This is a genomic window from Flavobacterium movens (assembly GCF_039581425.1).
Classification (GTDB): Bacteria; Bacteroidota; Bacteroidia; order Flavobacteriales; family Flavobacteriaceae; genus Flavobacterium; species Flavobacterium luteolum.
In genome coordinates this window covers 288,358-519,043 of sequence record NZ_JBCPXY010000001.1, presented here as the reverse complement: position 1 = coordinate 519,043, position 230,686 = coordinate 288,358, and the positions used below count along the sequence as shown (strand labels likewise).

Below are 230,686 nucleotides of genomic sequence, written 5' to 3'. Positions count from 1 at the left end.
GATGTTGGAACCAATGACGTTTCTAAAGAAATTCCAGAAGTATTACAAGAAGCCGTGTTGCAGTTAAATGAATATTTTGAAGGCAAAAGAACCGATTTCAATTTAAAACTGAATCCGCAAGGAACCGAATTTCAGCAGAAAGTCTGGAAATCACTTCTTGAAATTCCATACGGAAAAACGGTAAGCTATATGGATCAGACCAAAAAGCTGGGAGATATAAAAGCAATTCGCGCCGTTGCATCAGCAAATGGTAAAAATCCACTGTGGATTGTGGTTCCTTGTCATCGCGTTATCGGCACAAACGGATCTTTAACTGGTTATGCCGGGGGATTGTACCGAAAAAAATGGCTTTTAGAACATGAAAGTCCATCTCCACAACAAAGTTTATTTTAGTTCTATTGTATAAAAAAGAAGGATAATTCATTCATTTTTAATTTGCGATAGATTAAAAATTTAAATTTGTGTACATTTATATCAAATAAAAAAATTAAGTCAATTCGTGAATTCGTGGAAAGTAAAATATGATTGAAAAAATTAACCTTAACAACATCCTCTTTCTCGATATAGAAACCGTTCCAGAAGAAGAAAACTTCAATTCGCTTGACGCGGAAATGCAGTCACTTTGGGATTTGAAAACGCAATACCAGCGAAAAGATGAATTTTCTCCAGAAGAATTTTATGACCGTGCTGGAATCTGGGCCGAATTCGGAAAGATAATCTGTATTTCTGTTGGGTATTTTACCATCAAAGGAGATGTTCGCAATTTTAGAGTGACTTCGTTTTTTGGTGAAGAAAAGAAAATCCTAAAAGACTTTTCTAATCTGATTAACAATCATTTCAATCAGCCTCAGCATTTGCTGTGTGGACATAATTCCAAAGAATTTGACATTCCGTTTATTGCCCGAAGAATGATTATCAACCAAATTCCAATTCCAGATAAACTGAATTTATTTGGTAAAAAGCCTTGGGAAGTTCCGCATTTAGATACTTTAGAATTATGGAAGTTTGGCGATTATAAGCATTATACTTCTTTAAAATTATTGACTAAAATCTTAGGAGTTCCTTCTCCAAAAGGAGACATCGACGGAAGTCAGGTTGCTCACGTCTATTATGTCGAAAAAGATATTGACCGAATTATTACCTATTGCGAAAAAGACACCATTGCTGTAGCTCAGATTTTCTTGCGCCTTCGCCGAGAAGATTTGCTAATTGATGATGAAATAATTCATGTATAACTTCTTTAGATTCTAAGATTCTGAATTACTAAGATTCTAAGATCCTTTTGCATGAACTTATATAACTTATATGGTTTAAAATGATTCATTCCGAAATTTCACATCATCGTATGGCTTCTCAGAAGCTTTATCAAGAAAATCAATGTTTTCCTCAAGAAATTGTGCAGCATTTTGGCGCTATGCAGGCGCAGGATTATGCTATGGCAAAATGGGCAATTGGTTCACGTTGCAATTCCTCGGAAAAAGAAATTGAAGAAGCCGTTAATTCAGGAAAAATAATCAGAACTCATATTCTGCGTCCAACTTGGCATTTTGTTTCTGCTGATGATATTTATTGGATGCTGGAGCTTTCGGCTCCACAGGTACAAAGATTTACTATTTCTGCCGCTAAAAAATTTGATTATGATTTGAAAAAATTGGATCAGATCAATAATAAAATCCAGAAGCTGTTATCGGGCAATAACCATTTGACTCGAGACGAAATTATGTTGGAACTTGATATTAAAAGAACTTCTAAAGAAGATTTTTTAAGCGCTGCCATTATGATGTATGCCGAACTGGATGGTTTGGTATGTAACGGAAGAATGAAAGGCAAACAAATTACGTATGCTTTACTTGAAGAGCGCGTAAAAAAGCCTAAAACCAAATTGAGCAAAGAAGAAAGTTTGGCCAAACTCGCTCTCCGTTATTTTGAGAGTCATGGTCCAGCAACATTGCTCGATTTTTCGTGGTGGTCAGGTTTTGCGCCGACTTTTTGCAAAAACGCAATTAATGCAATAGAGTTGCAATTGAATTCTATCACTATTGATAATCAGATTTTTTGGTTTAAAAAAGATGATGCATTAGAAAATAACTTTCGCGAAAGCGTACATTTTTTGCCCGCATTTGATGAGATTTTAATTTCATATAAAACGCGCGAAGCTTCATTTACTGGAGATCATCAATCTAAAACTTTCACCAATAATGGCATTTTTAAACCTATCATTTTAGAAAATGGAAAAGTAATTGGAATCTGGAAACGAACCATTAAAAAAGATCACGTAAAAATTGAAACGGAATTCTTTAATGAAACTGAAAGTTCGAAAAAAGAGATTTTGTTTGAAGGAATTAAAGCTTTTGAAACTTATTTGGAAACCAAAGTTGTGATTGAATAATCAATTTTAAAAATAAATAAATTAGATTTCTCACCGCTGGGACTTTTTCAATTATAACCTGTTTGATTTCTCTAGATATTTCGCTGTTCTCGAGCTTTTTCATTTGCATATAATTTTATTTAATAAAGTTTAATAGCTCTGGAAGAGCGAAATATCTATAGTAAATGAAATTTCCCTATTTAAAAAAGCCCCAGCGGGGCGGTATATCAACTCAAATTCCAACCTCAATACATAAAATATTTATGCATTTTATTGCTAAATAATTACATTTACAAAAAAATGTAATTATGGTATTGAGCAGATTTTGGTTAGTTATTTTTATTTCTTCGATTCTTTTTATTGTAGTCAGTTTATTTACTGCCAATACTTATACCATTGACTCTGTTTTAAATGGAAAAAAAGACGATCCTGTTTTAGTTTCTGAAAAATACATCGAAGAGCTTCCTGCTTTCTTAAAAGACAGCATAAAAAAAGCGCCAGATCAGACGATGATTATCAATCGTGATACGCTAAATGCTGACACGACTTATGTTTACAAAAACAAAACCGTAAAAATTTATAGCGGTCTTCAAAAATCTGATGGTTTATTGCCAACTTGTAAAAGCACTTTAGTCGATTTAATTTTGCCGCTTATTGCCTATCTAGCTTTTTTCTGCGGATTAATGGAACTTCTAATCGTTTCTGGAGCTTCTGGAAATCTGGCAAAAGCTTTAAGTCCGGTGTTTGTAAAGGTATTTCCAAGTATTCCTAAAAACCATCCTTCGATATCGTACATGACCTTAAACTTCGCTGCCAATTTCTTGGGATTAGATTCTGCTGCAACACCATTCGGATTGAAAGCCATGGAAAGTTTACAGGAAATAAACCCTGAAAAAGATAAAGCCAGCGATGCACAAATCATGTTTATGTGTCTTCACGCTTCTGGATTAACTTTAATTGCAACTTCAATTATCGGGTATCGCGCTGCAGCAAATGCAAGTAATCCTGCCGACGTAATGCTGCCTTGTATTATCACTTCATTTATCGGAACCATTGCGGCTTTTTTAATTGTCGGAGTCAAACAGAAAATTAATTTCAAAAGTGCTTCTCTTTTAATTGGTTTAATGGGATTAATTGCAGCAATTGTTGGATTGCTGATGTATGTAAATCATTTAGATTTAATTGGAAAAAACTACTTCACTTCTAACCTTTCTGGATTAATCTTACTTGCAATTATAGTATTTACACTGATTTTTTCTTTCAGACATGAGAAAAAATTCAGAGAAGCAGATACTACAGTTTTTGACACTTTTGTCGTAGGCGCCAATAACGGAGTGAAAACGGGAGTAACTATTTTCCCTTACGTTTTAGGAATGTTAGTTGCAATCTCATTATTTAGAAACAGCGGTTTATTTGAAATCATCAGTGATGCAATCGGATTTGTTTTCTCAAATCTAGGCGTAAGTAAAGAAATTACAAATGCACTTCCTGTTGCTATGTTACGCCCATTTAGTTCTGCTGGTTCTAGAGGTTTCTTAATTGATTCTATGAATACATTTGGAGCCGATTCTTTAACCGCTAGATTGAGCAGTATTTTCCAATGCAGTGCCGAAAGCACATTTTATGTTATTGCCGTTTATTTTGGTTCTGTAAACATTAAAAATACTCGTTACGCGCTAGGCACAATGCTTTTGGTCGATTTGGTCTGCGTTATTACAGCTATTTTTGTGGCAACTTGGTTTTTCTAAAAGAAGCTAAAAACAATCAAATTAATAACTTCTTATTTTTCATAAATCTCTTTAAAACAACAAATAAAGCTTGTTGTTTTAAAGTTTTTATATAAGTTACCTGTATGAATTAGGCGCATTATCCTACATTATTTTTTCATTTTTTATAAAAAACCTCTTATAATTTTATACTTTAGCCTTCTAACATAAATAAAACAATTAAATATTCCCCCAAATATGTTTAAATGGTTTTTAAGTAAAAAAAAGGACTCTAAGAGTCCCGAAAAAATCGAATGCGCCAAAGAGCCAAAACCTACAGAAATACCTGTCGCGCAAAATAAATTCGATACGAACAAAATAGACTGGCTCATTAATGACTCGCTTCTTGCCTTTATGCCTCGCGAATTATTTATGCACTATTCTGATTCCACCACAACAAAAGATCCTCAGGATCCTTCTTGGCAAAATCAAGGATTATACTTTTGGAGAGAAAAAGAAGCTTTTGAAAACAAATCTCTTCCAGAGTTTTTTGAAACTATGGAACAGAAATTGTTTATTATCAATGAAGTGCCAGATTATATTTCGCTAGTTTCAGGAAAAGCGATGCCGTGGTTTGGAATGCCTGGAGGTGGCGAAAAATTCTTTTTCAGATATGATGAGACCACTCCTGTCACTTTAGAAGAAGCCTACAAACTTAATATAATAAATTATGTTGAAATAGTGGAATTGAATCACGACAATCTTAGCGTTTTAAATGATCGCGATAATTATTGCTTTTTGATTGATCCATATGAAGTAAAATACGAAGACCAGCTTTTTTATCTTAACGGAGAAAAAATCTCATTAGCAGAACTTTATCAAAAAAAGAAACTTTTAGTTCTATCTGTTGAATAAAATCATATTTGAATTATAATTATGAAAATCCACACTCTTTTTTTCCTGCTTGTTTTAATAGGATGCCAAAAAACAAAACCAACAGATGCCACATCTGTTGCAGAAATCATTGAGCCTCAAGAAACTTTAGAGGTGACAAACGATGAAAAAATCATCAAAACCGACACTGTGTCTATTTACACTAACGGAACAGAATCTTCTACAGATTATGTCTTAGCGCATTTAGTAGATCAGCAGGCAGATAAGGACAGTATTGTTACAGTAAAATATAGATTGGATTTTTATCAGAATAAAAATAAAACTGCATCTTCAAAAATCGCTATCAAAGGTTTTCAGAAAGGATCAGAATGGATGGCTTCGTACGGATTGACATCTGAAAGTTCGAAAAATTCTCCATTTATACAAATCTCACTCGGATATCCTGCATGCGGTTATTCTCATGACCACTATCTGTATTACCTAAAAAACAAGGCATTACAATTAGTGCACAAATGGAGCACAATGACTGATAGCGGCTGGGGAAGTTGGGTAGAAATTGAAAACCCTTCTACCAATTCTGACCCAAAATCTTTTTATTGCAAAACTGTTGCGTTTGTGCCTGCAGACGAAGATGAGAACGTAGACATGGGAGTCCTTACACACTCAGACTCAATATCTTTTGAATTAAAAGACAGCAAATGGAAAAAAGTTTTACTTTCTGTTAAAGACAAACCTTACTTTGAAAAGAAGATGAGGTTTGATCAATTCAATAGCGTCGAATAAAATCATAAAACTGTCAAATGAGTCCTTATTCAAATTCTTTCTTAGGTAAATAATTTCTAAATTTGTAGAAAAACAAAACTAATGATTGATTTTATATACCAAGATCCTTATCCGATCTTAAAGGACGATACGCAGTACCGCAAAATCACTTCTGATTTTGTGAAAGTTGAAAAATTTGGAGAACGCGAAGTTTTAACCGTTGACCCAAAAGGTTTGGAATTATTGGCTGAAGAAGCTCTGACTGATGTTTCGTTTATGTTGAGAACTTCTCATTTGCAAAAATTGAGAAAAATTCTAGACGATCCAGAAGCAACAGACAATGACAGATTTGTAGCTTACAATTTGCTTCAAAACGCATCTGTAGCTGCCGAAGGTCAGTTACCAAGCTGTCAAGATACTGGAACTGCAATTGTAATGGCAAAAAAAGGTGAAAGCATTTTTACTGGTGTTGATGATGCAGAATGGTTAAGCCGCGGTATTTTTAATACTTATCAAAAAAGAAATTTACGTTATTCTCAGATTGTTCCAATTTCGATGTTTGAAGAAAAGAATTCTGGTTCAAATCTTCCAGCACAGATTGATATTTATGCTAAAAAGGGAACATCTTACGACTTTTTGTTTATGGCAAAAGGCGGAGGATCTGCTAACAAAACTTATTTATACCAACAGACAAAATCTTTATTGAATGAAAAATCGATGGACGAATTCATTCGCACAAAAATCAAAGATTTAGGAACTTCTGCTTGTCCTCCGTACCACTTAGCATTGGTTATTGGCGGAACTTCTGCCGAAGCTAACTTAAGTGCTGTTAAAAAAGCTTCTGCTGGATATTACGACAATCTCCCAACTTCAGGAAACATGGCTGGTCAAGCTTTCCGTGATCTTGAATGGGAAGAAAGAGTTCAGAAAATCTGCCAAGAAAGTGCAATCGGTGCTCAATTTGGAGGAAAATATTTCACTCATGACGTACGTGTAATCCGTTTGCCTCGCCACGCGGCTTCTTGCCCAGTTGGATTAGGCGTTTCTTGTTCTGCCGACAGAAACATTAAAGGAAAAATCACTAAAGACGGAATCTTTGTTGAGCAATTGGAAACAAATCCAAAACAGTTTTTACCAGAAACAGCTCCACACTTAGAAGCTCCTGTAGAAATTGATTTAGATCAGCCAATGGCAGATATTTTGGCTAAATTGTCTCAATATCCTGTTAAAACTCGTTTAAAACTAAACGGAACCGTAATTGTTGCTAGAGATATCGCTCACGCAAAAATCAAAGAATTGTTAGACGCTGGAAAACCAATGCCTGACTATTTCAAAAATCACCCAGTGTATTATGCTGGCCCAGCAAAAACTCCAGACGGAATGGCTTCTGGAAGTTTCGGACCAACAACCGCAGGACGTATGGACGTTTATGTGGATGAATTCCAGAAAAATGGCGGAAGTATGATTATGCTTGCAAAAGGAAACCGTACTAAACAAGTTACTGATGCTTGCAACAAATACGGCGGATTCTATTTAGGTTCAATCGGAGGCCCTGCTGCTATTCTAGCTCAAGACAACATCTTAAAAGTTGAAGTTGTTGACTTTGAAGAACTAGGAATGGAAGCCGTTCGTAAAATTACAGTTAAAGATTTCCCTGCATTCATTATTACTGATGATAAAGGAAATGATTTCTTTGCTAATTTATAAAAGTGTTTTGCCACAAAGTCACTAAGACACAAAGTTTTTTATAATAAAAGCCACCTATTGGTGGCTTTCTTTTTCCCTTCTTTTAAAAAAATCTTCGCGTCTTAGTGCCTTTGTGGCAAAATAACTACGCACTTAAATCCTGTTTTTCAAAAGCTATAAAATGCGATATTTCGCCTTTCAAGTTATAAACTGGCGAAGCATCTATTTTACATTTATAAGTCTGTCCGTTTTTTCTATAATTTTCGAGTGTTTTTGCAAACGGAATCTGCTTTTTTACTGCTTCTCTAATATCTTTTAAGTCTTTTTGCGAGGTTGCTGGTCCTTGAAACATTTTTGGAGTTTTCCCTAAGACTTCTTCTTCTTTGTAACCTGTCATTCTTTTTATTCCGCTTGACGCGAAAACTATTCTTAGATCCAAATCTGTTACTAGAACTACTTCATTTTTGATTCTTTCCTGAATATTCAGCTTCTTTTCATCCCAGATAAATTCATCTGAAATTTTACTCATTCTTTTCAAATCAGCGCTTAGCCCTTTTAACTCATTTAGATACTCGTAATGAAAATCCCAAGATAGGATTGGGACTGAATTTCGCTGCAGTGAATCATCAGAATTTTTATTTTTCATATCAAAATTAATTCAGGATGTTGATGGATCTTTTTTCTCAAAGATACAAGAAAAATCTTGTTATTAAAAGACCTAAATCTTAATATAGCATTAAAAAGCATTATCAAAATGTAAATTTTAACTGGACTACAACTGCTTTCTTCACTTCTGTATTCAAGTTACTCAATGAAATTCCAAGCAATCTTACCGAATCTTTCATTTTTTCCTGATACAATAATTCTTCGACATTTTCCATAATCAAACTTTTATCAGAAATAAAATAAGGCAGGGTTTTACTTCTTGTCTGTTGCGAAAAATCGCTGTATTTAATCTTGAGTGTAATTGTTTTTCCCGAAACATTATGTCTCTTCAAGCGTTTTTCTAACGAACCTGCAATTCGTTCTAATTGTTCCATCATAAAAATTTCGGAAGACAAGTTCACATCAAAAGTATGTTCTGCTGCTACAGATTTAGCAATTCGAGAAGATTTCACTTCACTATTGTGAATACCTCTCACAACATGGTAATAAAATGCTCCTGATTTTCCGAAATGTTTCTCTAAAAACTCTAAAGATTTGCTTTTCAAATCGGTTCCTGTAAAAATTCCAAGCTGATACATTTTTTCTGTAGTAACTTTACCGACTCCATAAAATTTACGAATGGGCAGATCTTCCAAAAAAGCTTCAACTTCGTCAGGGTTAACCGTTTTTTGCCCGTTTGGTTTATTATAATCACTCGCAATTTTGGCAACAAATTTATTGACTGAAATACCTGCAGATGCTGTCAGTCCCACTTCACTAAGAATCCTTGCTCTAATTTCCTGTGCGAGAAGACTTGCACTTGGATTTCCTCTTTTATTTTTAGTGACATCCAAATAAGCTTCGTCAAGTGAAAGAGGCTCAACCAAATCGGTATATTCATGGAAAATTTTGTGGATTTTTGATGAAATCTCTTTGTAGCGATCAAATCTTGGTCGAACAAAGATAATTTCTGGACAGTATTTTTTGGCTAAAGCGCCGCTAAGAGCACTTCTTACACCAAATTTTCTAGCTTCATAACTTGCTGCCGAAACCACACCGCGATTCTCTGAACCGCCAACTGCAACGGGTTTTCCTCTTAATTCTGGATTGTCCATCTGCTCTACCGACGCATAAAATGCATCCATATCAATATGAATTATTTTACGATATGTTGGTGTTTCAGACATGTTACAAATTTAAAAAGGAAAGCAATAAAAAAGCGCTTCAAATAGTTATAAATAATACCAATCTTTAAAGAATATAAATTCGTTGAGTCCAAACCAATTATTCTTTCTATTTTTGTTCTTCTACTCGAAAAATTAAATAATGCGAACATTTGTTATAGGTGACATTCATGGCGGATTACTTGCACTTGAACAAGTAATCGAGAGAGCTAAAGTTACCACAGAGGATACTCTAATTTTTTTGGGCGATTATGTTGACGGCTGGAGTCAGTCTGTTGAAGTAATTGACTATTTGATCGATTTAAAAAGCAGACAAAACTGCATCTGCATACGAGGAAACCACGACCAACTGGCTTTGGACTGGCTGGAGAACAGACATGATGATTTTGACGAAGAAATGTGGTACAAACATGGCGGAAAAGCTACTGTTGAAGGCTACTCTAAAATTTCTGACGAGAAAAAGAAAACCCATATTCAATTTCTAGAAAATCTTCAGGATTATTATCTTGATGATCAAAATCGATTATTTGTTCATGCTGGATTCACGAATTTAAATGGTGTAAAATGGGAATATTTTTCAAAGCTATTTTATTGGGACAGAACTCTTTGGGAAACAGCCTTATCATTAGACCCAAAATTAAACGAAGACGACATACACTATCCTAAAAGATTTACCGTTTATAAGGAAGTTTATATTGGTCATACCCCGGTTACCCGAATCGGCGAAACGGTTCCTGTAAATAGAGCTTGTGTTTGGAATGTAGATACAGGCGCAGCATTTAGAGGTCCGCTCACGATTTTAGATGTCAACACCAAGGAATACTGGCAAAGTGAACCGTTGAACGAACTCTATTTTAACGAAAAAGGTAGGAATTAATTTCTTTAAAAGTTACATTTGCTGCCCAAATAATTAATATTAAATTTTTATGAAAAAGGTTATTACACTTTTGTTTTTAGTGACATTCGGATTTGTTAATGCTCAAGAAGCTTTCAAAGGAAAGGGAGATATTAAAGTAAACGTAGGAGCTAATTTACAAGATGGTGGTTCTGGAATTCAAGGTTCTGTTGATTTTGGTTTAGGAGAAAATTTCTCTTTTGGTTTTGTTGCCAACTATATCCTAGGATTTGATAATTTTAATGGTTTCTACCACGGTAGTTCAAGTGCTTATTATGATGCTGAACCAGATTTCTCAGATCGCTTTGATGCAAAAGCAAGAATCAATGCTAACTTATCTAGTGTAATTGGCGTAAAAGAATTAGACGTTTACCCTGGATTAAGTCTAGGTTTACATAATTTTGGTGGCCATGTTGGAGGTCGTTATTTCTTCACTGACGGATTTGGTGTTTTCACAGAAATCGGATTCCCAATTGCTAAATATGGTTCAAACAATGATCCTTTTTATCATTTGAATAATCAAGCTACTTTTAGTTTAGGAGCTTCGTTCAACTTATAATATTTTTTTTGCCACAAAGGCACAAAGACTCAAAGTTTATTAAATAAAAAACCGTCCAAAAGGGCGGTTTTTATTTTTACTTAAAAAATCTTTGAGTCTTTGTGCCTTTGTAGCAATTCCCTCTAAATCGACATCTCAGGAATTTCACCTTCAATAATCAAATCGGCTTCAGTTGAAGCGATGATGTGCTCTACTGAGACACCTGGCGCTCGTTCTAAGAGCTTAAAACCTTTTTCAGTCACTTCGAGTACCGCAAGCTCAGTTACAACCTTTTTAACACATCCTACGCCCGTTAATGGCAAAGTGCATCTTTTTAAGATTTTGGACTCTCCTGCTTTGTTTACGTGCATCATGGCAACGATGATGTTTTCGGCGGAAGCCACCAAATCCATTGCGCCTCCCATTCCTTTTACCATTTTACCCGGAATCTTCCAATTTGCGATGTCTCCGTTTTCAGAAACTTCCATTGCTCCAAGAATCGTCAAATCTACTTTCTGGCTTCTGATCATTCCAAAACTGAAAGCCGAATCAAAAAAACTTGCGCCCGGAAGCGTTGTGATGGTTTGTTTTCCTGCATTGATAATATCTGCATCTTCTTCTCCTTCAAACGGAAAAGGTCCCATTCCGAGAACTCCATTTTCACTTTGAAATTCTACTGCAATATCTTCTCGAACATAATTCGCTACTAACGTCGGAATTCCAATTCCTAAATTAACGAAGTATCGGTCTTTTACTTCTTTAGCAATTCGTTTTGCTATATCTTCTTTACTAAGTGCCATAATTTTTTAATGTATCTTTTTAATGTGCCAATTAGTCAATTTGATCATTAGAAAATGCTTAACACAATCTAAATTAATTATCTAATTGACAAATTATCTCAATTATCTAATTTTTATTCGCGAAATAATTCCAAGTCACTTTAGCTATATCTGCAATTATTTTTTCAGTATTTTCTTTAGTTTCAGTAATCTCTTTTAAATAAATAGAAAGAATAAAATGTTTTCCGTTTGGAAGTTTAACAATTCCAATGTCGTTCATTGCAACTCTCAAGTTATTATCATTTGTTCCCGAAATTCCCGTTCTGTGTGCCAGTTCAGTTCCCTCAGGAAGTCCAGCCTTCATCCAAGTAAGACCTCGTGAAGTTTCAACCATTATTTGATACAGATACTTTGTCGTTTCTTCTTTTAAAACTTCACCCTTAAAAAACTTCTCAAGCAATTCTGTTGTTGCTATCGGAGTTGTGGTATTGATATAAAGATTTTTCCACGTCTTCATTTGGTCTTCGTTCATTTTAATAACGAAATCCTTGATACCTTGCTCATTTATAAACTTTTGAATGTACTTTGTACCTCCAACTAAATTGATCAAAATGTCACATCCGTTATTATCACTATGCGAAACCGTGTAGCGAAGTATTTTATCTAAAGTCAAATTCACATTTCCCTCTGGATAATCTACTTTCATCGGACTCCATGTATCTTCCTTTAAATCTTTCTTCTTTATAAAGATTTCCTGAGCAAGATTAAGTTTTCCTTCATCAACTTTATGCAAAACCGCCAAAGCAATATGAAATTTAAACACACTCATCATCGGCATTTTTAAATGTCCGTTAATGCTTAAAGTGTCCTTATCTTCAATACTTTTAATAGAAATTCCAACTGTCGCATTCTTATTTCCAACAATTTGATTTAGTTCTTTTCGAAGATCAGACGTTGTCTGAGAAAAAGCTTGAAAAGTTAAAAACGAAATTAGCAGTATAGAAAGTTTTGCCATATTTTTTAATGTGTCAATTAGTCAATTTGATAATTCCATACAAAGCCTGAATTAATTATCTAATTGCCTCATTTTCTAATTATCTAATTTCTAGCTCTTACAGTTCGTTGTTCAATTCTCTTTTCAAATTTTTCTCCCTCAAAGATACGCTGTACCATGATTCCCGGAATATGAATCTGATTTGGATCTAAAGTCCCAACTGGAACCAATTCTTCCACTTCTGCAATTGTAATTTTCCCAGCTCCAGCCATACAAGCATTGAAATTTCTGGCAGTTCCTTTGAAAATCAGATTTCCTGCTTCATCACCTTTCCATGCTTTCACAATGGCAAAATCGGCTTTGAAAGCTTCTTCCATAATATGCATTTTTCCGTTGAATTCGCGTGCTTCTTTTCCTTCTGCCACTTCCGTTCCGTAACCTGCTGGAGTATAGAATGCAGGTATTCCTGCCTGAGCTGCACGACAGCGTTCTGCAAGAGTTCCTTGCGGAGTTAATTCAACTTCTAATTCTCCCGAAAGCATCTGACGTTCGAATTCTGCATTTTCTCCCACATAAGAAGAAATCATTTTTTTGATTTGCTTTTTCTGCAGCAATAATCCCAAACCAAAATCATCAACTCCCGCATTATTTGAAATGCAGGTTAAATCTGAAATTGTTGTGTTTACCAACGCTGCAATTGTATTTTCAGGAATACCACATAATCCGAAACCACCAAACATGATGGTCATGCCGTTTTTAATTCCTTCAATAGCTTCCTGAACACTATTTACTTTTTTTGTTATCATAACAAACTATCTTTATTGCTGAATATTTTTGATAAAAATAAGATTTTTAGATTAAATTATAACGATTTCGTAAAAATAAAACCAAAATAAAATCCCTTTACTCATCTTCTAAAAAGAGTCGTAAAGGGATTGAGATATAATCAGATAAGCTTTATTGCAACATTGTTACAATTCAAACTCATCAGTATTTTGTTCAGTCTGTGTGGTATCTTTTACAACAGCAGGTCTTTGATAGCAATCTACTTTAATAGAAAGATTTGCCGGACGTTCAAATTCAGCTTTTGAAATCTGAAGATCTTTATCCGCATAACACTTTTTCATATAATAACCCCAAACTGGTAAAGCTGCTGTTGCTCCTTGTCCGTAAGTCAAACTTTTGAAACGTGCTGAACGATCTTCGCATCCAACCCAAACTCCAGTAACTAAGTTCGGAACCATTCCCATAAACCAACCGTCAGACTGGTTTTGCGTTGTACCGGTTTTACCAGCAATTGGATTTGTAAACATGTATGGATATCCTGTCCAACGGTTATCTCCGCTTCCACCGCCTTGCGTACGTAAACGTACACCAGAACCACTTTCTGTTACCCCTTGAAGTAATTTGATTACTGCAAAAGCGATATCTTTATTTAAAACGTCGTGAGACTCTGGAATTGGTTCATAAATAACCTCACCACTTTTATTCTCAATTCTACTTAAAAACTGTGGTTTTACATAAACTCCCTGGTTTGCAAATGTGCTATACGCTGCAACCATATCTTCAACAGTGATATCTACAGCTCCTAAAGCAATAGATGGCTGTACAGGAATTTCTGTTTTAACTCCTAATTTTTTAGTCAATTCAACAACAGCTTCTGGACTTGTTCTATCAATTAATTTAGCCGAAACCGTATTAATAGAAGCGGCTAAAGCTTGCTTTAAAGTCACCATTCCGCGGTATTTGTAATCAGAATTTCTTGGCTCCCAATCTTCTGTTACGTGGTGACGCCCTTTATGAATCATAAACGGTCCGTCAAGAATAGAATCACAAGGCGACATATTCAGTTCTTCGATTGCTGTTGCATAAACAAAAGGCTTGAAAGTAGAACCAACCTGTCTTGCTCCTTGCCCAACGTGATCGTATTGGAAATATTTGTAGTTAATTCCTCCAACCCAAGCTTTAATTGCACCCGTTTGAGGTTCCATCGACATTAAACCAGATTGTAAAAAGTGCTTGTAGTAACGAATAGAATCTAATGGCGTCATTACTGTATCTCTTTCTCCTTTCCAAGTAAAGACACGCATTTTTGTTTTTACTTTGAATGAAGCAATAATATCATCTTCGCTTTTGTCCATTTCTTTCATTTGTGCCCAACGAACAGAATTCTTCATCGCCTGCATCATGATTCTATCTGTCTCAGCTTGTGTAATATTTACGAAAGGAGCATTTTTATTGTTTTTTTGATCAATAAAAAACTGCTGTTGAAGATTTTGCATATGTGCTGCAACAGCTTCTTCTGCATAAGTTTGCATTCTAGAATCTATCGTAGTATATATTTTAAGTCCGTCTTTATAAATATCGTAATCCGATCCGTCTGGTTTTTTATTTTCTGCAACCCATTTCTTCATGTAATCACGAAGATATTCTCTAAAATAAGTCGCTATACCTTCACGGTGGCTTTCCAGTTTAAATTTCAAAGTAATTGGCAAAGCTTGAAGCCTTTCTTTTTCGGCTTCTGAAATCATTTTTGCTTTTGCCATTTGAGATAAAACCACGTTACGACGGTTTTTTACCCCTTCTGGATTTCTAACAGGATTGTATAAACCTGAGTTTTTGAACATTCCAACCAAGATAGCCGATTCGTCAACTGTCAAGTCTTTTGGCTCTTTAGAAAAATAAGTCTGTGCCGCAGAGCTTACTCCTACAGAATAATTTCCGAAGTCGTAAACATTGCAATACATCGCCAAAATTTCATTCTTGGTATATTGCCTTTCCAGACGAATAGCGATAATCCATTCTTTTATTTTTTGTACAATCCTGAAAGGAAGAAATTTAGATCCTTCTCCATGAAACAACTGTTTTGCAAGCTGTTGTGTCAATGTACTTGCGCCTCCGTTTGTTCCTAAACTAAAAACGGCTCTTAACGTTCCTCGTCCATCAATTCCTGAATGTTCGTAGAAACGTGCATCTTCAGTAGCAACAAGCGCTTCTACCAGATTTTTAGGTAAATCTGAATATTTAAGTTGAGATCTGTTGGTTTTAAAATACTTACCCAACACCACTCCGTCAGAAGAAATAATCTCTGTAGCAAGGTTTGAATCTGGATTTTCTAAATCTTCAAACGAAGGCATAGAGCCAAATAAACCCCATGAGGCAAATAAGAAGAAAGCTAAAACTCCTAATAAAGAGTAAGCAAATACCCTCCAGAATTTCTTCTTGTAATAATTAATATCCTTAGTTTTATTTGATGGATTGTTTTTTTTAGCAGCCATAACTATTTTTCTAATCTTTTTGTTCTATTCTAAAACCAACGTCTGTAATTCCTTGTAAAGCTTCAACTCCAGGAATTTTACCTGATTGTCTAACAGCTTGTTTGATATGAACTTTATATTTTCCTGTAAATTTTACATCTTCTTTGTAAAAGAGTTTGCTTTCTTTTATATCAGAAAATCCATTTCCTAATAAAGTCCCGTCTGGCGCTGCCATTTGATATTCTAACGTATCTACTTTTGTAAAACCGCTTGGGGTTTCTAAAGCCACAATCAAAAATAAATTATTAAACGGATAATTATTGTTATCTCGTATGTTTACAAAGGCATTGTATTTTTTTGTAGAATCTAAAACCGGCAAATCAAAGCTTATAATACTGTCTTTATGCCAAGCACTTCCAACAGATTTATACTCATCAAATACTCTTTTTTTATCACAAGAAAAAAGAAGTATTGCTGCCAAGAGAAGAATTCCGCTATTTTTTATTCTCATTTTTAGTATTCGTTATTGGTTTCCTAGGTTCAGCAGGTTTATTTTCATTTGAATTTTGCTTATTCGGATTGTTTTTATTCGAATTATGCTTTTTCTTATGATTTGGCTTGTTTGGATTATTTGGTTTAGTCCCAACATTGCCATTATTTGCGTTTCCAGCGTTGTTTGGATTATTATTTCCTACTTGTTTAGCATTGTTATTCGTATTTTTCTCCTGCTGTGGTTTTACCGGAGTTGCAACACCAGCCGTTTCCGTACTTTGCTTGCGTTTGCGATTTGGTTTTTTCTTTCTTTTTGGCTGGTCAAAACGAGTCAAACTCTCTTGTCCCATTGCATTATTGAAATCTTTTTCTGGTTCTGCAACTACCTCAACAGCAAAATCTTCTAGAGATGAGACTTTGTTTTTCTGTTTATTTTCAGCAATAATTTCTTTTACCTGATCAATTTTTAAAACATGCCAGTTTGCGAAATTATTGGTGTAAGCAAACCACATTAAACCTTTAAAAATATCTTGTTTTTGGCAAACAGCGTCTCCTTTTTCTGTTACTAGTTTTGTATCGTAATCAGGAAAATCTTTTAACGCGTCCATGTAAGTGTCTAACTCATAGTTTAAACAGCATTTTAATTTACCGCATTGCCCCGCCAATTTCTGCGGATTCAATGACAATTGCTGATAACGAGCTGCCGATGTATTTACACTTCTAAAATCTGTTAACCAAGTAGAACAGCAAAGTTCACGTCCGCAAGAACCAACTCCACCTAAACGAGCCGCTTCCTGACGGAAACCAACTTGTTTCATCTCTACTCTAGTACTGAATTCTTTAGCAAAATCCTTAATCAGCATTCTAAAATCGACACGATCATTTGCTGTATAGTAAAAAGTCGCTTTAGAACCGTCTCCTTGAAATTCGATATCCGAAATTTTCATTTCCAATTTATGCTGAATTGCCAATTCGCGAGCACGAACTTTCATTGGTTCTTCACGATCACGCGCTACAGACCAGATATCAATATCTTTTTGAGATGCTTTTCTATAAATTTTTGGAACATCATTACTTTCGTAATTCACTCCTTTTTTCTTCATTTGAATCTTTACCAACTCTCCTGTAAGAGTCACAATTCCAATATCATGTCCTGGAGAAGCAACAGTTGCTACAATGTCGCCAATACTTAAAGTTAATCTCTCCGAATTTCTAAAAAATTCCTTGCGTCCGTTTTTAAAACGAACCTCAACACAATCAAAAATCGCCTCTCCATTAGACGGACTCATATTCGAAAGCCAGTCAAAAACAGTCAATTTATTGCAGCTATCGGTGCCGCAAGTCCCATTATTTTTACAACCTTTTGGTGCGCCACCGTCTGAGGTTGAACAACTTGTACATGCCATAATTATATATGTAGTGCTGCCAGAATGCAGCTTAAGTTCATAAACGTTTGATCGGTAAAGATAGTATTTTTTTTATTTTGCTTTTTATGCATAAAAACTAAAGGCCTGTTAAATTAAAAAACCAGTTTTTTTGTACGCAAATCTTTACCAAATTACACAACTCTTCATCTTCTTTTTAAAATATTTTCCGAAAAAACTTTATTCTGTAAGTTTTATGGCCTAAAATGGTAATTTAACTTTTTATCCTGAAATATATTTAGCATTTTTATGTTTTATCTTACAACAGTGTTTGAAAAAGCCCAATTTTAGGCACTTTCAAATCTTAATCTTTCATTTTAAAATTCATCAAAATGCAAACACAAAACCAGATTGAAAATTTCCTTTTTCAGGGAAAATTTGACGAGGCCAGAGAATGCCTAAATAACGGAGAAAAATTTAACGAACAATATCTAAAAAACAATTTTTCGCAGATTGCTGGTAAAATCATTGATGCCAAAGAAATTGATTTTATAGAAAAATTAATAAAAGCCAGATTTATTGAAACCGATATTTACGAATTGGATGGTTTTGATCAATCTATTTTCAAACCTTTAAGTTTATATTTAAAAGATGATGAAGAGTCAATTGCTTTTTTTAAGGAATTGATGTCGAAAATGGATAATATTAACGATGAAATAAGCGATAAAACCCTTCTTGGTTATTTTCTAGAAAAAGGTGTTTCGCCAAAAATAGTTCAAGTTTTAGTTGATGATTTTGGGGCTAACACTCAGTATAAGAACAATGCAGACGAAAATTTCATTCATGCTATTTTGAATGTTTACGGACTAGGTCCTGAAAAAGTGAAAGAGTACATAGCCATTTTGACAAATAACGGAGTTGACATTAACGAAAAAAATATCGTGGGAACTACTCCACTTTTGTGTGCCGTAAAAAGAAACAGAAAAGAACTAATCCCTTTTTTACTAGAAAACGGAGCAGATCCAAACGAAACTGACAACCTCAACAATACTGCTTTTTATTATGCTGTTGCTGAACAGTTTTCATTTGACATGTATGATGCCTTAACTTCAATTTCTTCTCCTAATTTTAATATTGTCAATAAAGACGGCCGAACTCTATTTACTAGTTTTATCAGTTCTGCTTCGGGTTCTGCAAGTGATATTTCGTTCATAGAAAGATTATTGTCTGATGGTGCCGATGTAAATTTCTGCGCACAATATTACGGACAGCCTAAATCGGGAATTGATTTTATTGTCGAAAAGAAATCGGATATCTTAAAATCTGTTTTAGAAAATGTTTCTTTAGATGTAAATGAACAAGACAATCAAGGGAACACCATTTTGCATAAAGTATGCGCTTATAATGTCAATTATGACGCAGAAATGGCAAAAGAAACGTATAGAAAAGTAAAACTGCTATTAGATCAAGGTGCCGATACTTCTATTACAAACGACAAAGACGAAACTGCTTTAATGCTTGCCTCTGGAGATAACCTCAAAATTAAAACCGTCGAACTTTTAATGAAACAATAAAACGATCATTTACTTAAAATTACTCAAAGATGTCAATGTCATTTATAGTTGCCTGTGAAAATGGGAACCGAAAAATAGCCGAATTGCTACTTCAAAACAAAGAAGTAGATCCAAAATATACTGATGAAAAAGGAAGAACTGCGATTCATTATGCCGCACACCGCGGTTATCTTGATATTGTAAAAATTCTACATGAGGAAGGTGCCGATATTAACTACGAAGATCATCAGGGAGAAACGCCTTTGTACTTTGCCTGTCTTCAAAAACAGAAACAAACTGCACTTTATCTTTTAGAAAATGGAGCAGAAATCACAAAGAATGATAAATACGGAAATAGTCTTCTACATTTAGTCGTTCAAACGGCTCAAATTGAAATCGCAACAAAGTTGCTTCAAGCCGGAATCGATGTTAATCTAATGAATAACAACGGAGAAACCCCTTTAATATTGGCCTCAGCAAAATTAAACAGAGAAATTATCCAACTGCTTTTAGACAATGGAGCCGATATTAACGTAACTGATAAACAGGGAAATACGCCACTTATTTATGCTTGTTATACCAAATCGATTCCGATGGTGACTTTGCTATTGGACAATGGCGCTGAGATAAACCACACTAATCATTCTGGCGAAAATGCGCTTTTAATTGCCTGTTACGAAACCAACAGAATGTTAGCTAAATTATTGATTGAAAGAGGTTCAGATGTATTTACTTCAAGTAACAATGGATATTCTCCGATTTGGTACGCTTGCGCGAATAATCAAAAGGAGATTGTGGCCTTGTTTTTAGAAAACGGAGTTGATGTGAACTACAGCAAGCCCGTCGCCAGCGATACTTCATCTATGAATGATTATTTGGATTGGATTGTAAGCGCAACAAACATCTCAAACGAATCTACTTTTACCCTTAACGATTCTTATACTTATGGCGGCGAAAGCCTGTTGCATGTAGCTACCAAAAAAGGAAATTTAAGCATGGTGAAACTGCTTATTGAAGCTGGAGCAAACATTAACATTCAAGACGAATCTGGGAATACGCCTTTGCATTACAGTGCCGCTAATGGTAAGAAGGATGTTGTAAAATATTTATTAGACAACAAAGCCGATGCTTCAATCGTAAACGTAAAAGAACAAAAAGCGATTGATTACTCGAATGTAAAAGGCTTTAATGAAATTACAGAACTAATTCTGAAATACGCTCCGTCTGGAACTGTTGTAACCTCCATAAATGTTCCGCAAGAAGCACCAAAAACTGAAGCTTCAAATTCGATGGAACCAAAGAAAAAGGCATTATTAGATTTAAAAGAACTTCTAGATGCTGGAATTTTGACTTCGGAAGAATTTGACGCTGAGAAAAGTAAAATATTAAAAGGATAAACAATAAATAAATTTAAAAAATGAAAAAAATCTTAAATGCCACAACACTATTTTTAGTATTAATTGCCGCAAGCTTAGTTTCGACATCTTGCACCAACCTCTCTCCAGAAAAAACCTTTGAAATTGCAGCTTTAAATTCGAATTTGTTATCTCGTTTTGGAAGCAAGGAAATTAATGAAAAGCTTCAATCTGAGCCTCAGGTTTATGATGAAACACAAAAGAAAATGATTCCGTCTACTTATCAAGATTCTTTTAAATACGATATAACTAATTTAGAAGCTAGATTAAAAACGATTCAGGACATACCAGAAGATGAAGACAATAAAGAACTTCTTCAGGCCTCAAAAGACTTGTTTTCTTATGCAATTGCGAAACAAAAGGAAGGTTATGTACCAATCGGAAAGTTGAAAGACGAAAAAGCTCCTTCAGAACAAATTGAAAAAGCAATTGCTGATTTTGATGCTTCAAATCAAAGCGAAATAGATGCAAAATTTACTAAATTGATGAATGTGGCACAAACTTATGTTGACAAGCATAATATCAATGCTAAAATTGGAATCTAAATTTCTCCTGCTGGCGCAAATTTTATACTAGCGCCAGCATTAGATTTTAACAAGAAAATTGTAAAACAAGCTCAAAAAATATGATAAAAAAATACTCTCTAATTATTGGAACATTTGCATTGCTAGCAATTACCACTAGCTGTAAAGATGATAAAAGCAGTAATAAAAAATCAAATAATGCCGAAATCACAGATTTACAAGAAATCCCAGAAGTAGAAGAAACTACTGTTGTGACCAAAAAGAATCCAACCGACTTTATTCCTAAAAACTTTGTGGCTTTTGACACTATTTACGGCGATTTAAATAAAGACGGATTAGACGATTGTGTACTAATTATTAAAGGCACTGATAAAAGCAAAGTAATTACAGATGAATATCGTGGCGAATTAGATAGAAACCGAAGAGGTATTATTGTTCTCCTTAACAAAAAAGGCAGTTACGAATTGTTTACAAAAAATGAAAGCTGTTTTTCTTCCGAAAATGAAGATGGTGGCGCTTATTATGCCCCTGAGTTAGAAGTAGAAATAACGAAAGAAAAACTATTTATAAGTTACGCGTATGGAAGATACGGTTACTGGCAATATATGTTTAGGCTTCAAGATAATGATTTAGCTCTTATTGGTTATGATTCTAGCAGTAATAATGGTCCTGTAGTAAATGTCGAAACCAGTATAAACTTCCTTACCAGAAAAAAGCTTACCAATGTAAACACAAATGATGATGCAGACAGCGGTGAAGAAGTGTTCGAAAAAACCGAAACAAAAATTGCAAGAACTAAACTTCTGAAATTATCAGGAATTAAAGATTTTGATGAACTTCGTTTTTTTGATGAATAGTTTCATAAACCTTATCCCGAATTAAGCATGAAAATAAAGCTTCTTCTTTTTCTAATTGCACAGGTGTACATCTCAAATGCCCAGAAAGCTTATATGAGTAATGATTTTTTAAAAGGTTATACTTTATATTTTCTGAAACAAACTAAGAATTCAGAAATAAAAGAATATTATAAACTTACAGAGAATCAAACCAAGAAAACGGTACTCGAATATGGCGCTAAAGAATTTTCGAATTCAGAATTGCTAAAAACGGCTAAAATCACTTCTTTCAAAAGCATTCCTGAATCTAATATTCGAGTTTTAGGAGATGTCAACTTTGATGGACGTACCGACATTATCATTTTTAACAATGAGAAAAATGACGATGAAGGTTGTTACACACCTCAGCCCACAGCATATATCTTTATTAATTTGGCAAATTCTTTTGTGCTAAGCAATAGTATTAGCGACTTATATTACAATTCCTTTTGTGTAAGAGGTGGCGCATTTGAAATTGACGCTAAAAACAGACGTCTTATAACCTCGAGTAGCGGTGGCGCAGCGCTTCATGTTTGTTCCTATTATAGCGTTTCTGGTTTGGAAGCTGAAGAAGAATGCACTTTTGAGGAAGATGGCTATTCTTTTCCTTTTTTAAAAATAACAGGCAAAAAACGAAAAGGTAATGATTTCATACCTTTTTCGACTTTATCTGTCTATGAACCAAACCTAGACAAAGTAGTTTCTTTTGATACTAAAAATGGTAAAGGCCACATAATTCTATTTAAATATAATGCTATTTTGTACTATGCATTTCGACAAAATGATGAGTATAAGTTTGTTTCGTTTGCTCACCCATCAAGTCCTGAAAAAGCAGACAAAGCAGGATTTAAATTTCGAAAACAAAACACAGTTTATGAATTGGAATTTAATAGTGGCAGCATAAAATATATAATTTATGAAAGCGCTACAGACATTGGAATCAAAATTTATGTAAACGGAAAACTATCTGATTGGCAAGGAACTTCTAAAAAAGGAAGTTTATCTTTATTATCAAATAGTAGTTTCAAAAATATGGTCAAAGAATAAATTTATTGTAAAAAGAAAGACCCGATAGCGCGGATTTGCAATCCGTGCACGTAAAGTATATCAACAAAGTGAAAGAGAGAGAAAAAATAAAAACTGTGAGAATAAATAAGATTTGCTAATTGGAACGGGCACGGATTGCAAATCCGCGCTATCGGGTTTCGTGCATTAGCGACGACTACACAAAATAGGGTCATTTTTTTATTTCAAAAGAATTAAAATTTGTTAAGTTTACTCGTACCAAAATTTTGAGATTTAAACTAACCCAAAACAAACCGCTGCAAATGAACACCGAAGTTTTACCAAACCAACCAAAAGAGGAGATAAACTATTTTTACCGTTTTAACTTTTCAAAGTTTAAAGCGATCGTTTTCCCTCTTGCCATTATTGCCTTCCTTCTTATTATAAAACAATTTATCATCAATAATTTTTCCGTTTCTAGTGTTGGAGGATCTGGATTATCAGGTATGCTAATCCCTTTTCGAGGGCCCCAAAACTTACCTTTGTGGGCAAATATTTTGAACACAATAATTAATGCCCTAACTATAATAATAGCTCTTTGCTGGGAAGCAGTTAATGAAAAAAAATTCGATAAACTAAAATATCTCCTTTTGCTATGTCTGCCAGCAATACTATCAGACATAATCTTTACTTTTTCAGATCTTCGCGAATCTTATGCTAATAGTCCCTTTTTTATACTTTATTTTGCTTTAGGTTATTTGCAACCATATGCTTTGTATGGTCTCTTAAGAAAAAAAATACTTTATAGTAAAGAAATCAACTTTTTAGGCTATCTAATCGGAATGTTTACTTCTATAAGCATCGAGGCTTTATATCAAAAAACAGTTTCTGTATTAACTTTTAGCGATTTTTACGGCTCTGCTTCGCCTTATGAAGTAGTGTTTTTTAGATTATTTACGATATTGACTTTTTTCTATTTTATATTTCTATTAGATGCTGGATTTTCTTTTAGGAATTTTATAAAAATGCCTACAGCTACTTTTCTTAGCTATAAAAAATTCACGATACATTTTTCTCTATTGTTTACTTCGTTCCTTGCTGTTCATTTGGTTTTTACAGAACAGTTTTCAGTCAATTGGTTCCATTCTTCAGGTCCAAATATTTCAGGAATTTACAACAATATCTATACTGTTATTCGTGTCATTTTTCAAATTACATTTGTCTATTTATTATTCTCCCAACTATTGCTTTCGCAATTAGCTGCTTTACGCAGAAGACCTTTTTGGATTTACCTGTTGAGTTTTATACCGGTAATTAACTTAATTCCTTTTCTATTCTTTTTCCGCAAAAACACTCCTTTAACGAATGAAGAATATTTGGAAATCGAAGAAGATGAAAATCAAAGGAAATCATACTTTCAAGTATTTCTTTTGTTATTACTGAGTGCCTATGCCATTTACAAATTTATAAGGCTTGAATTAAACCGTCAGGACTTAATTTATTTAAGTGGGTTAGTTATCTTGTTGTATATTTTTATAATATACTTTAGAAAAGGTGTCTGGATAGGTTTTGCACTATTAGCTATGGGATTCTTATTCTTTTTATTTCAAGATCGCCCTAACGGTTTCTATTATTTCTGCATTCTCGCTTATGCCGCAATTGGAATATATAATCTTCATATTGCTATATTTTGGGAAGCTCCAGAATGGACTGAAATTGATGAGAATATCGAAACAGTAAAAATTGAAGAAGCATAAACAACAGCACATTAATACAATTGTCACAACGTATTTAACCAAAAAGAGTCGCAAATGTGCGGCTCTTTTTGATGTAATTAAAATACCCCTAAGTTTCTTTAACCGTAATAATCTTTACTGGACAAGCCTTTGCTGCCAATTCACAGCTTTCCACAATCGCATGATTAGGAGATTTTAAAGTAAAAAATCCTTTTGCATTCTGCGAATGAATGAGAACCGATTTTCCGTCTTTTTTTGACATTTGAAAATGAATAGGATCCATCTCGACACAGTAATTACAGCCAATGCACTTATCTCTTTGTAATGTTACAATAACCATTATGCCTCAACAATTTTATATAATTTATCCGACATTCTGATTCTGAATGGCAATTTGAAACTGCAATCATCTCCTTTTGTTGCTTTTTCGCCAGCAGCATCATTCACAAACATTTCGTCGATAATCATTTCCTGTGCTCCTGTACTTGGCCCCGTGACTAAAATTTTGTCACCAACTTTAATATCGTAAGCTTCAATCTTAAATTGTCCTACTTCTGCTTTCGGGAAATAATGTATTCCTTTTCCAACATAAACCTTTTTCTGAGTCGCTGCAGACCCTGGAATATCACTCCATTCTCCTAATTCTTGTCCTAAATAATACCCAGACCAGAAACCGCGATTATAAACTGTTTCCAAAGCTTTCATCCATTCTGCAGTTTTTTCTTTTGAAAAAGTGCCTTCATAGTAAGAATCAATCGCTTCACGATAGGTTTTGGTTACCGTTGCCACATATTCTGGCGCACGTCCGCGCCCTTCGATTTTCAAAACCTTAATTCCAGAATCGATAACCTGATCCAAGAAATCCAATGTACATAAATCTTTTGGTGACATCATGTATTCGTTATCCAATTCGATTTCAAAACCTGTTTCCTGATCGATAACGGTATATTTTTTTCGGCAGTTTTGTTTGCATGCGCCACGATTTGCAGATGAATTATGCGAATGCAGGCTCAAATAACATTTTCCTGAAACCGCCATACACAAAGCTCCATGACCAAAAATTTCGATTTCGACTAAGTTTCCATTTGGTCCTTTTATCTGCTCTTTCTCAATTTGGTCTGTGATGTTTTTTACTTGACGCAAACTCAATTCACGGCTTAAAACCATTGTGTCGGCAAATAGACTGTAAAATTTAATGGTTTCAATATTCGTTACATTCAATTGAGTTGAAATATGAACTTCCATTCCAATCGATCTTGCCATAGCTATTACAGCTTGGTCAGAAGCTATTACCGCTGTAATATTGGCTTCTTTAGCTTTTGTCAATAATGTTTTTACAACCGATAAATCGTGATCGTAAATAATGGTATTTAATGTCAAATAGCTTCTAACTTTTTTGGCTTCGCATCGATTGGCAATTTCTTTTAAATCGTCAATAGTAAAATTCACCGTTGAACGTGCTCGCATGTTGAGCTGTTCAACTCCAAAATATACTGAATCACAGCCATTATCTAAAGCAGCCTGAAGCGACTCAAAATCTCCTGCAGGAGCCATGAGTTCAATTGTATTGTTAATTGTCATTTTCGATTTATTATTCAAATGACAAAAATAATGTGGGCATAGATTAGATTTCTATGATATATATCATAGTCTATATTTTAAAAATTATTCGCAGTATATTATTAAAAAAGCCCACGATTGAAACCGTGGGCTTTGTTTTTCTTTACGTATGTTTTCTCAAATATAGCACGTGGTTTTAACCACGGGAAACGTATCGTTGAGAACATTCTTTGCGTTCCGGCGGTTGAAACCGCAGGCTATGTTTTATTCTTTATGTTTTTCAAATATAACCCGTGGTTTAAACCATGGCGAACGTATAGATTAGAAAATTTCTACAGCTTGTAAATCGTTGCGGATTTGCTTTGCGTTCCCGCGGTTGAAACCGCAGGCTATGTTTTATTCGTTATGTTTTTCAATATAGCCCGTGGTTTAAACCATGGGAAACGTATTGTTATCCATTTCAAACCATAAAAACGCTCCGTTGAGCTAAAATCATTTGCCTTCTAACCCATGTAATTTTACAAAATCATCAAATTCATCTTGTCCATTTTTCTTAAGATGATGTTGTTTTTGATTTTTAATATAATTGTAAACGGCATTTAACTGAGATTCGCTGACAGAGAATGCACCAAACCCAGTTTGCCATGCAAATTTTTCAAGGATAAATTCTCCTCTATTCATAAAATGAGAAGAACTTCCTTTTACTTGCTTTACAATATCTGTGATAGTTTTTTGTGGATTTTGTAAAAATAAAACATGTACATGGTCTGGCATTCCGTTAATGATTCTAACTGGGCATCCAAGTTCTGTTAACTCTAGCCAAATATAATCGTAGAGCGTTTTCTCAATTGAAAAATCAATCAAATCCTTACGATTTTTGGTAGCCCAAATTACATGGATCCATAATTTGGTAAACGATTGTGACATAAATAAATTAGCATAAAAATTTTGCTAATTTACAATTTTATACAATTTATCTGACAAACGAATACGAAATGGAACCTCAAAAGTAACCTTATCACCAACTTTTGCAGATTGAGCTTCTGCGCCATTAACAATGATTTTGTCTAAAACCAATTCCTGATCACCTGTTGTCGGCCCAGAAATAAGGATTCTATCACCTCTGTTTAATTCGTGATTTTCTACTGTAAATTGTCCAACTTGCGCTTTTACATAATAATGTTCAGCTTTCCCAAGAAGTACTTTTTTTACTTTTATTTTCTGACGGATATCTGCTGGCTTTTGAGCTGTTGCCAAAGCAGTTTCTGGTAATTCCCCTGAATGTTTGAATTTCAAGTTTTCAGATTTTCCTTTTCTGAATACTTTATTTCCAACCTGTTTTCCAGTTCTTAAACGAACTTGGTCAACTAAAGGCATGTGGATGATTTCTAAACATTCTGTAGAACAGCAGTTTTCCATTGTTGCTTTACAATCATCACACTGAATAAACAATAAATGACAGCCGTCATTTTCGCAATTCGTGTGGTTATCGCAAGGTTTTCCGCATTGGTGGCATTGCGAGATAATATCATCCGTAATTCTTTCGCCCAGACGATTATCAAATACAAAGTTTTTACCAATGAATTTGCTTTCTAAACCTTCTTCTTTCAATTGTTTAGCGTAATTAATAATTCCGCCTTCCAACTGATAAACGTTTTTGAAACCTTGGTGTTTGAAGTAAGCACTCGCTTTTTCGCAACGAATACCTCCAGTACAATACATTACCAGATTTTTATCGTCTTTGTGATCTTTAAGCTGATCGTTGATAATTGGCAAACTTTCTCTAAATGTCTCAACATCTGGAGTAATCGCATTTTTAAAATGTCCAACTTCACTTTCGTAATGATTTCTAAAATCAACTACAATTGTATTTGGATCGTCAAGGATTTCGTTGAATTCTTTGGCTTTCAAGTGAACGCCTATATTGGTTACATCAAAAGTGTCGTCGTTTAATCCATCGGCAACGATTTTGTGACGAACTTTGATTGTTAGTTTTAAAAACGAATGGTCATCATGCTCTACAGCTTCATTCAAACGAATGCCTTTCATGAAGTCATAAACTTCAAGAGTTGTTCTAAAAGCCTCCAAATTTTCTTCAGGAATACTCATCTGAGCATTTATTCCTTCATTGGCAACATAAATTCGGCCTAATGCATCTAGGGCATTCCAGGCTACGAACAAATCATTACGAAATTTTTGTGGATCTTGAATTTTGGCATACGCATAGAAAGACAACGTTAGTCGTTGTTTACCTGCATCATCGATCATGATGGCTCTTTCTTCTGCGCTCAAAGTGTTATACAGTTGCATGCTATAAACAGTTTTAAGTTAAGAATATATGTTTTTTTAGATTTTTCTCTAAATCTGCGGCAAATTTAGGGTTTATTTTGAGATTAAAAATGATCTTCCCTTAATTATCTGATTTTTTTAACATCAAAAAAGGATTGTATTACTAGAGAATTTCACTTTTTACTTATTATTATCTTGTAAAGTATGCTGCACCAAATCATCTACAGAAATAAAACGGCTAATATGCCCAAAGAGAATTTCAAGATTCTCTGCACGCAGACTATCTCTAACATCTGAGCGGGCTTCGGCTATTTTTAGAGTAATGTTCTTTGCCTGCAAATCAATAAATAAATTCTTTAAGAAACGTGCACCAGCAATATCGATGCGAGGTGAAGAGTTGAGATCTAATATTACTGTTTTTAAAGAATCTTGTTCGCTGTAGATTTTTTCCAAAATCCGTTCTTTAATGTATTCTGCATTGAAATAGAATATGGAAGATTCTACTCTTACAATCAATATGTTTTCCATTTTTTCGTTATCTGGATGTCTTTTCAGATCTGTATAAATTCTTGTTCCTGGAATTCTTCCTAGAAAAGCCACATGAGGTTTTGATGCAGCTTTTAATAAAAGTAACAAGGTTACGAGTGTTGCAAGCAAAACTCCTGCAAGAATTCCCCAGATTAATACTCCTGCAAGCGCAATCATCACAACAGCAAATTCTTGTTTGTTTATTTTATAAAGATGTCTCATTTCTTTCCAATCAAAAAGCCCTCTTATTGCTACTAGAACAATGGCAGCCAAAATTACGGTTGGCAGATTTTGAAGATATCCTGTTAAAAACAAGAGACAGCAAGCAATTGTACCCGAAGCAAACAAAAGAGATAATGGCGTTTTCGCACCCGCAGCATCGTTTACCGCTGATTGCGACAAACCGCCCGCAACAGGATAACCGTGTCCGAATGAAACAGCCGCATTAGCAACTCCAAGTGCCAAAAGCTCCTGACGCGGATCGATAACATATCCGTTTTTTTGTGCTAAGGTTCGCCCAGCAGAAACGCTTTCGATATAAGACAATAAAAAACAAGCCATCGCAAGTGGCAAAACTCCCTCTACATCTCGAATCCGCAGAGAAGGCAGATGAAATTCAGGAAGACCAGTCGGAATAATCCCAACTGTATTGAATTCGGCATATTGTAATGATGTAGCCGAAATAAGAATAATAGATAAAATGACAATTACTATTGCAACTGGAAACTGCGGTGCTATTTTTTCTCCTATAATTAATATCAGAATAGCAATTATTCCAAAAATAAAAACAGCTGTATTCATGTCTGGAATTTGATGGAAAAGAATAACAATTCGTTCCAAGAAATTATCCCCGCCACCTTTAACTCCAAATAATTTCGGCAATTGGGTTAAACCGATAGTGATCGCAGCGCCTGCTTTGAATCCAACCAAAACGGTTTCACTAATAAAATTAATAATTCCACTTAACCTCAGCAAATAAGCAACAATGGCCATTCCTGCAAACACTAAGGCTGTAAGTGAAGCGATTTCAGACCAGCGTTCGATATCACCGTTTGCCATACCTGATATGGTTGTGCCTACTAATAAAGAAATTGCAGATGTTGGACCTATTGCAAGCTGTCTGCTGGATCCTAACAAAGCATAAAAGATGCCGCCAATGAGATATCCGTAAATTCCATATTGAGGAGGTAAACCAGCAAGAGTTGCATAGGCAAGAGAAACAGGAATTCCGTAAGCGGCAAGAGTTACTCCTGCAATGAAATCTCTTTTGAAATTCTGCTTTTCATAATTTTTAATCCAATCTAGTGAGGGTAAAAGCTTAGAAATCATATTAAAAAAGATTAAAATAGTACTAATTCACAATTATAAATAAATGTTTATAGCTGCAAAAGGTTACTCTTTCTCTTCTAACAATGCTTTCTTAACCTCATTGAGTTCTGCAATTTTCTCTGGACTCACTTTAGGATATTCCAGATCCATTTCGTCTAAAGCATGAATAATTGCAGAAGCAATCGCAATTCGAGCATAAGACTTATCATCTGCAGGAATTACATACCAAGGCGATTTTTTGGTCGATGTGTTTTTAATTAATTCCTCATACGCATGCATATAATCATCCCAATAGCCTCGCTCTTTGGCATCGGCTGCACTGAATTTCCAGTTTTTATCAGGATTATCAACTCTTTCAATAAATCTTCTCTTTTGTTCTTCTTTAGAAACATTTAGAAAAAACTTAATGACCACTGTTCCGTTTCTACTCAGATATTTTTCAAAGTTTCGAATGTCTTCAAAACGATTATCCCAAATGTCTTTGGTAATCAATTTCTCAGGAAGTTTTTGCCCTCTCAATATTTGTTCATGAACACGAACCACCAAGACTTCTTCATAGTACGAACGATTAAAAATTCCTATTCTTCCTCTTTCTGGAAGGTGTTTTTGACAACGCCATAAATAATCATGATCTAATTCTTCTGAGCTTGGTCCTTTAAAAGAAGAAACCTGACAACCCTGCGGATTTATTCCTGACATTACATGCTTTATAGCACCATCTTTTCCAGCTGCATCCATAGCTTGAAAAATAATAAGAACAGACCACTTATCTTGCGCATACAAAATATCCTGCATGGCAGCTAGAGCCTTAACTCCCATTTTTAATGTTTTCCGAACTGAGATATCGTCATTTTCTATAGCATAAGAAGTTGGTTTACCTTTTAATGTGAAGTTCTTATCGTCTCCAACACAATATTGCTCAGAAAATTTTTTTGCCCGATGCAATAATTCCTTTTTAGTTAATTTTTTTAAATCATTATCATCTCTTTCTTCTTTTTTGTGTTTTTTCTTGTTATTTTTTGACATGATTATAAAAGTTTTTGAATTATTATTACTAGTCTTTTGAATAATTTATTCTTACAAAAATGCAGTTTGTCGGCAGTAAATGGCATTTCATCCTAATTTGTATTATCAACTGAAATACAGATAGATAAAATTTTAACTAAAATTAACAAAATTCACACAATATTTAATCACCTAACCAAAAAAACGCTAACTTAGCTATTGCACTTTATTGGTTTTTAGTTAGTTGTATTTAATGAATTTTACCTAAAAGAATTTAACAATGAACAAAATCTATTCCTCCGCAGTCTTACTATGTCTTTTAATGATTTCTTGCAAAAAAGAAACACCTCCAGCACCCAAACCACTAGAAATTTCAGTTACAACGGTTTTACAGCAAGATGTAAAATTAGAATCTGAATACACGGGGCAGACTTTTGGTCAATCTGATATACAAATTAACCCGCGAGTTGATGGTATAATTGAAAGTATGAACTTCAAAGAAGGAAGTTTTGTCAAGAAAGGACAGGTGCTTTATACAATTGACCCTTTACCATATAGAGCGAAACTGAACGAAGCACAGGGAGTTGCCGCAGAATCGCAGGCACGATTATCTAAAACCAAATCAGATTTGGATATGATTACTCCGTTGGCAAAAATGAATGCGGTGAGCCAAAGAGAATTGGTTTCGGCAAAAGCAGCGTACAATGCTTCATTAGCACAGATTAAAGCATCTGACGCTTCGGTTCAAAATGCTAAAATCGAATTGGGTTACTGTCAAATTTTAGCACCAATTTCAGGATTAATTGGTTTGTCTAAAGTGAGAGTAGGCGATTATGTGCAGCCTGGGCCTTTGTCAGTTCTAAATACAATTTCTGATCTTGGCGATGTGAGAGTTCGATTTACAATAAGCGAACAGGAATTTTTGCGTCTTTTTAGAGAATTTAACAAACCAAATTCTCCTTTAAAAGGCTCTGGAGCAAGTGTTACCATAAAACTATCTGACGGTTCGATTTATCCGCATACAGGAAAAGTAAGTTTTGCCGACAGACAAATTGATCCTTCTACAGGAGCTATTACTTTTGAAGCCGCTTTTCCCAATCCAGATAAATTATTACGTCCTGGCCAATATGTAAAACTTGCTTTGCTTACTGATATTCGCAAAGAAGCAATCGTAATTCCGCAGCGCGCAGTCATTGAAGTCCAAGGAATCTATCAAGTTTATGTCGTAGGCAATGACAACAAAGTGCAAATGCAGATTGTAAAACCAGGCCCTACCGTTAAAAACGGTTATATTATTGAAGATGGATTAAAACCTGGCGACAAGATAGCCATGGGAGGTACTTCTTTATTGAAGAATGGAAGTGTCATTACCCCGAAAATCGTTCAATGGCAATTGGGCGATCCAGAAACTGTAGCTGCAAAGTAATCTAAATCACATACTATTATGGGAGAATTTTTCGTCCGAAGACCAATTGTTGCCATTGTTATTAGTATTATTATTGTGATACTTGGATTACTGGCATTACAAAAAACACCTATTTCGCAATATCCGGATATTAATCCGCCAGTTGTAAAAATTACCACTTCTTTTACAGGAGCTAATGCGCTGAATGTTGAACAAGCAGTTGCAACTCCAATTGAGCAAAAGGTAAACGGTGTTGAAAACATGTTGTACATGAAATCGATCAATACTTCGGATGGTGCTTGTACTATCGAGGTAACTTTCGACGTAGGAACCAATCTGGACAACGCTAATATGCTTACGCAAAACAGACAAAACCAGTCTGCTCCCTTTATGCCATCAAGTGTAAAACAACAGGGTGTTGTGGTAAAAAAATCGCTTTCTTTTCCGATGATGTTGTTTACCATTACGTCTACTAATCCGAAATACGATGCTAAATTTTTAAATAATTATGCAAGTATCAATGTTGTTGACCAGCTGGCTCGTATTAAAGGAGTTGGAGAGGTCGCACTTTTTGGAGGTAGTGATTACTCAATGCGTATTTGGCTAAAAGCTGACATGATGAGTAAACTCGGCGTAACAGTTGAAGACGTAAAAAATGCGCTAAACGCACAAAACATGATCAGTCCAGGAGGAAAATTTGGAGCTGAACCAGCGCCTCCTAATACTGAATTCACATATGGTGTAACACTTCAAGACCGCTTGGTCACCGAAAAAGAATTTGGAAACATCGTAGTTCGAAGTAAAGAAGATGGAGCACAAGTTTTACTTGCCGATATTGCCCGAATCGAATTAGGAACCGAAAATTATAGCTCAACAGCTAGAAGAAACAGTTCTCCAAGTGCTGTTATTGCTATGTACCAAATGCCAGGAAGTAATGCTCTCGAGGTGGCAGAAATTGCAAAAGCCACCATGAAACAATTGTCTGAAAGATTTCCGCAAGACATCGAATACCAAGAATCTTTAGATACAACACTTGCTATTACTGCAGGGGTTGATGATATTGTTCACACTCTTTTTGAGGCTATTGTATTGGTTATTATAGTAGTGTTTATATTCCTTCAAAACTGGCGTGCTACTTTAATTCCGTTAATTACAGTTCCCGTTTCGCTTATTGGTACCATTGCCGTTTTCCCAATGTTAGGATTTTCGATCAATACCCTTTCGCTTTTAGGATTAGTACTCGCAATTGGTATCGTGGTCGATGATGCGATTGTGGTTGTAGAAGCCGTAATACATCATATCGAGCATGGAAAAACTCCTAAAGAGGCTACAGTTCAAGCAATGAAAGAGGTTTCGGGGCCAGTAATAGCGATTGCATTAATTCTATGCGCCGTTTTTATTCCAGTAGCTATGACACCCGGAATTACGGGACGTTTTTACCAGCAATTTGCCATAACCATTGCCGTCTCGGTGGCCTTTTCTGCGTTTAGTGCCTTGTCTTTAAGTCCCGCGCTTTGTGCCATGCTATTAAAACCCACAAAACCTATTGATCAGCAAAAAGGATGGCTTGCTAAATTCTTTACTTGGTTTAATAGGGTTTTCGAAAATGTTACTGGAAAATATATTGGTGGAGCAACATTTTTTGCCAAAAAAGCCATGCGTATTGTTGTTTTACTAGCTGTCATTCTTGTTTCGATAGTGTTTTTAGGCAAAAAGATTCCAGTAGGATTCATTCCAGAAGAAGATCAGGGATATGTTTTAGTAAATATTGCTTTGCCTCCTGCATCATCATTACAGCGTACCGATGAAATATCGAAAAAAGTAGATAGTTTCCTTAAAGAAGAAAAATCTATTTTATCCTATACCACGATAAACGGATTTAGTATGCTTACCAACTCTTATCAGCCAAATAACGCTTTTATTTTTATTTCCCTAAAACCTTGGGAAGACAGAGCAGAAACGGCCAAACAGTTTGTAGACCGATTCAATAAAAAACTAGCGACTCAAATTACGACTGCTACTTGTTTTTCATTTGGTCCGCCTGCAATTCAAGGTCTAGGTGCTTCAGCAGGATTTAGTTTGATGCTGCAAGACCGAGGAGGAAATACGCCTCAATATTTAGCAGAACAAACACAAAAATTTATTGCCGCCGCGCAGCAACGTCCTGAGATTAAACGAATTTACACCACTTTTAATGCTGGTACACCGCAAATTAAACTGGATATCGACAATGATAAAGCCATGAAATTAGGAATACCAGTCTCTAAAGTTACCGAAGCCCTCGGTGCCTTTTTGGGAGGAAGTTACGTGAATGATTTTAACCGATTTGGACGTCAATATAAAGTTTATGTACAGGGAGAAGCTGTTAATCGTGTAAAACCAGAAGACCTAAACCTGATTTATGTAAAAAATAATAAAGGAGATATGCTTCCAGTTTCGACATTGGTTACGGCGACTAAAGTATCTGGTCCCGATTTTACGAATCGTTTAAACTTATTTAGATCTGCAGAAATTGGAGGAAGTCCGAATGATGGTTATAGTAGCTCGCAGGCTCTGACCGCATTAGAAGAAGTCGCCAAAGAGACCTTACCTGCAGACATGAGTTTCGATTACATCAACTTATCGTATCAGGAAAAGCATTCGCCAGGTGGGTCTTCTGTATTTATTATGGCCTTGGTTTTTGTATTCTTAATCCTAGCCGCACAATACGAAAGCTGGAAGCTGCCATTTAGTGTACTTCTTGGAGCGCCTTTCGCCGTATTTGGAGCCTTTTTAGGACTTCTTTTGGCAAGATTTGGAAGTGATGCTTATGTCAACAACGTTTTTGCACAAATCGGACTCGTTTTACTAATCGGATTAGTGGCAAAAAATGCCATTCTTATTGTTGAGTTTGCCAAAGAAGAATACGAAAGAGGGAAACCGCTTTACGAATCGGCAATGTATGCAGCAAGACTTCGTTTTCGCCCGATTCTGATGACTGCTTTTGCTTTTATTCTTGGAGTTGTGCCGTTATTAACCGCTACAGGTGCTGGTTCTCAAGCTCGTATTGTAATGGGAATGGCCGTATTTAGCGGAATGTTAATTGCTACAGTTCTCGGTGTATTAATTGTACCAGGTCTATTTGTTATGATTGAAAGAATTGGACATAAAAAAGAGGAAACAATCGTAGAAGGAGAAAAAAATGTAGAATCAAATACTACAGACCATGAGTAAGAAATATAAAATAATCGTTATTGTATTGGTTGTTTCCTTACTTCCAGCAGGATGTATGGTCGGACCAAAATATAAAAAACCTGAACAGTTAAAATCAGATTCTTATAAAAACGAAAGAAATTTAGACAGTCTCGCTTCGGTAACCAACTTAAAATGGTTTGATTTGTTTAATGATGATGTTTTAAAAGGTCTTATTCAAAAAGGCCTTGAGAATAATTATGATTTAAAAATTGCGGTTTCAAGAATTGAACAGTTTCGTGCTGAATTAGGTTATTCCAAAGCCGATTTATTTCCGGCTTTTCAATATGGAGCTACCATAAACAGCAATAAGAAATACATTACTCCGTCGACCGCTGGTGCAAGTATGTCTTGGGAACTAGATTTCTGGGGGAAATTTCGCCATGAAAATAATGCTGTCAAAGATGAACTTCTCGCTACAGAAGAAGCTCGTAAAGTAATATTGTCTGATATCGTTGCCAATATTGCAATAGCGTACTTTCAGATGCGAAATTTTGATGATCAGCTGGAAATAACCAAGCATACTCTTGAAACAAGAGAGAAGTACTATCAAATCATAAGCGAAAGATTTGAAAAAGGGTACATCTCAGAAGTTGACAAAGTACAGATTGAACAGCAGGTTGCCATTGCTGAAGCAGCAATTCCCAACATTGAAAGACAAATAACCTATCAAGAAAATGCGATTGCGTTGCTTACAGGTCAGCTACCAACCGAAATTCCGAGAGGAAAAAGCAATACCGAGTTACAGATAGTCAGCAAAATTCCATTATCAATTCCGTCTGCCTTATTAGAAAACAGACCCGATGTAAAAGCGGCCGAATTAAGATATGCGGCAGCAAACGAAAGAATTGGCGTAGCCCAGGCAATGCGTTTTCCGTCTATCAATCTAGCTGCAATTGCCGGATTTGCCAGTGCCGATTTGAGTAATCTTTTTCTCGGAAGCTCCTATATGCAAAATGCATCAGGCGGAATTGCAGGACCAATATTTGCATTCGGAAAAAACAAAAGAAGAGTTGAAATAAACAGACAACAAGCAGAACAGTTCAAATTTCTTTATCAACAAACCTATATTGGTGCTGTTTCTGAAGTAGAACAATCTATACAAAACGTTAGAACTTATCAAGAAGAATGGAAAGCCCGCAACAGACAAGTGCAAGCGGCTTTGATAAACTTTAAGCTATCTCACGAAAGATATGACAGCGGTTACGTTTCTTACTTGGAAGTTTTAGATGTAGAAACCAACCTTTTCAATGCACAGTTAAGTCTAGCTCAATTATCTGAAAGACAATTAAGTTCAATGGTTGAATTGTACAAAGCACTTGGTGGAGGATGGAACCTCTAAGAAAAGGTTCTGAGTTGCTAAGATTCTAAGGTACTAAGGTTTCAAAAATTGTATAAACAACAAAAGCACTATTTTCATAGTGCTTTTGTTGTTATTCTTTGTGCCTATATTACTTTGTGTCTAAAACCTTAGAACCTCAGCAACTCAGAACCTTAGTCCCTTAAATTAGCAGAACTCGTTAAACGCATCCTGTAAATTCTCAGCAATTAATTCAGCTGGACGTCCTTCAATGTGGTGACGCTCTAACATGTGAACCAATTCTCCGTTTTTAAACAAAGCCATAGATGGCGAAGATGGAGGAAATGGGAACATGTGTTGTCTTGCAGCATCAACAGCTTCTTTGTCCACACCTGCAAAAACAGTAATTAAATGATCTGGTTTTTTAGCATTATCCAAACTCATTTTTGCTCCCGGACGTGCATTTCTTGCAGCGCACCCGCAAACAGAGTTTACAACTACTAAAGTGGTACCTTCAGCTTTGATCGCATTCTCAACAGCTTCAGCACTATGTAAATCTTGAAAACCTGCAGCTGTTAATTCAGCTTCCATTGGTTTTACCATGTCTAGTGGATACATATTTTTTGTCTTTTAAATTGTACTTTTTGAACTGCAAAGTTACAAAGTTTACTCGCAACTAGTTACTTTGAAGTATAAAGTTTTGTTATAGTTCAATCGATTTACTTGAAAGTTGAAAAAGCATAAAGTTGAAAGCCTAAATTCTGTCTGTTTTTATTTAAAAACAACTTTAAATAAAGCCTTTATAAATGGCACTTTCGGGCATTTTAGGATCACTTGAAGATCTTCAAAAAGATTCGTTTCTTCATCTAAAAACTTAAAAATCAGTTCGGGATTTCCTTTTCTAAACAATGATGAAAAAATAGAACTTCCCAATTCGTTATGTCGATAAAGAATATCTAAAAGCAATAAATCGTAAAACCAAAACTTAGACTTTCTTTGAAAGTTCTTCATTTTAAAATCGTTGCTTTGAATAAACTCCACCAAATCGGAAGATTTTTTATCTGAGTTTTTAAAAGTATAACCTGTACTTGCTTTTGTCCAGCCGCCTGCAGTGCCAATATTCAAAACTCTTTTAGTATTTCTTTCCCAAAATGGATAACACGTCATTGGAATGCTTCCCTCCTCTTTTTCAATAATTTGATATTGGCTTACACCTTGCGTCTTCAAATAGATTTGAATCTCGTTTTCATATTCCTCTTTTGTCAGCAGTTTTTCCGAAAACAGCGTATATTCTACCAAAGCCTCCGTTTTTGAAGTCGGCAGCACATACATAAATCTTGTATTTTCTTTTTGTTCAACCGAAAAATCCATGAAAGTTACTTCTTCGGGATTGAAAACTTCTTCTTTCGTTTTTACAAACCAACCCACAAAATGCTGTTGCAAAACGGGATATTTATTCTGCCCTTCGGCGAAAGCCTTAGTATAAATACTATTGAATAAATAATTGCAGGTAAATCTATTTTCTTCTGTTCCTACAAAAACATGAGTTTCCAATTCGTTGATGTCGGTCACTTTTTCGTTTAAAAACGTAATATTCGATTGTTTTGAAATAGTTTCAAAAACGAAATTATAAAAATCTAATCCGTTGATTTTTTGGTATGAATAGGGTTTTAAATCTAGATCGCGTCTGAAATTCTCATTAGAAAAAAGAGCCGAATCCCATTTTTTTGAAATAACTGAATCCCAGATGCTTTCTTCTTTTTCCCAGAAACACCAAGTTCTGTCATTGGATTTCTTCAAATCCTGATCTAACAGTAAAATGGTTTTATCAGCGAATTTTCCAGACAGAATCATTTTATAAACTGTCATCAAAGATGCTAGTCCTGTGCCTGTAAAAATGTAATCGAAATGTGGGATTTGCGAAGAATTCATTCTCAAAAATAAGAAATTTTATTCTTTCCTTTTTTCTAAAAAAAACATAAAAGGACCGCAATTTATTATTTCGTTTTGCCGTTTGTTTACAATATGATTTAATTCTATCTTTAGTAGTACAAAAAATAAAATTTCTGCCTTATGCATAAATTGATCCTTTTCATTAAAACTTATGAACCTGATTTTAAAACCGTTTATAAGCTTTTAGATTCTATAGATGAGTTTAACAAAGACAGCATTCCGGTAGTTATTTCTGTAAACGATGAGCATTTTGGTTTCTTAAAAAAGGACTGTCATGAGAAATATAAAGTCTATCGCGATTCTGAAATCTGCAAAACAACAATTACCGAAGGATGGAGATATCAGCAAATCATAAAATGCAATGTTTACAAGCTTAATATCTGCGAAAATTATGTTGCTATAGATTCTGATGCTGTTTTTATAAAGGACTTTTATATTTCAGATTTTATGTATGACGAAAATACGCCATACACTATCATGCAGGAATCTAAAGATTTACTTGAAATAACAGAAAGAATTGGTATGGATTCTGAAAATCTGTTTTTTAAAAGAGCTTTGAGAGATACTCGTCCGTTTTTTGGAAATAAAGGTAAAGAATGGGATTATGGTCCATCTCCCTATATCTGGAATTGCAAGGTTTGGGAACATTTTAATGAAGTGTTCTTAAAAGAAATAAATCTCACTTTTGATCAATTTTTTACCGAAATAGACAAAAAAAGCTATTCCCCAAGTGATTGTGTCATCTATGGAGAATATCTGCTAAAGACCAGATTAATAGACATACTTCCTATTGGTAGCCTTTTTAAAGTTTATCATTACAAAAAGCAATATGCAATCGAAAAAAACCAGTTGAAACTTGAGCAATTGCGCAAAATTTATCTTGGACTTATTCACCAAAGCAATTGGCGAAGAAAGAAAAAAAAGTGGTATCGTTTTTTTTAATGAAAATGCTATCCTACAAAAGAATTTCAGATGATAAAGGCAAGTAAAGTTTATTTGGTATTTCTAAACGGAAAATCTAATGCCGGCGGTGCAGAACGGATGGTTCATTATTTGGACGAATATCTCAAAAGCCGAAAGATTTTGACTGAAATAATAAATGAGGATCGTTTAAAAAACACTTTTATCGGAAAGCTATACTGGAAATTATTCAATAAAAGACATTTCGAAAAACGAAGAGCAAAATATATTGCAAGATTTGCAACTGCTTTTCTTTGGCTTAATTATCGATCAAATAAATTAGTCATTAGCAATGGCGAACCCACAGCTTATTATCCAACCGATTACGTAATTTCTCATGGTTGTTATCATAAAATGGAACTGGACTACGGAAGAAAAGATCCTAGATTAAGTAGAGTGGCCAAATTGCAAATGATAGCCTGCAAAAATGCCAAGAAAATAATCGCTGTTGAAGACAATGTCAAAAAAGATCTAATACAATACTATGGAATTAATGAAAATAAAGTAAGTGTAGTGCCAAATTGTATTGATAAGACTAATTTTTATCCCATAAAAAAAACTTCAACCAATTTTAAAACAGTTGTATATATTGGCCGACTCGAATACGGAAAAGGCATTTCAGAATTGCAGGAACTAGCAAGACTTGTTGAACAGCAAAACGATTGGAGGCTTCTTATTGCCGCAAACAATCCTTCAAATACTGAACTTTTTAAAAATCTAAAAAATACCGAAATCTTAGTTGGATTAACAATAGACAATATCAACGAACTGGCTTATTCACTAGCAGATATTGTTTTCTATCCTTCGTATTCAGAAAGTTTTGGAATGGTAACTATCGAAGCGCTTGCTTGCGGAAGACCAATTGCAGGAAACGCCGTAGGCATTCTTCCAAAATTAGTCAAAAACAAACAACCTGGCGCTTATTTGCTTCCTAAAGAAATCGATGAGAATATTTTTCAGTTTTTTGATCATTGCATTGAAGATTCAAAAAAATTAAGCCCAGAGGAGATTCATGAAATGACAATGAAAAAGTTTAGCGTTGAATCTTATTTTGAACAAATGGATAAGCAGTTTACTAATTAAACCAACTGATTATCAATACAAATATTTTTGATTTTAAAAATTGCTTATGAGAATTTTATATTTCTATCCTGAAAATCCGCTGCACAAGGCAAAAGGAAATAACGCAAGAGCCTTGTCATTATTAGAATATTTTAAATCAAGAAATATTACTGTTGATTTTGTTGGTGTTGAAACAGACCTATTTACTACAAATGAAATCAACAAACTCAAAGAAGAAAAACTAATTTCTAACGGTTATTTTCTTCCTGTTTTTATCAGAAAAAAAAATAAGCTGAAGTATTTCTTTCAGTACTCCCTTCCGAATAAAATCAAAGGAAAAATTGGTTTGTTTGATAATATCCGTTCCGGTCATATTCCTGCTTTTAATGAAGCCTTAAAAGAGAATGAATATGATGTTATTTTGATCTCTTATTTGTATTGGTCAAAACTAATCAAGAATAATCCGTATCTGAAAAAGGCAAAATTAATAATTGATACGCACGATTTCCTTACTTCGCAATTTCAGAAAAAAAAGAAGTTCCAATTAGGTAAGTTTTTTGAAACAGAAATAAAACTCTTAAATTCTTATGATAAAATTTTAGTGATTTCTCCAGAAGAAAAATACCTTTTCTCTCAATTTATTGATAAAGAAATCGCATTGATAACCCATAGCTTGCCGAAAAAAAGCAATTTAAAAACAGATAGTAAGTACGACATTATCTATGTTGCCAGCGAAAACGAACATAACACCAAAGCGGCCAAATGGTTCTTTGATCATGTTTATCCTTTACTTTCAAAATCACTAAAAATTGCTGTAATTGGAAAAATCACTAAATTCATAGATGATTACCCAAATGTGGAGAAAATTAGTTTTATCGAAAATCTTGATGATGCTTACGCTCAGTCTAAAATCGCAATATGTCCAATGCTGAGCGGAACGGGAATCAAAATCAAGGTAATCGAAGCTTTGTCTCTTGGACTTCCGGTAGTGTGCAATGAAAGAGGCGTTGACGGATTAATAAATAAGTCTAATAATGGCTGTTTGGTTTCAAATGATCCGAATGAATTTGCTAATCAGATCAATACATTACTAACCGATGCCGTTTTTTATACTAAAATCAGTTCTGAAGCCAATGCCTATTTTAGTGCTCATCATAGTATTGATGCAACTTACAGCTTATTAGACAATGTATTTGAATTACAGCGATTCTAATTTTAAAAACAATGCTTCTAAAGCATGATTTGAGAATGGTTCAAGACTTTCTCCAGAGTTTTGCTGCAATTCCAGCCAAAGCGATTTGTTTCCATATAGATTAAGTATCGCCGAAGCAAATTCCTCTTTAGCATCGTAAATCAAAGCATTTCTTTCTTGAACCAGCTTCATGCCTTCCGCACCAATTGATGTCGTAACAACTGGCAGATAATACTCAAAAGCCTGCCCTATTTTTCCTTTTACCCCAGCACCATATCGCAAAGGAGCAACCATCATTTTATTTGTATTAAATAGTGGTTTTATATCACATACATGACCTTTAAAAATAAATCTAGAATCTTGAATGTTTTTAAGCTTCTCATTAAGATTGCCTATAATATTTACTTTTATAGTTTTATTTGTCTTCCAAACCAGCGGCATTATTTCGTGATATAAATAATTGACAGCGTCAACATTGGGTTCATGCTGCGAGCCTATAAAAAGCAAGTCTTCACGATCTTCAAAAGGCAAAAGTTGATCTTTACTGACTTTTAAATAATGGATATTAGAAAGTATCATCAATTTGCGTTCATCGATATACTTTGCCATAATTTCATTTTCGACATTAGAAATAGTCAGTACCAAATCTACTTTTCTGGCAAGTCTTGTTTCGATCCAAAAAAACTTCAAATAGTTTTTTGTTAATGAAATTCGGCTGGGATTAATCTTAATTGCTCTTTTGTACCTTAGAAAATGAATATCTACCATATCATAAAGTGACGTAGCTAGCGGAAAAATTTTGGATACTTTTTTTACATTACGTCCCAAAGCTTTTGCTCCGTAATACCACACAAAATCAACTTTAGGGAGTGATGCTATAAAATCAAAATAGTTCGAATACTGATTGTTTTCTACAAAAACGACAGCGCCTAACTTACTGAAATAAGTAACATAACCATTATCTCGAAAGGTATCTTTTGAACAAATAATACAATTGTAATCTTTGCTTTTAAAAAACAATATAATCTCTTTCAGTCTGTTAGAACCCGAATCATGTTCAGGAGCTGGCATATGAATATTGAAAAAAACAATAGTTTTATTTGATGGGTTGTAAGTATTATAATTTGGAATTGATTGATCGTGCTGGTTCCTAATTTCTTCTTTTCGTTTATAATAGCGCTTAATATTTTTAAATATCCCCATATTATCCTCTTATATAAGCTTAATTTTCTCTCTATTTTTAATAATGAAATGATCTGAATCTCAGTAAATTCAACATCTTACTTCATTCTTAAAACTCTTTCCATAATTTTTATATTGTATGAGAACATTATAAAAAGCTGTTAATTAACAAAGCAAAAAACATATTAAACTGATTATCAATATCTTTTTTAACTTGCAAAGCTTTACAACAATTTACAAATAAATTTTAAAAAATACCGCGCAAACAGCGTTATTTATTTCATTGTCAAAGAACTAATCCAAAACTACTATTTCAATTTCTCCAACAGAATTTTAAACTCTTTTGAGCTTAAATAAATATTATATTGGAAAATGATTTCGCTTTTCTCATTCAAAACACATAAAGTCGGATAGGCAATCTGATTATTGATTGTTCCAAGCTCTAATGCCAATTCATGTACTCCAACATTATTTCCTGAAGGCTTGTACTTAAAAATATGGTTATTGAATGTAATATCTCGCTTTTCCTCGGCATTGAAATCAATAAAATAGAAACCGGAGTTTAATTTTTCGATTATTTCCTGATCTTTAAAAGTTACGGATTTCATTCTCTGGCAAAATTGACACCAATCGGTATGAATGAAAACAATGGTTTTTCGTTTTTGAATTTGCTGTAAGCTGCCTATTTCTTCAAAAGTGCTGCTTTTTAATTGGCAGAACCCTGTTGAAGTTATTCCGAAGAGAATTAAGAGAAACAGCTTTTTCATTTTTTTTGTCTTGTTTGCCACAAATTACACGAATTTACGCAAATTAAAATTCGTGATAATTCGTGTAATTTGTGGCAAAATTTAGTTTAAATCTTTTACCTAAAGGTATATCTCAATCCTAAAAATCCACGAATAGTTTGGTTCTGTCCATATACATACGTCGTATCAAATGTCAAACCGTAGGGATTATCAGGCGTAACCAGAACTTTTCCTGCCGAATCGTATTGCACATTTTTGTCGAAAGGATCATTGGTTCTCGAAATCAAAAACGGATTATTCTGTTTCGGAGTAAAATTCAACAGATTCTTAATTCCTCCATAAACTTCAAAATCCTTCCATCCCGAATAGGTAAACTGAATATTTTGAATACTATACCAAGGCGAATTTGGACTTCTTGGATCGGTTTCGCTCAACAAAGGCAATTTCATCGGACTGTAAACATTCCCAGTATAATCCATCGACAAGTTCCAAGGCTGAATTTTATACGAAATGCTCCAAGTTCCGGTGAAATTCTCCGTCAAATAAGGTCTTTCAGAAATCCCGTTTTCAACGTTTTTATTGTCTAAAACCGTGGCTCCGATAATAAACTTTAATCCCGATGGAAAATTAAGATCAATATTCGTACTGATTCCTTGACTTAAGGCGTAACCATCAATATTGTCGTAAATGATTTTGTTGGGATCTGTTTCATAATCAGAAATAATCTTATTGCTAAATCTCGTGTAAAAAGCAGTCGTTTCAATTCCCATAAACGTTCCATTGCCAAAATTGATTTTCTGAATATAATTCAAATTCACATTTATAGACTGTTCGGGTTTCAAATCATTTTTAATAATGACGTCTCTAGAACCCGTTAAAGCCGCATGATCTTCGGTAAATAAATTCACAACACGAAATCCAGTTCCTGCATTTAATCTAAAAATGGTGTTTTCGTTTGCCTTAAATCTGTAAGCAAATCTTGGTGTAAAAATAGATCCGTGAATCGAATTGTAATCGTAACGCATTCCCAGCAAAACCTGACTTTTTGGAGAAAAGGCAATTTCGTCTTGAACAAAAATTCCTGGAAGCCAAGTATTTTCAGCTTCTTTTGTTGCAGTTGTGTTATCGTCGTAGTACATGTATCGGCTTGCAATTCCTGCTAATAAATCGTTTCGACCAATTTTTTTATCCCAAGTCAGCTGTAAAAATCCAATTTTCTGATTGGCAATATAAGATGTTGTTCCATAACGGCTGTCCTGAAAATGCACATTTCCAGAGAACGAAAGCATCAGTTTTTCTTCAAACGGCAATTGATAACTTCCAATTAATTCAGCTCTTTTGGTGTAAATGCTTTCACCGTAAATTTCATCTCCGCCACGGTATTTTTTCTCCCAACGAATATCTCCGCCCCAGCGATCTTCATACATTCCGCGCACAGCAATGGTAAAAAGGCGATTTTGATTTCGCTGAAAACTCCATTTATTAAAAATCGAAATACGTTCAGAAAGCGTTACATCGGTAAAATTATCTTTGTCTTTATCGATTACTTGATCATAGTTGAAGTAATTAACACCAATAAGCGAAATCGCCTTTTTTCCCGCATTAAATTTCATTCCCAAATCTAGATTACTTTCAAAATAAGAAGTCGTAAAATAATCGGCAGAAAAAACGGGTGCGTTAATTGGATTTTTAGTAATGATATTAATTAATCCTCCAACCGCTTCACTTCCATAAAGAGATGAGGCTGGACCTTTTACAATTTCGATTCGTTCCACCAAAGAGTTCGGAATTCCAGACAAGCCATAAACCGTAGAAAGACTGCTCACAATTGGCATTCCGTCGATCATCACCAAAGTATACGGACCTTCCAATCCGTTGATATGAATGTCGCCTGTGTTACAAACGCCACAATTGAGTTGCGGACGAACGCCGTTTATGTTCTGAAGCGCATCGTAAATACTTGGTGTTGGATTTTTCTTGAAGAATGTTGGTGAATACACCTCAACAGGAACGGCACTTTCTAATCGTTTTACAGGTTTTAACGTTCCTGAAACCACCACTTCGTTCAATTGATTTTGATCTTCTTCCAATTCAAAATCAAGATTCAGATTTTCATTTTCTACAATTGTAATTCTATGGGTTATGGGTTTAAATCCTGTTGAGGTTACGTTTATTTTATAAGTTCCGTTTGGGATATTTTCTAATTTATAAAATCCCAAAGAATCAGCTTGTGTTCTAAAGTTTGTATTTAATAAACGAATGGTAATTTCCTGATCAATAGGAAGTATACTTTCTACTTTTCCAGTAATATTTTGAGAGAAAACACTTTTTGTTGCAATTATTAATATTGTCAAAAATAAATATTTCATTATTATAAAATTAAATTTAGACAAAACTAAAAATTAAATTTGACAAACAATTATTCTTGGTTTAAAAAATTTAAACTGATTTAATTCAAGACGTTGGATTTTTGATTTTTATGATGTATAGGACGTTGAATTGCGTCCAGCTTTAGCTGGATGAAAATATAATCGTAGACAAAAGGGCTTTAGCCAAACATATAGATTTGGCTAAAGCTCTTTTTAATTAAAATCTAAACACCTAGCTGAAGCTAGGAGCTATTCAAAAAAATTTAACTTTAAAAATCTTCGTCAATAAGTTCCTTATTTATTACAGCTCCTGCGAACGAACCTGTAGAAACCGCAATGGCCACAGATCGCATTTGCGTTGTACAATCTCCGCTAGCAAAAACTCCAGCAATAGTTGTTTTCTGCATCACATCCACTTTCAACAATCCTTGTTCAGTAATAGCACATCCCAAAGTCTCAGGAATTGGACAATGCTGCTCAAAAGGCGGTCTTGCATAAATAGCTTTAACCTCCACTTTTTCTCCATTCTTAAAAATGATGTTTTTAATATAACCTTCCTTATGCTCAAAAGACTCTATTTCTTCTTCAAAAATCTGAACTCCATGCTTTTTGAGTATTTCAGTTTGTTCTAGACTCAATTCCGATTTTCCATTGGTGCATAATCTCAGGTCTGTTGTCCAATTCGAAATCAGTTTAGCATATTCAAATCCCATTTCTCCATTGGCAATAATTGCTGTTTTTTCGTTTTTAACTTCATAACCATGACAATACGGGCAATGCAAAACCGAAATTCCCCAACAAGCTGCAAAACCCTCAATTTCAGGAATCAGGTCCTTAACTCCAGTTGCAAACAATACTTTTCTCGAAGTAAAAACAGCTCCCGATTCGGTTGTAATTTCAAAACCGCTTTCCGTCTTAACTGCTTTTACAGCAAGTCCGTTAAAAAATTGAACCGTTTTATAAATGTCTACTTGCAATTTGGCTTTCGCAGAAATAACTGCTGGCTTCTCACCATCTTGTGTAATAAAATTATGAGAATGCGGTGTTTGTCTGTTGCAAGGCAAACCGCTATCGATAACCAAAACCTGACGCAAGGAACGTCCTAAACTCATTGCGGCAGATAATCCGCTATAACTGCCACCAACGATAATCACTTCAAAATGCTTCTGTTCCATATTTCTATTTTTAATGATTTTGTTTTTTATGTAATTTATAATTGATTAAATGCCCGATGATCATTCCGATTCCTCCAAAATAGATCAGATCAAGATGAATTTCTAAAAAAAGTTCTGCCAAAATACTAATCCAAATCAGCGCCATTGAAACAACCAAAATGGACGATACCAAAAGAGCTGATTTTTTTATAATTTTGAGAATTGCAAATAAACCTATCGAAGCAAATAGTAAATCTATAATTGGGTTGTGACTCAAGCCTAAAGGGAGAATCGTTAAAAGAGGAAAAATCAAGCAATGCACCAGACAAATGGTTGCGCTAGAAATTCCTAAAATATCGTAAAAGGATGTGCTTATTTTCTTCATTATGTGTACTTTTGCTTAATGCAATTTTGTTGCAAATATATACAATTTTATCAACTGCAACATTGTTGCGTTTAAATTTTAATTTCGTAAAAAATGAAGACTACACGTAATACCGCAGCAAAGACGGCTGTTTTAGAAGTGTTTGAGAAATCTAAAACCGCTCTTTCACATACCGAAATTCAGAAACAATTAAATGATTTGTGCGATCGCGTTACCATTTACAGAATTTTGGACCGTTTGATCAATGAAGATGTAATTCATAAAATTTCAAATTTGGATGGAACGGTGAAGTATGCCAAATGCAATCATTCGCATCAGCGTGTACACATTCACAACCATGCCCACTTTAGCTGCGAGAATTGCCACGAAATTACTTGTCTTGAGACTGTAAAACCGAGCTACATTATGCCGCACAATTATAAAGTTAACGAAATCAATTTTACGTTATCAGGATTGTGTCCGAATTGTTTAAATTCTAACATTTAACTTTTAGACTCGTCTAAAAATATTGTTTCGCGAATATAATTTTTCTCTATATTTGTGAAAACAATACTTTTACAATGACCAAATCTTTAGAAGAAGTTCACGAATCGGTTGCTACACAAAATAAAAAAAAGGGTTTTAGAAAAATTTTAGCTTTCTTAGGTCCCGCTTATCTAGTAAGTGTCGGCTACATGGATCCAGGAAACTGGGCGACTGATATTGCCGGCGGAAGCCAATTCGGATACACTTTAGTCTGGGTTTTATTAATGAGTAACTTAATGGCTTTGCTATTGCAGAGTTTGAGCGCGCGCCTCGGAATTGTAACGCAGCGTGACCTTGCGCAAGCCTCTCGAGAAACCTATTCCAAATACATCAACTACATTTTATATTTTCTTGCCGAAATTGCAATTGCTGCCTGCGATCTTGCAGAAGTTCTCGGAATGGCAATCGGAATTAATCTTCTTTTCGGAATTCCGTTACTCGAAGCTGTCCTAATTACCGTTTTAGACACCTTTTTATTGCTTTTCCTGATCAATAAAGGAATTCGCAAGATGGAAGCCTTTATTATTGCTTTAGTTGCCATAATTGGCTTTTCTTTTATTTTTGAAATGATTTTTGCAGAACCAGAAATGGGCAAAGTTTTAGCAGGACTTATTCCTTCGATTCCAAATTCAGCCGCTTTATATATTGCTATCGGAATTATTGGAGCAACTGTTATGCCTCACAACTTGTATTTGCATTCGTCCTTAGTACAAACACGAAAATTCGATAGAACGCCTGCCGGAATCAAACAAGCTTTAAAATACAATTTAATCGATTCGACCATTGCCTTAAACCTAGCTTTCTTCGTAAATGCTGCTATTCTGATTCTTGCCGCCGCGACTTTCCATAAAAACGGAATGTATGAAGTGGCCGAAATTCAAGATGCGCATCAATTTCTTGAACCATTGTTAGGAACCAAATGGGCACCAATCTTATTTGCCGTTGCCTTAATCGCCGCAGGGCAAAGTTCGACTGTAACTGGCACACTTGCCGGACAAATTGTAATGGAAGGTTATCTGCATTTCAGAATTCAGCCTTGGGTCCGAAGAATCATAACGCGTTTAATTGCTATTATTCCTGCCGTAATCGTAATTTTAATTTATGGCGAAAGCGTAACAGGAAAACTTTTAATTCTAAGTCAGGTTATTTTAAGTTTACAGCTCGGATTTGCCATTATTCCCCTTATACACTTTGTAAGCGACAAGTCAAAAATGAATGGTTTTCATATTTCCAGAACCACTCAGATCGTTTCCTGGATTATTGCCACGATCATTGTTTCTCTGAATGCGAAATTGGTTTATGACGAAATCACTTCGTGGTTAGCAAGTTCAAATCATCCAATGGTGCTTTGGTTTACGGTAGTTCCACTAGCTTTTGGATTCGCTGCTTTATTGCTGTATATCGTCTTCAAACCATTTATCGCCAAATTCAAATCAAAAACAATAAATCATTCACCACACCATCTTAAATTGAAGTTTTCGCCAAGAAAAAGTCAGAGCATTCAAAACATCGCTATTTCTGTAGATTTCTCACATGCTGACGAAGCTGCTTTAAACAAAGCCTTCGAATTGGGTGGCATTGACACAGAATATACCCTCATTCACATTGTAGAAACGGTTGGTGCTTTAATGTATGGCGTTAATATTCACGATCATGAAACTACAATCGACGAAAAGTTATTATTAAAATATAAAGAAATGCTTTCCGAAAAAGGGTTCAAAATTAAAACCGAACTTGGATTTGGAAAACCAAACAGCATAATTCCGAAAATTATAAACGAAGGAAGTTTCGATATTCTAGTCATGGGAACCCACGGCCACACTGGATTGAAAGATATTCTTTTCGGCACAACAGTAGATAAATTGAGACATAAAATTTCGATACCTTTGTTGATTGTTAAATAAAAGGTGCTGAGGTACTGAGTCGCTAAAGTTCTAAGGTTTCTCTCGAAAACTTTAAAACAAAACCTTAGGACATCAGCCCCTTAGAATCTTAGAAGCTTAAAAAAAATGACCTTTTCAGAAGAAAACTACTTAAAATCGATCTATCACCTGACAGCCGCTTCGGAAACTGAAGTCAGCACCAATGCTATTGCAGAAATTATGGAAACAAAAGCTTCCTCTGTAACCGATATGCTAAAAAAACTGGCGGAGAAAGATTTGGTTAATTATAAAAAATACCAAGGGGTTTCTTTAACCGAAAACGGAAAACTGGCCGCAAAAATGATTGTGAGAAAACACCGTCTTTGGGAGGTTTTTTTGGTTGAAAAACTAAACTTTAGCTGGGATGAGGTTCACGATATTGCAGAACAGTTAGAACATATCAAATCAGAGCAACTAATTAATCGTTTGGATGATTTTCTTGGAAATCCTACTGAAGATCCGCACGGTGATCCAATTCCAGATGCAAATGGGCGAATCATTAAAATCGAGAAACACCTTTTATCTGAGCTTGAAGAGAATCAAGCGGGAGTTTGTGTTGGCGTAAAAGATACTTCTTCAGAGTTTTTGAAATATCTGGACAAACAAGGAATCGCTTTGGGTTCAAAAATTGAATTGCTTTCTAAAGAATCTTTCGATCTATCAGTAAGAATTAAAGTGAATGATAGAGAATTATCGATTTCTAATAAAATTGCTTCTAATTTGTTTGTGAAGTTAGTTTAAGAGTAATTACACAGAGATTCACAAAGAAGTTTCACAGAGATGCGCTAAGAGTTTTAATAAGATTCTTTTGTTAGGCTTAGCGAATTCGAAGTTTCGCAAAGAGGATTCACCAAACTTGGGCTTCGACTTCGGTCAGCCTGACAAATTAGTTATTATTAAACAATCCCCTTTTCAATCATTTCCAGCATAACTGGCGAAGCATTTTTAAAAGTTGGCGCTTGCTCAATAATACTTCCTGCGTTCTTTTTATTTACTTTAAACGTAACATCATCGTCAGTTGTAAACAAAAGCGCAGTTAAAAAAGGATTTTTGATGTGTGTGCCTAAAATCAATAAGGCTTCATCTAAAGTGTGAATGCTTTCTATTTCTTTTGTTTTATATCTAAAAGTAAGCGAAATTGAGAATGTATTATCTTCATTGAGAACCAATCGGAAATAAACATTTTTAAGCTCTGTATCGCCCATAGTTTTGGCCAAAGTCAGTTTTGCGAAAGTTCCTTTTTGGATGCTTTCTTTAACTCGTTCACAAAAAAGGGCAAATATTGGTTCGTACATTTTTTTTAAAGGTGCTAAGGTTCTGAGATGCTAAAGTTTTACAATCTTTGTCTATAGTTTTACCACAAAGTTGCACAAAGACTTCGCAAAGTTACACAAAGATTTATATATTTTTTTTCTTTGTGAATCTCTGTGAAGTCTTTGTGCAACTTTGTGAAATAACTTATTTTCCTGTAAATTCAGCTTTACGTTTTTCTAAAAATGCTGTAGTTCCTTCTTTAAAATCTTGTGTTCCGAAGCATTTTCCGAATGATTTTATTTCGACATCAAAACCGTTTTTACCATCTGCAAAATTGGCGTTGATTGCTTTTATAGCTTTTCCAATAGCGAAAGGTGCATTTTTGATGATTTTCTGCGCGATCACATTTGTAAATGACAGTAATTCTTCCTGAGGCACAACATGGTTTACTAAACCATAATCTTTTCCTTGTTCGGCAGTAATCATCGCTGCTGTCATGATCATTTCCATTGCACGCCCTTTTCCAATTAATTGTGGTAAACGCTGCGTCCCTCCATAACCAGGAATTAACCCTAAAGTAACTTCCGGAAGTCCCATTTTTGCATTATCCGAAGCAATTCTGAAATGACAAGCCATTGCCAATTCTAATCCACCTCCTAATGCAAATCCGTTTATTGCAGCAATAACTGGCTTTTTTAATCCTTCGATCATATCAAATAACGATTCCTGACCTTCAGCTGCCAATTGTGCGCCTTCAACAATAGTATAATTAGCAAATTCTGAAATATCAGCTCCGGCAACAAATGCTTTTTCGCCACTTCCTGTTAAGATAATAACGCGGATATCTTCATTTTTACCCAGTAATTTAATCGCTTTACTCAGATCGCTAATAGTTTCTTTGTTTAAAGCATTTAATTTTGCTGGTCTGTTTATGGTAACGGTTGCGATATTCCCTTCAATAGAAATTAAAAGATTTTCGTAGTTCATGATGCTTTATTTTATGAGTTGGTGATAGGGAGAGAAACTGTAAATGTGGTTCCTTTTCCGTAAGTTGACTCAAAGGTAATTGTTCCTTTGTAATTTTCGATAATGTTTTTGATAATTCCTAGTCCAAGTCCCATACCGCTGGTTTTGGTAGTAAATTTTGGCTCGAAAATTCTTCCGATATCTTGCTTCTGAATACCGATTCCGTTGTCTTTTACCGCAATTTCAACATTATTGTCTCGCCTTTTTACTGATACAACAATTGATTTCTGAAACTGACTTTCAGGAATGGCCTGAGTGGCATTTTTAACTAAATTGGTAATCACACGAATCAATTGCGTACGATCCATTTTAGAAATGATTTCCTCTTCTTCTTTCTCGAAAGAAATATAATCTTCGTTGAAAATATCTAAAGCCAATTCGACAACCTCAACAACATTTAAAGTTTCATTTTGCTGTGCAGGCATCGAAGCAAAGTTCGAAAATGCCGAAGCAACAGCCGTCATGGTATCTATTTGCTGAATTAAAGTTTCAGAATAATCATTCATTTTTTGTTTCACATCTGGAGCAGAAGGATCAAATTTTCTCTGGAAACTCTGAACCGTCAAACGCATTGGCGTAAGCGGATTTTTAATTTCGTGCGCAACTTGTTTTGCCATTTCGCGCCAAGCTTCTTCACGTTCGCTTTGCGCTAGTTTAATTGCACTCGTTTCGAGTTTATCCACCATTCCGTTGTACGCTTTGATCAGAAAGTTGACTTCTTTACTATTAGCTTCTAACACAATTTTTTCGTTTTTCTGATCCAAGTTGGTTTCTTCCAAACGATCTGAAATGGTTTTCAGCGATTTTGTGATATAAGTCGAAAGGAAATATGCCAAAGCAAAAGCGACAATCAGCATAAAAGAATACACCTGACTTAGACGAATTAAGAAAGTATTCAACTCGTTATCATAATAACCATCATCTTCTAAATATGGAAGATTTAAGATTCCGAGTGGTTTGAATTTTTCGTCTTTAATTAAACTGTACGAAGATCGGTTTTTGACTCCGTCGATGGTTTTAATATCAACAAAACGTTTTTCGATAGAAGAACGAACCAGTTTAAGAATATATTCTGGAATTGGAGGTGCAATTTTATCAACTGCAAAAGACTCTTTGGATGATTTTAAAAGTTTTCCATCCAAACTGTAAATATTGATTTCGATTTTATGAATCTGTGCCAACTCATGAATTTTATCTTTAAAAATTAAATCTAAATTCTGAGTTTTTAATGGATAAGTTGTAGTTGCCAGAACATAATTGATGTGTTCTTTTACCGCATTTTCTTTTCGTTCTAAACGTTCCTGATGATATTCTTTGGCTTCAGTTTTAAACTGAATAATCGAAATCGAAGCCAATAAAAAAGATGCCACAACAATCAATACAATCATCGACAGGAAAATCCTGGTACGAAGCGAAAGCATTGACATTTTGAAGTTTAGCATTTTGTTTTTGTTTTGTTCGTTTCAGGTTTCAAGTTCCAGGTTATGTTGCGTTTGGCAACTTGAAACTTGAAACCTGAAACTAAAAAAACTATTTTCTCTCTCTAATTCTTTTATAAAAACGGAATCCCAGCATAATTAAAACCGAGAATAAAATAATTCCGATTACGCCGAAAATCCAGTTGATGGCACTTTTTAACACTACTAAAAAGACAACAGCAAATAATATAATAGTTGCGCCTTCATTCCACAAACGCATAAAATTATTGGAATATTTTACTTCATCTCTTTGTAATTGCTTAAAAATCTGATGACATTTTCCGTGATATAAATATAATAGGAAAACGAAACATAATTTTACGTGCATCCACGGCATTTTGATCCAAACGCTTCCCGCATCTGTAAAAAACAGCATCCAAAAAGCAAAGATGCTTGCCAAAACCGCCGATGGCCATGTAATGATATACCACAAACGGTAGGCCATTATTTTGTATTGTGCCTGTAGAATTTCTTTTTCTGGCGAAGGTTTTTCATTGGCTTCAATCTGATACACAAATAAACGCACAATATAAAATAGACCCGCAAACCAAGTAATCACGAATATAAGATGCAGCGATTTTAGATAGTTATAGTATTCCATCATTTTTTAAAAGTCGATTTTTTAAAAAGATCAATGATCTCTTTGCCATAATTTTCATCTTCATACACTATTGAAGCGACAAAGATTTTGTCTCCAAATCCTTTCGAAAAAATTACTGCTGTAGCAACTGTTTTTCCGTCTTCAGTAACTTCGATTTTAGATTTTCTAAACTCCAAACCCGAAATTTTTTCACTGCTTACCGAGTAATCTCCCATTTTACCTTTTGGATAAACTTTTCCAATGTCTTTTAAAAGGAGAAAATCTTTTAATCTCATCTTTAGATCAACTCCACGAGCATCTCCTCCGGTAGGATAGTTTTCGTAGTTTGCAGAAAAGTAATTGGCTTCATCTCTTTTAAAAGCTACAATGGAGTTTTCTTTTTTAACCAAAGCTGTATCTCCCTTTACTTCTCCTTTTTCTTTTTGGATTACTTTTTCATAATCATCAGGAATTGCAATTTCCCAATTGAAGGTTTTATCAAAAAAACGATTATTTTCAAAAGTGTTTTTCTTTTTGCATCCAATTATTGTTACTAAAGCAAAAAGCAAGATCGAAAAATATTTTAATCTATTCATTTATAAAAATTAAAATTATTTAGCCCAATCGTTAATCCAACTAGCAACTGTTTCGCACCATTCATCATCATCGTTCAAGCAAGGAATTGCTAAAAACTCTTCTCCTCCATTTGCTTCAAAATCTTCTTTGGCACGCATTGCGATTTCCTCTAAAGTCTCTAAACAATCGGTAACGAAAGCTGGAGTTACAACCGCAATTTTCTTAATTCCTCTAGCTGGCATATTGTCAATTTCAACATCTGTATATGGTTCAAGCCATTTATCGCCCGCCAATCTTGACTGGAAAGTCACACAATATTTCTCTTTTGGAATTCCCAATTGTTCAACTACCAAACGAGTTGTTTCATAACAATGTGTTCTATAGCAGAATTCTGCTTCTGGAGTTCCTACTTCACAACACATTTCGTTGGTTACGAATTTTTTATGCGATTTTGTTTTATCTGTTTTGCGAACGTGACGCTCTGGAATTCCGTGATACGAAAACACCAATTGATCATAATCGAAATCTCGTAAATGTTTTTTGATTGAATCTGCAACATTTTTGATGTAGTCTGGTTTATTGAAAAACGCTGGAACATCTGAGAATTTCATGTGAGGGAATTTCTTCTTACGAATTTCTTCGGCTAAAACCAAAATGGTCAAAGTAGAAGCCATTGCATATTGAGGATATAAAGGGAAAAGCAATACCTCAGTAACACCTTGATCGCTCAATTCCTGTAAACCTTTTTCGATTGTCATTGATCCGTAACGCATTGCAAGCGAAACTGGAATATTTGATAAAGGCTGTACTTTTTTGTGCATTCTTTCAGAAAGAACAATTAGTGGCGAACCTTCTTTCCACCAGATTTTCGCGTACGCGTGAGCCGATTCTTCTGGTCTTTTTCTTAAAATAATACCGCGAACTAATAATGCTCTCAATAAATACGGAACGTCGATCACGTATTTATCCATTAAAAATTCATCTAAATAGGGTTTTACATCTTTTGGTGTTGGACTGTCTGGTGATCCTAAGTTTATTAAAAGTGCGCCTTTCATTATGTGTTTTTTGCTTTAGGCTTTAAGCACTAGGCTTTAAGCTTTTTATTTGTTTTTAAAAATTTCGGCAAAAGTAAACGCTGTACTTTATTCGAAATATGATAATTATTACTTTTTAATTATGTTCTTATTTATAAAACTAATGCTTTTCTAACATTTTAGTTTTTATAGGTATTAAATAATTCTTTTAATGATTCATAATCTTCTTCTGTTCCAAAATCTTCTGTATTAATATTGTTTTTAGAACTTATAAAATAAGAATGACCGCACCAAAGACAAATTTTAGCGATGCCTGAAACTTTATCGTTTTTTCTAAAAACTAAAAAATCTCTATACTCAGGTGCACAAGCTTTCATTGTTCCAAAAACTTTTAAAGAAATTTTTTCTACGAAAATATCATTCTTTAAATAATCTACATCTTTCTGAGATAAATCAAACTTCGAGAATCCTCTTGAATTAATAATTTCATAAAAAACTTCATTATTTAACTTCTCTGGAAATTCAGAATAAAGAATATCGTTTATAATAGAATCTTTAATCCCATTTCTATTATTCTCCTCTATTTCTTTTTCTTTGCTTTTATTCAATGAATAATATTCAACACTATCAAAATCAAAGAACATTTTATCTTCTTTTGATTTACAAGAAAGTATTACGAAAAGCAATAAAACAACTGAGTACTTTCTAATCATTAAACATTCGCATTAATCGACATCAAATATTTTTTTGGTGTTGTTCCGAATTTCTTCTTGAAAGCTGCTATAAAATGGCTTCCCGTGCTATAGCCAATCTTCAGTCCTACTTCGTTTACATTATATGAACCGCTGTCTAAAAGTTTTCTGGCGAAATCCATTTTATAATCGAAAAGGAAACCGTAAACTGTATCGCCGTAAATCTGTTTGAAACCCATTTTGAGTTTTTTCAAATTCAAACCAATTTCATCTGCCAATTCTTGCAATCCTGGCGGTTCGGCCATATTAGCGATTACAATTTCTTTGGCTTTTCTGATTTTCAAAACATTGTCTTCATCAATCAAAAACGGACATTGTTCTGCATTTGGATCTTCTGTTCTGTTGAAATATAAACTCAACAATTCATATCCTTTCCCTTTGTAATAAAGGTTTTTTATCGAAGGGTGAAGATTATAATGAAACAACTGACTTAGTACAATAGCCATTGACGGACTGATATTTCCTTCGTTATAATACTTTTTATCCTTATTGTCAGGACTTAAAAAAGTAATATAATCAGCTTCGGCAGAAAATAACGCATGAAATTTCTTGATGGAGACAATTACTGAAATCGCCCACGAGTTTGGAGCCAACTCTAGATTTAGCGGCAATTCTTTCTGTGGATTGTATAAAAGCAACGATTTTTCTTCTTTCAATTCTAAAGCGTAATTGCCTTGATTGAATAAAAATTTTGCGTTTCCTTTTATCCCGAAGTGAAACTGTATCAGGCCAGTACCTATTATTTCGTGCTGTGCATAGAAAGGTTCAGAACCATCATTTTGAAAACGGATCAGCGTAAAGTCGTCTTCAATTTTTATAACTTCTTGAGAACTCATAGCGATATTTTTTTGAAACGAAAATCAAAACAAACTCAAAATGTTATTTAGAACGACTCTAAACTAATCACTTCAAACGAGTTGATTTTGCTACAAAAGTAGTCCTTTTTACTCAAAAACACCTATTTAGGTTCAAAAAAACATACAGCGACATAAAAAGTACTTTTAGCGTTATTTTTATCGATGGTATAGTAATAATTTTGTTGCACTTTTATGAAAGTGAATTTATGGAAAACAATAACGTACCGAAACACCTTTATTTTTACTCAGTTGGTCTGAGTTATAAAAAAGCTGATGCTGAGGTTAGAGGTCAATTTAGTTTGGACGCCGTTGCGAAAACTCGCCTGCTAGAACAAGCTAAAAACGATGGAATAGAAAGTTTACTAGTTACTTCAACTTGCAACAGAACTGAAATCTACGGTTTTGCTGAACATCCATTTCAATTAATAAAACTTATTTGCGACAATAGTAACGGATCTGTAGATGCTTTTCAAAAAGTGGGTTTCGTTTACAAAAATCAAGAAGCAATTAATCATATGTTTCGCGTAGGAACTGGCTTAGACAGTCAGATCTTAGGCGATTTTGAAATTATATCTCAAATAAAAACCAGTTTTACGCATTCAAAGTCAATGGGATTAGCCAATGCTTTTATGGAAAGATTGGTAAATGCGGTAATTCAGGCGAGCAAAAGAATCAAAACGGAAACAGAAATCAGTTCTGGTGCTACTTCGGTTTCTTTTGCATCTGTACAATATATTTTGAAGAATGTTGAAGATATCAGCAACAAAAACATTTTACTTTTTGGGACTGGTAAAATCGGAAGAAATACGTGCGAAAATTTAGTAAAACATACTAAAAACGAGCATATCACTTTGATCAACAGAACTAAAGATAAAGCAGAGAAATTAGCAGGAAAATTAAATTTGATTGTTAAAGATTATTCTGAATTGCATTTAGAACTTCAAAAAGCCGATGTTGTCGTTGTTGCAACTGGCGCACAAAACCCAACGGTTGACAAAGCGATTTTAAATCTTAAAAAACCTTTATTGATTCTGGATTTATCGATTCCGAAAAACGTTCATGAAAATGTTGAGGAATTAGAAGGTGTAACTTTAATCCACATGGATTATTTGTCTCAATTGACAGATGAAACTCTAGAAAACAGAAAATTACACATTCCGGCCGCTGAAGCGATCATCGAAGAAATCAAAGAAGAATTTGTTACTTGGATGAAAGGAAGAAAATTTGCTCCGACAATTAATGCTTTAAAAGAGAAATTAAACGCTATTAAAGCTTCGGAACTAGATTTTCAAAGTAAAAAAATCGCCGATTTTAACGAAGAACAAGCTGAAATCATCAGTAACAGAATCATCCAGAAAATCACTACTCATTTTGCCAATCATTTAAAAGACGACGATACCATGGTTGACGAAAGCATCGAATGGATCGAAAAAGTCTTCAAAATAAAAGCATCTTAAAATTTAGTTTTACCATTAAGAGATTAAGAAAATTAAGTCCAAGCTTTGTCAAGAGAATTAAGTCAAACAATTTTTGACACAAAGCTTAATTAACTTAATGTCTTAATGTCTTAATGGTGAAAAAACAATAATACATTCTATGACAAAAAAAGAGGTAACGCAATTGGCTTATGAAATTACTGGTTTTGCTATAAAAGTGCACAAAGCTTTGGGACCTGGACTTTTAGAAAGCATATATGAGAAGTGCCTCAAATATGAATTAGAGCGAAACGGATATGATGTAAAACAACAATTATCTGTTAAAATTGATTATTATAATCTTGAATTTGAATCTGATTTAAGAATAGATTTACTTGTAAATGATTGTGTAGTTGTTGAATTAAAAGCAATAGAAAACCTATTACCAATTCATGAAGCGCAATTATTAACTTATATGAAATTATTACAAAGACCTCAAGGACTATTGATAAATTTCAACACAACAAACATTACAAAATCAATGAAACCTCTTGTGAATGATCATTTTGCAAGATTAATAGATTAAATTTAAACCATTAAGAAATTAAGAAAGTTAAACTTAATTTTCTTGACAAAGATTGGACTTAATTCTCTTAATGCCCTTAATGGTAAAAAACAAAACATGGCTGAAAAAACAATCAGAATTGGAACGCGCGATAGCGAATTAGCACTTTGGCAAGCACATACTGTTGAGAAAAAACTAAACGATTTAGGTTATAAAACCTCGATTGTTGCGGTTAAATCTCAAGGTGATATTATTCTGGACAAACCTCTTTATGAGTTAGGAATTACCGGAATTTTTACCAAAACGCTGGACATTGCTATGATCAATGGCGATATTGATATTGCGGTGCATTCTATGAAAGATGTTCCAACGGCTTTACCGAAAGGAATTGTTCAGGCAGCTGTTTTGCCAAGAGCTAATGTTTTGGATATTTTAGTTCATAAAGGAAATCCTGATTTTACAAATCCAAGTACCATCGCAACGGGAAGTTTGCGTCGCCAGGCACAATGGTTTAATAAATACCCAAATCATACAGTAGTTGATTTACGCGGAAACGTAAATACACGTATGCAAAAACTACAAGATAATAATTGGGACGGAGCTGTTTTTGCGGCTGCAGGTTTAGAGCGAATCAACTTAAAACCTGAAAACTTCATCAATTTAGATTGGATGATTCCAGCGCCGGCACAAGGAGCAATGCTTGTTGTGGCAATGGAAAATGACAATTATACTTTGGATGCGCTTTCTCAATTGAATGATATTGAAACTGAAATCTGCACTTATATCGAACGTCAATTTTTAAGAACACTTGAAGGCGGATGTACAGCGCCAATCGGAGCTTTGGTAACGTATAACGAAGACGAAGACACATTGCATTTTCAAGGTGTTTTGCTTTCTATTGACGGGAAACAAAAATTGGAAATCAACAAAACGGTTGATATTTCAGAATGGAAAAAACTAGGTTTTCATTCGGCACAGGAGATTTTGAATAATGGAGGAACAGAATTAATGCAGAAAATCAAAGAATCTCTGAAGAAATAATGGCAAAATCAGTTCAAATATTATCTACTAAAATATTATCTCCACTTCATAAACAAGAGCTAATGAAATATGGTGTTGAGTTAATTGAAGCCGATTTCATTAAAACCGAAAACAAACCTTTCGAATTAAAAGACCTCAACGAAAGTCTGATTTTTACAAGTCAAAATGCTGTTCATAGCGTTTTATCAGACCCAAAATCAGAGGAACTAAAAAAGAAAAACGTATACTGCGTTGGTCTTAAAACCAAAACTTTATTGACAGATAACGGATTTAATGTTGTAGCATATACAGGTTATGCATCTGATTTAGCCGAAATTATCACTTTGATTTATGGCAATGAGAGTTACACTTTTTTCAGCGGAAACTTGAGAAGAGATACTTTGCCAGATGCCCTGAAAGAAAACGGAATTAAATTCAATGAAATTCAGGTTTACGAAACTACATTGCAACCGCAGAAAATAAAAGCAAATCCGGAAGCGATTTTGTTTTTTAGTCCGTCTGGAGTTAAAAGTTATCTAAAAGACAACCCTATAAATAAACAAATCTGTTTCTGTATTGGTGATACTACTGCAGAAGCTTTATCAAAAATTACAAAGAATATCATCGTCGCAGATCAGCCTACAATCGAGGACGTAATCGAAGATGTAATTCACGAATATAAATAATTAAAGCAATAAGCTTTAGGCAGTAAGCCGTAAGCAAAAAAATCATAGTTAAACAAGCTTAAAGCCTAAAGCTTAAAGCCTAAAGCAAAGAAAAAAATGTTAAAAAACGACCTATTTTTAAGAGCATTAAAGGGAGAAACTGTTCAACGTCCGCCAGTATGGATGATGCGTCAAGCAGGAAGATATTTACCTGAATTTAGAGAACTTCGTGATAAATATGATTTTTTTACGCGTTGCGAAACTCCTGAATTAGCTGCAGAAATTACAGTTCAGCCAATTCGTCGAATTGCTCCAGATGCTGCGATTTTATTTTCGGATATTTTGGTAGTGCCGCGTGCAATGGGAATTCACGTAGAATTAAAAGACAATTTGGGTCCGATTATTCCAAATCCGATTCGTTCTTTGGCAGATGTTCACAAAGTTTACGTTCCAGATGTAAATGAAACTTTAGGCTACGTTTTTGATGCTGTAAAATTGACTAAGGAAATGCTGAACGACGAAGTGCCATTAATTGGTTTCGCGGGTTCGCCTTGGACAATTTTCTGTTATGCTGTTGAAGGAAAGGGTTCTAAAAGTTTTGATACAGCAAAAGGATTCTGTTTTTCAAACCCAGCTGCAGCGCATACTTTATTACAAAAAATTACAGATACAACTATTTTATACTTAAAAGAAAAAGTAAAATCTGGAGTAAATGCTGTTCAGATTTTTGATTCTTGGGGAGGTATGCTTTCTCCTGTTGACTATCAGGAATTTTCTTGGAAATACATCAACCAGATTGTTGACGCTTTAGCAGATATTACTCCGGTTATTGTTTTCGGAAAAGGATGCTGGTTTGCTCTTGGCGAAATGGGTAAAAGTAAGGCTTCTGCATTAGGAGTTGACTGGACTTGTTCGGCTAGAAATGCTCGTTACTTATCTGGTGGAAACATTACTCTACAAGGAAATTTTGATCCGTCAAGATTACTTTCTCCGATTCCGACTATCAAGAAAATGGTTCACGAAATGATCGACGAATTCGGAAAAGATAAATATATCGTAAATTTAGGTCACGGAATTTTACCAAATATCCCTGTAGACCATGCAAAAGCGTTTATTGACGCGGTTAAGGAATACGGGAATTAATAAGTTGATGTTTATGGTTGATAGTTGTTGGATATAAATACTATCAACCATAAACCAACAACCAACAACTTAAAAAATGCTCAACAAAGGCTTAAGAGACGAAGAAAAAATTAGAATTGATAACGTCCTCAAAACGTTGCGAACTCTTGTTTTTGTACCTTATCCTTTGAGTCACTTGCAAATAACTGATATTGAAAATCAGCTAAAAGAATTTGCGTTAAACATTGAAACTTTAGTCGATTATTCAAATGAGGATTTAATTACATTATTAATGCGTCTTCATTTTGATTGGGATCAATTAGAACAATTTGCTGATGTTTTAATTGAATTTTCTAAAGCTGAAAATTATAATTTCGAAAATAAGGCTTTGGTTATTTACCAATATGTTCAAGCTGAAAGCAAAGTTTTTTCTTTTGGAATTAATACTAAAATCTCCTCTTTAAAAAACAAATAAAATGAGTTTTACAGATTGGAAAACAGACCGAATTGAAAATATTCTTCTCGAAGAATTCTACAAACTAATCGATAAGAATAAAAATCATATAGGAAAAACATTTCCTGTAACACTAGCTAATTCTGACTCACCAGAAAAAGCAGAAAATTTTATCTCAGTTAATAAAAACAAGGAAAGAAATAGCGAAGGATATTATTTCTTTGCCCGAAACATCAAAACAAATAATCTAATTGGTTATTTATGTGTAAAAACTATCGATTATCGTATTTCTAAATGTGAGTTAGGTTATTTTATCGATGAGGATTTTCAAGGAAAAGGAATTACATCCAAAATGGTTTCAGACGTGCTTGAATTTTGTTTTGATGAATTAAAAATGAATAAAGTTTTCATTTGTACATCAGAAGTAAATTTAGCAAGTCAGCGAATCGCTCTAAAACATAATTTTAAACAAGAAGGAATTTTAAGAGATGAGTTTAGAAATGGTGATGGCACTTTACAGAACACCGTCTATTTCGGACTTCTTAAATCAGAATATATAAAATCATGAAAGACAAATTTTACGCATACATACAAAATTTACAAGACCAAATCTGCGCTGGATTAGAAGCCGTTGACGGAACAACAAAATTCCGTGAAGACTTATGGAAACGTCCAGAAGGCGGTGGCGGAAGAACACGCGTTATTGAAAACGGAGCTGTTTTCGAAAAAGGCGGCGTAAACATTTCGGCTGTTCACGGAAAACTTCCCGAAACGATGCAGAAAATGTTTGGTGTTGGCGAAGCCGATTTCTTTGCTTGCGGATTAAGTTTAGTACTGCATCCAAAAAACCCTATGGTTCCTACCGTACACGCTAATTGGCGATACTTCGAAATGTATGACGAATCTGGAAAAGTAATCGAACAATGGTTTGGCGGCGGACAAGATTTAACGCCTTATTATTTGTTTGAAGAAGATGCAGTTCACTTTCATCAAACTTGCAAAACGGCTTGCGACAAACACAATCCAGAGTTTTACCCGCTTTATAAAAAGAAATGTGACGAATATTTCTGGAACGCACACCGAAATGAAGCGCGCGGACTTGGCGGTTTGTTCTTTGATTATTGCAAAGCAAATGAAAAAATGTCAATGGAAAACTGGTACGATTTTGTAACCGAAGTGGGAAATAGTTTCCTTGAAGCTTATGTGCCAATTGTAGAAAAAAGAAAAAATCTTTCTTATACTCCAGAGCAAAGAACTTGGCAAGAAATCCGCCGTGGCCGTTATGTTGAATTTAATTTGGTTCATGATAAAGGCACATTGTTCGGTTTAAAAACCAATGGAAGAATCGAAAGTATTTTAATGAGTTTGCCTCCGCATGTTCAATGGGTTTACGATCATCATCCAGAAGCAGGTAGTGAAGAAGAGAAATTGATCTATGTATTGGCAAATCCGCGTGAGTGGATTTCTTAGCTTAAAAATTTATTTAACACATAGAAACATAGATTTAAAGACCTATCTTAGAGGTAATTTTAGAAAATTATATTTTTTCACATAGATATAAATGTGTATTATTTAAATTAAACGTCTTTTAAAATTATCTAAAACTATGTTTCTATGCGTTTGAAACTGATTTACGCCACATTCTTTATCAGCATTTTTGGGTGTTTCGCCCAAAACGATTCTTTGCAAAATCCGTATTTTAAATCATATAATGATAAAATTACTGCTAGTATTTATTATCTAGATACTTCCAATAGTTTTCAGATTGCTTCAGGTCAGGATTCCAAAACATATGTAAATCTAATTCCGAATCGAAGAGAACAAATAGGTTTTACATTAAACTATAAAATCGTTGATATTACAATTGGTTTTGCTCCCAAATTTCTAAGTCAGAATAAGGGCGATTCTCATTCCAAGAACTTTAATTTCAATACCCGTTTTTACTTAAAAAAATGGATGCAATCGTTCACTTTTATCAATCAAAAAGGATTTTATATTAGTGATGACAACATTACAGCTCAACTGCCCAATATGCGCACTACGAAAATTGGCGGGTCAACAGCTTATGTTTTTAATGATAAATTCTCTTTTAAAACATTGGTAAGCCAAAACGAATGGCAGACCAAAAGTTCCGGAAGTTTTATTCCGACTTTCTCTTTTTATTACACCAATTTAGCTTTAAATACTCCCGATTCGTCACCTGGCGATATTTATGTTTTAACGCTTGCGCCCTCCTATTTTTACAATTTCGTAATTAGTGATCGGGTCTTAATAGGTGCTGGACTAGCTTTGGGTGCCGGAATTAATATTATTGACGGAGACACCTCAGCTTTGTATCAAGCAGATTTCAATTTGAAATTGGCTTATAACAAAGACCGTTTTTTTGGTTTTGCCAGTCTTAACACAATTGGTTTTGCACAAGATGATAAAGTCGATCCGCGATTGAATGATAATATTTCTACTCTTAAACTGTCTGTTGGGTATCGATTTGATCCTCCTAAAAAAGTAAAAGAAGTCTACGATAAGGTGAATGAAAAAATAGGTCTTTGATAAATCTTAATCTCAAATAAACAGCCAAAAGGATAAAAATGCTTAAATTACAGAGATTTATGAAAAACTAAAATTCATTATTATGGGAAATAAAAACACAGAACAATTAAATCTCATGCATTCTGGAAAAGGATTTATTGCAGCATTAGATCAAAGCGGTGGAAGTACTCCTAAAGCACTTTTACAATATGGAGTGGCAGAAAACCAATATACAAACGATGAAGAAATGTACACTCTTGTACATGAAATGAGAACTAGAATTATTAAAAGTCCAGCATTTGACAGTCAATATATTCTCGGTGCAATTTTGTTTGAAAACACAATGGATCGTAAAATCGACGGACAGTGGACAGCAGATTATTTATGGGAGAAAAAACATATTATTCCTTTTTTAAAAGTAGATAAAGGTCTGGCAGAAACTGCAAATGGCGTACAACTAATGAAACCCATTTCTGGCTTAAACGAATTGCTAGATCGGGCTGTAGAACGCAATATCTTTGGAACTAAAATGCGTTCTGTAATAAAAGAAGCCAATCCAGAAGGAATACAAGATATTGTTGCCCAGCAATTTGAAGTGGGAAAACAAATTTTCAGTAAAGGTTTAATTCCAATTATAGAACCTGAAGTTGATATTTACAGTCCTGATAAAGAAAAATCGGAAGAAATTCTGAAACAAGAAATCCAAAAACAGCTTAATGCATTGGATAAAGAGGTAAAAGTAATGCTGAAACTTTCAATTCCGACCGTAAACGATTTTTACAAAGATCTTATTTCAGATCCGCATGTGGTTCGTGTCGTGGCACTTTCTGGTGGCTATTCTCGCGAAGAAGCAAATCAAAAACTCTCTCAAAACCATGGATTGATTGCCAGTTTTTCTAGAGCATTGTCTGAAGGACTAACCGCAGATCAGTCTGATGAAGATTTTAATGCTGAATTACGAGAAACCATTAAAGGTATTTATCAAGCTTCAATCACTTAGCAAATTGAAATAATCAAACGTTCCTATGGAACGTAAATAAATGGTGCCGTCAATTTTTATACCGACGAAACATTCATACGGAATGAATTATTAAATAAAAAATCCCTGAAACAATATTGCTTCAGGGGTTTTTCCTTTTTCGATTATTTAGAAGTCATTTCTTCGGCTAAATCTAATGTCTGCAAAATAATGTTTTTATCAGATTTGAAAGAGTTCAGTTTAAAAACGAATTTCAATTTATTGTCAATTAGTTTTTTAGGAGATTCAATCGAGATATCTGAAAACTGAGATGAAATTTTAGTCATTCGATCCAACTCTGAATCTTTTGCTTTCTTACCAAATGTTCTCACGGTTTTTGAAAGATCTAATTTTCCAGAAATATAGTTTTTACTCAAATCTTTCTTTGTGTCTTTTGCAAAAGATCCTTTTCCAGAACTAAAATAATCTTTTGTGTTGGCTACAATTACTACATCTTTGTCTTTTGCAATAAAAACATCACCATAATCTTGTGTACCTGCAATAATATATGAATTTCCGTTTGGGACCAATACTTTTTTGCGAACACCCAATTGCAATAATTTATCTCCAAATGTTGGATGCGTAGAAGTAAAAATCACAGAAAACAACGGAATTTCTTTTTTCACTTTTTCTTCTGTTATTTTTTCTTCATAATTCTCATCATACTCGTACTTTTTAGTCATAACCTCAACTTCTTTCGTATCGTATAAAAAAGCACTTAAATCGCCATCAAAAAGCTTTGCTGTGGCCTCTTCATCAACAATTGTAGAAATCAGATCTGTAATTAGCGTAATATCTTCTTTAGCAAATTTTGGATTTTGAAATATTTCCGACATCAATGACGGAAAGTTTTCAAGTGCCGCTTTTGTATTAGCGTGATATGAAATATATCCTAAAGGTTTTTCCGCAGGAAAATAATTAAAGATATTTCTGTTGATTTTTCTATCGCTGATTTTGCTTACAATAGCAGCAATCTCTGGAGCATATTCAACTACTTCTTCAATTCGAGAATTATCATTATCAAAATAAAAATCCAGATTGATGCCTTTTACAAAATTCCCAAAGTTCTTCTGCATCGGCAAGTATTTATCATAACCTCCAAATAGTGCTAAAGGATAATTGTATAATGAATAAAAACTAGACATCAATCCGCTGTAATTTACCCAAGTCGAAATATCTGCCGAAGCATTTATTTTTGAAAAACTTGGTGCAGTAAAACCATTCTCAAATAAACCTTTTATAATTTGGCTTTGCTGCTCGGCAAGTTTTTTATCAAACTCTGCCTGCTCTACCGTATATTCTTCATACGGATTTCCATCATACAAATAATCTTGTTCCACAATTTCTGAAGATCCTGCTGGTGCTTCAACGGCTATTGGTTCGTCTCGCATTACAGACGGTTCTGCAATTTTTGGCGGATTTGGCGCTTCTTCTACTCCGTATACTTTCGGTGTATCTAGAATTACCGTTTCTTCATACGGCTCTGAAATTCCTATTGAATCATTTAAAACAGGAGGTCCGTCTGGAGAAGCGTAAAATTTATTAGGAAGTCTTTTTGTCAATTCAAATATGACCAAATAATTATCATTCCATACAAATGATCTTTTTAAACCGCTTGGTGTAAAAACAGCATATTTTCCCAATTCTTCAATTGCACTATTATTTCCGTTTGCACCTTGTTTTTCAATCAGATATTGTCTAACCGCTTCTTTGTTTTTTATCGGAATGGTAACTTGATAAAACGGAACGCTATCCAAGAAATTCCCATGAATCGTAATCTTTTGGTCTAATTGAATGATCGAAGTATATTGGCGAAGATCAAAATCAGTTTTTTTGCTAATATATTTAGTCAATATCGGATGATTCAACACTTCGTTTATACTGACTTTTTTAGAAAGCTGATTTCCGTTAAACTGAACAAAATAATCGCATTTGTCTGGACCCGTTTGTCCAAAAGTAAAATAGGCGGCAAATAGAAAAACTAGAGTGTAAAAGTACTTCATAAAATCATGGCGTTAATTGGATTGTATTATTCATTAAAGTCGATTTTTTAAATACGCTGTACATACTTTGTTTTAAAAAAACCGTTTTTTTATTTTTTGAAATTTGACTGTTTGTATTATCAACAGACAAAATATCTTTATCGAAAGTATAAATAGAAATAATGCTGGCTTCTTCCAGATCTTTCTTTTTCTTTGGGTCATTTACTACTTTTTCGGGAATTGGATAAGACGCAATTCTTTCAAAAGTTTTGCCACTTCCGCTAAAGTGAATCTGATCGCTCTGATTGTTTATCGTATTCACAACCGCGTTTAATGCTTTTAAATTGGCATAATTGAGTTTGATAATGAAAACGTAATTTTGAAAATCTGTTTTTGTAATAACATTTGAAATTCCATCAATCTTCAACGCTTTTTCTTTAAAATCATTGAGTTTAGCGGTGATTTCCTGTTCGTTCGGAATTTTCACACCATCAACTTCTTCTAGCCAAATAGCCGATTTGGTCTTAAACCAAGATTTTGAAAAGTCAATCATTAGCGTGTATTCACCACTTTGATCGTCGTGATGTTTGATTCTTTCAGTAATCTCAAAACAGCTCGTTAAGAGCAGACAACAAAATAAAGCGAGAATTTTCTTCATTTTACAAATTTAGATGGAATATTCTGAAAAACCATGCTTTGGTTCAAACAATAAAAAATCTAAATTTTTAGATAATATTAACGGATTCTGAGGTAAGCTAAACGCCTTATTCTGTTCCTTTTTCTTTAACTTTGCGCCACTCATTAAAAGTGAGATAAACTTCAAAAAAAATAAAAACAACTGCAGTTTTAGAATAAGGATTTATCAATCTGTTTTCATAATTCAGGTTAAAATCTGAAATCTAAAATCTAAAATCTAAATTTATATGTTCCCATTACAAAGAGGCAGAAGATTAAGAGTAAATGAATCAATTCGTTCTTTAGTACGCGAAACCAGTTTAAGTCCATCGGATTTTATGTTTCCAATGTTTATTGCTGAAGGAGAAAATGTAAAAGTCGAAATTCCGTCAATGCCGGGAATTTTCAGAAGATCAATAGATTTAACAGTTGAAGAAGTAAAAGAACTTTATGATTTAGGGATTCGCGCCGTAAATATTTATGTAAAAGTTAGCGAAAACCTAAAAGACAATACTGGAAAAGAAGCTTGGAATGCTAACGGATTAATGCAACAAGCAATTCGTGCCATAAAAGCGGCATGTCCAGAAATGATCGTTATGCCTGATGTGGCTTTGGATCCGTATTCAATTTATGGTCATGACGGAATCATAACAAATGGCGATGTAGAAAACGACAGTACAGTTAATGCTTTAGTAAAAATGGCCGTTTCGCACGCAGAAGCTGGTGCCGATTTTGTTGCACCAAGTGATATGATGGACGGACGTGTTTTACGCCTTCGCGAAGGTTTGGATGCGGCAGGATTTCAGAATGTTGGAATCATGAGTTATTCTGCTAAATATGCTTCAGCTTTTTATGGTCCGTTTAGAGATGCTTTAGATTCTGCTCCTAGAGAAGCTGATGTTGTGGTTCCAAAAGACAAGAAAACATACCAAATGGATTATGCCAATCGTATCGAAGCGATCAAAGAAGCTTTGTCAGATGTAGAAGAAGGTGCAGACATGGTTATGGTAAAACCAGGAATTGCTTATTTGGATATTGTTCGCGAAATAAAAAACACAGTACATGTTCCTGTAACTGTTTATCAGGTTTCTGGAGAATATGCTATGATTAAAGCGGCATCTGAAAGAGGTTGGCTCGATCACGATAAAATTATGATGGAACAATTAATGTGCATCAAACGTTCGGGTGCCAATCTTATTTCGACATACTTCGCAAAAGAAGCGGCAATTTTATTAAACAAATAAAATGATTGTCGATAAACAAAATGCTTCTCATTATTTATGGGGAGATAATTGCGACAGCTGGATTTTGGCAGATACTGAAGGTTTATCTGTTAAACAAGAAAGCATGCCAAGTGGAACCAAAGAAAAATTGCATTTTCATAATCATGCACAGCAATTCTTTTTTATTCTAAAAGGCACTGCAACTTTTTATCATGGAGAAAAAACTGAAATTGTAAATTCAAATCAAGGTTTATTGATTGAGGCAAAAACGCAACATTATATTGCCAATGAAAGCCAAGAACAATTGGATTTTTTAGTGATATCACAGCCATCAACAAATAACGACCGAATTACAATTGAATAAAATCTAAAAACATGAAAAAGATATTATTCCTTTCTGCAGTTTTAGCATTTGCTTCTTGCAAAAAAGAAACTTCTGAATCAACAAACACAGCAACCGAATCTGTTTCTGAAGGAGAATCGGCGAAAGCCAAAAGTCCAGAAGAGTTAGGAAAACAGCTTTTTGAAGGAACTGGAAATTGTTTTGCATGCCATCAGCCAGATCAAAAAGTAGTTGGGCCAAGCATTAAAGAAATTGCCAAAATCTATAAAGACAAAAATGGCAATATCGTTACTTTCCTGAAAGGAAATGCAGAACCAATTGTTGATCCAAGTCAGTTTGAGGTTATGAAAACCAATTTTGCTATAACACAGGCCATGTCTGATGAAGAATTAAAAGCAATTGAAGCTTACATCTACAGTAATTTAAAATAATCACACGATGTTCCGTAGGAACATTTCATCGGTAGAAAATGATGTTATTTAGCATTTACGTTCCATAGGAACGTTTGATATGCTGCATTGTTAAAATTTACGTCAAAATCAAACGTTCCTACGGAACGTAAAAAACGGGGCGTCAATATTTTTTTTCTACCGATGAAATGTTCCTACGGAACATCGTTTGATTATCTAAAAATAGTAAAGCAAAAAAAAAGGAGGTTCCGAATATCGGAACCTCCTTTTTTTATCATTAAAATATATTACCAGATTTTAACTCGTTTTTCTGGTTCAACGTACATTTTATCACCTTTCTTAATATCGAAAGCTTTGTAGAAAGCATCAACATTCTGAATTGGCACGTAAGCTCTGTACATTCCCGGTGAGTGCGGATCTGTTTTTACTTGATTTTTGATTGCTTCATCTCTAGATTTTGTTCTCCAAACGGTAGCCCAAGAAATAAAGAAACGCTGTTCTGGAGTAAATCCGTCGATTAAACCTGGATTTCCATGTTGTTTCAAATACAACTGCAGACCATCAAATGCTGCGTTAATTCCGCCCAAATCTCCAATATTTTCGCCTAATGTAAAATGACCATCAACATGAATACCTGGCAATGGCTCAAGAGCACTATATTGATTTGCTAAATCATTTCCTAAAGCTGTAAACTGTTTTAAATCATCTTCTGTCCACCAATCCACTAAATTTCCTTCAGCATTGTAACGTGCTCCAGAATCATCAAAACCATGAGAAATCTCGTGCCCGATTACTGCACCAATTCCACCATAATTAACAGCTTCATCAGCTTGATAATTGTAGAAAGGCGGCTGTAAGATTGCTGCTGGGAATACAATTTCGTTATAAGATGGATTGTAATAAGCATTTACAGTTTGCGGAGACATATGCCATTCTGTTTTATCAACTGGTTTAGACAATTTATCTACGCTTTTCTTAAATCTCCATTGCGCTAAGCTTTTAGTGTTTTCAAAATAGCTTCCTCCTTCTGCAATGCTTTTAATTTCTAAAGCTGAGTAATCTTTCCATTTATCAGGATATCCAACTTTAATCGTTATTTTGTTCAGCTTTTCGATTGCTTTAGCTTTAGTGTCTTTAGACATCCAGCTTAAATTGTTAATACGATTTTGATAAGCCGTAATAACATTATGAATCATATCTATCGCTTTGTTTTTTGCCTCAGCTGGGAAAACTTTTTCTACATAAAGTTTTCCAAGAGCTTCACCAACATTTCCGTTAACCACATTAAGTGCTCTTTCTTCAGCAGGAAGCTGTTTTATTGCACCTCTTAAAGTTTTACTGTAGAAATCAAAATTAGCATTATCAATTTCTGTTGTCAGTTTGCCTGCAGTACTGTTAATCAAATCCCATTTCAGGTACTCTTTCCACTGTGCTACTTTATTTTCTTTGAAAACAGCTTGCAAAGCTGTCATATATTTAGGCTCAGAAACAATTACAGTATCTAATTTAGTAATTCCTAAACCTGCAAAATATTCATTCCATTTAATAGCTGGAGTTAATTTTTGAAGATCGGCAATTGTCATTGGGTTGTATTGCAAACGGCTGTCTCTTCTTTCAACTCTATTCAATCTTGGCTGTGACAATTCTGTTTCAAGAGCTAAAATTTCAGCAGCGCTTTGTTTTGCTTTTGCTGGAGATTCTCCAATAAACTGAAGCATTCTTGCAACATGCAATTCATACTTTGCGCGTTTCTCTTTAGAATCTTTGTCATCAGAAGTGTAATAATCTTTATCCGAAAGTCCTAATTGGCTTGGACTCAGATTTACAGAGTTTTTAGAACTGTCTTTATCATCAGCTCCAATGTAAATTCCGAAAAAACCTGCGTTTCCTTCTTGTTCCATTTCAACCAAATATTTCTGAACATCAGAAATATTTTTAATTGCATCAATTTTTTTCAGATATGGCTTTAAAGGTTCGATTCCTTTTTTATTTCTTCCAACAGAATCTAGATAAGTGTTAAATAAGTTAACTGCTTTTCCTTGATCTGTATTAGACTTGTACTTTGGGTTTTTAGAAGCTTCTTTTAAAACCTCCATCACGTCTTTGTCGGTTCTTTTAATTAATTCATTAAAACTTCCCCAAGTAGTTCGGTCACTCGGAATTTCTGTTTTATCCAGCCAAGTGCCGTTCACATATTTGAAAAAATCCTGACTTGGGCTGATTTTCGTATCCATATAAGATACATTAATACCTGGCTCTTTTGGCGCTGTTTGAGCTTGAGCTGCAGTTATTGCAAACATTGCAGATATCACACCAAACACAGGTTTAGCAAATTGTTTTTTCATAAAAAATTATAGTTTAAGGGAAAATACAAACATATTGTTATTATTTCAAAAATTGTGTTAAAATTCTAACTATACAGTCAAAAAGACGGATAAATTTCACAAATAGAACTTAAACATTGAGGTATATGTCTGCAGATACTGGCAAAAGTTACAAAAGGCTGTTAAAAAAATAATCCAGTAAAGTTTTTAGAATCTGCTTTTTGTATTTTTGCGCCAAATTATTTTTATGAAATCGCTTTTATATAAATACCGCAAATTTTTCATTGTTTTGATAGTGTTTTCGGTTGTTACGATATCTTTGTTTTATTCTGCATTGAAACCTAAAAAAACGCTTCCGATTTACAATCCAGCCGATGTAAATCCAGAATTGGTGGATAGTACAGTTCAATATAAAAGCAAATACCATACTATTGCCGATTTTTCTTTTATCAATCAAAATGGTGATACAATAACACAAAAAGATTACGAAGGAAAAATCTATGTTGCCGATTTCTTCTTTACAACCTGCGGATCGATCTGCCCAAAAATGTCAACTAATTTAGTTGATGTTCAAAAAGCGGTTTTAAACAATCCAAAAGTGATGCTCCTTTCGCATACCGTTTTTCCTGAAGTAGACAGTGTTTCTGTTTTAAAAGCTTACGCTATAAAATATGGTGTTGTAGACAGTAAATGGAATTTAGTTACTGGCGACAAAAAAGAAATCTACAAAATGGCCAGAAAATCGTACTTGGCTGTAAAAATGGGAAGACCAGATCAGCTTTATGATATGGTGCATACAGAAAATTTTGTTTTAGTGGATCAAAAACGCCGCGTTAGAGGTTTTTATGACGGAACAAATAAACAAGACATAAAACGTCTTTTAGAAGACATCGAATTCCTTTCTCAGGAGTAAAATCCCTTATTTTTAGAAACATTTAGCATTTGTCGAAGTGTTAAATGCCTTGAAATAAAGAATAATTGCCTACTTTTGCAATCTAAATTCAATCTAAATAAGCTTGCAAAATACAATACATACTCTGAAGAAAGGCGAAAAAGCCATTATCAAAGATTTTGATATCGATCTTATTCCACTTAAATTATTAGAAATGGGTTGTCTTCCTGGCAGCTTAGTTGAATTATTGCAGGTTGCTCCTTTTGGCGATCCTTTATATTTAGACATTAATGGTTCTCATGTTGCAATCCGAATTGAAACAGCTCGTGAAATTGAAGTAGAAATTATCAAAACCAATTTGTAATGAGTGTTCAGAATATCAATGTTGCCCTTATCGGAAATCCAAATACCGGAAAAACCTCTGTCTTCAATCAATTAACAGGTCTTAACCAGCAAGTTGGAAATTACCCTGGAATCACGGTTGAGAAAAAAATGGGTTTCTGCAAGCTTCCCAATAATGTTAAAGCCAATATTCTAGATTTACCAGGAACGTACAGTTTGAACGCCAGTTCTATGGACGAAAGCGTAGTAATCGAACTTTTATTAAATAAAAACGACAAATTATATCCAGATGTAGCAGTAGTTGTAACAGATGTCGAAAATCTGAAACGAAATTTACTGATTTACACACAGATAAAAGATCTCGAAATTCCGACGATTTTGGTCATTAATATGTCTGATCGTATGGAACGCAAAGGAATTTCTTTGGATATTCCGTATTTAGAAGAAAAACTAAAAACGAAAATTGCTTTAGTAAGTTCAAGAAAAGGTTTAGGAATTGAAGAATTAAAAGAACTCATTGTTTCTCATAAAGCCATTCCGCACGAACCTTGTTTGAATGCTTCTGTAATTGATCCGGAATATTTTGAAAAATTACAAAAAGCATTTCCAAACCAATTGATGTACAAATTGTGGCTGGTAATTACGCAGGATGTTAATTTTTTAAACTTAGACCGAAACGAAATACGAGGCACTTTTACCAAATCGCACTCCGAATTAAAACGTTTACAGCAGAAGGAAACCATCAAGAGATATCAGTTTATCAATGATGTTTTAAAAGATGGTTTAAAGATTGATGCTTCGATGGCGAAAGATATTCGTGCCAAATTAGATCGTGTTTTAACGCATAAAGTTTTTGGCTACGTTATTTTCTTTGCCATTTTATTTTTGATTTTCCAATCGATTTTCAGCTGGTCCACTATTCCGATGGATTTCATTGACAGCACTTTTGCTTCTTTAAGCAGCTGGGTTGCCGAAGAACTTCCAAGCGGTATTTTGACCGATTTGCTTTCTCAGGGAATTATTCCGGGAATTGGCGGAGTTATTATTTTTATTCCGCAGATTGCCTTTTTGTTTTTATTTATTTCGATTTTAGAAGAAAGCGGTTATATGAGCCGTGTCGTATTCTTGATGGATAAAATCATGCGCCGATTTGGACTTTCAGGAAAAAGCGTCGTGCCTTTAATTTCAGGAACTGCTTGTGCGATTCCAGCAATTATGGCAACTCGAAATATCGAAAACTGGAAAGAACGTTTAATCACTATTTTGGTAACGCCATTCACAACTTGTTCAGCAAGGTTACCTGTCTATGCGATTATTATCTCGTTGGTTATTCCGAGCAAAAGAATTTTTGGAGTATTAAATCTCCAAGGATTAACGCTTATGTCTCTTTATGTTTTAGGTTTTTTTATGGCCATTTTATCGGCTTATATTTTGAATAAGGTTTTAAAACTAGAATCAAAAACATATTTTGTTGTTGAAATGCCAAGTTATAAAATGCCTCTTTTAAAGAATGTGGGAATTAATGTCGTAGAAAAAACAAAAGCATTTGTTGTTGGTGCAGGAAAAATTATCTTGGCAATATCGGTTATTTTATGGTTTTTGGCTTCTTATGGTCCTGGAAAAGAATTTAATGAAGCCGAAACAATCGTTAAAGAAAGATTTGCCAATACTACTTTGGATGAAACTCAATTTGAAAACGAAGTTAATTCTCAAAAGCTAGAGAATTCTTATATTGGATTAATGGGAAGAGCGATCGAACCAGCTATTCAGCCTTTAGGCTACGATTGGAAAATCGGAATTGCCTTAATTAGTTCATTTGCTGCACGTGAGGTTTTCGTAGGAACATTGGCAACCATTTATAGTGTTGGAGATACAGATAACGAATCGACCATAAAAAGCAAAATGCAAGCAGAAATTCGTCCAGATACCGGAGAGAAAGTATTTGACTTTGCAACCGGAATCTCTTTATTGCTGTTTTATGCTTTTGCAATGCAATGCGCCAGTACATTGGCAATTACCAAAAAAGAAACCAACTCATGGAAATGGCCCGCAATGCAGTTGGTCTTCATGAGCGGTCTCGCTTATATTACCGCATTAATTGCGTATCAACTTTTAAAATAAGAAGTTATGTTTCAGGAAGTAATAGCCTTTGCCATATTAGGATTTGCAGTTGTTTTTTTGATTAAAAAGTTCTTTTTTAAATCGAAAAAGAAAAAAGATTGCGGAGGCGGAACTGATTGCGGATGTTCGTAATTTTAAGGTTCTAAGAGGCTAAGATCAAATGCTAAAAAGCTTCAGATAGATTTTATTTCTATTTGAAGCTTTTTTGCAAACAATAAGAATGTCTTATTCTTTTATTTTAAAAACCTAAAGTAGCTTATTGTTATCTTTTCTAAGATTATTTTTGACTATAAAATTTATTTAAGATGACACCAGAAGATAGAATGGAAGTAATTCGAGACAATAGAGTTGCTCGATTGCTGTGGTTTACAATAGGTTTTTTCTGCGCAATGATTATTACCTATTTTTCAATGAAAAACAATCATTAGTTTTTTCTCTGCTGATTTAATTATAATTTTATCCCATTAAAACAGCAGAAAAAACTTTAAAATGAATCCAAAAACTCCTTTTCTTTTCTTTCTATTTTTATGTTTTGCTCAAAGCGGAATTTCCCAAACAAAAACAGATGCAAAACAAGATTCAAATAATACTTTTCTAACATCTGATGGAGTTTCTCTATTTCTGAAAATTTCAGGAAAAGGTGATGCTTGTATTTTTGTGCATGGCGGTCCAGGCGCATGGAGCAAGTCTTTTGAAGAATTTGGCGGAAATGTGTTAGAAGATAAACTAACAATGTGTTATTTCGACCAAAGAGGTTGCGGTCGATCCGGATCTCCTGTAGACAACAATTACAGCATAGATAGAATGATTGATGATATTGAAGAAATTCGAGTTCATCTTAAAACGGATAAAGTATTTGTAATCGGGCATTCTTTCGGAGGAATTTTAGCTACTAAATATGCCGAAAAATATCCACAGCATGTAAAAGGCTTAATTCTATTGAATGCTACATTGGATATAAATGATTCTCTTCTTAATCAAATCGCTTTTATGGGTAAAACTCTGGGAAAAGATTTTACAGTAAAAAGTAAGGATTCAATTCTAAGTACTTTTTTTGAAGCTAAACAGCAAATTAAAAAAGCAGATCTAGATTATAAAATGCTTTCTGATAATAGAGCAACCGTTGAAAAACTGGACAGCATTGATAACAGTGAAAAAAGAAACACTTCATTTGCGCAGCATGCATTAAGTGGTCCGTTATATTTTAGTGATTTTACAAAAGAAACGGCTTCGATTAAAGTTCCAACACTTATAATTTCAGGAACAAAAGACAACAATATTGGCCCTGAACACTATCGTTTGTTTAAATTCCCAAACCAAGAAATTAAGATTATCAACGGCGGACATATTTTGTATTACGAACAAAATAAAGAGTTTAAAAACACAATCCAAACATTTGCTCAGAAAGTTAGATAAAGAAAAGATCAAAGAATCAAGATCAAAGACTTCTGTTAAGATTGAAAAAAAAAGATTGAAACTTAAAGAAAATAATGTCTTATTCAAATAATTTAAAAACCGATTTCATTAAGAAGTCAATTTCTTATAAAAATACTTTTGATATATTCTAAAGTAATGCAAAATGACAAAATTTGAAAAAAGAGAAATAGCTAGAGATAAAATCATTACGCATTTAATGTGGTTTTGATCCAAATTATAAATCTTTAACAAATAATTTAAACACTTATAAAAAAGCGACTCTATATTTAGAGTCGCTTTTTTTATAAATTAAATGATCTTACTTCAACCCTTCCCATTCTGCATAAAATTGGGCAAGGAAAGTTTCCATAAAACGATGTCTTTCGGCAGCGATTTCTTTTCCCTTTTCAGTATTCATCTTGTCTTTTAAAAGTAAAAGCTTTTCGTAGAAATGATTAATAGTTGGAGCGCTGTTCTTTTTGTACTCCTCCTTTGTCATATTCGTTACAGGAGCAATTTCTGGATTGTATAAAGCTCTATTCTTAAATCCGCCATAATTAAACGCTCTAGCAACACCAATAGCGCCAATGGCATCTAGACGATCTGCATCTTGCACAATATCCAATTCGAGAGAAGAGAATTTCTTTTCGAAATTTCCACCTTTATAAGAGATATTTTCAATGATATTGACTACATGAACAATTATATCTTCAGAAACATTTTCGGCTTCTAAAAACGCTCTGGCTGTTTTTGGCCCAATAGTTTCATCTCCGTTATGAAATTTACTATCGGCTATATCGTGCAATAAGGCTCCTAATTGTACAACTGTAAGATCGCATTCTGTTTCCTTTGCAATCAATAGTGCATTTTTATAAACACGTTCAATATGAAACCAGTCGTGGCCTCCTTCGGCATCGTTTAATTTTTCTTTTACAAAAGCAATGGTTTTAATAATTAATGCTGCGTCGCTCATAGTGAAGTTTTTACGGTTTATAAAAAAAGTTGATTGCCAAAGATTTAAATCTTCAACAATCAACAAATATAATTTATTCAAATTTTAAAAATCTAAAATTCCACATTCCAATTAAGAATCTGAAATCTCCATTCTAAAATCTAAAATTTTAAAGTCTAGCTGGTTCAACCCATTTAAAGATATGCGATTCTTGTGGAATAACGATTCTTTCAGAAATTTTAGCCATTCTTGCAGGCAATTTCATTAAATAGTCACGTGCTTTTTCAGCTTCATCAGTCAAATTAGAGATTTTATCTATCTCCCATTTGTTGATTAATTTCTGCATAATTTCAACGTAATCATTTGCAGTGTAAACTCCAATACGTTGTGCAGAATCAGAAAACTGTTCGAAAGCTGTGCTTATTTTTTGACCAGATTCTCTCAAGAAATGAGCTGGCATAACGATTTTCTGCTTCATCATGTATTGAAAAGCCAACATCATTTCGCTAGGATCTACTTGGAAAATTCTAGTAACAAATTCACTGTATGCATGGTGGTGACGCATTTCGTCTCCAGCAATCATTTTACACATTTTAGACAACTTGTTGTCGCCAAATTTCTTAGCCATCTGCGCTACTCTATTGTGCGAAACATAAGTTGCTAATTCCTGAAAACTAGTGTATACAAAATTCTTGTACGGGTCAGTTCCAGTTCCAATATCAAAACCATCGTTGATTAAATGCTGTGTAGTCATTTCGATTTCACGCATGTTTACACGACCAGACAAATACAAGTATTTATTTAAAAGATCTCCGTGACGGTTTTCTTCTCCAGTCCATTGTCTCACCCATTTGGCCCAACCGTTTCCTTGGCCTTCTTCCTGCTGATCTATTCCTTCAACATCCATTAACCATGACTCATATGTAGGCAATGCTTCCTCAGTGATGGTATCACCAACAAGCGTAACCCAGAAATCGTACGGAAGTTCTTTAGCAATCTCACGTAATTCTTTTACCTCTTCAAAGAAGTTTTCTCCTTGAGAATCTGGTAAGAAATCCGACGGTTGCCAAATTTTTTCCACTGGAATTAAATACTGTTCCACGAAGCTATCCACGTTTTTTTCCAAAAACTGCATTACTTCTAATCTAATGTTTTTTATAGACATTACTTATTATAGATTTGGGTTGTACGTTTTAGCTCGGACTAAAACTTAAACCTGTTTATATTCATTTATTCCTTCTTTAACTGCTTTTTCAGTTATCTCCATCAGCTCTTCGAACTTGTAATCTTTAACAGCCAAAGCTTTATGAGCTGTAAATTTGAGGTGATTTCCTAAACCAACAGGAAAAAAACCAAATTTTACCATTTTCCAAGAATTATTGATACTTACCGGTACAACATACGCAGATGGTGCATATTTGCATAAAATTTTTAAACCGCTTTGCGCAAATTCTTTTGGTACTCCCGTTTTACTTCTTGTCCCTTCTGGGAAAATAACGGCAGATCTTGTGTTTTTTTCGATATATTCAGACAAGCCTTTAATAACGGGTATCGCTTGTTTAGGGTCTTTTCGGTCAATTAAGACAGATCCTCCATGTTTCAAATTATAAGAAACACTCGGAATTCCGCTGCCTAACTCCTTCTTACTTACAAATTTACAATGAAAACGTCTAAAGTACCAAATCATTGCCACGATATCGTACATACTTTGGTGATTTGCCACAAAAATAATTGGCACACCCTTCGGAACCGTGTCCACGCCTTCAATTGTGTATCTTGTCCCGACAAGATTTGTACATTTTAAAAGGCAGAAATTTAAATAATCAACACTTTTTTTGTGAGCCTGGTAACCAAAAACATTTAAACAAATCCACTGAATTGGGTGAAAAACAGCCAAACATAAACCAAATAATAAATAATAAATTACCGATATTGGATAAGAAATAATTTTTTCCATGCTTCAAAAATTAATGCGCAAAAGTAGTAAATATATTTTTAGACTTATTAAAATTGAAAACAATAACTGTTTTTATGGTTTAATTGTACCTTTGCACTAGAATTTGCAAATTTTTTCTGAATTAAATGAACTTTACTTACCCTAAAAACGAGCGTTTAAAAAGCAAAACGACAATTGGATTACTATTTTCTGAAGGAAAATCGGTTTCCAAATATCCGCTTCGTTTGGTTTACCGTCAAGCGGAAGCAAATTCAAAAGAGCAGACTAAAATTGGTGTTTCAGTTTCTAAGAAATATTTCAAGAAAGCTGTTGACCGTAATTATTTCAAAAGGCTTTTAAGAGAAACGTATCGTTTGAACAAAAATTTGCTTTTGGATAACCTGGATCAACCCTATTCGATAATGCTTTTTTATCAGACCAAAGACCGTTTATCTTACGAAGAAATCAATACCAAAATGATTCAGTTATTTGAGAAATTTTCAGCTCAAATCAACAAACCGCAAGATTCTGATACGAAAACTGAAGCGTAAATTTCAAAACGTAAGATTATTAATCAAGTTAGACAAAAAAATCGTAGTTTTAGCTCTAAATTGAAATTTTATGCGTCAACTTTTCTTTTTATCTATTTTCGTTTTGATTCTTTGTGGCTGTAGCAAATCTTATGAAGCAGAAACAAGCGCAATCTCTATTCAGTCGGTAAAACTTCCTGCAAAAGCAGAAGCATCTTCTTATGACGCAGATCCCGCTAAAGCACCACCGCCTCCAAAAGTCAAACAAGAAATTGAGCAAAAGATAATAAAGGAAGCCACTTTACGGTTTGAAACCGATAATCTTGAAAATACTTTCAATCAAGTTCAAAAAGCTGTTTCAAGCAACAAAGCTAGAATCATAAATGATTCTGAGGGTAAAGATTATGGAACTGTCTTTAGAAATCTTATTGTCAAGGTACCAAGCCAGAATTTTGACCGTTTTATAAATGACGTTTCTAAAGGGGTTTCTTATTTTGAAGTTAAAAACATATCTGCTGAGGATGTAACAGAACAGTACATAGATCTTACTTCAAGATTAAAAACAAAGAAAAAACTGGAAGAACGTTATCTTGAAATTTTAAAGAAAGCGAACAAAGTCAGTGAGATTTTAGAAATTGAACAACAAATTTCAACTATTCGAGAAGAAATAGAGGCTAAAGAAGGTCAATTAAAATACTTAGAAAGTCGTGTTTCTGAAAGCACGATCACAATAGAGTTTTATAAAACTATTGCCGAAAAAGAAGGCGTTAAAATATCATACGGCTCCAAACTTTGGAACGCCGTTAAATCGGGATTTTATACTTTATCCGATTTATTAATTTCTTTATTAAGCGCTTGGCCGTTTGTAATTTTATTTGTTGTATTTGCCTATTTTATAAGAAGAAGATTTAAAAGAAGAAAAAAAGAATAATCATGTATCCGTATTTCAAGAAGAAATTTATTATACCAGTCGCTGCGGCGGGAATGTTGTTTGTTGGAACCAGTTTAAGAGAAGACTTTTTTGAAATTGCCAAACAGATCGAGATTTTTACGACTTTGTTTAAAGCCGTAAATACCAATTATGTCGACGAAACCAATCCTGGTGATTTGATGGATAAAGCCATTAAGAGTATGTTGGGAAGTTTAGATCCGTACACGGTTTATTTTAACGAACAAGATGTAGTTAACTTCAAAATCAATAATACTGGAGAATATACCGGAATCGGTGCTTTGATTTCTAGAAAAAATGACCGCTTAGTTGTACGCGAACCTTATAAAAATTATCCCGCAGACAAAGCAGGATTAAAAGCCGGTGACGAAATCATTCAGATTGGTGATGTCTTGATTGCTGATTTTAAAGACGACGCTTCTCAATTATTGAAAGGAACAAAAAACACTAAAATCAACATCAAATATCTTCGTCAGGGAAAACCAAGTACTACGGTTTTAGTTTTGGATGAAGTCGATATTAAATCGGTTCCTTTTTACGGAAAAATTGATAATAAAACAGGATATATTGTTTTGGCTCATTTTAGCAGAAAAGCTTCAGCTGAAGTTAAAGATGCTCTTGAGAAATTAAAAGCCGATGGAGCCAAACAGATTGTTTTGGATTTAAGAGGAAATCCTGGAGGATTATTGAATGAAGCAATTGATATCTGTAATTTATTTGTTCCAAAAAACGAAGTAATCGTAACAACTAAATCGCGAATTGAAAAACACAATAATACTTACAAAACGCAGAAAGAACCAGTTGATACTGAAATTCCGTTAGCTATTTTAGTAAACGGAAGAAGTGCTTCGGCTTCTGAAATTGTTTCAGGTGCTTTGCAAGATTTGGATCGTGCCGTTATTTTAGGAAGCAGAAGTTTTGGAAAAGGTTTGGTTCAGCGTTCTGTTGATTTAACTTATGGAACGCAATTGAAAGTTACTATTTCTAGATATTATACTCCTTCTGGAAGATGTATTCAGGCTTTGGATTATGCGCATAAAGATAAAAATGGTGTGGCTCAGAAAACTGATGCTAAAAATTTCAATGCTTTTAAAACCAGAAAAGGAAGAACGGTTTATGATGGCGGAGGAGTTTTACCAGATATTGAATTGGAAGAAACCAAAACGAGTGCCATTGCAACTGCTTTAATTAAAAATGATGGCGTTTTTGATTATGCAACAACGTATTATTACAAAAATCCAGCTTTGGGAGATAAAATTCCGACTATTACAGATGCAGATTATACTGCTTTTAAACAATATCTGAAAACCAACAAAATCACTTTCGATACAGAAACCGAAGTGGCTTTAAAAAACACTTTAGTAGCAGCTAAAAAAGAAAAAATAGACGAGACCATTACTGCCGAATATCAGCAATTGTTAAATGCTTTAGAAAAAAGCGAAACTACTTTACTGGACAAAAATCAAAAAGAAATTAAAAACATGATTTTGGAAGAGTTGATTAAAAGATATCAATATCAGGAAGGTTTGTACCAGTATTATTTAAAAAACAATTCAGAAATTAAAAGAGCAGTTAGCGTATTAAATAACCAAACAGAATATAAGACGATTTTAAAAATGTAGTGAATGAAGATAACTTTAGCCCTGACTCTTTTTTCATTTTATACAGTAACGGCACAGCAAAAACCTGTTGAAACTATTTATTTTGAATTTGACAGGTATGATCTGACAGATAAACAAATTACTGTTGTTTCAAACTTTATAAAAAACATAGACACAGCAAAAGTTGAGTCTATACAGATTTATGGCTATTGTGATGATCGCGGAAACGATGAGTATAACTTTAGATTGTCTAACAATCGGGCTAATACGATTCAGAATCTATTGGTCGGGAAAGGATTCAAACAAAGTAAAATCGTCATTCTTGAAGGAAAAGGGCGTGTTGTCGTAAAAGCAGATACGGTAGAGAATCTGTATGAGACACGTCTCCGAAATCGGCGGGTTGATTTAATCGTTGTTAAGAAAAATAGTTTTGGAAAAGGTGTTTATACTTCTTTCAAAGACAATCTAAAAGTTGGTGACAAAGTTTATCTCGAATCTATTCTATTTGATATTGGAAGCGCCAAACTAACCAGCACTTCTAAAAAAGAACTGGATAAAATTGCAGTAACACTTCAAAAACATAGAACTCTCAATTTTGAGATCAGAGGCCATGTCTGTTGCACGCCAGAAATTTACAGTGACGGAATTGATAGAGATACAAAAGAAAGGAGACTTTCCTGGAATCGTGCCAAAACGGTTTTTCACTATTTAATGTCTAAAAAAATCTCCAAAAGCCGTATGACGTATATTGGATGCGGCAATCGATATCCGTTAGGAAAAGGTGATAATTATGATCGGCGGGTGGAGTTTGTTATTACTAAAATCTAGTTTTTTTTTTTTAAGATTCTAAGATACTAAGTTGCTGAGGTTCTAAGTTTTTTGTTGCTTGGAATATGCTAAAAATCCTTTCGGATTTATTTCATTTTTTAATTATTCTCGAATCATCTCTATATGCGGGATATCATCTTCTAGATACATTTCGCTAGTTTGAACAAAACCGTGGCTTTCGTAGAATTTCTTCAAATATAATTGCGCTCCAATGGTAATTTTATCTTTTCCAAAATTAGATTTAATTCGAAGTATGGCTTCCTGCATTAGTTCATGTCCCCATTTTCTATCTCTGTAATTGGCGTCTACAACTACTCTTCCGATAGAAGCATTATCAAAACTAATTCCAGCATCAAATAAGCGTGAATAGGCCACGATTTTATCTTCAAACTCTCCTATTAAGTGTAACGCTTTCTTGTCTTTGCCATCAAGGTCTAAATAGACGCAGTTTTGCTCAACGACAAAGATTTCACTTCTTAGTTTGAGTAAATCATATAACTCATGAACAGTTAATGCCTCAAAAGGCTTTATTTTCCATTTTAATTCCATTCTTGTTTGTTTTTTGCCACGAAGGCACGAAGGCGCTAAGTTATATTATTTTTTAGTTGCACTAAAGTTTCTTACAGAAATCGCAAAAGACACAAAGTTATATCTCATAGAAATAAAACTTTGTGCCTTTGCGCCTTCTGTTTCTTTGTATCTAAATAGAAAATTTATTTTTTGGTCATTATAATTTCCATGCTTTTATATTCGGTTCCGTTTTTTGTGTCGAACATTTCCATTTTTCGGGTCTTAGCATCTACGATTGTGTAAACTTCTCTATACTTGGTGTTTTTTGCGGTTACTGGATCGGCCATTTCTCCGTCATATTCTACACTCTTTGTGCTTTCATTATACTTTCCTCTACCAACCATCATTCCCGTTCCCATGTTATCAATAAATGTAGAGATGTATTCTTTACTCGCATTATTATAACCAACTGTGCCTTTGCCTTCAAATGGCTGCCCCATCATAGTTCCTTTATAAGTTGCTTCTTGAAAGCGTCCACCTAAAATCATTTTAATTTCCGCCACAGAAGTTTCTTTTTCAGGTTTTGCATTTGCATCAGACCAAAATGTCATATCACAATTCCAAGTTCCAACTTCATCAGCCAGCATTTTATGCGGATTACTAGGAGTTGCATATTCTTGCCAAGCCTTCATTTGTGCGACAGAATCTAATGGCGCTTCAGCAACAGGTTCTTCAGTTTTAACAGAATCTGTTGCTACTGAGGTTGTACTTTCTTCTTTCACTTCTTTTTTACAAGAAATAAAACACAAGGTTATTATTGCTAAGGTTGCGGTTAACTTTTTCATAACTATTTGTTTTTATGTTTGTTATGAATAAAAGTACGAATTTTTTTGTTTCATGTTTCATGTTTCATGTTTCAAGTTGACATACTGAACGAATTGAACCGCAAAAAACTTGAAACCTGAAACTTGAAACTCTATCTTTTGTCGATTTTAACCGTTTTTATAATGGCTTCAAGTTCTAACATTAGATCACGTTCTTGATGTGAAGGCGAATAACAGAACCCTTCTATAACCAAAACACGATTGAAGGTTTCGTCTAATATGGCATAATTGATAAAGGGACCCGACATAAAATCGTTTTTCAATTCCCACGTTCCTTTTGTTTCGAAAGCCGTTTTATTATCTAAAGTTATTTTTGAGAAATAAGGAGCGTATGCTTCACTGGTAATCATTTGCGTATTGGGTTCACGTCCTTGAATATATTTACCGATTGAATCACGCATTTTGACAATGGCGTTTACAACGTCTTTTTTCTTCTTGAAATTAGTTAGTGGAATCTGATAAATTAGTAAACTGGTGTTACCGCTTATGATTTCTTTTTTAAGCCAGATGAATTTCTTTTTATGCAGCATATATTCATATCCTGATGGAATCTGAATATTAATATGGAATTTGTTTTTAATAATTGCCTTATTTAACAACGAAGTGCTGTTATCTTCCTGAATTTTTTCAATTTCGGCGTCGTGAATTATTTTTATAATCTGCGCTGAATTCAATTCGAGACTGCAGATAATATCGTCTACCGACTTTCCGTAAATGCGAAAAGTATTGTGAGGCAATGTTTTGCTTCGAATGATTTCGAATTTATCAGCTGCGGCTTTTTTTACCACAATAATGCTTCGGCTGTCTGTAACAAAACCTTCTAGCAATCTGGCGGGATATTGATTTATGGTAAAAAGAGGCTCTTCTTGGGTAAGTCCAAGAACAGGAGAGGCAAATTTATTTCTGATGCTATCACCTACTTCTCCATACCATAACTGATCATCAATAATGACAGAGATGGTGTTGGTTTTTCCTGAAACTGGTTCACTTTGTTTTTCACTTTTAAAACAAGAAGTCAGGAAAAATGGAACTAATAGCAATAAAAAATGGGTTTTATTCATTTTTTTAATTTATGAAATAAAACCCAAATTTAATAAGATTATTCTATTTATCCGTTTATTTTAAGTTTCATTCCCGGTTTAATATCTTCATCTTTAATGCCATTCCATTTTTTAATATCTGAAATTGTTACTCCAGGATATTTTTTAGAAATGCTGTATAAAGAATCTCCTTTTTTAACATAATAATCTTCACTTACATTTTTAGAAGGTGCTTTTTTCTTGAATGAATCAACCGAGTTTGATGCAATTGCTGTCGAAACAGGCTCTTCTATAACTATTGCTGCTTTAGAAATAATCAGTGTTTTTCCTAAACCAATATTATTTGAGGTTAAATTATTAAGTTCTTTTAACTCCGCAATAGTCGTACCGAATTTCTTTGCAATACTGCCTAAATTATCTCCAGCTACCACAACATAGTCCATATCTACCGCTGTTGGCTTATTTTTTTCATCAGCAGAAGCGATTGCTTCTTCTTTTCTGTCTATGATAGGAGTAGTTTTAACTGGAACTTCTTCTTCAGATTTAATCTTTAGACTTCTTCCAATAGCAACAGCATTTGTTTTCAGATTATTCCATTTTTTCAACTCGCTGATGCTAACATTATATTTAGATGCAATTGCGCCTAAATTATCTCCTTTTCTAACTTTATAAAATTCGAAATCACCGCTTTCAACCGCTGCAGGTTTTGTAGCAGCAGGTTTTGCTTTAGGAGCATACTTTAAAGCTAATCTAGATGATGTTGCTCTAAACTCTTTGTCGTATTTTACGTAAGCATAAATTTGTTCTTCGTTTGAAACAAATGTTGCTACTTTATCTTTTGGAAGACGTATAAAATGCTGTTCTCCTTGGTAAAAAGGCACAACACCCATTTTATACGACGGATTTAAAAGCTGAATCTGAGATTGTGGCATGTCTAATAAATCGGCAATCTGTTTGAAAGACATTTGATTTTTGACTGCTACTGTATCGGTTTCAAAGTTTTTAACTACAGCTCTTTCTGGATTAATTCCGTGTTCTTTGTGGTATTCAAAAAGGTACATTGTTGCTAAGAAAGCTGGTACGTAACCTTGAGTTTCTTTTGGAAGATAATTACGAATGTCCCAGTATTTTGTTTTTCCGCCAGAACGACGAATTGCTTTGGTAACATTTCCTGGACCTGAATTGTAAGACGCTAAAACCAGTTCCCAGTCGCCAAAAATATTAAACATTTTGGTCATATACTCAGATGCTGCAGCTGTAGCTTTAAGAGGATCACTTCTTTCATCGATATAAGAATCGATTTTTAAAGCGTATTGTTTTCCGGTTCCGTACATAAACTGCCAAAGTCCCGTAGCGCCCATTTTAGAAACTGCTTTAGGATTTAAAGCAGATTCTACAACGGCTAAATATTTTATCTCTAGAGGAACATTTTGTTTGGCAAAAGCATCCTCAAAAATTGGGAAATAATATTCTGATAAAGCCATTAATCGAGAAAACGATTTTTTACGATTCTTAAGAAATGACTTTATTATATTTTCTAAACCTTGATTGTATTGTATCTCAAAAGGTGATTTCTCATTCATCGCCGCCAAACGCTGCTTTAGCAGTTCGGTTGGAAGTTCTTCATCAACAGTAACATCCTTATTGATGGTTTGAATGTCCTTGGTCAGATCATCATAAATATCGAGACTTACTAATTCGTTCATCCAAAGACTATCTACTTTTGTAGCAAGATCGTTCTTTTTGAATGTACTCTTAATAGAATCTAAATATGAAAGTTTAACCTCTGGTTTCAGTTCTATATCTGTCTTTGCCGTTTCTTGCGCACAGACAGCTAACGAAAAGAAAGCCGAAACCACTAACGATAATTTCTTTACAATCATATAACATTTTTTTAAAATTCTGTAATTCAAACAATTACAAGAGTTGTATTTTTGCAAATCTAAGCCCTTTATCGAAGAAAAGTGTTTAAAAAAATGTTAATTGTGATTTTTTAGTCTAAAATCGCAGCGATTCCAGGTAAAACTCTTCCTTCTAACATTTCTAGCATAGCCCCGCCACCAGTGGAAACGTAGCTCATTTTATCTTCAAATCCGAACTGTTTTACTGCTGCAACAGAATCTCCACCACCAACTAATGAAAATGCTCCATTTGCTGTAGCTTCTGCGATATAATCTCCTAATGCGATTGTTCCTTTAGAGAACGTTTCCATCTCAAAAACTCCCAATGGACCATTCCAAAGAATTGTTTTTGACTCTAAAATTACTTTTTTGAAGTTTTCTAGAGATTTTGGACCTGCATCTAAACCTTGCCATCCGTCAGGAATTGCAGTTACATCTACAACCTTCGTGTTTGCATTGTTTGAGAAATCGTCTGCAGCAATAACATCAACAGGAATATGAACCTGAACACCTTTTTCTTTTGCTAATCTCAAAATTTCAAGAGCTAAATCTAGTTTGTCATCTTCGCAGATAGACTCACCAATTTTTCCGCCTTGCGCTTTAATGAAAGTAAAAGTCATTCCTCCTCCAATAATCATGTGATCTACTTTATCTAAGATATTTTCGATAACAGTGATTTTAGAAGAAACTTTAGAACCTCCAAGAACAGCAGTTACAGGTTTTTCACTGTTTTTAAGAACTTTATTTAAACTGTCAATTTCTTTTGCCAATAATGTTCCGAAACATTTATCGTTTGGAAAAAACTGTGCAATAATTGTAGTCGATGCGTGTGCTCTGTGAGCTGTACCAAATGCATCGTTTACATAAATATCTCCAAGAGAAGCTAATTCTTTAGCGAAAGCTACATCTCCTGCTTCTTCTTCAGCATGAAAACGTAAATTTTCTAATAAAAGAACTTCGCCTGGCTTTAAATCTTTTGCCGCAGTCTGAGCTGGTTCTCCAACGCAGTTTTCAGCAAATTTTACTTGAACTCCTAAAATATCAGAAGCTGTTTTTAGAATATGTTTTAGAGAGTATTTCTCTTCTGCTCCTTTTGGTCTTCCAAGGTGTGACATTAAAATCACGCTTCCGCCTTGTGCTAAAATAGTATCGATTGTTGGTTTTGCAGCCTCAATACGTGTCGTATCTGTTACATTAAAATTTTCATCCAATGGCACGTTGAAGTCAACACGGATAATTGCTTTTTTATTTTTAAAATCGAAATCGTTTAAAGTTTTCATCTGCTAATTTTTTTAATTTTTTGAAAGAATAACAAATATAGAACTTTTACAGTAGTCTAAATTTCAAAAAAGCAAAAATAATCGAACAATAAAAACGAAAACGTTGTAATTTATGAAAATAAACAAATTTATTCTCAAAAATGATAAAATTACTTGTTTAATCTCGAACGGGACTTTGTGTACAAGGACAGTTACTGATAGATTGCAAGAAATCGAATCCGATTGTGATAGAATGCGTTCCTGAATTGTAGCTTCCAAGACCATTAAACATCAATTGATAAGAGTATGCAAAATAGAATTTAGATTTCATAAAACCAGCCATTGGTCCCATTGCCAAAGGTTTTGGGAACTGGTCGTTTAAGAAACGGTATGACACTCCAATCCAATAATAATCTTCGTAACGATTGTAACGTCTGTACTTGAAGTTAAAATCGGTTGTAGAACGCTGATCACTTGCAAAGTATTGCAAGAAAACTGATGGTTCGTATTCTATACGTCTGTTTTCCGCATCTTTAAAAGTAAATCCTGTGTATACTTGAAAATTTGATAAAAGATCGGGTTCATTTACTCTCTCAAGACTAATATTCTTTTTTAATACGTTATTGGCATTGAAACTTAAATAAAACCCTCTGTTACGATACAAAGCACTAATATCGAAGTTATTGTTAGCACTATAGCGATTGTCTGTTGGCTGTTGTCCACCAACTGGCGGATTTCCGTTACTACCGTCATTAAAATTTCCCGTTTCGATACGGAAACTATTAAAGTTGTAAGAGATACCGAAAGATAAATACTGTTCTGTACGATAATCTAAAATCAAGTGGTGTGCAAAAGAAACTTTTGCTCCTGTTTGTCTTGTATTACCGTTGCTATCATTATACAATGAAATACCAACTCCCGAACGATCTAATAGACGAAAATCTGCATACAATGATTGGTTGTCTGGTGCATCTTTAATTCCGACCCACTGTGTCAAACCGTTGGCTCTAATACGGAGATTATCTCCAATACCAGCATACGCAGGAGAAAGAATAAAAGGGTTATCAGCTAAATACTGGGTAAACACTGGTAGGTTTAACTCTTGGCTGTAACTTGTTGTTACAGCCATGAGTACTAAGGATAAAATAAACTTTTTCATTGTATTAATTTTTTTAGATAACATCATTGGGGCTATAATTTTGTTATCTGTATAATGTGAAATGCCCAACAAACTCTCTTGGATCTTTCGGATCATTTAATTTAAGAACATACCAGTAATCTCCTGTAGGCAATTCGTTTCCGTGATATCTTCCGTCCCATTTTCCATTTACACGGTATTTCGCTACTACTCTACCGTATCTATCATAAATATCGAACGTAAGCTCTTTGTATGCTAATGCACCACAATCAGGTCCAATAGTGTCTCCATCACCGTCACCATTTGGTGTAAAGTAGTTAGGCATACAGAAGTCATAGAAAATTCCTTCTACATCTATCGTAGCTTCACAACCATTTTTGTCTCTAACAATTACTTTATAGATACCTGTTTTATAGATTCTATAGCTATTAGATGATGTAAATGATTCTCCATTGAAACTGTATTCGTAAGGAGCAACACCACCAGAAGCTTTTACAACAATTGTGTTGATGTCTTTGCTTTGGTTTGTAACATCTATTAGGCTTAACTCTGCAACTGCATCTATTTCAAAATCTGTTCTCTTCTCACAAGTATTAGAGTGTCTTGCCATAATATAGTGCTTTCCTGGAGCAACATTTGTGAAAATGTTACTTGGTTGGAATGTTCCTCCATCAAGAGAGTAATCCACATCTGTAGGACTATTAGATTTATCAACAGTCACGATTACCATGTTTGCCTGTTTGTTGTCCACACAGTCGTATCTCACTTCTGGGGTTGGGTTAAGAACTACCGCTTTATCCATGTTTACTTCAACCAAAGTAATACAGCTAGCGTCTTTAATGTAAACATTATGTAAACCTCCTTTAAGGTTTGTAAAATCATGTATTGTGCCATTATTCAATGGTACATAAGTACCCGTCTCATTGTCGAGGCTAATAGTATAAGGTGGTCTACCTCCGGTAACTTCTATTGAGAATGCTCCGTCATTTTCACCATCACAAATCTCTTGGATGATTGGGCCAACCACTTTACCTTCTAATACATTTGGTTCTTTAATTTCACGTTCTATAATTACAAAACATGAGTTTTCATCCTGAACAATTATTGTATACATACCTGGAGCTAAACGATCAAAACTGAATTTGTCATCGAATAATCCTAAGTTTGGTGAAATAGCATATTTAATTACACCTGTACCACCAGTGGCAGCGATTACAATTTTACCGTCATTAGCACCGAAACAAGTCGCATCTGTAACTGTTGGAACCGCAGTTAATTCTGAAGCTGGCTCATCAATTATTATTGCCTTAGAATCGTACTGACAATCTCCACTATCTACACGTACCACATATGTTCCTTTAGGAAGTTGATCAAAATATCCTTCAGACTGCGCTGGTTTTAATTGATTACCATTAGCATCAAATAAAGTATAAACATAATTTCCTAAACCACCTACTCCAACTGCATCAATAGCGGCTGTCGAACTTCCTTTACAATAAACTTTTGCATTTGTTAAATCTATTTCAAGATTTAATGGTGTTAATGGGTTAATTGTAACATTATTAGAAATTATACCAACACATCCTTTAGAATCTCTAACATAATATTGGTGATTTCCTAGTCCTACAGCAAATGTTACAGATGATGTAAACGAACCTATAACACTACTGAAGTTTTGATCAAGACTGTACTCATATGGACCACCATTTCCTCCAATCGCGCTCAGTGTCAATGTTGCATCAGTTTTACATGTTATTCCTGTTGCCAATGTTAACGATGGTTCAACTCTTGATGGTTCGTTAATTACGATTTCAAGGGATGGAGCCGATACGCAATTAATTCCATCTACTACAGTAACGGTATATGTTCCTGCAGGTAATCCTGAAAACACAGGGCTAATCTGTGGTACTGTTGACATTACAGGATCAGCAGAGAGGTAATTCAAGATATAAGAATAATTTCCTTCCTGACCTCCTGTTGGAAGATCAACTGTAATTTCACCACTTGTATCTCCATTACAAACCAATTGAGCTACAGTCGCATGAGCTGTTACTAAAATTGGATCTGGATTTTTCAATACAACTGTTGCTGTATCAACACATCCATTAACATCTTTAACTTTAACAGTATATATTCCTGCTGTCAAATTCTCAAAATGAGATTCTGTAGAGTATGCTACACTTACTGGACCAACCAATTCGTATAGGTAATCTCCTCCTAACCATCCGCCGACAGCGCTAACTGTGATGGTACCATCATTACCTGGATCACAAGTAATTGGTGTATGAGATTCTGTTATTTGTAATTCAGCATCAGGTTGATCAATTCTAAATGTTCCTGCAACCTCACAATATGGCGTTCCAAACAATTTAGCTGTTACTGTATAAAGACCAGCAGGTAAGTTTGGAATATTGATTGTTGCGCCTAATGTTTGTCCGTTGACATTAACAGGTCCTGTAATAACGTAATCAAAAATTCCTGCATCATCTGTTGGGTCTGTCTGGTTGTCCACGATAGTTAAATCAACACTTCCAGCACCTCCGTAACAAACTACATTAGTAGGGTTTGTCACTAACTCAAATGTATTCGGATTGTTTACATAATGAATCGTTGTAATGAAACAGTTTGTAAGAGGATTTGTTACTGTAACTAAATAGTTTCCAATTGTCAATCCTGTGAAAGCACCATCATTATTTGTTTGATCGTAAGTGCTTCCAGCAGAAATTCCTTTTACATTGTAACTTAGAACTGGCATAGGAACTGAAGTTCCGACAGTAATTGCATTTACTTGAATACTTTCGTCATTCTTACAAGTAATTGCTGTTGTCACTGTAATTGCAGCTGGAGTAGCAAACTCAACTTTAACAAATGGTTTTATTGATGCTGTAGCGGTTCCTAAACAACCTTTATCATCATATACATTAATCACATAATTTCCTCCTAATAGATCTGATTCAATGTAAACAGGATTATCTCCTCTTTGAACTGCTACAGGATTACCATCTCTGAAGAATTCATATATTTTGTAAACATTAGAACCGCCAGATGGAGTATTAATTGTGATTGTTGCATTATTCTCTTTGTTTCCAGTTGTACATAAGTATTCTGCAACTACAGGAACTGGTACTGTTATAGGCAGTGGTTCTGTCACTGTCATATCTTTATCAACTGGACATCCTAAACCTGAAGTTACTGTTACTGTATAAGTACCTTGAGGAAGATTTGTAAATACATTACCTACCAATACCATTCCTACTGGAACTGGACTAATAGCATAAGTATATTCTGGATTGTTATTTACAGTTCCTGTTGCAGGATCCATTTTAACCGTTATTGATCCTGTACTTCCTCCGTTACAAATTACTGGGCTTGGAACTAAAGTAAATTCGATAGCAGTATTTGGTATTGGAATTACAACGTCTACTAATACAGTACAAGTTGTTACATTATCTCTAACTGTAAATTGGTAATTACCAGGAGTCAAATTACTAAATACAGGAGAAGAAACAAACAGAGTACCATTTTGGCTAAACTCATAGTTTGCTGTTCCAGAACCTCCTGAAGGCAATAATGTTACTTCTCCTTGATTTCCATTACAGATTGGAGAATTAGTTATTTGATAACCAGAACGTAATGGCTGTAATATTTTTACTGGAGCATCAACGATACATAAGTTAGCATCTCTAACATACACGGTGTAATCTCCAGGAGTAGTTACTTCCAATACATTGTTGTTTAACTGCCAAGTATTTTTGTCTAGACTATATTCTAAATCTGACGTAAATCCTGTAGCCGTTACCGTAATAGTATAACCTGTTGTAGTAGCACAATGCGTAGGCACTACAGCAGTTATAACCGGCATTGGATCTTGTGCAATCTGAATCGTCTTAAAGTCGTAACATCCATTAGCATCTCTAACATAAACATCGTAAGAATCAGATGCTGGATCAATTTGAGCTGTAGCAATTTCTATTCTTGTTAATGGTTTATAATCTCCCACAGCTGGAACTGTTGGTGGAGTTGTTGTTGCTACTACTGCATAAGAATATTCTTTTACACCTCCTACAATTGTAGTTGGATCTATAGTAATTACTGCAAATGGTCTATCACAATATTGATTATCAACGCTTGGATTAAATCCTGCTAAACTTAACGCTGCTGGTTCTTTAATTTCAACATCAGCAGAAGTTATTGTACAGCTTGGGTAAGCACCTTCTGTTACAACTACTCTGTATTGTGTACCAGCAGTGAATCCGAAAGGAATTACAAATGGATTTGCCGTTGCTGTATCTCCTGGACCAGAAGTTACTGCCACTGGATTTGTACCATTAAATACTTCATACGTATAAGGTCCACTATAATCTACGATATTAATTTCAATCGCTCCGCTATTATTACCATTACAATCTACGTCAGCAGAAGCAATAGCATTCACAGAAGCAATTTCGTAAACAGGAACTTCATATTCAGGAGATTTGATACGACATCCTGTATTGTTGTCGATCACTTCAAACTGATAACTGCTACCTACTGTTGTAGCATTATAAGTAAATGTATTTCCTGTAACTGTAGTAGGAGGTCCCGGGATTAATACTCCGTTTTCATATACATTGTATGTAAATGCATTTGGCGTATTGCTTCCTCCAGTGATTACTACATTTATTTCTTGTGCTCTGTTAATACAGTCAATTGGCGCTCCAAAAGTACCAATTGCTGAAATAAATTTAGGCAATGGGTCTAAAACAGCTGGCAATTGTGTTGACTGAATACAACCATTAGAATCTTTAACATAGAATGTTGGATTTTGAGTAAATCCTGTGTCAGATAATTCAAATGAGTATTTATTGTCTTTTGGTGTGCTATTACTTTCGAAGTAATTTGTACCATCGATACTGAAAGTGTATGTTCCTGTACCGCCGCCGCCTGTAACAACCGCAGTTGTTTTAGTTGGATCAACAGCACAGCTAAATGGTGTTACACTAGCCGATGCTGTTACAAGAACAGGAGCTGCTATAGTTATATCTACATTAGCCTCGCACTCTCTCGCAGATTGTACACTTACGTTATAATCTCCAGGAGTTAAACCAGTAAACAGATTATTATTTTTCTGAACTATTGGGGTACCTGCTGGCACTGTTGGTGTAAGTGTATAAGTATAATCCGGATTATCATTAACTGCTCTTAAATTAACAGTAATCGTTCCGTTGTTATTTGTACCCTGAGATGCATTACAATCTACAGGTGTAATAGCAATATCAGACACCAATAAATCTACTGGTGTTGGAGGCAGCATAACAATTTTTTCTGTAATCGTATAAGAACAATTTCTTGCATCAGAAACTACAATTTCATAAGTACCAGCAGCTGTTACGCTATATTCTGCAGTATCTAATCCTGCTGGGAAAGCAATTGGAAGAGAAGCTCCTGTACCATCATTAACAGTATAAGAATAAGAACCGTATCCGCCTACTGCAGTAATTTTGATAGTTCCGTCTACAACACCTGTACAGAAAACATCTTTTTCGTTAGTAGCCGAAGCAAAAAGCTGTGGTTTAATTTCATTATTAGATACTGTAACTTCACAACCAAGAGCATCTTTAACAATAATATCATATTTCCCTGGTGTTAAATCCTTGAATGTATTGTCTGCCTTCCAAGATTGTCTGTTATCGATACTATACATGAATCCTCCTGCACCGCCTGAAGCACTAACGACTAACGTTGCTAAATCTGTACTATCATAACAATAATCAGATGTTGCAGCAATAATAGCTGTTGGAGGTGTTGGTGTTACTAAAGGAAACGAATCAGTAAGCGTACATCCGTTAGCATCACTTACAGAAACTCCGTAAGTACCTGTTAATGTAAGATTTCCAAATTTACCATTGGTGTTTTTTATCGCTGGACCAGATGGAGGTGTAAGCGTATATTCGTTATTACCCCATCCACCTTGAGTTGTAATTGTAACCGCACCGTCACTTGTACAACCTAATGGTGTAACATCTAGAGGATCTAAAGTAAATGCAATAGTTGGTTCATTTATAACCGCAATAGTCGAAGTTGCTGAACATCTTGGATAGGCTCCTTCTAATATGTGTACGGTATAATTTGTTCCTTCTCCTAATCCGAATGGTATTACAAATGGATTTGAGATAGTAGTATCGTGAGATCCAGATGCACCTGCTCCCACTACTGGTGTTGCACCATCATACAATGCGTATGTATATGGTCCACTGTAACCTGAAACGAAAATTTCAATACTTCCGTTCGTTGCAGACTTACACGTTACATCAGCCACTGTCGTTGCTTTAACCTCCACAGTATTAAATACTGGAACTTCATAGATATTAGACAAAATCTCACAGTGTGTTGCGTTATCAGTTATTTTAAACTGATATTTGCTTCCAACCGAAGTTGCATTATAAGTAAATGTTTGTGAAACACTTGACGTAGCAAGAACCATATACGGATTACCATCAATCGAAACTTCATATTTCAAATCAATTGGAGTTGTAGATCCACCTACAACCGTTATTTCAATAACTTCTCTTCCGTTTTGACAGTCAATTTGCGAATCTGCTGCTGTTGATCTCGTTGCTGTTGCTGAGATTAACTTTGGAAGCGGTTCTAAAGGAGTAGTCAATGTAGTACTTTCTACACAACCGTTAGCATCTTTAACCCAATATGTTGGATTTTGAACTCCAAGATTATCGGAAATTTCAAATGTATACTTATTGTCTGCCGGACTACTATTACTTGTAAAATAATCTGTACCGTTTTGACTAAAAGTATAACTTCCTGAACCGCCTGCACCTGTTACAACTACCGTTGTAGTTGCAGGATCTACAGTACAGCTAAATGGCGTTGCGTCTGCAGTAGCCACTACAGCTGCCGGAGCTGGTACATTTGCCGGTAATTGCAATTCACAACCTCTGCCAGAAATTACTTTAATCGAATAATCTCCCGCACTTAATCCTGTGAATACATTATTATTAAGTTGTGTTTTAACAGGTCCCGTTGGTGAAACCGGTGTTAATTCATAAGTATAATCTGGATTATCATTTGCTGGATTTAAATTAACAGTCAATGTTCCATTGTCTGTTGCTCCTACTTGACCAGCAGTACAATCTACAGGAGTAGTAACAATATCTGTTAATACAAAATTGATTGGTGTTGGAAGAATTAATTTCACGTCTACCGTTCTCGTACAAGAAGTATTAACATCTCTAACTGTAACTGTATAATCTCCAGCTCCTATACCATTAAATGTCGGACTGAACTGTACAACATTTGGAATTGCTGGCAATGAAGTTTTTATCAATGTATACTCGAAGTTATTTGGCACGAATCCTCCTTTGACTTTCGCAGTAATTACACCATTGGTCTCTTCACAAATTGGCAATGTTGTAAAACTTGCTTCAAGCTCAAGTGGTGTAGAAATTAGATCTAAATCTACCTTATTACCACATCCGTTAACATCTTTTACTTCTACGCTGTGAGGTCCAGAAGAAAGATTTGGAATAGAGAATGATGCAGAAGGCATAGGAACAGGAGCTGCACCATCTAAAATATAGTAATGTTGCCCCATACCTGTCGTCGTCAAATTAACATCGATTACAAAAGAACCTTCTGTAACACAGATATCATTTGTCACCGCAGTAATAACTGGTGATGGATCTAATTCTACTTCAATAAAGGCTGTAGCAATACATCCGTTCGCATCTTTAACATAAACGATAAAATGACCGTTATCTCTATTGAAAGTATTAGATGTATGTGTAGCTACATTAAATGATGAGCTAAAAGTAGCATTAGTAGGAACTGGATCTACATTATCAATTACACCAAATGCACCTGTATCAGGAAAAACTTGGTATAAGTAAGGAAGCGCTGTTATACCGTTAGTAGTATCTGCAGCTCTAACAGTTCCACCTTTTCCAAAAGCTTCAATAACACCTTTTGCAGAACCGCAATTATCATTTTTCGCAGTAGCGGTTAATGATAATGGTACAACTGACTGTGTTATTGTAAACGTATCAGAAGAATTCATACAAACTGTATTTCCTAAATTATCCTCTTCAGTAAATAAAATATAGTAAGTACCTGGTTTAAGAGGTCCAACATTATTGACAGTCATAGTTGGTAAGGTAACTGTTCCGCCTATTGCAGGGGTAACAATGATATTAGTTTGTGAATTATAAATTTCATATTTAACTCGTGTTGTAGTTGGTTGCGGATTTGCAATTGTAAATGAAACCGTTCCATTGTCAGCTCCAGTACAAGTTACATTTGCAGCAATAACATCACTTGTTAATGTAGAGGCAGATTTTGTTGGTCCATCTGCTTGTTTGAAATAGTAACATTTTGTTGTATCATCATAAACAACAAAAGAATATACTACCCCTGGATTAAGATTATTAAATGTCGACTGTAATAATAGTGGATCCCCCGGTGTTGCTGGAGGCACCACCGCATCTGCACTCTGATAAAGAGCAGAATAAGTTGCATAATCAAATTTTGTTGGGTCTGTTGGATCCAAAGGATATTTAGCAAAATAATATGGTCCTCCAGGAATTGTTGGTGTTGCTTTAACTACTAGACTAGCAGTTGTACAAGATGGTGGTCCAGGAGTAACTTCAATTTTCAAATCTTCTGGCGGTGAGGCCATATTGACTTTTTTACTAACTGGACATCCGTTTGCATCAGATACCGTTAATTCATAAATTCCAAAATTTAAGATATTGAACGTATGGTCTTCAGTTCCTGTAGGATTATAAACCTGAGTTGCACTAGTATTACTTGTTAAAGTATAAGTATAACCCGATACAGCAGGAGCAGGATTTCTAGTACCACCTGTTAGACCTACTACCGAAATAGAACCAAAAGTTGTACCTGTAGTACCTCCAACACATTTAATTTGAACATCAACTAAAGAAAAATCAATTTTTGGTGGATCAACAATAGTAGTTGTTTTATCTGTATAACAACCTTTAGCGTCTGTAACTCTTACAATATAATCTCCCGCAGGAAGTCCTGTTGTTTGAATACCATAATTTACATCTGCTGTCGCAGGAACTAAAGCAGAATTGTCTTTAATTACATTTATAGTATAAGGGCTTGCGCCTTTAGTTTGATCAATTGTTACCGTGATAGAACCCGTTTCTCCTCCATTACATAAAATAGTTGCATTTGGAGTAAGAGTAAATTCTGGGTTCGTTTTTGGAGCCACAACTACGGTTGAAGTAAGGCTACAATGGGTCGTTGAAGCATCACTTAAAGTAAACAGATAGGTAGTATTCCCTGTCGCAGTAGTTGCAGCGGCATCAGAATATATAAATGTTGTACCTATAACTGGTCTAACTGTAGGATCAAGTGTACCATTTATAGTAACAGTATAAGTATACGGTGTTTTTCCTCCCGAAACAGTCCCTTTAATTTCAATATCCTGACCATTACAAGTAGCTAAAGTTTCTAATTTGGCATTGAATTTTAACTCTGTTTCGATAGCTTGTGCTGGTAATGTTAAAATACAGCCTGTGCTCATATCTTTAACTTTAACAACATAACTCCCAGGATTTAAGTCATCGAAAGTTCCGCTTGTCTGATATTGACCATCGTTAATATTGTACATATAAGTCGGAGAAGGAACAGCAGGTGTTACTACGATTGTAGCTTTTCCTACTGCATCATAACATAAATCAGACGCTGTTAAATCAATGCTAGCATCTGGTTGAATTGCTGCGTCAACATTAAATGTTGTTGAAATTGTACAGCCGTTTCCGCTCAAATCTGTAACCGAAATTCCATATGTTCCAGATTGAGTCAAATTATTAAATGTTGAGCTAGATTGTGGCCCAACTACAGTATTGTCTGGTAATGTAAGCGTATATCTGTTATTACCCCATCCGCCAACTGTATTGATTACAACTTTACCATTGTTTGGTGAACAAGTAATCGGTGTAATACTTGGTGTTGTAAATGCAAACTGTAAAGCTGGCTCTTTTACTTCAACCGCTTTTGATGCAGTACACTCAGTTGTTGGGTTTGTAATTGTAATTGTATAATTACTTGCCAATAAGCCGGTAAAAGTAATAACGTTTCCAGCTTGTGACGATTGAGAATTAGGAATCACCGCATTTGCACTATTTCTAAGTACATACGTGAATGCTCCTGCAGTACCTGAAACAGTAAAAATAATGCTTCCATTTGCATCTCCTTTACAAGTTACATTAGCACCTAAAGTACCGTTAACAAAAACTGGTAATGCTTTATCAATTGTATACTCGCCAAAAGTAGCACAACCATAATTATCTGTTACTTTAAATTTATAAGATCCCGGAGCTAAATTATTAAATGTATGGCTTTGAGCTGAAACATTTGTAGCAACAAGATCTGCCGGAGCTACCGTTGCATCAGTATCGGTTATTTCAAATCTAAATGGTGCGACACCATTATCAACTGTAACAGTTAAACTAGTTTTATCCTTACCTGTTGCACAAGTAATTGCAGCTGGTGGAGCAAAAGTCATATTGACTGGTGGGTCTAATGCTTCAACAACCGGAGATGTTAAAACTCTAAATGGACAGTTATTTGCATCATAAACATCAACAGTAACCGGACCAGTTACATCTGTAGTATATGTATTTGATATTACTGGTGTTTGACCATTATAACTATATCTATATTTATTAGGACCTGTGTAAGGTGTACCAGGAAGATCAATAACAACAGTAATTGTTGCTGCTTGCACTGCAGTTCCAGTACCACATTTTAATGGTGCTGTAACATCTGCGTGCGCCGTCAATTGAGCAGGATTATTTAATGTTTCTGATACTACAACTGCACATTTTTTAGCATCAGTAATTCTAAACCAATATGTTCCGGCACCAATACCTGTATGCTTGTTAGAAGCCATAGGAGAAAATCCTGTAGTAGCTGAAGTTGTAGAAACTTCATAACTATATGGTGCTGAACCTTTACTAGCAGTTATCTCAATAGAACCATTCGTTCCATTATAACAAGTAGGGTTTATTGGCACTGTTATAGCCGTTGGATCTTCTTTTGTGTTAATTGTTCTAGAAACAACTGTTATACAATCATTTTTATCTGTAATCTCAAAATAATGAGTTCCCGCCACACCAGTATCGAAAGTAAATACTGTTGATCCAGCTGGAACATCTGTGTATAATCCATTGAATGGAGCTCCTGTTGTATTGTGTCTGTATTTAAAATCAGGGTACCCATTGGCAATAGTTACCTCAATTGTAGCATCTGGAGAAGCTGGAGCAACATCACAATCCAAATCAGCTAATAATTTAGTAGATGCTGAAACCGGTATCGCAATAATTTCTTCATCTAAATCAGTATAACATCCTGTAGAAGTGTCTGTAACTCTAATAACATATTTTCCTGGAACTAATCCTGTGAAAGTCCCATCTGTTTTTACAGTACCATTGTTAATACTGTAAGTATAGTTTGCATGCGTATTTGGATTTACTTTTAAAGTTGCTCCAGCACCGCCAGCACATAAACTAGAAGCAGGATCTAAACTTACATTTGGTTTTTCTTCTGGATTAATTGTAAAAGTTCCTTTTACCTCACAACCTTTTGCATCTTTTACAATAAACGAATAATCACCTGCATTTAAACCAGAGAATAATTTAACACTTTGAGAAACTGTTGGTCCGCTTGGAGATGTTGGTGTTACAGAATAAGTGAAACCTCCCCAGCCTCCTTTAGCATTAATGGTAACCGAACCTTTAGCTTTACAAGTCACATGTACTAGATCACTAGGGTCTAAAGCCAATACTGCTGTTGGAGCAGAAATTGTTTCATCATCAGACTGAGAACAATTTGTATCAACATTTGTTACTGTAATTGTATGTAAACCTGCATTTAAATTTGGAGCAGCAATAGTAAATGAAGTTCCTGTACTTGGTGAAGTTCCTGTTTGAACTGGTAATGCACCATCTATTTGATATGTATAAGCTACATTATTGCCTAAACCAGAAACAGTAAAAGTAACCTCTCCTTTAGAATCGCCTAAACAGTTTACATCGCTTACTACTTTACTTGAAATAGAGAAATCTTGTAGTGGGTCGACTTTGTCCTTTTGAGAGAAAGAACAATTTTTAGCATCTTTAACTTCAAAAGTATAAGTAACTCCAGGATCTAAACCTGGGAAAGATCCTGTTGTATTACTTTTTACAGCACTTGCAGGAGCTGTAATAGCATATGTAAAAGGCCCTGTTAATGCAGCTCCTAAAGCATCTTTAACATCTGTAATCGTAAAATCTACTTTATTACTTGGACATTTAAGTGCCGATTTATTAATTGTCATTGCTTTTGGACCATTCACAGCTACAATAGTCAAAGCTGGTGTAGTTGTGTAGCTACAAGCATTTGTATCTGTAATCGTTACTGTATAATTTCCTGCTACAGTAATACCCGCAAAAACTTTAGTGTCCTGAGTATTTAATGGAACACCATTTCTATTTAATGTATATTTATAATTGCCATTTCCACCTGTAACAACTGTCCCTACAGTAATTGTTGCAGGGCCATCACAAGTGTAAGGTGTTGTTATAGATGCAGTACCAAAGATTGCGTCTGGTGCAATCAAAGTTACTTCTAACATCTGAGTACATTTATTAGAATCCTTTACGTAAAAAGTATATTTTACCCCAGCGCTTAGACCTGTAAAATATGATGTGTCATTATAAGTAATTCCATCTGTACTATATTTAAATCCGCCAGAACCGCCACTTGCTTTTAAAAGAATTGTTCCATCGCTAGAAGTGTTACATTTAGGCGCAGTATTATCAGATGCTAAAACAATAGCATTTAATGGCGTGATTGTAGCTGTTTTACTAACAACTGTACAGCTTCCCGAATCTGTAATTCTGAAAGTATAATCTCCTGCTACTGTAGTTGTATACGTAAAAGTATTACCTGTTGTAGTAGGCTGTACCAAAGTACCTGTTGTATTTCCTGAAGCGATTACAACCGTAAAAGGTCCTTTTCCACCAGAAATAGTTCCAGTAATTATTGCTGTATTATTTGGAGCGGGCTCACAGCTTAAACCTCTTGTAACGGGAACTTCTACCGTTAATTTTTCGTTGATTATTTGTGTAATAGGATCAGATTTACAGCCAAAACTATCTGTAACTACAAATGTATAAGTACCTGGTTGTGTCGCATCATAGGTAAAAGTTGGACCATCAAAAGGCGCACTAGCATCACTTTCTGCTCCACCATTAAACTGTGTGGTATAAGTATATTTTCCAACTCCACCATTCACTCGCACTATGATTTGAGCTTTTGTATCAAAGCATAGATTTGAAGATTCAAAAGTAATTTGAGGAGGTACAGCCGCAACAACATCTACAGATGCCATTACCGCTGTCTGGCATGAATTTGCATCTCTAGCTATCACCTTATAATTTCCTACCTTTTTAATATCTAAGAACTCTCCTGAAGCTTGAAAAGCTCTTACAACAGTAACACCGTCGGTTTCTCTTAATTCATATTCGTAACCTGGTGTTCCATCACTTGCCTCAGCTTTAATTGTTGCACCTATTTTACAAGTGGCAACTGTCTCTACCCAAGCTTTAATTTTTAAAGCTTGTGGAGATTTAATTTCTTGTGCTAAAGGGAAAGTACAGCTTCCTGCTGAATCATCATAACGAATTCTGATATTATAAATTTTACTTTGTAAATTCGTTAATGTTATACTACCGCTTACTGCCGCTGGAACAGGAATTACAGTTTCCCATTTTCCTCCGTCTACAGAGTATTGGAATCCTTTTACTGGATCAAAATTTTTAGCTGATAATGTAATTTCACCATTTTGTTCACCGCTACATTTTACATCTTTATAACCTGTTATACCAGCAGAAAAAGCTTTACTTCCGTCCACAACTATTGGGAAATTTGCTACTGTGTTACAAGCTTTCGGCATCTGTGTAACTACTAAGTCATCAACTGCAAAGTCGATACCATTAACCTGAGAAAGCTCCAATCGCAATACGAAATCTAAAGTAGTATTATTTCCTGGATCAATTGTTCTGGTATATTTTACCCAGCCATTAGTTTTTGGTATTCCGCCTGTAGATTGTGAAGATAACGGTACACCAGAAGCATTTTGCAGCTCAACAGTTAGGGAAGCATCTGGCTGATTATTTCCTACTTTTAGTAAGTTGGTACCGACAAACGTAACCTTAATTGGTACGTTTGGTATAATATCTTTAATAGTTTTTCTATATAAAACAGCATTATTAGGAATAGAGTTACCTGCATCAACCGCTAAAAACCTCCCATTTGAGTCTTTTCCTCCACTAGTATTATCTCTAGGGCTCCACCATCCATCATACGGATTATTTCTTAATAAATTTGTAACTGTATATTCCCCATTACCAAATAGTTTATTATTGTTACACTTTGTAGCTTCCACTTGTCGTTCCCAACAAAAGTTAGGGTTGATACCTGGCGAACTAACATCTGGTCCAGAACCAAAAGTTTCGTTCAATAAAACACTTTCTGTAGGAACATTTACTACATTATAACTTACCGATATTGTGTGGTCTCCTTGCGTTACGTTCTTAAAAACATTCGTAGGCGTATTGGTATTAAGAACACCGTCTATATAATAGTCATAAGTAAATTGTGGACTACCGCTTCCACTGTTTGTAACCGTTACTGTTGTAGTCGCAGAACCATCACAGTTAAAAACTGGATCAGCAACTTTAATAGTTGGTGAATCTGGTTGTTTAAGCAAAGTAATCGCTGGTAAAGCAACTTCACAATTGGCATCTTTGATATAAAAAACGTGTGTACCTGGATCAACATATGCTTCTTTAGATGTAGTCCAAGTTTTCTTACCATCAAAACTATATAAATATGGATTTGCTCCAGGAAGCGGAACCCCTCCTTCAGCATTGGTAATCCTAACTTTTCCTTGACTTTCTTTTCCCGTTGGACCGCAGCCTGATAATTCTGCTACACCAACAGATGCAGTCAAGGCTGTCGTCAAACCAATTGAAATAGGATAGTCAGGTTCCGTACAAGTTGTTTTATTTTTAGTGTACTTAACACTTATGATATAGTTTTCAGGGGGAACGTTAGTATAAACTCTATTACCGGTTATACCTGTAATTGTCATTGAATCATAATTTGTTGAAGTATAATTATTCTCCCCCATTAATCTGGTTTGTATACTATATCCTTTCGCATCCGTTACATTAATCGTAATTTTTCCATTTGGATTCGTACAATCACCATCCGTTTTAGTGATTGTATATGTAGGTTTATCTGCTGTAGGAACATTAATCTCTTTTTCAACAGAACAGCCATTTGCATCTTCAACACGAATTTTATAATTACCTGAAGCAATTGTGGTAATCACGTTATTTGCATTCTGAAAATAATCCGCTCCATTAATACTAACCATATATCTAAATGGATAAGTACCACCAGTTGTAGCAACTGTAATAGCACCAGAAGTACACGTATTTAAAGTTTTTGTAATTGTTGGATTCGATGTCAATTGATTTGGAGCATTCGGTACAGCTACAGAAGGCTTGTTATCGATCATACAATTTGATCCCTGAACAACTGTTTCAACTCTGTAAGTACCAGAATCTAATCCTGTAAATGTATACTCTGCATTTTCTGTAGGACCAAAACTGCTTAATGGATTTGTACTTGAAGCTGGTTTATAAATATTATAAATATATTTTTTCCCAATATCATTTGTGATTACTCTAATACTTCCTTTTCCATCATAACATCTTGGCGCTACAATTTCGGTAGTAACCGCATACGTTACATTTTTAATATTCTGATTTAAAACTTTAAACTCGCATGATCCAACTACTCCTTTTATTCTGATAAAAGCAGTGTAGTTACCTGGAGTACTTGTATTAAAAACATTACTGTCTTGCCAAGCACCTGGTGATCCGGTTGTTGTAAAACTATATTCGTATCCAGCACCAAATCCGCCAACAGTAATGTTACCCAAAATCTGGCAAGTTCCATCACTATTTCTAATAATATCACTCTTTGTAACTGCCGTAGGAATTAAAGTATTTTGATATACGTTAAAATAAAACACATATGGAGTACCCGTATTATCAATGATGCTTACTCTGAACTGACCTGCAGAATTTGCCAAGTAATCTTTACCTTCAGCTACCTTTACCCAACATGAAGCCTCAGCATTTTCGTTAGCACAATCACTATTTGAAACAGTTATACAACTGCCTCCAGAAATAAATCTTTCCCAAATAATAGATCGGGCATCTGTTATTTGCGTATTGATAAGTCGTGAATCATTTCCTCCACATAAAAAAAGCTTTGGAAGTAATTTACCATCATTAGGACACTTTGCTACTTGACCAGCATAAGGCAGCTGAGCATAGGGAATTACTGGATTTGTAAGTGGCGCCGGATTAACATTTTCCGATACTGTTTCACCATTTAAACTAAACTGATTATTTGCTTTTAAGAATAAATTCTCATTCGAGCTTGAATTAAGCTTTGAATTATATGCAACCCAATTTTGCGCGTAGGAGGCAAAATTGAATAGCAGAGCTAAAACAAAAATCAGCGTTCTTAAAGTAGTAGGTTTTTTCATAATCATTTTTTGTTACTTCTGTTTATCCTCTAAGGGGCATTAGTGAATAAAAAAATTTGTATTTGATAACATTTATTTCAATGTCTCTCTTAGCTTTTAAGAGAGACTACTATTTTTACTAATTCTCCACTTTTACAATGGCCATTCTTCCGTTGTATGGTTTATTTCCTTTTGCTTCTAAAGCTTTAGTTGCCTCTTGTAAACCATCAAACTTCTCGTAATAGATATAATATTTACTTGTTGTTACATTGTAAAAGAAATTAATATCTGATCTTCCTGCAGCAACTGCTTTTGCTAAGAACTCATCTCGTTTCTCTACACTATTATGAACCGCGATAATCATATAATACCCGCTATCAGAATTTTTAATATTCTTAATAATCTGCATATTTGACTGCTCTTCACCAAAATCAAAATCATTTGCTTTTAATGGTGTACTGCTCAGCTTAGTTGTTTCTTTAATTCTCTTAAGAGCTGCAACGTCCTGCGCATATCTTCCTTCATCATTCTCATAAGCTGCACGTTTAATTCTACGTTTACGCTCAATCTCAGTCTCTGTTTTAATACGCTCTAAATCGGCTATTAATGCTGCACCTTCACGCTCCATTTTTAATTGAGCCGCTTTCAATTCGTTTATCTTTTCAAGATAAGCTTTGTTCAAAGGATCATCTTTAGGGAACTTTTTAAGTCTATCGTTATAAAGATTAGTCAGTTTCGCAATCTCATTTTTCATGCTGTTATTTGCATCAGCAATCTGAATTTTCAACGCCTCAATCTGGCTGTTTTCTGCCGCTACACTCTTAAATGGTTTTGGCTCTCTATAAATACCCTTTTCGCTTAAATCGTTCTCCTCTTTCAAATCGTTTAAGTCTTTCTGCTTATTTGCAACGGTTGCTTTAAACTGATTTAATAAATCCGTTTGAATGTTACTAGTACCTTCAACAGATTTAGTCAAGTTTTCGATCGCTTTTCCTGTATCATCTTTCGCTTTTGCTGCCAGTGCCGCTGCTGCTGCATCTGCTTTAGCCTGTTCTGCTGCTAATCTTGCTTGGCGCTCTTCTTCTTCACGTAGGCGTCTTGTTTCTTCTTCAGCTTTCAACTTTTCTGTAGCTTCAGCATCCGCTTTTGCTTTTGCTTCTGCCAAAAGTCTTGCTTGTTCAGCTGCCATATCAGCTTTTACTTTTGCATCTGCAGCAAGCTTAGCTTGAAGTGCTTCTGCATCAGCTTTTGCTTTTGCGTCTGCTGCAAGTTTAGCTTGAAGTGCCTCTGCATCAGCTTTAGCTTTTGCGTCTGCGGCTAACTTAGCTTGAAGTGCTTCTGCATCGGCTTTGGCTTTTGCGTCTGCTGCTAACTTAGCTTGACGAGCCTCTTCATCCAATCTAGCTTTTTCTTCCGCTGCTTGTTTCGCTTTTAATGCTTCAGCGTCTGCTTTTGCTTTAGCATCAGCTGCTAACTTAGCTTGGCGAGCATCTTCCTCTTCTTGTAATTTTTTTGCTTCTGCGTCTGCTTTTGCTTTTGCTGTAGCTTCTGCATCGGCTTTTACTTTTGCATCAGCTAATAATTTTGCCTGTAAAGCCTCCATATCCGCTTTTGCTTTTGCATCGGCTGCCAGTTTAGCTTGTAATGCTTCAGCATCTGCCTTTGCTTTTGCATCTGCCGCCAATTTGGCTTGACGCGCTTCTTCTTCAACTCTAGCTTTTTCTTCAGCAACTTGTTTTGCTTGCAATGCTTCTGCATCGGCTTTTGCTTTAGCTTCTGCTGCTAATCTTGCTTTTTCTGCCTCAGCATCAGCTTTGGCTTTTGCTTCTGCAGCTAATTTCGCCTGACGAGCTTCTTCTTCTACTCTCGCTTTTTCTTCAGTAGCTTGTTTAACACGTAAAGCTTCGGCATCTGCTTTAGCTTTGGCTTCTGCCGCTAATCTTGCTTTTTCTGCTTCGGCGTCAGCTTTTGCTTTCGCTTCTGCTGCTAATCTTGCTTTCTCTGCTTCTGCATCTGCTTTTGCTTTTGCATCTGCTGCTAACTTAGCCTGGCGAGCATCTTCCTCTTCTTGTAATTTTTTCGCTTCTGCTTCTGCCTTAGCTTTTGCTGTAGCTTCTGCATCGGCTTTTACTCTAGCATCTGCAATTAATTTAGCCTGTAAGGCTTCCATATCTGCTTTCGCTTTTGCGTCGGCTGCCAATCTAGCTTGCTCTGCTTCTGCATCTGCTTTTGCTTTTGCTTCGGCGGCCAATCTAACTTTCTCAGCTTCGGCGTCTGCTTTTGCTTTAGCATCAGCTGCTAATTTTGCTTTAGCTGCTGCTTCGGCATCTGCTTTCGCTTTTGCGTCGGCTACAAGTTTAGCTTGAAGTGCTTCTGCATCTGCTTTTGCTTTTGCTTCAGCATTTAATTGTGCCTGACGAGCATCTTCAGCTTGTTTTATTCTTAGTGCTTCGGCATCTGCTTTTGCTTTCGCTTCAGCAGCGATAAGCGCTTGTCTTGCTTCTTCATCTGCCTTAACTTTCGCTTCAGCAGCTAATTTTTCTCTAAGTGCAGCTTCTTCTGCCGCTTTTGCTTTCGCATCTGCCGCCAATTTAGCTTTGTTTGCAGCATCGATAGAAGATTTTGTTTTAGTTTCTGCAGCCGCTTTTGCTTTTGCTTCAGCAGCTAATCTTGCTTGCAATGCATCTGAGTCTGCTTTCGCTTTAGCATCTGCTGCTAATATTGATTGCATATCTGCAGCCTCTGCTTTTGCTTTTGCATCTGCTTTACGTTTTGCTTCGGCAGCATCGGCTTTTGCTTTAGTATCTGCAATTAATTTTAATCTTGCCGCTTCAGCATCTGCTTTTGTTTTTTCTGCTGCGGCCAATCTTGCCTGTCTTGCGGCTTCAGCGTCTGCTTTAACTTTTTCTGCTGCAGCTAATCTCATTTTTGCAGCAGCTTCTGAATTTGCTCTTGCTCTTTCAATTGCAAGCTGTGCTGCTGTTTTTTGCTGTGTTGGTGCAGCTGCATTTGCAGCGGCTGCTTTAGCTTTTGCAGCTTCAGCATCTGCTTTGGCTTTATCGGCTGCTGCTACTTTTACTTGTAAAGCTTCCGCATCTGCTTTTGCTTTAGCATCTGCTGCTAGTTTTATTTTTAATGCTTCTGCATCTGCTTGTGCTTTATCTGCAGCGAGCTGTTCTGGAGTTTTCTGTACAACTGCACCAGATTTGTTTGCTGCAGCTTGTGCTCTTGCTGCGGCAGCGGCATCCACTTTTGCTTTATTATCAGCGGCTAGTTTTATTCTGCGTTCTTCTGCATCTGCTCTAGCTTTATCAGCAGCAAGTTGTGCTTGTGTTTTTTGTGTTTCTGCTACGGCTTTATTTGCAGCAGCAGTTTGTGCTCTTGCTGCGGCTGCAGCATCCGCTTTAGCTTTTGCCTCGGCAGCTAATCTTATTTTAACAGCCTCTGCATCTGCTTTGGCCTTATTATCTGCTTCTAATTTTGCTTTTGCTGCAGCTTCGGCATCTGCTCTCACTTTTTCAGCTGCCGCAAGTCTTGCTTGTTTTGCTTCAGCATCTGCTTTAGCTTTTGATTCTGCTGCCAATCTATTCTTTTCAGCGATTTCTGCTCTGTTAACTTGAGTCGCTTCCGATTGTGGTTTTGCAGGTACTGGTTTTGGTTTCGCAGGATCAACTAAAGAACCTTCATCATCATCTCCGTAGTAGTAATTTCTATTTTTGAATTTATACGCAATAGCAAATTCATGAGAACCACCTAAGTTCGAGAAATTACCCATTCCTCTTTCGTAATTATACTCAATAGCAATACTCGGCGTAATGTTAACTCCAAGTCCTGCAGAAACTCCATATAATGTGTTATAACCTAACTGGGCCCAAACTCCTTGCTGAAGTGAAAGCATCCCAAGTCCAGAAATAACTGTTTTATCTTTTTTAATTTCTGTTCTTACAATTCCAGAAAATTTACTTCTGTCAAAAAAGCCATAACTATCAATATATCCTGTGTACATAGCATGCAACTGAATCGCTCTTTCTGGATCTTCTTTTACCATTCCAGATCCAAAATTGTAAAGCACTAAATTGTTAATTGCTAATCCGAAATCTAAAAATTCTGTACCATAATTAATCCCTGGATTTACAGTCAGTAATGTGCTTTTTGGAAAATCCCCTGATAGAATAGTAGAATCATCTGATATAATTTTTCCTGTATTTATACCACTTTGATAAATTCCCACATTTAAACCAAAAGTCAAATTACTAGCTTCTTCTAGAACAATATTATGAGCGAAATTGGCAACTCCGCCAAAGACAGTCATCAAACCATAATTCTGTTGAAATAAGCCTACAGCAAATGCTTCATTTTCTCTGAATCGGCCAGAATAATTGGCCAAATAAGTCTGCGGAGCATTATCAAACTGCACCCATTGCCTTTTATTGTAGAAACTTGCATATGGATTCGATTCTCTAACAAAACTGAAAGTTGGATTAATTAAATATCTATTAAACTTTAAAGAATTTCTTATGGGTAATGAAAACGAAACAACTCCATCCTCAGAAGCTTCTTGAGAATAGAGTACATTTGATAAACCGTAAAATAACGTGATGAATAGTAAAATTTTCTTCATATTATTTTATAACCGTTATTGATCCTTTTTTTTCACCTGCATCGCCTTGAATGACATAGTAATAAACGGGATTTACATTTTTAAAATCTATATTGTTTTGAGGCCAATCGCCTTGGTAATTCACTACATCCAGAACTTTATCGCCGTTTGAACTAATGATAATTACTTTTGTATTTGCATTTTTATATTCGTCTGGAATATTCCAATACGGATTCATTCCGCTTAGTTTAATAATGTTCGGAATAACACTAGCAGGGCCAGATTCTCCATTTATTCTAAATGGAAATTCTCTGGTAGCAATACAGCCAGAAGACTGAGAAACCTTTGCTATGTAATTACCTTTAACAGCTACTACATAAGAGTTTGATGTTTCGCCAGAAATTAAGTTTCCATTCAGATACCACTCATAAGTTGGTCCAACAGCATCTGTTGTTATCGTCACAGTTATAGTTTCACCTTCACTAAGTTTGTATCCATCTTGCGCATCGATGCTAGCTTCAAAACCATTGCTTTGAAGATTTATAGAGCCTGTTGCTTTACACCCTCCAAAATCTACATCTACAGAATAAACTCCAGATTCGTTTGTAGAATATGTACGATTTGTCGCTCCAGGAATTATATTACCGTCTTTCTTCCATTGATAGCTATTTCCAGAAGTAGCTGTTAAAACTGTTCCTGTTCCACTAGCGCAAAATGGGTTTCCAAGACTAGAATTAATCGTTACGGCGTTACCAGAAGATGAGCTTCCAACATTAATATGATTCGAGCTAAAATTGACATCAGTACAAGAACCATAATCAATTGTTGCATAATAATCACCAGGGCTAGTTACTGTTAACGTTTTAGCACTTTGTCCTGCTATAACAGCATTATCTTTAAACCAAATGTATTTTAGATTTGGAAAGTTTAAAGGAGAAGATGTACCTGCATCTATAGAAAGAGTAAGACTTCCACCTGAACAAATTGTCGCACTGGTTTCTTTGTTGTTTATTGAAAATGATGACTCAAAATCTTTATAATAGGCTGGAAAAGATGTTGCCCCTTGAGAATTTTTAAATCTAGGGCTGGCATAAGTTTGAGAACTCTTAATTCTTAAGCCATAATTATCAGAACCGACAAGATTTACCGGAACCGCAAATTTTATAGTTTTTTGCGTTTCCGATAAATCTATCGTCTGTAATAAAGTTGTTGCAATTGGATTATTTGCTGAATCTACGATCTCCACAGAAAATGTAGTTCCCGCAGGAAAATTAACATAACTAAAAGTAGCAAAAAACTCATTGAAAGAACTACCAGCACAAAGTTTCTCTAAACCATCTAACTGTTGAGGAACTATCGTTTGGGCATAGGCATTCGATCTAGCAAAAAGTAAAATGCTAAATAATATTATAACTTTAAAAAAAGATAAAGTAATTTTTTGAATCATATAGTGCGTGTTCTTGCTAGATCTATACGCTCAAAAAACAGGATATCTATGAATGTTTCAGAGAAATCATACTTGTAGTTTTCAATTACTTCTTTTGCAAGAATTGAAGTTGCCGCAAGTGTTGAATTCTCTTCACAATCATTAGATAAAGTATTTGACTCAGCCGCTATAGTAAGGCCATCCTTGGGGGTGGACATCCCTACTATAGACTGATTTAAATTACTTGATTTGCCGTTTTCAACAACAGCATTGTTACTGTTTTGGTTATTGCTAGACAAAATTAACCCACACTCAGAAACAGCAGCCTTAGTAGGGTTTTCTGCTGTATTCTGTGCATATAGAGTTAACGATATAGGCGAAACCAAAAATATTATATATAAAAAATATTTTTTCGTAGATACCATTATGTCTTGATCTTTATTTTGGCCCGTAAGACGATACATAAATTGTGTCTGGGGACTTAATTAATAAAATTTACGCGTGGGAAATAAAAATCGAAACTATTTATCTGTTACCGCTAGAAGCTGTGATTTTTCCTAATTGTAATCTAAAATCTGGTTTTTTAGGATTGAAGATGTCAATGAATGTTTCTTTGTTGTCACTTTTTGAGTAAACATTAAAGAAAACACTGTTTCCATACCAGCTTTCTAAATCTTCATTGTTAGAATTGTACTCTGTAAAGATGTTTCCATTACATAAATTGAAGTACATTTCCTCAAATTTGATTTTTTTAAGGTTGGCATCATTGATTTCTGTTTTGCTGTCTAATAATACTGCAGGGCTGAATCCAGAGATTACACTTCTTTTCATTTCAAGAGAAGCATTTTCAGCTACATAAATAGCCTCTTTTACTAAACCTGCTTGAATGTCAGCATTAATGTTTTCACTGTCATTAACCATTGTAATATTACTAGCAACAACTAAAGTTTGTTTTTTAGTGAAGTCTGTTTCACTTTTCTTTTCATAAGATTTAACCTCCATACAACGAGATCCGTCTTTAGTACTTGAGAAGTAAGAAGATCTAACTGCTAAAGAGTTGAAGAAACGACATTGAACTCCTTGAGAGAATTTAAAGTCATCGTTAACTGATTTATAAGAAACGAATTTTGTAGCATTTAAGTCACCACCTAAGATTCCGAAAGAATCTCCACCAGCGTAACTAACCATGATGTTTTCTAAAATTGTTTTGTTACCAACAGCTGCTAAAGTTAAAGCGTTGAAAGTATCAGCTCCTTTTACTTTTTTACCAGCAAACTCGATTCTTACGAATCTTAAAATTCCTGAGTTTGAAGCTACATTGTCTCCACCGTAAGTAGTCATTGTTGGATCAAGATCTAGGTTATAAGAACCTACATTTCCAAATTTATTAATTGGAGCATCACCAAGAATTACGATACCACCCCAGTCTCCAGCTTTTTTCATGCTGCGGTTTGAAGTAAATACGATTGGATCTGTTTCTAAACCATCAGCTACTAATTGTGCACCTTTTGTGATCACCAATGTTCCTTTTGTTTCGAAATCACCAATAATTACAGTTCCTGGTTCGATAGTTAAAACAGCATTGTTTGTAACATAAACGTTTCCTTGCAAAACGTAGATATTTCTTTTCAGCAATTTGGTATTAACAGAAATATTTCCTGCCAAAATTTGGTTTGCTTCTCCATAATCAACTTTGTTAGGCTTAAACTCAGTCCAGTTGTTTAACCAATTGGTGTAGCCCATAATTCCTTTCTCTTGTTGAGCATTCATACTCGCAACTGTCAAAAGAACGCAGATCAATTGAGTAATTTTTTTCATGATAAGGGGGTATTACGGTTAATAATAAATTTGGGTATGCGTAAATGCAAAAACTCTTCTCGAGTTTTCTGAAATTTTTCAGGCCCCTCGAGAATGAGTTGTTTTTTTTATTTTGTTTTTTAAGAATGCCTAGCTGGTATTCACTAGACTTTCTCAAAAAAGATTTTAAAAAATGCTTTATTACATTTCGTTCAAATCGTTGAACTCGTGTAATGATTTCAATGTACTTTCGTAGAATAAGATTGCAGCGATTAGATTTCCTTTATCAGAGTAAGGCATCATTTTTCTTTGAAAATCTACCGTAGTATCCAAGAAAGTTGTTGTACCAACTGCCTGAGCATCTAATACTTTTTTGTGTTCGTTATCGTCTGGAATACCTAAGTCTGCCATAGTAACACCTGGTTTAGTAACCAAAGCAATGTAAGGGAGAGTTTTAACTAATACTTTAATACGCTCGATGTATAATTCCAAAAGTTCTCCTTTTTGCATACCACTTAATTCTTTTTGATCATGGTATTTTCTGATAAGAGCAGTTGTACTGATAATACTTCTCGGTGCGTTTTTAGCTTGTGCTGAAACAGCCGCAGTAGTTAAGATAAAAAAAGCACTAAATAGAATAATTTTCCCTTTCATAGATTCTTATTTTATAATTGGTTGTTGATAAAAACAAAAATATAGAAATTAACTTAAATTACAACTGTAATGGATTTTTTTTTCAAAAAATTTCCTTAAAAAAACCTTAAAAACCAGCGTTATGTCGAGAAAATGTGCGTTTTAACGGGCATTTTGTTAAAAATGTTAATTTAAAATCCGTAAGATATTCGCTATAAAAAAAGAAAAATCCTTCTAATTAATAACCAAAAAAACCTTACGTTTATCGTTTTTTGAAAAAAAATATTAACAAAAACATCTTGATATTTACTCACTTGAAGATATTTATTAACAAAATTCTGTCGAAAATGATTCGAAAAAATTCAAAAAAACATTCGAAGACTTCCAAACTAAATTTGAAAATGGCAACGACGAAATAATCTTATCCCGATAATTTTTGACTAGACATTTTCTTCTATCTTTGCCCAATGCAATTTTCTCAAATTTTAGGTCAAGATTACATCAAAAGCCACTTGATAAAAAGTGCTGCTTCTGGTAGAATTCCTCATGCTCAATTATTCGTTGGTCCAGAAGGAAGTGGCACATTAATAACAGCCATTGCCTATGCCCAATACATTTTATGCAATAATACCGGTGATGAAAATTCAAATGGAAATGATTCTTGTAATCTAAAATTTGATAACATCTCTCATCCCGATCTGCATTTTATCTACCCAACCGTTACAACCGAAGACGTAAAAACAAAACCGAAAAGTTTAGACTTTATTCAGGATTGGCGCAGTTTTATTCAAGAAATGCCTTACGGAGGTTTGTTCGATTGGTATAAAATTCTTGGCGTTCAAAACAAGCAGGGAGAAATTCGTGTAGAAGATGCACAGGAAGTTTTAAAATCGCTTTCGCTAAAATCTTATGAAGGCGGTTACAAAATCATGATTATCTGGATGGCCGATAAAATGAATATCGCCGCATCCAATAAACTGCTAAAACTTCTCGAAGAGCCTTCAGACAAAACCATGTTTATTCTGATTTCTGAAAACGAAGAAGATATAATCCAAACCATACGTTCAAGATGCCAGGTTATTCACTTTAACGGACTTCCTGAAAAAGTAATAGCTGAAGCTTTGGTTGCCCAAGAAAATATAGACCAAAACTTAGCTAAAAAAATTGCACATCAAGCGCAAGGAAATTTTAATAAAGCATTGCATTTGTTAAAAGAAGACGATGATGATCTTCCGTTTGAGCAATGGTTTGTCAATTGGGTTCGAGCTGCTTTTAGGGCAAAAGGAAATGCTGCTGCCATTCAGGATTTAATTTCATGGAGCGAGCAGATTGCCGCGCTTGGACGTGAGAGCCAGAAAAAATTTATTCAATACTGCATTGAAATGTTTAGACAAGCTCTTATGCTAAATTATCAAGCACAAAGTCTAGTGTATATTGAACCGAAAGTGGATAAATTTAAATTGGAGAATTTTGCTCCTTTCGTAAACGGAAACAACATCCACGAAATATTCAAAGAACTTTCAGATGCGATGTATCACATTGAAAGAAACGGAAATGCAAAAATAATCCTTACCGATTTATCGATCAAATTGACTCGTTTAATTCATAAAAAATAATTCATAATGAACAATATTGCCTCAATTTTACTTCTAGCTTTTCTAGCTTTAACTTTTCTACAATCGGGTTACGAGAAAATTTTTTACTGGAAAGATAATGTTGCATGGCTTAAAGAACACTTTGCCAAAACACCTTTAAAAAATCAAGTTCCTCTGGCTCTATTGCATTTATTGATTTTAGAATTGATTTCAGGAATTTTATGCGTTGTGGGCGGAATTCAATTATTTACAAACAATGGCAGAGAATTTGGCTTTTATGGAGCTATATTTTCTTGCATCTGTTTGCTAATGATGCTTTTCGGACAAAGACTTGCAAAAGATTACGATGGTGCGAGAACCATTGTTATATATTTTATACCAGCTGTAATGGCTGTTTATTGGTTGAACTAAAATATGCCACTCCCGATAGCTATCGGGATTTCATAGATTTATTTAATCATTTTAATCTGTGAAATCTGTGGCAAAAAAAGCCCTTTTTGGGGCGTTAAAACAAATTTTATTTAAAAAAATGAATCCAAAACATCCTTCAGAATCCCTAACTATTTTAACTGATTTGGTTTTACCGAGCGAAACAAATCCTTTAAACAATCTTTTCGGCGGTGAGCTATTAGCCAGAATGGACCGAGCGGCAAGTATTGCGGCCCGCAGACATTCGCGTCGAATTGTAGTAACGGCCTCTGTAAATCACGTTGCTTTTAACAGAGCTATTTCGCTTGGAAGCGTTGTAACTGTAGAAGCAAAAGTTTCCAGATCTTTTAAAAGTTCAATGGAAGTTTTTATAGACGTATGGGTAGAAGACCGCGAATCTGGAAACAGAACAAAAGCCAACGAGGCAATTTATACTTTCGTAGCAGTAGACGATACCGGAAGACCTGTTGAAGTTCCTGCAATTATACCAGAAACTGAATTAGAAATTCAGCGCTTTGAGGCTGCACTACGTCGTAAACAATTAAGTTTATTGTTAGCTGGTAAAATAAAACCAACAGATGCAACAGAATTAAAGGCTTTGTTTTTGTAGAACGATTTTGTGACAATTTGGAACAATCAAACTTCAAAAAAAGAAGTAATTTTACAAATTATAAAACTGACTAATAAGATTATTAAGGAATTTTCTTATTTTTATCCAGAAAGACAAAATAATAATTTAAGATATTTAGAAAAAAATGAGTTCAGAGAAAGAAGCCAAATTAAAAGCACTACAATTAACGCTTGACAAACTTGACAAAACCTACGGAAAAGGAACCGTAATGAAAATGGGCGATAAAGCCATTGTAGAAGTAGAAACGATTTCTTCTGGCTCACTAGGTGTTGACTTAGCTCTTGGAGTAAACGGATATCCAAAAGGAAGAATTATCGAAATATATGGTCCAGAATCTTCTGGAAAAACCACTTTGACGCTTCATGCAATTGCAGAAGCTCAAAAAGCAGGCGGTATTGCTGCTTTTATCGATGCGGAACATGCTTTTGACAGAAACTATGCAGAGAAATTAAATGTTGATATTGAGAACTTAATTATTTCTCAGCCAGACAACGGAGAGCAGGCTTTAGAAATTGCTGAAAATCTTATTCGTTCTGGCGCTATAGACATCGTTGTAATTGACTCGGTTGCAGCTTTAACTCCAAAAAGTGAGATTGAAGGTGAGATGGGAGATTCTAAAATGGGTCTTCACGCACGTTTGATGTCTCAAGCCTTGAGAAAACTTACTGGAACTATCAGTAAAACAAACTGTACAGTTTTCTTCATCAACCAGCTTCGTGAAAAAATTGGTGTTATGTTCGGAAATCCTGAAACGACAACCGGAGGTAATGCACTTAAATTTTACGCTTCTGTACGTTTAGATATTCGTCGTTCTGCTCAGATCAAAGACGGTGAAAATGTAATTGGTAACAGAACTAAAGTTAAAATTGTTAAAAACAAAGTGGCACCACCTTTTAAAACTGCCGAATTTGACATTATGTACGGAGAAGGTGTTTCTAAAACTGGTGAAATCTTAGATCTAGCTGTAGAATTTGATATCGTTAAAAAAGCAGGTTCTTGGTTCAGTTATGGTGACACCAAATTAGGACAAGGACGTGACGCCGTTAAAGCTTTAATTAAAGATAACCCAGAACTAGCTGACGAACTGGAAGTTAAAATTAAAGATCATATGAAAGAATTGGCAAACGCCTAAAAATAAGTCAATAAAGACGCTTTAAAAGCCGAATGATTCTAAAAAAATCATTCGGCTTTTTTATTTTGACATAAAAAATGAAATTTTCACGCAACCTTTTTACCAACCTTCCATCTGTATAAAAAAGCAGTTTATAATTGGTACTGCCATATATCAATTTCGGTTTTTTTTAGAATTTACATTGGTTGGTTATTTGAGTAAAAAATCCGTTGGTTGTTCAAACTGACGGGTTTTTGTCAAATTTTCTTCAATTCCAGCGCAACCTTTTTAATTTTTCGATATCTATAATAATGTGACATTAACTTGAGTTATTAACTAAACTCTTTATTATCAACCATTAATATTTTTAACCATGAAAGAAAAAATAGAATTGTTGTACAATAAAAACCGAAGAAAAACCAAATTGAAATTTAAAAAAGTATTGCGTTTTATTTCAGAAAAGATAATTCACAGATAATAAGCTTTTGAATAAAAATAGGGGTTTTTAATTCAAAGAAAAGCCGGTAAACTTTTAAGTCTACCGGCTTTTGTACTTTACATAATGTTTTTATGGTTATTCCTTTTGATAATCAATTAAACCATTATAAATCATACTTCTAACTTGATCTCTTAATTCTTTTCTGTTATCGCTTGTCAATCCTTTTGTTTCTATGAAAGGTAAAATTCTAGCGCGCATCTTTCCTGGACTTCCACTCAAAAAAGTATATGAAAAACGCTCTTTGTTATCTGGATAAACAATCGGCACAATCGGAATCTGATGATCGATTGCCAATCTGAATGCACCGTCTTTAAACTCATCCAGCAAAATACTTTCGTCATCTGGAACTCCGCCCTCTGGGAAAATGCAAATACTTAAACCTTGATTCAATCTGTTTTGAGCTCTTTTAAAAACCTCATTTTTACTTTTAGACGAACTTCTATCAACCAAAATACAAGTACGTTTATAGAAAAATCCAAAAAGCGGAATCTTTACAAGCTCTTTCTTCCCAACAAAAACAAATGGATTTTTAATTAAAGCCAACGTAAGCATAATATCCGTCATAGAAGTATGATTGGCCACTATCATGTAACTTTTCCCTTTAACGAGCTTCTGCTCGCGTTTTACGGTATAAAAGAAACCCATTCCGAAAAGGATAAATTTAGCCCAAATGCGGGCCATTTTAAAGAAATATGGATATCCTTTCTCAGAAAGTATAGAAATAACCAGAAAAGGCAACATAATCAGTATTGGAATGGCCATCAAAACGTAAAACCAAATTCTCCAAAGAATCCAAAAAGCAATTTTAAATATTTTCATAGATTCAAAAATAAGAAAACAGAAATGATTTTATAAATATTAACTTAATTCTATTGTTTTGTAACGCAGAGATCACAGAGTTTTTCACTGAGTACACGAAGTTTTTGAGAGAAATGCATTTAATTGAGTTCTCAGAGTTTTGCTATTCTTTTGCAAAAGAAACAGAAACTTACAATAAAATTATTTATTTTTATACGAAATTATGTATTAAAATTAAATAAAAATGAATGAAAATGAAATTTCGACTATTGTTATTGGTCTAGCAATCGAAATACACAGAAAACTTGGACCAGGTTTGTTAGAAAATGTTTATCAAGAATGTCTTTTTTATAAAATTAAACAACGTGGACTACTTGTCGAAAAAGAAAAGCCAATGCCATTAATCTTCGAGGAGATAAAACTAGATTGCGGATATCGAATCGATTTATTGGTTGAAAATAAGTTTGTTATTGAAATTAAAGCTGTTGAAGCTTTAACGGTAAACCATTTGGCACAAACATTAACTTATCTCAAACTAGCTAAATGCAAACTCGGCTTGCTAATTAATTTTAACGAGTCTCTTTTGAAAAACGGTATTAGAAGAGTGATAAATGATATCTAAAGAAACAGAAAAAAACCGTGGTCTTCAAAAAACTCAAAAAATCTTCCCAAACTCTGCGAAAAACTCTGTGAACTCTGCGCTAAAAAAACGAACTTTGCAGATCAAGTATAAGAAAAAACGAGAATGGCAAAAATACTTACGGGTGTTCAAAGTACAGGAACACCGCATTTAGGAAATTTATTAGGAGCAATTATTCCGGCAATCGAATTATCAAATGATCCATCAAATGAATCTTATTTGTTTATTGCCGATTTGCATTCAATCACTCAAATTAAAGACGGAAAGACTTTAAGAGAAAACACGTACAGTACTGCTGCGGCTTGGCTTGCGTGCGGATTAAATCCTGAAAAAGTTACATTTTACAGACAATCGGACGTAGTGCAAACTACAGAATTGACTTGGTATTTGAGCTGTTTTTTTCCATTTCAAAGATTGACTTTAGCACATTCTTTCAAAGATAAAGCCGATCGTTTGGATGATGTTAATGCCGGACTTTTTACATACCCGATGTTAATGGCTGCTGATATTTTATTGTATGATGCTGAATTTGTTCCAGTTGGAAAAGATCAATTACAGCATTTAGAAATTACTCGTGATGTTGCGGCTCGTTTTAACCACCAAATGGGTGAAACTTTTGTTCTTCCTGAAGCAAAAATTCAAGAGAATATTATGCTGATTCCAGGAACAAACGGAGGAAAAATGAGTAAATCTGCAAACAATATCATCAATATATTCTTGGACGATAAGACTCTGCGTAAACAAGTTATGAGCATTGAAACAGATTCAACTCCACTTGAAGCTCCAAAGAATCCTGATACTTGTAATGCTTTTGCAATTTATTCTCTATTAGGAACAGAAGAACAAATCGCACAAATGAGAGCAAATTATTTAGGCGGAAATTATGGTTACGGTCACGCTAAACAAGCTTTGTTCGAATTGATTACTGAAAAATTCAAAACAGAAAGAGAAAAATATAATTACTACATCAACAATCTAGAAGAAGTTGACGCTTTATTGAAAAAAGGTGCTGCAAAAGCTTCGGTTATTGCTGATGGTGTTTTGGCAAAAGTTAGAGAGGTTCTAGGATTTCAAAAATAAATTTAAAAAACAATATTCTATAAAACGCTGAACATTACTAAAATTGCTCAGCGTTTTTCTTTTATCATATATTTTTGTAACTTCAAGTATATTAATCTTTTAAAAACAAAAAGAATGGATAAGTATATTGAAGATTACAATGTTCCCTCTTATGTATTTCAAATCTTAAATATAATTTTCGGCTTACTGCTGATTTATATTTTATATCGATTGTACAAACATTTTACAAGAAAATAATATATAGGATTTTCTGCGTTAAATTGACTCAAAAAGTTTTCCAGGAAGTGGTCTAATAACACCTTTTAATTCCATACCAATCAGAATTCCAGACAGTTTAAAAATTGGTATTTCACATTCAATTGCAATGATGTCGAGTAACTCTTTCCCGTTTTTTATAAGAAAATCGTAAACCTTCTGTTCTTCGGATTCTAATTCTACAAAAAGCTGTTTCTGAATATTTTTTGGTTTTTCTTTAATATCCCAATTTAACATATAGATTATATCAGCGGCATCTGTCAACACATTTGCTTTCTGGGTTTTAATCAAGTTATTGCAGCCTTGACTGTATTTATCTGTGACTCTTCCAGGAACAGCAAAAACGTCTCGATTGTACTCGTTGGCCATATTTGCTGTAATTAGAGATCCACCTCTATCGGCAGATTCAATTACAATTGTTGCTTCCGTCATTCCAGCAACAATACGGTTTCGACGCACAAATTTCTCTTTATCTGGATTCGAATCGCTCCAAAACTCAGTAATAAATCCACCGTTCTCTTCCATTCTGGCCATATACTTTTTGTGCGTTCTCGGATAAATCTGATTTAAACCATGAGCCAGCACACCAACAGTTTGTAAATTTAAATCCATTGCCACCTGATGTGCTACGATATCAACTCCATAAGCAAATCCACTTACAATCACTGGATCTAATGGAGCCAAATCTTCAATTAATTTTCTACAAAAATCAGTTCCATAAGAAGTAATCTGACGTGTGCCAACGATACTGATTATTTTTTTGTTTTTGAAATCTAGATTTCCCGCAGTAAATATCAGAATTGGCGCATCAATGCAATGCTTGAGACGCTCTGGATAATTTTCATCCTGAAAAAATGAAACCTTAATATTGTTGCTTTTTATAAAAGTCAGTTCTTTATCTGCTTTTTCAAAAACACTTTTATCTTTTAGATTTTTTAATAAAACAGATCCAATTCCATCAACTGCAGCCAAATGTTGACTTTTTGCTTTAAAAATAGCTTCGACATCACCAAAGGAATTAAGCAATTTTTTGCCCATTATATCTCCTACTCCATCAACCTTTAATAAGGCAAGTAAATTAAACAATTCTTGATCTGTCATCTTGTTATAACATTATGTAAAATAGAAAAATAAAACCTACTTTCTTTAAAGCGCAAATATCAATAAAACAAAGTAATTTCTTAATAAATTTAAAAAATAATTTTAGCACGGCTTATTACGTAAGCAAAACAAATAAGTTAATCTATTGAAAACGAATTGTCTAAAAATAATTCCGAATTGTTAATAAAAATTGTGAATAAAATTTTGATAACTATACGCGTTGTCTAACTTTGTTAATATGAAAATCGAAGTATATATCTCACAGTTATTGTATCGTTATCAGTGTGTAACGATTCCAGGATTTGGTGCATTTTTAACCGAAACTCACTCAGCGCAGCTGAATGAAAGCACTAATTCGTTTTTTCCTCCAAAAAAAACCATTTCTTTCAACAGTCGTATCAAAAATAACGATGGATTGTTGGCAAATCATATTGCACAAGCAGAAAAAACATCTTATGGTTTTGCTGTTAGCGCAATTGCTTTTGAGGTTTTAAACTGGAAAAAAACATTGGAAGAAGAAGGCGTGATTCTTTTAAAGAACATTGGAGAGCTGCGTTTAAATTCTGAAAGCAATATTGTTTTTAAACCAAACGATCAAACCAATTTTCTATCTACTTCTTTCGGATTAAGTCCTTTTGTTTCACCAATGGTGAAAAAAGAAGCTTTCGAGAAAAAAATCGAAAAAATCGCAGCAAAAGAAAAAGATGCTGTTTTATTATACGAAAATGAAGAAGAAACCAAATCTTCAAATCCATTCTTGCGATATGCTGCAATTCTTGTTTTAGGACTTGGAATTACAGGAAGCATTGGTTACCCATTGTATCAAAATCAAATTGATAACCAAACACTTGTTGTAGAACAAGCAGTTCAGAAAAAAGTACAGAACAAAATTCAAGAAGCAACTTTCTTTATTAAAAGTCCACTTCCTGCTGTAACACTTTCTGTTGATTCTGCTAAAGTTGAAACTGTCGAAACAACAATGCCATATCACATTATGGCTGGTGCTTTTAGAAGCGAGCAGAATGCAAGAAAAGCATATAATCAACTAATTAAAGATGGTTTCAAAGCGAGGATGTTGAAAGAAAACAAACACGGATTATTTCCTGTTTTATACGGAAGCTACGCAACTATGAAAGAAGCAGAACAAGCTCAAAAAGAAATACAAAAAGGCGAAAATCCACAAGCTTGGATTCTGGTCGAAAATCTATAAATAAAAAAAAACCCGTTCTTCTAAAACGGGTTTTTTTTTGACTTAAACTTAATATTCCGCAATGTTTATCGTGAAACAATTTTGGCATCTTGCGACAAAATTTCTTTTCCTGATTGATATACAATTAACGCCGAAGGCGCCGAATCTTTTTCGCCTAAAACAATAAAATGACACTCATATCTGAAGTTTCCTTTTTTGAATTCGTAATGATGATTTCCGCCTGTACCATCTGCAACAAAAATTCCATTTTCGATTACTAAATCAGGTTTGTCGGTCATTTTGTTTTTAATTCCCCAAGAAACATAACGATAATTATTATTTCCCAAATCGTCAATTCTTATTCTAAATTTTGAGGTTTCAAGAACGGCAATCGGTTCTTTAAAATTTGAAATCGAAGAGTTTACATTTTTCTTCTGTGCTGCAATCAGCGAATTTTTCATTTTCAGTTCTTCGTCAGTTTGATGATTGATACTGATGATTCTTCCATCGGTATCGATCCACAAATCACCTTGATTGAGCATAATGCCACGCCAACCCACTTCTGACCAATCCTTTGAAGGATCCGATTTTGTTATTTTTTCAATCAAAACTTTATCAAAAATTTGATTATATCTTTTTATAAAATCTGCTTTATCTTTTACTGACGGAATTGGATATTCTCTCTTGAAGGGAAATTTTATTCGTTTTGCAATTGCTTCTTTATCGCTGTTTTTCACCTCCAGAATAAACTTCGAAATGAACTTTTGATATTCTGGTTTCAAATCCTGAGCAATCAAAAACGAAGAATTAAACACCAAAATTGTTAGCAATATTTTAAATGTTTTCATATGAAAAATAATTTAATGCGTTAGAAATTAGATTTTTGAAAAACAGAAAACAGTGTTTCACGTAGGACGCTTCAGAAATTAATTTATGCTCGCTTTAAACATTTTCAATTCATCCCAAGTAAATTCATCTCCATATTTTTCTTTCAAAGGACTCAAAGATTCTTCTTGATAAAACTGGAATGCCTCACGCAAGGCCAAAATTTTATCATACGGAAGAACATCAGTAATTTCAATTTTCTTCGCTTGAATAAGTCGTATCAAATGCCCCTCAATAGTTTGAACATTCAACTTACGCATTCTCGCAATATCTTCAATAGAATTTTTATCCATCCACAAATCGTACGTTTCTTCGACTGTCGTTTTTTTAGCCGTTTTAAGCTCGTTTTTCTCTGTCTTAGCTGATTTGTATCGGACAACAGGTTCTTCGGCCCTAAAAATGTCTGTATTTATCGTTTTTAGCTCTTCTCTTATCCTTTCCGCTTTGTTCGTTTTGTAATTTTTAATATTTGGCGACGAAAGCTTTTCTTTACTGATTTCTTCACCGGCAACAACAACTTCAATCAATAACTTGGCTTTCATCAATCGCAAAACGGCTTTGGTTTGAAGATCTTCTAAAAAATTAAGCTCTTCATAAAACTCTTTAACTTTTTTAAATTTTTGAATTTCAGCCATTTTGTAAATCAGATCATCGACCAACTTATCCATTTGTTTGAAGAAATAATCATAGGCCGCATCTACCCTTTCTTTTACAAAAAACAAATCGACCGTTTCTTTGATGAAAATTTTATTGAGTTGCGAAATGAATTTCTGCGAAGGATCTAAAAGCTGCTCCATAATTTCCATTCGTTTATGCGCCCAAACGGCATGTTTCGCTTTCTCCGAACCTGTTGCATTTTCGTTATAACTGAAACGATGATTTCGCCATTCTTGCGCCAATTCTCCCCAATTAAAACTGTTTATCAAATAGTTATGAATGAAATTTTTGGTTTCGAAGTGAAGCGCTTTCTCCAAAGTCTCTTCTGTCGCTCTATTCAAAGCGTAATCCATCACATCTTGATCGTTCGAAATACCATTCATCTGCATTGGAGAAAGCAAAATAAGCCCTTCTAACGAACGCAAACGCGAAAGTGCTACATAGGCTTGTCCAGGCAGAAAAACTTGCGATACATCAAGCGCTGCTTTGTCAAAGGTTAAACCTTGGCTTTTGTGCACCGTGATGGCCCAAGCCAACTTGATCGGGTAATGCGCAAAAGTTCCCAAAACCTCTTCTTCGATATCTTTTGTTTGTTCGTTGACTTTGTAGCGGATATTTTTCCATTCGTACTTTTCTACTTCAAGCGTCATGTTCTCTTCTGGAAAATGAACAAAGATTTCTTCATCTGAAAGCGATTTGATTACACCCATTTTTCCGTTGAAATATCTTTTCTCAAAAGACAAATCATTTTTGACGAACATGATCTGTGCGCCGACTTTTAATTTCAGTTCTTCCTCAACAGGAAATATCTTTTCTGGAAAGTCTCCCACCACAAATGGCGTATAAACGTATTCTTTACCATCTAAATCATTGATTGACTGTGAGTTGATAGAATCTGCTTTAGCATTATGCGTTGTAAGTGTTATATAGCCTTTGTTCTCTTTAAAGTCAAAATCTGGCTTAACATATTGATTTAGAATAGCTATGTCTTGTGGCGTGATCTGATTGTTTCGCAAATTATTCAAAACTGAAATAAAAGCATCATCGGTCTGGCGATAGATTTTTGACAATTCAATATAAATTGGCGGATACGTTTGGAGAACATGAGAATGAAAAAAGAATTTTCCACGGTAATAATTTTTCAGCGTTCGCCATTCTTCATCACGAATCACTGGTGGCAATTGCAGCAAGTCTCCAATAAACAAAACCTGGACTCCACCAAAAGGCTGTGTATTTCTTCGAACCGTCTGCATCATGAAATCGACAGCGTCCAACAAATCGGCGCGCATCATACTTACTTCATCAATAACCAGAAGCTCCATGTTTTTAATTACGTTTCGCTTCACGTTATTCATTTTGAAATGACGACGCAACGATTCTTTATTTTCAAACTTTACCGTTTCTGTAAATTGCGCACTCGCTTCGTACGACGGAATAAAAGCAGAAAACGGAAGCTGAAACATGGAATGAATGGTTACACCTCCAGCATTCAAAGCAGCGATTCCCGTTGGTGCAACTACCACGGTATTTTTATGCGTTGTTGCGATGATTTCACGCAAAAGCGTAGTTTTTCCGGTACCTGCTTTTCCGGTAAGAAAAATAGATTTTTGAGTCTGATTGATAAATTGCAAAGTATAAGCTGCCGCTTCTGAAACGTTCTGCATTGGGCTTGTATTAAGAAATAAAATTACCGCATTTTTATAAAAAGAAAAAACCTAAATCTTAGTGGATTTAGGTTTTCAGTAATTTAGTTAGTTTGGTAGTTTTTATTTTTTTGCTTCGCCTTCTTTTGTCTCAGCTGCTGGTTTTGCATCTGTCTTTGGCTCTGCTTTGTATTTATCATTTAAAGCTTTGATAATTTCTTTTGTAATATCGTATTTCTCTTCAGCATACAAAATTGTTGCAGCATCTCCTGTTCCGTAGATGTAAGAGTAACCGTTTTTCTTTCCGTAATCTTTAATGAATTTTTTAACTCCACTAACAAGAGAATCCATCTCAACACCACTTTCTTGTTGTAATTGTTGAGCCAATGCTTGTTGTGCATAACCTAATTGCTGCTCTCTTTTTTGCAATTCAGCACCTCTTTGCTGTGCCCAAGCTTGACCGTTTGCTTGTGCCTGACTTTGAAAACTAGCAGCGTCTTGTTTAAAACGTGAAATCTCAGCTTGTAATTGTCTACCTTTTTCTTCCGCTTGAGCTTTGTACTTTGCCTCTAAATCTTTTGCCTCAGTGTATTCTTTCATCAAAACCGAAGTATCCACGTAAGCTGTTTTTACTTCCTTTACCTCTGCTGTTTTGTTACAAGAAACTGCGAAAACTGAAAGTGCGATAATAACTAATGCTTTTTTCATTTTTTATAATTCTATTTTTTTAAGTATTGAAGACAAAAATATAAAAAAATCAATAGCATCAACATAAAGTTTAAAAAATGCGTAAAATTTATGATATTGTTTTTATTTATCGAAAAAAATATAGCCATAAGCCAATGTTATCACCATATTTTAGGTATTTTTTGTCTTGTTTTGGATTAGCTAAAAAAAGCCATCTTGTCTTTTAGAGGCAAAACGACTTTAAATGATTTTTGATTTTTATTTGTTTATTAAAACGTAAATATGCGATGAATATTCCTTTGAGCTTTTTGCTTTCCAATTTGATTTTAAACCAATGAAAAAAGCTTTGATGTAATTCATTTTTCCATTTTTATATTTTTCGGATAAAAGGCTTACGTAAAAAGAATCAAACTTCATTGGAAGTATCTTTTCTAATTTCATATCCACTCTTTCAAAAAGCAATTGAATTGATTTTTTTGAAAAATGCCAAAAGTGAATCGGCACATCATACGCAGCCCAAAAAGTTTCATAATGACCCGCATCGAACGATTTATAGTTTGGAACCGCAATAATTAATGTTCCAGTTGGTTTTAACAAACGCTTTAATTCTTGAATCTGAAGTTCTAAATTTGGAACGTGTTCCAAAACATGCCACATTGTAATTACATCCAAAGAATTACTTTCTAAAGTGCTAGTTTCTTCTACAAATGAAATTCCTTTTTCTTTAGCAATATTTTTTGCTCGATCGCTTGGTTCTACTCCAATGGTTTCCCAACCGTCATTTTTTGCAGTTAAAAGAAAATCTCCTGTTCCAGCTCCAATATCTAAAAGTTTTCCTTTTTTCGATTGCTGGCTATTGATCAGATTCAATTTATTCTTAAGCGCAATATTTTTTACGAAATGATATGCTTTTTCAAATAACGAACGTTTGTTGTCTGTATGTGAAATATAATCTTCGCTTTCATAATACTTGCCCAAATTTTGAAGTTCAGGTTGTGGAGAAGTAATTAGCATATCTAATTCTTCATCGTAATACAAATCAAAAATTTCTTTTGAAACAGAATGGTCTTTTACCGTAAGAAAATGTTTTTTATTTAAAACGTTCATTTTTTAAATTTAATAGATATTTGGGTTTAATTTATAGCAAATCCTAAAAACGAAATTTTATCGCTTTTAGGATTTTTTGTTTTATTTTATTCTTCTAAATTCTTTTTTGATTCTTTCAAAATTGATAATTCAACATAATTGCAAATTTAATTTATTCATCTCTTTGCAAAAGAATATCCTTTTCAAATCTGATTTTCTTTCCATCTGAAACGGCTAATAGTTCAAATTATTTCAAAAAATCAATCTTGTTTCAGCAAAAGGTTTCACGTGGAACAGCAAAAATTTAAGATTCCTAACTTTAGATTTTAGATTTATACTATATCCTAAAAATAAAAAATAGTTTCACGTGGAACATTTAAAAGTTCTTAGTCCCAGTTTATAGTCTCAGTAAAAACTGAAAGCTAAAAACTGAAAGCTAAAAACTGAGACCGAAAACTTTTTTACCTTCCCATATAAATCAAAAGAACAGAAATATCACTTGGCGATACTCCGCTAATTCTTGAAGCTTGAGAAATAGTTACAGGACGAATCTTGCTTAATTTCTGTTTTGCTTCAATCGACATGGACTTGATTTTGTTATAATCGAAATTATCTGGAATTTTTACTTCTTCCAAACGATTTAATTTATCTGCATTATTTCTTTCTTTTTCGATATAGCCAGAATATTTAACTTGAATTACCGCCTGCTCAACAATTTCTTCATCCAAATCATTTTCTTTGATATATGCTTCAACCTTTTCAAATTTCAACATATCCTCCAATTCAATTTGTGGACGAGAAAAAATCTTAAACATTTTATCTCCTTGAGAAATCGGTGCTGATTCTTTTGCTTCCAAAATAGGATTTGTTTCTGCAATCGTAACACTAGTTTCTTTGAAGAATTGAACCATCTTTTCAGATTCGTTTAATTTCTTTTCCATTCTTCGTAAACGATCTTCAGAAGCTAAACCAATTTCATATGACATTGGAGTCAATCTGAAATCGGCATTATCTTGACGCAACAAAGTTCTATACTCTGCTCTTGATGTAAACATACGATATGGCTCTTCCGTTCCTTTCGTAATCAAGTCATCAATTAGAACTCCGATATACGCTTCATCACGTTTTAAAATCAACGGATCTTTTTCATGTACTTTCAAGTGTGCATTTATTCCAGCCATCAAACCTTGAGAAGCTGCTTCTTCATATCCCGTAGTTCCGTTAATCTGACCTGCAAAATATAATCCTTCAACTAACTTTGTTTCCAAAGTATGTTTCAATTGTGTTGGCGGAAAGAAATCATATTCGATTGCATAACCAGGTCTAAAGAATTTTACATTTTCAAAACCTGCAACAGAACGAAGCGCTTTGAACTGGATATCTTCTGGAAGTGAAGTTGAAAATCCGTTTACATAAACTTCGCAAGTATTCCATCCTTCTGGCTCAACAAATAATTGGTGGCGTTCTTTATCTGCAAAACGATTAATCTTATCTTCAATCGATGGACAGTATCTTGGTCCCAAACTTTTGATTCTTCCGTTGAACATTGGAGAACGATCAAAACCTTCTCTCAAAATATCATGAACATTCAATGAAGTGTACGTCATGTAACAAGAACGCTGATGCGTTAATGGAGCGGTCACATCTGAATAAGAAAACTTGGCTGGCTTTGCATCTCCTTTTTCTTCATTCATTTTAGAATAATCCAAAGAACGTCCATCTACTCGAGGTGGCGTTCCTGTTTTCATTCTTCCAGCTTCAAAACCTGCTTTGATCAAATCTTCAGTAATTCCGGTTGCAGCACTTTCTCCTGCTCTACCTCCTCCGAATTGTTTTTCTCCGATATGAATTAAACCATTCAAAAAAGTACCATTTGTCAAAACCACAGATTTAGAACGAATCTCCACACCAAGCGAAGTTCTAATTCCTTTTATCTTTCCATCTTCGATTATCAACCCTTTTACCATCTCTTGATAAAAATCAAGATTTGGAGTCGCCTCCAACATCATTCTCCATTCTTCTGCAAAACGCATTCTATCACTTTGCACTCTCGGCGACCACATTGCAGGTCCTTTTGATTTGTTCAACATCTTAAACTGAATTGCAGTCTTATCAGAAACAATTCCTGAATAACCACCAAGCGCATCAATTTCACGAACGATCTGTCCTTTTGCAATTCCACCCATCGCAGGATTACAAGACATCTGTGCTATGTTCTGCAAACTCATTGTAACCAATAAAGTTTTCGATCCCAAATTTGCAGCCGCAGCCGCAGCTTCAGAACCAGCATGGCCTGCACCAACCACAATAACATCGTATTCTTCTAAAAACATTTTGTTTTATTATTCTCCAAAAACCTCAAATGCGGTTTCTAGAATTACATTTATTTTTTTCTTGTTCCACGTGGAACTTTTTATTTTGTTTCAAGTTTCAATTTTCAAGTTAAAACTGGAACTTCCAAATTCTGGAATCTAAAAAAACGTTTCACGTGGAACATCTTTTTATTTCATTCAAACTAGAACTTCCAAACTAGAACTTCCAAACTAGAACTTCCAAACTAGAACTTCCAAACTAGAACTTCCAAACAGAACTTCCAAATCAGAACTTCCAGACAGAACTTCCAAACAGAACTTTTAAACAGAACTTTCAAAGTAAATGTTTCACGTGAAACATTCTAAATTTCCATTCTAAACTTCTCACGTTTCATGTGAAACTTTCAAAATATTAATCTCAAAAATTTCAATTTCAAGAATCGTTCCACGTGAAACATCACCTTTTACTCTTTTAAATTCAAACCTAAAAATCATTCCACGTGGAACGATTTAATCGAATTTTCTATATAACGTTCCACGTGGAACGTTATTATTTTCCACTTATAATTACTAAATATGTTTCACGTGGAACGTTGCAAAAATCAAAATTTAAAAACGTTTCACGTGAAACATATCTATAATAAAAAAGAAATTTAATTACTGTTCCACGTGAAACATCTTCATCTTTTCTTCTTCTTTTGCTCTCATTAATTGAGCATCTTCATCTGTCTTGTCCTTGTATCCGCAGTAATGAAGTATACCGTGAGATAGTACTCTTTTAAGTTCTTCAGCAAATGAAACGTTGAAGTCTTTTGCATTGTCTGCAACACGTTCTACAGAAACAAAAATATCTCCATTCAACTCGTTACCAACAGTATAATCAAAACTAATAATATCGGTTAGGGTGTCGTGATCTAAATATTCTACATTGATTTTATGAAGATACTCATCATCACAAAATATATAATTGATTTCTCCTTCGTTCTTATTTTCAGAAACAATTACAGCACTAAGCCAGTCACTAAAAGCCTGCTCGTCTCCTAAAGTAAAATCTGTTTCGTAATTAAAATTTATCATTTTGTATTAAAGTATTCTTGAACTTTTTGATTAAAATTCGAGCGCAAAGGTAGTGATTGTCTGTTTAATATCTCTACACTGTTTAAATATTCCAATAGTGAACTTGGCAAAGCATTAGAACGATTAGTAAATTCAGCCTTATTAGTTTCAGATTGCCTTTGCGTATCTTGACCTTGTTGTTGAACTGCGTTATTCAATTTCCATAATTCTTGCTGAATATTTAATATACGTTGCAAGTTCTCATTCTTAAAACCCTTATTCAAAATCTGCTTTTCAGATTGTTTCATTTGGTCTATTACAGATTTACCTTGAGAGTCTAAACCTTTCTTTGCTAATTCTTTTTGCAATGCTTCTCTAAGTTTGACTTGCTCTTTGTAAATCTCCATGATAGCTTCAGCATCACCTTCTCCATCTTCTCCTTCATTACCGTTCTTCTCTCCCTTTCCATTCTTTCCATCTTTACCCGAAGAACCTTTATCTCCACTTTTGTTACCTTGCCCTTCTTTACCCTGACCATCTTTTCCTTGCCCATTTTGTCCTTGCCCAGATTTTCCATCTTTTCCTTCTCCAGGTTTATCTCCTGATTGCTGTCCAGGTTTCATACCTTCTTTCATCTTATCAGCAAGTCCTTTTTGTTTCTGAATAATATCTGGCAATTGCATTCCTTGTCCGTCACCTGGTTTAGGTTTCCCTGCTCCCTGTTTAGACATAGACATCTGCATATTATTCAATAAATCACTTAAGAAATCGGCTAGCTTATTAGCAGATGAAACTGCATATTGCTGATGTGAAACTCCTCTTGGAATCTGTACATCAGTTAAAGTTTCAATTGCCTTGTCCATGTTGTATTGAACGTTTCCAATTTCTTTAGTTACGTCTTCAGCTACTTTTGGATTACGTAATGAAAGTGCAAACAAACTATCATCAACATGTCTAAACTGCTGTTTCAAATTCTGCTGAATCTTAATGTTTTTTGTAAATGTAGAGGAACCCAATTTCATTGCTTTGAACTGTTTCATCACATCTTCTTGCGATAAAGAATAAGCTAAAAGATTATCTAGAATCTGACGAAGCATTGCTACATCTTCTTCCAATTGTTCTTGTTCACCACCTTCCATTTCGCTCTGCATTTCTTGAGCCATAGACTTCATTTTCTTTGCAGCACTTTTCTGTTTTGGTTTAGCTCCAGAAGTATTCTTTTTACTCAATTCTTCAGAAGCTTTATTAAGATCATTATCTACATCCTTCTCTTTAGAAGCATCTGATGGTATATCCAAAGGTTTCTTCAAAGTCTTATTTTCCTCTTTCAAATCTTTTAAATCTTCCTGAATCTTATCAAAAGATTTATTGATTTCATCCTGCTTCTCTTTAGTGTTTTCTTTTTCTTTATTAGATAACTGTTCCTGTTGTTCTGACAGTTTATTTAGTTTCTCAGCAACTTGCTCTGCTTTCTTTGAAACATAAAAACGTTTGGTTAACTCGACTAATTGTTCTAGATTACGAGATTGGTTTTTACTGATTTGCTTGAATTTTTCCATCTTATCAAACAGCTCTTCACTGTTTAATTTGTCATTTAAGTTCTTCAGTTCGTCTAATAATTTCTGATTCTTTTCTAAATCTTTCTGTGCATTATCTAAACGCTTTTGTAAATCTTCAGCAGTTTTATCTTTCTTATCATCCTTAAATTTATCTAAGTTCTGATTCATCTTTTCAGAAAATTGCTTCATCATTTCGTCTTGCTGTTTCTGACGTTTGATAAAATCATTGATCTTCTGCTGATCTTTAAACTCTAAATTATCTTTTTCTTTTCCTGTATTCTGAAGCTTATCCATTTCTGAAATCTGCTTCGTTTGGTTCTTTAAAGATTTAGATAAACTATTGATATTTTGATTTTGCTGTTGTAATTCCTGATCCTGAATTTCATCTGTTGTAGCTACACGATCTGAAAACGTAGAAGACTTTGTACTCTTAAATCCGTGTGGTGCATCGTTATCAAAAACTTCAAAATAGTACTCGTATGAAACTCCTTCTTCTACTGGAAGGTTACTTGGAAAATTAAAAACAAACTGATCAAATACTCCAGTCTTAACAGGAATGTTTCCACGCTTAGCAGATTGAGGTTTATTACGTTCGTAGTATACAATTTGTAATTTCGAAAGTCCGTAATCATCACCTAATCTTCCTAGAATATAGTTCTTATCCAGCTTCAAACTGTCTGGCGCAGGGCCAACATTGATAATTGGAAACTGATCTTTGATAACAGAGAGCTGATAATCTAGTTTTTCGTAGTTTTTGACCTTATCATTAGACGTAAGAATTTGATATTCTGTATTTTGACTAATATTTTTACTCAATTTAAAGTCATTTTCAACCTTATTGAACTTAAATACTTCATTATCTCTTTTCCATTCAACTTCTTGTGTAGATTTGGTATTCATTTTCCAAGTTACGGTCGTTCCTTCAGGTACAATTGCATTTCCAGTTCCTTGAATTGTCTCTGATTTTTTCTTTAGATAAGAAGGAAAATTTAAAACCATTTCGAAGTTTGCAATAGATGGAACTGTGATAACTTTTAATTCGTATTCTTCTGAAACTACCGAATTTCCTTCAAAAGAAAATTGAATATTTTCAGAAGGCTTTTCAATTTTAAATTCAAACTTTCCAGGTTGAGAAGATTCCATAAAATAGCTTTCATTTCCAATATGAATCATAACATTCTCTGGAACTACATTTCCAACAGATTCCATTTTGATAACGAAATCTTTGTTTTGTTCAGCTTGTAAATTCGAATTCAAAACCACAAACTTAAATGGAGCTGGTGGTAAAAATGCAGAATTAAAATGCACTACTCTATTCAAACTTTGAGAAATTACATTACTATTTCCAGAAATATAAAAAACAGCAAAAAGCAAAATTGGAACTAAAGCTAATGGCAGATATTTTTTGTTAGCTTTAAAATTAATTGCATTTCCAAATGGAATTGGTTGCAGTGAATTCGCTTTCTGTTCTATCGAAGCCAAAACCAATTCTGAACTTTCTGAATTATTTTCAGAAGACAATTGTAAAAAATTAGTCAGCTTATCACTTACTTCTGTAAAATGATTTCCAATAATTTTTGAAGCCTCAGTATAATCTATTCCCTTTTGAAGTTTAAATAACTTGAACAATGGAAAAAGGATTAAACGGACTAAAAGGAAAACTTCAACTCCAACAAATAACCAAAATAGAAAAGTTCTTCCTAATGGTTTCAACCAAAGAAAATACTCTACAAAAAGCGTAAACAAAAAATATAATAAACCAAAACCGGTGAAAAGTAATATTCCTTTTATCAGTTCATTGGTATAATATTTCTTAATGAAAGCCTCTAACTTTTGATATATTGCAGATGATGTTTTCAAAATAAATCTGTTTTAATTATAACCCATAAAAGTAATAATTATTAATTAGATAATGATCAATTAGAAAATTAGTCAATTAAGCTTAACATGACGAATTATCAAATTTTCTCATTACCTAATTTTCTAATTCAGAGTCGTATCTTTGCAACAAAATTTAAACAAATGTCAAAGCAAGTTCGTGTGCGTTTTGCACCAAGTCCCACTGGACCGTTACATATTGGCGGAGTTCGTACTGCCCTATTTAATTATTTATTTGCAAAAAAACATAACGGTGTTTTTTATCTAAGAATTGAAGATACAGATCAGACTCGTTTTGTTCCTGGTGCAGAGGCTTACATTATGGAAGCTCTTGAATGGTTAGGAATTGCTCCAGAAGAAACGGTTGGAAAAAATGAAAAATTTGGTCCATACAGACAAAGCGAACGTGCAGCTTTATACCAGCAATATGCAGATCAGTTGATAAATTCTGGTTGGGCATATTATGCTTTTGATACTCCTGAAGCTTTGGATGCACATAGAAAACAACACGAAGCTGAAGGAAAAACATTTATTTACAATCATCACAATCGTGAAAAACTAGATACATCATTGGTAATTTCTGCTGATGAAGTTGCTAAAAGAATTGCGAATGGAGAACATTATGTAATTCGTTTTAAAACTCCGGTTGATGAAACTTTACATTTGAAAGACATCATTCGTGGAGATGTGAAGTTTGAAACAAATCTTTTGGACGATAAAGTTCTTTTCAAAAGTGACGGAATGCCAACGTATCATTTAGCCAATATTGTAGATGATCATTTAATGGAAACTTCACATGTAATTCGTGGTGAAGAATGGTTGCCATCTATGCCACTTCACGTTTTATTGTACAAAGCATTTGGTTGGGAAGCTCCAGAATTTGCACACTTACCTTTGATTTTGAAACCAGTTGGAAATGGTAAATTATCAAAAAGAGATGGAGACAAAATGGGATTCCCAGTATTTCCATTAGAATGGAAAACTGAAGAAGGAATTTCATCTGGATATAGAGAAAAAGGATTTTTCCCAGAAGCAGTTATAAACTTCCTTGCTCTTTTAGGATGGAATGATGGAACTGATAAAGAACTATTTTCTTTAGAAGAATTAGCTGAATCTTTTGACTTGAATAGAGTTCACAAAGCTGGAGCAAAATTTGATCCAGAGAAAAACAAATGGTTCAACCACCAATATTTAGTAAAACAAAATGACGCAGATTTAGCAAAAACCTTCTCTCCTATTTTAGAAGAAAAAGGCATTGATGTTTCTAAATATGATCTAACTAGAATTGTTTCATTAATTAAAGAAAGAGCAAACTTTGTTTCTGAATTTTGGGATCTGACAGATTTCTTTTTCCAAGCGCCAACATCTTATGATGAGAAAGCAAGTAAAAATTGGAAAGAAGAAACTCCAACTTTAATGCAGGAACTGATTTCTGTTTTAGAAAATATCGAAGATTTTACTTCTGCAAATATTGAAACAATCGTGAAAGATTGGTTAACTAAAAACGAAATCGGAATGGGTAAAGTAATGCAACCTTTCCGTCTAAGTTTGGTTGGAGCACTTAAAGGTCCTCACCTATTTGACATTGTTGAAATTATTGGAAAAGAAGAAACTATTTCTAGAATTCAGAAAGCAATTTCTATTTTATAAAATATTTTACCATTAAGATATTAAGAAAATTAAACTCAACTTAATGGTAAAAAAAGGAAAGTTTCTTAAGTTCATAAAGCTTAATTGTCTTGATAAAGTTTTGACTTAATTATCTTAATGAATTTAATGGTTAAAAAAAACAAACGCTAAGAAACATCGACTAAATGTTCTTAGCGTTTTTTTAATGTTTTAAAATTTTAATTTAGAAGAATTTTCGTAATTTACCAGAATCATAAATATAAATTATATAACCATGAGTACAGCATTTATTATCTTTTTAGTATTGGCATTCTTCATTTTCATGTCGTCTTTCTTTACTGTAAAACAGCAATCGTCTGTTATTATCGAACGATTTGGAAAATTTCAGAGTGTAAGAAATTCAGGATTACAACTTAAAATTCCGTTGGTTGACAGATTGGCCGGACGTGTAAATCTTAAAATTCAGCAATTGGATGTTATCATTGAAACTAAAACTAGAGACAATGTTTTTATTAAAATGAAAGTTTCAGTTCAGTTCAAAGTAATCCAGGAAAAAGTATATGAAGCTTTTTATAAACTTGAATATCCGCACGATCAGATTACTTCTTACGTTTTTGATGTAGTTCGTGCCGAAGTTCCAAAACTAAAATTGGATGATGTTTTTGAAAGAAAAGATGATATCGCAGTTGCAGTAAAACGTGAATTGAACGAAGCAATGTCTACTTACGGATATGATATCATCAATACTTTGGTTACCGATATTGATCCAGACATCCAGGTAAAAAATGCGATGAATAGAATCAACGCCGCTGACAGAGAAAAAACTGCCGCCGAATTTGAAGCAGAAAGTTCAAGAATTAGAATCGTTGCAAAAGCAAAAGCCGAAGCAGAAAGTAAACGTTTACAAGGACAAGGTATTGCAGATCAACGTCGTGAAATTGCAAGAGGTCTTGTAGAAAGTGTTGAAGTTTTGAACCAAGTTGGAATCAATTCGCAAGAAGCTTCTGCCCTAATTGTAGTTACTCAGCATTATGATACTTTACAATCTATTGGATCTGATACAAACTCCAACTTAATTCTTCTTCCAAATTCTCCACAAGCTGGAAGCGATATGCTAAATAATATGGTTGCATCATTTACAGCTTCAAACCAAGTTGGCGAAATGATGAAAAAAGGAAATAAGAAAATTGAAAAACCAAAACCAACTCACAGACAATCAGGTTATGAAGATGACATTCAACCAGATGTTCAACAATAATTTTAAAATAAAAAAGAGGCTTAATCGCCTCTTTTTCTATTTATAAACCAACCGATTACATAAGGTAAAATGGTCTGTAGAATTTTTACATAAGAATTGGAAAAGTAATCCGTGTAAGATGAAATGAAACCATTTACAATATTTTGCGGAGTGATACTTTCCTTTGTTTTCTGAAAACTCAAAACCAATTTCTGATAATTGATTTCTTTCTCCAATTTCAAAATTTCTAGATCTCTTTCAATCTCAGCATACGATGAGTATTTTTTTCTTTCCATAATTAATCATTAAAAAAGATTTCTGAAAATTTCTCCAAAATTGGTCCTTCAACAAATTTGTCTTTTATAAAGAAAAGCAAAATAGTAATCACTAAATAGATACCTCCTACTGTCAAAAATCCGAGAGCATTACTTTCAAACAAAGAACCAAAAGCATACGCTGCGGCGAAAGAACCAAAAATCATCACCATACTGAAACACAATAAAATCAAAGTAAACTTAAAGATCAAAGTTGTTGATTTCATTGCAACTTTAAAACCCCAAAGTTTATAATAAGCTAAGTGACTATCAATATATTCTTTAGCCTGATCTTGAACTTTTTCGGTGTTTTCTTTTAATTCTTCAAAAGCCATATTTAAAATTTTAGATAAAAAAAAGCACAAAACTTTCTTATAAAAATAAGCAAGTAATGTGCTTTATAAAAATATTATTTCTGAAGTTTAGCGTTTTGAGCTTTTAACTCAGCCAATTTAGTTTCTAAAAAAGTAATTACTTCTTCAGTTTTATGGCTGACATTAGAAAGTAACTCATTCAAAGTTCCGTCAAGATTATGAGTAGCACTCGTAAATTTTTCACGAAGAACTTCAGAGCTCGCATCAAAAGAATCTTTCAGATTATGTTTAGCATCATCGATACCTTCCTTAATTTTTGCTCTTGTTTTTGATCCTTTATCTGGAGCAAATAAAATTCCAATTGCCGCTCCTGCAGCCGCTGCAGCCAAAATTGCTGCTGCTGTATTTAAATTCTTAGACATGATAGTTACAATTTAAAATTATTAATAAAGATACTCTTTTTTAAAATGATAAAACTTTGATTAATTGCAATTTACAAAAAATTAACAATCCTATTAATACACATAAGCCACTGCTTCGTACTTACCATCTGCTTTTTCAACAATGCTAACAAAAGGATAACCATTTGAAGCCGATTTAGATTTGATTCTCATAGCAGTCTGGTTCTGATTTGCAATTGGCGGTTCACCTTTTGTCCTTGTTGAGACTCCTGTAAAACTAGCTGCTTGTTTCAGCCCTATTGTTTTGTCTTGCGGAAGAACAGTTACCATTTTGTAATCATCTTTTGAATCAACTATTATTTTATCAGAAACTTTTTGAGTTTGTTTTGTTTCTTTATTTGTAATAGATGAAACTGCATATTTACTGATTTTGATTTCTTCAGAACTTCCGTTCAAAGAATAGTAAACAAAACTATTTTCAGATTTAATAAAATTTACATCAAGCTGTTCTCCGTTGTGTTTTGTAATTTGATGTGTTTGAGAAATTGCAACATTTGCAAATAATAATGCTAGTGTGAAATATAAAATTTTCATGATAATTAGATTTAAATTAAAAATTGTCAGACCTGAAATTTAAAAACTAAACTTTCACTCAAATTCAACATTATGGAATTTTGTACATTATGATACAATTTGAAAAAATATCTTTTACGGGAAATATTATCAAAATTACATCATAATAAAAATGAGAACATAAAATTGTCTTTTTAGGAAATCAGTTTTGAAAACCTATTGTAATAAAAATTACGAGTTTCTAAAAACAATAAATTTCAACTTAGATTCTTTTCGGCAAATTTTAATTTTTTACAAAAATCATCTCTGACTTTTGGTATTGAGTTAAAAATAGCAGTTTTATAAACAATTGTGTGTTAACAACCCGTTAAACTGACTAAAATAACAGTAAAAACTAAAATAAAGCTCTTAAATAAACGATTATCACAAAAACGAGTTATCTATCAAACACGTTTAAAAAATGCCTTAAAATTAATTTATGAAGGTTAAAATTAATATATAAAAACTATTATATTTAATAATTCAATCATTTTTATAAATAATAATTAAAAACTAAACTTTTAAAAAATCTATAATAAAAATTTATAAATAGAAAAACTAAAATAAAGGCTTTGTAAATAATTAAAAACTATTATATAATATCATTTAGTTAGTTTTATAAATAATAAATACAAACTAAATTTTAGACAATACTAATAATCAAAACTTATGGTTATAAAAATTAAAGTCAAAAATATAAAAAATAAGAAAAAACCTTAATTTTAGTTTTTTTAGAAGAAAACTGGAAGCAAAAAAGTAAAAAATAAAATAAAGAGTTTTAATGAATGAAAAGTAAAAAAAGGTCTTCTCTACTCGACTATTTTTTATTCTTCTTTAAAATTAAATTATGAAAGTTACTTTTAATATATAAAATAAATAAAAATATTAAAATTAATAGATTTTACTAATAATAGATAAAATATTAAAAATCGCACATTTTAAATAATTAAATTTTATTATTAAGGATTTAAAACAAAAATTAGACATAAAAAAAGTACAAAATCAAAATAAAGCTTTTTAATAGATTTAAAATAAAAAAATGAATTCCTTATCCAATAAAATTTTATTTTCGATTAAATTAAATTTATGAAAGTCAGTTTTAATCTATAAAAATTATAATATTTTACTTTTTAATAGTTAATCTATATAATAAAAAAAAGCGCTTATAAAAGCGCTTTTAATAAATTTATCTGATATTACTTCTTCACCATTTCAGAAAGAATTTCAATTTCTCTTTCAGAAGCATTTTTTGGTGGATTTGAATATAATTTCAAAATTTCATCATCAAATTGATTTTTGAAACTTTCACTTTCAATATCTCTTAAATTTAAAAGTGCTTTTGATCTAACATAAGTCGATTCACTTTTTAGAGACATTGAATATAATTTCTTAATATCTTCTTCTTCAAAATCTGTTGATTTCCAGTTTGAATATTTCAAAATAAACTGAGAAAACAACAGCGAAGCCTTATTATTGTTGATATTCTTCTTCAAAGAATTCTGTAAAAGAGAAAAAGTAGAGATATTTTTGAGGTTCTCCCCTATTGCACTTTCAATTGCAATTCTTTCTGGTTTAGTCTCAACTTTAAAATATTTGTTGATATCTTTCAAAGAATTATTGATGCTGTTTTCCTCTTTTTTTCCTTTTTCTTCCCAAGCATCTTTCAATCCTACAGTTTTGTTAAACACTAATTTTGAGGAAGTTGAATCTTTATCAACAGTAAAATATCCTAAACGTTGAAACTGAAATTTATCTTCATTTTGAGCCGTTGATAAACTTGGCTCAACATATCCAGTTACAATTTCTAATGAATTTGGATTCACAAAATCTAAGAAATTCTTTTCTTTATAACTGTCTGGAGCTTCATCTGTAAACAAACGATCGTACAAACGAACTTCTGCTTCTAATGCATGTTGAATAGAAACCCAATGTAATGTTCCCGATACTTTTCTTTGGCTTGCTTCTGTCCCACTTCCGCTTAAAGAATCAGTATCATACGTTACATGAATTTCTGTAATATTTCCGTTTTCATCTTTTATAACAGACTCACCTTTAATGATATAAGCATTTTTAAGACGAACTTCTTTTCCTAAAGTCAAACGGAAAAACTTAGCTGGAGCTTCTTCCAAAAAGTCTTCCCTTTCAATGTATAATTCACGAGAAAAAGGTACTTTTCTGAAACCAGCATTTTCATCTTCCTGATTATTTTCGGCTTCTAACCACTCTTCTTTTCCTTCTGGATAATTGGTAATTACCAATTTTACAGGATCTAAAACAGCCATTACACGAGGTGCAATTTTGTTCAAATCTTCACGAATACAGAATTCTAAAACCGATACATTGATCAAATTATCGCGTTTTGCAATACCAATTGTATTAGCAAAATTACGTAATGAAGCAGCTGTATAACCACGTCTTCTTAATCCAGAAATGGTTGACATTCTTGGATCATCCCAACCGTTAACATGCTTTTCTTTAACTAGTTGCTGTAATTTTCTTTTACTAACAACAGTATGTGATAAATTACGTCTAGCAAATTCTCTTTGCTTTGGACGCAGTTTATTTTCATCTAAAATTTGATCTAAAAACCAATCGTATAATTCACGGTGAGGCAAGAATTCTAGTGTACAAAATGAGTGAGAAATTTGCTCTAAATAATCACTTTGTCCGTGTGCCCAATCGTACATTGGATAGATTTTCCAAGCATCTCCCGTTCTATGGTGATGTTTGTGTAAAATTCTATACATGATAGGATCACGCATTAACATGTTTGTTGATTTCATGTCAATTTTTGCACGAAGAATATGAGTACCAGCCTCAAATTCACCATTTTTCATTCTTTCGAATAAATCTAAATTTTCTTCAACAGAACGATTTCTGTATGGGCTATCAGTTCCTGGAGTTGTTGGAGTTCCTTTCTGGATTGCCATTTCTTCAGAAGATTGACTGTCAACATAGGCTTTATCTTTCTTAATTAATAAAACTGCCCAATCGTATAATTGTTGGAAATAATCAGATGCGTAACATTCTTCAGCCCAAGTATATCCTAACCATTCCACATCTTTTTTAATAGCATCAACAAATTCCTGTTCTTCTTTTTCAGGGTTTGTATCATCAAAACGTAAATTCACAGGAGATTGATAATCAATTCCTAAACCAAAATTTAACGCAATAGAACTCGCGTGCCCAATATGTAAATAACCATTAGGTTCTGGTGGAAAACGAAAGCGAAGTTTAGTATTTGAAAGACCTGATTTTACGTCTTCCTCTATGATTTGTTCAATAAAATTGAGTGATTTCTCTTCTGATGCCATTATTTTATAGTAATTTTAGCAAAGATAAAAAAAAGGTTTCAGGTTTCAGGTTTAAAGTTATCTAACTGGCATAAAACCTGAAACTTTAAACGTGAAACAATACAAAAATGGGAGTTATAAAATTGAAAAATATCCGTACTTTTTCTTACCACGGATGTTTAATTGAAGAAGGAAAAATTGGATCTGATTATACTGTTGATCTAAAAATTAAAACCAATTTACAGAAATCGGCAGAAACAGATCATCTTTTAGACACTGTTGATTATGTTCATTTGAACAAAATTGTAGCTGAAGAAATGGCAATTCGTTCGCATTTATTAGAACATGTGGCCAAAAGAATCAATATTCGTGTACTGGCAGAGATAGAAATGGTAGAAAAAACAACAGTTTGGGTTTCTAAAATAAATCCGCCTATTGGTGGTGATGTTGAGTCAGTTACTATAAAAATGACGGAAATTAGAAAGTAATCTTTAAAATTAAAATCCTAAAATTTTAAAATAGTTACTATGAAACTTTTGAAATTTAAAGATTTTAGTTACTTTTGCCAACCGTTCAAGTAATGGCGTCGTGGCCGAGCGGCTAGGCTGGGCTCTGCAAAAGCTCCTACTCCGGTTCGAATCCGGACGATGCCTCAAAACCTTCAAAGCAATTTGAAGGTTTTTTTTATGTTTAATTTTTAGAAAAAATTAGATAAAGATTTATGTTCGAATCCAGACGATACCTTAAAATCTTCAAAGCAATTTGAAGTTTTTTTTATGTTTAATTTTTAAATTTTACAAGTAAACCCGACAGGTTTTAAAAACCTGTCGGGTTTGTTACTTTATGAAGATTATACACAATTTTGTCATTTCGGCGAAGGAGAAATCTCCACGAGAAGCTCTACAAAGATTGGATAATTGTTGCGGAGTTACTTGCGGAGATTTCTCCTTCGTCGAAATAACAAACTGTTGTCAACTTTGTCAAAGTTTGAAACTTTGACAAAGTTCAAAACTAACAGTTATAAACACAAAAAAACCTCTGAAATTCAGAGGTTTAATTTTATACTTTTGAGTTATTAACAACTACTTCTTCTCTATTCTTTCGAAAGCATTTTTAACCATTTCCTTTTCTTTTGGAAACCAACCTTGAACTACTAATGCAAATCCGAAGATCATTAAAACAACGCTAATTCCTTTTTTGATTTTAAGAATATTAGTTGGAGTCATTTTTGATTTTAACTGTTTGGCTAGTAAAATCTTAGCGCAATCAATTAATAAGTAAGTGATAATTACAGCAGTAAAAAATGTCATCATTCTTGAAGTCTGCATATCTAATTTTGGTCCGACAGAAATAATAACTGCAAGCCAAAAACCAAGAACACCAATGTTTATAACGTTTAATAAAAAACCCTTTACAAACAAACTGCCATAGTTTCTTTTCAGAATGTCACGGTCGATTTCTTCATCGTTTATTTTCTCTTCTTTCTTTAGCTTTACAAACGATATAATACCGTAAGTAAGCATAATTATTCCTCCAAAAATAAAAAGCGCTGGATCGTCTTTTAAACTAGAAATCAGTCTATAACTTCCAAGATAAGCGATCGCAATAAAGAAAATATCGCCCAATACTACGCCTAAATCAAATACAATTGCGGCTCTAAATCCTTTTGTTATACTGGTTTCTAATAAAACAAAAAATACCGGACCTACCATAAAACTAAGAACAAGTCCCCAAGGAAGTCCCGCTAGAATATCGTTAATCATCAATTACAACTTGTTATTTTACTTCTTCTATTTTACCACCAAAAACAGTTTTTTGGTTTATTTGCTTTGGTTTTCCATAAATGTAAATAGAGCCTCCAGCGCTCACTTTTGCATCGACAAGGGTAGAAGCATTAACATCTGCTTTTCCGCCCGCAGAAACGCTTACAGTAGTCTGAGATGTCTCTAATTTACTTGCTAGTAAATAGCCACCAGCTCCTAGACTCGCATCTTGATTTGCAGCTTTTCCAGTTAATGTAATTTTACCTCCAGAAACAGAGCTTACTTTTAGTTTATCAACATCGAGATCAACATTAATAAGACCGCCTTCCTGAGCGCTAACTTTAAAAGAAGTTGCTTTAATGGCTTCATCACTCTTCACTTCTGCTCCTTCATTGACATCAATCAATTCTATATGTTTGTAATATAGTGTTATATCAAGATCATTTCCAGAAAGAAGTTTTGGAAAAGGCATTCTTAATTTTAAAATTCCGTTTTTATTTACAGCCTCTACCTCTGCTTCTCTTGTTCCTTTTATAACAATTTTATTTTCAGATGACTGAACTAATTTTACGCTTAATTTATCAAATACTTTTACGGTATCAAAATCTCCTAACGCTTTGGTAACTTGACCAAAAGACATTTGTACAAATAAAATTGCTGCTCCTATAATTAGCTTTTTCATACTTTTATTTTTAAATTAATATTTATTCTGCTCTTCTTAAAAAGTGAAAATCAAGTTGTTTTTTCACTAAGTCAGCATTTTTTACTTTTACATAAATTTCATCTCCCAATTGCAATAAACGGTTTGAAGTAGCTCCAACCAAAGCATATTGTCTTTCATCAAAAGTATAGTAATCTTCTTTTATTTCTCTGATTCTTACCATTCCTTCGCATTTATTAGAAACGATTTCAACATAAATTCCCCATTCGGTAACACCAGAAATAACACCAAGGAATTCTTCGTACTGATGATCCTGCATGTATTTAACCTGCATGTATTTAATACTATCTCGCTCAGCATTTGTTGCTAAGTTTTCCATGTTTGAACAATGCAGACATTTCGTTTCATAAGTTTCTTCGTCTACAGAAGCTCCTCCGTCCAAATAATACTGCAGCAAACGGTGTACCATAACGTCTGGATAACGACGAATTGGCGAAGTGAAATGGCTATAATAATCAAAAGCTAAACCATAATGACCAATATTATCAGTCGAATATTTGGCTTTGCTCATACTTCTAATAGCAAGAGTATCAATAAGATTTTGTTCTTTCTTACCGTTTACTTCTTCCATCAAAGCGTTTATTGATTTTGCTATATCACCTTTTGTTCTAAAATCAATCTTATAACCAAACTTAGCAATTACAGTTTGCATTGCAACCAGTTTATCTTCATTTGGTTCGTCGTGAATACGGTAAACAAACGTTTTCTTTTGCTTACCAATATATTCTGCTACTTTTCTGTTAGCCAAAAGCATAAATTCTTCAATCAAATGATTCGCATCTTTTGATATTTTAAAATAAACGCCTTCTGGTTCTCCTTCTTCGTTAAGATTAAATTTCACTTCAACTTTATCAAAAGAAATAGCGCCTTGTTGCATTCTTTTCTTTCTTAAAATCTTAGCTAATTCATCTAGTTTTAAGGTTGCTTCCACAATTTCATCTGAAACCACATAAGATTCTCCAGTAATAGAAATATCAACTGGAATTGTATTATTTCCTTTTGTTTCAATAATATGCTGAGCCTCTTCGTAAGCAAAACGCTGATCTGAATAAATTACCGTTCTTCCAAACCATTGGTTAATAACTTGTGCAGTTGGAGAAACTTCAAATACAGCAGAAAAAGTATATTTCTCTTCATTTGGACGTAACGAACACGCAAAGTTAGACAATACTTCTGGAAGCATTGGCACTACTCTATCTACTAAATAAACTGAAGTAGCTCTTTGATATGCTTCATCATCCAAGATTGTTCCTTCTTCTAGATAATACGAAACATCGGCAATATGAATTCCTATTTCGAAATTTCCATTTTCTAACTTTTTGAAAGACAAGGCATCATCAAAATCTTTTGCATCTTTTGGATCTATCGTAAACGTTAGCGTATCACGCATATCACGACGCTTTGCAATCTCAGATTCCTGAATCGAAGTATCTAGTTTTTGTGCAAAAACTTCTACTTCAACAGGAAAATCTGCTGGCAATCCGTATTCTGCTAAAATAGCATGAATTTCAGTATTATGTTCTCCAGGTTTTCCTAAAACTCGAATTACAGATCCAAACGGACTATCGGCTCTTTTTGGCCAGTCTTCAATCTTAACCAAAACAACATCACCGTTTTCTGCTTCACCAATTTTATCTTTAGGGATAAAAATATCGGTATACATTTTAGGGTTTGCAGTCGAAACAAAAGCAAAGTTGGGTTGCATATCAATTACACCTACAAACTCTGTTTTATCTCTTTCTATAACTTCAATTACTTCACCTTCAGGTCTTTTTCCTTTTCTTCTATTATAAACGTAGACTTTAACTTTATCTTTATCTAACGCACGATTCAAATTATTGGTCGGAATAAAAACATCTTCTTCAAATTCATCACAAATAAAATATGCCGTTTTTCTGCTCGTCATATCTATCGTTCCTTCGTAGTAATCCTGGCTTATTGCTTTTACTAAGTATTTTCCAGGTTCAGTTTCTATAATCTTTTTTTGAGCTGCCAGTATTTTTAAATCTTTTATAATCTGGTTTCTGCTTTTAGTATCGTCTAATTCAAGCTTTGCTCCTATCTGTTTATAATTGAATGGTTTATTAGCATTTTGCGATAAAATCTTAAGTATTTTTCCAGAGAAATCTTTCTCTTTTTTTATCGGCTTTCTAATTTTCTTACTCATATATCTTTTCTTATAAGGTTTAAAATTACAAATAAGAAATCAGATTATAGATTTTAACAATTAGAATTATTAAAATTATAACTTTTCGTACATTTACAAAAACAGCCTTTATGGAAAGCTTTCAAACCATCGCCGTATTCAATTCTCAGCACGAAACAGTGGTTCTCAAACACTTACTGGAACAAGAAGGAATCCCTTATTTTTTTGAAAACGAAATGACACTTTCTGTCGTTCCTTTATACTCAGCTGCACTGGGCGGAATCAAACTCAAAGTGCATCCAAACGATTTCGAGGAAGTTCAGCAAATTCTGGACAATCTCAACAATCCTCTCAAAATCGTCTGAAACAAAATTCAAAAACAAATTCAAATCAAGAGTAAAATTCAAATTAAATTTTTTTTTTCCTTTTCAACCTTTTTTAGTTTTCAACATATATTAAATACAACAAAAAAGATTTTTAAAAATTTAAAAAAATTTGTTGGTTATTATAGTGTGTTAATATGTCGAATAAATTTATTTTTAAAAGTATTGAAATGAAGTTTCTCTTAGTTATTCTGAGTTATCAACATAGTTATTTTTAGTTAAAATACTTATTTATAAGACTTTTTGTATTTTAATTAACAACGGTTGACAACCAAAATTGAATTCATTTTGTAGATAAGTTGATATGTTGATTTCTGTTGAAAATGGTATTTTTGATATTGATAACTTTTCCAAAAATTCACGAAACTTTTCTTGCATATTTAAATCCAGTTTTGGATTAAGCATTTTTTCGAAACAACCAAAAAAAACTTCTAATTTTCTTTTCGAACTTATTAACATTTTCTGTTAACTTAAAGTTAATTGAATATCAAGCAATTACAAACTGCTATTAACACCTCAAAATTTTAACAAATATTCTGTTTATTCTTCATTGATTGTGAGATAGTTATAGACTTATTAAAATTGTTAATAACTGATAAGGTTTTGACAGTAAGATAGTTGTAAAATGAGAGTTTTCGTAACGAATTTATGAATGTATATTAATTATAAATTGGTTTGTTGATATAGTATCTATAAAGAAAAAAATTTGTGAAAATTAGCCTAATTCGTGGCGAACATCTATTTATTAAGTAAATTTGCATAACACAACTTAATAGTATAGAAAAATGAAAATTTCGATAGGAAACGACCACGCAGGACCAAAATATAAAAAAGCAATTGTTGAAATGCTTAAAGCTAGAGGATATGAGGTAACGAATTACGGAACAGATACTGATGCTTCTGTAGATTATCCAGATTTCGGGCATCCAGTTGCCAATGATGTATCTGAAGGAAAAGCAGATTTTGGAATCGTAATCTGCGGAAGTGGTAACGGAATTGCAATGACTGTTAATAAACACCCGAAAGTGAGAGCTGGATTATGCTGGACTAAAGAAATTGCGTATTTAACACGTTTACACAATGATGCCAATATTGTGAGTATTCCAGCGAGATTTACATCTATTCATCAAGCTGTTGAAATCGTTGAAACTTTCCTTGATACAGCGTTTGAAGGCGGAAGGCATCAAAATAGAGTGAACAAAATTGCTTGTTCTTAAAAAGTCAAAAAAAATTCGGTGCTTCGCACCTATTATAAATAAAACACACCGGGCCGATTTTTAAATTTGTCCGGTTTTTTATTTAAATTTCTGTAATTCAGTTATTTAAGTTTGTATAAAAACAGTAGTTTTCGAGTTATCAACAATGTTAATATCTACTTTTTGTAATTTAATAAGGCAATTATAAGCGCTACTTGAATTATCAAAATCAGAACAAACTTTACAATAAAAGAAGTTTTGCTCGTTTTATGTTTAAATAATAACATTGCTGTTAATAACCCTGGAGTTCCGCCGATAAGTTGCAGAAAGAATAACGTATTTTCGGGAATTCGTCTTTTATTTTTTCTAGCCCTATTTTTATCATAACCAGCGAGAATAAAAACAAGTATGTTAACAATTAAAAAATAGAGTAAAAAAATTTTCATAGGCTTAAAATTAGAAACAAAGATATTCTTTTAGTGTCAATGAATATAAGCAGTGATATTGAAGAAAGCTTTTAAATTAGTAAAAAATGCGAGATTTTGAGAGAATCTCGCGTTTTTTACTAATTTAGCATAAAAAAGTTATATGTTAGAAAATCCACCTATAACGAAATATGACAATAATACTATAAACCTGCTTACTCAGCTCACATTGTCGGGTGAATTGAAGGAAATCAATGATGAATATTTATATTGGGATAAAATTAAATATAAAACAAAATCTATTGATCCTGAACAATATTGGAATGCTGTTAAATTGTCGCGATCATTAAATAGACAAAATATTTCATTCGGAACATATTCTTTTAATTTCAATGTAACAGATTATATTCTTAGACTTTTGCATCATTTTGATTTGCATATTGGAGGAAATTTGGGAAGTAATATAGGTATAACTGATACAGATAAAAATAAATTTCTGATAAGTTCAATAATGGAAGAAGCGATTTCGAGTAGTCAAATGGAAGGAGCAATTACCACCAGAAAGGCTGCTAAAGAAATGATTCAAAAAGAACGCAAACCAAAAAATAAATCAGAGCAAATGATTATGAATAATTATTTCACAATGAGATATATTGTTCAACATAAAAATGATCGTTTAACACCAGAAAATCTTCTATATATTCATAAACTTATATCTAACAATACATTAGAAGATGCCGAAGACGAAGGTAAATATAGAGAAAATGATGATATTTACGTCGTAAATTATTCAAATAGTGAAGTCGTACACACACCTCCAAAAAATGAAGAGATACAAAAACTAATTAGCGATTTATGTTTGTTTTTTAATGAAGAGCAAAAAACTTTTATACATCCTATTATTAAAGGAATTATAATTCATTTTATGGTAGGCTGGATACATCCTTTTTCTGATGGAAATGGCAGAACAGCACGTGCTTTATTTTATTGGTATATGCTAAAAAATGGCTATTGGCTCACAGAGTATTTAACAATTTCAACAATTATTAAGGATACAAAAGGACAATATGAAAAAGCTTTTTTGTATTCAGAAATTGATCAAAATGATCTTACTTACTTTATTACTTATCATATAAAAACAATGGAGAAAGCATTTACAGCTTTGAAGGAATATATTGGTAGAAAACAAAATGAAGTAATTCAAGCTGCAAAATTTATTAAAATACCAAATGTTAATGAACGACAAGCACAAATTTTAAAAATTTTAAATGAAGATTCAGATAGAGTTTTGAGCAGTAAAGAAATAGAAAATAGATTTGGAATTTCAAATTTTACAGCCAGAACAGATTTAAATAATCTTGAAAATTTAGGATTTTTAGAAAAGATTCAAGTTAATAAAATAAAACACAATTTTATTAAATCTAAACAGTTTAATAAAATTTTAAAATCTTATAAATTGTAAAAATTGCGAGATTCTCGATAAATCTCGCAATTTTTACATCTTTTAAAAAAAACAAAATAAAATGACTAATATTCAATTCATTGCCAAGTCTGTTCAGGCACCCGCTGTCAGCATTCAAAACACAGTAAAATTATTAGAAGAAGATTGTACGATTCCGTTTATTTCGCGTTACCGAAAAGACGCTACCGGAAATCTTGATGAAACTGTAATTGAGCAGATTGCAAAACTTCAAAAAGATTACGATACCCTTATAAAGCGTAAAGAAGCAGTTTTAAAATCGATTGAAGAGCAAAAGGCGCTTACGCCAGATTTGAAGAAAAAAATTGAAGATAGTTTTGATTTACAGGAAATCGAAGATTTTTATCTTCCATACAAAAAGAAGAAAAAAACAAAAGCCGATGTTGCTCGCGAATTTGGTTTAGAACCACTAGCAAAACTGATTATATCTGAAAGTGATGCTGATATCGATTTTCTTTCTACACAGTACATTAATGAAAATGTTATTAACGAAGAAGCTGCTATTCAAGGCGCAAGAGATATTGTAGCAGAATGGATTAACGAAAACATCTACGTTCGTAAACAATTAAGAAGATTGTTTCAACGCAAAGCAACGATCACTACAAAAGTGGTTAAAAAGAAAGCCGAAGAAGAAGGCGCACAAAAATTTAACCAATATTTTGATTGGGAAGAGCCTTTAACAAAAGCGCCGGCGCACCGTTTATTGGCAATGTTACGCGCAGAAAATGAAGGTTTTATCAAAATGAAAATCGATGTTGATATTGATGATGCTTACGACGTTATTGACGAAATCATTATTAAAAAACAAAATAATACTACAGCTCATTTGCAATTAGCAATTGAAGATAGTTACAAACGTTTATTGAATCCAGCAATTGGAAATGAAACTCTGCAGGAAGCAAAAGCAAAAGCAGATGCGAATTCAATCCAGGTTTTTGCAAACAATTTAGGTCAATTGTTATTAGCTCCGCCGTTGGGAGAAAAACGTATTTTGGCAATTGATCCTGGATTTAGAAGCGGTTGTAAAGTAGTTTGTCTGGACGAAAAAGGCGATTTACTATACAACGAGACCATTTATCCGCACGCACCTCAAAATGAGGAATCAATGGCGATAAAAAAAATCCGTTCGATGGTAAATGCGTATCAAATTGATGCCATTTCTATCGGAAACGGAACTGCTTCTCGCGAAACTGAATTTTTCATCAAAAAAATCGCGTTCGATAAACCAGTACAAGTTTTTATTGTTTCAGAAGCAGGAGCTTCGGTTTATTCGGCATCAAAAATTGCGAGAGAAGAATTTCCGAATTATGATGTAACGGTTCGTGGTTCTGTTTCTATTGGGCGACGACTTTCAGATCCGTTGGCCGAATTGGTAAAAATCGATCCGAAAGCGATTGGAGTAGGGCAGTATCAACACGATGTTGACCAAACGAAACTTAAAGAAGAATTGGACAGCACTGTAATTCGTTGCGTAAACTCGGTTGGAATTAACATCAATACAGCAAGCAAACATTTACTAAGTTACGTGAGTGGAATCGGGGAGAAGCTGGCTGAAAACATTGTACAATACCGTTCTGAAAACGGACCTTTTGAAGATAGAAAACAGCTTAAAAAAGTTCCCCGTTTAGGAGACAAGGCTTATCAGCAGGGAGCGGCATTTATTAGAATTACAAATGCTAAAAATCCGCTGGATAATTCGGCGGTGCATCCAGAGGCTTATCCAGTTGTTGAAAAGATGGCGAAGGATCTGAATATTTCCTTGAATGAATTAATTGCAAATAAAGAGAAAACGGCACTTATTAAAGCTGAAAAGTATGTAACACCAGAAATTGGTTTGCTTACGCTGAAAGATATCATTAAAGAGCTTGAAAAGCCGGGATTAGATCCTAGAAAGTCGGCTAAGGTTTTTGAATTTGATGCAAACGTAAAATCAATTAAAGATGTGAAAACTGGAATGATATTACCAGGAATTGTAAACAACATTACCAATTTTGGCTGTTTTGTTGACATCGGAATCAAAGAAAGCGGTTTAGTGCATATTTCGCAGTTAAAAGCTGGTTTTGTAAGCGACGTAAACGAAGTGGTAAAATTACATCAGCATGTTGATGTGAAAGTAACTGAGGTTGATGAAGATAGAAAGAGAATTCAGCTGACGATGGTGCTTTAAGAAAATTTCTAATTTTTGAAATTCTAAATTCTGGAATTTTTAGATAAAAAAAACTCACAAATTGTGATCTGCAATTTGTGAGTTTTTTATTTCTATTTTACTGATATTAATACTTGCGAAATAATATATTTGTAGGAAATTTTAAACCCCAAGTTATGAAAAAAAGTATTTTAATTTTAATTACCCTTTTATTCTCCTCTATCGGCCACGCCAATTTTTACAAAGTTATTTTGTACATGGAAGATGGAACAAAAAAAACAGGTCTTGCTGAATTGGTAAAGAGCGAAGACTCTAAAATAACTTTCAAAACAGATGAAAGCGCTAAAAAAGAAAAAATAGCAAGCATAGAAGTAAAGAAAATAGAATATTTTGATGAAGAAGAATGCATCACAACAGTAGAAGCATTGTATGCAACGACAGCAAACATTTTGACAGGAAAATTTTCGAAATCTAAAAAGAAATTATGGTTTAATGTTATTTATAACAAGGATGTTAAAATCGGCGTTATTCGTGATGCGGGAACTATAAGGCCAAATGCTGGAGGAACCAGTACAATTGTAAGTTCATCGAGTAGTTCGTATTTTTTTGGAAATAAAAACAGTGATGCTTTGGTTTTTGGATATTTTACAACTGCCAATACCGTGGGAGCAATAGGAACAGAATCGCTTTTAAGAAAAATGTCAAGAGAAGCTTTTTCAGATTGTCCAAAGCTTATAGAGGCGATTGCAAAAGAAGATTTTAAACTTCAAACTTTGTTAGAACAATTGGTTACAATTTTCGAAAAAGTTAAATGCAAATAATAATAAATAGAAACTCCCAAACTACAATTCGTAATTTGGGAGTTTTTATTTTAAAAAACAATTTCTGAAAACACCAAAATAAATGTAGCCAATAGGTCAAGAGGCATTTATTTTGTAAAAATATCCAATACGAAAAGGCATCACGAAAAGCAAGTTTTTCATATCTAAAATTTGGGATTCTACAAATAGGAATTTTTCGATATAAAAAAATCCCAAACTACAATTGTAATTTGGGACTTAATAATTTTTTCGAATTTCTTATTTTGTTTCTTCTTCTTGTTTTTTAGAAGCAGCAGGTTGATCGTCTTTAGCAGCGTTTTTAAATTCCTTAATTCCACTTCCTAAACCTTTCATTAATTCTGGAATTTTTTTACCTCCAAAAAGTAATATCACAATACCTACGATAACAAGGATTTCTGTAAGACCTAATCTTCCCATGACTAATATATTTAATGCCGAAGCAAATTGTTTTTCTTAATTATTCCGCAAAGGTATATAGAAATATACGAAATAGAAGTATTTTTAGTTTAAAATATTTGTATCAGACCGCGTTAAATATTTTATAAAATCGTAAATTATAGCTCATCATGAAATTTATTGAATAAATATCATGATGATTAATTATTATATTTGCTAGCATAAAGAAGGATAATGAATAAAAAAAAGAAAAAGAATTTTAGAAAAAAACTGTTCATTAAAAACCGATTAGTAATTTTAAATGAAGACACTTTTGAAGAGATATTTTCTTTTAGGCTTACTTTAATGAATGTCTTTGTAACGTTTACTTTGGGAGGAATATTTCTAATTTTGGTTACTACTTTTATCATTGCTTTTACACCCCTTCGCGAATTTATTCCTGGATATTCTTCGACAGAATTGAAAAGAAATGCTACAAGACTAGCAATAAAATCGGATTCTTTAGAAACGGCTTTAAAACAGAATGAAATTTATATAAAAGGAATTCAGAAAGTTTTGAAGGGAGAATTGGAATATTCAAAATTTAATAAAGATTCTATATTAGCAGAATCGGTTGAGGATGCTTCAGATGTAAATATAAAAGCATCTGACGCTGAAATAAAACTGAGAGAAGATGTAGCTGAAACTGAAAAAGAGCTGAAGGCAAAATCTCAGGACAAAAAGAAAAGTGATAAAAAATAATACCACTGAAAATGTCAATTAAGTCAATTTCGGCAAAAATATTTGCCAAAAATATATACAATCAGACACTTAAATGGGCCAATAAACCTGTTGAAACACAACAAAAAGTTTTTAAAAGTTTGATTGAAAATGCTCAAAATACCAAATTTGGAAAAGACCATCATTTTGAACAAATAAAAAGTTTTGAAGATTTTCAGAAACACGTTCCTGTTAGAGATTATGAAGATTTAAAATCTTACATAGAAAAGATAGTAAAAGGAGAAGCGGATATTCTCTGGAAAGGAAAACCTTTATATTTTGCTAAAACTTCTGGAACAACTTCTGGCGCAAAATTTATCCCGCTTACCAAAGAATCGATGCCTTATCATATTGAAGCAGCTCGAAATGCAATTCTGCATTATATTCATGAAACAGGAAATGCTGATTTTGTCGATGGAAAAATGATTTTTTTGCAAGGAAGTCCAATTCTGACAGAGAAGTACGGAATTAAATTTGGACGACTTTCTGGAATTGTAGCGCATTTTGTTCCTAAATATCTGCAGAAAAACCGAATGCCATCTTGGGAAACCAATTGCATTGAAGATTGGGAAACCAAGGTAGATGCTATTGTCGATGAGACTATAAAAGAAGATATGTCGGTTATCTCTGGAATTCCGTCTTGGGTTCAGATGTATTTCGAACGTTTGGAACATAAAAGCGGCGGAAAAAAGATTGGCGAAATATTCAAAAATTTCAATTTGTTTATTTACGGAGGTGTTAATTACGAACCGTATCGTGCCAAATTTGAAAACATGATCGGCAGAAAAGTTGACAGTATAGAATTGTTTCCTGCCTCTGAAGGATTTTTTGCTTATCAGGATTCACAAAAAGAAAAAGGGATGCTGTTGCTATTGAATTCAGGTATTTTCTATGAGTTTATAAAAGCGGATGAGTTCTTTGAAGAAAATCCAAAAGTGTTGACAATTGGAGAGGTTGAAGTAGGAGTGAACTATGTTTTGATAATTTCTACCAATGCAGGGCTGTGGCGTTATAATATCGGAGATACCGTTCAATTCACTTCTTTGGCTCCATATCGTGTTATAGTTTCTGGACGTATTAAACATTATATTTCGGCTTTTGGAGAACACGTTATCGCCAATGAAGTCGAAAATGCGATGAAAGAAGCCGTAAATTCGACTAATATCGTAATCAATGAGTTTACTGTGGCGCCTCAGATAAATCCATCAAACGGACTTCCGTATCACGAGTGGTTGATAGAATTTGAGAAAGAACCCGAAAACATGGAAGTTTTTGCCGAAACTATTGACAATTCAATGCGTAAGCAGAATATTTATTATGACGATTTAATTACCGGAAATGTCTTAAGAAAAGTAGTGATCACTAAAGTTTCTAAAAACGGATTTCAAGATTACATGAAATCGCAAGGAAAATTGGGCGGACAGAATAAAATTCCGAGATTATCGAATGATAGAAATATTGCTGATAATTTGAAGTAGGATGTAGCTTTTTTAAAATAACCGTCTAACAATTTGTTAAATGGAAATTCATTAAAGTTATATATATAATTCCTACTTTCGTTTATTGAAATATTCACGTCTTCTTTACAAATGAAGATGATTTTTAAAAATAAAAAGACATGAAAGAAACTAAACATATATCAAGATCTAGAGCGCAGGAATCTTCTGCTGCGATAGAAAAAATGTACATTACAATGCGTCATTTATTCAACCGTGGTTTTTATAAACCAATGGGAGTTTCTGGCGATAGCTTACGTGAATCATTATTGGCTTTACGTCCAGAAATTTATGGAAATATCGCCGAAGAAAAAGTAGAGTTAAACGGGCTTTTGTACGTTATTGAACGTCTTCCAATCGGAATTGAACAATGCCGATTTATCAATTTAACTTCAGACGAAGGATACTCTAAATCGCATTTTCAGCCGATTGTTCCTCCAAAAAGAAGAAGAAACTGCTACAGAATTGACGAAGAACAGATGAATGTTGAAATCACTCGTGGACGTTCAGACATTTACGATATTTTGACGCATTTGACTTTCATTTTTATCGAATCGCATAAAATTAAAAATAGAGTTTTAATAGATGATGGAGGAGAAGTTTCGCGTGATTGGCAGAAATTAGAGCAAGCCGTTATGCAGACTAAAAAGCTTTCTCAAGTTGAAAAAGAAAAAGCAATTTCTCACGTTGCCAATATTTTAGCAAGAACTTTTGAGGAAGTTTTAGATATTTACGATGCTTTTGGTTCAGAAAATGCACCAGATCGTTTCCTACACGTTATTTATTGGTTAGGAAAATTAGCGATAGAAGAGATTGTTGAAAACAACAAACGTACGATCACTTTTAGTCCAGTTTTACGTGAAAGATTAGGACACCATATTCATGGAGAAATCTGGGCAACAAATATTAAAGAAGTTTTAAAAGCAAACGATTTGCTGAAAAGACCAATTCACGTAATTAGTGCCAATATGCACAGTGTCATGAATTCGATTTTTGCGACACCTTTGCTGAAAACAAAATATAAAGGAAAAACAGATTTCTTTATTTATGAAGAATTAAGCAGTTCAGGATCAAAAGAAATTAGAGGTCAAGTAGAAGAATTGGCTTTAAAAAATGGAATGATCTCGTTGCCAGATTGTTCAGGAACGAATATCGATGTTCAAATTTTTGACACAGCTAAAATTGATTGGTCAAAAACAGCTTTTTCGCATGCTAATGTAGGCGAAGATAAACCTGTTATTATCGTGATGGATTATGCTTTTGGAGAGCAGGCTTACGAAACTATTGACGAGCTTTTGAAACCATTTAAAAAAGAAACTTTACTAAATGTAAAATCGGTTTCTATTATGGGTAAAGCCGGAATTCTAGAAGGCGGAAAAGGAGATATCATGATTCCGTCTGCGCATATCAACGAAGGAACGGCAGATAATTATTTCTTCGAAAATGAATTGACAGGTGCAATGTTTGAAGGAAATGATATAGATATTTATGAAGGAGCAATGGTAACCGTTCTTGGAACTTCACTACAAAATAGAGATTTATTAAAGTTTTTCCATGAATCGACTTGGGGCGTAATTGGCCTTGAAATGGAAGGATCTTATTATCAAAAAGCCATTCAGTCAGCATCTAAAATTAGAAAAAGCGTTCCACACGATATTAAAGTTCGCTATGCTTATTATGCTTCAGATAATCCGCTGGAAACAGGAAGTACATTGGCCTCAGGCGGATTGGGAACAACAGGAGTAAAACCAACGTATTTAATTACAATTAAGATTCTAGAGCAGATTTTCAACATCAAATAAAAATCATAAATGAGTACAAAAGTACCGCAGGATAATTCAGAACAGGAGATTGATATTTTTCAGCTTTCTAAAAGCATTGGCAGTTTTTTTGATCGAATTAATGCCATGATTTTTAAATCTATTCATTTCTTTGTTCGCAATTGGATTATCGTTTTAATTTTGGCTGTTGCAGGTTTTGGAATTGGCTGGTATTTAGATGCAAATAAAAAATCATTTGAAAATCAGGTTATTGTAACTCCAAATTTTGGAAGCGTAGATTATCTTTATTCTAAAATAGATTTGATCGAATCTAAAATTATTGCAGGAGATACTGCTTTCTTAAAAAACGTAGTTGGAATTCAAAATCCAAAATCAATAAAAAAAATCGAAATTAAGCCTATTGCCGATGTTTATAAGTTTATTGAAGACAAAGAGCAGAATTTCGAGCTGATTAAATTAATGGCTGAGGTTGGCGAAGTCAAAAAAGTTCTAGAAGACAACGTAACAAGTAAAAACTACACTTTTCATTCAATATCTTTTGTAACCAACAAAATTACGGAAGAAAAAGATATCGTAAAGCCGTTGTTAAAATACTTAAACAGTTCTGAATATTTTAAGGAGCTTCAAAAAATTGGATACAAAAACTTACAGCAACAAATTGTTCAAAACGATACTATTATTGCTCAAATTGACCAAGTTTTAAACGGATTTTCGAATACGGTAAAAAACAGTTCAAGAAACGATAAATTAGTGTATTATAATGAAAATACGCAGCTTAATGACATCATTAAAACAAAGCAGTATTTGATTATTGATCAGGGAAAAAACAGATTAAAACTTATGAATTATGATAAAACGATTAAGGAAATAAATGCGATTTTAAATATCAATAATACTAAAATTACGAACGGGAATTTTAAACTTATGCTTCCGATATTTTTTCTTTTTCTCTTTGTTTTAATTCATTTATTTCTAAAGTTTTATCGCAGCCAGCTTTTGAAAGCTCAGGTTAAATAATATTAGGATTGAAAACGCTTAAGATCTTTGAAAGAATTTCAAAAAACTCCTTCATAAAACAGAGTTTAGGAACTTTGGCTTTGCGAATTTTCGGAGTTCTTTTGTTATTTGGTTTCACGGTGTTTTTAACAAAATCATACAGTCCAAAATTGGTCGGGCAGTATGATTTTGTGCGTTCTTATCTTTTGGCAGTTGGAAGTATTTGTTTATTAGGTTTCGATCAGTCTATTTTATATTTTAAAGGAAGACTGGCAAGTCAGAATGAGCTTAGACAATTAAAAAAAGTATATTTAAAAATGGTGAATATGCTATTTTTAACTTCAATATTAATTCTAATTGTTTTTCTTCTTATCGATAAAAAGAGAATCAATACTTATTTTCTTGATGATGAGGTTTATTCTATTCTTTTAAAAAGTTCTGTTATATTATTTTTTCATGGATTGTCGCTTTTAAATACTGAAGTTTTCAGAGCGATGGACAAATTGTATGTTGCTGAATTGTTTCGAAATATTATCAAATATATTCCGCTAATAATTGGCTCTGTTGTTTTGTTTTTTTGGCATTTAGAAACGTATTTGGTAGATGTTTTTTTAATTGGTTTTGTTTTTTTGGCAATTATAAGCTCTGTTTTAATATTCATTTACTTTAATAAAACGGAGAAGGTAACAGAAGAGGTTTTTACTTCAAAAGAGATTTTTACAAAATCATATCCCATAGCAATAAGTGGAATGGCATTGTTCCTATTGATGTGTTTTGATATCATGTTTTTAAAGAAATACAAAAACGATGAAACAGTTGCTTTTTATTCTGTTGGGGTTAAACTAATGACAATTGTTTCAGTTATAATTGTAACCATTAACATTACTGTTTCTTCAAAAATTTCAGAGTTTTTTGCAAGTAAAAACATAGTAGAATTAAAAAAAGTAGTTAGAAAAAGCGTTCGATTAATCTTTGGAATAACGTTTCCGGTTATTCTTTTGATGTGTGTTTTTTCAGAATATATTTTGTCTTTTTTTGGACATCAATATATTGCTGCACAAGTGCCTTTTTTAATTCTTATTATAGGTCAGGGAATTTGTTCTGTATTTGGATCTGCTCCGGTTTATTTAAATATGACCGGAAGGCAACATATATTTCAGATCATTTTAATTATAGCAGTTGTAATTAACTTTATTTTAAATCGATTTTTAATTCCGATGTATGGAATGACTGGAGCCGCAATTGCATTTGTTTCTAGTTCTTTTTTCTGGAATTTTGTGTCAACAGTTTTTATCTACAAAAAGGATAAAATAAAAATTTTTTTGCATTAAAGTACAATTATGAAAATAATACAAATTATAAACAGGTTTGATTCGGGAGGCGCTGAAAAGTTGCTACTGGAAACCATTCCTCTTTATAATGCCAAGGGAATTCATGTTGATCTTTTGTTACTAAACGGAAAAAATTTACCTTTTTTAAAAGCTTTAAAAGCTCAAAATTGTTGTAATATTTATTCTTTAGGCTCATATTCGGTATATAATCCAATTCAGATTTTTAGAATGATATCTTTTTTGAAAAAATACCACATAGCTCATGTCCATTTATTTCCGTCTCAATATTGGATTGTATTGTCAAAAATTATTTCTTTCTCAAAAATAAAAATTATTGTAACAGAACATAGCTCTTCCAATCCTCGTATTAAAAGTTTTTTTTTCAGTAAAATTGATCGATTCATGTATCGATTTTATAATAAAATAATTTGTATTACGGATGAGGTTTACGAAATAATACAATATCATACAAAATTGCCTAAGAACAAATTTAAAGTCATTGAGAACGGAATTAATTTGAAAGTAATTTACAATGCGAAACCTTACTTTAAAAAAGAAATTTCAGAGTTATTGAATGAACAAGACACTTTATTAATTCAAGTAGCAAGATTTAGTAAACATAAAGATCCTGAAACAGTAATTAGAGCAATGAGATTACTACCAGATAATTTTAAATTAATTTTTGTTGGTGATGGTAATTTGAAAGAAGAATGCGAAAAAAGAGTTCAAAAATTGGGATTAGAGGGTAGAGTTATATTTTTGGGCGAAAGAATTGATGTTGATCGTCTTTTAAAAACGGCAGACATTTCTATTCTAAGCTCAAATGGAGAAGGTTTTGGTTTGGTGGCAATAGAAAGTATGGCTTCAGGGAAACCTTTTATTGGTTCAAATGTTATAGGATTATCAAGTTTAGTAAAAGGATCGGGAATTTTGTTTGAAAAAAGGAATGAACAGGAATTAGCAGATAGTATTAAAAAATTGATCGAAGATGATGGTTTTCGTATAAATGTTATTAATGCTTGTCAGTTAAAAGCGAAACAATTTGATATCGAAGTAATGGTAGAGAAACATATAAAATTATATAAAACAGTTATAGAAGGATGCAATTTTTAGTCAAAAAAAGTAGAGTCGCATTTTTTGTGATTGTAGTAGCAAATTTATTTGTTGCAATGCTGTCTTTTTTTGTTTTACCTCCAAAGTTTTTCTATGACGCTGCTGTAATTGTTTATGATAAATACAATGAAATAGGCTATTTTGGTAGTTATCCATTGACTATTTTGTTTTATAAAGTTACAGGTCTCCGCTATCTTCCATTTCCAGTAATTGCACTTATACAATTCCCTATTCTGATGTATGTTCTGTATAAAATAGGAATTCCAGATTCTTTTGAAAAAATAAATGTAAAAAATGCGATCGTTTATTTAGGATTTTTTATGATTGCTATTTTTATTGCAATGCCTTCAAAAGAGTTTATTACTTTTTTATTCATTTCTGCAATTATATTTCTGTGTAAAAACAAACCTTATTCCTTTCAAAAAACTGTTCTTTTATCCGTATTTCTTTTTATACTTTTTGGAGCTTTATATAGGCCTTATTTTGCTCTGATTCCTATAATTGCTGGAGGAATGTATTTGATAAGTTTTATCAATTTTAAAAACAAAACCGTATCAACGATTTTTTACGGATTATTGATTGTCTTTTTTTTATCGTTGAGTTATGGAATTTTAAAAGGAGAATACTTTTCTGAAATGAGCCGTGAAGTGGTCAATAAAGAACGTATAGGTTCTCCAGATGCAAATTCGATGATTACTCCGCCTTTAAAACCAGATACTTGGTATGGAGAAATGGTTGCTATTTTTTACGGATTTTTTACCGTTAATATTCCATTAAATGGTTTAAAACATATTTTATCACCTCAAATTGTTTTATTTGTAATTTGGCAGCTTTTGCTTTTTTACATTTTAATAGTTCGCTTTGCTAAATGTATAAAACACAGAAAATATTATAAATATGAACTTTTCATTTTTTTTATATTGTTTTCGTTTTTTATTACCCAAGGAGTTTTCGAGCCCGATTTAGGTTCGGCGATGAGACATAAAATAGGCATTTTTCCGTTAATTTATTTTGCATTATATCATGAACATTTCCGAAAAGAACTTCAATAAAATCTTCCATGTTTTTTTGTGTTTGATTGCCATTTTGATGATCTTTAGAAAGCCATGCTCAATATTGATTGTAGTATTTGCTGCATTTAATTTAGTTTTTTTCAAGAAATTGCATTACACAAAAATCATACTGATTTTGATGACTTGTATTGCTTCTCCGGTAATCCTTGAATTGTTGCTTTTCTGGAATAATGATTCTTTAGCAAAAGGATTAAAAGCGATAGAAAAAAGTACTTCTTTAATAATTTTTCCATTATTTATAATTGGAAATTTTCAGAGGATAAATTTTTTGAAATTAGTTCAAACCTATGTTTTCGGAACAACTTTGATTTTACTTTTTTTCTTTATTCGATTTAATGTTTTGTATCAAGATTTGATGCATAAATACTTAAACGGCATACATTTATGGGAAATGGGATATCAATTTGGAAATAGTATAGGGATTCATGCTCCAGCATTAAATATGCATTTGGCTTTTGTTACCATTTCTGCTTTTTATTTTGTGATTAAGAGTTTTAAAGATCATGAAAAATCTAAACTCAAAGTAGTGAGAATAATAGTCTTTATTCTTTCTTTTTTCTTTGTGTTGTTTGTTAATACGAGAATGGCTTTGGTAAATGTTTTTATCGGATTTTTAATTGTTCTTTTTTATGCCGTTAAGCAGGATAATTTTAGAAAAATAGCGTTAAGAGGGCTGCCTTTATTAGTTTTACTAATTGCTGTTTTATTCTTATTTGTTCAAAAAGACCCATACATGAAAGAAAAATATTCAAGTGTTAGTTTTGCTTATATGGACAAAGTGGGAAAGCTTGATGAGATTGATCATCCAGAGGTTAAGGTTTTTAACTCTTTGGTTACCAGAGTATCTATATGGAAATCTGCCTGGGAATTGTCATTGAAAAATCTGCCTTTTGGTGTGGGAGCTTCAGATGGAAAAAACGAATTAAACAAATACTATGCAGCAACCAATCAGAAGTTTTTGGCAAAGTATGAATTCCCTACTCACAATCAGTTTCTTGATTTTTTGTTGAAGTTTGGAATTCTTGGGCCTTTGGTAGTATTATTTTATATTTCTATAATTGGATATCTGGGATTTGATTTAAAGAATCCTATTGTAATTTCGTTTTTCGTAATCTTTTTTACCTCAAATCTAATGGATGATTTTTTACTTCGTTTTGATGGAATTGCTTTCAGCGGGTTTTGGTTATCCATTTTTTCAAGTTATTGGCTGCAGCAAAAATCAGCTCTTGTAAATTGCAACTAGTTCTTCAAAGTTTTTATTTTTATCGAATAACTCTGAGCATCTTTCAAAAGCTTTTTTAGCAAAAAGATTTCGATTTTCTGCATAGCTAAGAGTTTCAAAATAAGGTTTTAATTCTGAGATTTCATCAAACAGAAATCCAGTTTCATTATGGATGACAATATCTTTATTACCAATTACATTACTGACAATAACAGGTTTTTCTAAAGCCATTGCTTCTAAAACGGCAATTGGCAGCCCTTCCCATAATGAAGTTTGTAAATAAACATCAATGCTATTTAATTCTTTCAGAATACTTTCGCGATCAAAAAACCATCCTGTAATTTTTATATTAGAAGCTGTAAGTAAAGAATTTAACTCACCATCTCCAATCCATACAAAATTAAAATCTGGAAAATTGAGGGCTATCGAATTAAAAAGAGGTGGATTTTTTTGATATGTTATTCTGCCTAAAATCCCTACAGTAAGCTTATCATTTTTATTTTCAACAAAACTTTCACGTATATTCTCAATATCAACACCATTGCGAACCAATTTTGACTTACCGATTTTTTTGGCAATTTCAAACTCAGTATCGCCACAGGCAATAGTTATACCTCCAAATATAGCTTGGATACTTTTTTCTATAAACCAATATATTTTTCGAATGGGTTTTGAAATATCTGTTCTAAGAAAAGAATAACCGTGTGGAGAATAATAAAGTTTCTTTTTCTTAAATAGAAAGAAATAGGCAATCCTGCCTAAAACACCTGCTTTTGATGAATGAAGGTGAATAATGTCTGGATTTATTTTTTTCAGCTCTTTAGTTAACCGAATTACAGATTTTAGATCTTGAAGAGGAGAAAAACTTCGCAGCATATTAATTTCTACTAAATTAATGTTGCTAGAAAGTTCAGATTTAATTTTTTCTCTGTCTATTTCTTTACGATTTGCACTGTAAATTATTGTAGTATCAATGCGACTTTTTATTTCATCCTCACCAAAATAAGTTGATAAATCATTAAAATAAGTATAAACGCCTCCGCCAAGGGCTTCTATGATATGTACAACTTTCAATGCAAATTGATTTAATTCTTGGTAAAAATAGATAAATTGATATGAACTGTAGTCTGAAATACCAAAACTTCTTTTATTGGATGGTTTTATATCTAATTTAAAAGGCAGATATTTGTGCATCTTTAAAATTTATCATGAAAAGAATACTTATCACTGGAGCGGCAGGATTTTTAGGATCACACTTATGTGACAGATTTATCAAAGAAGGTTACTTTGTAATCGGAATGGATAATCTGATTACGGGAGATCTTAAAAATATTGAACATTTATTCAAATTAGAAAACTTTGAGTTTTATCATCATGATATCACCAAATTTGTTCATGTTCCAGGCGATTTAGATTATATATTGCATTTTGCTTCGCCAGCAAGTCCGATTGATTATTTAAAAATTCCGATTCAAACTCTTAAGGTAGGATCTTTGGGAACACACAATTTATTAGGATTGGCAAGAGTAAAAAAAGCAAGGATTTTGATTGCGTCTACTTCAGAAGTTTATGGAGATCCGTTGGTTCATCCTCAGACAGAAGAATATTACGGAAACGTAAATACAATTGGTCCTCGAGGCGTTTATGATGAAGCAAAACGTTTTCAGGAATCAATTACAATGGCATATCATACGTTTCACGGAGTAGAGACCAGAATTGTACGTATTTTTAATACATACGGACCAAGAATGCGACTGAACGACGGACGTGTAATTCCTGCTTTTATTGGACAAGCTTTGCGTGGAGAAGATTTAACGATTTTTGGTGACGGAATGCAGACGCGTTCGTTCTGTTATGTAGACGATCAAGTTGAAGGTATTTACAGATTATTGCATTCAGATTACGTTTATCCAGTAAATATTGGAAATCCAGATGAAATCACTATTAAAGATTTTGCAGAAGAAATTATAAAACTGACAGGAACGAACCAGAAAGTGGTGTATCATCCACTGCCGATAAACGATCCGTTACAGCGTCAGCCAGACACAACAAAGGCAAAAGAGTTATTAGGCTGGGAAGCAAAAGTTAACAGAGCAGAAGGAATGAAAATAACTTATGAGTATTTCAAATCATTATCTCCTGAAGAATTGGCTAAAGAAGAACACAAAGATTTTTCAAGTTATATTAAATAATACTAAGCATAGCTCGAATTTTAATTAAATTCGGGCTATTTTTTAAATAAACTTCCCCAAAAACAATTAGCATCAATGAACGAATTAGTTTCTATTATTGTACCAACATATAATACCGAAAAGTTCATTAAATCGACAATTGAGTCAGTTCAAAATCAAACTTATGCAAACTGGGAGATGATTTTGGTCGATGATGCTTCAACAGATAATACGCCTTTAATAATTGAAGTTTTTGCTGTGCAAGACAGCCGTGTTAAACTTTTTAAATTATCAGAAAATAGAGGAAATGGTTTTGCTAGAAATGCAGCTTTAGAGAAAGCTACAGGAAAATATATCGCCTATTTAGATGCTGATGATTTATGGTTTCCTACTAAATTAGAAAAGCAAATACAATTTTTAAAAGCAAATAATTTGTACTTTACTTTTAGTTATTATGATTCTATCGATGAAGAGGGAAATAATTTGAATAGAAGGGTTGAGTCTCCAAATCCATTAACTTATAAAGAATTATTTTTCTGTAATTATGTAGGTAATTTGACGGCTATTTATGATGTCGATTATTTCGGAAAAATTATTCTTGAAACTTCACAAAAACGCCAAGATTGGAGAATATGGCTTACGATTTTAAAAGAAATTAAAATAGCCAAACCAGTTCCAGAACCTTTGGCATTTTATAGAATTAGAAAAGATTCTGTTTCTTCATCCAAATTTAAATTGATTAAACACAATTTTGGTGTTTACAGAGAATTTCACGGATACAATCTCGTTTTTTCTATTTTGTTGATGATGAGGTTTTTGTTTACTCAGTTGATAATCAAACCAAAGTATATTAATAAATCTTAAGATTTAACTTTTTTCAAGGTCACAATTTGTGACCTTAAAGAATTATTTTTTATAGCCAATCTTTACTCTTTCAGATTCATTTTCTTTTTTTTCAGTCAATTCATCTAAATAAGAAAAGACCAATTCAATATTTTTATCGTGATTTTCTAACTTCTTCTGAATCTGAAGAATATCAACTTTAATTTCGGTTGTATCCAAAAGCATTTGTCTCACTTTCGTAAAAATCCTCATAATTTGAATATTGGTTTGAATTGCTTTGTCGCTTTTTAAAATGCTTGAAAGCATCATAACGCCATGTTCAGTAAAAGCCATTGGTGCATATCGCAAACCAATCTTATCAGAATTGGAGGTCACAAATTGTGACCTCCAATTCTCAAATTCTGATTTATCTAGTTCAAACATGAAATCTTCGGGAAATCTAGACAAATTCCTTTTTACAGATTGTTTAAGAACTTTAGTTTCTATTCCATACAGAATTGCCAAATCACGATCAAGCATCACTTTTTGACCGCGGATAAAATATATTTTATTTGAAATTGTTTCTTCAGAAAGTAAAGATTGCTCTTCCATAAGTTTTTAATTAGAAAAACAAATGTAAGGTTTTATTTATATTTATAAATACGATTTAAACTGTTTTAGTTTCCCGCGGTTGGTTCTTTCTAAAACCGTTTTTCTAGTAAAAGTGAAGTTTAAATTGGGTTCTAAATACAAATCGATAGCTTCTTTTATTTTTTGAATTTGTTCTGAAACTAATTCTTTTTCAGCAATATATTCAATTTCAAAAGTATCAATTTTGGTTTGTTTGATAATGAATTCTTTTACGTTTCCATCGTCTTCAATTATGCTTTTGGTTACATAATAAAATGTCAAACCTGGTGATTTTTTTCCGCTTGGTAAAATCGCAAGATCATTTGTTCGGCCAATTAGTTTTTTTAAAATTGGTTTTTGAGGAGTACTTTTTTCGTCCAGAATTCCAATGTCACCAATTTCATATCTTATAAAAGGGGTTGCTTTATTGAAGAGCGAAGTAATTACAATTTTTCCTTCCGTTCCATGTGGAAGAGGATTGTTGTTCTCGTCTAAAATTTCTACAAAGAGGGTTTCTGAATTTATTTGCCATTCTCCTTGAGGGTTTTCAAAAGCAATTAAATCCAATTCAGATGCGCCGTATTCACTAATAATTGGAATTCCGAATTGTTTTTCTAGTAATTTTTTATCCATTTCAAAAAGCATTTCTGACGTAACAAAACAAGCTTTTAAAGTTGGACAGACTTCTTTTAAAATGATGTTTTTCTGTGCTAAATATTTAGCAAATAAAACAATCGAACTCGTGTAACCATTGATATAATCAAATTTTTTAATTCTGAATTTCTGTAGAAATTTTTCTAAAACATCATCAGACAAATCAAAAACAGGAAAACGATAACGATGTGTTAAAAAGTCTTTGAGACGCTCTTTTTGATAACCAATAAGATCCATTGGAATTCCGTAAAAACGTGCTTGATAGGAATGATTAAAATCGATTCCGAACCAACCAAAGCGCATAATATTCGAAGCCCAAGTCAAGGCATGGCAATATTTATCTTTAGCAAAAACAAAAGGAGTTCCGCTTGATCCCGATGTTTTGTTGAGGTAAATGTTTTTTTTTGAATAACCTTTAGAAAGCCTTTCTTCGAGTGTTTTTTGAAGATTTTGCTTATTTAAGACAGGAAGATCATTCCAATTTTTAATCTTTTTGTTTTCCACCAAATCGCAATAAAAAGAATTGTTATTTAAATGAAAATCAACAATTTCTTTCTTTTTATTTTCAAGAAATGTGACGTATTCTTCTTCAGAAAAACGAACAATTTCACACAATTCGCTTTTTGCTTTCTTTATAGGAAAACCATTTAATTTTAGTGAAAGATCAAAAAGGTGAATCATGATATTTTTAAAACAATATTTATACTTCCGGCCGTCAACTCTTTTTCTGAATATTTCAAGAAATCTTCATGTAATTTTAAACTTTTAAATTTTTGTTCTTGAGGAGAGTTTGGCATTGGATTGTCATGAGAAATATAAACAATTTCTAAATCTAAAGAATTGAAAATATCTAGATATTGAGGAAGCCTTAATCTATTATGATAATCAAATCTTGTTTGGATACTATTCCATTCTTCAGAACTATATTTCAAAAATTCTTGAAGAGACAAAGATTTATCAGAATATGCCCTGTGATCACTTGGAGAAATAAAATGTACAATATAAGATCCTTTTGGTAAAGAGTTCTTAAATTTTTTATGCATTTCTTTTATATCCATAGGAGTTACGTGCTCTAGAACAAATCTTGAAAAAACAATATCTGCTTTAGGAATTTCGGCATCTATTATATTTTGAAATGGAAAATAATGAACATTTTCAGGTAACGAATATTGATTATTGCTTACAGTTATATCGCAATTATATATTTTTGAAAATAAAGAATTAAACCTCAGTATATTTTTTGTTTGATAATGCTTGTTTATATCAAAAGTGTAGACGTTTTTTAGTTTATACTTGTGAATTAGAATATATGGTGATATTGGTAACCATCCTGATCCTATTTCAATTGCAGATTTGTTTTGCGGATCAATTTTTAAATTTGAAAAAATTGAATCTAAAGAATTTAGCGTGTTTTCTGTACTTTTTAATTTTCCTTCAATATTTTTATTTTCAGATACATTTTGTAATTGATGATAGATTTTTGAACCCAGCGAATGTGGAAGAGTACTAAGAGCCTTGAAAATATATGTTTTTACGTAATGCTTCATCGTCAGATTTTTGTCAAAAATAATGTTTAGGAATTAGTAACAGTATAGAACCAACAACTTTTTAGAGATTTAATTATTTTTTACGTTCAAAAGCAATTATTTTTGCACCACAACTAAATATAACAACACCATGACAATTTTACTATTGGGATCAGGCGGAAGAGAGCATGCATTTGCATGGAAAATGACTCAAAGTCCGCTTTGCGAAAAACTTTTTGTAGTGCCTGGAAATGCAGGAACTGCTGCAATCGCTGAAAACGTTGCAATATCTGCAACTGATTTTGAAGCTGTAAAAGCATTAGTACTTAAAGAAAATATAAGTTTAGTAGTCGTAGGGCCAGAAGATCCGTTAGTAAAAGGTATTTATGATTATTTTAAAAACGACGAAAGTTTAAAAAATATCCCAGTTATTGGACCATCAAAATTAGGTGCACAATTAGAGGGAAGTAAAGAATTTGCAAAAGAATTCTTGATGAAACATAATATTCCAACTGCAGCCTATGACAGTTTTACTGCTGAAACAGTCGAAGAAGGATGTAAATTCCTTGAAACCTTACAGCCTCCTTTCGTTTTAAAAGCAGATGGATTAGCGGCTGGAAAAGGTGTTTTGATTATTCAAGATCTTGAAGAAGCAAAAACAGAATTACGCAATATGCTGGTTCATGCTAAATTTGGAACAGCAAGTGCAAAAGTGGTTATTGAAGAATTTTTGGACGGAATCGAATTAAGCTGTTTCGTTTTAACTGATGGGAAAAGCTATAAAATTCTTCCAACAGCTAAAGATTACAAACGAATTGGCGAAGGCGATACTGGTTTAAATACAGGTGGAATGGGAGCGGTTTCTCCAGTTCCTTATGTTGATGCTGTTTTGATGGAAAAAATCGAAACGCGCATTGTAAAACCAACTATCGAAGGTTTTCAGAAAGATGGAATTGAATACAAGGGATTTGTGTTCATTGGTTTAATCAATGTAAAAGGAGAGCCAATTGTTATTGAATACAATGTGAGAATGGGAGATCCTGAAACTGAAGTTGTGGTTCCGAGATTAAAATCTGATTTAGTTGAATTGTTTTTGTCTGTTGCAGATCAGAAATTAGGAGACTTTAATTTAGAAGTTGATCCAAGAAGTGCAACAACTGTAATGGTCGTTTCTGGCGGATATCCTGAGGATTTTGAAAAAGGAAAAGTAATTTCTGGATTAGAAAATGTGACAGATTCGATAGTTTTTCACGCAGGAACAAAATTGGATAACGAAAATGTCGTTACTAATGGAGGACGTGTAATTGCTGTAACATCTTATGGAGACAATTTCCAAGAGGCCATAAAAAAATCTTATCAAAACATAGATAAACTAAGCTTTGATAAGATGTATTTTAGAAAAGATATCGGTTTTGATTTAATCTAAAAATAAAATTCACAAGCCCTTTTTAATTAAAGGGTTTGATTTTTTATTTTAAAAATGAATGAGCCGTTGTATCTTGGTTTTCTGTTCCAGCGTCATCAAAAATACGTAATTGTTTAATCCAATAAACGATTGCGCATGCACAGATGATCATGAAAATCCAGTTAATAGTGTTTGCACCAAACCATGTAATTAATTCCAAACGACGTAAAAAGTCAAGAGGAGCAAACAAAATGTTAACGAATAAGTATTGTATTCCTTCAAAAAAAGCTGTCATAATTCTTTAAAATTATATGTTATTTATTGTTGTGTAATGCTTTGAAGATAAAATTCTTTTAAACGAATCTTTTTTCAACTTGTTCTGTTTTCCTTTCAAACAAGTATTATCTTTACAATCACAAAAGTATAAAATATCCTTATGATAACAAGTGTTTTTAAAAAATCTACGCCATTAAATTATTCATTGGTTGTAATTTTAATACTGGTTTTCTTTTTTATGTTCCAAATTAAAGACCCTTCTTGGGTTACTTCTTATTTTTTGGCTTTTCAAAAAGTGAGTTTGGTATGCTTTATTTTGGCTTCTTTTTTTATGATTAATTTCATTGTAAAAAAGAACGGACTCAGTAAAGACAATGGTTACGCGATACTTTTTTATTTATTGTTTATTTTATTTTTTCCAACAATATTTAATGATTCAAATGTTATCTATGCCAATTTTTTTATTTTATTGGCACTTCGAAGATTGATTTCGCTGCAATCTCTGAAAGCATCAAAAGAAAAAATATTTGATGCTGCATTTTGGATTTTTGTAGCTTCTTTATTTCAATTTTGGAGCGTTCTCTTCTTAATATTGGTTTATATATCCATTATTTTTCACGTTTCAAGAGATTATAGAAACTGGGTTCTTCCATTTATAGCATTTTTGGCCGTTGCGATTTTATTTTACATGACATCATTAATTTTCAATTTTGATGCTGTAGCCTTCATTCAGGAAAGAGCTGTTATCGATTTTAGAATTGATTATTTTAAGAATAATTATGAAAATGCAGCACTTTCAATATATACCGCTGTAGCTTTGTTTTTTGTTACTTCGATGTTAATGACATTGTCAAACAGACCGCAAATTGTACATTCTTCGTATAAGAAAATTGTAGCTTGCTTTTTTATAGCGGCTTTTGTTTACATCGTTTCACCAAATAAAAGTAACGATTTATTATTGTTCAGTATTGCTCCGTTAACCGTTATGGCAACAAGTCATATAGAATATATGCAGCAGAAACTGAATAACGAAATTGTTTATTACACGCTGATTGTGTGTAGTTTATTTACGTTTTTCTCTCAATTATAATTTACTTCCGTAAGCAAGATCGCCAGCATCGCCAAGGCCAGGAACAATGTAGTTTTTCTCATTTAGTTTTTCGTCTAGAGAAGCTACCCATAAATGACAGTTTTCAGGAAGATTTTCCTCAAGATAGGCTATTCCTTCTGGAGCAGCGATAACAACGATAATGTGCAGTTCTGTTGGAGAAGCATTCTCGATTAGTTTTTTATGAACAGCTACAATTGATTGCCCTGTAGCCAGCATTGGGTCGAGAAGCAAGACAGTTTTATTGTTTAAGTCTGAAATTGCCTGATATTCAACTCGAATTTCAAATTCATCATCATTGTTTGGGTGAAATCTGCAGGCAGAAACAAAACTGTTTTCGGCATGATCAAAATAATTTAAAAAACCATTGTGTAATGGTAATCCAGCCCGTAGAATAGGACATAGCACTAAGTCAGTGTCAATTTCGGTTGTTTTTTTGATTCCAAGTGGGGTTTGAATATCTACATTTTTATAAGGTAAAATTTTGCTTAGTTCATAAGCCATAATTTCTCCAATGCGTTCAATATTTCTACGAAAACGCATGCTGTCATTTTGAACATTTACATTTCGGATCTGGCCTAAAAAATGATTTAATACGCTGTTGTTCTCAGAGATATAATGGATTTTCATACTATTTTTTTAGAAGAGCAATTGTTTTTTAAGAATAATTGAAAAATTGATGTTTTTTTTCAAAGTATAAAAGTATAAAAAGTATCTTTGTTTTATAAAAAAAATAAAAACATGTTTTCAAAATTAGCATATTCTGTTTTCGAGCAAAGCATCAAAGATTATCACCAATTTGATAATGTAGATCAGCCGATCAATAATCCTTATCCAAAAGATAAGTTCGAGCATTTGTTATATTTAAAAAATTGGATTGACACCGTTCAATGGCATTTTGAAGATATTATTCGTGACCCACAAATTGATCCAGTTGCAGCATTGACTTTAAAAAGAAGAATTGATGCATCAAATCAGGAACGTACTGATATGGTGGAATATATAGATAGTTATTTTTTGCAAAAATACAGAGATGTAAAAGTAAAAGATGGAGCAAAAATTAATTCTGAAAGTCCAGCTTGGGCTTTTGACAGATTGTCAATTTTGGCTTTAAAAATTTATCATATGCATGAAGAAGCAAATCGTGCAGAAGCTTCTCAAGAACACAGAGATAAATGTCAAGAAAAGTTAAATGTACTTTTAGAACAAAGAAGTGATTTATCAACTGCAATCGATGATTTATTGACCGACATTGAAAATGGAGACAAATTCATGAAAGTGTACAAACAAATGAAAATGTACAACGACGATGAATTGAATCCTATTTTATATCAAAATAAAAAATAATAATTTGGCAGACTTGTCTAGCAAAATTAAGCATATAGCCGTCATGAGACTATCCGCAATGGGAGATGTCGCCATGACGGTTCCTGTTTTACGAGCTTTTGTAAAACAATATCCAACGGTAAAACTAACCGTTATTTCTCGTCCATTTTTCAAACCTTTTTTTGACGGAATTCCGAATCTTGAATTTTTTGCTTTTGATGAAAAGGAAAGAAACAAAGGTTTTTTAGGTCTTATACGCTTGTATAAAGATGTGAAAAAATTGAAAATCGATGCTTTTGCCGATCTTCACAATGTTTTACGATCTAAGATTGTGAGTTTGCTTTTCGCTTTAAGCGGAAAAAAAAGAGCAACTGTAGATAAAGGACGCGAAGGAAAAAAAGAATTGACGCGAGAAGAAAACAAAATTTTCAAACAATTGCCAACCATGTTTGAAAGACATGTAAAAGTGTTTGAAGAATTAGGTTTTCCTTTGGATTTATCGAAACCAATATTTCCTGAAAAAGCAGTTTTAGGTTCTGATATTTTGCAAATTATCGGAAATGAAAATCAAAAACTTATTGGAATTGCGCCTTTTGCTCAGTACGATTCTAAAGTTTATCCTTTAGATTTAATGAAGGAAGTAATCGCAAAATTGGCCGAAAACTCAGCGTACAAAATTTTACTTTTTGGAGGAGGAAAGAAAGAAATTGAAATTTTAGATTCACTCTCAGAATCTTTTGAAAATGTAATTAATATGGCTGGAAAAATTAAATTTCAGCAAGAGTTACAATTAATAAGCAATCTTGATGTAATGCTTTCCATGGATTCTGGAAACGCACATATTGCAGCAATGTTGGGTGTAAAAGTTATCACGCTTTGGGGTGCGACGCATCCATACGCTGGATTTTTGCCATTCAATCAAAGTTTAGAAAATGCATTGACTTCAGACCGAAATCAATATCCAAAATTACCAACGTCAGTTTATGGCAATAAAGTTGTTGATGGATATGAAAATGCGATGAGGACAATTTTACCGCAAAGGGTTGTTGACAAAGTTGTAGAGCAGCTTTCATAAAAGACTAAAAAAGAGCTTTTTTGTAGCTTCGGAGAAGCAAAATATTTATAGCAAAGAATGTATCCACAAAGTAAAAGCTCCAGCGGAGCGACATATTATAAAAAAACATGTCGCTCCGCTGGAGCTTTTTTCTTTTGTTTTATTGTGATTCTATAAATGTTTTACCTCGATACGGTATTTGTTATGAACAATATTTTAAGCAATATTTTTGCTTAAATCATATCTTTCATTAGAATCTAGGAAAGAATATCCTATCGTTTTTCTTCTTTTTTTGTTTACTATGATGGAGACAAAATTATTTTTGTCTTCGGTTGACAATAGAATATGTTCAAATTTATTGGATGGATCTCTATAAATTTTATAAATTAAGTCGTGATCTTTAATTTTTTTAGATAAGACTTTAGCCGATTTAAGTTTGCTTACATAAGGCCAGATATTAAAAATATTCGAATCGGTCTTTTTAACTTCTACCATTTTTTCGGTCAAGGTTGAATTGTATTTTTCTCTTTCAAGCAACTTTGGACCTTTTTTGTTTTTCATTTTTATAATAACTGCCAGAACGCATAGCGAAGCAGTTACAACCAGCATAATAAATAGATATAGATGAAAGTGTTGTACGTGAGCTGTCATGATATTTCATGTTTAAATGTTTGACAAATTTGATTTAGCTCTGAAAATACTCAAACCACGAGATTGAGATTGCCATAATTATACCTCTAATTTAATGAAAATTTGGCAATATTTTGATAAAATTTTGCTTTTATTTCAATTAGAGCCAAATCTTCTCATCGCGACAGCGACGGTAGATATAACTTTTTAGATTTGCAATGGTTTCTTGGTAATTTGGCGCATCATAACCGTAACGTTCATGTTCCATTTGTTCTCTTTCAATGGCATCACATCCTTTTATAACTTCTTTGATCATGTCGAGTAAAGCAAGTTCTTTATTGTCGGTTTTTTGAAATTTAAGTTCAACAATATCATCCTGAAGTTCTTCACAATAATCAACTAGCTTAATAACTTCTGGTTCATCTAGAAGATATTCTTTGTTTCTAAAAATTTCTCGTACCGATTTCATAAACAATTAATTTTCAATTTTTTAAATTCCAAATTCCAAGTTACATCTTTGTCAAAGTTTTAAACTTTGACAAAGAGTAGAAACGCAATTAAACAAAAAAATTCCAAATCCCAATTGAAAGATTGGAATTTGGAATTTTTGATATTGGAGTTTGATAAGACTAGACGTCGTCGTAATCAACATAGATAGTTTCTGATGTTGGGTGTGCTTGGCAAGTTAAAATTAAACCTTCAGCAATTTCACTATCTGTTAAAATAGAATTTTTCGTCATTTCCGCACTTCCTGCGGTAACACGCCCTAGACAGCTGCTGCAAATTCCGCCTTGGCAAGAATAAGGAGCATCAACACCTTGTTTTAGAGCTGCATCAAGAATAGTTTGTTTTTTAGACATTTCGAAAGTAGTTTCCTCATCGTCTACCAAAACAGTAATTTTTGTATGCCCTTCTTGAGAACCTTGAATTGCATGTTCTTCAGAAGAAGAGGTAAATAATTCAAATTTGATAGCAGACTCTTTTACATTTTTCTCTTTCAAAACATTAGAAACAGTATTAATCATTTCTTCTGGTCCGCAAAGGAAAAACTTATCAAATTGAAGTTCTTTGTGTTTGTTGTTTAAAACATAATTTACAGCCGATTTTTCAATTCTTCCAAATAAAGCATTTTCAGCTTTTGCTTGGCTGTATACATAATGCACAAAAAATCTGCCTACATATTGTAATTGCAGATCATGAAGTTCTTGATGAAAGATTGTACTTTCAGGAGTTTTGTTTCCGTAAACCAATACAAATGAACTCTTAGGTTCATTTTTAAGAACAGATTTTATGATAGAAAGAACAGGAGTAATTCCGCTTCCTGCAGCAAATGCTACATAATTTTTTTGTCTTTCGGCATCAGGTTCAAAAGTAAATTTACCTTCTGGCTGACCTACTTCAAGAACATCTCCTGCTTTCAGTTTTGTATTAGCAAACTGAGAAAAAAGACCATTTTTTACAGCCTTTACAGCAATTCTTAATTCGCCGCTATCAGGTGCAGAGCAAATAGAATAAGCACGTCTAATTTCTTGGTTATCAAGAGTTAATTTTAAGTTGATATATTGACCAGCTATAAATTTATAGTCAGATTTTAGTTCTTCAGGAACATTAAAAAGAATAGAAACAGCATCTGCAGTTTCTCTTTTAACCTCTTTAATAATAAGTTTTAAGAATGAAGGCATGATAGAATTTTTATGCAAAAGTAGCAAACCACTATTAAAATTTTAGCACGAAATTATTTTTTTTAACTTTTTTTGTAACGTTTTCCTACATTTGGTCTCTTACTACAAAAATACTAAACCATAAACCATGATTAAGAAGTTTATTTATCTCGAATGGAAAGCTTTTATTAGATCGGCATCTTTCGGTAAAAATCTGACAATGAAAATTATAATAGGTTTTTTAATGATCTATTTTTCATTAATTTTTATTAGTATGGGAGTTGGAGCATTTTATTTGCTCAAAGAAATGAAATTGGAACCATTGGTAACCGTAAACAAATTTCTGATTTACTATTTTTTATCCGATTTAGTAATTAGGTTGCTATTGCAGTCAATTCCAGTTCTGAATATTAAGCCATTATTGGTTCTTCCTTTAAAAAAAACAACGATAGTTCATTTTTCTTTAGGCAAAACGATTTTATCTTTCTTTAACTGGATACATGCATTATTTTTTATTCCGTTTACAGTTGTCTTAATTTTAAACGGATACGATGTTGTTCAAATTATTTTTTGGCATTTGGGAGTAATGTCAATAATCTACATCAACAATTTTCTAAATATTATTTTAAGCAATATTGACAAACTATTTACTTTGTTTTTGGTACTTATTGTGGCTTTAGGATTGGCGCAGTATTATCAATTATTTAATATTACCTTATTTACGACTCCATTTTTTCAAAGTTTTTACGACATAGACGGCCTATTTTTGATTCCTGTCCTAGTATTAATTGTATTGCATATTTTTACTTTTAAATACTTCGAAAGAAATTTATATCTTGATGCTGGGCTTTCTGTAAAACAAGATGAAGCTTCTACAGAAAATCTTTCTTGGCTAAATCAGTTTGGGACTTTAGGGACTTTTCTTAAAAACGATATCAAACTCATTAAAAGAAATAAAAGATCCAAAACCACTATTGTAATGAGCGTGATATTTTTATTCTATGGATTGATTTTTTTTGGAAATACACACCAGCCACAGGCCATGCAAATCTTTGCAGGAATATTTGTTTCAGGAGGATTTCTGTTTGTTTTTGGGCAATTTGTTCCAAGCTGGGATAGTTCGTATTATCAATTAATGATGACACAAAATGTTCCGTATAGAGGTTATATTACAGCCAAATGGTGGCTTATTGTTATTGCAACTTTTATCTCGACTATACTGGCTTCTTTTTATCTCCTTTTTGGATGGGAATCTTACTTAACTATTATAATTGGAGCAATCTATAATATTGGTGTAAACTCACATTTAGTACTTTTAGGAGGTGCATTTACAAAAACGCCTATTGATTTAAGTAGTGTTGGCGGTGCTTTTGGAGATAAAAAAGCATTTAACGTAAATGCAATGCTCCTTTCGCTTCCTAAAGTTTTTTTACCATTGCTATTATATTGGCTTGGATTACATTATGGAAATAAGACTGTAGCATTGAGCTTGGTTGCAGGAGCTGGTATCTTGGGTTTTATACTTAAAGAAAAAGTATTTTCAATAATCGAAAAGAGATATAAAATAGAAAAGTACAGTACAATAAGTGCTTATAAACAAAAGGGTTAATTAGATAATTTACCAATTAGAAAATGAGATAATTATCTCTATTTTAAATCTAAAATCTGAAATCAACAATCTAAAAATTATTATGATACAAGTAAATCAGCTTTCAAAAATATATAACGGAACAACAGTTTTAAACATTAGCAATTTAGAAATTCCTAAAGGACAAAGTTTTGGTTTGGTAGGAAATAATGGAGCAGGAAAAACAACTTTCTTCAGCTTACTTCTAGATCTTATTCAGCCTTCTACTGGATATATAAAAAGTAATGATATTCAAGTGAATACAAGTGAAAACTGGAAATCGTTTACAGGTTCTTTTTTAGATGAAAATTTCCTTATTGGCTATTTAACGCCAGAAGAATATTTCTATTTTATTGGAGATTTAAGAAATCAGAACAAAGCAGATATTGATGCATTGTTGGTGAAACATGAAGAGTTTTTTAACGGTGAAATTTTAAAGAACAAAAAATATCTTCGTGATTTGTCTAAAGGAAATCAGAAAAAAGTAGGAATCATTGCAACGCTTATCGGAAACCCAGAAGTTGTAATTTTAGACGAGCCGTTTGCAAATTTGGATCCAACAACAGTTAGCCGATTAAAAAAAATAATTAGAGAATTAGCCGATAATCCGAATGTAACAGTTTTGGTTTCAAGCCATGATTTACAGCACACTGTAGAGGTTTGCGATAGAATTGTTGCCCTTAATAAAGGCGAGATAGTCAAAGACATTCAGACCTCAAAAGAGACCTTACAAGAATTAGAATTATTTTTTGCTGTGTAAGAATTTCTATATTTCAAAAAGAAGCGTATTTTTACAAGTGATTATACTAAAATTGGTTTTTAGTAGTTATGTGTTTTAAACTCTTTTCTATTGAAAAAGAATACTCTCAAATATAGTTTTATTCTCGTTTTTTTATTTTTTTTGATAGCTTGTTCTACCAAAAAAAACACCTTTTTGGCTCGAAGTTCTCACTCGATTGGGACAAAATATAACATCCTTTATAACGGCGGAATTGGCCTTGATAAAGGTTTAAAGTCTATTCAGGCCAATAACGAAGATAATTTTTGGAAACAGCTGCCAATAGAAAAAATGCAGTTTGATGAAAATTTTTCTGAAGGTGAAAAGGCAAAAAATCCTGATTTTGAAAAGGCTGAAACTAAAGCTACAAAAGCCATTCAAAAACACTCCATGAATATTGGCGGGAGGGAAAGAAACTGGCAGATGGATGAAGCGTACCTTATGCTTGGAAAAGCTAGATATTATGATCAGCGTTTTATTCCGGCAATTGAAGCATTCAATTATATTTTATACAAATATCCAGAAAGCAATAATATTTATACCGCAAAAATCTGGCGAGAAAAAACCAATATGCGTTTAGGCAACGATGCAATCGCGCTTAAGAATATTAAAATTTTACTTAAAAAAACAGATTTAGACAAACAGACTTATGCAGATGCCAATGCTCTTTTGGCGGAAGCTTTTTTAAATCTGGAGCAAAAAGACAGTGCTGTATCTAGACTTAGGGTTGCAGAACAATTTACAAAAAGTAACGAAGAACGAGCAAGATATCGTTTTATTCTTGGCCAAATGTATCAGGCAGAAGGAAAACGTGACAGCGCGATTTATTTCTACGACGCCGTTATTGATTTAAACAGAAAGGCAGATCGTAAGTATATGATGCATGCTTACGCAAAAAAAGCACAGATGTTTGATTATGAAAATGGTAATCAGGATTTGTTTATTGAAGCTTATAATAAGCTGGTAGAAAATCGAGAAAACCGTCCTTACTATGATATCTTATTTTATGAAATGGGAGTTTTCTTTGATAAAAATAAAGATCAGGAAAACGCACTTTTATTTTACAATAAATCATTAGGCAGAAAATCAAAAGATCCATATTTAATGGCTTCTGCATATAGAAATATTGGAAATATGTATTTTAAAAATACAGATTACTCAATGGCAGCCAAGTATTATGACAGTACTTTGGTAAAACTGGATCCAAAAACCAGGGAATTCGCTTATATAGAAAAAAACAGAAAAAATCTTGATGATGTAATTAAATACGAAGCGATTGCAAAACGTAATGATAGTATTATTAAGGTATACAATTTACCGCCGAACGAAAAGAAAGATTATTTTGAAAACTATATAGCTGAACTTAAAAAGAAAGATGAAGCAAAACGCCTTTTAGAAGAAAAAGAAAAAGAGCGATTAGCCAATATTGATCGAAATTCCCAAGCAGAGTTTTCAGGAAACGGAGCCGTTAATCCTAATTCTTTAGGTAAACCAGTAGAACCAGAAGGAAATGGCATGCCTCCAGGCAGTAACGATAATGCAAGTACATTTTACTTTTATAACCCAACAACGGTTGCTTACGGAAAACTACAATTTAGAAAAATGTGGGGAAGCAGAACATTGGGCGGAAATTGGAGATTGGCAGGAGTTCGATCTGCAAACGATGCAGCTTTGAATGATACTATTAATACTAAAGAAGTTGCCAACGCACTGAAAGATACCATTGTTCCTGAAAAATATACTGTAGCCTATTATGTAGAACAACTTCCAACTTCGCAAGCGGCTATGGATAGTATTGGTAAAGAACGTAATTTTTCATACTATCAATTAGGACTTATATATAAGGAGAAGTTTAAAGAATATAATCTGGCTAGTGATAAATTAGAACAGTTACTTAAAAATAATCCAGAAGAAAAACTGGTGCTGCCTTCTATGTATAATTTGTACAAAATTTATCAAATTACAAATCCAGCAAGAGCAGAAGCTATTAAGTCAGAGATTTCTTCGAAATATCCAGATTCGAGATATGCCCATATTTTAAATAATAAAGAAGAAGATCCAAATTCAAGTCCCGACAAAGAATATCAAAAATGGTATAAACTTTTTGAGCAGGAAAAATTCGATGAAGTCTTAGCCAATATTGACAATTTGATCAACCAATATTCGGGGGATGATATTGTATCGAAATACGAATTGCTAAAAGCTAATACTTTAGGAAAAGTAAATGGATTGGAAGCATATAAGAAAGGACTTGAAAACGTAGCAGATAATTACCCTAATAGTGAAGAAGGTAGAAATGCTAGAGAAATTCTAGAAAAGCAAGTTCCTGTTTTAGAGAAGCTTAGTTTTACAACAACCGACACTAAAAACTGGAAAATATTGTATCGTATTTCTAACAGCGATACAAAAGCAGTTAAAAGAATTGAAGAAGCAATAAGAGTATTTTTATTAGTAGAAAATTACGAAAGATTGACAACATCTTTGGATAAATACAATAAAACAGAAAGTTTTGTAGTTATTCATGGTTTAAAATCTGAGGCTTACGCAAATGATATTGCTGGAGTTTTCAGAGAAGATAAGAAATATAAAATTCCAGATCAAGCAATAATAATATCAAATGATAATTACAAAATCGTCCAAATCAAAAAGAATTTAGACGCATATTTGACCCCCAAAACCCCTTAAAAATCTTAACCGCCATGTTTGAAAAAGTAAAGAAAAATGGAACTGAACAATTAGGAAGAACAAATAGAATTGTAGAAGGAACATCAATAGTAGGAGACATAGTCTCGAAAGCCGATTTTAGATTAGACGGCGAATTGATTGGAAACTTTACTTCACAAGGTAAAATCGTGATTGGGGCCAAAGGAGCTGTTAAAGGAGAAATAATTTGTAACAATGCTGATATAGAAGGAGAATTTCATGGTAAAATAAAAGTTCTTGAAACTCTTAATATTAAATCTACTGCCCAAATACACGGAGAAGTGGCAGTAGGAAAACTTTCGATAGAACCAGGAGCTGACTTCACAGCAACCTGTACAATGCTTGCCCATTCAAATCCTGTAATCATGCTAGAAGATGGAAAAGGAGCCGAACAATAATAGGAGAAATAAATGGCTGGCATTTATTAACATTCCCTTTCAAATGGGAGTAATCATTTTTGTATTCTCCTATTTCGGAACTTGGCTCGATGAGAAACATCCAAGTCCAAAAGTTTATTACAACACTATTTTTGTGCTGGTGGGTGTTGGAGTTGCATTGTATAATGTAATCCGACAAGTAAATGATATCAATAAAACAAAGTAGTTTGCAAATAAAAATCGCTTGAGATAAAAATTGCATCTTTGCACTAAAATTATTTCAAATGCTTTCAAAAAATTACAAACCACTTTTTTACTTATTATGTCTTGCTTTAGGAACTTATATTATCCATAAAGCTGTTTTTTTATTTAGTGAAATTAATACGCAGCATTTTCATTACAGTTTAGAATTGCTGTATTTATCTTTCTTTGCGATCTCATCTTTATTATACTTTATATTGTTAATAGTAAAAAAGAAAAATTTTGAAATCGTCGGAATGACGTTTCTTTTCGGAACTTTTACACAAATGTTATTAGCCTATTTAGTTTTGCAGCCAATTTTAAAAAATCAAATTGGAGAAACCAATGTTGAAAAAGTCAGTTTTTTTATAACATTTGTGCTGTTTTTGTTATTTCAGACGCTTTTAACTATCCGATTATTAAATGAAAAGCCTTAAAATAACAATTCTTTAAAACAAGGTTTAAAAATAATTTTTCATATCCTTTTGAATATTAATAAAAAATGTACCTTTGCACCAAATTTTAGAAACGTAAAAAAATAAGATTTTCCAAGATATGGTGATTTCAAACAAACCACTCAGCTTTATTCTTGCTGCTTTTGTAGCTTCTCTACCGATTATGGGTTTTGCAAATCCAGAGAATGACTCGACGCATGTACAAACTGAAACTGCTCATGAAGAGAAAGTAGTTTCACATAATGCTCACGAAGAAGGAGAGCATGTTGCTCTTGATCCAAAGGCAAAAGTGGATGCATTTATTGATCACCACTTACAAGATTCTCATGACTTTGTTTTCTTCCAAGATGAGAAAGAAAACAAACACTACGGTTTTCCATTACCAGTTATTTTAATTGATGGTGGTTTAAAAGTTTTCTCTTCTTCAAAATTCCACTTCGGAGAAACAGTTGCAGAAGTTGACGGAAACTTCTACAAATTAGTTCACGGTAAAATTTACAAAACAGATGCAGCCGGAACAATTACTTTTAATGAGCACGGTCATCCAGAAAATGAAAAACCATTAGATTTTTCAATTACTAAAAATGTTGTTTCAATGCTTTTCGTATCAGTATTATTATTATTAATGTTTACTGGATTAGCAAAATCATATAAAAAAGGACCAATCCCAACAGGATTTGGTAGAGTTTTAGAACCATTAGTAATTTTCATCAGAGACGAAATTGCTGTTCCAAATATTGGAGAGAAAAAATACCGTAAATATATGGGTTACCTATTAACTGTATTTTTCTTTGTTTGGATCTTAAACTTATTAGGAATGACTCCGCTAGGAATCAACGTAACAGGAAACATTGCTATTACAGTTTGTTTAGCAGCCTTTACATTTATTATTACTCAATTTAGTGCAAACAAAGATTATTGGGGACACATCTTCTGGATGCCAGGAGTACCAGTTCCAATGAAAATTATCTTAGCTCCAATTGAGATTTTAGGAACATTAACAAAACCATTCGCATTATTAATTCGTTTGTACGCAAATATTACTGCAGGTCACGTAGTAATTATGAGTTTGATTGCAATGATTTTTGTTGGAAAGAATTTAGCAGCAGATTTGCCAATCTCATTAGGATTGACATTGTTTATCTCTGTTATTGAAATTCTAGTTGCATTTTTACAAGCGTTTATCTTCACAATGTTATCATCATTGTTTATTGGTATGGCTGTTCAGGATCATGATCACGCTCACCACCATGAAGACGAAACAGCGATTATTTAATTTTAGAAGTTTAATTTTATATATATAAATACTTATGGGAACAATTCCAACTTTAGTAGGTGCTGGTTTAGTAGTAATCGGTGCAGGTTTAGGTTTAGGTAAAATCGGTGGATCTGCTATGGACGCTATTGCTCGTCAGCCAGAAGCTGCTGGTAAAATCCAAACTGCGATGATCATTATCGCTGCTTTATTAGAAGGTTTAGCATTCGCTGCTTTAATCTTAGGAAAATAATAAAGAAAAAAATAACAGCATCTTTAACGGTTGGTTAAAGATGTTGTTACTTTAAAAACAGAAATTAAATATTTAATATAGTTATATAAAATGGATAAGTTAATTAACGATTTTTCATTCGGATTATTCTTCTGGCAAGCTTTAATCTTGGTAATATTAATTTTACTTTTGGTAAAATTTGCTTGGAAACCAATTATGGAGTCTATTACTGCAAGAGAAGAAGGTATTAAAAATGCATTACTTTCTGCTGAAAATGCAAAGAGAGAAATGGAAAATTTACAAGCTGACAATCAAAGAATTTTGAATGAAGCTCGTGCTGAACGTGACGCGATGTTGAAAGAAGCTCGCGAAATGAAAGAGAAAATGATTGCTGATTCTAAAAACGAAGCTCAAGAAGCTGGTCAAAAAATGATTGATCAAGCAAAAGCTGCTATCGAAAGTGAAAAGAATGCTGCAATGGCAGAATTGAAATCTCAAGTTTCAACTCTATCTTTGAGTATTGCTGAAAAATTATTGAAAGAAGAATTATCTAACAAAGAATCTCAAACTAAATTGGTAGAGAAATTGTTAGGTGACGTAAAGTTAAACTAAGATTATGGCAAGTACAAGAGCAGCAATTCGTTATGCAAAAGCAATTCTAGACTTAGCAAACTCTAAAGGTGTTGCCGAAGTTGTCAATAACGATATGAAATCAATTGCACATGCAATTGGGACTAATGAAGAATTGAGTACATTTATTCAAAACCCAACAACAAAAGTTGAAGTTAAAGAAGGTGCTCTTTTAGAAGTTTTTGCAGATGCAAATGGAGTAACAAAAGGATTATTCCGTTTATTATTCGAAAACAAAAGATTTGAAATTCTAGATGCAATTGCACTAGAATACAATAAGTTATTTGATGAAAATAATGGTGTTGAAGTAGCGAAAGTTACAACAGCGATTCCAATGGATGCGGCTTTAGAAGCTAAAGTTTTAGCAAAAGTTGCAACTTTATCAGATAAAAAAATTACAATTGAAAATATAGTAGATCCTTCAATCATTGGTGGATTTATTCTGAGAATAGGAGATAATCAATACAACGCTTCTGTTGCAAACAGATTACAAGTATTAAAAAGAGAGTTAAGTAATTAGTTTTTATAACACAAAAAGTGTCTAAATTATAAATTAAGATGGCGGAAATCAAACCTGCTGAAATTTCAGCAATATTAAGAAAGCAAGTAGAAGGTTTTGAATCTGGTGCTACGCTAGAGGAAGTAGGAACAGTACTTCAAGTTGGAGACGGTATTGCTCGTGTTTACGGGCTGTCTAATGTACAATATGGAGAGTTAGTGGAATTTGATAACGGTATGGAAGGTATCGTATTGAATCTTGAAGAGGATAATGTTGGGGTTGTATTGTTAGGACCATCAACTGGACTTAAAGAAGGATCTACTGCAAAAAGAACTCAACGTATTGCTTCTCTTAAAGTAGGTGAGCAAATGGTAGGACGTGTTGTTAACACGCTTGGTTTTCCAATTGATGGAAAAGGACCAATCGGTGGAGACTTATATGAAATGCCATTGGAAAGAAAAGCACCTGGTGTTATCTTCCGTCAGCCAGTAACTGAGCCATTACAAACAGGAGTAAAAGCAGTTGATGCTATGATCCCAGTTGGTCGTGGACAGCGTGAGCTTGTAATCGGTGACCGTCAAACAGGAAAATCTACTGTTTGTATCGATACAATCTTAAATCAAAAAGAATTTTACGATGCAGGAAAACCTGTATTCTGTATATATGTTGCAATTGGACAAAAAGCTTCAACTGTAGCAGGAATCGCAAAAATGTTAGAAGAAAAAGGAGCAATGGCTTATACAGTTATCGTTGCTGCTAATGCTTCTGACCCAGCTCCAATGCAAGTTTATGCTCCATTCGCTGGTGCAGCAATTGGAGAGTACTTCAGAGATTCTGGTCGTCCAGCTCTTATTGTTTATGATGACTTGTCTAAACAAGCTGTTGCTTACCGTGAGGTTTCTCTTTTATTAAGAAGACCACCGGGACGTGAGGCTTACCCTGGAGACGTTTTCTACTTACACTCTCGTTTATTAGAGCGTGCTTGTAAAGTAATCGCTGATGATGGTATCGCTAAAAACATGAACGATTTACCAGATTCTATCAAATCTATCGTAAAAGGTGGTGGTTCTTTAACTGCTTTACCAATTATCGAAACTCAAGCTGGTGACGTTTCTGCATATATCCCAACAAACGTAATCTCTATTACAGATGGTCAGATTTTCCTTGATGGAGATTTGTTCAACTCTGGGGTTCGTCCTGCTATTAACGTAGGTATCTCTGTATCTCGTGTTGGAGGTAATGCTCAAATTAAATCAATGAAAAAAGTTTCTGGAACTTTAAAATTAGACCAAGCTCAATTCCGTGAATTAGAAGCTTTCGCTAAATTTGGTTCTGACTTGGATTCTGTTACTTTAAACGTAATTGAAAAAGGAAAAAGAAACGTTGAAATCTTGAAACAAGGTTTAAATGATCCTTATCCTGTTGAAAACCAAGTTGCAATTATTTACGCTGGATCTAAAAACTTATTAAGAAACGTTCCTGTAAATAAAGTAAAAGAATTTGAAGCTGATTTTATCGCTTACTTAAATAGTAAACATAAAGATACGCTTAACGCGTTGAAAGCTGGTAAATTAGATGATGCTATTACAGACGTTATCGAAAAAGCAGCAAAAGAAATTTCAGCAAAATATAACTAATTAGATAATTGGTAAATTAGATAATTAGAAAATGTTTCATCATTATTCTAATTATCTAATTTTAAAATTGTCACATTTTCTAATTAATAGATGGCAAATTTAAAGGAAATCCGTAATAGAATTACTTCCGTTTCATCGACGATGCAGATTACATCGGCTATGAAAATGGTTTCTGCTGCAAAGCTGAAGAAAGCACAAGATGCAATCACTGCAATGCGTCCTTATGCCGAGAAATTAACGGAGTTATTGCAAGATCTTTCGGCTACACTTGAAGGTGAAGTAGGAGGAGATTACACTACACAACGTGAAGTAAAGAAAGTATTGTTAGTAGCTATAACTTCAAATAGAGGTTTATGTGGTGCTTTCAATTCAAATATTATTAAAGAGATTAAAAACCGTACTGATTTTTATGCTGGAAAGCAAGTTGATGTTTTTGCTATTGGTAAAAAAGGAAACGACGCTTTAAGCAAAACTCATAAAGTTCACGGTCATCATAATGCAATTTTTGATCATTTGACTTTTGAAAATGTTGCTGGAATTGCTGATGATTTGACGCAAAAGTTTTTAACTGGAGAATACGATAGAATTGAGTTAGTTTACAATCAGTTTAAAAATGCTGCAACTCAAATTGTTCAAGTAGAACAGTTTTTACCGTTAGCTCCTATTAGTACTGGTGTAGCAGCTTCTTCTGGAGATTACATTTTTGAACCAGGAAAAGAAGAAATTGTGTTGACTTTAATACCTAAGTCTTTAAAAACACAATTGTATAAAGGAATCCGTGATTCATTTGCTTCTGAGCATGGAGCACGTATGACTGCAATGCACAAAGCAACAGATAACGCAACTGAATTAAGAAACCAATTGAAATTAACTTATAACAAAGCTCGTCAGGCTGCGATTACAAGTGAGATTTTGGAAATTGTTGGTGGAGCAGAAGCTTTAAATGGATAATCGTAATTCCATTACTATATAAAAGAAGAGCCAGCTAACGCTGGCTTTTCTTTTTATTGGAAGTTTTATTCTTTTTTAAAAATAACTTTTATAAAATGGTGATTCTCAAATTACAGTTAAATTGAGAATCACTACCATTTTATAAAAATAGACAGATAACTCTGCGTGCTTTGTCTTTCATGGGAACAAACTAGCTTTATTAATCCCAATGCTCTGTTTTTTTAAGGGTTACAATACAGCAGAATCAATCCCTTGTGCTTTGTCTTTTATGGGAACAAACAAGCTTTATTAGTCCCAGTGCTCTGTTTTTATTAGGGTTACTACAGCTGAATCAATCCCTTATGCTTTGTCTTTTATGGGAACAAACAAGCTTTATTAGTCCCAGTGCTTTCTTTTTTTGAAGGGTTGTATATAGCTTTCCCAATCCCTTTGAAACAAATTTAAAAAAAGACTGTTAAAAAAATGTTACATAATTTTCATGTGTATTTTATATATTTCACATGTTATGTTAAAAAATCGTATAATTATCTGTAGGTAAGTAATTTAGTGAAACATTACTGCTGTTTCTGTAGTTTTGCCCAGACATTCCTCAGTTTTAGTCTGTCATCAAGAAGTTGTTAAAGCAAGTGTTTATGTTTAAAACGTATAAAATCTGAATTTATTTTGCGTAGTTATAATTAACGACCGTTAAATTAGTTAAATACATATGGAAGATATGAATATGTAATCGATACAGATTCTTTCATGATTATATTTTGAGTATTTTTGAATTCTATTTCACTTTTAAACAATGGCTTTACATATACAAGAGCTTACAACCATTGAAGAAATGGCAGCTCAGATAAATACGATACGATTTTTATATCCAAATATATCTCTTGAAAAATATAAAGCATTTCTTTTCGAAATGCTTCCGCATAATTACATTCAGATTGCGGTATTTGAAGATGAGATTTGTCTTGGTCTGACTGGCTGTTGGTCGGCAACAAAACTTTGGACAGGTAAATATCTTGAGATTGACAATTTTGTCGTTAATCCAGAATATCGATCTAAAGGAATTGGAAAATTGCTTACAGATTATGTAGAGAAAAAGGCAATACAACTAAATTGCAGCAGCATTGTTTTGGATGCGTTTACAGGAAATTTTGGAGCGCATCGATTTTATTATAATCAAGGTTATGCTCCAAAGGGATTTCATTTTGTCAAAATTTTAGATGAAAAGAAATTAACGGTTTAAAAACAATTAGAAGTTTTTTTTATTGCAACAACAAAATCTCCATTAAACAAAAGAAATGGTTATTTTTGTCTTACAAACATTATTAGAATTATATTTTGGGATTATATAAAAATCTATTCAAGCAAACTGCAATTTACGGACTGGCAACAGTTTTACCGAGAATGCTAAGTTTTTTATTAGTGAGATTATATACAGGAATTTTGCCTACAGCTGAGTATGGTGAAGTTTCAATCGTATTGTCTTGGATGGTTTTCTTTAACGTGGTTCTTTCTTACGGAATGGAGACTGCTTTTTTTAGATTTTACAGTGCCGAAGAGGATAAGAAAAATGTAATCGCAACTTCTACCATTTCTATATTTTGGACTTCAATACTTTTTCTTTTCGCTGGATTAATTTTTAGGAATACACTAGCGAATCTAGCAGAAGTAGATGTTCAATACATTACTTACACAGTATGGATTTTAGTTTTAGATGCACTGGTTTTAATACCATTTTCTAAACTTAGAGCCAATCAGAGGCCTATGGTTTATGCGGCAATTAAGATTGGAAACGTAGTGATAAACTTATTGCTGAATATATTTTTCCTGATGTATCTTCCAAAATTGGCAGAAGCAAATCCAAATTCTATTTGGGATAATTTATATGTTCAAAACTTCCAGATTGCTTATATTTTCATCGCAAACCTTTTGGCAAGTTTGGCAACCTTTATTGTACTTTCTCCAAACTACCTTTCGCTTGGACGAAAATTCGATCCTGTACTTTGGAAGAAAATGATGAAATACGGACTTCCTATTTTGGTAGCTGGATTGGCTTTTGCCGTAAATGAACATTTTGATAAAATTCTATTAGGATATTTGCTTCCAGAAAATTTAGCAAAATCTGAAGTTGGAGCTTATTCTGCTTGTTATAAATTAGGATTGTTTATGGTTCTTTTTGCAACAGCTTTTAGATTAGGAATTGAGCCATTCTTTTTTAGTCATGCAAAAAATGAAAACGCACCGCAGACTTATGCTGTTATTACCAAATATTTCGTGATTTTAGGATCGTTGATTTTATTAGGTGTAATTGTTTTTGCAGATGTTTTAAAATACCTATTATTAGACAACAAATCGTATTGGGAAGCTATGAAAGTTGTGCCATTAATTATTTTGGCAAATTTCTTTTTAGGAATTTACAACAACTTATCAGTCTGGTATAAACTTACTGACAAAACAAAAATTGGGGCTTACATTTCTATTGTTGGTGCAATTGTAACCTTGATTTTAAATTATCTTTTAATTCCGAAGTACAGCTATTATGGTTCTGCAATTGCAACCATTTCTGCTTACGGTAGCATGATGCTTATTTCTTATGTTTTAGGAAATAAGTACTATCCGATTCCTTATGACATGAACAAGATTGGTGCTTATTTAGGCGTTTCCATAGTATTTTCAATTATTTCATTTTACGGATTTAGGGAAAAATATTATGTTGGAATTCCGCTTCTTTTAATCTTTATGTATATGGTTTATCATTTTGAAAAAGATACTATAAAAGGAATAATGAGGAGAAAATAAGACGTTTTAAGAAAATTTATATTTAAAAATGAAAATTCAAATTATCAATAAATCACAGCACGATTTACCAAACTACGAAACAATTGCTTCTGCAGGAATGGATCTGCGTGCCAATATTATAGAACCAATTACGTTAAAGCCTTTAGAAAGAACAATTGTAAAAACAGGACTTTTTATTGAATTGCCAATTGGTTACGAAGCGCAAGTAAGACCAAGAAGTGGTCTGGCCGCTAAAAAAGGAGTAACAGTTTTGAATTCGCCAGGAACTGTTGATGCAGATTACAGAGGAGAAATCGGAGTAATTTTAGTAAATTTATCTAATGACGATTTTATAATCGAAAATGGAGAGCGAATTGCACAGCTGATTATTGCAAAACACGAAAGAGCTGAATGGATTGAAGTTGAAACACTTACTGAAACATCAAGAGGTGAAGGAGGCTTTGGAAGCACTGGAGTAAAATAATAGAAAAACAAAGACCAAACCCTATGAAGATTTTAAATCTTCTCATAAAATCAAATTAAAGAATGAAAATAATTGTGCCAATGGCAGGCCGCGGATCAAGATTAAGGCCTCATACATTAACTGTTCCGAAACCGTTAATTCCAGTTGCCGGAAAATCGATTGTACACCGTTTAGTTGAAGATATTGCCAAAATATTAAAAGAACCAATTGAAGAAGTTGCCTTTATTTTAGGAGACGAAGCGTTCTTTGGAGATGATGTTGTAGCAAGTTTAGAAGAATTGGCTAAAGGATTAGGAGCTAAAGCTTCAATCTATCGTCAAGATCAGCCTTTAGGAACTGGACACGCTATAATGTGTGCGAAAGATTCTCTTTCTGGACCTGCTGTAATTGCTTACGCAGATACTTTAATTAGAGCAGATTTCGAATTAGATCCAGAAGCAGATGCTGTAATTTGGGTGAAACAAGTAGAGCAGCCAGAAGCTTTTGGTGTGGTAAAACTGAACCAGAATAATGAAATTATAGAGTTGGTTGAGAAACCTAAAGAGTTTGTTAGTGACTTAGCTGTTATCGGAATTTATTACTTTAAAGAAGTTGGAATTTTAAGAAATGAACTTCAAAATGTTTTAGATAATAATATTCAGAATGGCGGAGAATACCAGATTAATGATGGTATCAAAGCGATGATGGCAAACGGAAAAGTTTTCAAAACTGGAAGTGTAGACGAGTGGATGGATTGCGGTAACAAAGATGTTACGGTTGAAACCAATACAAGAATGCTTGGTTTTCTTCATAATGATGGAGAACATTTAGTAGATTATGGTGTGACGTTAGAAAATTCAACTATTATTCCTCCTTGCTATATTGGACAAAATGTGGTTTTGAAAAATACGACAATCGGACCAAACGTTTCTCTTGGAAATGGATGCCACGTTACAGATAGTACAATCAAAAATAGTTTGATTCAGACTTATTCTCAAATTAAAAATGCTGCTTTAGATAATGCAATGATCGGAAACCATGTAAGTTACGACGGTAAATTTACCAGTATCAGCATTGGAGATTACGCTGTTTTAGAATAAAATAAAAATTAGCAAAGTTTCGTTTTGTTTAAAATGTAATTTTTAGAAATGATTAAAAAAGGAGTTTTTACAATATTGGTTTTTGCTTTATTCAGCACATCATTTTCGGTTTTTGCTCAGACAGAACCCGAAGATATTGCTATGGCAACAGACGAATATCAAAACTCATTTTATGAATCGTTAAAACAAAAAGGAATTGAAAATTATGATAAAGCGATTGTATCATTGGAGAAATGTATTAAACTTAAACCCAATGATGCAGTTGCTTATTTTGAATTAGGAAAAAACTATTTTGCGCTTAAAGAATATCAAAATGCACAGACAGCTTTTGAAAAAGCCACACAGCTTGATCCAAAAAACAAATGGTTTTGGCTTGGAATTTACGATGTAAGTTACGAGACAAAAAATTATCCTCTTGCAATTGAGATTATTCAAAAAATAATTGTTTTTGACGAAGAGTACAAAGACGATTTGATTTCGTTGTACATGATTACCAATCAGTATGACAAAGCATTAATTGCGATTAATGAAATGAACGATAAGTTCGGAAAATCGTCTGATCGCGAAATTTATAAAGCTCAGATTTTATCGCAAGGAAAATATCAGAATGCAGAAATTGATAATTTGATTGAGCAAATCAAAAAAGATCCAAAGGAAGAATCAAATTATTTGAACCTCATTCTCTTATATTCAAAGAATAATGAAAATGAGAAATCACTTGAAGTAGCAAAACAGCTGGCTAAAGAAATTCCAAATTCAGAATGGGGGCAAGTGAGTTTGTTTAAAACTTACTTGGATGCCAATCAGGCAGATAAAGCTATAAAATCGATGAATGTGATTTTAGCGAGTTCAAAAATCGATTCAAAAATCAAACATAGAACTTTGAATGAATTTTTGATTTATGTAAATAAAAATCCACAGTACTCTCCCGATTTAGAAAAAGCCATTTCTTATTTTGATAATGACAAAGATGTTGACGTTGCCAAAGAAATTGGAAAATTTTATCATAGTAAAGGACAATTTGAAAATGCCATTAAATATTATGAAAAAGATTTAAAGGCAAATTCAGATACCAATCTTGGGACCAATATGTTATTGCTGGAAGCGTATGTGCAGGCAAAACAATACGAGCCAATGACCAAAAGAGCCATGATGCTGATTGAAGTTTATCCGAGTCAGGCTCAGTTTTACTACTATGCTGGTTTAGGGAGCAATCAGCAGAAACAATTTAAAAATGCAAAAACTGTCTTAGAAATGGGTCTTGATTATGTAGTGGATGACGTAAAATTAGAATCAAATTTTAATATTCAATTAGGAGAGGCATACAATGGATTGGGAGATGCAAAGAAAAAAGAGGAATACTTTTTGAAGGCAAATGAAGTATTAAAAAAGAAAAAATAAAAAGAGAATTCAGATGAAAAAATATATATCAATACTAGTATTGTCTATTGCTGTAATTTCATGTAAATCGAAAGCAGTAGCAGTGCAAGGAAATACAAGCCAGACAATTGTAGAGAAAGAAGACAAAAAAGTAATCGAAAAACATTACGACAACAAGTTGGATTTTTCGACTTTGTACATAAAAGCGAGCGCGAGATATGCTGATGAAAAACAAAGCCAAAATGTTACTGCCGAAATTAGAATCGAAAAAGACAAACAGATTTTAATAAGCGTACGTTTCTTAGGAATTACAATGGCGAAAGCTTTAATAACACCTTCTGCAGTAAGTTATTATGAAAAAATGAATGGGACTTATTACGAAGGAGATTTTACAAGTTTAAGCAAATGGCTTGGAACAGATTTAGATTATTCTAAAGTTCAAAATTTATTGGTTGGAGAAGCTTTTGATGATTTAAGAAAAGGAAAATATACACAGACAATTGTAGATAATCTATTTAGACTTGACGAAGAAAAAGACGCCAATTTAAAAAAGACTTTTTTCTTAGATGGAGAGAAATATTTAATTCAGAAGGAAGAGATTTCGCAACCGTCTGAAAATAGAACATTACAAATCGCCTACTCAGACACTAAAAATTTTGATCAAGGAATATTACCGACAAGTATAGAAATCAATGCGGTGCAGCCAAAAGGCAAAACAAGTATTAATTTGAATTACAACAATATTTCATTTAATGAAGAACTTTCTTTTCCGTATAGTGTTCCTAGCGGTTATAAAAAAGTTACAATTAAGTAAATTTGCAAAAATAAAAACATAAACATGCCAAAATTTCTTCTAAGTCTAGTTTTAGTTTGTGCCACTACATTTGTATGGGCGCAGGATTCGCAGCAAGAAAAACTAGAGCAGCGTAAAGCTCAAATTCAGCAGGAAATCAGAGATAACGAAAAGATGTTACAGTCTGTTCGAAAAAAAGAGAAATCTGCTGTGAGTGAATATTTAATTCAGGCAAATAAAATTAAGCTAAAAGAGAAATTAATTAATACTACAGCAAAACAGGAAAAACTGATTAGTAATGATATGTATATTAATCAAGTTCAGGTAAATAAACTTAAGAAAGAACTAAAAGTCCTAAAGGAAGATTATGCTGAAATGATTTTAAAATCGTACAAAAGCCGTTCTGAGCAAAGCCGAGCGATGTTCATTTTATCTTCTGAAAGTTTTTTGCAAGCCTACAAAAGAGCACAATATTTAAAGCAATATACCACTTTTAGAAAAAATCAAGGTCTTGAAATTCAGTCAAAAACAGCACAATTAGTTGATTTTAATGCAAAACTTGACGGACAAAGACAGGTAAAAAAGAAGATAATTGCTGAAAACCAAAAAGAGAAAGTTACTCTGGAAGCAGAGAAAAAAGAGCAGCAAAAATTGGTTAATGCTCTTAAAAAAGATAAAAATAAAATTGCTGCCGATATTCGATCAAAACAAAACGAATCTAAACGTATTGACAAACAAATTGACCGTTTAATTCGTGAAGCTATTGCAGAAGCCAATAGAAAAGCGGCTGCAGAAAGAGCAAAAGCAAATCCAGGTTCTAGTGAAGCAAAAGCACCAGTTTCTTCTTCTAAAATTGCTTTGACACCAGAAGATAAAATTCTAGCTGCTGACTTTAAAGCAAATAGAGGAAGATTGCCTTGGCCAGTAGAAAAAGGATTTATTTCTCTTGGTTATGGAGATCAGCCACACCCATTGCATCCGTCAATTACAGTTCATAACTCTGGAGTTGAAATTACCACAGAAGATGGTGCAAGTGCTAGAGCGGTATTTGCGGGAGAAGTTTCTAAGGTTATTGTATTATCACCAGTAAATAAAGCAGTTGTAATTCAGCATGGAGATTACTTTACAGTATATCAAAACTTAAGTTCGGTTTCGGTAAGTCAGGGAGATAAAGTGACAACTAAACAGACTATCGGAAGAGTTAGAACAAGTGGAGATACAGGAAAAACTATTATAAAATTCTTGATTCTTCAAAACACATCAAACAATAATCCGGAAGGATGGTTGCAAAGCAGATAAAAATTTAAGGGAGCATTAGCTCCCTTTTTTTAATCATATTGTTCTAAGAAGTACCTCACAACATCTGTTGTGGTTACAATTCCTTTAAGTTCTCCATTGTCAACAACAGGAAGAGCATGAAAATCTTCTTTCACAAAAATTTCTGCTAAGTCCCTGATTATGGTATCAGACGAAACTGTTTTTGGCTTCGAAGTCATTACCTGAGGAACAGTCAGCATTTCTAGTATAGCTTCATCTGCATTGTCCTGACCTTCAAACAAAGCTCCGAAAGTCAATCGGTTAATATCTGTTCGACTGATAATTCCAATTACTTCTTTGCCTCTTACAATCGGAATGTGGCGAATCGTATTTGCTTTTAATTTTTCGACCACTGTTTTAAGATCATCTTTTTCGTTTGCAGTCACTACGGTTTTAGTCATAATATGACTAATTGGTTCTCTTTTTTTCATGATAGATTAGTTTTATATTTATATCAAATATGTAGAATAATTCTCTCAAACGCTATGATCTTTATCAGCTTTTAAAACAATTAAAAGAACATGTAATACGACTAAATTTTAGTATTTTTGCAGTATGGAAACAAATAGACAGAAAAAAATAGGCGGTGTTATTCAGAAAGATCTGGTTGACATCTTGCAAGGTGAAGTGAGAAAAAATGGAATTACAAACTTGGTAATTTCTGTATCCAAAGTAAGTGTCACTACAGATTTGTCTGTGGCAACAGTTTATCTAAGTATTTTTCCCCAAGAAAAAGCCAAAGAAACATTAGAAGCAATTAAAACCAATACTACATTAATCAAGCATGATTTATCGCAGCGTGTTCGTTTGCAATTGCGCCGTGTTCCGAATTTAGTATTCTTCATAGACGACTCATTAGATTATATCGAGAAAATCGACAATGCACTTGCAGGAAAAGAAAACCCAATTGAAAACAGAGATCTTTTAGAAAAAAGAAGAAAATCATAATTTGAATTTCCCCTTATACATAGCCAAACGTTATATTTTTAGCAGCAGTAAAAACAATGCTATCAATATCATCAATCGTATTGCCAGCATGGGAATCATTGTTGGAACGATGGCTTTGTTTGTGGTTTTGTCTGTTTTTAGCGGATTAAAAGTTTTTAGTCTTTCGTTTACAAACGAAATTGATCCGGATTTAAAATTGACAGGTACCTATGGAAAGTCTTTTTCATTTACACCTGATCAAGAAAATCAGATTAAAAAAATCAATGGTGTTGCTTCGTACACCAAAATTATAGAAGAGCGTGTGCTGTTTTTGTTCAAAGACAAACAGCAGGTTACGTATTTGAAAGGAGTTGACAGTTTATATCCAGTTGTCAACGATATCAAGAAAAAACTTTTTAATGGTCAATGGCTGAAACCAGATAGTTATCAGGTTGTAATTGGGTATGGTTTAGCTCAAAATTTTTCCATGGGGATTTTAGATTTTGAAAATCCCTTACAGGTTTTTGCTCCCAAACCAGGAAAAGGCGGAATCGAAAATCCAGATGAAGCTTTCAATAAAACCGATGTTCTACCCGTTGGAATTTACTCTATCAGCGAAGATTTAGATTCAAAATATGTATTTGCAGATTTAGGATTAGTGCAGGAATTGTTAATGTACAAGCACAATCAAATCTCAGGATTAGAATTTAAATTAAAAGAAAACGCAGACGAAGAAGCAATAAAGACACAGCTAAATTCTATTTTTAAAAATAAAATCACTTTAAAAAATAGAGCACAGTTAAATGAGTCTTTGTATAAAATGCTCAATACTGAAAACATTGCTGTTTACCTCATATTTACCCTAGTAATCATTGTAGCGCTTTTTAATCTGATTGGTGCATTGATTATGATGATTTTGGAAAAGAAAGGAAATCTTAAAACCCTTTTCAATTTAGGATCAGATATTGGTGATCTTCGAAAAATATTTCTATTACAAGGAACTTTATTAAGTGTTTTTGGAGGTTTAATTGGACTTGCTTTAGGGATAATCCTTGTTATTTTGCAGCAGAAATTTGAACTTATTATGATCACGCCTACTTTGGCTTATCCAGTTGTTTTTACAGTAGAAAATGTTCTAATCGTGATGGCTACAATAATTTCATTAGGGTTTGTTGCATCATTAATTGCAAGCAGTCGAGTAAGTAAAAAATTACTCGATTAATTTCTTCTTTAGAAATATTACTTATATTTACTGCCTTGAAAATCTACAGCGTATGATTGTTTCTGCCTAATCCTATTTTATTTTTTAGAATAATTAGGATACTTACGTTTTTACTTTTTCAGTTCAGATTTATAAATCTGAACCATTTTATCACTTATTATCCTAAAATATCATGACAGAAACATCTATAAAGGAAAGTTTTATTTCCAAAATTTTTACCACACTAAAACAAGCTTTAAAAGGCGACGAATCTTTTGATTATACTTCTGGAAGTATAAAAAAAGCTGTAATTCTATTGGCTATTCCAATGGTTTTGGAAATGATGATGGAATCGGTTTTTGCTCTGGTCGATTTATATTTCGTAGGACATTTGGAACACAGCAGTTTTGCTATTCAGACCGTTGGTTTGACCGAATCTGTGCTGACCGTAATTTATTCTCTTGCAATCGGAATGAGTATGGCCGCAACCGCAGTAGTTGCACGAAGAATTGGGGAAAAAGATCCTGTCGCTGCAGCCAAAGCTGGAATGCAAGCCATTATAATTGCATTTGCAATCAATAGCATAATGAGCATTTTGGGAATTATATACGCAAAAGATATTTTAATTTTAATGGGTTCTTCTGTAGAATCAGCCGAACATGGTTTCCGTTTTACTCAAATTATGATTGGTTCTAGTTTGTGTATTATGCTTTTGTTCTTAATAAACGGAATCTTCCGCGGTGCAGGAAATGCCGCTATTGCTATGAAAAGTCTTTGGATTGCTAATATTTGTAATATTATTTTATGTCCGATTTTAATTAATGGCTTCGGGCCAATTCCTGCTTTCGGACTAGTTGGCGCGGCTTTAGCAACCACTATCGGAAGAAGTATTGGAGTTTTGTATCAAGTCTACCATTTGTTTTTTGGAAACGGCATTTTAAAAATTAAGATTCCTTATTTTGCTCCCGATTTTAAACAAATACGAGCTTTAGTAAAAATTGCAGCGCCTGGAATTCTGCAATTTGTAATCGCTTCTTGCAGTTGGATTTTCTTAGCCCAATTAGTAGCGACAACTGGTGGCGATCACGGTTCTGCAGGATATCAAACCGCTTTGAGAATTATGATGTTTTTCATACTTCCAGCTTGGGGATTGAGTAATGCTGCAGCTACTTTGGTTGGGCAAAACTTAGGAGCGAAACAAATTGAACGCGCCGAAAAATCAGTTTATACAACTGCACGATACAATGTGATTTTCATGGCTACGATTATGATTATTACATTAGTTTTTGGACAATATATTATTTCGTTTTTCACGAATGATCAGCAAGTCAAAACCATTGCAATTGAAGCTTTACAGATTATGAGCATCGGATTTATTTTCTACGGAATCGGAATGGTTTTAATCAATACTTTCAATGGAGCAGGAGATACTTGGACACCAACAGGAATTAACTTTTTCGGATTTTGGCTATTCCAAATTCCGCTTGCTTATATATTAGCAAAGCATTTTAATATGGGGCCAACAGGAGTTTTTATTGCTATTCCAGTTGCAGAAACCGCAATTACATTAACTGGAATTGTTTTCTATAAGAGAGGAAAATGGAAGAGAGTGCAGGTTTAAAAATAATTTTGCTTCAATATTAAAACCAAACAATTTGTAAGAAAATTATATTAAATTTGTTTTTTTATATTTTGACCAAATTTAATATTTTATGATTAAAATTAATTTAGAAGATACATTTGAAGCTACTTATGTAAGCCCCAATTTTGATCAATATATTTTTGAATCTTTATTAAAGAATGATACAATAATTCAACTTAAGGTTAAGTTTACAAACATAGCAGAATCTTTATTGCCGAATGTTTATAATTTGGCATTTGGTCCATTTAATAATGTAAACGGGAAAATAAATGATTCAATAAATCTTAAACATAAGGATAGTAATAAAGTGTTTTCGACAATCATTTTGTTTTCGATAACTTTCTTAAAAAACAATCCTCATATTTCAATTGGTATTGATGGTTCAGATGATTTACGAGCAAATCTATATCATAGAATGTTTAGATATAATTATAAAAATTTGAAAGATTTTTTAGTGATTATCGGAGTAGATTGGTATGTTAGACTACTTCGAAATGGAACAATTGAATTAGATAATAATGGGTTGGCATTTTTTAAGCCAAAACCATAACCTTTTGATTTTCAAAGAAAAACGAATGATCTTTATAGATATTATATGTTTAATTTAAATCAATAATGTTTAAATTTGCTTTATGAAAGATTCTATTCAAAATAAGATTAATAAAATTCAGGAAATTGCTTTAGCATCTGCTTCTGAAAAGAGTATTATAGAATGCAGAGATTCTAAAGAATCAACTAATATTGATAATTTGACTAAATCAATTCGAAATGAAAAAGAAGCAGAATTATTCTTTTCAGAGTTAAAATCAGCTATAGATTTGGCCAAAAGAAATTCTCTAACAAACATTTAAAATAATTTTAGACTATATAAACTAAAAAAGCCCTTCAATTTTTTGAAGGGCTTTTTCAATTCCTCTGCCAGAGCTTCAAAACCTTGACACAGAATTATATTTTAAACAAACTCATAACCAGCATAAACCTCTTCAATCTCTTTCATAATAGCGAATAAATCTTCGGGAGCATCAGTCGTAACCAGTTTTTGTTTGAACTCTTTGAAAGAATGGATTCCTTTGAAATAATTGGTATAATGACGTCGCATTTCAACAATTCCTAAACGCTCGCCTTTCCATTCCATAGACCACATTAAATGATTTCTAGCGGCTTCAACACGATCAATAACCGTTGGAGCAGGTAAGTGTTCACCCGTCTTGAAATAGTGTTTGATTTCATTAAAAATCCACGGATAACCAATCGCGGCACGGCCAATCATGATCCCGTCAATTCCGTATTCGTTTTTATATTTTAATGCTTTTTCTGGGCTGTCAATATCTCCGTTTCCGAAAATAGGCATTGTAATTCTTGGATTATTTTTTACACGCGCAATATGCGACCAGTCAGAATGGCCTTTATACATTTGAGCACGAGTTCTCGCGTGAATAGTTAAAGCTTGAACACCAATATCCTGAAGTCTTTCAGCAACTTCATCAATATTAATTGAGTTATCATCCCAGCCTAAACGTGTTTTTACCGTAACAGGCAAATCAGTTCCTTTGATAACCGCTTTCGTTAAACGAACCATCAAATCAACATCTTTTAAAACTCCTGCACCTGCACCACGGCAAACTACCTTTTTTACTGGACATCCAAAATTGATATCCACTAAATCTGGTTTTACCGTTGAAACGATTTTAGATGACATTTCCATTGCTTCTTCATCACCACCAAAAATCTGAATTCCAACAGGGCGTTCGTAATCAAAAATATCCAGCTTCATGCGGCTTTTTATAGCGTCACGAATTAATCCTTCCGACGAAATAAATTCAGAATACATCATGTCAGCGCCATGCGTTTTGCATAATCTGCGAAACGGCGGATCACTAACGTCTTCCATCGGTGCGAGTAATAAAGGAAATTCGGGTAATTCTATGTTGCCAATCTTGACCATCTTCGTAATTTTTTGCAAAATTACAACATTTAGTTCAATTAAAAAGATTCTAAGCTTCTAAGATGCTAAGGTTCTGAGTTTTTTATTCTTGTTTAATTTTTTAAAAAGAAAAACTTAGAGTCTTAGATTCTCAGTATCTTAGCAACTTAGAACGAAGTTCTATAATCAAAAAATCGAATTGGTTTTCGGCTCATTGGATTAAAAACCAACGGATTCAAAACTTCTTTTGAGGCAAATTCTATTTTTGGAGTCACTCTTAATTTGGCTCTAAAATGATCTTTTATTTCTTGTAAAAATTCTGGAGTTTGATTTTTAACGGCAATTTTAATCAAGATTTCATCTGTTCCTAAATCATTGGTAGAGATTTCGATAAGGTGATTTTCGATATTATCAAAACTGCTCAAAACATCGTTCATCGCAGGCGGATAAAGCGTTGTTCCTTTATATTTGATCATTTGCTTTTTACGGCCAACAACTGGACCAACACGTAAAGTGTTTCTTCCGCAAGCACAAGGCTCATCATGAAACTGAACCATGTCGCCCGTTTTAAAACGTAATAAAGGCATAGCTTCAATTCCTAAAGTAGTAAAAGTCAGCTCTCCAGTTTCTCCATTTTTTACTGGCTGATTATTTTCGTCTAAAACTTCTACAATGATCAATTCTGGATGATGGTGTCCGCCTTTTCCGTGTTCGCATTCTGTAAAAGCAGTGCTCATTTCGGTAGAAGCATAAGTCGAAAACAACTTGATATTCCATTTATCGGTAATCTTTTTCGATAGAATATTCATTGAAAAATCCTGTTCTCTCAAAGATTCTCCAATACAAATAGCACCTTTTATGCTCGAATTATTATAATCGATTCCATGCATTTCGGCATATTCAATTAATTTCAAAAGAAAAGAGGGAACTGTAATTAAATAACTCGGATTGTATTTTAGAATAGAATCCCATTGCATTTCTGGAATTCCTGCACCAACTCGAATTACGCCAACTTTCAATTTTCTAAGACCTAAAAAATAAGCCAAACCAGCCATAAATTTTCGGTCAATTGTCGTCATCAATTGCACTACATCGCCTTCTGCAATTCCAGCGCAGGCAAACGAAATGGCTTCATTATAAGCCAATCGATCCAAGTCAGAATCGGTTAAACCAAAAGTAACGGGATCTCCTAAAGTTCCAGACGTCGAAGCATAATCTATAATTTTATGTTGCGGAACACACAAAAAATCATCATTATATTGCTGTAAATCTTCTTTGGTGGTAACAGGCAAATGCTGTAAATCTTCCAGTGTTTTAACTTTCGAAATATCAATATTCTGTCCTGCAAAAAGTCTTTTATAAAAAGGAGAATTCTCACTGATGTAAGATAAAAGTTCGGCTAATTTTTTTTCTTGAAAAATTTTAATTTCTTCTAAAGAATCTTTTTCTATTGCTGGAATCATTGTAATTTTCTTTTGACTTTTTTTAAATATTTTTCAATCTCTTCTTTTTGAGGAACTGTAGTGATTTCGTGACTCAAAGCTTTTTCAAAATTAAGCTTTGCCTGAAGAAATTCCTTTTTTTGGTAAAAGTACAATCCTGTCTTATAATATACAACCCAATAATCTGGGTTTAATGCTTGATAATGCTGAAGAAATTCTGAAGAAACAGTTTCTTTCTTATTTATAATCGAATCTATTTTGTGATCTTCGATTTTAAATTTTTTAAAATTCTCAAAGGCAGTTGTTTTTAAGAAAGGATCTTTGGCAATATTCAGATTTTCTTTTTGGAAAGATTTTATGTGATTCTGATTTCCACCAAAAATTGAATCTAAATCATAACAGACAAATTCGCCTAATTGAAACGGATTTGCCGAAACCCAGACTAATTTTTCTTTTGGTTTAAAGATAATTCCGTGATGCGCTAGCAATTGATTGAGTGCTTTTTCATTTCCATATCCTAAAGAAATGTTTTTTAAACCGTCTTTATTTCGAAGAATTTCTGATGCAATCTCAGGATTTACTTTCGGATTTTCAGACAGCAATTCCTGCATTCTTTCGTAACGATATTCAGAATGACTATTGGCAATTTGTTCCAGATTTCGTTTGTCTTCTTTGAAAGCTTCTCCTTGAAAATGATTGGAACAAATTAATTGATCGCTGTTTGGAACATCATAAACGTCCATTTTATCTGGAGAAACTTCAATTAAAATGGCTTTGTTGTCATTGGCGCTTCCAACCATAATTGATTCAGAAACAAAGACTTTTCTTTTTTTTGCAATAGCGATGGCTTCGTCAAGATTTTTGGCATGCTGTAAAATTTCGCGAGTTAAAATAGAAATCGGAGTTTTAGCACTCAACGGAATTTTAGATTTTGATGCATTTATGGTTACAGTCAATCCTTCGTAATTCATTCCAGAAACAGCGCCAATCATTCCTGGCCAAGTGACCATCATAAACGGATATCCTTCTTTTGGTTTAATAAAGGCTGCGATTTTGTTTTCCGCGAAAGCGTCATTCACATAAAAATCAAAATTTCGAGCCAAAATTAAATTTCCATCCTCCGACTTTTCGTTCCAAGCCGCAAAAGAAGAACAGCCAACCAATGCTAAATCCTGTAAAGCGTGTCCAATATCGTGTGCAGCATGTAAGTACAAACCGCGCTGATATTGCGGTGCGATATTATCAAAGTCGTTCGAAGTATATTGAGAAACGCCATAAATTTCAGTCTGATATTCGTCAGGAACATTCAGATACAATTTTCGATTGTACCATTTTAAAAACTGACGAAGCATTTTCTGCTGGAATTTTGACGGAATTAAATCGGTTATTTTCGAGAAAAAAATGCGTTGCTGTTTGTGTAAAAGTGAATCTGTCAAAGCACCAGTCGAAAGTCCGATTTCGAGCGGATCGCCTTCTACATATAATTCCCAAAGGCCTTGTTTGTTTTTTAAAAGCGAATTTTTTCCAGAGAGAAAAATACTGTCTGATATTTTTTCAACAACAGGTTTTGTCGAATTAAAAGCAGCGATATCTGGAATATGTTTTTTTGATTTTGAAGTACCGCAGGAAGTCATCAAGCTTAAAAAACCGATAAGTAAGAAATAAAAAATTCGGCTTTTCATGATTCAATTATTCAGATGCTTTTTTAATTTTTTCCAGCAAATATTCTTTTCCTACAATTTCTGAGCAGGTTATAACCGCTCCAACCGTAACTCCTAAGACACCATGCATGTTAATACTTTGGCCTGTAAGATAAAGATTTTCTACCTTAGTTTTAGTCGGAATTAAAGTTTTCATTGGATTATTAGAATCTTTAACATATCCGTACATATTTCCGCCGTTTCCGCCAATATAATCACGATAAGAAAGTGGTGTAGAGGTATGAACCGATTTAATGCAATCTTTTATCCCAGGAAACTTTTTCTCTATTTCTTCTAAAAATTGGGTTGCTTTTTTAGCTTTGAAATTCTCATAACTTTCCCCTCGATCATTTTCTTCAAAAGTGGTATTGAAAGTGTTTTCCCAAGCTTTAACATCATCATATTTCATATAAGTCAAAAACGTCATTCCGTCTGCCCATTCTTCGTCTTTTTTTGAAGGATTCATAGAAGCCATAAAAGTTTTTGGCCATGAATTTTCGTCATAATCATAGGCGGTCCAAACATCTTCGGCACTTTTAAAATGATAATAATTGTGATTGATGTATTTGAAAGTTTTGGGTCTAAAAACGATATACAGACTGAAAGCAGAAAGTACGTTTTCTAGATTTTGAATTCTATTGAAAAATGGTTTTCTGAAATTTTCCTGACCCGCCATTTTCAAAGTCGTTTTTGGTTCGATGTTCGAAATAAAATACGTTCCAGAAACTTCGGTTCCGTCTTTCATTTGTACCGAATTTACCTTTTGGTTTTCGACTTCAATTTTAGTGACTTCTTTATGTTTGAAAAACTCTCCACCATATTTTTTAAGCTGTTTTAGCAATTGTTTTGTAATCTGACTTCCACCATTTACGCAACGCCATGAACTTTCGATGTATGAATTGATTACAAGCGCATGAACGTAAAAAGGAGATTTATCTGGAATCCCGGCATAAAGAAAATTAGAACCAGCTAAAACCGCTTTCAGTTTTTCATTTTCAATAAACGAATCAATAGTTTCTTTCGCGTTAAGCGCTAAAATTTCATCGTCATATTTTCCTTCTGATTCTAGATTATAAAGCGGAAATGCTTTGCAGACCGTTTTTATTTTCTGGCAGTATTGTTCGAGATTTTCTTTTTCTTCAGGAAAGTATTTTGTCAGTTGCTGAATGAAATTTTCGAAACCCTGTGCATGCGGATATTCGGTTTTATCATCATCAAAAGAAATAATATCAAAACCATTTTCGTCCAATTTTTTCAGATTCAAATGATCCATTATTCCAATATATTTGAAATATTGATGAAGATTTTGGCCTTCGTCTAAACCTCCGATATAATGAATTCCTGTATCAAAAATGGTTTTATCTCTTACGAAAGTCTGAAGATTTCCGCCATATTGATTGTTTTTTTCGAGTACACAAACGCTGTAGCCTTCTTTTGCCAGAATAACAGCAGAAACTAATCCGCCTAAACCGCTGCCAATTATAACTACATCGTATTGTTTTTTCATCCTTTTTTCTTTAAAACTAGTAAAGCATTTTCTTCAGAAACAATTTCAAAATTCTCAAACTCACTTTTTAAACGAGAACAATTGACTAAAATTATAAAAGAAACGTTTTGAATTAATTTTTCGATTTCATCGTGATAGCTTTCGTCAGAAACTAAAAGAATATCGTAATGATTTTCAGTTGCTGAATCTAATTGATCGAGGTAAACTATTTTTCTCTTTGAAACAATATAATTCGTTTTTGCTACTAATAATTTTTCTTCATCATTTATAAAAGAAAATATTTTTCGCTGTGGTTCCTGCAAAGCCAATAAAACATCCAATTGCCCGTAATCGCTTCCTAAATGGAGTATTTTTGCTTTTGTCTGAATGTGTTTATTTAAGCTGTAATATGTTTCGAGATTCTGTTTCAAATCTTTTTTTACGCTTTGTCCAATTTCAATTTCTTTGTAATCATAACTGTTGATTAACATTGTTTTGAAATAATCTGGACCTTCAAGTTCTTGTCTAATTTTGCGATATTCTGATTTAAAAAACGAACTGATTTGCTTGGTTCTTTCGGCATAATTATTTCCGAACGATAGATCATCTGGAGCAATTCTTTCTAAAATCGTAACCGTCAATTTTCCGTGGTGAATGACAAAATCACCTTTTGGAATTAGTTCTGAAGCACCGTGAATAACAACCGGAATAATGTCAATTTTAAATTCTTCGGCAAGGAAAAAAGCACCTTTATGGAATCTTTTTATAACATTACTTTCTGAGCGTGTTCCTTCTGGGAAAACCATTAGCGAATAGCCTTGTTCTATTTTTTTTCGCAAATGTTCAACACCACCTTCAAGACCTTCAGAAACTGGGTAAAAACCTGCTTTTCTCACAACACCACCAAAAATAGGAGAGTTGTAAACCCAGTCGCTCACTAAGAAAATGATTTTCGGACTCAGCATTCCGATTGCTAAAATGTCTAAAAACGAAGAGTGATTAGCGATAATTACGGCTGGTTTCTCGAATGTTTCATTGAAATTATTAACGACTTTTTTGCGAATAAATGGGTTTGAATACAATACCGATTTCATAAATTTTGAAATCACATATCGAAAAGCTTTCATTTTTGATTTTTTGCTGAAAGGCAAAATCGGCATAATGGTGAAACTGAAAATCGACATGACGATGCCGCCCAAACCATAATAAGCAAATGAAATTACACCATGAATAAAAGTTCTTAACTGAAAAGGCGGATTTCCTTTTTTCGGGCGATTCGATAAAAACAGTTTGAATAAAATCGGATAGAAAATAAATGTAATAATCAGCGCAGCAAAAACCCCGATTAATGAAACCAGCGAAATGGAAGTAAGAGCAGGATGTTTGGCAAAAATCATTGCACCGATTCCTAAGATTGTAGTGATAACTGCTAGAATAATTGATGTTCTATAAATGGCAATTTCGTTAACGCCATTGGTATATTCTTTTTGCAAGGCACTAGTCATGAAGATACTGAAATCGACTCCGTGACCAAAAATCAAGGTGCAGACAATCATACTGAAAATATTCATTTGAATGCCAAAAATGCCCATAATTCCAGCGGTCACAATTCCCGTTAATGCAATTGGAATACAGCTTATGATTACTAATTCGATTCTTCGGAAAAAGAAAAATAGAATTAAAATTACAGCAACAAATGAATAATTTACCAGCGAATTAAAATCGGTTTTTAAAGTGCTAAAAAACGTTTCGTTCATCTGCTGACGATCAATCGCAATTATGTTTTCTTTTGCGGAAGCCGATTTTACAAAAACATCTCGTTGCTCAGGCGATACTTTTACTAAAGTTGAAATAGTATAAAAACCATTTTTTTCGGTTATGAATTCTTGTAACTGGAGCGCTTTAATTTTTAGAAATTCAGCTGCAGAAACAGGTTTGAAATTGAAATCTAAATGATCAAAAAACAGATTGTATGTTGTGGGTTTAAAGCCAAGCTTTGAACCTTCAGCAATTAATTCTGATTTTATGAATTCTTTTTTTTGTGAAGTCCAGAATGAATTCCATTTTTTAATTTTTTCAATTTGAGCTTGTTGCGAAAGAACAATTCCGCCAACTGAACTGAAATTTAAAATTTTATCCTGGTTTTTCTCCTTAGATAAATCATCAAAAAGTTTACTATTGTGCTGTAAAGCTTCTTCCATGGTTTTTCCGTAAGAAGCGACATAAATCGTTTTGGAAGTTAAACTTGTACTTTCTTCCAGCTGTTTTTCGGCAGCTTTGATTTCTTTCGGAATAAAATTCAGCTGAGATAAATCGTTATTGAAACCAACATCATTGTAAGTAAAACAGCAGATAATGGTAATGATAACACAAAGTCCGATTAAGATTTTATTATTGTGAAAAGAAAAATGAGCCATTTTATCGATCACATTCTTTTTGTGTTCTGCCGGATTTTCTTTTGGTTTATACAAATGCGGAACAATTAAAAGCGAGAAAACGCCAGTTGCCATAACGATAACAGCAGCAAAAATTCCGAGGTCATTCAGTGCATCCGATTTTACAAAAAGCAGACATAAAAAAGCAACAGCGGTTGTAGAACTACTCATGATGACAGGCATCGTAATGTCTTTGTACAACGTTTTTACATCGCTATTATGTTTGTAGTGTGTGAGAATATGGATAGAATAATCAATTGTAATTCCCAATAAAATAGAACCAATTCCTAATGAAATTGCTGAGATTTGTTCTCTTACAAAATATAAAAAGGCAACCGCAAATAGACCTCCATAAATGGTTGGCAGAAAAATAATAAGCGGAATTAAGACTTTGCGATAAAATAAAATAAGAATCAGCATTAAAGTAAACATCGCAATGGATGTCGTCAAAATAATATCTCCTTTAATCTGATTGGCATTAGCAACGGCAATTAAAGCAGAACCAAAATAACTGATAGACGTTTTTCCTTTAAATTGTGTATTTAGATTTTCCTGAATCGATTTCAGTTTTTCAGCAAAAATGGTATTTTTTTCTGTTTCGCTTGACGGAATATTTGAAGTGATAAAAAGCAGTAATTTCTTTTTATCCTTTGTCATTACAAAACCATTTTCGAGCGTAAAATCATCACCAATATTTAATTGCTGTAATTTTTTTAGAGCAATAAAAGAAATCCCAAATGGATCTTGCAGAATAAAATCTTTGGTTATAAATCCCGAAGGAGAAATAATCGATTTGTAATTTCCTTGAACGGTTGCTGCAATACTGTCTTTTTGAAGTTTCTTCTCAATAGCCAAATAATCTTTATCATCTAGAAAAAGCGGCAGATTATTGTAAACAAAATCGATAGTTTCCTGAATGTTTTCTTCATCAATTTTTCCTTGAATTCCGGTTATGTAAGGTTTACAGGATTTAGAAACGCTGTCTGAAAATATAGTTGCCATTTCTTTCAAATCCTCGGCAGAACCATTTTTATCCAAGCTAAAAATTACGGTGGTTTTATCGGCAAAGTTTAATTGTTTTAAGACTTTGGCAGTAACATCGGTTTTGTCGTTTGTTGGAATAAGTTTGGTAATGTCTTCTTCAAATTTTAATCTTGAAGCGAAAAATCCAAAAACTAGAAGCATCAAAACAGCCAAAAAAACCGAAAGAGATTTTCTTCGGTTTACAAATAAATGAATGGCGTAGAAGTATTGATGCATGATTGTTTTATAAAGTTTTTTGCCACGAATTTCACAAATTTCCACGAATTAATTTGTGTTAATTGGTGAAATTCGTGGCGAAAATAAATAGATTTTTATTCGATGCGTTTCTTGGTAAAAGCCGTTAAAAGCAAATAACTTATAAGACCAACTGATAGCGCTGAAACGGTTGCTAAAATAAGACTTCCTACGATATATTGTGTAGCATTTTTTTGAATATCGTCAAGTGTAATCGAACTGTCTAAAACTAACGGCGCATCACTGGACACGAAAACACTTCCAACTTGAAGCGAAGCATAAATAATAAACGGAATAAAAGGCGGAAAACTTACATTTGAAGTAAGATAAGCAATGACTTTGTTGAGTCTAAACAAAGCAGCAAAGGTAAAAAGTAATATAGTCTGAAATCCCCAAAAAGGTGAAAGTCCGATAAAAATACCTAGAGCAATGGCGGCTGATTTTTTAAAATTAGAATCGTTGCTTTCTAAAATATCTTCTAGAAAGAATTTTTTAAAACCTTTTTTTTTAGCTCTTCTAAAAAAATCTCTCGGCTTTATATACAGCAATGCATTGGTCACCAAAACCGTATTTAAAATACTGATTCGGGTAAAATCTTGAAACGGTCGAAAATGCGAAACCCTTTCGGCAGGATCGTATAAAACCTGAATCGGAATATTTTTCACCACAATTCCTTTCCATGCCGCACGCACGATAACTTCGATTTCAAACTCAAATTTATTGGTATAAAAACGTTTTGGAAGTAAACGTAAAGGATACAATCTAAATCCGGATTGTGTGTCGTCTAACTTGATTCCAGTTTCAAACTTGAACCAGAAATTAGAAAATTTGTTTCCAAAACTGCTTTTCTTCGGCACATTTTCCTGAGTCATATTTCGGCTTCCAATCAAAAGAGTGTTAGGCTCATCTTGAATTGCTTCCAAAAAAACAGGAATATCTGCAGCAAAATGCTGACCGTCAGAATCGATTGTAATGGCGTATTCAAAATCAAATTCCAATGCTTTTCTAAATCCGTTTCTAAGCGCCCGTCCTTTTCCTAAATTTTTAGGATGATGAATTTGAGTCAGCTGCGAATATGATTTTAAAATTTCGCTCGTAGAATCGGTTGAACCGTCATTGACAATAATGATATTTGTGGTGAAATCTAAAATAGAATCCAGTACTTTTTTCAGTGTTTTTTGGTTATTGTAAGTGGGTACAATAACGCAAAAGTTAGTCGAACTGAGTAATTCTTGCTGTGATTTCATGAGGAGTTTTTTGAGCTTACTTTACAAATTGCTTCTCTTTTTCGGAGAAACTTTTAGATTGTAAAACAAAGTCTTTAAGATAATCTTTCAAAGCCGCGCTTTGCGAAGCATAATAGGTCGTTATGAATTTTTTATCTTCTTTAATGTTTTTCTTATAGCCTGTAATACCAGGAACATCTTCCTGAACACTCAATCGGATCATTCGCATTTCAATATTGCTTGGATCACTTTTTATTGTTGCCTCAAGTAATTTTGCACCTTCTTTGAAACGATCCATTTTCTGGGTTAATTTTTTTTCAAATTTAGAATCCAATAAAATAGAAGCGGCTTTGTACGCTACCAAAATTTTATCATCATTGCTTGAAACACCTGCAAGTTTGGCTACAAACTCTTTGGCATTGCTTTCTGATTTTGCTACATCAGAATACATTTTTCGGATTGAAGCCAAATCTGGCGTTCCAGCAAAATTCACCCATAAAAGTAATGTCAGTAACAGTTTCATAATTATATTTTTTTGTACACCGTGCTCAATTTAAGAGCAGTTGTGTCGTTAAAGTAAGTCGTGTTTTTCACTTTTACTAAATCGTCTTCCGTTGTGGTAACATCCAGTTCCAATCGTAATTCTGGAGTAACTTCCGGATTAATCAGCGCCATGAATTTTACATTTGCTAAAGACTGAATCATCAGCGAACTTTTGGTAATCGATTCTGTAAGTTCTTTGATAATCTGAATCATGCAAACACCAGGCATAATAGGATTTCCAGGGAAATGCCCTTTAAAAACCTCATGTTTCTCATTGACTAAAATTGTAATCGTATATTTCGAATCAGATACTTTTTCTTCTGATAGTATTTTATAAAAATCTTGTAAAATCATATTTTTTATTTTCCAAATGAATAGGAAACCCCTAATTGAAAATTAATATTCGTGTTATAATCTCCAAATAAATAATAATTATTGGAGTCATTTTGATAATAATCGCTGCTTAAAATATCAAGCAATCCTTTTTTGAATCGTGCTTCAAATGTTAAACCAGAAGGCAAGGCATAAGCAACTCCTAAAACCAAACCAAGATCATTTTGTGCTTTTCTAACTGCAAGATTATCATTTAGTAAAATATCTAATGTTGGTCCTGCTTGAAACTGAATTCCTTGTGGCAGCGTAAACTTATTTATCATAGAAAGAGACAAATAGTTTATGTCCAGATCTAAATGCTCCACTTTATTGGTCTGTGTATTTTCATCAAAATAATTTCGCGCAACATTATTAGAACCTTGTCTGGTGTAATTAATCTCAGGCTGAAGAGCGTAAATTTTGGTTATCTTAATTTCTGTAAAACCACCAGCATAAAAATCGGTTTTATAATCGGCGTGCATTTCAGAAATCGTCGAAAAACTAAATCCAGCTCTTAAACCTGGCTTTACACTTACTTGGGCTTGTATATTTAAAACCAAGAAAAAAACAGCAATAAAGAAGAATATTCTTTTATTCATTTTTATTTTGTTTTAAATGTATAACTAATTCCGATTTGGAAAACTTGATTTAAGATTACATCATTATAGTAATATCCATTATCGTCATAATCATATCCATTATAACCATAAATATCAATTAATCCTTGTTTAAGTCGAGCTTCAAAAGTTAAACCATTTGGCAAAGTATAACCAACACCTCCAACAAATGAAAGATCAAAATCTTCTGGGTTAGTATTTACATAATTATCACTAACTTTTAAATCTAGAGAAGGTCCAGCCAATAGATGAAAACCTCCACCTCCAAAGTTAAATTTTGCAACTGCACCCAGTGTTATATAATTCAACTCATACTTTTCAGAATAATAACGGCCGTTTTCAAAATATCTTCCTTCATCACCTTGTCTTGAATAATTTAGCTCTGGTTGAACCGAGAAAAATTTATTGAATTTAATATTTACCAATCCACCAACATAGAAATCTGTTTTAGAACTATTGTCATCAATATTTGTTAGTGTTGATACATTCAAACCACCTCTTAGTCCTGGACTAACTTTTACTTGCGCTTCTGTTTGCATTCCGATTAATAAAACAAATGCAATTAAAACAAATTTTCTCATTTTGGGCTTGGTTTAAGTTTAGGATTAGTTTAAGTTTTTATTCTGATTTGAAATAATTCAGCTCAATTTTCAATTTAATATTCTGATGAATTATCTGAATCTTTTCGGCAAAAATATTGTTTTCTGAACTGAAAAACAGTGTAAATTTTTCTTTTGTTTGAGAAGCATGAACGATCTTTTCTAATTTCTGATCTTTTTTGGAGATGAAAATATAATTGTCACGTTTGCCATCTGCCGATTTATATATGTCTGCCGATTCATTTTCGAATTGCTCTTGAATCAAATATTCTTTCTTTAAAAGCAATCTAAAATCTTCTTTTAAAGTATTAATCAAGATTTTTCGATCTAATTCTGATACAATAGAATTGACTTTAAAATCGGTATCTGAGATTTCAAAATCCATTAATTTATTTCCGAATTCGGTTGTAAAAACTATTCGATGCGTAGTGTCATTTATTTTCTTGGCAATGAAAATTCCAGACAATTCATTTCCGTAAACACTGATGTTGGTTTTATAAACATAATCGGTTTTTGAGTCTGAAAAATACGGAACGGTATAAGACGTTTTGTCTAATTTTTTAGGCATATAATTTTTTGTGATCGAGCCACAAGAAATTAAAACAATTACCAGAAAGCAATTAATTAGTAAAAACTGAATCGTCGATTTTTGCATTGATCACTTTATTTTTAAGTACAATTCGAGTATAATCTTCAGATGATTCTAACAATTTTACCTGAACAACTGTTGCTTCTTCTTTGTCAAAAGTCAGTTCAATTTGTTTGATGTATTTTTTCAGCGTCGCATCTTTCGGAATAAATTTTGCCAGATTCTGACCTTTCAATTTAAAATACGAAATCGTAAATTCTTTATCGTCAAACATATTTCCGCTTACGCTACCCACAATTAATTTATTAATTCGGGCAAAGATTTTACTGTTTCCAATATCAACAGCACTTTTCTTTCCTTCGTCGTTAATCAGGATTTTTCCGTTTTTGAAAGTAATGCTATAATTGTATGGTTTTTTATATTGCCATTGAAGCAAAGCTGGTTCCTTAAAAACCATTTTTCCAGAAGTTTCAATGTCTTTCGATAAAAAATCTAAATGTTTGTACTGAACAAAATCGGTACTTAAGGTTTTGATTTTTTTGGCTACCACATTTACATCTTGTTTAAAAGATGCAATTTCGGCATCGGTCATTTTTTGTTCCTGCGCGAACAAATTGCCTGAAATAAATAGAATGAGTAGTGCTATTTTAGTTTTCATATTTTTTCAAAAATGTGCTTTAATTTTTTTGCCACAGATTAAAATGATTTCCACAGATTACTATTTATTGAATACTTGTAAATTTTATCAAACACATAGAGACATAGGTTTTTATGTGTAAAAGAATATAAAAAAGAAACAGGTTTCTAACACATAGCCCTATGTGTATTTAAATAAGTGAAACGCCTTTTTTTAAGCATCCTAAATCTATGGTTCTATATGTTAAAATTTAAATTAAAAATCCGTTTTTATCCGCGTTTTCGCGCAAGCGAATCTGTTTTATCCGCGTTCAATTTCATAAGCATTAAGTTTCAGTAATTCTTCAACAGAAATCACGTCATAATTATTTTGCTGTAAAAATTGCAAAAACTGTTCCAGTACCAAAACAGAATGTTTTCTAGTATCATGCAAAAGTACAATTCCTCCGGGAGAAATATGTTTAATGAGTCGATTGAAAATTAAGTCTTGATTTTTGGTTCCTCCATCAAGCGAACGAATATTCCAGCCAATCGTTTTATGTCCGGTTACTTTTAAAGCTCTTCGGATAGAAGGCGTTGTAACTCCGTAAGGCGGACGAAAAAAGTTGATTTTTCTGGAAGTGAATTTTTCCAGAAGCCTATCTGTCTTCTGAATTTCCTCTCTTATTTTATCAGCATTATAAAAATCGAAAAACTTAGAATGCGAGTAGGAATGATTTCCAACCAAGTGCCCTTCATCAATCACTTTTTGGAGAATTTCAGGATGTGTTTCGATGTTTTTTCCAATGCAGAAAAAAGTCGCTTTGGCATTGTATTTTTTCAGAAGCTCTAAAACTTCCAAAGTAAATTCACTTGGTCCGTCATCAAAAGTTAAAGCGATTTTTTTTTCTGTTTCTAACGGATTATTGCAGAAAGCTTTTACATGATAATTGGATGAAATTCTGGAAGAGCCAAAAGCATTTATTCCAATCCAGATTATAATTATTCCCAAAAACCACAGAAAATTTATTGTCAAATAAAAGTTTAGAACATTTATCAGAACCAATAAAAAAATAAAAAACAATGATATGTTTTTATGCGTTATCATTTTGACAGTAACGTAAAACTATGATTTTTTCCGTTTAATTGGTTGTATAATAAAATCGTTTTGTAGCTTGATTTTTCGACCGCATTTACTTTTACGATTTCAGGAATTTCCTGAGTTTTCAAAATTTTAGAAGCCATCCAAAAAGCAAAAGCAGAAGCCGTATCGTATTCGCCGCTCAAATGTTTGTAATATAAAATCGGAGTTTGAGCAAATGTATTTTCAGCAAGATTTCTATAATAATTCTCAAAATCGACATTTCCGTCAAAACCTAAAACTACGGCATCTATAGCCGAAATTTCTAAATTATTTGATTTTAAGAACGAAACAATTGCTGCTTCAAGTTCATTTTCTTCCAGAGTATTTACAATAGAAACATCTAGAAGTTCTGCATAAGTGTTTTCTTTTCTTTCATTTTCTAAAACAAAAAAACTAGCACCTTCGCCATAAACAGCACCGCTTGTTGTAGAATTTAAAACGCCGTACGGAGCAGTATTATCAGCTTTAATACGACCGTTTAGTTTAAAAAGCGAAGTGGTATATTCTCCATTTTCATCAACACCGCCTACTAAAATTGAATTGGCTTCAGCTTCTTCAATCTGCATTTTAGCATCAATAAGAGCCGATTCAAAAGAAACCGCACCATTGACATACGTAAAATTATAACCTTTACATTGCTGCAAAAGTGCAATCTGTGCACCAACGGTATTGTGAGTAGATTGAATGAAAGAAGTCGGAGTCAAAAACTCTTCGTTATTATCTAAAATACTTTTCAGGAATTTTTCAGAATCTTCGATGCAACCTAAACCAGTTCCAGTAATAATCGCATCGACTTTTTCAATATTGGCGTCTTTCATAGCCAAAGCCGAAGCTACGATTCCGTTTTTTACACCTTTTGCCATGCGTCGGCTGGCAGCAGGAGAAATATATTCTTTGTATACTGGCGGAACAATTGCCAGTACATTTTCTTCATGATTTACAACAGCTTCTTCCAAAAAAACAGTATCAAATGTTTTTTGAGTCGAAATACAGCCTACTCCATTTATATATGTCTTCGTCATTAGCTTTTTGAAAATATAAGGGTTGAACAGTTTCCTCCAAAACCAAAAGAGTTGGATAAAACGTGCTCGATAGTTTTATTTTTTAAAGTTGTCTGCGGTTTCAAATCAAATTCTTCCATCGGAACTTCAAAATTCAAATTTGGATAAACTACATTATTCTGAATTGCCAAAATACTATAAACGGCCTCAATCGCAGCTGCAGCCGCTAATGTATGTCCCGTAAAAGGTTTTGTAGAACTGAAATCTGGAACTTTTTCATTTTCATAAATTCGAAGCAAAGCTCTTCCCTCAGACAAATCGTTGTTTGGAGTTGCAGTTCCGTGAACGTTGATGTAATCAATTTCAGAAGGTTTTAAACCTGAAACTTCAAACGCTTTTTTCATGGCCAAATAAGCGCCGTCTCCATTTTCTGAAGAAGCAGTTTGGTGATAAGCGTCATTAGCATTTCCGTAACCTGAAACTCTTGCGAGCACTTTTTTATTTTGTTTGGCTACAATTTCATCCGATTCTAAAACTAAAAAAGCGGCAGCTTCTCCAAGATTCAATCCTTTTCTGGTGTTGTCAAAAGGTTTGTTGTAATCGTCAGACAAAATCATCAAAGTCTTAAATCCGTTGATGGTGAATTTTGCCAAAGCATCGGCTCCGCCCACAATTACGCGATCCAATTTTCCCGTTTTGATTAATCTCGCACCCAGCATAATTGAATTTGCTGCAGATGAACAAGCCGTAGAAATAGTTGTAACCATTCCTTTTAAACCTAATTCTTCAGCAATTTTTTCGGCAACATCGCCGCCATCGTGGCAAGTAATGTACTTGGTCAATTCTGGTTTTTCGAAATAATCGTAATAATGTCTTTCCGTCATGTCCATTCCGCCCACGCTTGTAGCCGAAATAAGTCCCGTTCTAAATTCATTTATATCGGTAATGCCAGCATTTTCAACAGCTTGCTTTGCTGCCAAAGTGCCAATCATAGCGGTTCTGGAGAAATTATTATCCTCATTTAATTTCAGTTCATCAACAAGATCTTCGTTGGTTTTTTTGATTTCGCCAACTTTGATAACATCTGCATGAACAGTCGAAATATTTTGAATACGAGAAACACCGATTTTGTTTTCAATCAAGGAAATATAATTTTCCTCAACCGAATTACCAATCGCAGAGATAATTCCCATTCCCGTTATTGCAACACCTTTCATTTTTGGACTTCTTAGATTGTTAGAATTTTAGACTTGCTTAGATTCCAGACTTCTTAGATTGTTGGACTTTTTAATTCTTGTCTAAGAAGTCTAAAAATCTAAGCCAGTCTAAGCAGTCTTACTTTGTTCTGTTCGCGCTAATGTACGCTGCCATAGTTTCGATAGACTGGAAAATAGATTTTCCTTCTTTCGGATCTACTAATTTAATTCCGTAATCTTTATCTAAAATCACGATCAATTCAAGTGCATCAATCGAGTCTAAACCTAAACCATCTCCAAACAAAGGATCGTTATCAGCAATATCTTCTACTGCAATATCTTCAAGGTTTAAAGTTGTTATGATTTTATTTTTTAATTCTTCTTTTAATGCTTCCATGATTATTTATTGTATAATGTATTGATAGTCTCGTTTGTATATTTTGCATTTTCTTCTGTACTAATTGTACATAAAAAAGCTTGATAATTGTCGTTAAAATATTCTACCCAACCGCACAAAACCACATCTGCTTTATTTGTATTCAGAAGAATATTCGAATAATTCGACATAAATTCGGTGTTAAAGGTGTCAAATATAAAGAAAGAATTTTCACTTTTCAGCTGATGACGGATACTTATTTCGCCCAAACAAATATTTGGCAGCGTATAAACAAAGACCGCCGGACTCGGATAATAGTTTTCTTTGTCTGAAATAGATTCTTGATACTTTACATCGGTATCTAAACTCGACGATTTATTAGCCAAAACCAAAGCAATATTATTTTCCTGCTCTGTTGAGGTTATCGGACTCAAAAGCAATTCTGATCCTAAAAAAGCCAGCTTACTTAAAGCATCCATTTTGAAAAACTTTGGATATTGCATTTCAAAATTACGATAGGCTTGTTTCGAGAAATCAGCAAAATCAGTCGGTTCAATTTTGAAAATAGAAGTTCCGTTCAAAACAATTTCGTTGTTTTGAATTGTGATATAGGATTGTATGTAGGTTTTGTTTTGAGTCATTGTTTTAATTTAAACACTAATTTCACGAATTAACACAGATTTTGATTGGGTTTAAATGACACTAATTAATTCGTGAAAATTAGTGCAATTTGTGTTTTACTTTCTCAAAAACCACCGCCGTATTACAACCTCCAAATCCAGAAGCTGTTTTCAGAAAATAATCAATTTTCTTTTCTTCGTTTTTCTCAATAACATTGATAGCTTCACTAACCCCAATTTCATCAAAACCTTTCGATTCAAAAAGTTTATTTTGGTTGGCAGATTCTATGGCAATTACCGTTTCCAATAATCCCGAAGCGCCAAGTGTATGGCCGTAAAATCCTTTTAAACTATTTACAGGAACATTTTGTAAATCTAAACGAGTTAGAGCAATTGCTTCCATTTCGTCGTTGTAAGGAGTTGCGGTTCCGTGTGCTGAGATATAATCTAATTTGTTGGCTTCAATTTGAGCTTCTTTCAAAGCATTCTGAATACTTCTGAACAAACCTTCACCTGTTCTTGAAGGTCCAGAAATATGATTCGCATCGTTTATCGAACTGTCGCCAATTACTTTTATTTTAGCATTTTTGGCTTCCGCCGAAATTAAAACTGCCGCTGTCGCTTCGCCTAAACTTACTCCGGTTCTGTTTTTAGAATATGGTTTGCAAGGTTGCTCGCTCATAGCTTGAAATGCATTAAAACCAGACAAAACAAATTCTGAAACTTCATCTCCAGCCACTAGAAAAATAGTATCGTAAAGTTCAGATTGAATCATTCTTTTGGCAACAGAAACGGCTAAAATTCCAGAAACGCAAGCATTCGAAACCACAATTGGCTGAGTTTGAAACTTGAAGAAATCGGCAATGTTTTTTGCTAAAACATCTAAATGTGCGTTGTTGAAACTTTCCTCAGAATCATTTGCCAAAGCGGTAACATTTCCTTTTGTGGTAGAAAGTATAAAAGCCGTTTTTGAGTTTAACTCAACTCCTGATTTTTTGATAATCGGCTCTAAAGCTAAAATCATCATTTTCTCTAAACGGGAATATTTTGTTTCAGTGCTAATTTTTGCAAAAGCATTGTTTATTTTTTCATCAGAAATAATCGAAGCATAAAACGGATTCGTCATCAAAGAAACATCGTTATGAAGCTGAATTCCAGATTCACCGCGAAGAATGGCGCTGATATTAGATTCAACATCAAAACCTAAAGGCGTGATGCAATTCGTTTCGGTGATGTATATTTCTCTTGACATTTTATGATTTTAATTTCGTGAAATTTTTGCTCGCAGATTTGGCAGATTAAGCAGATTCCGATTTTACAATTTTTAATTCGTGAAAATTTGTGAAATTCGTGGCTACTTCAACAACCCAACTTTTCGTTTCCATTCCTCATAAAAAGGAGGATTAGTCAGCATTAAATTTCCTGCTGTATCTAAAAAAACCTGAGTCGTTTCGCCAGTGCAGGCCACTTCTCCTTTGTCGTCAATAATTTTAAAACGGTAAATCATTTTGGCTGCGGGAGTGTCAACAACAGTGGTTTCAATTGTTACCACATCACCATAACGCAAAGACAATTTATGTTCGCAAGTCGATTTTACAATTGGCGTTGTATAACCCGTTTTGGCAATATCCAGATACGTAAGTCCGTGCTGGCGCCCAAATGCTTCACGTCCATCTTCGAAATACGTAATGTAATTGCCATGCCAAACAATTCCAAGCGGATCTGTTTCGTTAAAACGAATCCTAATTTCGTGCGAAACGGTTAGATCTGTAGCTTCTTTAAACTGCTCTTTTCTTTTTATCATAAAATAATGCGATGGAAGTGGTAATAATGAAAAACAAAAATAATAAACTTATTCTTGGTATGATTTCGACGAAAGAAACGTTTCGAAGCAATACATCGTAAAAAGCTTCTAATCCCCAGTTCATTGGAGATGATTTTGCGATATATTGCATGATTTTTGGCATGGCAAAAACAGGAACCCAAACACCGCCAATTGCTGCTAGAATGATCACACTTGTAGCACCAAATGGAGCAGATTGTTCTTGCGTGCTCGCCACAGTTCCTAATAAAATTCCGAAGCCGATTGCTGCAAAACCTGAAAATAATGCCACTACACTTGTCAGCAAGAAATGACCTTCGATATTTAAAGAAGGCAATCCGATGGATGGAAATAAGAATACCGCAACAGCAACCATCATATAAAACTGAATCATACAAATGATAGAGTAGGTGATGGTTTTTCCAATAATAACAACCAGATTAGAAACAGGATTAGTTCTTAATCGGACAAAAGTTCCTTGCGATTTTTCTTTTACAATATTGATAGATAACGGAATGACAATAAAAAATATCGCAAAAAGTGTCCAAGCCGGCACGTTATGTTGAACCGAATTGGGACGAACTTCTTTGTTGTTGATTCTTGGAATTATTTCTTTGAAAGTAATAAAGTTCTTTTGTTCAAAATCGATGGTTTCTTCTCCTAATTGTTTTTGAAAAGTGCTGTAAATTGATTTGGTTTCAATCTGCGAAATCATTTTGTCGATCGAACTCATCACGGCATTTTTGAAACTCATCTGCACCGCTGGATCAAAATATAGTTTTACTTCTTTTTCTTTAATAACGAGCTGAGGTTCGGCAGCCGTTGTACTATCGGTCAAACCTAAATTGCTCACGATTTTCTCTACATTCTGATTTACTTTTTCCTGCAAATCTGAACTTAGGTTTTTTGGAATTACAATCGCTAGTTGAAATTTTCCTTTGTAGACATTTTCTTTGGCAATTTCTTCGGTAATTGGTTTATTGTCAATTTGGGTTACAACGGTAAAATATTTGCTTTTTTCTAAATTTTCAAAAACCGTTTTAGAAACAGATCCGTGGTCTTTATCGACCAAAAGAATCTGAAGTTTAGAATCGGTTACGGCTTTAAAAGTACTGTCTTGAATTAAGGTTACGGCAATTACCAAAACCAAAGGCATGATAAATAAAATAATCAATCCGCCTAAATCTCTTTTTAGCAAAAGGAATTCTTTTACTACCGACATCCAAATTTTATATATCATCTCTCAACGCTTTACCAGTTAATGAAATAAAAACATCTTCGAGATTTCGAGCATCTTTTGTAGACTCAATTAATGCCGACGGAGTTGCTTGTGCGTAAATCTGTCCTTGATCTAAAATCGCAATTTGAGAACAAAAATCTTCGGCTTCGGCCAAATGATGCGAAGTATAAATAATGGTCGTTCCGTTTTGGTTCAACACTTTCAAATAATCGATAATAGCAGTTTTAGAATGCACATCGACACCAACTGTTGGTTCATCCAAAAACAAAACTTTCGGATTATGAAGGATTCCTGCAATCAGGTTGACACGGCGTTTCATTCCGCCAGAAAAAGTCTGAACTTGTTTATCGGCAAATTTCAATAAACCTAAAAGATCTAGCGTTTCGATTACTTTATCTTTTAAATCAGAACCTTTTAAACCATACATACTTCCAAAATAAAGCAGATTTTCTCTTGCCGTCAAAGTTGGATACAAAGCATATTCTTGAGGAACAACGCCTATGATTTTTTTAATTTTTGAAGCATGATGCTGATAGTCTAAACCATCAATTGTAAAATGTCCCGAAGTTGGTTTTACCAATCCGCATAGCATGGAAATCAAAGTGGTTTTCCCTGCACCGTTTGGACCAAGCAAGCCAAAAATCTGACCTTCATTTATATTTAGCGAAACGTTGTTCAAAGAATACATTTCTGCATTTTTGTACTTTTTAGAAAGGGATTCTATTTGAATGATAGATTGCAAAATAGTGTTTTAGCTGATCGCTTTTTTTAGTTTTTTGAAAAAGATTTCTTCTCTATTGGCAATGTCCAAAAGTTCATCGGCAATAGTGTTGTAGGCGTCTTCTTTGGCACTTCTGTTTTTGTAAATTCTTGAAGCTTCAACAGCAAAATCACGCCATGAATCTCCAATTTGTGTCATTTCTTTAGAAAGTACTTTCAGTTCTTCGTTAACCAAAATAACCGAAGCTTCCTGTAAAAATGCCGCATAAATAAAACGGAAACCACCACCACCAGTTCCAATTTCTTCCTGCATGCGAACCATTTGCGCCAAGTAATGATTGGCTTTTCTAACGCCATGTTTTGCAGGCCATTTACGAATCTGGCGAGAAACCATTTTGACGCCGCGAACACCAACAATTGGCATTGGCGCGAGCATATCTCTGCACGTATTTTTGATTCCTTTTATGATGGCGCTTTTTAAATCAACATCTTTTGGAATCTGAATAGGATAGTACATTTGTCCGCGAGGTGCAAAAGCTCCTTTGGCAAAACGTACTTTATTCATGTCTTCATAAGTTAAGGTCGTAACGGTTTCCATTACTGGATCGCTCACTAAATACTCGGTTTCAGTTTTTCCGTAAACGACTAAATTGTGCGCGTTGAAATGAAAACGATATTCGTCTGGGAAATAACTTAAATTGTAAACGCCAACTTGTAATCCTGTTGGAATATTGTTTTTTAAATTTTCGTCTAATGCTTTATTGGCATTTGCTATAGAAGAAAATTTTTGTCTTTTTATTTTTAAATTTAATCGGTTGGCCACTTTATTGAAAATCTGTCCAGGCAAAGTTCTATAACTGATTGCTGGTGCATGATTCACTTTTATAAAAGGCAGATATACAAAAAACAATCCAGAGCCAATACCAAAAACCATCGGTTCGCTAATGTTTAGTCCGCTATTTTTTAGCAGATTCGACGCTACTCCATTCTCGCAATGAGCAGACTGATGATGTGTGAAAGTTAATTCCATTTATTTGGTAATGCTGTTTTTTAATTCTTCGATTGATACTCCAAAAGTATCGGCATATTTTTTCAGGATTTTATCGTTTAGTTTGGCAAAAACACTAGGCTTAAAATGTCTTTTTACGCGCCATTTCCAAAACCCAACATAACTTGATAATATGTTAAGATCCATTTTATTGGCTTCCATAAAATATACAATCGGACTTGCTTCGCCATTTAAAACCTGTTGTTTGGCATCGGCAATTCGTTCGTTTATTTCATCAATAGAATTTGAAAGTGCTATTGTTTTAGGTTCCCAGCCTGTACTTAATGTTGTGGTATAATTGCCATTTTCATCAGTTGCGTATAAAAGCTCTTTTACATTATTCTTAGTTAAGTTACTTTGATCCTGAGGTACTTGATCTTTTTCCATTACCTAGTTTTATTATTTTCAAGTGGAATTATTACGAAACCGAAACCGTCTTCTGAATAAATAGATTGATTTCGCATTCTAAGAGTATCTGGTCTTCGAGTAAGCTTTTGCAGCTCATTGTGCACAAAGTATAATCGTCGCCCGCAAATTTAGAAACCAGATTGGCTTTTGTTATAATCGTATCGCCAACTTTTGGCAATGCATGAATTTTTACACTTTTTAAAGCGCTGATAAATCCAATTACATTTACGTTTTCATTTTCGATTCCGTTGTCGTCAAAAAAATATTTTTTTCCAACAATTGCAGAACAAGTCTGTGCTGTATTTTCGATTAAACCTGCTTCGATAAAAATAGTATTCTGAACAAAAATATTGTCTTCTTTTATCAAAAAGATGGTTTCTACAAAGTTGGCATCTATATCCAAAATCAAATCCACCATAAGCATTGGCGCTCGGTGCGGTAAATAATTTTGTATGTCAACTGCAGAACTAGTTTTCATCGATTGCTTTTATTTTGCCAAAACGGTTTTCATTTGTCCTCTGGCAATCTCTTCATTATTTAACGTCGTAACAATATCAACCAAAGTAATTCCTGCAAATTCTTGCAGAATTGTAACTTCAGATTGAATAGTATCGCTAAGCTTTGGAAGTTTCTTAATTTCAATTTCTTTAATAGAACCAATATAGCCTGTTGGAGCAACTTCGTTTTTCAAAAAATATTGATATCCTGTATGTAATGCGACAGATTGTGCCATATGTTCTATTAATCCAGCTTCAAGAAAAATATCGTCTGAGACAAAAATATTTTCGCGCTGAATTTCTAAACCAGAAACCAAAGAAGTTTCAGAATAAGAATGCATAGCATCTACCATCACAAAAGGAAACTTTTGTGGCAGTAAATTTTCGACCATTTCTTTTTCTAAAAGCATTGTTTCCATTAACAAACAGTTAAATAGGCATAAGCAAAAGAAAATCTTCCGCTTTCTGGAACAGATAATAAAATTTTATCTCCTTTTTTCAAATTCCCTGAACTCATCAATTCTTCAAGAGCCAAATAAATAGAGGCAGAGCCTACATTTCCAACTCGAGAAAGATTCATGAACCATTTGTCATCGCTCATTCCGATACCTTTTTCATTTAATCCTTTTTTCAGTCCTTCAACAAAAAAGTTAGAAGAAACGTGAGGAATGAAATACGTAATATCTTCCGATTTAATATTGTTTTTATCCATGGCGTCTTTCATGCTTTCAGCACCTTTTGACAGGATAAATTCGTCTAATAATTTAACGTCTTGTTTAATTGAAAAAACAGATTCATTCAACCATTGTTCTGGAGAATAATCGCTCCAGCCTTTAATTTCTCCATTTTCCAATTTATCACCTCCGGCATACATGCAAGTTTCTAATTCGTATGCATACGAAAAAGCTTCCATCCATTCGATTTTAAGTGAAATTGGTCCTCTTGGTTGGTTTTCCAAAAGAAAAGCTCCTGCGCCATCTGACAGCATCCAACGTAAGAAATCTTTTTTGAAAGCAATAATTGGTTGTTCTTCAAGGCTTTTTAAATTATCGGCCTCGTGATTGTATTTTTGAGCATTCAGCCAAGTAGAAACTTTTTCTGATCCTGTGCAGATTGCATTTTGTGAATTTCCAGATTTAATAGAAAGAAAACCAAATTTAAGAGAGTTCATTCCAGCACAGCAAACTCCTGTTGAAGAGTTTAATTCTACCGATTTATTTTTTAAAAGACCGTGAACCATCGCAGCATGCGAAGGCAGAAAAATGTCAGGAGTTGAGGTCCCGCATGAAAGTACTTCTAAATCTTGTGGCGTAAAGTTTTCGTCAAATAATGGTAAAATAGCATTTTTGGTTAATTCAGCATTGCTGTGAGTGCTTTTTCCTTCTTTGTCAACAGCGTAATATCGGCTTGTAATTTTATTATTGCGCAAAATAATGCGTCTTGCTTTAGAAGCAGTATCATTGATAAGGCCTAAGTAGGCTTCCATTTCGTCATTTGAAACGGCTTCGTTTGGCAAATATTTTGCAGCTTTTGTAATATATACTTCAAACATAATTTAAATTTCGTCTTCTAAACTCCCTGATAATATTGAGTTTCCTTTTTTATAGATTTTAACTTAAGCGGATAGGTAATAAGGTGCAATATATACACTATTGGTGAGATTAACCATATCGCAAGGAATAAATAAACATTAAATACTTTAAGCAGCTGTTTTCGGTTTTTTTGATTTTTATAAATGATATTTGACCATTTATTAAAAATTTTATTGGCTGTTTTGTCAACCGTTACCAGATATGAACTTATTTTTACAGCCCCAGCATCTACCAATTTTGGCTGTAATTGGGCTAAATTATTTTGCTGTAAAGAATCAAGCATGATTTCTCCAAACTGACTTGATTCTTGAATATCTTTTTCTGAAACTCCAGGAAGCGGAAAAATACCTAAATAT

Annotated in this window: 204 protein-coding genes and 1 tRNA gene (2 of these 205 running past the window's edge); 102 read left to right on the top strand and 103 right to left on the bottom strand. The window is 33.5% G+C overall.

Annotated features, from left to right (window positions below; all coding sequences use genetic code 11):
- From AAYQ05_RS02250 to AAYQ05_RS02220, 7 genes are all read left to right on the top strand, one after another.
- Positions 1-393, top strand: partial view of a methylated-DNA--[protein]-cysteine S-methyltransferase gene (locus tag AAYQ05_RS02250; protein WP_343540872.1) — the 3' portion only. It extends 84 nt beyond the left edge of the window; 393 of the gene's 477 nt are visible here — the last part of the coding sequence; its start codon lies off the left edge, out of view; it ends in the stop codon at positions 391-393.
- A gap of 128 nt (positions 394-521) precedes the next feature.
- Positions 522-1,235, top strand: a complete 714-nt coding sequence (locus tag AAYQ05_RS02245; protein WP_343540871.1) for a 3'-5' exonuclease — start codon at positions 522-524, stop codon at positions 1,233-1,235.
- An 80-nt stretch (positions 1,236-1,315) separates the two neighbouring features.
- Positions 1,316-2,389, top strand: a complete 1,074-nt coding sequence (locus AAYQ05_RS02240; protein WP_343540869.1) for a winged helix DNA-binding domain-containing protein — start codon at positions 1,316-1,318, stop codon at positions 2,387-2,389.
- A 287-nt stretch (positions 2,390-2,676) separates the two neighbouring features.
- Positions 2,677-4,116: a spore maturation protein gene (locus AAYQ05_RS02235; RefSeq protein ID WP_281634271.1), complete on the top strand. Its 1,440-nt coding sequence runs from the start codon at positions 2,677-2,679 to the stop codon at positions 4,114-4,116.
- A gap of 216 nt (positions 4,117-4,332) precedes the next feature.
- Complete coding sequence (locus tag AAYQ05_RS02230; protein ID WP_343540867.1) at positions 4,333-4,989, top strand: hypothetical protein; 657 nt, start codon at positions 4,333-4,335, stop codon at positions 4,987-4,989.
- A gap of 21 nt (positions 4,990-5,010) precedes the next feature.
- Positions 5,011-5,751, top strand: coding sequence for a hypothetical protein (locus AAYQ05_RS02225; RefSeq protein ID WP_343540866.1), 741 nt, complete (start codon positions 5,011-5,013; stop codon positions 5,749-5,751).
- Between the two features lie 81 nt (positions 5,752-5,832).
- Positions 5,833-7,437, top strand: a complete 1,605-nt coding sequence (locus tag AAYQ05_RS02220) for a fumarate hydratase (protein ID WP_177211619.1) — start codon at positions 5,833-5,835, stop codon at positions 7,435-7,437.
- Positions 7,438-7,561: 124 nt separating this feature from the next.
- Here the strand turns inward: AAYQ05_RS02220 and AAYQ05_RS02215 are convergent, their stop codons facing one another.
- A complete protein-coding gene (locus tag AAYQ05_RS02215) occupies positions 7,562-8,062 on the bottom strand; it encodes a PAS domain-containing protein (protein WP_343540865.1) in 501 nt (166 codons plus the stop codon).
- 103 nt (positions 8,063-8,165) lie between these two features.
- Positions 8,166-9,248 (bottom strand): DNA polymerase IV, encoded by a 1,083-nt coding sequence (dinB, locus tag AAYQ05_RS02210; protein WP_343540863.1) that lies wholly within the window; start codon positions 9,246-9,248, stop codon positions 8,166-8,168.
- A gap of 139 nt (positions 9,249-9,387) precedes the next feature.
- Here dinB and AAYQ05_RS02205 point away from each other — a divergent pair, with 139 nt between their 5' ends.
- Positions 9,388-10,122 (top strand): metallophosphoesterase family protein, encoded by a 735-nt coding sequence (locus AAYQ05_RS02205; RefSeq protein WP_343540862.1) that lies wholly within the window; start codon positions 9,388-9,390, stop codon positions 10,120-10,122.
- Positions 10,123-10,171: 49 nt separating this feature from the next.
- On the top strand, positions 10,172-10,699 hold the full coding sequence (locus AAYQ05_RS02200; RefSeq protein WP_177211615.1) for a DUF6646 family protein: 528 nt from the start codon (positions 10,172-10,174) through the stop codon (positions 10,697-10,699).
- 122 nt (positions 10,700-10,821) lie between these two features.
- On the opposite strand, the gene AAYQ05_RS02195 is transcribed toward AAYQ05_RS02200, so the two are convergent.
- From AAYQ05_RS02195 to AAYQ05_RS02170, 6 genes are all read right to left on the bottom strand, one after another.
- A complete protein-coding gene (locus AAYQ05_RS02195; protein ID WP_026727421.1) occupies positions 10,822-11,478 on the bottom strand; it encodes a CoA transferase subunit B in 657 nt (218 codons plus the stop codon).
- Between the two features lie 106 nt (positions 11,479-11,584).
- Positions 11,585-12,472: a class A beta-lactamase, subclass A2 gene (bla, locus tag AAYQ05_RS02190; RefSeq protein WP_343540860.1), complete on the bottom strand. Its 888-nt coding sequence runs from the start codon at positions 12,470-12,472 to the stop codon at positions 11,585-11,587.
- Between the two features lie 83 nt (positions 12,473-12,555).
- On the bottom strand, positions 12,556-13,257 hold the full coding sequence (locus tag AAYQ05_RS02185) for a CoA transferase subunit A (protein WP_343540859.1): 702 nt from the start codon (positions 13,255-13,257) through the stop codon (positions 12,556-12,558).
- 165 nt (positions 13,258-13,422) lie between these two features.
- Positions 13,423-15,729 carry a penicillin-binding protein 1A gene (locus AAYQ05_RS02180; RefSeq protein ID WP_343540857.1) on the bottom strand — a complete coding sequence of 769 codons (2,307 nt, stop codon included), beginning with the start codon at positions 15,727-15,729 and terminating at the stop codon, positions 13,423-13,425.
- A gap of 10 nt (positions 15,730-15,739) precedes the next feature.
- A complete protein-coding gene (locus tag AAYQ05_RS02175; RefSeq protein WP_111377678.1) occupies positions 15,740-16,219 on the bottom strand; it encodes a gliding motility lipoprotein GldH in 480 nt (159 codons plus the stop codon).
- The gene (locus AAYQ05_RS02170) at positions 16,203-17,606 is read right to left on the bottom strand and encodes a PSP1 domain-containing protein (protein ID WP_343540855.1); all 1,404 of its coding nucleotides are present in this window, start codon (positions 17,604-17,606) and stop codon (positions 16,203-16,205) included. Before AAYQ05_RS02170 ends, AAYQ05_RS02175 begins: the two co-directional genes overlap by 17 nt.
- A 350-nt stretch (positions 17,607-17,956) precedes the next feature.
- Here AAYQ05_RS02170 and AAYQ05_RS02165 point away from each other — a divergent pair, with 350 nt between their 5' ends.
- The 6 genes from AAYQ05_RS02165 (at position 17,957) to AAYQ05_RS02140 (ending at position 24,693) form a co-directional block, all read left to right on the top strand.
- Entirely contained in the window at positions 17,957-19,138 is a 1,182-nt protein-coding gene (locus tag AAYQ05_RS02165; RefSeq protein WP_343540853.1) for an ankyrin repeat domain-containing protein, read from the top strand.
- Positions 19,139-19,167: 29 nt separating this feature from the next.
- Positions 19,168-20,514 (top strand): ankyrin repeat domain-containing protein, encoded by a 1,347-nt coding sequence (locus AAYQ05_RS02160; protein WP_343540851.1) that lies wholly within the window; start codon positions 19,168-19,170, stop codon positions 20,512-20,514.
- Positions 20,515-20,534: 20 nt separating this feature from the next.
- Positions 20,535-21,077: a hypothetical protein gene (locus tag AAYQ05_RS02155; RefSeq protein WP_343540850.1), complete on the top strand. Its 543-nt coding sequence runs from the start codon at positions 20,535-20,537 to the stop codon at positions 21,075-21,077.
- A gap of 80 nt (positions 21,078-21,157) precedes the next feature.
- Positions 21,158-21,913, top strand: a complete 756-nt coding sequence (locus AAYQ05_RS02150) for a hypothetical protein (RefSeq protein WP_343540849.1) — start codon at positions 21,158-21,160, stop codon at positions 21,911-21,913.
- Between the two features lie 27 nt (positions 21,914-21,940).
- Positions 21,941-22,978: an XAC2610-related protein gene (locus AAYQ05_RS02145; protein WP_343540847.1), complete on the top strand. Its 1,038-nt coding sequence runs from the start codon at positions 21,941-21,943 to the stop codon at positions 22,976-22,978.
- A gap of 281 nt (positions 22,979-23,259) precedes the next feature.
- Positions 23,260-24,693 (top strand): hypothetical protein, encoded by a 1,434-nt coding sequence (locus AAYQ05_RS02140; protein ID WP_343540845.1) that lies wholly within the window; start codon positions 23,260-23,262, stop codon positions 24,691-24,693.
- Positions 24,694-24,781: 88 nt separating this feature from the next.
- On the opposite strand, the gene AAYQ05_RS02135 is transcribed toward AAYQ05_RS02140, so the two are convergent.
- The 6 genes from AAYQ05_RS02135 to AAYQ05_RS02110 form a co-directional block, all read right to left on the bottom strand.
- Entirely contained in the window at positions 24,782-25,012 is a 231-nt protein-coding gene (locus AAYQ05_RS02135; protein WP_177211604.1) for a ferredoxin, read from the bottom strand.
- Positions 25,012-26,253 carry a peptidase U32 family protein gene (locus tag AAYQ05_RS02130; protein ID WP_343540844.1) on the bottom strand — a complete coding sequence of 414 codons (1,242 nt, stop codon included), beginning with the start codon at positions 26,251-26,253 and terminating at the stop codon, positions 25,012-25,014. Before AAYQ05_RS02130 ends, AAYQ05_RS02135 begins: the two co-directional genes overlap by 1 nt.
- A gap of 471 nt (positions 26,254-26,724) precedes the next feature.
- Positions 26,725-27,159, bottom strand: coding sequence for an IS200/IS605 family transposase (gene tnpA, locus AAYQ05_RS02125; protein ID WP_343540843.1), 435 nt, complete (start codon positions 27,157-27,159; stop codon positions 26,725-26,727).
- 24 nt (positions 27,160-27,183) lie between these two features.
- The gene (gene trhO, locus AAYQ05_RS02120; RefSeq protein ID WP_343540842.1) at positions 27,184-28,542 is read right to left on the bottom strand and encodes an oxygen-dependent tRNA uridine(34) hydroxylase TrhO; all 1,359 of its coding nucleotides are present in this window, start codon (positions 28,540-28,542) and stop codon (positions 27,184-27,186) included.
- 159 nt (positions 28,543-28,701) lie between these two features.
- Positions 28,702-30,378 (bottom strand): SulP family inorganic anion transporter, encoded by a 1,677-nt coding sequence (locus AAYQ05_RS02115; RefSeq protein WP_343540841.1) that lies wholly within the window; start codon positions 30,376-30,378, stop codon positions 28,702-28,704.
- Positions 30,379-30,441: 63 nt separating this feature from the next.
- A complete protein-coding gene (locus tag AAYQ05_RS02110; RefSeq protein WP_343540839.1) occupies positions 30,442-31,404 on the bottom strand; it encodes a polyphosphate kinase 2 family protein in 963 nt (320 codons plus the stop codon).
- A 259-nt stretch (positions 31,405-31,663) separates the two neighbouring features.
- On the opposite strand from AAYQ05_RS02110, the gene AAYQ05_RS02105 reads away from it, so the two are divergent.
- From AAYQ05_RS02105 to AAYQ05_RS02095, 3 genes are read left to right on the top strand one after another with little or no spacing between them, the layout of a single operon-like run.
- Complete coding sequence (locus AAYQ05_RS02105; protein ID WP_343540838.1) at positions 31,664-32,809, top strand: efflux RND transporter periplasmic adaptor subunit; 1,146 nt, start codon at positions 31,664-31,666, stop codon at positions 32,807-32,809.
- Positions 32,810-32,827: 18 nt separating this feature from the next.
- Positions 32,828-36,001, top strand: coding sequence for an efflux RND transporter permease subunit (locus AAYQ05_RS02100; protein WP_343540836.1), 3,174 nt, complete (start codon positions 32,828-32,830; stop codon positions 35,999-36,001).
- Complete coding sequence (locus AAYQ05_RS02095) at positions 35,994-37,361, top strand: efflux transporter outer membrane subunit (RefSeq protein ID WP_343540834.1); 1,368 nt, start codon at positions 35,994-35,996, stop codon at positions 37,359-37,361. The genes AAYQ05_RS02100 and AAYQ05_RS02095 overlap by 8 nt, the downstream gene beginning before the upstream one ends.
- A gap of 165 nt (positions 37,362-37,526) precedes the next feature.
- Here AAYQ05_RS02095 and AAYQ05_RS02090 read toward each other — a convergent pair whose 3' ends face one another.
- Both AAYQ05_RS02090 and AAYQ05_RS02085 read right to left on the bottom strand, forming a co-directional pair.
- Complete coding sequence (locus AAYQ05_RS02090; RefSeq protein ID WP_111284876.1) at positions 37,527-37,937, bottom strand: BrxA/BrxB family bacilliredoxin; 411 nt, start codon at positions 37,935-37,937, stop codon at positions 37,527-37,529.
- Positions 37,938-38,090: 153 nt separating this feature from the next.
- Complete coding sequence (locus tag AAYQ05_RS02085; protein ID WP_343540831.1) at positions 38,091-39,251, bottom strand: lycopene cyclase family protein; 1,161 nt, start codon at positions 39,249-39,251, stop codon at positions 38,091-38,093.
- 141 nt (positions 39,252-39,392) lie between these two features.
- On the opposite strand from AAYQ05_RS02085, the gene AAYQ05_RS02080 reads away from it, so the two are divergent.
- Genes AAYQ05_RS02080 through AAYQ05_RS02070 form a run of 3 tightly spaced genes read left to right on the top strand, consistent with a single transcriptional unit; the run spans position 39,393 to position 42,507 of the window.
- Positions 39,393-40,214: a DUF6492 family protein gene (locus AAYQ05_RS02080; protein WP_343540829.1), complete on the top strand. Its 822-nt coding sequence runs from the start codon at positions 39,393-39,395 to the stop codon at positions 40,212-40,214.
- 30 nt (positions 40,215-40,244) lie between these two features.
- Positions 40,245-41,315, top strand: a complete 1,071-nt coding sequence (locus AAYQ05_RS02075; RefSeq protein WP_343540827.1) for a glycosyltransferase family 4 protein — start codon at positions 40,245-40,247, stop codon at positions 41,313-41,315.
- A 46-nt stretch (positions 41,316-41,361) separates the two neighbouring features.
- The gene (locus tag AAYQ05_RS02070; protein WP_343540825.1) at positions 41,362-42,507 is read left to right on the top strand and encodes a glycosyltransferase; all 1,146 of its coding nucleotides are present in this window, start codon (positions 41,362-41,364) and stop codon (positions 42,505-42,507) included.
- Here AAYQ05_RS02070 and AAYQ05_RS02065 read toward each other — a convergent pair.
- The 5 genes from AAYQ05_RS02065 to AAYQ05_RS02045 all read right to left on the bottom strand — a co-directional run bounded on the left by AAYQ05_RS02065 (position 42,493) and on the right by AAYQ05_RS02045 (position 48,322).
- On the bottom strand, positions 42,493-43,689 hold the full coding sequence (locus AAYQ05_RS02065; protein ID WP_343540823.1) for a glycosyltransferase: 1,197 nt from the start codon (positions 43,687-43,689) through the stop codon (positions 42,493-42,495). The two genes, AAYQ05_RS02070 and AAYQ05_RS02065, sit on opposite strands and share 15 nt — an antisense overlap.
- 287 nt (positions 43,690-43,976) lie before the next feature.
- Complete coding sequence (locus AAYQ05_RS02060; RefSeq protein WP_343540821.1) at positions 43,977-44,435, bottom strand: thioredoxin family protein; 459 nt, start codon at positions 44,433-44,435, stop codon at positions 43,977-43,979.
- A 95-nt stretch (positions 44,436-44,530) separates the two neighbouring features.
- A complete protein-coding gene (locus AAYQ05_RS02055) occupies positions 44,531-46,783 on the bottom strand; it encodes a TonB-dependent receptor (RefSeq protein WP_343540819.1) in 2,253 nt (750 codons plus the stop codon).
- 269 nt (positions 46,784-47,052) lie between these two features.
- Positions 47,053-47,958: an NAD(P)/FAD-dependent oxidoreductase gene (locus AAYQ05_RS02050; RefSeq protein ID WP_343540818.1), complete on the bottom strand. Its 906-nt coding sequence runs from the start codon at positions 47,956-47,958 to the stop codon at positions 47,053-47,055.
- A gap of 10 nt (positions 47,959-47,968) precedes the next feature.
- On the bottom strand, positions 47,969-48,322 hold the full coding sequence (locus AAYQ05_RS02045; RefSeq protein WP_281634302.1) for a MerC domain-containing protein: 354 nt from the start codon (positions 48,320-48,322) through the stop codon (positions 47,969-47,971).
- A gap of 93 nt (positions 48,323-48,415) precedes the next feature.
- Between AAYQ05_RS02045 and AAYQ05_RS02040 the strand changes: the two genes are divergently transcribed.
- From AAYQ05_RS02040 to AAYQ05_RS02030, 3 genes are all read left to right on the top strand, one after another.
- Positions 48,416-48,808, top strand: coding sequence for a Fur family transcriptional regulator (locus tag AAYQ05_RS02040; protein WP_177211585.1), 393 nt, complete (start codon positions 48,416-48,418; stop codon positions 48,806-48,808).
- Positions 48,809-48,882: 74 nt separating this feature from the next.
- Entirely contained in the window at positions 48,883-50,751 is a 1,869-nt protein-coding gene (locus AAYQ05_RS02035) for an Nramp family divalent metal transporter (protein WP_343540815.1), read from the top strand.
- A gap of 105 nt (positions 50,752-50,856) precedes the next feature.
- Positions 50,857-51,510 (top strand): metal-dependent transcriptional regulator, encoded by a 654-nt coding sequence (locus AAYQ05_RS02030; protein ID WP_343540813.1) that lies wholly within the window; start codon positions 50,857-50,859, stop codon positions 51,508-51,510.
- 155 nt (positions 51,511-51,665) lie between these two features.
- Here AAYQ05_RS02030 and AAYQ05_RS02025 read toward each other — a convergent pair whose 3' ends face one another.
- The 8 genes from AAYQ05_RS02025 to AAYQ05_RS01990 form a co-directional block, all read right to left on the bottom strand.
- The gene (locus AAYQ05_RS02025; protein ID WP_343540812.1) at positions 51,666-52,064 is read right to left on the bottom strand and encodes a hypothetical protein; all 399 of its coding nucleotides are present in this window, start codon (positions 52,062-52,064) and stop codon (positions 51,666-51,668) included.
- Positions 52,065-52,227: 163 nt separating this feature from the next.
- Positions 52,228-53,010, bottom strand: coding sequence for an enoyl-CoA hydratase/isomerase family protein (locus AAYQ05_RS02020; protein WP_343540811.1), 783 nt, complete (start codon positions 53,008-53,010; stop codon positions 52,228-52,230).
- Positions 53,011-53,021: 11 nt separating this feature from the next.
- On the bottom strand, positions 53,022-54,437 hold the full coding sequence (locus AAYQ05_RS02015; RefSeq protein ID WP_177212541.1) for a sensor histidine kinase: 1,416 nt from the start codon (positions 54,435-54,437) through the stop codon (positions 53,022-53,024).
- 142 nt (positions 54,438-54,579) lie between these two features.
- Entirely contained in the window at positions 54,580-55,128 is a 549-nt protein-coding gene (locus AAYQ05_RS02010; RefSeq protein WP_177211580.1) for a CopD family protein, read from the bottom strand.
- Positions 55,128-55,703: a hypothetical protein gene (locus AAYQ05_RS02005; protein ID WP_343540810.1), complete on the bottom strand. Its 576-nt coding sequence runs from the start codon at positions 55,701-55,703 to the stop codon at positions 55,128-55,130. Before AAYQ05_RS02005 ends, AAYQ05_RS02010 begins: the two co-directional genes overlap by 1 nt.
- A gap of 15 nt (positions 55,704-55,718) precedes the next feature.
- Positions 55,719-56,738: a ferrochelatase gene (hemH, locus tag AAYQ05_RS02000; RefSeq protein WP_343540809.1), complete on the bottom strand. Its 1,020-nt coding sequence runs from the start codon at positions 56,736-56,738 to the stop codon at positions 55,719-55,721.
- A 158-nt stretch (positions 56,739-56,896) separates the two neighbouring features.
- Positions 56,897-57,430, bottom strand: coding sequence for a hypothetical protein (locus AAYQ05_RS01995; protein WP_343540807.1), 534 nt, complete (start codon positions 57,428-57,430; stop codon positions 56,897-56,899).
- The gene (locus AAYQ05_RS01990; protein WP_111368228.1) at positions 57,430-58,305 is read right to left on the bottom strand and encodes an AraC family transcriptional regulator; all 876 of its coding nucleotides are present in this window, start codon (positions 58,303-58,305) and stop codon (positions 57,430-57,432) included. Before AAYQ05_RS01990 ends, AAYQ05_RS01995 begins: the two co-directional genes overlap by 1 nt.
- A gap of 227 nt (positions 58,306-58,532) precedes the next feature.
- On the opposite strand from AAYQ05_RS01990, the gene hemA reads away from it, so the two are divergent.
- The 10 genes from hemA (at position 58,533) to AAYQ05_RS01940 (ending at position 67,096) form a co-directional block, all read left to right on the top strand.
- A complete protein-coding gene (gene hemA, locus AAYQ05_RS01985; protein ID WP_073410229.1) occupies positions 58,533-59,783 on the top strand; it encodes a glutamyl-tRNA reductase in 1,251 nt (416 codons plus the stop codon).
- 139 nt (positions 59,784-59,922) lie between these two features.
- Positions 59,923-60,327: a GxxExxY protein gene (locus tag AAYQ05_RS01980; protein ID WP_343540802.1), complete on the top strand. Its 405-nt coding sequence runs from the start codon at positions 59,923-59,925 to the stop codon at positions 60,325-60,327.
- A gap of 96 nt (positions 60,328-60,423) precedes the next feature.
- Positions 60,424-61,347: a hydroxymethylbilane synthase gene (hemC, locus tag AAYQ05_RS01975; RefSeq protein WP_343540800.1), complete on the top strand. Its 924-nt coding sequence runs from the start codon at positions 60,424-60,426 to the stop codon at positions 61,345-61,347.
- A complete protein-coding gene (locus tag AAYQ05_RS01970; RefSeq protein WP_343540799.1) occupies positions 61,347-62,012 on the top strand; it encodes a uroporphyrinogen-III synthase in 666 nt (221 codons plus the stop codon). Before hemC ends, AAYQ05_RS01970 begins: the two co-directional genes overlap by 1 nt.
- 96 nt (positions 62,013-62,108) lie before the next feature.
- On the top strand, positions 62,109-63,134 hold the full coding sequence (hemE, locus tag AAYQ05_RS01965; protein WP_111377708.1) for a uroporphyrinogen decarboxylase: 1,026 nt from the start codon (positions 62,109-62,111) through the stop codon (positions 63,132-63,134).
- A 76-nt stretch (positions 63,135-63,210) separates the two neighbouring features.
- The gene (locus AAYQ05_RS01960) at positions 63,211-63,588 is read left to right on the top strand and encodes a hypothetical protein (protein WP_343540798.1); all 378 of its coding nucleotides are present in this window, start codon (positions 63,211-63,213) and stop codon (positions 63,586-63,588) included.
- A gap of 1 nt (position 63,589) precedes the next feature.
- Positions 63,590-64,135, top strand: coding sequence for a GNAT family N-acetyltransferase (locus tag AAYQ05_RS01955; protein ID WP_343540797.1), 546 nt, complete (start codon positions 63,590-63,592; stop codon positions 64,133-64,135).
- Positions 64,132-65,037, top strand: a complete 906-nt coding sequence (gene hemF, locus AAYQ05_RS01950) for an oxygen-dependent coproporphyrinogen oxidase (protein WP_343540796.1) — start codon at positions 64,132-64,134, stop codon at positions 65,035-65,037. Before AAYQ05_RS01955 ends, hemF begins: the two co-directional genes overlap by 4 nt.
- 144 nt (positions 65,038-65,181) lie before the next feature.
- The gene (locus AAYQ05_RS01945) at positions 65,182-66,117 is read left to right on the top strand and encodes a DUF4421 family protein (RefSeq protein ID WP_343540795.1); all 936 of its coding nucleotides are present in this window, start codon (positions 65,182-65,184) and stop codon (positions 66,115-66,117) included.
- An 82-nt stretch (positions 66,118-66,199) separates the two neighbouring features.
- Entirely contained in the window at positions 66,200-67,096 is an 897-nt protein-coding gene (locus AAYQ05_RS01940; protein ID WP_343540793.1) for a fructose bisphosphate aldolase, read from the top strand.
- 143 nt (positions 67,097-67,239) lie between these two features.
- On the opposite strand, the gene AAYQ05_RS01935 is transcribed toward AAYQ05_RS01940, so the two are convergent.
- Both AAYQ05_RS01935 and AAYQ05_RS01930 read right to left on the bottom strand, forming a co-directional pair.
- Positions 67,240-69,117, bottom strand: a complete 1,878-nt coding sequence (locus tag AAYQ05_RS01935; RefSeq protein ID WP_343540791.1) for a hypothetical protein — start codon at positions 69,115-69,117, stop codon at positions 67,240-67,242.
- A 4-nt stretch (positions 69,118-69,121) separates the two neighbouring features.
- The gene (locus AAYQ05_RS01930) at positions 69,122-69,754 is read right to left on the bottom strand and encodes a hypothetical protein (protein ID WP_343540789.1); all 633 of its coding nucleotides are present in this window, start codon (positions 69,752-69,754) and stop codon (positions 69,122-69,124) included.
- 265 nt (positions 69,755-70,019) lie between these two features.
- Between AAYQ05_RS01930 and hemB the strand changes: the two genes are divergently transcribed.
- Genes hemB through AAYQ05_RS01915 form a run of 3 tightly spaced genes read left to right on the top strand, consistent with a single transcriptional unit; the run spans position 70,020 to position 71,768 of the window.
- Positions 70,020-71,015: a porphobilinogen synthase gene (gene hemB, locus AAYQ05_RS01925; protein ID WP_343540788.1), complete on the top strand. Its 996-nt coding sequence runs from the start codon at positions 70,020-70,022 to the stop codon at positions 71,013-71,015.
- Between the two features lies 1 nt (position 71,016).
- Positions 71,017-71,358, top strand: a complete 342-nt coding sequence (locus AAYQ05_RS01920; protein ID WP_343540786.1) for a cupin domain-containing protein — start codon at positions 71,017-71,019, stop codon at positions 71,356-71,358.
- An 11-nt stretch (positions 71,359-71,369) separates the two neighbouring features.
- On the top strand, positions 71,370-71,768 hold the full coding sequence (locus AAYQ05_RS01915; protein WP_343540784.1) for a c-type cytochrome: 399 nt from the start codon (positions 71,370-71,372) through the stop codon (positions 71,766-71,768).
- Positions 71,769-72,034: 266 nt separating this feature from the next.
- Here AAYQ05_RS01915 and AAYQ05_RS01910 read toward each other — a convergent pair whose 3' ends face one another.
- Positions 72,035-74,092 carry a M13 family metallopeptidase gene (locus AAYQ05_RS01910; RefSeq protein ID WP_343540782.1) on the bottom strand — a complete coding sequence of 686 codons (2,058 nt, stop codon included), beginning with the start codon at positions 74,090-74,092 and terminating at the stop codon, positions 72,035-72,037.
- Between the two features lie 226 nt (positions 74,093-74,318).
- On the opposite strand from AAYQ05_RS01910, the gene AAYQ05_RS01905 reads away from it, so the two are divergent.
- From AAYQ05_RS01905 to AAYQ05_RS01880, 6 genes are all read left to right on the top strand, one after another.
- A complete protein-coding gene (locus AAYQ05_RS01905; RefSeq protein WP_343540780.1) occupies positions 74,319-74,984 on the top strand; it encodes an SCO family protein in 666 nt (221 codons plus the stop codon).
- Between the two features lie 103 nt (positions 74,985-75,087).
- Positions 75,088-75,327 (top strand): FeoA family protein, encoded by a 240-nt coding sequence (locus tag AAYQ05_RS01900; protein ID WP_177211560.1) that lies wholly within the window; start codon positions 75,088-75,090, stop codon positions 75,325-75,327.
- Positions 75,327-77,426 carry a ferrous iron transport protein B gene (feoB, locus tag AAYQ05_RS01895; protein WP_343540779.1) on the top strand — a complete coding sequence of 700 codons (2,100 nt, stop codon included), beginning with the start codon at positions 75,327-75,329 and terminating at the stop codon, positions 77,424-77,426. The genes AAYQ05_RS01900 and feoB overlap by 1 nt, the downstream gene beginning before the upstream one ends.
- A 6-nt stretch (positions 77,427-77,432) precedes the next feature.
- Positions 77,433-77,558, top strand: coding sequence for a FeoB-associated Cys-rich membrane protein (locus AAYQ05_RS01890; protein WP_343540778.1), 126 nt, complete (start codon positions 77,433-77,435; stop codon positions 77,556-77,558).
- A 173-nt stretch (positions 77,559-77,731) separates the two neighbouring features.
- Positions 77,732-77,854 carry a hypothetical protein gene (locus tag AAYQ05_RS01885; RefSeq protein WP_281634324.1) on the top strand — a complete coding sequence of 41 codons (123 nt, stop codon included), beginning with the start codon at positions 77,732-77,734 and terminating at the stop codon, positions 77,852-77,854.
- 61 nt (positions 77,855-77,915) lie between these two features.
- Positions 77,916-78,842: an alpha/beta fold hydrolase gene (locus tag AAYQ05_RS01880; RefSeq protein ID WP_343540776.1), complete on the top strand. Its 927-nt coding sequence runs from the start codon at positions 77,916-77,918 to the stop codon at positions 78,840-78,842.
- A gap of 319 nt (positions 78,843-79,161) precedes the next feature.
- Here AAYQ05_RS01880 and AAYQ05_RS01875 read toward each other — a convergent pair whose 3' ends face one another.
- The 3 genes from AAYQ05_RS01875 to AAYQ05_RS01865 form a co-directional block, all read right to left on the bottom strand.
- Entirely contained in the window at positions 79,162-79,815 is a 654-nt protein-coding gene (locus tag AAYQ05_RS01875; protein WP_343540774.1) for an HD domain-containing protein, read from the bottom strand.
- A gap of 148 nt (positions 79,816-79,963) precedes the next feature.
- On the bottom strand, positions 79,964-80,959 hold the full coding sequence (locus tag AAYQ05_RS01870) for an acyl-ACP desaturase (RefSeq protein ID WP_177211555.1): 996 nt from the start codon (positions 80,957-80,959) through the stop codon (positions 79,964-79,966).
- A gap of 45 nt (positions 80,960-81,004) precedes the next feature.
- Positions 81,005-81,751 carry a lysophospholipid acyltransferase family protein gene (locus tag AAYQ05_RS01865; RefSeq protein ID WP_343540771.1) on the bottom strand — a complete coding sequence of 249 codons (747 nt, stop codon included), beginning with the start codon at positions 81,749-81,751 and terminating at the stop codon, positions 81,005-81,007.
- A 125-nt stretch (positions 81,752-81,876) separates the two neighbouring features.
- Between AAYQ05_RS01865 and rnpA the strand changes: the two genes are divergently transcribed.
- From rnpA to AAYQ05_RS01845, 4 genes are all read left to right on the top strand, one after another.
- Complete coding sequence (gene rnpA / locus AAYQ05_RS01860) at positions 81,877-82,281, top strand: ribonuclease P protein component (protein ID WP_343540770.1); 405 nt, start codon at positions 81,877-81,879, stop codon at positions 82,279-82,281.
- A 70-nt stretch (positions 82,282-82,351) separates the two neighbouring features.
- Positions 82,352-83,191: a DUF4349 domain-containing protein gene (locus tag AAYQ05_RS01855; RefSeq protein ID WP_343540769.1), complete on the top strand. Its 840-nt coding sequence runs from the start codon at positions 82,352-82,354 to the stop codon at positions 83,189-83,191.
- A 2-nt stretch (positions 83,192-83,193) separates the two neighbouring features.
- Complete coding sequence (locus tag AAYQ05_RS01850) at positions 83,194-84,831, top strand: S41 family peptidase (protein WP_343540768.1); 1,638 nt, start codon at positions 83,194-83,196, stop codon at positions 84,829-84,831.
- A 3-nt stretch (positions 84,832-84,834) separates the two neighbouring features.
- Complete coding sequence (locus AAYQ05_RS01845) at positions 84,835-85,638, top strand: OmpA family protein (RefSeq protein ID WP_343540767.1); 804 nt, start codon at positions 84,835-84,837, stop codon at positions 85,636-85,638.
- Positions 85,639-85,740: 102 nt separating this feature from the next.
- On the opposite strand, the gene AAYQ05_RS01840 is transcribed toward AAYQ05_RS01845, so the two are convergent.
- The 12 genes from AAYQ05_RS01840 to AAYQ05_RS01785 all read right to left on the bottom strand — a co-directional run bounded on the left by AAYQ05_RS01840 (position 85,741) and on the right by AAYQ05_RS01785 (position 117,459).
- A complete protein-coding gene (locus AAYQ05_RS01840; RefSeq protein WP_343540766.1) occupies positions 85,741-86,187 on the bottom strand; it encodes a GNAT family N-acetyltransferase in 447 nt (148 codons plus the stop codon).
- Between the two features lie 164 nt (positions 86,188-86,351).
- Entirely contained in the window at positions 86,352-86,993 is a 642-nt protein-coding gene (locus tag AAYQ05_RS01835; RefSeq protein ID WP_343540765.1) for a DUF1579 domain-containing protein, read from the bottom strand.
- Between the two features lie 131 nt (positions 86,994-87,124).
- Entirely contained in the window at positions 87,125-88,093 is a 969-nt protein-coding gene (locus tag AAYQ05_RS01830; RefSeq protein ID WP_343540764.1) for a DUF4837 family protein, read from the bottom strand.
- A 47-nt stretch (positions 88,094-88,140) separates the two neighbouring features.
- A complete protein-coding gene (locus tag AAYQ05_RS01825) occupies positions 88,141-89,955 on the bottom strand; it encodes a LysM peptidoglycan-binding domain-containing protein (protein ID WP_343540763.1) in 1,815 nt (604 codons plus the stop codon).
- Positions 89,956-90,065: 110 nt separating this feature from the next.
- Positions 90,066-91,253 carry a phosphoglycerate kinase gene (locus AAYQ05_RS01820; protein ID WP_343540762.1) on the bottom strand — a complete coding sequence of 396 codons (1,188 nt, stop codon included), beginning with the start codon at positions 91,251-91,253 and terminating at the stop codon, positions 90,066-90,068.
- 157 nt (positions 91,254-91,410) lie between these two features.
- Entirely contained in the window at positions 91,411-92,391 is a 981-nt protein-coding gene (locus AAYQ05_RS01815) for a PorP/SprF family type IX secretion system membrane protein (RefSeq protein WP_281634337.1), read from the bottom strand.
- Between the two features lie 43 nt (positions 92,392-92,434).
- Positions 92,435-109,003 carry a T9SS type B sorting domain-containing protein gene (locus AAYQ05_RS01810; protein WP_343540761.1) on the bottom strand — a complete coding sequence of 5,523 codons (16,569 nt, stop codon included), beginning with the start codon at positions 109,001-109,003 and terminating at the stop codon, positions 92,435-92,437.
- Between the two features lie 118 nt (positions 109,004-109,121).
- Positions 109,122-113,603, bottom strand: coding sequence for a PorP/SprF family type IX secretion system membrane protein (locus AAYQ05_RS01805; RefSeq protein WP_343540759.1), 4,482 nt, complete (start codon positions 113,601-113,603; stop codon positions 109,122-109,124).
- A gap of 1 nt (position 113,604) precedes the next feature.
- On the bottom strand, positions 113,605-115,029 hold the full coding sequence (sprC, locus tag AAYQ05_RS01800; protein ID WP_343540757.1) for a gliding motility protein SprC: 1,425 nt from the start codon (positions 115,027-115,029) through the stop codon (positions 113,605-113,607).
- Positions 115,026-115,433, bottom strand: a complete 408-nt coding sequence (locus AAYQ05_RS01795; RefSeq protein WP_343540755.1) for a hypothetical protein — start codon at positions 115,431-115,433, stop codon at positions 115,026-115,028. Before AAYQ05_RS01795 ends, sprC begins: the two co-directional genes overlap by 4 nt.
- Positions 115,434-115,533: 100 nt before the next feature.
- Positions 115,534-116,826, bottom strand: coding sequence for a beta-helix domain-containing protein (locus AAYQ05_RS01790; protein ID WP_343540753.1), 1,293 nt, complete (start codon positions 116,824-116,826; stop codon positions 115,534-115,536).
- 180 nt (positions 116,827-117,006) lie between these two features.
- The gene (locus AAYQ05_RS01785) at positions 117,007-117,459 is read right to left on the bottom strand and encodes a hypothetical protein (RefSeq protein ID WP_198855090.1); all 453 of its coding nucleotides are present in this window, start codon (positions 117,457-117,459) and stop codon (positions 117,007-117,009) included.
- 446 nt (positions 117,460-117,905) lie between these two features.
- Between AAYQ05_RS01785 and AAYQ05_RS01780 the strand changes: the two genes are divergently transcribed.
- The 4 genes from AAYQ05_RS01780 to recA all read left to right on the top strand — a co-directional run bounded on the left by AAYQ05_RS01780 (position 117,906) and on the right by recA (position 121,225).
- The gene (locus tag AAYQ05_RS01780; protein ID WP_343540751.1) at positions 117,906-119,054 is read left to right on the top strand and encodes a DNA polymerase III subunit; all 1,149 of its coding nucleotides are present in this window, start codon (positions 117,906-117,908) and stop codon (positions 119,052-119,054) included.
- A gap of 6 nt (positions 119,055-119,060) precedes the next feature.
- Entirely contained in the window at positions 119,061-119,444 is a 384-nt protein-coding gene (locus tag AAYQ05_RS01775) for a DoxX family protein (protein WP_343540749.1), read from the top strand.
- Between the two features lie 118 nt (positions 119,445-119,562).
- The gene (locus tag AAYQ05_RS01770) at positions 119,563-120,072 is read left to right on the top strand and encodes an acyl-CoA thioesterase (protein ID WP_343540747.1); all 510 of its coding nucleotides are present in this window, start codon (positions 119,563-119,565) and stop codon (positions 120,070-120,072) included.
- A 145-nt stretch (positions 120,073-120,217) separates the two neighbouring features.
- Positions 120,218-121,225: a recombinase RecA gene (gene recA / locus AAYQ05_RS01765; protein ID WP_281634344.1), complete on the top strand. Its 1,008-nt coding sequence runs from the start codon at positions 120,218-120,220 to the stop codon at positions 121,223-121,225.
- A 553-nt stretch (positions 121,226-121,778) separates the two neighbouring features.
- Here the strand turns inward: recA and AAYQ05_RS01760 are convergent.
- The gene (locus AAYQ05_RS01760) at positions 121,779-122,522 is read right to left on the bottom strand and encodes a lysophospholipid acyltransferase family protein (protein WP_343540746.1); all 744 of its coding nucleotides are present in this window, start codon (positions 122,520-122,522) and stop codon (positions 121,779-121,781) included.
- Positions 122,523-122,745: 223 nt separating this feature from the next.
- Between AAYQ05_RS01760 and AAYQ05_RS01755 the strand changes: the two genes are divergently transcribed.
- Together AAYQ05_RS01755 and trpS are read left to right on the top strand one after the other, a co-directional pair.
- Positions 122,746-123,123 carry a GxxExxY protein gene (locus AAYQ05_RS01755; RefSeq protein WP_343540745.1) on the top strand — a complete coding sequence of 126 codons (378 nt, stop codon included), beginning with the start codon at positions 122,746-122,748 and terminating at the stop codon, positions 123,121-123,123.
- A 123-nt stretch (positions 123,124-123,246) separates the two neighbouring features.
- Positions 123,247-124,221 carry a tryptophan--tRNA ligase gene (gene trpS, locus AAYQ05_RS01750; protein ID WP_343540744.1) on the top strand — a complete coding sequence of 325 codons (975 nt, stop codon included), beginning with the start codon at positions 123,247-123,249 and terminating at the stop codon, positions 124,219-124,221.
- 255 nt (positions 124,222-124,476) lie between these two features.
- Here trpS and dprA read toward each other — a convergent pair whose 3' ends face one another.
- A complete protein-coding gene (gene dprA / locus AAYQ05_RS01745) occupies positions 124,477-125,577 on the bottom strand; it encodes a DNA-processing protein DprA (RefSeq protein WP_343540742.1) in 1,101 nt (366 codons plus the stop codon).
- Between the two features lie 238 nt (positions 125,578-125,815).
- Between dprA and AAYQ05_RS01740 the strand changes: the two genes are divergently transcribed.
- The gene (locus AAYQ05_RS01740) at positions 125,816-126,787 is read left to right on the top strand and encodes an HU domain-containing protein (RefSeq protein WP_343540741.1); all 972 of its coding nucleotides are present in this window, start codon (positions 125,816-125,818) and stop codon (positions 126,785-126,787) included.
- A gap of 65 nt (positions 126,788-126,852) precedes the next feature.
- Here AAYQ05_RS01740 and AAYQ05_RS01735 read toward each other — a convergent pair whose 3' ends face one another.
- The 7 genes from AAYQ05_RS01735 to AAYQ05_RS01705 all read right to left on the bottom strand — a co-directional run bounded on the left by AAYQ05_RS01735 (position 126,853) and on the right by AAYQ05_RS01705 (position 138,511).
- On the bottom strand, positions 126,853-127,614 hold the full coding sequence (locus tag AAYQ05_RS01735) for a hypothetical protein (protein ID WP_343540739.1): 762 nt from the start codon (positions 127,612-127,614) through the stop codon (positions 126,853-126,855).
- 78 nt (positions 127,615-127,692) lie between these two features.
- Positions 127,693-129,972 carry a helix-turn-helix domain-containing protein gene (locus AAYQ05_RS01730; RefSeq protein ID WP_343540738.1) on the bottom strand — a complete coding sequence of 760 codons (2,280 nt, stop codon included), beginning with the start codon at positions 129,970-129,972 and terminating at the stop codon, positions 127,693-127,695.
- Positions 129,973-130,074: 102 nt separating this feature from the next.
- Positions 130,075-130,659, bottom strand: coding sequence for an OmpH/Skp family outer membrane protein (locus tag AAYQ05_RS01725; protein WP_343540736.1), 585 nt, complete (start codon positions 130,657-130,659; stop codon positions 130,075-130,077).
- Positions 130,660-130,896: 237 nt separating this feature from the next.
- Positions 130,897-131,745, bottom strand: coding sequence for a class I SAM-dependent methyltransferase (locus AAYQ05_RS01720; protein ID WP_343540735.1), 849 nt, complete (start codon positions 131,743-131,745; stop codon positions 130,897-130,899).
- 440 nt (positions 131,746-132,185) lie between these two features.
- Positions 132,186-134,057 (bottom strand): tRNA uridine-5-carboxymethylaminomethyl(34) synthesis enzyme MnmG, encoded by a 1,872-nt coding sequence (gene mnmG / locus AAYQ05_RS01715; RefSeq protein WP_343540733.1) that lies wholly within the window; start codon positions 134,055-134,057, stop codon positions 132,186-132,188.
- Between the two features lie 636 nt (positions 134,058-134,693).
- On the bottom strand, positions 134,694-135,113 hold the full coding sequence (ybeY, locus tag AAYQ05_RS01710) for an rRNA maturation RNase YbeY (protein ID WP_091490075.1): 420 nt from the start codon (positions 135,111-135,113) through the stop codon (positions 134,694-134,696).
- A complete protein-coding gene (locus AAYQ05_RS01705) occupies positions 135,110-138,511 on the bottom strand; it encodes a coiled-coil domain-containing protein (protein ID WP_343540730.1) in 3,402 nt (1,133 codons plus the stop codon). The genes ybeY and AAYQ05_RS01705 overlap by 4 nt, the downstream gene beginning before the upstream one ends.
- Positions 138,512-138,673: 162 nt before the next feature.
- Here AAYQ05_RS01705 and gltX point away from each other — a divergent pair, with 162 nt between their 5' ends.
- Together gltX and AAYQ05_RS01695 are read left to right on the top strand one after the other, a co-directional pair.
- Complete coding sequence (gene gltX / locus AAYQ05_RS01700) at positions 138,674-140,179, top strand: glutamate--tRNA ligase (RefSeq protein ID WP_343540728.1); 1,506 nt, start codon at positions 138,674-138,676, stop codon at positions 140,177-140,179.
- A 253-nt stretch (positions 140,180-140,432) separates the two neighbouring features.
- Positions 140,433-141,416, top strand: coding sequence for an SPFH domain-containing protein (locus AAYQ05_RS01695; protein WP_343540727.1), 984 nt, complete (start codon positions 140,433-140,435; stop codon positions 141,414-141,416).
- A gap of 20 nt (positions 141,417-141,436) precedes the next feature.
- Here the strand turns inward: AAYQ05_RS01695 and AAYQ05_RS01690 are convergent, their stop codons facing one another.
- The 5 genes from AAYQ05_RS01690 to AAYQ05_RS01670 all read right to left on the bottom strand — a co-directional run bounded on the left by AAYQ05_RS01690 (position 141,437) and on the right by AAYQ05_RS01670 (position 146,350).
- Entirely contained in the window at positions 141,437-141,691 is a 255-nt protein-coding gene (locus tag AAYQ05_RS01690; RefSeq protein ID WP_177211520.1) for a DUF6327 family protein, read from the bottom strand.
- A 2-nt stretch (positions 141,692-141,693) separates the two neighbouring features.
- A complete protein-coding gene (locus tag AAYQ05_RS01685) occupies positions 141,694-142,044 on the bottom strand; it encodes a competence protein (RefSeq protein ID WP_111422884.1) in 351 nt (116 codons plus the stop codon).
- A gap of 74 nt (positions 142,045-142,118) precedes the next feature.
- Complete coding sequence (locus AAYQ05_RS01680) at positions 142,119-142,445, bottom strand: YtxH domain-containing protein (protein ID WP_111378726.1); 327 nt, start codon at positions 142,443-142,445, stop codon at positions 142,119-142,121.
- A 93-nt stretch (positions 142,446-142,538) separates the two neighbouring features.
- Positions 142,539-143,018: a hypothetical protein gene (locus AAYQ05_RS01675; protein WP_343540725.1), complete on the bottom strand. Its 480-nt coding sequence runs from the start codon at positions 143,016-143,018 to the stop codon at positions 142,539-142,541.
- Between the two features lie 1,214 nt (positions 143,019-144,232).
- Complete coding sequence (locus AAYQ05_RS01670; RefSeq protein WP_343540724.1) at positions 144,233-146,350, bottom strand: glutamine--tRNA ligase/YqeY domain fusion protein; 2,118 nt, start codon at positions 146,348-146,350, stop codon at positions 144,233-144,235.
- Positions 146,351-146,457: 107 nt separating this feature from the next.
- Here AAYQ05_RS01670 and folB point away from each other — a divergent pair, with 107 nt between their 5' ends.
- Positions 146,458-146,817, top strand: a complete 360-nt coding sequence (gene folB, locus AAYQ05_RS01665; protein ID WP_177211517.1) for a dihydroneopterin aldolase — start codon at positions 146,458-146,460, stop codon at positions 146,815-146,817.
- 94 nt (positions 146,818-146,911) lie between these two features.
- Positions 146,912-146,982, top strand: a tRNA-Cys gene (locus AAYQ05_RS01660).
- A 429-nt stretch (positions 146,983-147,411) separates the two neighbouring features.
- On the opposite strand, the gene AAYQ05_RS01655 is transcribed toward AAYQ05_RS01660, so the two are convergent.
- Genes AAYQ05_RS01655 through rnr form a run of 3 tightly spaced genes read right to left on the bottom strand, consistent with a single transcriptional unit; the run spans position 147,412 to position 150,980 of the window.
- Positions 147,412-148,092: a LysE family translocator gene (locus AAYQ05_RS01655; RefSeq protein ID WP_281634359.1), complete on the bottom strand. Its 681-nt coding sequence runs from the start codon at positions 148,090-148,092 to the stop codon at positions 147,412-147,414.
- A gap of 13 nt (positions 148,093-148,105) precedes the next feature.
- Entirely contained in the window at positions 148,106-148,774 is a 669-nt protein-coding gene (locus AAYQ05_RS01650; RefSeq protein WP_343540722.1) for a head GIN domain-containing protein, read from the bottom strand.
- A gap of 22 nt (positions 148,775-148,796) precedes the next feature.
- Entirely contained in the window at positions 148,797-150,980 is a 2,184-nt protein-coding gene (rnr, locus tag AAYQ05_RS01645) for a ribonuclease R (RefSeq protein WP_343540721.1), read from the bottom strand.
- A gap of 110 nt (positions 150,981-151,090) precedes the next feature.
- On the opposite strand from rnr, the gene AAYQ05_RS01640 reads away from it, so the two are divergent.
- Entirely contained in the window at positions 151,091-151,324 is a 234-nt protein-coding gene (locus AAYQ05_RS01640) for a putative signal transducing protein (RefSeq protein ID WP_343540719.1), read from the top strand.
- An 803-nt stretch (positions 151,325-152,127) separates the two neighbouring features.
- Positions 152,128-152,559, top strand: a complete 432-nt coding sequence (gene rpiB / locus AAYQ05_RS01635; RefSeq protein ID WP_343540717.1) for a ribose 5-phosphate isomerase B — start codon at positions 152,128-152,130, stop codon at positions 152,557-152,559.
- Positions 152,560-152,714: 155 nt separating this feature from the next.
- On the opposite strand, the gene AAYQ05_RS01630 is transcribed toward rpiB, so the two are convergent.
- Positions 152,715-152,984, bottom strand: a complete 270-nt coding sequence (locus AAYQ05_RS01630) for a DUF1294 domain-containing protein (RefSeq protein WP_343540715.1) — start codon at positions 152,982-152,984, stop codon at positions 152,715-152,717.
- Between the two features lie 142 nt (positions 152,985-153,126).
- Here AAYQ05_RS01630 and AAYQ05_RS01625 point away from each other — a divergent pair, with 142 nt between their 5' ends.
- The 4 genes from AAYQ05_RS01625 to AAYQ05_RS21870 all read left to right on the top strand — a co-directional run bounded on the left by AAYQ05_RS01625 (position 153,127) and on the right by AAYQ05_RS21870 (position 157,578).
- On the top strand, positions 153,127-154,425 hold the full coding sequence (locus AAYQ05_RS01625) for a Fic family protein (protein WP_343540713.1): 1,299 nt from the start codon (positions 153,127-153,129) through the stop codon (positions 154,423-154,425).
- Between the two features lie 61 nt (positions 154,426-154,486).
- Positions 154,487-156,610, top strand: coding sequence for a Tex family protein (locus AAYQ05_RS01620; RefSeq protein ID WP_343540712.1), 2,124 nt, complete (start codon positions 154,487-154,489; stop codon positions 156,608-156,610).
- A 155-nt stretch (positions 156,611-156,765) separates the two neighbouring features.
- The gene (locus tag AAYQ05_RS01615) at positions 156,766-157,410 is read left to right on the top strand and encodes a hypothetical protein (RefSeq protein WP_343540710.1); all 645 of its coding nucleotides are present in this window, start codon (positions 156,766-156,768) and stop codon (positions 157,408-157,410) included.
- A gap of 60 nt (positions 157,411-157,470) precedes the next feature.
- Positions 157,471-157,578: a T9SS type A sorting domain-containing protein gene (locus AAYQ05_RS21870; RefSeq protein ID WP_496118556.1), complete on the top strand. Its 108-nt coding sequence runs from the start codon at positions 157,471-157,473 to the stop codon at positions 157,576-157,578.
- A 90-nt stretch (positions 157,579-157,668) separates the two neighbouring features.
- On the opposite strand, the gene AAYQ05_RS01610 is transcribed toward AAYQ05_RS21870, so the two are convergent.
- Complete coding sequence (locus AAYQ05_RS01610; protein WP_008465789.1) at positions 157,669-157,848, bottom strand: Sec-independent protein translocase subunit TatA/TatB; 180 nt, start codon at positions 157,846-157,848, stop codon at positions 157,669-157,671.
- A gap of 213 nt (positions 157,849-158,061) precedes the next feature.
- Here AAYQ05_RS01610 and AAYQ05_RS01605 point away from each other — a divergent pair, with 213 nt between their 5' ends.
- The 8 genes from AAYQ05_RS01605 (at position 158,062) to AAYQ05_RS01570 (ending at position 167,619) form a co-directional block, all read left to right on the top strand.
- Entirely contained in the window at positions 158,062-158,568 is a 507-nt protein-coding gene (locus tag AAYQ05_RS01605; protein WP_343540709.1) for a peptidase, read from the top strand.
- A gap of 11 nt (positions 158,569-158,579) precedes the next feature.
- On the top strand, positions 158,580-160,064 hold the full coding sequence (locus tag AAYQ05_RS01600) for a GH3 auxin-responsive promoter family protein (protein ID WP_343540708.1): 1,485 nt from the start codon (positions 158,580-158,582) through the stop codon (positions 160,062-160,064).
- A 140-nt stretch (positions 160,065-160,204) separates the two neighbouring features.
- Positions 160,205-161,884, top strand: a complete 1,680-nt coding sequence (locus AAYQ05_RS01595) for a DUF6909 family protein (protein WP_177211508.1) — start codon at positions 160,205-160,207, stop codon at positions 161,882-161,884.
- 9 nt (positions 161,885-161,893) lie between these two features.
- Positions 161,894-162,880 (top strand): hypothetical protein, encoded by a 987-nt coding sequence (locus AAYQ05_RS01590; protein WP_343540707.1) that lies wholly within the window; start codon positions 161,894-161,896, stop codon positions 162,878-162,880.
- 8 nt (positions 162,881-162,888) lie between these two features.
- Positions 162,889-164,190, top strand: a complete 1,302-nt coding sequence (locus AAYQ05_RS01585; protein WP_343540706.1) for an MATE family efflux transporter — start codon at positions 162,889-162,891, stop codon at positions 164,188-164,190.
- Between the two features lie 9 nt (positions 164,191-164,199).
- Positions 164,200-165,303 (top strand): glycosyltransferase, encoded by a 1,104-nt coding sequence (locus tag AAYQ05_RS01580; protein ID WP_343540704.1) that lies wholly within the window; start codon positions 164,200-164,202, stop codon positions 165,301-165,303.
- A gap of 56 nt (positions 165,304-165,359) precedes the next feature.
- Complete coding sequence (locus AAYQ05_RS01575; protein ID WP_343540703.1) at positions 165,360-166,355, top strand: hypothetical protein; 996 nt, start codon at positions 165,360-165,362, stop codon at positions 166,353-166,355.
- Positions 166,356-166,494: 139 nt separating this feature from the next.
- Positions 166,495-167,619, top strand: coding sequence for an O-antigen ligase family protein (locus tag AAYQ05_RS01570; RefSeq protein ID WP_343540702.1), 1,125 nt, complete (start codon positions 166,495-166,497; stop codon positions 167,617-167,619).
- On the opposite strand, the gene AAYQ05_RS01565 is transcribed toward AAYQ05_RS01570, so the two are convergent.
- A complete protein-coding gene (locus AAYQ05_RS01565) occupies positions 167,596-168,792 on the bottom strand; it encodes a glycosyltransferase (RefSeq protein WP_343540700.1) in 1,197 nt (398 codons plus the stop codon). The two genes, AAYQ05_RS01570 and AAYQ05_RS01565, sit on opposite strands and share 24 nt — an antisense overlap.
- Positions 168,793-168,806: 14 nt before the next feature.
- On the opposite strand from AAYQ05_RS01565, the gene AAYQ05_RS01560 reads away from it, so the two are divergent.
- Positions 168,807-169,790 carry a UDP-glucuronic acid decarboxylase family protein gene (locus AAYQ05_RS01560; RefSeq protein ID WP_177211503.1) on the top strand — a complete coding sequence of 328 codons (984 nt, stop codon included), beginning with the start codon at positions 168,807-168,809 and terminating at the stop codon, positions 169,788-169,790.
- Between the two features lie 75 nt (positions 169,791-169,865).
- Entirely contained in the window at positions 169,866-170,633 is a 768-nt protein-coding gene (locus AAYQ05_RS01555) for a glycosyltransferase family 2 protein (protein WP_343540699.1), read from the top strand.
- Between the two features lie 42 nt (positions 170,634-170,675).
- Here the strand turns inward: AAYQ05_RS01555 and AAYQ05_RS01550 are convergent, their stop codons facing one another.
- Genes AAYQ05_RS01550 through AAYQ05_RS01540 form a run of 3 tightly spaced genes read right to left on the bottom strand, consistent with a single transcriptional unit; the run spans position 170,676 to position 173,422 of the window.
- The gene (locus AAYQ05_RS01550) at positions 170,676-171,203 is read right to left on the bottom strand and encodes an ORF6N domain-containing protein (protein ID WP_343540698.1); all 528 of its coding nucleotides are present in this window, start codon (positions 171,201-171,203) and stop codon (positions 170,676-170,678) included.
- A 42-nt stretch (positions 171,204-171,245) separates the two neighbouring features.
- Positions 171,246-172,556, bottom strand: coding sequence for a phenylacetate--CoA ligase family protein (locus AAYQ05_RS01545; protein ID WP_343540697.1), 1,311 nt, complete (start codon positions 172,554-172,556; stop codon positions 171,246-171,248).
- Positions 172,553-173,422 carry a hypothetical protein gene (locus tag AAYQ05_RS01540; protein ID WP_343540695.1) on the bottom strand — a complete coding sequence of 290 codons (870 nt, stop codon included), beginning with the start codon at positions 173,420-173,422 and terminating at the stop codon, positions 172,553-172,555. The genes AAYQ05_RS01545 and AAYQ05_RS01540 overlap by 4 nt, the downstream gene beginning before the upstream one ends.
- 130 nt (positions 173,423-173,552) lie before the next feature.
- On the opposite strand from AAYQ05_RS01540, the gene purD reads away from it, so the two are divergent.
- Positions 173,553-174,827 (top strand): phosphoribosylamine--glycine ligase, encoded by a 1,275-nt coding sequence (gene purD, locus AAYQ05_RS01535; protein ID WP_281634380.1) that lies wholly within the window; start codon positions 173,553-173,555, stop codon positions 174,825-174,827.
- Positions 174,828-174,870: 43 nt separating this feature from the next.
- Here purD and AAYQ05_RS01530 read toward each other — a convergent pair whose 3' ends face one another.
- Entirely contained in the window at positions 174,871-175,101 is a 231-nt protein-coding gene (locus AAYQ05_RS01530) for a DUF6341 family protein (RefSeq protein WP_029271378.1), read from the bottom strand.
- 141 nt (positions 175,102-175,242) lie between these two features.
- Between AAYQ05_RS01530 and AAYQ05_RS01525 the strand changes: the two genes are divergently transcribed.
- Positions 175,243-176,172: a DUF6427 family protein gene (locus AAYQ05_RS01525; protein WP_343540691.1), complete on the top strand. Its 930-nt coding sequence runs from the start codon at positions 175,243-175,245 to the stop codon at positions 176,170-176,172.
- Here the strand turns inward: AAYQ05_RS01525 and upp are convergent.
- Complete coding sequence (gene upp, locus AAYQ05_RS01520; protein WP_281634382.1) at positions 176,167-176,820, bottom strand: uracil phosphoribosyltransferase; 654 nt, start codon at positions 176,818-176,820, stop codon at positions 176,167-176,169. The genes AAYQ05_RS01525 and upp overlap by 6 nt on opposite strands.
- Before the next feature lie 111 nt (positions 176,821-176,931).
- On the opposite strand from upp, the gene AAYQ05_RS01515 reads away from it, so the two are divergent.
- Positions 176,932-177,537, top strand: a complete 606-nt coding sequence (locus tag AAYQ05_RS01515) for a DUF4254 domain-containing protein (protein WP_177211496.1) — start codon at positions 176,932-176,934, stop codon at positions 177,535-177,537.
- Positions 177,538-177,580: 43 nt separating this feature from the next.
- A complete protein-coding gene (locus tag AAYQ05_RS01510; protein WP_343540689.1) occupies positions 177,581-178,591 on the top strand; it encodes a glycosyltransferase family 9 protein in 1,011 nt (336 codons plus the stop codon).
- A 195-nt stretch (positions 178,592-178,786) separates the two neighbouring features.
- On the opposite strand, the gene AAYQ05_RS01505 is transcribed toward AAYQ05_RS01510, so the two are convergent.
- From AAYQ05_RS01505 to AAYQ05_RS01495, 3 genes are all read right to left on the bottom strand, one after another.
- Positions 178,787-179,221 carry a hypothetical protein gene (locus AAYQ05_RS01505; protein WP_343540688.1) on the bottom strand — a complete coding sequence of 145 codons (435 nt, stop codon included), beginning with the start codon at positions 179,219-179,221 and terminating at the stop codon, positions 178,787-178,789.
- Between the two features lie 139 nt (positions 179,222-179,360).
- Positions 179,361-179,669 (bottom strand): hypothetical protein, encoded by a 309-nt coding sequence (locus AAYQ05_RS01500; protein WP_343540687.1) that lies wholly within the window; start codon positions 179,667-179,669, stop codon positions 179,361-179,363.
- A 160-nt stretch (positions 179,670-179,829) separates the two neighbouring features.
- A complete protein-coding gene (locus AAYQ05_RS01495; RefSeq protein WP_343540686.1) occupies positions 179,830-180,882 on the bottom strand; it encodes a 2Fe-2S iron-sulfur cluster-binding protein in 1,053 nt (350 codons plus the stop codon).
- Between the two features lie 127 nt (positions 180,883-181,009).
- Here AAYQ05_RS01495 and AAYQ05_RS01490 point away from each other — a divergent pair, with 127 nt between their 5' ends.
- The 19 genes from AAYQ05_RS01490 (at position 181,010) to AAYQ05_RS01400 (ending at position 200,052) form a co-directional block, all read left to right on the top strand.
- Complete coding sequence (locus AAYQ05_RS01490) at positions 181,010-182,470, top strand: DUF5687 family protein (protein WP_343540685.1); 1,461 nt, start codon at positions 181,010-181,012, stop codon at positions 182,468-182,470.
- Between the two features lie 82 nt (positions 182,471-182,552).
- Complete coding sequence (locus tag AAYQ05_RS01485; RefSeq protein ID WP_343540684.1) at positions 182,553-183,248, top strand: ABC transporter ATP-binding protein; 696 nt, start codon at positions 182,553-182,555, stop codon at positions 183,246-183,248.
- Between the two features lie 90 nt (positions 183,249-183,338).
- A complete protein-coding gene (porW, locus tag AAYQ05_RS01480) occupies positions 183,339-185,951 on the top strand; it encodes a type IX secretion system periplasmic lipoprotein PorW/SprE (protein WP_343540682.1) in 2,613 nt (870 codons plus the stop codon).
- Between the two features lie 14 nt (positions 185,952-185,965).
- Positions 185,966-186,367 (top strand): bactofilin family protein, encoded by a 402-nt coding sequence (locus AAYQ05_RS01475; protein ID WP_343540681.1) that lies wholly within the window; start codon positions 185,966-185,968, stop codon positions 186,365-186,367.
- Positions 186,345-186,572 carry an AtpZ/AtpI family protein gene (locus AAYQ05_RS01470; RefSeq protein ID WP_125718565.1) on the top strand — a complete coding sequence of 76 codons (228 nt, stop codon included), beginning with the start codon at positions 186,345-186,347 and terminating at the stop codon, positions 186,570-186,572. The genes AAYQ05_RS01475 and AAYQ05_RS01470 overlap by 23 nt, the downstream gene beginning before the upstream one ends.
- A gap of 58 nt (positions 186,573-186,630) precedes the next feature.
- The gene (locus tag AAYQ05_RS01465; protein ID WP_343540678.1) at positions 186,631-187,023 is read left to right on the top strand and encodes a hypothetical protein; all 393 of its coding nucleotides are present in this window, start codon (positions 186,631-186,633) and stop codon (positions 187,021-187,023) included.
- A 118-nt stretch (positions 187,024-187,141) separates the two neighbouring features.
- Positions 187,142-188,317 carry a F0F1 ATP synthase subunit A gene (gene atpB, locus AAYQ05_RS01460; RefSeq protein ID WP_343540677.1) on the top strand — a complete coding sequence of 392 codons (1,176 nt, stop codon included), beginning with the start codon at positions 187,142-187,144 and terminating at the stop codon, positions 188,315-188,317.
- Positions 188,318-188,351: 34 nt separating this feature from the next.
- Positions 188,352-188,549: an ATP synthase F0 subunit C gene (atpE, locus tag AAYQ05_RS01455; RefSeq protein ID WP_008465835.1), complete on the top strand. Its 198-nt coding sequence runs from the start codon at positions 188,352-188,354 to the stop codon at positions 188,547-188,549.
- A gap of 90 nt (positions 188,550-188,639) precedes the next feature.
- A complete protein-coding gene (locus tag AAYQ05_RS01450; RefSeq protein ID WP_095930604.1) occupies positions 188,640-189,140 on the top strand; it encodes a F0F1 ATP synthase subunit B in 501 nt (166 codons plus the stop codon).
- Between the two features lie 4 nt (positions 189,141-189,144).
- On the top strand, positions 189,145-189,678 hold the full coding sequence (atpH, locus tag AAYQ05_RS01445; protein WP_343540671.1) for an ATP synthase F1 subunit delta: 534 nt from the start codon (positions 189,145-189,147) through the stop codon (positions 189,676-189,678).
- Between the two features lie 38 nt (positions 189,679-189,716).
- On the top strand, positions 189,717-191,294 hold the full coding sequence (gene atpA, locus AAYQ05_RS01440; RefSeq protein WP_177211486.1) for a F0F1 ATP synthase subunit alpha: 1,578 nt from the start codon (positions 189,717-189,719) through the stop codon (positions 191,292-191,294).
- A gap of 90 nt (positions 191,295-191,384) precedes the next feature.
- Complete coding sequence (atpG, locus tag AAYQ05_RS01435; RefSeq protein ID WP_343540670.1) at positions 191,385-192,245, top strand: ATP synthase F1 subunit gamma; 861 nt, start codon at positions 191,385-191,387, stop codon at positions 192,243-192,245.
- Positions 192,246-193,035: 790 nt separating this feature from the next.
- Positions 193,036-193,482, top strand: a complete 447-nt coding sequence (locus AAYQ05_RS01430) for a GNAT family N-acetyltransferase (protein ID WP_343540669.1) — start codon at positions 193,036-193,038, stop codon at positions 193,480-193,482.
- A 95-nt stretch (positions 193,483-193,577) separates the two neighbouring features.
- Positions 193,578-195,038, top strand: a complete 1,461-nt coding sequence (locus tag AAYQ05_RS01425; RefSeq protein ID WP_343540667.1) for a lipopolysaccharide biosynthesis protein — start codon at positions 193,578-193,580, stop codon at positions 195,036-195,038.
- 28 nt (positions 195,039-195,066) lie between these two features.
- The gene (gene dut, locus AAYQ05_RS01420; protein WP_343540666.1) at positions 195,067-195,501 is read left to right on the top strand and encodes a dUTP diphosphatase; all 435 of its coding nucleotides are present in this window, start codon (positions 195,067-195,069) and stop codon (positions 195,499-195,501) included.
- A gap of 62 nt (positions 195,502-195,563) precedes the next feature.
- Positions 195,564-196,580 carry a sugar phosphate nucleotidyltransferase gene (locus AAYQ05_RS01415; protein ID WP_343540665.1) on the top strand — a complete coding sequence of 339 codons (1,017 nt, stop codon included), beginning with the start codon at positions 195,564-195,566 and terminating at the stop codon, positions 196,578-196,580.
- A 48-nt stretch (positions 196,581-196,628) separates the two neighbouring features.
- Positions 196,629-197,981: a tetratricopeptide repeat protein gene (locus AAYQ05_RS01410; RefSeq protein WP_343540664.1), complete on the top strand. Its 1,353-nt coding sequence runs from the start codon at positions 196,629-196,631 to the stop codon at positions 197,979-197,981.
- 13 nt (positions 197,982-197,994) lie between these two features.
- Positions 197,995-198,774 (top strand): lipoprotein insertase outer membrane protein LolB1, encoded by a 780-nt coding sequence (lolB1, locus tag AAYQ05_RS01405; protein WP_343540663.1) that lies wholly within the window; start codon positions 197,995-197,997, stop codon positions 198,772-198,774.
- A 24-nt stretch (positions 198,775-198,798) separates the two neighbouring features.
- Entirely contained in the window at positions 198,799-200,052 is a 1,254-nt protein-coding gene (locus AAYQ05_RS01400; protein WP_343540661.1) for a murein hydrolase activator EnvC family protein, read from the top strand.
- A 29-nt stretch (positions 200,053-200,081) separates the two neighbouring features.
- On the opposite strand, the gene AAYQ05_RS01395 is transcribed toward AAYQ05_RS01400, so the two are convergent.
- Positions 200,082-200,501: a CBS domain-containing protein gene (locus tag AAYQ05_RS01395; protein ID WP_343540659.1), complete on the bottom strand. Its 420-nt coding sequence runs from the start codon at positions 200,499-200,501 to the stop codon at positions 200,082-200,084.
- 124 nt (positions 200,502-200,625) lie between these two features.
- Here AAYQ05_RS01395 and rbfA point away from each other — a divergent pair, with 124 nt between their 5' ends.
- The 5 genes from rbfA (at position 200,626) to AAYQ05_RS01370 (ending at position 204,691) form a co-directional block, all read left to right on the top strand.
- Complete coding sequence (gene rbfA / locus AAYQ05_RS01390) at positions 200,626-201,018, top strand: 30S ribosome-binding factor RbfA (RefSeq protein WP_095930618.1); 393 nt, start codon at positions 200,626-200,628, stop codon at positions 201,016-201,018.
- A 1-nt stretch (position 201,019) separates the two neighbouring features.
- Positions 201,020-202,219, top strand: coding sequence for an ABC transporter permease (locus AAYQ05_RS01385; protein ID WP_343540657.1), 1,200 nt, complete (start codon positions 201,020-201,022; stop codon positions 202,217-202,219).
- Between the two features lie 172 nt (positions 202,220-202,391).
- Complete coding sequence (locus AAYQ05_RS01380; RefSeq protein ID WP_343540656.1) at positions 202,392-203,819, top strand: MATE family efflux transporter; 1,428 nt, start codon at positions 202,392-202,394, stop codon at positions 203,817-203,819.
- Between the two features lie 91 nt (positions 203,820-203,910).
- The gene (locus AAYQ05_RS01375; protein ID WP_343540654.1) at positions 203,911-204,390 is read left to right on the top strand and encodes a DUF6934 family protein; all 480 of its coding nucleotides are present in this window, start codon (positions 203,911-203,913) and stop codon (positions 204,388-204,390) included.
- Between the two features lie 82 nt (positions 204,391-204,472).
- Positions 204,473-204,691 (top strand): hypothetical protein, encoded by a 219-nt coding sequence (locus tag AAYQ05_RS01370; RefSeq protein ID WP_343540653.1) that lies wholly within the window; start codon positions 204,473-204,475, stop codon positions 204,689-204,691.
- A 101-nt stretch (positions 204,692-204,792) separates the two neighbouring features.
- On the opposite strand, the gene dusB is transcribed toward AAYQ05_RS01370, so the two are convergent.
- The 27 genes from dusB to AAYQ05_RS01235 form a co-directional block, all read right to left on the bottom strand.
- Entirely contained in the window at positions 204,793-205,785 is a 993-nt protein-coding gene (gene dusB / locus AAYQ05_RS01365; RefSeq protein ID WP_281634404.1) for a tRNA dihydrouridine synthase DusB, read from the bottom strand.
- Positions 205,786-205,931: 146 nt separating this feature from the next.
- Positions 205,932-207,227, bottom strand: a complete 1,296-nt coding sequence (gene flxY / locus AAYQ05_RS01360) for a flexirubin biosynthesis putative acyl-CoA ligase FlxY (RefSeq protein ID WP_343540651.1) — start codon at positions 207,225-207,227, stop codon at positions 205,932-205,934.
- The gene (locus AAYQ05_RS01355) at positions 207,224-208,888 is read right to left on the bottom strand and encodes a C45 family autoproteolytic acyltransferase/hydrolase (RefSeq protein WP_343540649.1); all 1,665 of its coding nucleotides are present in this window, start codon (positions 208,886-208,888) and stop codon (positions 207,224-207,226) included. The genes flxY and AAYQ05_RS01355 overlap by 4 nt, the downstream gene beginning before the upstream one ends.
- Positions 208,889-208,895: 7 nt before the next feature.
- Positions 208,896-210,413 (bottom strand): phytoene desaturase family protein, encoded by a 1,518-nt coding sequence (locus tag AAYQ05_RS01350; protein ID WP_343540647.1) that lies wholly within the window; start codon positions 210,411-210,413, stop codon positions 208,896-208,898.
- A complete protein-coding gene (locus AAYQ05_RS01345; protein ID WP_343540646.1) occupies positions 210,410-214,087 on the bottom strand; it encodes a 1-acyl-sn-glycerol-3-phosphate acyltransferase in 3,678 nt (1,225 codons plus the stop codon). Before AAYQ05_RS01345 ends, AAYQ05_RS01350 begins: the two co-directional genes overlap by 4 nt.
- Before the next feature lie 95 nt (positions 214,088-214,182).
- The gene (locus tag AAYQ05_RS01340) at positions 214,183-215,352 is read right to left on the bottom strand and encodes a DUF2062 domain-containing protein (protein ID WP_343540644.1); all 1,170 of its coding nucleotides are present in this window, start codon (positions 215,350-215,352) and stop codon (positions 214,183-214,185) included.
- A 16-nt stretch (positions 215,353-215,368) separates the two neighbouring features.
- Positions 215,369-215,854, bottom strand: a complete 486-nt coding sequence (locus tag AAYQ05_RS01335) for a hypothetical protein (protein WP_343540642.1) — start codon at positions 215,852-215,854, stop codon at positions 215,369-215,371.
- Between the two features lie 2 nt (positions 215,855-215,856).
- Entirely contained in the window at positions 215,857-216,228 is a 372-nt protein-coding gene (locus AAYQ05_RS01330; protein ID WP_177211467.1) for an ApeI family dehydratase, read from the bottom strand.
- 5 nt (positions 216,229-216,233) lie between these two features.
- Positions 216,234-216,845, bottom strand: a complete 612-nt coding sequence (locus AAYQ05_RS01325; protein WP_343540640.1) for an outer membrane beta-barrel protein — start codon at positions 216,843-216,845, stop codon at positions 216,234-216,236.
- A gap of 2 nt (positions 216,846-216,847) precedes the next feature.
- Positions 216,848-217,444 carry a porin family protein gene (locus tag AAYQ05_RS01320; protein WP_343540639.1) on the bottom strand — a complete coding sequence of 199 codons (597 nt, stop codon included), beginning with the start codon at positions 217,442-217,444 and terminating at the stop codon, positions 216,848-216,850.
- Between the two features lie 37 nt (positions 217,445-217,481).
- On the bottom strand, positions 217,482-218,117 hold the full coding sequence (gene lolB2, locus AAYQ05_RS01315) for a flexirubin biosynthesis protein LolB2 (protein WP_510727503.1): 636 nt from the start codon (positions 218,115-218,117) through the stop codon (positions 217,482-217,484).
- Positions 218,083-218,709 carry a flexirubin biosynthesis/transport protein LolA2 gene (lolA2, locus tag AAYQ05_RS01310; protein ID WP_343540636.1) on the bottom strand — a complete coding sequence of 209 codons (627 nt, stop codon included), beginning with the start codon at positions 218,707-218,709 and terminating at the stop codon, positions 218,083-218,085. The genes lolB2 and lolA2 overlap by 35 nt, the downstream gene beginning before the upstream one ends.
- Before the next feature lie 279 nt (positions 218,710-218,988).
- Positions 218,989-219,678, bottom strand: a complete 690-nt coding sequence (locus AAYQ05_RS01305) for a polysaccharide deacetylase family protein (protein ID WP_343540634.1) — start codon at positions 219,676-219,678, stop codon at positions 218,989-218,991.
- A gap of 92 nt (positions 219,679-219,770) precedes the next feature.
- Entirely contained in the window at positions 219,771-220,832 is a 1,062-nt protein-coding gene (locus AAYQ05_RS01300; protein ID WP_343540633.1) for a beta-ketoacyl synthase N-terminal-like domain-containing protein, read from the bottom strand.
- The gene (locus AAYQ05_RS01295) at positions 220,832-222,028 is read right to left on the bottom strand and encodes a beta-ketoacyl-[acyl-carrier-protein] synthase family protein (protein WP_343540632.1); all 1,197 of its coding nucleotides are present in this window, start codon (positions 222,026-222,028) and stop codon (positions 220,832-220,834) included. The genes AAYQ05_RS01300 and AAYQ05_RS01295 overlap by 1 nt, the downstream gene beginning before the upstream one ends.
- Before the next feature lie 118 nt (positions 222,029-222,146).
- Positions 222,147-222,404, bottom strand: a complete 258-nt coding sequence (locus AAYQ05_RS01290) for a phosphopantetheine-binding protein (protein ID WP_111378796.1) — start codon at positions 222,402-222,404, stop codon at positions 222,147-222,149.
- A 2-nt stretch (positions 222,405-222,406) separates the two neighbouring features.
- Positions 222,407-223,024, bottom strand: coding sequence for a 3-oxoacyl-ACP synthase (locus tag AAYQ05_RS01285; RefSeq protein ID WP_343540631.1), 618 nt, complete (start codon positions 223,022-223,024; stop codon positions 222,407-222,409).
- 79 nt (positions 223,025-223,103) lie between these two features.
- Positions 223,104-224,255 (bottom strand): beta-ketoacyl-[acyl-carrier-protein] synthase family protein, encoded by a 1,152-nt coding sequence (locus AAYQ05_RS01280; protein ID WP_343540630.1) that lies wholly within the window; start codon positions 224,253-224,255, stop codon positions 223,104-223,106.
- Positions 224,256-224,357: 102 nt separating this feature from the next.
- A complete protein-coding gene (locus AAYQ05_RS01275; RefSeq protein ID WP_343540629.1) occupies positions 224,358-224,807 on the bottom strand; it encodes an acyl-CoA thioesterase in 450 nt (149 codons plus the stop codon).
- Positions 224,782-226,065 carry an ABC transporter permease gene (locus tag AAYQ05_RS01270; RefSeq protein WP_343540627.1) on the bottom strand — a complete coding sequence of 428 codons (1,284 nt, stop codon included), beginning with the start codon at positions 226,063-226,065 and terminating at the stop codon, positions 224,782-224,784. The genes AAYQ05_RS01275 and AAYQ05_RS01270 overlap by 26 nt, the downstream gene beginning before the upstream one ends.
- Positions 226,055-226,753 (bottom strand): ABC transporter ATP-binding protein, encoded by a 699-nt coding sequence (locus AAYQ05_RS01265; RefSeq protein ID WP_008465897.1) that lies wholly within the window; start codon positions 226,751-226,753, stop codon positions 226,055-226,057. The genes AAYQ05_RS01270 and AAYQ05_RS01265 overlap by 11 nt, the downstream gene beginning before the upstream one ends.
- 63 nt (positions 226,754-226,816) lie before the next feature.
- A complete protein-coding gene (gene darH / locus AAYQ05_RS01260) occupies positions 226,817-227,815 on the bottom strand; it encodes a BtrH-related acyltransferase DarH (RefSeq protein ID WP_343540625.1) in 999 nt (332 codons plus the stop codon).
- Complete coding sequence (gene DarG, locus AAYQ05_RS01255; protein ID WP_343540623.1) at positions 227,816-228,220, bottom strand: flexirubin biosynthesis protein DarG; 405 nt, start codon at positions 228,218-228,220, stop codon at positions 227,816-227,818.
- Between the two features lie 31 nt (positions 228,221-228,251).
- Positions 228,252-228,719 carry a hotdog family protein gene (locus tag AAYQ05_RS01250; RefSeq protein WP_343540621.1) on the bottom strand — a complete coding sequence of 156 codons (468 nt, stop codon included), beginning with the start codon at positions 228,717-228,719 and terminating at the stop codon, positions 228,252-228,254.
- A gap of 9 nt (positions 228,720-228,728) precedes the next feature.
- Positions 228,729-229,157 (bottom strand): hotdog family protein, encoded by a 429-nt coding sequence (locus tag AAYQ05_RS01245; protein WP_343540620.1) that lies wholly within the window; start codon positions 229,155-229,157, stop codon positions 228,729-228,731.
- Positions 229,157-230,290, bottom strand: coding sequence for a dialkylresorcinol biosynthesis protein DarB (gene darB, locus AAYQ05_RS01240; protein ID WP_343540618.1), 1,134 nt, complete (start codon positions 230,288-230,290; stop codon positions 229,157-229,159). The genes AAYQ05_RS01245 and darB overlap by 1 nt, the downstream gene beginning before the upstream one ends.
- 17 nt (positions 230,291-230,307) lie before the next feature.
- Positions 230,308-230,686, bottom strand: partial view of an NADPH-dependent FMN reductase family protein gene (locus AAYQ05_RS01235; protein ID WP_198854996.1) — the final stretch only. It continues 524 nt past the right edge of the window; the window shows 379 of its 903 coding nt (coding positions 525-903); its start codon lies beyond the right edge, outside the window; its stop codon occupies positions 230,308-230,310.

Bases quoted from the DNA above. Each gene is read 5' to 3' on its own strand.
- AAYQ05_RS02245 (WP_343540871.1), top strand. From the start codon at position 522: ATGATTGAAAAAATTAACCTTAACAACATCCTCTTTCTCGATATAGAA.
- AAYQ05_RS02240 (WP_343540869.1), top strand. From the start codon at position 1,316: ATGATTCATTCCGAAATTTCACATCATCGTATGGCTTCTCAGAAGCTT.
- AAYQ05_RS02235 (WP_281634271.1), top strand. From the start codon at position 2,677: ATGGTATTGAGCAGATTTTGGTTAGTTATTTTTATTTCTTCGATTCTT.
- AAYQ05_RS02230 (WP_343540867.1), top strand. From the start codon at position 4,333: ATGTTTAAATGGTTTTTAAGTAAAAAAAAGGACTCTAAGAGTCCCGAA.
- AAYQ05_RS02225 (WP_343540866.1), top strand. From the start codon at position 5,011: ATGAAAATCCACACTCTTTTTTTCCTGCTTGTTTTAATAGGATGCCAA.
- AAYQ05_RS02220 (WP_177211619.1), top strand. From the start codon at position 5,833: ATGATTGATTTTATATACCAAGATCCTTATCCGATCTTAAAGGACGAT.
- AAYQ05_RS02215 (WP_343540865.1), bottom strand. From the start codon at position 8,062: ATGAAAAATAAAAATTCTGATGATTCACTGCAGCGAAATTCAGTCCCA.
- dinB (WP_343540863.1), bottom strand. From the start codon at position 9,248: ATGTCTGAAACACCAACATATCGTAAAATAATTCATATTGATATGGAT.
- AAYQ05_RS02205 (WP_343540862.1), top strand. From the start codon at position 9,388: ATGCGAACATTTGTTATAGGTGACATTCATGGCGGATTACTTGCACTT.
- AAYQ05_RS02200 (WP_177211615.1), top strand. From the start codon at position 10,172: ATGAAAAAGGTTATTACACTTTTGTTTTTAGTGACATTCGGATTTGTT.
- AAYQ05_RS02195 (WP_026727421.1), bottom strand. From the start codon at position 11,478: ATGGCACTTAGTAAAGAAGATATAGCAAAACGAATTGCTAAAGAAGTA.
- bla (WP_343540860.1), bottom strand. From the start codon at position 12,472: ATGGCAAAACTTTCTATACTGCTAATTTCGTTTTTAACTTTTCAAGCT.
- AAYQ05_RS02185 (WP_343540859.1), bottom strand. From the start codon at position 13,257: ATGATAACAAAAAAAGTAAATAGTGTTCAGGAAGCTATTGAAGGAATT.
- AAYQ05_RS02180 (WP_343540857.1), bottom strand. From the start codon at position 15,729: ATGGCTGCTAAAAAAAACAATCCATCAAATAAAACTAAGGATATTAAT.
- AAYQ05_RS02175 (WP_111377678.1), bottom strand. From the start codon at position 16,219: ATGAGAATAAAAAATAGCGGAATTCTTCTCTTGGCAGCAATACTTCTT.
- AAYQ05_RS02170 (WP_343540855.1), bottom strand. From the start codon at position 17,606: ATGGCATGTACAAGTTGTTCAACCTCAGACGGTGGCGCACCAAAAGGT.
- AAYQ05_RS02165 (WP_343540853.1), top strand. From the start codon at position 17,957: ATGCAAACACAAAACCAGATTGAAAATTTCCTTTTTCAGGGAAAATTT.
- AAYQ05_RS02160 (WP_343540851.1), top strand. From the start codon at position 19,168: ATGTCAATGTCATTTATAGTTGCCTGTGAAAATGGGAACCGAAAAATA.
- AAYQ05_RS02155 (WP_343540850.1), top strand. From the start codon at position 20,535: ATGAAAAAAATCTTAAATGCCACAACACTATTTTTAGTATTAATTGCC.
- AAYQ05_RS02150 (WP_343540849.1), top strand. From the start codon at position 21,158: ATGATAAAAAAATACTCTCTAATTATTGGAACATTTGCATTGCTAGCA.
- AAYQ05_RS02145 (WP_343540847.1), top strand. From the start codon at position 21,941: ATGAAAATAAAGCTTCTTCTTTTTCTAATTGCACAGGTGTACATCTCA.
- AAYQ05_RS02140 (WP_343540845.1), top strand. From the start codon at position 23,260: ATGAACACCGAAGTTTTACCAAACCAACCAAAAGAGGAGATAAACTAT.
- AAYQ05_RS02135 (WP_177211604.1), bottom strand. From the start codon at position 25,012: ATGGTTATTGTAACATTACAAAGAGATAAGTGCATTGGCTGTAATTAC.
- AAYQ05_RS02130 (WP_343540844.1), bottom strand. From the start codon at position 26,253: ATGACAATTAACAATACAATTGAACTCATGGCTCCTGCAGGAGATTTT.
- tnpA (WP_343540843.1), bottom strand. From the start codon at position 27,159: ATGTCACAATCGTTTACCAAATTATGGATCCATGTAATTTGGGCTACC.
- trhO (WP_343540842.1), bottom strand. From the start codon at position 28,542: ATGCAACTGTATAACACTTTGAGCGCAGAAGAAAGAGCCATCATGATC.
- AAYQ05_RS02115 (WP_343540841.1), bottom strand. From the start codon at position 30,378: ATGATTTCTAAGCTTTTACCCTCACTAGATTGGATTAAAAATTATGAA.
- AAYQ05_RS02110 (WP_343540839.1), bottom strand. From the start codon at position 31,404: ATGTCAAAAAATAACAAGAAAAAACACAAAAAAGAAGAAAGAGATGAT.
- AAYQ05_RS02105 (WP_343540838.1), top strand. From the start codon at position 31,664: ATGAACAAAATCTATTCCTCCGCAGTCTTACTATGTCTTTTAATGATT.
- AAYQ05_RS02100 (WP_343540836.1), top strand. From the start codon at position 32,828: ATGGGAGAATTTTTCGTCCGAAGACCAATTGTTGCCATTGTTATTAGT.
- AAYQ05_RS02095 (WP_343540834.1), top strand. From the start codon at position 35,994: ATGAGTAAGAAATATAAAATAATCGTTATTGTATTGGTTGTTTCCTTA.
- AAYQ05_RS02090 (WP_111284876.1), bottom strand. From the start codon at position 37,937: ATGTATCCACTAGACATGGTAAAACCAATGGAAGCTGAATTAACAGCT.
- AAYQ05_RS02085 (WP_343540831.1), bottom strand. From the start codon at position 39,251: ATGAATTCTTCGCAAATCCCACATTTCGATTACATTTTTACAGGCACA.
- AAYQ05_RS02080 (WP_343540829.1), top strand. From the start codon at position 39,393: ATGCATAAATTGATCCTTTTCATTAAAACTTATGAACCTGATTTTAAA.
- AAYQ05_RS02075 (WP_343540827.1), top strand. From the start codon at position 40,245: ATGATAAAGGCAAGTAAAGTTTATTTGGTATTTCTAAACGGAAAATCT.
- AAYQ05_RS02070 (WP_343540825.1), top strand. From the start codon at position 41,362: ATGAGAATTTTATATTTCTATCCTGAAAATCCGCTGCACAAGGCAAAA.
- AAYQ05_RS02065 (WP_343540823.1), bottom strand. From the start codon at position 43,689: ATGGGGATATTTAAAAATATTAAGCGCTATTATAAACGAAAAGAAGAA.
- AAYQ05_RS02060 (WP_343540821.1), bottom strand. From the start codon at position 44,435: ATGAAAAAGCTGTTTCTCTTAATTCTCTTCGGAATAACTTCAACAGGG.
- AAYQ05_RS02055 (WP_343540819.1), bottom strand. From the start codon at position 46,783: ATGAAATATTTATTTTTGACAATATTAATAATTGCAACAAAAAGTGTT.
- AAYQ05_RS02050 (WP_343540818.1), bottom strand. From the start codon at position 47,958: ATGGAACAGAAGCATTTTGAAGTGATTATCGTTGGTGGCAGTTATAGC.
- AAYQ05_RS02045 (WP_281634302.1), bottom strand. From the start codon at position 48,322: ATGAAGAAAATAAGCACATCCTTTTACGATATTTTAGGAATTTCTAGC.
- AAYQ05_RS02040 (WP_177211585.1), top strand. From the start codon at position 48,416: ATGAAGACTACACGTAATACCGCAGCAAAGACGGCTGTTTTAGAAGTG.
- AAYQ05_RS02035 (WP_343540815.1), top strand. From the start codon at position 48,883: ATGACCAAATCTTTAGAAGAAGTTCACGAATCGGTTGCTACACAAAAT.
- AAYQ05_RS02030 (WP_343540813.1), top strand. From the start codon at position 50,857: ATGACCTTTTCAGAAGAAAACTACTTAAAATCGATCTATCACCTGACA.
- AAYQ05_RS02025 (WP_343540812.1), bottom strand. From the start codon at position 52,064: ATGTACGAACCAATATTTGCCCTTTTTTGTGAACGAGTTAAAGAAAGC.
- AAYQ05_RS02020 (WP_343540811.1), bottom strand. From the start codon at position 53,010: ATGAACTACGAAAATCTTTTAATTTCTATTGAAGGGAATATCGCAACC.
- AAYQ05_RS02015 (WP_177212541.1), bottom strand. From the start codon at position 54,437: ATGATTGTATTGATTGTTGTGGCATCTTTTTTATTGGCTTCGATTTCG.
- AAYQ05_RS02010 (WP_177211580.1), bottom strand. From the start codon at position 55,128: ATGGAATACTATAACTATCTAAAATCGCTGCATCTTATATTCGTGATT.
- AAYQ05_RS02005 (WP_343540810.1), bottom strand. From the start codon at position 55,703: ATGAATAGATTAAAATATTTTTCGATCTTGCTTTTTGCTTTAGTAACA.
- hemH (WP_343540809.1), bottom strand. From the start codon at position 56,738: ATGAAAGGCGCACTTTTAATAAACTTAGGATCACCAGACAGTCCAACA.
- AAYQ05_RS01995 (WP_343540807.1), bottom strand. From the start codon at position 57,430: ATGATTAGAAAGTACTCAGTTGTTTTATTGCTTTTCGTAATACTTTCT.
- AAYQ05_RS01990 (WP_111368228.1), bottom strand. From the start codon at position 58,305: ATGAGTTCTCAAGAAGTTATAAAAATTGAAGACGACTTTACGCTGATC.
- hemA (WP_073410229.1), top strand. From the start codon at position 58,533: ATGGAAAACAATAACGTACCGAAACACCTTTATTTTTACTCAGTTGGT.
- AAYQ05_RS01980 (WP_343540802.1), top strand. From the start codon at position 59,923: ATGACAAAAAAAGAGGTAACGCAATTGGCTTATGAAATTACTGGTTTT.
- hemC (WP_343540800.1), top strand. From the start codon at position 60,424: ATGGCTGAAAAAACAATCAGAATTGGAACGCGCGATAGCGAATTAGCA.
- AAYQ05_RS01970 (WP_343540799.1), top strand. From the start codon at position 61,347: ATGGCAAAATCAGTTCAAATATTATCTACTAAAATATTATCTCCACTT.
- hemE (WP_111377708.1), top strand. From the start codon at position 62,109: ATGTTAAAAAACGACCTATTTTTAAGAGCATTAAAGGGAGAAACTGTT.
- AAYQ05_RS01960 (WP_343540798.1), top strand. From the start codon at position 63,211: ATGCTCAACAAAGGCTTAAGAGACGAAGAAAAAATTAGAATTGATAAC.
- AAYQ05_RS01955 (WP_343540797.1), top strand. From the start codon at position 63,590: ATGAGTTTTACAGATTGGAAAACAGACCGAATTGAAAATATTCTTCTC.
- hemF (WP_343540796.1), top strand. From the start codon at position 64,132: ATGAAAGACAAATTTTACGCATACATACAAAATTTACAAGACCAAATC.
- AAYQ05_RS01945 (WP_343540795.1), top strand. From the start codon at position 65,182: ATGCGTTTGAAACTGATTTACGCCACATTCTTTATCAGCATTTTTGGG.
- AAYQ05_RS01940 (WP_343540793.1), top strand. From the start codon at position 66,200: ATGGGAAATAAAAACACAGAACAATTAAATCTCATGCATTCTGGAAAA.
- AAYQ05_RS01935 (WP_343540791.1), bottom strand. From the start codon at position 69,117: ATGAAGTACTTTTACACTCTAGTTTTTCTATTTGCCGCCTATTTTACT.
- AAYQ05_RS01930 (WP_343540789.1), bottom strand. From the start codon at position 69,754: ATGAAGAAAATTCTCGCTTTATTTTGTTGTCTGCTCTTAACGAGCTGT.
- hemB (WP_343540788.1), top strand. From the start codon at position 70,020: ATGTTCCCATTACAAAGAGGCAGAAGATTAAGAGTAAATGAATCAATT.
- AAYQ05_RS01920 (WP_343540786.1), top strand. From the start codon at position 71,017: ATGATTGTCGATAAACAAAATGCTTCTCATTATTTATGGGGAGATAAT.
- AAYQ05_RS01915 (WP_343540784.1), top strand. From the start codon at position 71,370: ATGAAAAAGATATTATTCCTTTCTGCAGTTTTAGCATTTGCTTCTTGC.
- AAYQ05_RS01910 (WP_343540782.1), bottom strand. From the start codon at position 74,092: ATGAAAAAACAATTTGCTAAACCTGTGTTTGGTGTGATATCTGCAATG.
- AAYQ05_RS01905 (WP_343540780.1), top strand. From the start codon at position 74,319: ATGAAATCGCTTTTATATAAATACCGCAAATTTTTCATTGTTTTGATA.
- feoB (WP_343540779.1), top strand. From the start codon at position 75,327: ATGAGTGTTCAGAATATCAATGTTGCCCTTATCGGAAATCCAAATACC.
- AAYQ05_RS01890 (WP_343540778.1), top strand. From the start codon at position 77,433: ATGTTTCAGGAAGTAATAGCCTTTGCCATATTAGGATTTGCAGTTGTT.
- AAYQ05_RS01885 (WP_281634324.1), top strand. From the start codon at position 77,732: ATGACACCAGAAGATAGAATGGAAGTAATTCGAGACAATAGAGTTGCT.
- AAYQ05_RS01880 (WP_343540776.1), top strand. From the start codon at position 77,916: ATGAATCCAAAAACTCCTTTTCTTTTCTTTCTATTTTTATGTTTTGCT.
- AAYQ05_RS01875 (WP_343540774.1), bottom strand. From the start codon at position 79,815: ATGAGCGACGCAGCATTAATTATTAAAACCATTGCTTTTGTAAAAGAA.
- AAYQ05_RS01870 (WP_177211555.1), bottom strand. From the start codon at position 80,959: ATGTCTATAAAAAACATTAGATTAGAAGTAATGCAGTTTTTGGAAAAA.
- AAYQ05_RS01865 (WP_343540771.1), bottom strand. From the start codon at position 81,751: ATGGAAAAAATTATTTCTTATCCAATATCGGTAATTTATTATTTATTA.
- rnpA (WP_343540770.1), top strand. From the start codon at position 81,877: ATGAACTTTACTTACCCTAAAAACGAGCGTTTAAAAAGCAAAACGACA.
- AAYQ05_RS01855 (WP_343540769.1), top strand. From the start codon at position 82,352: ATGCGTCAACTTTTCTTTTTATCTATTTTCGTTTTGATTCTTTGTGGC.
- AAYQ05_RS01850 (WP_343540768.1), top strand. From the start codon at position 83,194: ATGTATCCGTATTTCAAGAAGAAATTTATTATACCAGTCGCTGCGGCG.
- AAYQ05_RS01845 (WP_343540767.1), top strand. From the start codon at position 84,835: ATGAAGATAACTTTAGCCCTGACTCTTTTTTCATTTTATACAGTAACG.
- AAYQ05_RS01840 (WP_343540766.1), bottom strand. From the start codon at position 86,187: ATGGAATTAAAATGGAAAATAAAGCCTTTTGAGGCATTAACTGTTCAT.
- AAYQ05_RS01835 (WP_343540765.1), bottom strand. From the start codon at position 86,993: ATGAAAAAGTTAACCGCAACCTTAGCAATAATAACCTTGTGTTTTATT.
- AAYQ05_RS01830 (WP_343540764.1), bottom strand. From the start codon at position 88,093: ATGAATAAAACCCATTTTTTATTGCTATTAGTTCCATTTTTCCTGACT.
- AAYQ05_RS01825 (WP_343540763.1), bottom strand. From the start codon at position 89,955: ATGATTGTAAAGAAATTATCGTTAGTGGTTTCGGCTTTCTTTTCGTTA.
- AAYQ05_RS01820 (WP_343540762.1), bottom strand. From the start codon at position 91,253: ATGAAAACTTTAAACGATTTCGATTTTAAAAATAAAAAAGCAATTATC.
- AAYQ05_RS01815 (WP_281634337.1), bottom strand. From the start codon at position 92,391: ATGAAAAAGTTTATTTTATCCTTAGTACTCATGGCTGTAACAACAAGT.
- AAYQ05_RS01810 (WP_343540761.1), bottom strand. From the start codon at position 109,003: ATGAAAAAACCTACTACTTTAAGAACGCTGATTTTTGTTTTAGCTCTG.
- AAYQ05_RS01805 (WP_343540759.1), bottom strand. From the start codon at position 113,603: ATGAAGAAAATTTTACTATTCATCACGTTATTTTACGGTTTATCAAAT.
- sprC (WP_343540757.1), bottom strand. From the start codon at position 115,029: ATGATTCAAAAAATTACTTTATCTTTTTTTAAAGTTATAATATTATTT.
- AAYQ05_RS01795 (WP_343540755.1), bottom strand. From the start codon at position 115,433: ATGGTATCTACGAAAAAATATTTTTTATATATAATATTTTTGGTTTCG.
- AAYQ05_RS01790 (WP_343540753.1), bottom strand. From the start codon at position 116,826: ATGAAAAAAATTACTCAATTGATCTGCGTTCTTTTGACAGTTGCGAGT.
- AAYQ05_RS01785 (WP_198855090.1), bottom strand. From the start codon at position 117,459: ATGAAAGGGAAAATTATTCTATTTAGTGCTTTTTTTATCTTAACTACT.
- AAYQ05_RS01780 (WP_343540751.1), top strand. From the start codon at position 117,906: ATGCAATTTTCTCAAATTTTAGGTCAAGATTACATCAAAAGCCACTTG.
- AAYQ05_RS01775 (WP_343540749.1), top strand. From the start codon at position 119,061: ATGAACAATATTGCCTCAATTTTACTTCTAGCTTTTCTAGCTTTAACT.
- AAYQ05_RS01770 (WP_343540747.1), top strand. From the start codon at position 119,563: ATGAATCCAAAACATCCTTCAGAATCCCTAACTATTTTAACTGATTTG.
- recA (WP_281634344.1), top strand. From the start codon at position 120,218: ATGAGTTCAGAGAAAGAAGCCAAATTAAAAGCACTACAATTAACGCTT.
- AAYQ05_RS01760 (WP_343540746.1), bottom strand. From the start codon at position 122,522: ATGAAAATATTTAAAATTGCTTTTTGGATTCTTTGGAGAATTTGGTTT.
- AAYQ05_RS01755 (WP_343540745.1), top strand. From the start codon at position 122,746: ATGAATGAAAATGAAATTTCGACTATTGTTATTGGTCTAGCAATCGAA.
- trpS (WP_343540744.1), top strand. From the start codon at position 123,247: ATGGCAAAAATACTTACGGGTGTTCAAAGTACAGGAACACCGCATTTA.
- dprA (WP_343540742.1), bottom strand. From the start codon at position 125,577: ATGACAGATCAAGAATTGTTTAATTTACTTGCCTTATTAAAGGTTGAT.
- AAYQ05_RS01740 (WP_343540741.1), top strand. From the start codon at position 125,816: ATGAAAATCGAAGTATATATCTCACAGTTATTGTATCGTTATCAGTGT.
- AAYQ05_RS01735 (WP_343540739.1), bottom strand. From the start codon at position 127,614: ATGAAAACATTTAAAATATTGCTAACAATTTTGGTGTTTAATTCTTCG.
- AAYQ05_RS01730 (WP_343540738.1), bottom strand. From the start codon at position 129,972: ATGCAGAACGTTTCAGAAGCGGCAGCTTATACTTTGCAATTTATCAAT.
- AAYQ05_RS01725 (WP_343540736.1), bottom strand. From the start codon at position 130,659: ATGAAAAAAGCATTAGTTATTATCGCACTTTCAGTTTTCGCAGTTTCT.
- AAYQ05_RS01720 (WP_343540735.1), bottom strand. From the start codon at position 131,745: ATGAACGTTTTAAATAAAAAACATTTTCTTACGGTAAAAGACCATTCT.
- mnmG (WP_343540733.1), bottom strand. From the start codon at position 134,057: ATGTTTTTAGAAGAATACGATGTTATTGTGGTTGGTGCAGGCCATGCT.
- ybeY (WP_091490075.1), bottom strand. From the start codon at position 135,113: ATGATAAATTTTAATTACGAAACAGATTTTACTTTAGGAGACGAGCAG.
- gltX (WP_343540728.1), top strand. From the start codon at position 138,674: ATGTCAAAGCAAGTTCGTGTGCGTTTTGCACCAAGTCCCACTGGACCG.
- AAYQ05_RS01695 (WP_343540727.1), top strand. From the start codon at position 140,433: ATGAGTACAGCATTTATTATCTTTTTAGTATTGGCATTCTTCATTTTC.
- AAYQ05_RS01690 (WP_177211520.1), bottom strand. From the start codon at position 141,691: ATGGAAAGAAAAAAATACTCATCGTATGCTGAGATTGAAAGAGATCTA.
- AAYQ05_RS01685 (WP_111422884.1), bottom strand. From the start codon at position 142,044: ATGGCTTTTGAAGAATTAAAAGAAAACACCGAAAAAGTTCAAGATCAG.
- AAYQ05_RS01680 (WP_111378726.1), bottom strand. From the start codon at position 142,445: ATGTCTAAGAATTTAAATACAGCAGCAGCAATTTTGGCTGCAGCGGCT.
- AAYQ05_RS01675 (WP_343540725.1), bottom strand. From the start codon at position 143,018: ATGAAAATTTTATATTTCACACTAGCATTATTATTTGCAAATGTTGCA.
- AAYQ05_RS01670 (WP_343540724.1), bottom strand. From the start codon at position 146,350: ATGGCATCAGAAGAGAAATCACTCAATTTTATTGAACAAATCATAGAG.
- folB (WP_177211517.1), top strand. From the start codon at position 146,458: ATGGGAGTTATAAAATTGAAAAATATCCGTACTTTTTCTTACCACGGA.
- AAYQ05_RS01655 (WP_281634359.1), bottom strand. From the start codon at position 148,092: ATGATTAACGATATTCTAGCGGGACTTCCTTGGGGACTTGTTCTTAGT.
- AAYQ05_RS01650 (WP_343540722.1), bottom strand. From the start codon at position 148,774: ATGAAAAAGCTAATTATAGGAGCAGCAATTTTATTTGTACAAATGTCT.
- rnr (WP_343540721.1), bottom strand. From the start codon at position 150,980: ATGAGTAAGAAAATTAGAAAGCCGATAAAAAAAGAGAAAGATTTCTCT.
- AAYQ05_RS01640 (WP_343540719.1), top strand. From the start codon at position 151,091: ATGGAAAGCTTTCAAACCATCGCCGTATTCAATTCTCAGCACGAAACA.
- rpiB (WP_343540717.1), top strand. From the start codon at position 152,128: ATGAAAATTTCGATAGGAAACGACCACGCAGGACCAAAATATAAAAAA.
- AAYQ05_RS01630 (WP_343540715.1), bottom strand. From the start codon at position 152,984: ATGAAAATTTTTTTACTCTATTTTTTAATTGTTAACATACTTGTTTTT.
- AAYQ05_RS01625 (WP_343540713.1), top strand. From the start codon at position 153,127: ATGTTAGAAAATCCACCTATAACGAAATATGACAATAATACTATAAAC.
- AAYQ05_RS01620 (WP_343540712.1), top strand. From the start codon at position 154,487: ATGACTAATATTCAATTCATTGCCAAGTCTGTTCAGGCACCCGCTGTC.
- AAYQ05_RS01615 (WP_343540710.1), top strand. From the start codon at position 156,766: ATGAAAAAAAGTATTTTAATTTTAATTACCCTTTTATTCTCCTCTATC.
- AAYQ05_RS01610 (WP_008465789.1), bottom strand. From the start codon at position 157,848: ATGGGAAGATTAGGTCTTACAGAAATCCTTGTTATCGTAGGTATTGTG.
- AAYQ05_RS01605 (WP_343540709.1), top strand. From the start codon at position 158,062: ATGAATAAAAAAAAGAAAAAGAATTTTAGAAAAAAACTGTTCATTAAA.
- AAYQ05_RS01600 (WP_343540708.1), top strand. From the start codon at position 158,580: ATGTCAATTAAGTCAATTTCGGCAAAAATATTTGCCAAAAATATATAC.
- AAYQ05_RS01595 (WP_177211508.1), top strand. From the start codon at position 160,205: ATGAAAGAAACTAAACATATATCAAGATCTAGAGCGCAGGAATCTTCT.
- AAYQ05_RS01590 (WP_343540707.1), top strand. From the start codon at position 161,894: ATGAGTACAAAAGTACCGCAGGATAATTCAGAACAGGAGATTGATATT.
- AAYQ05_RS01580 (WP_343540704.1), top strand. From the start codon at position 164,200: ATGAAAATAATACAAATTATAAACAGGTTTGATTCGGGAGGCGCTGAA.
- AAYQ05_RS01575 (WP_343540703.1), top strand. From the start codon at position 165,360: ATGCTGTCTTTTTTTGTTTTACCTCCAAAGTTTTTCTATGACGCTGCT.
- AAYQ05_RS01570 (WP_343540702.1), top strand. From the start codon at position 166,495: ATGACTTGTATTGCTTCTCCGGTAATCCTTGAATTGTTGCTTTTCTGG.
- AAYQ05_RS01565 (WP_343540700.1), bottom strand. From the start codon at position 168,792: ATGCACAAATATCTGCCTTTTAAATTAGATATAAAACCATCCAATAAA.
- AAYQ05_RS01560 (WP_177211503.1), top strand. From the start codon at position 168,807: ATGAAAAGAATACTTATCACTGGAGCGGCAGGATTTTTAGGATCACAC.
- AAYQ05_RS01555 (WP_343540699.1), top strand. From the start codon at position 169,866: ATGAACGAATTAGTTTCTATTATTGTACCAACATATAATACCGAAAAG.
- AAYQ05_RS01550 (WP_343540698.1), bottom strand. From the start codon at position 171,203: ATGGAAGAGCAATCTTTACTTTCTGAAGAAACAATTTCAAATAAAATA.
- AAYQ05_RS01545 (WP_343540697.1), bottom strand. From the start codon at position 172,556: ATGATTCACCTTTTTGATCTTTCACTAAAATTAAATGGTTTTCCTATA.
- AAYQ05_RS01540 (WP_343540695.1), bottom strand. From the start codon at position 173,422: ATGAAGCATTACGTAAAAACATATATTTTCAAGGCTCTTAGTACTCTT.
- purD (WP_281634380.1), top strand. From the start codon at position 173,553: ATGACAATTTTACTATTGGGATCAGGCGGAAGAGAGCATGCATTTGCA.
- AAYQ05_RS01530 (WP_029271378.1), bottom strand. From the start codon at position 175,101: ATGACAGCTTTTTTTGAAGGAATACAATACTTATTCGTTAACATTTTG.
- AAYQ05_RS01525 (WP_343540691.1), top strand. From the start codon at position 175,243: ATGATAACAAGTGTTTTTAAAAAATCTACGCCATTAAATTATTCATTG.
- upp (WP_281634382.1), bottom strand. From the start codon at position 176,820: ATGAAAATCCATTATATCTCTGAGAACAACAGCGTATTAAATCATTTT.
- AAYQ05_RS01515 (WP_177211496.1), top strand. From the start codon at position 176,932: ATGTTTTCAAAATTAGCATATTCTGTTTTCGAGCAAAGCATCAAAGAT.
- AAYQ05_RS01510 (WP_343540689.1), top strand. From the start codon at position 177,581: ATGAGACTATCCGCAATGGGAGATGTCGCCATGACGGTTCCTGTTTTA.
- AAYQ05_RS01505 (WP_343540688.1), bottom strand. From the start codon at position 179,221: ATGACAGCTCACGTACAACACTTTCATCTATATCTATTTATTATGCTG.
- AAYQ05_RS01500 (WP_343540687.1), bottom strand. From the start codon at position 179,669: ATGAAATCGGTACGAGAAATTTTTAGAAACAAAGAATATCTTCTAGAT.
- AAYQ05_RS01495 (WP_343540686.1), bottom strand. From the start codon at position 180,882: ATGCCTTCATTCTTAAAACTTATTATTAAAGAGGTTAAAAGAGAAACT.
- AAYQ05_RS01490 (WP_343540685.1), top strand. From the start codon at position 181,010: ATGATTAAGAAGTTTATTTATCTCGAATGGAAAGCTTTTATTAGATCG.
- AAYQ05_RS01485 (WP_343540684.1), top strand. From the start codon at position 182,553: ATGATACAAGTAAATCAGCTTTCAAAAATATATAACGGAACAACAGTT.
- AAYQ05_RS01475 (WP_343540681.1), top strand. From the start codon at position 185,966: ATGTTTGAAAAAGTAAAGAAAAATGGAACTGAACAATTAGGAAGAACA.
- AAYQ05_RS01470 (WP_125718565.1), top strand. From the start codon at position 186,345: ATGGAAAAGGAGCCGAACAATAATAGGAGAAATAAATGGCTGGCATTT.
- AAYQ05_RS01465 (WP_343540678.1), top strand. From the start codon at position 186,631: ATGCTTTCAAAAAATTACAAACCACTTTTTTACTTATTATGTCTTGCT.
- atpB (WP_343540677.1), top strand. From the start codon at position 187,142: ATGGTGATTTCAAACAAACCACTCAGCTTTATTCTTGCTGCTTTTGTA.
- atpE (WP_008465835.1), top strand. From the start codon at position 188,352: ATGGGAACAATTCCAACTTTAGTAGGTGCTGGTTTAGTAGTAATCGGT.
- AAYQ05_RS01450 (WP_095930604.1), top strand. From the start codon at position 188,640: ATGGATAAGTTAATTAACGATTTTTCATTCGGATTATTCTTCTGGCAA.
- atpH (WP_343540671.1), top strand. From the start codon at position 189,145: ATGGCAAGTACAAGAGCAGCAATTCGTTATGCAAAAGCAATTCTAGAC.
- atpA (WP_177211486.1), top strand. From the start codon at position 189,717: ATGGCGGAAATCAAACCTGCTGAAATTTCAGCAATATTAAGAAAGCAA.
- atpG (WP_343540670.1), top strand. From the start codon at position 191,385: ATGGCAAATTTAAAGGAAATCCGTAATAGAATTACTTCCGTTTCATCG.
- AAYQ05_RS01430 (WP_343540669.1), top strand. From the start codon at position 193,036: ATGGCTTTACATATACAAGAGCTTACAACCATTGAAGAAATGGCAGCT.
- dut (WP_343540666.1), top strand. From the start codon at position 195,067: ATGAAAATTCAAATTATCAATAAATCACAGCACGATTTACCAAACTAC.
- AAYQ05_RS01415 (WP_343540665.1), top strand. From the start codon at position 195,564: ATGAAAATAATTGTGCCAATGGCAGGCCGCGGATCAAGATTAAGGCCT.
- AAYQ05_RS01410 (WP_343540664.1), top strand. From the start codon at position 196,629: ATGATTAAAAAAGGAGTTTTTACAATATTGGTTTTTGCTTTATTCAGC.
- lolB1 (WP_343540663.1), top strand. From the start codon at position 197,995: ATGAAAAAATATATATCAATACTAGTATTGTCTATTGCTGTAATTTCA.
- AAYQ05_RS01400 (WP_343540661.1), top strand. From the start codon at position 198,799: ATGCCAAAATTTCTTCTAAGTCTAGTTTTAGTTTGTGCCACTACATTT.
- AAYQ05_RS01395 (WP_343540659.1), bottom strand. From the start codon at position 200,501: ATGAAAAAAAGAGAACCAATTAGTCATATTATGACTAAAACCGTAGTG.
- rbfA (WP_095930618.1), top strand. From the start codon at position 200,626: ATGGAAACAAATAGACAGAAAAAAATAGGCGGTGTTATTCAGAAAGAT.
- AAYQ05_RS01380 (WP_343540656.1), top strand. From the start codon at position 202,392: ATGACAGAAACATCTATAAAGGAAAGTTTTATTTCCAAAATTTTTACC.
- AAYQ05_RS01375 (WP_343540654.1), top strand. From the start codon at position 203,911: ATGATTAAAATTAATTTAGAAGATACATTTGAAGCTACTTATGTAAGC.
- AAYQ05_RS01370 (WP_343540653.1), top strand. From the start codon at position 204,473: ATGAAAGATTCTATTCAAAATAAGATTAATAAAATTCAGGAAATTGCT.
- dusB (WP_281634404.1), bottom strand. From the start codon at position 205,785: ATGGTCAAGATTGGCAACATAGAATTACCCGAATTTCCTTTATTACTC.
- flxY (WP_343540651.1), bottom strand. From the start codon at position 207,227: ATGATTCCAGCAATAGAAAAAGATTCTTTAGAAGAAATTAAAATTTTT.
- AAYQ05_RS01355 (WP_343540649.1), bottom strand. From the start codon at position 208,888: ATGAAAAGCCGAATTTTTTATTTCTTACTTATCGGTTTTTTAAGCTTG.
- AAYQ05_RS01350 (WP_343540647.1), bottom strand. From the start codon at position 210,413: ATGAAAAAACAATACGATGTAGTTATAATTGGCAGCGGTTTAGGCGGA.
- AAYQ05_RS01345 (WP_343540646.1), bottom strand. From the start codon at position 214,087: ATGCATCAATACTTCTACGCCATTCATTTATTTGTAAACCGAAGAAAA.
- AAYQ05_RS01340 (WP_343540644.1), bottom strand. From the start codon at position 215,352: ATGAAATCACAGCAAGAATTACTCAGTTCGACTAACTTTTGCGTTATT.
- AAYQ05_RS01335 (WP_343540642.1), bottom strand. From the start codon at position 215,854: ATGAAACTGTTACTGACATTACTTTTATGGGTGAATTTTGCTGGAACG.
- AAYQ05_RS01330 (WP_177211467.1), bottom strand. From the start codon at position 216,228: ATGATTTTACAAGATTTTTATAAAATACTATCAGAAGAAAAAGTATCT.
- AAYQ05_RS01325 (WP_343540640.1), bottom strand. From the start codon at position 216,845: ATGAATAAAAGAATATTCTTCTTTATTGCTGTTTTTTTCTTGGTTTTA.
- AAYQ05_RS01320 (WP_343540639.1), bottom strand. From the start codon at position 217,444: ATGAGAAAATTTGTTTTAATTGCATTTGTTTTATTAATCGGAATGCAA.
- lolB2 (WP_510727503.1), bottom strand. From the start codon at position 218,117: ATGCAAAAATCGACGATTCAGTTTTTACTAATTAATTGCTTTCTGGTA.
- lolA2 (WP_343540636.1), bottom strand. From the start codon at position 218,709: ATGAAAACTAAAATAGCACTACTCATTCTATTTATTTCAGGCAATTTG.
- AAYQ05_RS01300 (WP_343540633.1), bottom strand. From the start codon at position 220,832: ATGACGAAGACATATATAAATGGAGTAGGCTGTATTTCGACTCAAAAA.
- AAYQ05_RS01295 (WP_343540632.1), bottom strand. From the start codon at position 222,028: ATGAAAGGTGTTGCAATAACGGGAATGGGAATTATCTCTGCGATTGGT.
- AAYQ05_RS01290 (WP_111378796.1), bottom strand. From the start codon at position 222,404: ATGGAAGCATTAAAAGAAGAATTAAAAAATAAAATCATAACAACTTTA.
- AAYQ05_RS01285 (WP_343540631.1), bottom strand. From the start codon at position 223,024: ATGACTCAAAACAAAACCTACATACAATCCTATATCACAATTCAAAAC.
- AAYQ05_RS01280 (WP_343540630.1), bottom strand. From the start codon at position 224,255: ATGTCAAGAGAAATATACATCACCGAAACGAATTGCATCACGCCTTTA.
- AAYQ05_RS01275 (WP_343540629.1), bottom strand. From the start codon at position 224,807: ATGATAAAAAGAAAAGAGCAGTTTAAAGAAGCTACAGATCTAACCGTT.
- AAYQ05_RS01270 (WP_343540627.1), bottom strand. From the start codon at position 226,065: ATGATATATAAAATTTGGATGTCGGTAGTAAAAGAATTCCTTTTGCTA.
- AAYQ05_RS01265 (WP_008465897.1), bottom strand. From the start codon at position 226,753: ATGTATTCTTTGAACAACGTTTCGCTAAATATAAATGAAGGTCAGATT.
- darH (WP_343540625.1), bottom strand. From the start codon at position 227,815: ATGGAATTAACTTTCACACATCATCAGTCTGCTCATTGCGAGAATGGA.
- DarG (WP_343540623.1), bottom strand. From the start codon at position 228,220: ATGGAAAAAGATCAAGTACCTCAGGATCAAAGTAACTTAACTAAGAAT.
- AAYQ05_RS01250 (WP_343540621.1), bottom strand. From the start codon at position 228,719: ATGAAAACTAGTTCTGCAGTTGACATACAAAATTATTTACCGCACCGA.
- AAYQ05_RS01245 (WP_343540620.1), bottom strand. From the start codon at position 229,157: ATGGAAACAATGCTTTTAGAAAAAGAAATGGTCGAAAATTTACTGCCA.
- darB (WP_343540618.1), bottom strand. From the start codon at position 230,290: ATGTTTGAAGTATATATTACAAAAGCTGCAAAATATTTGCCAAACGAA.